Source organism: Neorhizobium sp. IRS_2294 (assembly GCF_050500145.1).
Classification (GTDB): domain Bacteria; phylum Pseudomonadota; class Alphaproteobacteria; order Rhizobiales; family Rhizobiaceae; genus Neorhizobium; species Neorhizobium soli.
In genome coordinates this window covers 3415001-3601480 of the sequence record NZ_CP191439.1, presented here as the reverse complement: position 1 = coordinate 3601480, position 186480 = coordinate 3415001, and the positions used below count along the sequence as shown (strand labels likewise).

169 protein-coding genes, 1 tRNA gene, 3 pseudogenes and 2 riboswitches (1 of these 175 running past the window's edge) are annotated in these 186480 nt (G+C 60.4%); of the genes and pseudogenes, 73 read left to right on the top strand and 100 right to left on the bottom strand.

The features are described 5' to 3' along the window. Nucleotides 1–269 precede the first annotated feature (269 nt). From hrpB to ACQY1K_RS17305, 3 genes are all read left to right on the top strand, one after another. Nucleotides 270–2768 (top strand): ATP-dependent helicase HrpB, encoded by a 2499-nt coding sequence (gene hrpB, locus ACQY1K_RS17315; protein ID WP_430257968.1) that lies wholly within the window; start codon nt 270–272, stop codon nt 2766–2768. Between the two features lie 96 nt (nt 2769–2864). Beyond that, nucleotides 2865–4220, top strand: a complete 1356-nt coding sequence (locus tag ACQY1K_RS17310; RefSeq protein WP_430257967.1) for an ActS/PrrB/RegB family redox-sensitive histidine kinase — start codon at nt 2865–2867, stop codon at nt 4218–4220. Between the two features lie 67 nt (nt 4221–4287). Next, nucleotides 4288–4863, top strand: coding sequence for an ActR/PrrA/RegA family redox response regulator transcription factor (locus ACQY1K_RS17305; protein WP_062463032.1), 576 nt, complete (start codon nt 4288–4290; stop codon nt 4861–4863). Nucleotides 4864–4873: 10 nt separating this feature from the next. Here the strand turns inward: ACQY1K_RS17305 and ACQY1K_RS17300 are convergent, their stop codons facing one another. After that, the gene (locus ACQY1K_RS17300) at nt 4874–5362 is read right to left on the bottom strand and encodes an MmcB family DNA repair protein (RefSeq protein WP_113109942.1); all 489 of its coding nucleotides are present in this window, start codon (nt 5360–5362) and stop codon (nt 4874–4876) included. A gap of 188 nt (nt 5363–5550) precedes the next feature. Between ACQY1K_RS17300 and ACQY1K_RS17295 the strand changes: the two genes are divergently transcribed. After that, the gene (locus tag ACQY1K_RS17295; protein ID WP_062577163.1) at nt 5551–6234 is read left to right on the top strand and encodes a L,D-transpeptidase; all 684 of its coding nucleotides are present in this window, start codon (nt 5551–5553) and stop codon (nt 6232–6234) included. Nucleotides 6235–6309: 75 nt separating this feature from the next. Here ACQY1K_RS17295 and ACQY1K_RS17290 read toward each other — a convergent pair whose 3' ends face one another. From ACQY1K_RS17290 to hslV, 5 genes are all read right to left on the bottom strand, one after another. Next, entirely contained in the window at nt 6310–8484 is a 2175-nt protein-coding gene (locus ACQY1K_RS17290) for a malate synthase G (protein WP_430257966.1), read from the bottom strand. A gap of 124 nt (nt 8485–8608) precedes the next feature. Beyond that, a complete protein-coding gene (locus tag ACQY1K_RS17285; protein ID WP_062463022.1) occupies nt 8609–10012 on the bottom strand; it encodes a cytochrome P450 in 1404 nt (467 codons plus the stop codon). 43 nt (nt 10013–10055) lie between these two features. After that, nucleotides 10056–10991 (bottom strand): DUF1402 family protein, encoded by a 936-nt coding sequence (locus tag ACQY1K_RS17280; RefSeq protein ID WP_062463019.1) that lies wholly within the window; start codon nt 10989–10991, stop codon nt 10056–10058. A 199-nt stretch (nt 10992–11190) separates the two neighbouring features. Next, nucleotides 11191–12498 carry an ATP-dependent protease ATPase subunit HslU gene (hslU, locus tag ACQY1K_RS17275; RefSeq protein ID WP_430257965.1) on the bottom strand — a complete coding sequence of 436 codons (1308 nt, stop codon included), beginning with the start codon at nt 12496–12498 and terminating at the stop codon, nt 11191–11193. Nucleotides 12499–12572: 74 nt separating this feature from the next. After that, entirely contained in the window at nt 12573–13100 is a 528-nt protein-coding gene (gene hslV, locus ACQY1K_RS17270; protein ID WP_062463013.1) for an ATP-dependent protease subunit HslV, read from the bottom strand. 213 nt (nt 13101–13313) lie between these two features. Here hslV and hisB point away from each other — a divergent pair, with 213 nt between their 5' ends. Genes hisB through coaA form a run of 7 tightly spaced genes read left to right on the top strand, consistent with a single transcriptional unit; the run spans nt 13314 to nt 17944 of the window. Beyond that, nucleotides 13314–13922 carry an imidazoleglycerol-phosphate dehydratase HisB gene (gene hisB, locus ACQY1K_RS17265; RefSeq protein ID WP_113110002.1) on the top strand — a complete coding sequence of 203 codons (609 nt, stop codon included), beginning with the start codon at nt 13314–13316 and terminating at the stop codon, nt 13920–13922. A gap of 20 nt (nt 13923–13942) precedes the next feature. Next, a complete protein-coding gene (locus tag ACQY1K_RS17260) occupies nt 13943–14431 on the top strand; it encodes a DUF2628 domain-containing protein (RefSeq protein ID WP_430257964.1) in 489 nt (162 codons plus the stop codon). Beyond that, the gene (gene hisH / locus ACQY1K_RS17255; RefSeq protein ID WP_430257963.1) at nt 14431–15081 is read left to right on the top strand and encodes an imidazole glycerol phosphate synthase subunit HisH; all 651 of its coding nucleotides are present in this window, start codon (nt 14431–14433) and stop codon (nt 15079–15081) included. Before ACQY1K_RS17260 ends, hisH begins: the two co-directional genes overlap by 1 nt. Before the next feature lie 2 nt (nt 15082–15083). Then, on the top strand, nt 15084–15827 hold the full coding sequence (gene hisA, locus ACQY1K_RS17250; protein ID WP_430257962.1) for a 1-(5-phosphoribosyl)-5-[(5-phosphoribosylamino)methylideneamino]imidazole-4-carboxamide isomerase: 744 nt from the start codon (nt 15084–15086) through the stop codon (nt 15825–15827). Next, nucleotides 15824–16600: an imidazole glycerol phosphate synthase subunit HisF gene (hisF, locus tag ACQY1K_RS17245; protein ID WP_430257961.1), complete on the top strand. Its 777-nt coding sequence runs from the start codon at nt 15824–15826 to the stop codon at nt 16598–16600. The genes hisA and hisF overlap by 4 nt, the downstream gene beginning before the upstream one ends. Nucleotides 16601–16622: 22 nt before the next feature. Next, nucleotides 16623–16946, top strand: a complete 324-nt coding sequence (locus ACQY1K_RS17240) for a phosphoribosyl-ATP diphosphatase (protein WP_092665224.1) — start codon at nt 16623–16625, stop codon at nt 16944–16946. Then, nucleotides 16943–17944 carry a type I pantothenate kinase gene (gene coaA / locus ACQY1K_RS17235; protein WP_062577147.1) on the top strand — a complete coding sequence of 334 codons (1002 nt, stop codon included), beginning with the start codon at nt 16943–16945 and terminating at the stop codon, nt 17942–17944. The genes ACQY1K_RS17240 and coaA overlap by 4 nt, the downstream gene beginning before the upstream one ends. Nucleotides 17945–17984: 40 nt before the next feature. Here the strand turns inward: coaA and ACQY1K_RS17230 are convergent, their stop codons facing one another. The 3 genes from ACQY1K_RS17230 to ACQY1K_RS17220 form a co-directional block, all read right to left on the bottom strand. Then, on the bottom strand, nt 17985–18596 hold the full coding sequence (locus ACQY1K_RS17230) for an alpha-ketoglutarate-dependent dioxygenase AlkB (protein WP_062577146.1): 612 nt from the start codon (nt 18594–18596) through the stop codon (nt 17985–17987). Between the two features lie 25 nt (nt 18597–18621). Further along, the gene (gene arfB / locus ACQY1K_RS17225) at nt 18622–19056 is read right to left on the bottom strand and encodes an alternative ribosome rescue aminoacyl-tRNA hydrolase ArfB (protein ID WP_062577144.1); all 435 of its coding nucleotides are present in this window, start codon (nt 19054–19056) and stop codon (nt 18622–18624) included. 106 nt (nt 19057–19162) lie between these two features. Then, the gene (locus ACQY1K_RS17220; protein ID WP_430257960.1) at nt 19163–20773 is read right to left on the bottom strand and encodes a phosphoenolpyruvate carboxykinase; all 1611 of its coding nucleotides are present in this window, start codon (nt 20771–20773) and stop codon (nt 19163–19165) included. 347 nt (nt 20774–21120) lie between these two features. On the opposite strand from ACQY1K_RS17220, the gene ACQY1K_RS17215 reads away from it, so the two are divergent. From ACQY1K_RS17215 to trxA, 12 genes are all read left to right on the top strand, one after another. Continuing rightward, a complete protein-coding gene (locus tag ACQY1K_RS17215) occupies nt 21121–21846 on the top strand; it encodes a response regulator transcription factor (protein ID WP_092665285.1) in 726 nt (241 codons plus the stop codon). 112 nt (nt 21847–21958) lie between these two features. Beyond that, nucleotides 21959–23749 carry a stimulus-sensing domain-containing protein gene (locus ACQY1K_RS17210; protein WP_430257959.1) on the top strand — a complete coding sequence of 597 codons (1791 nt, stop codon included), beginning with the start codon at nt 21959–21961 and terminating at the stop codon, nt 23747–23749. After that, on the top strand, nt 23746–24213 hold the full coding sequence (locus ACQY1K_RS17205) for an HPr kinase/phosphorylase (RefSeq protein ID WP_062577137.1): 468 nt from the start codon (nt 23746–23748) through the stop codon (nt 24211–24213). Before ACQY1K_RS17210 ends, ACQY1K_RS17205 begins: the two co-directional genes overlap by 4 nt. Before the next feature lie 127 nt (nt 24214–24340). After that, the gene (locus ACQY1K_RS17200) at nt 24341–24742 is read left to right on the top strand and encodes a PTS sugar transporter subunit IIA (RefSeq protein ID WP_062462977.1); all 402 of its coding nucleotides are present in this window, start codon (nt 24341–24343) and stop codon (nt 24740–24742) included. A gap of 17 nt (nt 24743–24759) precedes the next feature. Further along, a complete protein-coding gene (locus ACQY1K_RS17195) occupies nt 24760–25038 on the top strand; it encodes an HPr family phosphocarrier protein (RefSeq protein WP_062462974.1) in 279 nt (92 codons plus the stop codon). A gap of 160 nt (nt 25039–25198) precedes the next feature. Continuing rightward, the gene (gene ahcY / locus ACQY1K_RS17190; RefSeq protein WP_062462971.1) at nt 25199–26599 is read left to right on the top strand and encodes an adenosylhomocysteinase; all 1401 of its coding nucleotides are present in this window, start codon (nt 25199–25201) and stop codon (nt 26597–26599) included. A gap of 207 nt (nt 26600–26806) precedes the next feature. Next, entirely contained in the window at nt 26807–29398 is a 2592-nt protein-coding gene (locus ACQY1K_RS17185) for an ATP-binding protein (protein WP_430257958.1), read from the top strand. Beyond that, entirely contained in the window at nt 29395–30912 is a 1518-nt protein-coding gene (gene tsaE / locus ACQY1K_RS17180) for a tRNA (adenosine(37)-N6)-threonylcarbamoyltransferase complex ATPase subunit type 1 TsaE (protein ID WP_430257957.1), read from the top strand. Before ACQY1K_RS17185 ends, tsaE begins: the two co-directional genes overlap by 4 nt. Before the next feature lie 16 nt (nt 30913–30928). After that, the gene (locus ACQY1K_RS17175; protein ID WP_430257956.1) at nt 30929–31669 is read left to right on the top strand and encodes a nucleotidyltransferase family protein; all 741 of its coding nucleotides are present in this window, start codon (nt 30929–30931) and stop codon (nt 31667–31669) included. A gap of 3 nt (nt 31670–31672) precedes the next feature. Then, entirely contained in the window at nt 31673–34876 is a 3204-nt protein-coding gene (gene addB / locus ACQY1K_RS17170) for a double-strand break repair protein AddB (RefSeq protein ID WP_430257955.1), read from the top strand. Further along, the gene (gene addA / locus ACQY1K_RS17165; protein ID WP_430257954.1) at nt 34869–38459 is read left to right on the top strand and encodes a double-strand break repair helicase AddA; all 3591 of its coding nucleotides are present in this window, start codon (nt 34869–34871) and stop codon (nt 38457–38459) included. Before addB ends, addA begins: the two co-directional genes overlap by 8 nt. Nucleotides 38460–38528: 69 nt before the next feature. After that, nucleotides 38529–38849: a thioredoxin gene (gene trxA, locus ACQY1K_RS17160; protein ID WP_062462956.1), complete on the top strand. Its 321-nt coding sequence runs from the start codon at nt 38529–38531 to the stop codon at nt 38847–38849. Nucleotides 38850–38934: 85 nt separating this feature from the next. Here trxA and ACQY1K_RS17155 read toward each other — a convergent pair whose 3' ends face one another. The 5 genes from ACQY1K_RS17155 to ACQY1K_RS17135 are packed head-to-tail and all read right to left on the bottom strand — an operon-like array spanning nt 38935 to nt 43995. Next, complete coding sequence (locus tag ACQY1K_RS17155; RefSeq protein ID WP_430257952.1) at nt 38935–40287, bottom strand: bifunctional folylpolyglutamate synthase/dihydrofolate synthase; 1353 nt, start codon at nt 40285–40287, stop codon at nt 38935–38937. Between the two features lie 42 nt (nt 40288–40329). Further along, nucleotides 40330–41226 (bottom strand): acetyl-CoA carboxylase, carboxyltransferase subunit beta, encoded by an 897-nt coding sequence (gene accD / locus ACQY1K_RS17150; protein WP_062462950.1) that lies wholly within the window; start codon nt 41224–41226, stop codon nt 40330–40332. Nucleotides 41227–41270: 44 nt separating this feature from the next. Beyond that, complete coding sequence (trpA, locus tag ACQY1K_RS17145) at nt 41271–42110, bottom strand: tryptophan synthase subunit alpha (RefSeq protein ID WP_192078916.1); 840 nt, start codon at nt 42108–42110, stop codon at nt 41271–41273. A 2-nt stretch (nt 42111–42112) separates the two neighbouring features. Further along, nucleotides 42113–43333, bottom strand: a complete 1221-nt coding sequence (gene trpB, locus ACQY1K_RS17140) for a tryptophan synthase subunit beta (protein WP_092665274.1) — start codon at nt 43331–43333, stop codon at nt 42113–42115. A gap of 11 nt (nt 43334–43344) precedes the next feature. Beyond that, the gene (locus ACQY1K_RS17135) at nt 43345–43995 is read right to left on the bottom strand and encodes a phosphoribosylanthranilate isomerase (protein ID WP_430257951.1); all 651 of its coding nucleotides are present in this window, start codon (nt 43993–43995) and stop codon (nt 43345–43347) included. A gap of 306 nt (nt 43996–44301) precedes the next feature. Between ACQY1K_RS17135 and ACQY1K_RS17130 the strand changes: the two genes are divergently transcribed. Next, entirely contained in the window at nt 44302–45279 is a 978-nt protein-coding gene (locus tag ACQY1K_RS17130) for a cell wall hydrolase (RefSeq protein ID WP_249406545.1), read from the top strand. Between the two features lie 36 nt (nt 45280–45315). Here ACQY1K_RS17130 and ACQY1K_RS17125 read toward each other — a convergent pair whose 3' ends face one another. The 4 genes from ACQY1K_RS17125 to ACQY1K_RS17110 form a co-directional block, all read right to left on the bottom strand. Beyond that, the gene (locus ACQY1K_RS17125) at nt 45316–46077 is read right to left on the bottom strand and encodes a M48 family metallopeptidase (protein WP_430257949.1); all 762 of its coding nucleotides are present in this window, start codon (nt 46075–46077) and stop codon (nt 45316–45318) included. 98 nt (nt 46078–46175) lie between these two features. After that, nucleotides 46176–46616 carry a DUF2852 domain-containing protein gene (locus ACQY1K_RS17120; protein ID WP_113109957.1) on the bottom strand — a complete coding sequence of 147 codons (441 nt, stop codon included), beginning with the start codon at nt 46614–46616 and terminating at the stop codon, nt 46176–46178. A 163-nt stretch (nt 46617–46779) separates the two neighbouring features. Beyond that, nucleotides 46780–48072, bottom strand: coding sequence for a polyhydroxyalkanoate depolymerase (locus ACQY1K_RS17115; RefSeq protein WP_184655558.1), 1293 nt, complete (start codon nt 48070–48072; stop codon nt 46780–46782). 172 nt (nt 48073–48244) lie between these two features. Next, complete coding sequence (locus ACQY1K_RS17110) at nt 48245–49087, bottom strand: fumarylacetoacetate hydrolase family protein (RefSeq protein ID WP_113167245.1); 843 nt, start codon at nt 49085–49087, stop codon at nt 48245–48247. Between the two features lie 140 nt (nt 49088–49227). Between ACQY1K_RS17110 and ACQY1K_RS17105 the strand changes: the two genes are divergently transcribed. Then, the gene (locus tag ACQY1K_RS17105) at nt 49228–49827 is read left to right on the top strand and encodes a nitroreductase family protein (RefSeq protein ID WP_092665198.1); all 600 of its coding nucleotides are present in this window, start codon (nt 49228–49230) and stop codon (nt 49825–49827) included. A gap of 113 nt (nt 49828–49940) precedes the next feature. Here the strand turns inward: ACQY1K_RS17105 and gyrB are convergent, their stop codons facing one another. The 5 genes from gyrB to ACQY1K_RS17080 form a co-directional block, all read right to left on the bottom strand. Beyond that, nucleotides 49941–52376 (bottom strand): DNA topoisomerase (ATP-hydrolyzing) subunit B, encoded by a 2436-nt coding sequence (gene gyrB, locus ACQY1K_RS17100; protein ID WP_062577110.1) that lies wholly within the window; start codon nt 52374–52376, stop codon nt 49941–49943. A gap of 146 nt (nt 52377–52522) precedes the next feature. Beyond that, the gene (locus tag ACQY1K_RS17095; RefSeq protein WP_092665195.1) at nt 52523–52876 is read right to left on the bottom strand and encodes a helix-turn-helix domain-containing protein; all 354 of its coding nucleotides are present in this window, start codon (nt 52874–52876) and stop codon (nt 52523–52525) included. Beyond that, nucleotides 52873–53454 (bottom strand): Smr/MutS family protein, encoded by a 582-nt coding sequence (locus ACQY1K_RS17090; protein ID WP_082471708.1) that lies wholly within the window; start codon nt 53452–53454, stop codon nt 52873–52875. Before ACQY1K_RS17090 ends, ACQY1K_RS17095 begins: the two co-directional genes overlap by 4 nt. Before the next feature lie 10 nt (nt 53455–53464). Then, nucleotides 53465–54601 carry a murein transglycosylase A gene (mltA, locus tag ACQY1K_RS17085; protein WP_430257948.1) on the bottom strand — a complete coding sequence of 379 codons (1137 nt, stop codon included), beginning with the start codon at nt 54599–54601 and terminating at the stop codon, nt 53465–53467. After that, nucleotides 54598–55296 carry a Tim44/TimA family putative adaptor protein gene (locus ACQY1K_RS17080; RefSeq protein WP_062462907.1) on the bottom strand — a complete coding sequence of 233 codons (699 nt, stop codon included), beginning with the start codon at nt 55294–55296 and terminating at the stop codon, nt 54598–54600. Before ACQY1K_RS17080 ends, mltA begins: the two co-directional genes overlap by 4 nt. Nucleotides 55297–55419: 123 nt before the next feature. Here ACQY1K_RS17080 and ACQY1K_RS17075 point away from each other — a divergent pair, with 123 nt between their 5' ends. Next, on the top strand, nt 55420–55959 hold the full coding sequence (locus ACQY1K_RS17075; protein ID WP_430257947.1) for an FxsA family protein: 540 nt from the start codon (nt 55420–55422) through the stop codon (nt 55957–55959). A 92-nt stretch (nt 55960–56051) separates the two neighbouring features. Further along, nucleotides 56052–56528, top strand: a complete 477-nt coding sequence (secB, locus tag ACQY1K_RS17070) for a protein-export chaperone SecB (RefSeq protein WP_062462904.1) — start codon at nt 56052–56054, stop codon at nt 56526–56528. 71 nt (nt 56529–56599) lie between these two features. Here secB and dnaQ read toward each other — a convergent pair whose 3' ends face one another. From dnaQ to ACQY1K_RS17045, 5 genes are read right to left on the bottom strand one after another with little or no spacing between them, the layout of a single operon-like run. Further along, a complete protein-coding gene (gene dnaQ, locus ACQY1K_RS17065) occupies nt 56600–57304 on the bottom strand; it encodes a DNA polymerase III subunit epsilon (protein WP_062462901.1) in 705 nt (234 codons plus the stop codon). Continuing rightward, the gene (gene coaE, locus ACQY1K_RS17060; protein WP_430257946.1) at nt 57297–57905 is read right to left on the bottom strand and encodes a dephospho-CoA kinase; all 609 of its coding nucleotides are present in this window, start codon (nt 57903–57905) and stop codon (nt 57297–57299) included. The genes dnaQ and coaE overlap by 8 nt, the downstream gene beginning before the upstream one ends. Next, nucleotides 57902–58762: a shikimate dehydrogenase gene (locus ACQY1K_RS17055; RefSeq protein WP_430257944.1), complete on the bottom strand. Its 861-nt coding sequence runs from the start codon at nt 58760–58762 to the stop codon at nt 57902–57904. The genes coaE and ACQY1K_RS17055 overlap by 4 nt, the downstream gene beginning before the upstream one ends. Further along, the gene (locus ACQY1K_RS17050) at nt 58755–59354 is read right to left on the bottom strand and encodes a Maf-like protein (RefSeq protein ID WP_062577095.1); all 600 of its coding nucleotides are present in this window, start codon (nt 59352–59354) and stop codon (nt 58755–58757) included. Before ACQY1K_RS17050 ends, ACQY1K_RS17055 begins: the two co-directional genes overlap by 8 nt. A gap of 36 nt (nt 59355–59390) precedes the next feature. Then, on the bottom strand, nt 59391–60212 hold the full coding sequence (locus ACQY1K_RS17045; protein WP_062462887.1) for a pyruvate, water dikinase regulatory protein: 822 nt from the start codon (nt 60210–60212) through the stop codon (nt 59391–59393). Nucleotides 60213–60613: 401 nt separating this feature from the next. On the opposite strand from ACQY1K_RS17045, the gene hemE reads away from it, so the two are divergent. The 8 genes from hemE (at nt 60614) to ACQY1K_RS17005 (ending at nt 69290) form a co-directional block, all read left to right on the top strand. Then, nucleotides 60614–61648, top strand: a complete 1035-nt coding sequence (gene hemE / locus ACQY1K_RS17040) for a uroporphyrinogen decarboxylase (protein WP_430257943.1) — start codon at nt 60614–60616, stop codon at nt 61646–61648. Beyond that, complete coding sequence (gene hemJ / locus ACQY1K_RS17035) at nt 61645–62187, top strand: protoporphyrinogen oxidase HemJ (RefSeq protein WP_062577089.1); 543 nt, start codon at nt 61645–61647, stop codon at nt 62185–62187. The genes hemE and hemJ overlap by 4 nt, the downstream gene beginning before the upstream one ends. A gap of 192 nt (nt 62188–62379) precedes the next feature. Continuing rightward, nucleotides 62380–63645 carry a transcription termination factor Rho gene (gene rho / locus ACQY1K_RS17030; protein ID WP_092665173.1) on the top strand — a complete coding sequence of 422 codons (1266 nt, stop codon included), beginning with the start codon at nt 62380–62382 and terminating at the stop codon, nt 63643–63645. Nucleotides 63646–63732: 87 nt separating this feature from the next. Further along, on the top strand, nt 63733–65031 hold the full coding sequence (gene mnmE / locus ACQY1K_RS17025; protein ID WP_430257942.1) for a tRNA uridine-5-carboxymethylaminomethyl(34) synthesis GTPase MnmE: 1299 nt from the start codon (nt 63733–63735) through the stop codon (nt 65029–65031). Between the two features lie 37 nt (nt 65032–65068). Continuing rightward, a complete protein-coding gene (gene mnmG, locus ACQY1K_RS17020) occupies nt 65069–66952 on the top strand; it encodes a tRNA uridine-5-carboxymethylaminomethyl(34) synthesis enzyme MnmG (protein WP_430257941.1) in 1884 nt (627 codons plus the stop codon). Beyond that, complete coding sequence (rsmG, locus tag ACQY1K_RS17015; RefSeq protein ID WP_325265618.1) at nt 66949–67566, top strand: 16S rRNA (guanine(527)-N(7))-methyltransferase RsmG; 618 nt, start codon at nt 66949–66951, stop codon at nt 67564–67566. Before mnmG ends, rsmG begins: the two co-directional genes overlap by 4 nt. 13 nt (nt 67567–67579) lie before the next feature. After that, complete coding sequence (locus tag ACQY1K_RS17010; protein WP_092665164.1) at nt 67580–68371, top strand: ParA family protein; 792 nt, start codon at nt 67580–67582, stop codon at nt 68369–68371. 37 nt (nt 68372–68408) lie between these two features. Further along, nucleotides 68409–69290 (top strand): ParB/RepB/Spo0J family partition protein, encoded by an 882-nt coding sequence (locus ACQY1K_RS17005; RefSeq protein ID WP_062462870.1) that lies wholly within the window; start codon nt 68409–68411, stop codon nt 69288–69290. A gap of 18 nt (nt 69291–69308) precedes the next feature. On the opposite strand, the gene holA is transcribed toward ACQY1K_RS17005, so the two are convergent. Genes holA through leuS form a run of 3 tightly spaced genes read right to left on the bottom strand, consistent with a single transcriptional unit; the run spans nt 69309 to nt 73523 of the window. Continuing rightward, nucleotides 69309–70346: a DNA polymerase III subunit delta gene (gene holA / locus ACQY1K_RS17000; protein ID WP_430257940.1), complete on the bottom strand. Its 1038-nt coding sequence runs from the start codon at nt 70344–70346 to the stop codon at nt 69309–69311. Next, nucleotides 70334–70894, bottom strand: a complete 561-nt coding sequence (locus tag ACQY1K_RS16995; protein WP_430257939.1) for a hypothetical protein — start codon at nt 70892–70894, stop codon at nt 70334–70336. The genes holA and ACQY1K_RS16995 overlap by 13 nt, the downstream gene beginning before the upstream one ends. Then, complete coding sequence (leuS, locus tag ACQY1K_RS16990; RefSeq protein ID WP_430257938.1) at nt 70887–73523, bottom strand: leucine--tRNA ligase; 2637 nt, start codon at nt 73521–73523, stop codon at nt 70887–70889. The genes ACQY1K_RS16995 and leuS overlap by 8 nt, the downstream gene beginning before the upstream one ends. A 179-nt stretch (nt 73524–73702) precedes the next feature. Between leuS and ACQY1K_RS16985 the strand changes: the two genes are divergently transcribed. Further along, nucleotides 73703–74362: a YggS family pyridoxal phosphate-dependent enzyme gene (locus ACQY1K_RS16985; RefSeq protein ID WP_113109974.1), complete on the top strand. Its 660-nt coding sequence runs from the start codon at nt 73703–73705 to the stop codon at nt 74360–74362. A gap of 88 nt (nt 74363–74450) precedes the next feature. After that, nucleotides 74451–76388 (top strand): propionyl-CoA synthetase, encoded by a 1938-nt coding sequence (locus ACQY1K_RS16980; protein WP_430257937.1) that lies wholly within the window; start codon nt 74451–74453, stop codon nt 76386–76388. An 81-nt stretch (nt 76389–76469) separates the two neighbouring features. On the opposite strand, the gene ACQY1K_RS16975 is transcribed toward ACQY1K_RS16980, so the two are convergent. After that, on the bottom strand, nt 76470–77192 hold the full coding sequence (locus ACQY1K_RS16975; protein WP_430257936.1) for a DUF1013 domain-containing protein: 723 nt from the start codon (nt 77190–77192) through the stop codon (nt 76470–76472). A gap of 183 nt (nt 77193–77375) precedes the next feature. Here ACQY1K_RS16975 and acs point away from each other — a divergent pair, with 183 nt between their 5' ends. Then, a complete protein-coding gene (gene acs / locus ACQY1K_RS16970) occupies nt 77376–79328 on the top strand; it encodes an acetate--CoA ligase (RefSeq protein ID WP_062462853.1) in 1953 nt (650 codons plus the stop codon). A 21-nt stretch (nt 79329–79349) separates the two neighbouring features. Here acs and ACQY1K_RS16965 read toward each other — a convergent pair whose 3' ends face one another. The 3 genes from ACQY1K_RS16965 to ACQY1K_RS16955 form a co-directional block, all read right to left on the bottom strand. Next, the gene (locus tag ACQY1K_RS16965) at nt 79350–79571 is read right to left on the bottom strand and encodes an excalibur calcium-binding domain-containing protein (RefSeq protein WP_430250754.1); all 222 of its coding nucleotides are present in this window, start codon (nt 79569–79571) and stop codon (nt 79350–79352) included. Nucleotides 79572–79632: 61 nt separating this feature from the next. Further along, nucleotides 79633–80076, bottom strand: a complete 444-nt coding sequence (locus ACQY1K_RS16960) for a thermonuclease family protein (RefSeq protein ID WP_430257935.1) — start codon at nt 80074–80076, stop codon at nt 79633–79635. Between the two features lie 63 nt (nt 80077–80139). Next, nucleotides 80140–80358: a DUF1674 domain-containing protein gene (locus ACQY1K_RS16955; RefSeq protein ID WP_430257934.1), complete on the bottom strand. Its 219-nt coding sequence runs from the start codon at nt 80356–80358 to the stop codon at nt 80140–80142. 112 nt (nt 80359–80470) lie between these two features. On the opposite strand from ACQY1K_RS16955, the gene htpX reads away from it, so the two are divergent. The 4 genes from htpX (at nt 80471) to purH (ending at nt 86354) form a co-directional block, all read left to right on the top strand. Further along, entirely contained in the window at nt 80471–81460 is a 990-nt protein-coding gene (gene htpX, locus ACQY1K_RS16950) for a zinc metalloprotease HtpX (RefSeq protein ID WP_113110011.1), read from the top strand. Further along, nucleotides 81451–82866, top strand: a complete 1416-nt coding sequence (locus ACQY1K_RS16945) for an RsmB/NOP family class I SAM-dependent RNA methyltransferase (RefSeq protein WP_430257933.1) — start codon at nt 81451–81453, stop codon at nt 82864–82866. The genes htpX and ACQY1K_RS16945 overlap by 10 nt, the downstream gene beginning before the upstream one ends. 101 nt (nt 82867–82967) lie before the next feature. After that, nucleotides 82968–84641, top strand: coding sequence for a heparinase II/III family protein (locus ACQY1K_RS16940; protein WP_113469243.1), 1674 nt, complete (start codon nt 82968–82970; stop codon nt 84639–84641). 96 nt (nt 84642–84737) lie between these two features. Next, the gene (gene purH / locus ACQY1K_RS16935; RefSeq protein WP_092665136.1) at nt 84738–86354 is read left to right on the top strand and encodes a bifunctional phosphoribosylaminoimidazolecarboxamide formyltransferase/IMP cyclohydrolase; all 1617 of its coding nucleotides are present in this window, start codon (nt 84738–84740) and stop codon (nt 86352–86354) included. Between the two features lie 17 nt (nt 86355–86371). Here the strand turns inward: purH and ACQY1K_RS16930 are convergent, their stop codons facing one another. Beyond that, nucleotides 86372–87760, bottom strand: a complete 1389-nt coding sequence (locus tag ACQY1K_RS16930) for an MFS transporter (RefSeq protein WP_092665133.1) — start codon at nt 87758–87760, stop codon at nt 86372–86374. Nucleotides 87761–87785: 25 nt separating this feature from the next. Further along, nucleotides 87786–92549, bottom strand: a complete 4764-nt coding sequence (locus ACQY1K_RS16925; protein WP_430257932.1) for an NAD-glutamate dehydrogenase — start codon at nt 92547–92549, stop codon at nt 87786–87788. Between the two features lie 176 nt (nt 92550–92725). Here ACQY1K_RS16925 and pdxY point away from each other — a divergent pair, with 176 nt between their 5' ends. Both pdxY and ACQY1K_RS16915 read left to right on the top strand, forming a co-directional pair. Beyond that, nucleotides 92726–93598 carry a pyridoxal kinase PdxY gene (gene pdxY / locus ACQY1K_RS16920; protein WP_175487304.1) on the top strand — a complete coding sequence of 291 codons (873 nt, stop codon included), beginning with the start codon at nt 92726–92728 and terminating at the stop codon, nt 93596–93598. A gap of 68 nt (nt 93599–93666) precedes the next feature. Then, a complete protein-coding gene (locus tag ACQY1K_RS16915) occupies nt 93667–94341 on the top strand; it encodes a carbonic anhydrase (protein WP_062462828.1) in 675 nt (224 codons plus the stop codon). Between the two features lie 21 nt (nt 94342–94362). Here ACQY1K_RS16915 and ACQY1K_RS16910 read toward each other — a convergent pair whose 3' ends face one another. From ACQY1K_RS16910 to ACQY1K_RS16900, 3 genes are all read right to left on the bottom strand, one after another. Further along, entirely contained in the window at nt 94363–95175 is an 813-nt protein-coding gene (locus ACQY1K_RS16910; protein ID WP_062462825.1) for a lytic murein transglycosylase, read from the bottom strand. Between the two features lie 202 nt (nt 95176–95377). Then, nucleotides 95378–96412, bottom strand: a complete 1035-nt coding sequence (locus tag ACQY1K_RS16905; RefSeq protein WP_062577062.1) for an aspartate-semialdehyde dehydrogenase — start codon at nt 96410–96412, stop codon at nt 95378–95380. Between the two features lie 114 nt (nt 96413–96526). Then, nucleotides 96527–96721, bottom strand: a complete 195-nt coding sequence (locus ACQY1K_RS16900) for a hypothetical protein (protein ID WP_430257931.1) — start codon at nt 96719–96721, stop codon at nt 96527–96529. Nucleotides 96722–96808: 87 nt separating this feature from the next. Here ACQY1K_RS16900 and ACQY1K_RS16895 point away from each other — a divergent pair, with 87 nt between their 5' ends. From ACQY1K_RS16895 to ACQY1K_RS16875, 5 genes are all read left to right on the top strand, one after another. Beyond that, nucleotides 96809–98572: an alkaline phosphatase gene (locus ACQY1K_RS16895; RefSeq protein ID WP_430257930.1), complete on the top strand. Its 1764-nt coding sequence runs from the start codon at nt 96809–96811 to the stop codon at nt 98570–98572. Nucleotides 98573–98746: 174 nt separating this feature from the next. After that, on the top strand, nt 98747–99184 hold the full coding sequence (locus ACQY1K_RS16890) for a hypothetical protein (protein WP_430259059.1): 438 nt from the start codon (nt 98747–98749) through the stop codon (nt 99182–99184). Nucleotides 99185–99188: 4 nt separating this feature from the next. Beyond that, the gene (locus ACQY1K_RS16885; RefSeq protein ID WP_430257929.1) at nt 99189–99878 is read left to right on the top strand and encodes an ABC transporter ATP-binding protein; all 690 of its coding nucleotides are present in this window, start codon (nt 99189–99191) and stop codon (nt 99876–99878) included. Next, nucleotides 99875–101143 (top strand): FtsX-like permease family protein, encoded by a 1269-nt coding sequence (locus ACQY1K_RS16880; protein WP_430257928.1) that lies wholly within the window; start codon nt 99875–99877, stop codon nt 101141–101143. The genes ACQY1K_RS16885 and ACQY1K_RS16880 overlap by 4 nt, the downstream gene beginning before the upstream one ends. A gap of 162 nt (nt 101144–101305) precedes the next feature. Next, nucleotides 101306–103021, top strand: coding sequence for an MFS transporter (locus tag ACQY1K_RS16875; protein WP_062462807.1), 1716 nt, complete (start codon nt 101306–101308; stop codon nt 103019–103021). 80 nt (nt 103022–103101) lie between these two features. Here the strand turns inward: ACQY1K_RS16875 and leuB are convergent, their stop codons facing one another. The 4 genes from leuB to ACQY1K_RS16855 all read right to left on the bottom strand — a co-directional run bounded on the left by leuB (nt 103102) and on the right by ACQY1K_RS16855 (nt 105631). Further along, nucleotides 103102–104211: a 3-isopropylmalate dehydrogenase gene (gene leuB, locus ACQY1K_RS16870; RefSeq protein WP_174197295.1), complete on the bottom strand. Its 1110-nt coding sequence runs from the start codon at nt 104209–104211 to the stop codon at nt 103102–103104. A gap of 45 nt (nt 104212–104256) precedes the next feature. Beyond that, on the bottom strand, nt 104257–104646 hold the full coding sequence (locus tag ACQY1K_RS16865; protein ID WP_430257927.1) for a RidA family protein: 390 nt from the start codon (nt 104644–104646) through the stop codon (nt 104257–104259). Nucleotides 104647–104656: 10 nt separating this feature from the next. Beyond that, on the bottom strand, nt 104657–105262 hold the full coding sequence (leuD, locus tag ACQY1K_RS16860) for a 3-isopropylmalate dehydratase small subunit (RefSeq protein ID WP_092665112.1): 606 nt from the start codon (nt 105260–105262) through the stop codon (nt 104657–104659). A 126-nt stretch (nt 105263–105388) separates the two neighbouring features. After that, entirely contained in the window at nt 105389–105631 is a 243-nt protein-coding gene (locus ACQY1K_RS16855; protein ID WP_062462792.1) for a hypothetical protein, read from the bottom strand. A gap of 143 nt (nt 105632–105774) precedes the next feature. On the opposite strand from ACQY1K_RS16855, the gene ACQY1K_RS16850 reads away from it, so the two are divergent. Beyond that, a complete protein-coding gene (locus ACQY1K_RS16850) occupies nt 105775–106650 on the top strand; it encodes an HpcH/HpaI aldolase/citrate lyase family protein (protein ID WP_430257925.1) in 876 nt (291 codons plus the stop codon). Beyond that, nucleotides 106647–106853 (top strand): DUF1737 domain-containing protein, encoded by a 207-nt coding sequence (locus tag ACQY1K_RS16845; RefSeq protein ID WP_184655584.1) that lies wholly within the window; start codon nt 106647–106649, stop codon nt 106851–106853. The genes ACQY1K_RS16850 and ACQY1K_RS16845 overlap by 4 nt, the downstream gene beginning before the upstream one ends. Before the next feature lie 34 nt (nt 106854–106887). On the opposite strand, the gene ACQY1K_RS16840 is transcribed toward ACQY1K_RS16845, so the two are convergent. Next, nucleotides 106888–107325 carry a metallopeptidase family protein gene (locus ACQY1K_RS16840; RefSeq protein ID WP_062462782.1) on the bottom strand — a complete coding sequence of 146 codons (438 nt, stop codon included), beginning with the start codon at nt 107323–107325 and terminating at the stop codon, nt 106888–106890. Between the two features lie 477 nt (nt 107326–107802). On the opposite strand from ACQY1K_RS16840, the gene ACQY1K_RS16835 reads away from it, so the two are divergent. The 3 genes from ACQY1K_RS16835 (at nt 107803) to bfr (ending at nt 109128) form a co-directional block, all read left to right on the top strand. Then, nucleotides 107803–108270 (top strand): hypothetical protein, encoded by a 468-nt coding sequence (locus ACQY1K_RS16835; protein WP_430257924.1) that lies wholly within the window; start codon nt 107803–107805, stop codon nt 108268–108270. A gap of 95 nt (nt 108271–108365) precedes the next feature. After that, entirely contained in the window at nt 108366–108677 is a 312-nt protein-coding gene (locus tag ACQY1K_RS16830) for a (2Fe-2S)-binding protein (protein WP_062462776.1), read from the top strand. Beyond that, a complete protein-coding gene (gene bfr / locus ACQY1K_RS16825) occupies nt 108643–109128 on the top strand; it encodes a bacterioferritin (protein WP_062462773.1) in 486 nt (161 codons plus the stop codon). Before ACQY1K_RS16830 ends, bfr begins: the two co-directional genes overlap by 35 nt. 93 nt (nt 109129–109221) lie before the next feature. Here bfr and ACQY1K_RS16820 read toward each other — a convergent pair whose 3' ends face one another. From ACQY1K_RS16820 to rplU, 14 genes are all read right to left on the bottom strand, one after another. Next, nucleotides 109222–109755 carry an RNA pyrophosphohydrolase gene (locus tag ACQY1K_RS16820; RefSeq protein WP_092665103.1) on the bottom strand — a complete coding sequence of 178 codons (534 nt, stop codon included), beginning with the start codon at nt 109753–109755 and terminating at the stop codon, nt 109222–109224. Nucleotides 109756–109770: 15 nt separating this feature from the next. Next, nucleotides 109771–110970 (bottom strand): divergent polysaccharide deacetylase family protein, encoded by a 1200-nt coding sequence (locus ACQY1K_RS16815; protein ID WP_430257923.1) that lies wholly within the window; start codon nt 110968–110970, stop codon nt 109771–109773. A gap of 81 nt (nt 110971–111051) precedes the next feature. Next, the gene (locus ACQY1K_RS16810) at nt 111052–112383 is read right to left on the bottom strand and encodes a S41 family peptidase (RefSeq protein WP_062462763.1); all 1332 of its coding nucleotides are present in this window, start codon (nt 112381–112383) and stop codon (nt 111052–111054) included. Beyond that, nucleotides 112373–113797, bottom strand: a complete 1425-nt coding sequence (locus ACQY1K_RS16805) for a murein hydrolase activator EnvC family protein (RefSeq protein WP_430257922.1) — start codon at nt 113795–113797, stop codon at nt 112373–112375. The genes ACQY1K_RS16810 and ACQY1K_RS16805 overlap by 11 nt, the downstream gene beginning before the upstream one ends. 106 nt (nt 113798–113903) lie before the next feature. Next, nucleotides 113904–114386, bottom strand: a complete 483-nt coding sequence (gene rlmH, locus ACQY1K_RS16800; protein ID WP_062463039.1) for a 23S rRNA (pseudouridine(1915)-N(3))-methyltransferase RlmH — start codon at nt 114384–114386, stop codon at nt 113904–113906. 114 nt (nt 114387–114500) lie between these two features. Next, on the bottom strand, nt 114501–114917 hold the full coding sequence (rsfS, locus tag ACQY1K_RS16795) for a ribosome silencing factor (protein WP_062577032.1): 417 nt from the start codon (nt 114915–114917) through the stop codon (nt 114501–114503). Nucleotides 114918–115038: 121 nt separating this feature from the next. Then, nucleotides 115039–115635, bottom strand: a complete 597-nt coding sequence (locus ACQY1K_RS16790) for a nicotinate-nucleotide adenylyltransferase (protein WP_113110014.1) — start codon at nt 115633–115635, stop codon at nt 115039–115041. A 37-nt stretch (nt 115636–115672) separates the two neighbouring features. Further along, nucleotides 115673–116953 (bottom strand): glutamate-5-semialdehyde dehydrogenase, encoded by a 1281-nt coding sequence (locus ACQY1K_RS16785; protein WP_430257921.1) that lies wholly within the window; start codon nt 116951–116953, stop codon nt 115673–115675. Continuing rightward, nucleotides 116943–118160 (bottom strand): glutamate 5-kinase, encoded by a 1218-nt coding sequence (proB, locus tag ACQY1K_RS16780; protein WP_430257920.1) that lies wholly within the window; start codon nt 118158–118160, stop codon nt 116943–116945. The genes ACQY1K_RS16785 and proB overlap by 11 nt, the downstream gene beginning before the upstream one ends. After that, complete coding sequence (obgE, locus tag ACQY1K_RS16775; protein WP_430257919.1) at nt 118157–119218, bottom strand: GTPase ObgE; 1062 nt, start codon at nt 119216–119218, stop codon at nt 118157–118159. Before obgE ends, proB begins: the two co-directional genes overlap by 4 nt. Before the next feature lie 165 nt (nt 119219–119383). Then, complete coding sequence (locus tag ACQY1K_RS16770; protein WP_192078877.1) at nt 119384–119989, bottom strand: GNAT family N-acetyltransferase; 606 nt, start codon at nt 119987–119989, stop codon at nt 119384–119386. After that, nucleotides 119986–120633 carry a GNAT family N-acetyltransferase gene (locus tag ACQY1K_RS16765; protein ID WP_174197286.1) on the bottom strand — a complete coding sequence of 216 codons (648 nt, stop codon included), beginning with the start codon at nt 120631–120633 and terminating at the stop codon, nt 119986–119988. Before ACQY1K_RS16765 ends, ACQY1K_RS16770 begins: the two co-directional genes overlap by 4 nt. Nucleotides 120634–120763: 130 nt before the next feature. Beyond that, on the bottom strand, nt 120764–121033 hold the full coding sequence (gene rpmA / locus ACQY1K_RS16760) for a 50S ribosomal protein L27 (RefSeq protein ID WP_062462735.1): 270 nt from the start codon (nt 121031–121033) through the stop codon (nt 120764–120766). 32 nt (nt 121034–121065) lie between these two features. Next, entirely contained in the window at nt 121066–121377 is a 312-nt protein-coding gene (gene rplU, locus ACQY1K_RS16755) for a 50S ribosomal protein L21 (protein ID WP_062462732.1), read from the bottom strand. A gap of 304 nt (nt 121378–121681) precedes the next feature. Here rplU and ACQY1K_RS16750 point away from each other — a divergent pair. Further along, nucleotides 121682–121771 (top strand) — tRNA-Ser (locus ACQY1K_RS16750). Nucleotides 121772–121924: 153 nt separating this feature from the next. On the opposite strand, the gene ACQY1K_RS16745 is transcribed toward ACQY1K_RS16750, so the two are convergent. Beyond that, nucleotides 121925–122176 carry a hypothetical protein gene (locus ACQY1K_RS16745; protein WP_430257918.1) on the bottom strand — a complete coding sequence of 84 codons (252 nt, stop codon included), beginning with the start codon at nt 122174–122176 and terminating at the stop codon, nt 121925–121927. A gap of 536 nt (nt 122177–122712) precedes the next feature. On the opposite strand from ACQY1K_RS16745, the gene ACQY1K_RS16740 reads away from it, so the two are divergent. Continuing rightward, complete coding sequence (locus ACQY1K_RS16740) at nt 122713–123801, top strand: Fic family protein (protein ID WP_430257917.1); 1089 nt, start codon at nt 122713–122715, stop codon at nt 123799–123801. Between the two features lie 14 nt (nt 123802–123815). Here ACQY1K_RS16740 and ACQY1K_RS16735 read toward each other — a convergent pair. Beyond that, a pseudogene (locus ACQY1K_RS16735) lies at nt 123816–124224 on the bottom strand (DUF6880 family protein); the annotation flags it as partial. A gap of 68 nt (nt 124225–124292) precedes the next feature. Beyond that, on the bottom strand, nt 124293–125033 hold the full coding sequence (locus ACQY1K_RS16730; protein ID WP_430257916.1) for a hypothetical protein: 741 nt from the start codon (nt 125031–125033) through the stop codon (nt 124293–124295). Nucleotides 125034–125244: 211 nt separating this feature from the next. On the opposite strand from ACQY1K_RS16730, the gene ACQY1K_RS16725 reads away from it, so the two are divergent. Together ACQY1K_RS16725 and ACQY1K_RS16720 are read left to right on the top strand one after the other, a co-directional pair. Beyond that, nucleotides 125245–125916, top strand: coding sequence for a DUF6946 family protein (locus ACQY1K_RS16725; protein ID WP_430257915.1), 672 nt, complete (start codon nt 125245–125247; stop codon nt 125914–125916). A gap of 19 nt (nt 125917–125935) precedes the next feature. Continuing rightward, nucleotides 125936–127045 (top strand): DUF4268 domain-containing protein, encoded by a 1110-nt coding sequence (locus ACQY1K_RS16720; protein ID WP_184655597.1) that lies wholly within the window; start codon nt 125936–125938, stop codon nt 127043–127045. Between the two features lie 394 nt (nt 127046–127439). On the opposite strand, the gene ACQY1K_RS16715 is transcribed toward ACQY1K_RS16720, so the two are convergent. From ACQY1K_RS16715 to ACQY1K_RS16685, 7 genes and pseudogenes are all read right to left on the bottom strand, one after another. After that, nucleotides 127440–129314 (bottom strand): M10 family metallopeptidase C-terminal domain-containing protein, encoded by a 1875-nt coding sequence (locus ACQY1K_RS16715; RefSeq protein ID WP_430257914.1) that lies wholly within the window; start codon nt 129312–129314, stop codon nt 127440–127442. A 345-nt stretch (nt 129315–129659) separates the two neighbouring features. Then, nucleotides 129660–130554 (bottom strand): annotated as a pseudogene (locus ACQY1K_RS16710) (IS3 family transposase). A 32-nt stretch (nt 130555–130586) separates the two neighbouring features. After that, nucleotides 130587–130976 (bottom strand): DUF262 domain-containing protein, encoded by a 390-nt coding sequence (locus tag ACQY1K_RS16705; protein WP_430257913.1) that lies wholly within the window; start codon nt 130974–130976, stop codon nt 130587–130589. 368 nt (nt 130977–131344) lie between these two features. Further along, nucleotides 131345–132262, bottom strand: coding sequence for a hypothetical protein (locus ACQY1K_RS16700; RefSeq protein ID WP_430257912.1), 918 nt, complete (start codon nt 132260–132262; stop codon nt 131345–131347). Nucleotides 132263–132374: 112 nt separating this feature from the next. Beyond that, entirely contained in the window at nt 132375–132539 is a 165-nt protein-coding gene (locus ACQY1K_RS16695; RefSeq protein ID WP_430259057.1) for a helix-turn-helix transcriptional regulator, read from the bottom strand. A 390-nt stretch (nt 132540–132929) separates the two neighbouring features. Further along, the gene (locus ACQY1K_RS16690) at nt 132930–133829 is read right to left on the bottom strand and encodes a tyrosine-type recombinase/integrase (RefSeq protein WP_430257911.1); all 900 of its coding nucleotides are present in this window, start codon (nt 133827–133829) and stop codon (nt 132930–132932) included. Between the two features lie 225 nt (nt 133830–134054). Beyond that, complete coding sequence (locus tag ACQY1K_RS16685; RefSeq protein ID WP_430257910.1) at nt 134055–135038, bottom strand: glycosyltransferase family 2 protein; 984 nt, start codon at nt 135036–135038, stop codon at nt 134055–134057. Between the two features lie 385 nt (nt 135039–135423). Here ACQY1K_RS16685 and fdhA point away from each other — a divergent pair, with 385 nt between their 5' ends. Next, complete coding sequence (gene fdhA, locus ACQY1K_RS16680; RefSeq protein ID WP_192078851.1) at nt 135424–136614, top strand: formaldehyde dehydrogenase, glutathione-independent; 1191 nt, start codon at nt 135424–135426, stop codon at nt 136612–136614. Between the two features lie 87 nt (nt 136615–136701). On the opposite strand, the gene ACQY1K_RS16675 is transcribed toward fdhA, so the two are convergent. Beyond that, entirely contained in the window at nt 136702–138105 is a 1404-nt protein-coding gene (locus ACQY1K_RS16675; protein WP_430257909.1) for a DUF6880 family protein, read from the bottom strand. 156 nt (nt 138106–138261) lie between these two features. On the opposite strand from ACQY1K_RS16675, the gene ACQY1K_RS16670 reads away from it, so the two are divergent. From ACQY1K_RS16670 to ACQY1K_RS16660, 3 genes are all read left to right on the top strand, one after another. Then, nucleotides 138262–138930: a pseudouridine synthase gene (locus ACQY1K_RS16670; RefSeq protein WP_430257907.1), complete on the top strand. Its 669-nt coding sequence runs from the start codon at nt 138262–138264 to the stop codon at nt 138928–138930. Nucleotides 138931–138939: 9 nt separating this feature from the next. Beyond that, complete coding sequence (locus ACQY1K_RS16665) at nt 138940–139563, top strand: class I SAM-dependent methyltransferase (protein ID WP_430257906.1); 624 nt, start codon at nt 138940–138942, stop codon at nt 139561–139563. Nucleotides 139564–139642: 79 nt separating this feature from the next. Beyond that, on the top strand, nt 139643–140569 hold the full coding sequence (locus ACQY1K_RS16660) for an alpha/beta hydrolase (RefSeq protein WP_430257905.1): 927 nt from the start codon (nt 139643–139645) through the stop codon (nt 140567–140569). Here the strand turns inward: ACQY1K_RS16660 and msrA are convergent. The 8 genes and pseudogenes from msrA to cobA all read right to left on the bottom strand — a co-directional run bounded on the left by msrA (nt 140559) and on the right by cobA (nt 150974). Continuing rightward, nucleotides 140559–141217, bottom strand: a pseudogene (gene msrA / locus ACQY1K_RS16655) (peptide-methionine (S)-S-oxide reductase MsrA). The gene ACQY1K_RS16660 and the pseudogene msrA overlap by 11 nt on opposite strands. Before the next feature lie 125 nt (nt 141218–141342). Next, nucleotides 141343–143349, bottom strand: coding sequence for a CocE/NonD family hydrolase (locus tag ACQY1K_RS16650; RefSeq protein ID WP_430257904.1), 2007 nt, complete (start codon nt 143347–143349; stop codon nt 141343–141345). 20 nt (nt 143350–143369) lie between these two features. Next, a complete protein-coding gene (locus ACQY1K_RS16645) occupies nt 143370–145013 on the bottom strand; it encodes an ABC transporter ATP-binding protein (protein WP_430257903.1) in 1644 nt (547 codons plus the stop codon). Beyond that, complete coding sequence (locus ACQY1K_RS16640) at nt 145006–145833, bottom strand: ABC transporter permease (RefSeq protein ID WP_062463545.1); 828 nt, start codon at nt 145831–145833, stop codon at nt 145006–145008. Before ACQY1K_RS16640 ends, ACQY1K_RS16645 begins: the two co-directional genes overlap by 8 nt. Further along, the gene (locus ACQY1K_RS16635) at nt 145830–146837 is read right to left on the bottom strand and encodes an ABC transporter permease (RefSeq protein WP_062463661.1); all 1008 of its coding nucleotides are present in this window, start codon (nt 146835–146837) and stop codon (nt 145830–145832) included. The genes ACQY1K_RS16640 and ACQY1K_RS16635 overlap by 4 nt, the downstream gene beginning before the upstream one ends. Nucleotides 146838–146932: 95 nt before the next feature. Then, nucleotides 146933–148522 (bottom strand): ABC transporter substrate-binding protein, encoded by a 1590-nt coding sequence (locus ACQY1K_RS16630; RefSeq protein WP_062463547.1) that lies wholly within the window; start codon nt 148520–148522, stop codon nt 146933–146935. A gap of 356 nt (nt 148523–148878) precedes the next feature. After that, nucleotides 148879–150192 (bottom strand): cobyrinate a,c-diamide synthase, encoded by a 1314-nt coding sequence (locus ACQY1K_RS16625; RefSeq protein ID WP_430257901.1) that lies wholly within the window; start codon nt 150190–150192, stop codon nt 148879–148881. After that, the gene (cobA, locus tag ACQY1K_RS16620) at nt 150189–150974 is read right to left on the bottom strand and encodes a uroporphyrinogen-III C-methyltransferase (protein ID WP_430257899.1); all 786 of its coding nucleotides are present in this window, start codon (nt 150972–150974) and stop codon (nt 150189–150191) included. Before cobA ends, ACQY1K_RS16625 begins: the two co-directional genes overlap by 4 nt. Before the next feature lie 62 nt (nt 150975–151036). Between cobA and ACQY1K_RS16615 the strand changes: the two genes are divergently transcribed. Beyond that, nucleotides 151037–152152 (top strand): cobalt-precorrin-5B (C(1))-methyltransferase, encoded by a 1116-nt coding sequence (locus tag ACQY1K_RS16615; RefSeq protein ID WP_184655652.1) that lies wholly within the window; start codon nt 151037–151039, stop codon nt 152150–152152. On the opposite strand, the gene cobM is transcribed toward ACQY1K_RS16615, so the two are convergent. Genes cobM through cbiE form a run of 3 tightly spaced genes read right to left on the bottom strand, consistent with a single transcriptional unit; the run spans nt 152122 to nt 154522 of the window. Next, entirely contained in the window at nt 152122–152910 is a 789-nt protein-coding gene (gene cobM, locus ACQY1K_RS16610; RefSeq protein WP_184655616.1) for a precorrin-4 C(11)-methyltransferase, read from the bottom strand. The two genes, ACQY1K_RS16615 and cobM, sit on opposite strands and share 31 nt — an antisense overlap. Further along, a complete protein-coding gene (locus ACQY1K_RS16605; RefSeq protein ID WP_430257898.1) occupies nt 152907–153293 on the bottom strand; it encodes a cobalamin biosynthesis protein in 387 nt (128 codons plus the stop codon). Before ACQY1K_RS16605 ends, cobM begins: the two co-directional genes overlap by 4 nt. Next, the gene (cbiE, locus tag ACQY1K_RS16600) at nt 153290–154522 is read right to left on the bottom strand and encodes a precorrin-6y C5,15-methyltransferase (decarboxylating) subunit CbiE (protein ID WP_430257897.1); all 1233 of its coding nucleotides are present in this window, start codon (nt 154520–154522) and stop codon (nt 153290–153292) included. Before cbiE ends, ACQY1K_RS16605 begins: the two co-directional genes overlap by 4 nt. Before the next feature lie 19 nt (nt 154523–154541). Between cbiE and ACQY1K_RS16595 the strand changes: the two genes are divergently transcribed. Beyond that, nucleotides 154542–155309 (top strand): cobalt-precorrin-6A reductase, encoded by a 768-nt coding sequence (locus ACQY1K_RS16595; RefSeq protein WP_430257896.1) that lies wholly within the window; start codon nt 154542–154544, stop codon nt 155307–155309. Here ACQY1K_RS16595 and ACQY1K_RS16590 read toward each other — a convergent pair. From ACQY1K_RS16590 to ACQY1K_RS16560, 7 genes are read right to left on the bottom strand one after another with little or no spacing between them, the layout of a single operon-like run. Beyond that, nucleotides 155273–156037 (bottom strand): precorrin-3B C(17)-methyltransferase, encoded by a 765-nt coding sequence (locus ACQY1K_RS16590; RefSeq protein ID WP_192088363.1) that lies wholly within the window; start codon nt 156035–156037, stop codon nt 155273–155275. The genes ACQY1K_RS16595 and ACQY1K_RS16590 overlap by 37 nt on opposite strands. Next, nucleotides 156034–156798 carry a precorrin-2 C(20)-methyltransferase gene (locus ACQY1K_RS16585; RefSeq protein WP_430257895.1) on the bottom strand — a complete coding sequence of 255 codons (765 nt, stop codon included), beginning with the start codon at nt 156796–156798 and terminating at the stop codon, nt 156034–156036. Before ACQY1K_RS16585 ends, ACQY1K_RS16590 begins: the two co-directional genes overlap by 4 nt. After that, on the bottom strand, nt 156795–157424 hold the full coding sequence (locus ACQY1K_RS16580; protein ID WP_430259055.1) for a precorrin-8X methylmutase: 630 nt from the start codon (nt 157422–157424) through the stop codon (nt 156795–156797). The genes ACQY1K_RS16585 and ACQY1K_RS16580 overlap by 4 nt, the downstream gene beginning before the upstream one ends. Before the next feature lie 2 nt (nt 157425–157426). Further along, the gene (gene cobG / locus ACQY1K_RS16575) at nt 157427–158734 is read right to left on the bottom strand and encodes a precorrin-3B synthase (protein ID WP_430257894.1); all 1308 of its coding nucleotides are present in this window, start codon (nt 158732–158734) and stop codon (nt 157427–157429) included. Continuing rightward, nucleotides 158731–162033 (bottom strand): cobaltochelatase subunit CobN, encoded by a 3303-nt coding sequence (cobN, locus tag ACQY1K_RS16570; RefSeq protein WP_430257893.1) that lies wholly within the window; start codon nt 162031–162033, stop codon nt 158731–158733. Before cobN ends, cobG begins: the two co-directional genes overlap by 4 nt. A 21-nt stretch (nt 162034–162054) precedes the next feature. Then, a complete protein-coding gene (gene cobW / locus ACQY1K_RS16565; protein WP_430257892.1) occupies nt 162055–163092 on the bottom strand; it encodes a cobalamin biosynthesis protein CobW in 1038 nt (345 codons plus the stop codon). Then, the gene (locus tag ACQY1K_RS16560; RefSeq protein ID WP_062463591.1) at nt 163089–163517 is read right to left on the bottom strand and encodes a DUF1636 family protein; all 429 of its coding nucleotides are present in this window, start codon (nt 163515–163517) and stop codon (nt 163089–163091) included. Before ACQY1K_RS16560 ends, cobW begins: the two co-directional genes overlap by 4 nt. Nucleotides 163518–163619: 102 nt before the next feature. After that, nucleotides 163620–163846, bottom strand: a riboswitch (cobalamin riboswitch). A 57-nt stretch (nt 163847–163903) separates the two neighbouring features. Beyond that, nucleotides 163904–164104: riboswitch (cobalamin riboswitch) on the top strand. A gap of 37 nt (nt 164105–164141) precedes the next feature. On the opposite strand from ACQY1K_RS16560, the gene ACQY1K_RS16555 reads away from it, so the two are divergent. The 4 genes from ACQY1K_RS16555 to ACQY1K_RS16540 are packed head-to-tail and all read left to right on the top strand — an operon-like array spanning nt 164142 to nt 167175. Further along, nucleotides 164142–164318 carry a CbtB domain-containing protein gene (locus tag ACQY1K_RS16555; RefSeq protein ID WP_062576923.1) on the top strand — a complete coding sequence of 59 codons (177 nt, stop codon included), beginning with the start codon at nt 164142–164144 and terminating at the stop codon, nt 164316–164318. 14 nt (nt 164319–164332) lie between these two features. Next, nucleotides 164333–165103, top strand: coding sequence for a CbtA family protein (locus tag ACQY1K_RS16550; protein WP_430257891.1), 771 nt, complete (start codon nt 164333–164335; stop codon nt 165101–165103). Beyond that, nucleotides 165100–165714: a cob(I)yrinic acid a,c-diamide adenosyltransferase gene (gene cobO, locus ACQY1K_RS16545; RefSeq protein ID WP_430257890.1), complete on the top strand. Its 615-nt coding sequence runs from the start codon at nt 165100–165102 to the stop codon at nt 165712–165714. Before ACQY1K_RS16550 ends, cobO begins: the two co-directional genes overlap by 4 nt. Before the next feature lie 3 nt (nt 165715–165717). Further along, a complete protein-coding gene (locus ACQY1K_RS16540; RefSeq protein ID WP_430257889.1) occupies nt 165718–167175 on the top strand; it encodes a cobyric acid synthase in 1458 nt (485 codons plus the stop codon). On the opposite strand, the gene cbiB is transcribed toward ACQY1K_RS16540, so the two are convergent. Beyond that, nucleotides 167159–168124 carry an adenosylcobinamide-phosphate synthase CbiB gene (gene cbiB, locus ACQY1K_RS16535; protein WP_430257888.1) on the bottom strand — a complete coding sequence of 322 codons (966 nt, stop codon included), beginning with the start codon at nt 168122–168124 and terminating at the stop codon, nt 167159–167161. The genes ACQY1K_RS16540 and cbiB overlap by 17 nt on opposite strands. A gap of 55 nt (nt 168125–168179) precedes the next feature. Here cbiB and cobD point away from each other — a divergent pair, with 55 nt between their 5' ends. Beyond that, nucleotides 168180–169139, top strand: coding sequence for a threonine-phosphate decarboxylase CobD (cobD, locus tag ACQY1K_RS16530; RefSeq protein ID WP_430259053.1), 960 nt, complete (start codon nt 168180–168182; stop codon nt 169137–169139). On the opposite strand, the gene ACQY1K_RS16525 is transcribed toward cobD, so the two are convergent. The 3 genes from ACQY1K_RS16525 to ACQY1K_RS16515 all read right to left on the bottom strand — a co-directional run bounded on the left by ACQY1K_RS16525 (nt 169136) and on the right by ACQY1K_RS16515 (nt 173050). Next, on the bottom strand, nt 169136–170134 hold the full coding sequence (locus ACQY1K_RS16525; RefSeq protein WP_430259051.1) for a P1 family peptidase: 999 nt from the start codon (nt 170132–170134) through the stop codon (nt 169136–169138). The two genes, cobD and ACQY1K_RS16525, sit on opposite strands and share 4 nt — an antisense overlap. Before the next feature lie 7 nt (nt 170135–170141). Next, the gene (gene amaB / locus ACQY1K_RS16520; protein WP_430257887.1) at nt 170142–171683 is read right to left on the bottom strand and encodes an L-piperidine-6-carboxylate dehydrogenase; all 1542 of its coding nucleotides are present in this window, start codon (nt 171681–171683) and stop codon (nt 170142–170144) included. A gap of 83 nt (nt 171684–171766) precedes the next feature. Further along, a complete protein-coding gene (locus tag ACQY1K_RS16515; protein ID WP_430257886.1) occupies nt 171767–173050 on the bottom strand; it encodes an NAD(P)/FAD-dependent oxidoreductase in 1284 nt (427 codons plus the stop codon). A 92-nt stretch (nt 173051–173142) separates the two neighbouring features. On the opposite strand from ACQY1K_RS16515, the gene ACQY1K_RS16510 reads away from it, so the two are divergent. Together ACQY1K_RS16510 and ACQY1K_RS16505 are read left to right on the top strand one after the other, a co-directional pair. After that, entirely contained in the window at nt 173143–174081 is a 939-nt protein-coding gene (locus ACQY1K_RS16510) for a LysR family transcriptional regulator (protein ID WP_184655636.1), read from the top strand. A gap of 46 nt (nt 174082–174127) precedes the next feature. Beyond that, nucleotides 174128–174364, top strand: a complete 237-nt coding sequence (locus ACQY1K_RS16505; RefSeq protein ID WP_062463623.1) for an Lrp/AsnC ligand binding domain-containing protein — start codon at nt 174128–174130, stop codon at nt 174362–174364. Between the two features lie 66 nt (nt 174365–174430). On the opposite strand, the gene ACQY1K_RS16500 is transcribed toward ACQY1K_RS16505, so the two are convergent. Continuing rightward, on the bottom strand, nt 174431–174628 hold the full coding sequence (locus tag ACQY1K_RS16500; RefSeq protein WP_062576904.1) for a hypothetical protein: 198 nt from the start codon (nt 174626–174628) through the stop codon (nt 174431–174433). A 486-nt stretch (nt 174629–175114) separates the two neighbouring features. Next, nucleotides 175115–175999, bottom strand: coding sequence for a formyltetrahydrofolate deformylase (gene purU, locus ACQY1K_RS16495; RefSeq protein ID WP_113112157.1), 885 nt, complete (start codon nt 175997–175999; stop codon nt 175115–175117). 364 nt (nt 176000–176363) lie between these two features. On the opposite strand from purU, the gene ACQY1K_RS16490 reads away from it, so the two are divergent. Beyond that, a complete protein-coding gene (locus ACQY1K_RS16490; protein ID WP_244476271.1) occupies nt 176364–177377 on the top strand; it encodes a glycoside hydrolase family 5 protein in 1014 nt (337 codons plus the stop codon). A 41-nt stretch (nt 177378–177418) separates the two neighbouring features. On the opposite strand, the gene ACQY1K_RS16485 is transcribed toward ACQY1K_RS16490, so the two are convergent. Beyond that, a complete protein-coding gene (locus tag ACQY1K_RS16485) occupies nt 177419–178465 on the bottom strand; it encodes a lysine-2,3-aminomutase-like protein (protein ID WP_113112105.1) in 1047 nt (348 codons plus the stop codon). Beyond that, nucleotides 178462–179532 carry an EF-P lysine aminoacylase EpmA gene (epmA, locus tag ACQY1K_RS16480; protein ID WP_062576899.1) on the bottom strand — a complete coding sequence of 357 codons (1071 nt, stop codon included), beginning with the start codon at nt 179530–179532 and terminating at the stop codon, nt 178462–178464. Before epmA ends, ACQY1K_RS16485 begins: the two co-directional genes overlap by 4 nt. 162 nt (nt 179533–179694) lie before the next feature. On the opposite strand from epmA, the gene efp reads away from it, so the two are divergent. Further along, nucleotides 179695–180264 (top strand): elongation factor P, encoded by a 570-nt coding sequence (gene efp / locus ACQY1K_RS16475; protein ID WP_062463637.1) that lies wholly within the window; start codon nt 179695–179697, stop codon nt 180262–180264. Between the two features lie 130 nt (nt 180265–180394). Here efp and ACQY1K_RS16470 read toward each other — a convergent pair whose 3' ends face one another. From ACQY1K_RS16470 to ACQY1K_RS16455, 4 genes are all read right to left on the bottom strand, one after another. Continuing rightward, the gene (locus tag ACQY1K_RS16470; RefSeq protein ID WP_062463641.1) at nt 180395–181843 is read right to left on the bottom strand and encodes an efflux transporter outer membrane subunit; all 1449 of its coding nucleotides are present in this window, start codon (nt 181841–181843) and stop codon (nt 180395–180397) included. A 112-nt stretch (nt 181844–181955) separates the two neighbouring features. Then, nucleotides 181956–185066 carry an efflux RND transporter permease subunit gene (locus ACQY1K_RS16465; RefSeq protein WP_062463643.1) on the bottom strand — a complete coding sequence of 1037 codons (3111 nt, stop codon included), beginning with the start codon at nt 185064–185066 and terminating at the stop codon, nt 181956–181958. A 66-nt stretch (nt 185067–185132) separates the two neighbouring features. After that, nucleotides 185133–186326 carry an efflux RND transporter periplasmic adaptor subunit gene (locus ACQY1K_RS16460; RefSeq protein ID WP_062463646.1) on the bottom strand — a complete coding sequence of 398 codons (1194 nt, stop codon included), beginning with the start codon at nt 186324–186326 and terminating at the stop codon, nt 185133–185135. A 145-nt stretch (nt 186327–186471) separates the two neighbouring features. Next, a protein-coding gene (locus ACQY1K_RS16455) for a TetR/AcrR family transcriptional regulator (protein ID WP_062463649.1) crosses the window boundary here: on the bottom strand, nt 186472–186480 show its final stretch. Its footprint extends 594 nt past the window's final position; only the last 9 of its 603 coding nucleotides appear in the window; its start codon lies beyond the right edge, outside the window — the gene reads right to left on this strand; the stop codon is at nt 186472–186474.

The window sequence follows — 186480 nt, the reverse complement described above, 5'->3', positions numbered from 1 at the left end:
GGGTTTTTCAAAAATGTCATTTTTCTTTCACAAGTCAGCGGAAGCCTCTGATACGGCTTAGAATTTGGGCAGTGATGACAAAGCAGGCAACGCTTCCTCGATGGCCTGTCTTTGTCGAAGGGGCTATCCATTCTTAAGGACGGGTAGCTAGAAGAGGTCCGGCCCGGCCCGGCCGCCTCTGGTGCCTATAGGGGCTTCGCAGGCTAAGCGTCCGCTTTCGTGGCGCGTATCTGTCTCTATATAGAGAGCGGTCAAAAGCGAGTTCAGGAATGTCTGCGTCATTACCTTCTGCATCGTCAGGTGCGGCCCTCATCGCGGGACTGCCGAAGCTTCCGGTCTCGGATGTGCTTCCTCAGATCCTGTCGGCGCTCAGCAACGGCAACCGGGCCGTCATCTCCGCGCCACCCGGCGCCGGCAAGACGACACTGGTTCCGCTGGTACTTCTCTTTGAACCGTGGTGCGGGGGCAAGATCATCCTGCTTGAACCGCGGCGGCTTGCGGCGCGCGCCGCAGCAGCACGCATGGCGTCTCTTATAAGAGAAGAGGTGGGCGGTCGCGTCGGTTACCGGATGCGGCTCGACAACCGGGTGTCTTCGGCAACCCGGATCGAGGTAGTCACCGAAGGCGTGTTTGCACGCATGGTCCTCGACGATCCCGAACTTGCTGGCGTCTCCGCTGTCATCTTCGACGAATTCCACGAACGCTCGCTCGATGCGGATTTCGGGCTGGCGCTTGCGCTCGATGTCCAGTCGGCGCTGCGGGAAGACCTTCGCATCCTCGTGATGTCGGCAACGCTCGATGTCGAGCGCGTTGCCGGGCTTCTTTCCGATCCGCCTGTGATCCTCAGCGAGGGACGCGCCCACCCGATCGAGATCCGCCATCAGGACAGGCCGGCGGGTGAGCGGGTCGAGGATACGGTTTCCCGCGCAATCATCGAGGCGCACCGATTGGAAACCGGGTCGATCCTTGCCTTTCTTCCGGGGCAGGCGGAAATCCTGCGCACGGCTGAACGACTTCAGGGACGTTTCGGGCCGGAAACGCTGGTGGTGCCGCTTTACGGCAATCTTTCGCAGCGGGATCAGGATCTGGCGATCCGGCCCTGCCCGGCCGGTCAGCGCAAGATCGTGCTCGCGACCTCGATCGCCGAGACGTCGATCACCATCGACGGCGTGCGGATCGTGATCGACAGCGGTTTGCAGCGGCTTCCGGTGTTCGAGCCCTCGACCGGGATTACCCGACTGGAAACCGTGCGGGCCTCGCGCGCCTCGGCGGATCAGCGGGCCGGACGCGCCGGGCGAACCGAACCGGGTATCGCCATCCGTCTCTGGCATGCCGGGCAGACGGCGGCGCTGCCCGCATTCACGCCGCCGCAGATCCTTGCGAGCGATCTCTCTAGCCTCGTCCTCGACCTTGCCCATTGGGGCGTGGAGGATCCGGCATCGCTGGCGTTTCTCGATGCGCCGCCCGCGGCGGCCTTCAAGGAGGCGAAAAGCCTTCTCGCCCAGCTTGGGGCCTTCGACCAACAAGGACGGTTGACGGCGCGGGGCAAGACCATGCGCGACATGGCGCTGCCGCCGCGGCTTGCGGCGATGACGATCTCGGCGGCGGACGACGGTCATGGCCGGCAGGCCTGCCTGCTCGCCGTGCTCCTGACCGAACAGGGGCTTGGCGGATCGGATGTGGATCTCGACGAGAGGTTGAGACGGTTTCGCAATGAGAGAGGCGAGCGTGCCGACGCGGCAAGGCGGCTTGCGGACCGGATCGCTTCCGGCCTGCCCCGCAAGACGCAACCGGGTTTGCCAGCGACAGCCGGCCAGCTTCTGCTGCACGCCTATCCGGACCGGGTGGCGATCCAGCGCGGCGGGCGTGGCCGGTTCGTGATGGCAAACGGCCGCGGGGCGGAACTGCCCGAAACCGATCGGCTTGCCGGTGCATCCATGCTTGTCATCGCCGATCTTTCCGGCCGGGCCGTCAAAGCCCGGATCCTTGCAGCCGCCGAAACCAGCCGAGGAGAGATCGAGGCCGAGCTCGACGATCTGATCATCCGCCAGGATGAGACGGTGTTCGACCGCCAGAGCCTGAAGCTGCGGGCTCGCAAGGTGACGCGGCTTGGCGCGATCGTGTTCGAGGAAAAGCCCCTGCCCCGCAAGACGGGCGAAGCCGCTGCCCTGGCACTTGCCGAGGGCGTGCGGGAGCTGGGCCTTCAGGTTCTGCCGTTTTCCAAGGATGGCGCGCAGCTGCGCGAGAGGCTGGGCTTTCTCTACCGGACGATCGGTGCGCCGTGGCCTGACATGGATGATGCAGCACTGCTCGATCGGCTTGCCGAATGGTTCGTTCCGTTTCAGGGCCAGGCCTCCGGCATCGATACGATCCAGCCCGGCAGTCTTTCGGACGGGCTGCGCTCGCTTGTTCCCTACGACATCCTGCAGGAGCTCGGCCGCTTGGCGCCGACGCATTTCGAAGCGCCGACCGGGCAGCGTCATCCGATCCGCTATGATGGAGACGAGCCGACCCTGTCGATCCGCGTTCAGGAACTGTTCGGGCTGAAGACCCATCCGGCTGTAGCGGGCGGGCGCCTGCCGCTGCTGCTCGAACTGACATCGCCGGCGCACCGGCCGATCCAGACGACAAGAGACCTGCCGGGTTTCTGGGCCGGATCGTGGAAGGATGTGCGCGCCGACATGCGCGGACGCTATCCGAAACATCCGTGGCCGGAGGATCCGGCAGAGGCTCTGCCCACGGCGCGGGCGAAACCGCGCGGGACATGATAGGCAGACGTGACAGAATGCCGCCTGCGACCAAGAGGTGCGGCGCGCTATGAAAAGCGTCGTGACAGTCGAAGCGGAAAGCGGGACATAGAAGAGATGGCGACCAGGGACATGGCCAGCGACGAGTTGGCGACCGGCGAGAACGACGTCATCGCTCTTTCCGATGCTGTGCGCAGCCGATCCAGCCGACGGATGCGCCTGCAGACGCTGGTGCGGCTGCGCTGGCTTGCGGTTGCCGGACAGACGGCAACGGTGGTGATTGTCGCCTTCGTGCTGCAGTTCCCGCTGCCCCTGATGGAGGCGGCAATCCTGATCGCGGCGCTTGCCGTGGCGAACCTTACCCTGTCGGCCTGGTTTCCAGCGACGCACCGGCTCGGCCCGCGGTCCGTCATTGCGCTTCTGGGCTTCGATCTTCTGCAGATGGCCTCGCTGCTGTTTATCACCGGTGGCCTTGCCAATCCCTTCGCACCGCTGATCTGCGTTCCGGTGATTATTTCGTTCGCCTCGCAACCCTTGCGCCATTCGATCATGCTGATCGTGTTTGCCCTGATCTGCACCACCACCATCGCCTTTTCGCCCTTCGACGTGCCCTGGTATGCGGGCCAGACGCTGGAGACGCAGCCGGTGATGCAGATTGGCGTCTGGTGCGCGATCGCCTCGATGATGATGTTTGCGGCCTTTTATGCCTACCGCGTCTCGAGCGAGGCGGCGCTTCTGGCGGATGCGCTGGCCGCAACCGAACTGGTGCTGGAGCGGGAAAAGCACCTGTCGCAGCTCGACGGGCTGGCGGCCGCGGCCGCGCACGAGCTTGGAACGCCGCTTGCCACGATCAGCGTCGTTGCCAAGGAAATGCTGCGCGACCTGCGCGAAGACGACCGGTTTCGCGAGGACGTGCTTTTGCTGCGCAGCCAGAGCGAGCGCTGCCGCGATATCCTGCGCCGGCTGACATCGCTGTCGACCGAGAGCGAGGAGCATATGCGCCGTCTGCCGCTGTCGTCGCTAATCGAGGAAGTGATTGCGCCGCATCGGCAATTCGGCATCGATGTGGAACTCGTCGAAAAAAGCGACATTGCCGGCGAGCCGGTCGGCAATCGCAACCCGGCAATTCTCTATGGTCTCGGCAACCTCGTCGAGAATGCCGTCGATTATGCCAGAGAGAAGGTCACGGTGACCACCGAACACACGGCGTCGCGGGTTGCCATCACGATCGAGGATGATGGTCCCGGTTATGCGCCGGATATACTCGCCCATATCGGCGAGCCCTATATGACCACGCGGTCTCGCGAAGACGAAAGCGCGGGTGGGCTCGGGCTCGGGCTCTTCATCGCCAAGACGCTGCTGGAGCGATCGGGGGCATCACTCAAGTTCGGCAACCGCGATGCCGGCAAGGCAGGCGCCCGGATCCGGATCGAATGGCCGCGCAGCCTGATGGACCGGCCGGCGATAAAATGAGTGGCCGCTTTGCCAACGCGACCCATATTGAAGTGCAGCAACGGACCGTTGTCCGTGGAGACAGACGATGGATACGAATTCTGAAAACATGCCCGCCCTCGACGATGCCCAGCTCGGAGACGATCCGTTCCTGCTTCTCGTCGATGACGACGGTCCGTTCCTGCGGCGTCTGGCGCGCGCTATGGAAAGCCGCGGCTTTATCGTGGATGCAGCGGAATCGGTCGCCGAAGGGATCGCCAAGGCCGAAGCCCGGCCGCCGAAATATGCCGTGGTCGATTTGCGGCTGGGTGACGGCAACGGTCTCGACGTGATCGAAGCCATCCAGAAGTCCGGTTCGGACACCAAGATCGTGGTGCTGACCGGCTACGGCAATATCGCGACCGCGGTGACGGCGGTTAAGCTTGGAGCGCTCGACTATCTGTCCAAGCCTGCGGATGCGGACGATGTGTTCAACGCCTTGATGCAGCGCCCGGGCGAAAAGGCGGATGTGCCCGAGAACCCGATGTCTGCCGATCGGGTGCGCTGGGAACATATCCAGCGCGTCTACGAGGCCTGCGAGCGCAATGTTTCGGAAACCGCAAGGCGGCTGAACATGCACCGGCGTACGCTGCAGCGGATCCTTGCCAAGCGCGCACCGAAGTAAGTCTCGCCGGTCAGATGTCGTCGAAGCTTTTGCCGGTCGCCCATTCGGCCAGCATCAGCCTTCGTGCGGCGAGGCGGGAGAAATTCAGCATGATCGATTTGCGCGATGCGGGCGCCAGCTTATGTTCCGGTGCCTCGCGCATCTGGTGGGCGCCGTAGCCATCGGACAGGAACAGGCCGCAATCTTCCGGAAAGATATCGAGCGGAACGTCCTTGTGGGTGGCGAAGAACAGCCGGTCGCAGGAGGCGCGGTAATCTGGCCATTTGCGATCGACCCGGAAGTCCTCGATGGACGTCTTGATCTCGATGATCCAGATCTCGCCCTTCTCCGACACCGTTATCAGATCAGCGCGGCGACCATTGGAAAGCGCCATTTCCGGAAGAATGGCGTGCCGCATGTCATGGAGCAGGATCTGCATGCCGCGGCGGACCATCATGGCCCGCGACGACTGACGGCCGTCGACCAGCGGGTTATTATTGGCAATATTCAATATCGTCATGCACTTGACCTGTCACAGCCCCTCCGGGGGGTTACGGATGTTGCAAAAAGGACATTGCCTTTTGCATTCGTGGAAGCGCGATCCCCTGGCTCACTGCTATCGCTTGCCAAGCGCTGCGCTATGGAAAATAACGGGTCCGAAGGCGCCTGAGCGCCCATTTCAATCGATTCGTACATCAAGAGACATCCATGCGCTTTCGCAACAGCATGCTCGCACTCGGCCTGTTGGCAACCTCTGCCCTGGCCGGCTGCTCCACCACGTCCGACACACCCCGGACGGTCGCCCAGGCCGATGCTCCGGTCCGTATCGAGACGGCGCAGATCTTTACCGATTCGTATGGGTCGATCACCGATGCAGGTTACACCCTGCCGGCGATCCCAATCAACCGGGTGAAGCCTCAGTTCGTTCGCCAGGTCGTCAATTACGAGACGAATGAGCGGCCGGGAACGGTCATCGTCAACACCCGCGAGCGTCATCTCTATTTCATCCTGCCGGGTGGTCGTGCGATGCGCTATGGTATCGGCGTCGGCAAGCAGGGCTTCGCATGGTCGGGTACCGCCTATGTTGCCTGGAAGCAGGAATGGCCGAACTGGCATCCGCCGAAGGAAATGGCAGTGCGCAAGCCGGACATCGCCCGTTATGTCGAAAACGGCATGGGCCCCGGTCTGTCGAACCCACTTGGTGCACGCGCCATGTATCTGTTCAACGAAAAGGGCCAGGACACACTGTTCCGCCTGCATGGAACGCCGGAATGGGCCTCGATCGGCACCGCCGCTTCGTCGGGCTGCATCCGTCTGATGAACCAGGACGTGATCGACCTCTACAGCCGCGTCCGTCCGGGCCGCAACACCAAGGTCGTCGTGATCCAGTAACGGTTCAACGCCTGCAAATGCAAAAGCCGCCGAGGATTTCCCGGCGGCTTTTTTGTGTCTGAGCGACGGGCCGGATTAACCGGCTTGCGCTTTCAGTTCCAGTCTGCGGCGATGGAGCACCGGTTCGGTATAACCATTCGGCTGTTCGCGGCCCTTGAGCACCAGTTCGAGCGCTGCCTGAAAGGCGACCGAGGCTTCGAAGTTAGCTGCCATCGGCGTATAGAGCGGATCGCCTTCGTTCTGGCCATCGACCACTGCCGCCATCCGCTTCAGCGTCTCGACGATCTGCTCTTCGGTGACAAGCTTGTGGTGCAGCCAGTTGGCCATATGCTGCGACGAGATGCGCAGGGTCGCCCGGTCTTCCATCAGCGCGATGTCGTTGATATCCGGCACCTTGGAGCAGCCGACGCCCTGGTCGATCCAGCGCACGACGTAGCCGAGAATGCCCTGCGCATTGTTGTCGAGTTCGCGCTGGATTTCTTCCGGCGTCCAGTTCGGCCGCGAGGCGACAGGCACCGACAGGATATCGGAGAGTTTGGCACGGGTACGGGTCTTCAACCCCTTCTGGACCTCGGCGACATCGACCGTGTGATAATGGGTGGCATGCAGCGTCGCCGCCGTCGGCGACGGGACCCAGGCGGTGTTGGCGCCCGCTTTCGGGTGACCGATCTTCTGCTCGAGCATCGCCGCCATCAGATCCGGCATCGCCCACATGCCCTTGCCGATCTGTGCATGGCCGGACAGCCCGCAGGCGAGGCCGATATCGACATTCCAGTTCTCATAGGCCGCAATCCAGGCTGCCTGCTTCATGTCGCCCTTGCGGATCATCGGGCCGGCTTCCATCGAGGTGTGGATCTCGTCGCCGGTGCGGTCGAGGAAGCCGGTGTTGATAAACACGACGCGCTCCTTCGCGGCGCGGATCGCTTCCTTGAGGTTGATCGTGGTGCGGCGCTCTTCGTCCATGATGCCCATCTTCATGGCATTGTCGGCAAGGCCGAGCGCCTGTTCGACGCGCGTGAAGATCTCGGCTGCGAAGGCCACTTCTTCCGGCCCGTGCATCTTCGGCTTGACCACATACATGGAGCCGAGCTTCGAATTCTTGCGGCGGCCGGTGATGCCGCCATCCTTGCGACCGATGTCGTGGATGGCGATCAGCGCCGTGACGACAGCATCCATGATGCCTTCGGGCACTTCATGGCCGTCGCGGTCGAGAATGGCCGGGTTGGTCATGAGGTGGCCGACATTGCGGATCAGCATCAGCGAGCGGGCTTTGACTTCGACGGTTGCGCCATTGGGCGCCGTATAGTCAAAATCCGGGTTGAGCGTGCGCAGGAAGTTCTTGCCACCCTTGGCAACCTCTTCCGCTAGATCGCCCTTCATCAGGCCGAGCCAGTTGCGATAGACGGCAACCTTATCCTCAGCGTCGACAGCCGCGACCGAATCTTCGCAGTCCATGATTGTGGTGATCGCCGATTCGATCCTGACATCGGAAATGTGAGCCGGATCGTCCTTGCCGATCGCGGTTGCCGGATCGATGACGATTTCGACATGTAGGTTGTTTCTGACGAGCAGGATCCGGTTCGGCTCGCCCAGATAGCCGGCAAACTGCGTCGGATCGGTCAGGCCTGTCACCTCGCCGTTCGACAGCGTCACGAACAGGGCCGAATCTTCCACCTTGAAGGAGGCTGCATCCTTCCAGCTGGCGCCGGAAAGCGGGGCCGACTGATCGAGGAAGTCGCGCACCCAGGCGATTACCTGTTTGCCGCGAACCGGATTGTAGCCCTTGCCCTTGTCGGCACCATCTGTTTCAGGGATGGCGTCCGTGCCGTAAAGCGCATCGTAGAGCGAACCCCAGCGCGCATTGGCTGCGTTCAGTGCATAGCGTGCATTCATCACGGGGACGACGAGCTGCGGGCCGGCGATGCCGGCAATTTCCGGATCGACGTTTTCCGTCGAGACCTGGAAATCGGGTCCTTCGGGAAGAAGATAGCCGATCTCGCGCAGGAATTCCTCGTAGGCAGCCAGGTCGTTCGGTGCACCGTGCTTGCGGTACCACTCGTCGATCTCGAGCTGAAACGCATCGCGCCTGGACAGAAGCGCCCGGTTCTTCGGCGCAAGGTCATGGACGATCGCAGAAAACTCGGCGAAGAAATGCTCGGCATCGACACCGGTTTCGGGAAGCGCTTCTGTGACCAAGAAGTCATGGAGCTTTTGATCGATCTGCAGTCCATTTTTTTCGATGCGAGTCATGCCGCGCCTCCCGTATGATTTTTTAGTGACATGCAGATTGCCCGCAGGACCTTGTCTGTCAATCGCAGACGATGCCATCGACCAGGAAATCAATGCCCGATATGGACCACCCTCAAGCGGTGTTTCACGTGGAGCGCCGACGGACCACCTTCATGGGTATTCCGTCCTGCGGCTGAGTGGTCAGTTTCTGGACGGGCCAGACTTTGGTGCCCGGCACCACATCGAACCGGTAGCGCTTCATCAGCACCGCAAGTGCGATCACCGCTTCCTGCATGGCAAAGACGGCGCCGATACAGGTGCGCGGGCCTGCCCCGAACGGTAGGTACTGGAAGCGATTGATATTGCCACGGTTTTCCGGAAGGAAGCGTTCGGGCATAAAGGCGCGCGGCTTTTCCCAGTAGAGTTCATGCCGATGCAGTGTCCATGGCATGACGAGAACCGTCACGCCCGCATCGATGGTCACGGTCTCGCCCGTCGGGCTGGTCCAGCGATCGCCACGGATTGCCGCGCGGTTGATGGAGGGCGCCGGCGGATAGAGCCGCAGCGCTTCCTCGAAAGCGGCCCTCACCCAGGGCATTCTCTCCAGCCAGTCGACCGGTTCGGCCCCTTCGCTCAAGACCTGATCGATCTCCGTTTCCATCGCATCGCGCACATGCGGCGACTGGCCGACGCAATACAGCGTCCAGGCGAGCGCCCTCGCCGTCGTTTCGTGGCCGGCGCCGATGAAGGTCAGGATATTGTCTTCGATTTCGGCCATCGTCAGGCCGTCGGGCCCTTCGAGCTGCAGCAGCAATGTTAGAAAATCCTGCGGTACGGCATCCGGCGTCTCGCGGATCCGCTTCTGGCGCTGGATCATGGTATCGGCGACGACCTTGCGGAACTTGTCCAGCACGCGCTGGCCACCGATCCGCGTCACGCGCGGTACCCAAGGCGGGGCGCGCAGAAGATCCATCGGATCGACACGGCCCATGCGATGCAGCAGGCTGTCGACGTCATCGGAAAATTTCTCGCTCTCGGTGACGATCTCGCCGGAAAACAGTGTCTCGGAAAGGATGGCGAACGCAAGTTCCGTCATGTCGACCGAGATGTCGTGGACCGCGCCCGAAGGATGGTCGGCCGCATACTTCTCGACATACTCCTCCGACTTCGCCAGCATCTGGCCGGCAAAACCGCGGGAGTGGCGCGGCGTGAACACCGGTGCCATCGCCTTGCGCGAGCGCTTCCACACGGGCCCTTCCGCCGTCAGCAATCCGTCACGCAGGATCGGCCGCAGGATGAGCTGACGGATCTCCGACATCTCGTAATTGGCGGAATTATCGACAAGAATGTGCCGGATAAGGCCCGGATCGTTGACGATGAGGGTGCGTTCCTTGAGGAACTTCGTCTCGATCCAGGGAAGCGTGTAGGACGGCTTTCCCCACAGTTCGAGCGGATTGCGCATCACGGTGCGGATGACTTCCAGCCGCGACGGCGGGACGGTGCGCGGCTCCGGTGCCGGTGGCACGAAAGGTTCGGGGCGCATGTCCATATGAAGGGTCCTCATCTTTAAGAGATGAAGAACATATCAGAACTCAGAAGAGCGATTTCAACTCGGCGATCTTGTCGTTGACCAGCCAGCCGTAATAATTCTCTTCCGGCAAACCGCCGCGCGCCCTCAAGGCTGCCGCCCGTTGTGCCGAGCCGCCGGTGTTATAGAGAGTGGCTGTGATGCCGGGATTGCGGGAGATATCGACATTCGCAATCGTCTTGTAGTCGTCGATCGAACGGCGGATGTTCGCCGCCATGTAGGCGAGCGATTTGTCCGGGTCCATGATCGCGTCATAGACTTCCGATGCCTTGTTCTCGTCCAGCTTCGGGTAACCGGAAACGCGGGCGACGGTGTCTGAAAACATCATCGCCGTCAGCGGATTGAGCTGGCCGAGGCCGAAGGTCTGGCCGGCATAGAAGGGCTGGAAGAAGACCGCGCTGAAACGATTGTCCGGAAACGCCTTGCCATCGACCTTGCGGCCACGGAAAGCGTCTTCCCAGACATTTTCCCGGCAGGTCCAGAGACGGTAGGAGTCGAGACCCGTGCTGCATTTCGCAAATTGCGGGCGGTCGAGAAAATCCTTGATCGATTCGTCGTCGTAGCCGAAGCGGAAACTGTTGCCGGCATAGGCGGCGGCCTTGATGTAATAGGTCTGCAACCGGTCATAGGCATCGACATTATAGGTGTGCTCGCCAACGATCGCGCCGACGATATGGATCGGATCGAAGCCGTAGGCCGCTGCCGCAGATCTGATCTTGCCGATCAGTTTCTTGTCGGTTGCGAGCAGATCGCGGATCTTTTCATACTTGTCGTCGAACGTGGTGCGGCCGGCGCGGGTTCGGCGCACGGAGGCACCCGGCACTTTCGGCTGCACCGTATTGCGGTTGCCTTCCGGCACGATGGTCACCGCGGCCGCGTAGGTCGTGGAAGCGGCCGTCCATGCGACGGTCATCAGAAATGCAAGCAGGAGGCGTTTCAAAATTGTCGTGTCCCAATTACGGTCTGCACCGATAACGCTCCAGACGCCGAAACAGTCAGGCGGTGGAGAACGGCGCATCACGAAAGCGCGTCACCCTTACGTGAAGAGATGCTGTAATGTCGAGAGAGTGGCATTCAAAATAGCGTCACTGCCAAGGCGAGCAGCAGCCGGTCGTTGCCCGGCTGCCACGAATTCAAGGTCAGAGGATGTAACGCGACAGGTCGGTATCGTTGGCGAGATCGCCGACATGCTTGCGGACATATTCGGCATCGATCGTGATCGCCGTGCCGCCCTGATCGGGCGCGGTGAACGAAATCTCGTCCAGCACGCGCTCCATCACCGTCTGCAATCGGCGGGCACCGATATTCTCGACGGTAGAATTGAGATGCACCGCGACATCGGCAAGCGCGTCGAGCGCGTCATCGGTAAAGTCGAGAGCAAGATCTTCCGTGCCCATCAGCGCCTTGTACTGCCGGATCAAGCTTGCCTCGGTTTCCGTCAGGATGCGGCGGAAGTCTTCCTTGGTCAGCGGCTTCAGCTCGACGCGGATCGGCAGGCGGCCCTGCAGTTCCGGCAAAAGGTCCGATGGCTTCGACACATGGAAGGCACCGGAGGCGATGAACAGGATATGATCGGTCTTTACCGGTCCGTATTTGGTCGAGACCGTGGTGCCTTCGACGAGCGGCAACAGGTCGCGCTGCACGCCTTCACGTGAAACACCGGCACCCATGCCGCCGTCGCGGGCAGCGATCTTGTCGATCTCGTCGAGGAACACGATGCCATCATTCTCGACCGAACGCACCGCTTCGCGCTGAATCACCTCGTTGTCGATCAGCTTGTCGGATTCGTCGCGCACCAGTTCGCCGTAGGACTTGGCAACGGTGGTTTTCACCTTCTTGGTGCGCCCACCCATCGCCTTGCCGAACATGTCGGAGAGGTTGAGAACGCCGATATTGCCGCCCGGCATGCCGGGAATGTCAAAGCCGGGCATGCCCGAGCTGGTGTCGGCCACCTCGATCTCGATTTCCTTGTCGTCAAGCTCTCCGCTGCGCAGGCGCTTGCGGAAACTGTCGCGGGTGGCAGGAGAGGCCGTCGATCCAACGAGCGCATCGAGCACGCGCTCCTCGGCACTTGCCTGCGCCTTCGCCTGCACTTCGGTGCGTTTTTTCTCACGGATCAGGCCGATGCCGATCTCGACGAGATCGCGGATGATCTGTTCGACGTCACGCCCGACATAGCCGACCTCGGTGAACTTGGTGGCTTCAACCTTGATGAAGGGAGCGCCGGCTAGCTTTGCAAGGCGACGAGAGATCTCCGTCTTGCCGACGCCGGTCGGCCCGATCATCAGGATGTTCTTCGGCATGACTTCGTCACGCAGGCTTTCGTCCAGCTGATGACGGCGCCAACGGTTTCGAAGCGCAATGGCAACGGCGCGCTTGGCGTCGTGCTGGCCAATGATGTGGCGATCGAGCTCGGAAACGATTTCCCGGGGAGAAAAATTGGTCATGAGTTCCTCTTGGCGTCCCTCGTCAACCGTCCTGTCAGGCCCGGCCCGTGAGAGATCCTCTGGCTAGGATGGCGTTATTCGGCGTCGAGCGTTTCGACGACGAGATTGTGATTGGTGTAGACACAGATATCGGCCGCGATATCGAGCCCCTTGCGGGCAACCTCTTCGGCCGACATGTCCGTGTCCATCAGTGCACGGGCAGCGGCATAGGCATAGTTTCCGCCAGAGCCGATGGCGATCGTGCCGTGCTCGGGCTCCAGCACATCGCCGTTGCCGGTGACGGCGAGCGTAATCGACTTGTCGGCCACCAGCATCATCGCTTCGAGATTGCGCAGATACTTGTCGGTGCGCCAGTCCTTGGCAAGTTCGACGGCGGCGCGCATCAGCTGGCCGGGATACTGCTCGAGCTTCTTTTCGAGGCGGTCGAGAAGCGTGAAGGCATCGGCCGTGGCGCCTGCGAAACCGGCAATCACATCGCCGGTCTTGCCGATGCGGCGCACCTTGCGGGCATTGCCCTTCATCACCGTCTGGCCGAGGCTCACCTGACCGTCACCGGCCATCACCACCTTGCCGCCCTTCCGGACCGTAATAATCGTTGTCATTTCATCTACCTCTAAAAGCCCCTGGAGGGCGCCTTCGATTGCGAGCCCCAGCGACGTTCATGGCGGCTCCGTTGAGCCCTATGTAAGTGGGCATCCGCCGAATACAATCTTGCCGAAACAGCACAGCGTACCGGCCGCGCGTCGGCCGTGCTTTTGCTGGATATTTGATCTGCCGCCTGATATGGAGCGCGCAGAATAAGCATGGGTGACATGATGGTCGATACGACAGCCACACGCACGGGAAGCGTTTCCCGCAAGACCAACGAGACTTCCGTTTCGGTTTCCGTCAATCTTGACGGCACCGGCACGTCAAAGATTTCGACGGGCGTCGGGTTTTTCGATCATATGCTGGACCAGCTCTCGCGCCATTCGTTGATCGACATGGAGATCGACGTGAAGGGCGACCTGCATGTCGACGATCACCATACGGTGGAAGATACCGGCATCGCGATTGGCCAGGCCATTTCCAAGGCGCTCGGCGACAGGCGCGGCATTGCCCGCTATGCCTCGCTCGATCTCGCCATGGACGAAACGATGACGAAGGCTGCCGTCGACGTATCGGGCCGGCCGTTCCTGGTCTGGAACGTATCCTTCTCGGCCCCGAAGATCGGGACGTTCGACACGGAACTGGTGCGGGAATTCTTCAACGCGCTGGCCCAGAATGCCGGGATTACGCTGCATATCCTCAACCATTACGGCGCCAACAACCATCATATCGCCGAGACCTGCTTCAAATCCGTGGCGCGCGTGTTGCGCATCGCGACAGAAATCGATCCGCGGCAGGCCAATCGCGTTCCTTCGACCAAGGGTACGCTTGCCTGACGCTTCCAGGAGTTTCATCCTTGAGAAGCTATCTCGTTCTGACGCCGAAAAATGACCCCGACAGGGAGCACCGTTCCACCGTCATCATGCCGGACGGATTTTCATGGCCGGCATTCCTGCTGTCCTGGATCTGGCTGTTCTGGCACCGGATGTGGATTGCGGGCGCGATTGCACTCGCGATCCAGATCGGCAGCGGCGTTCTTTCGACCATGCCGGGCTTTGCGATCGGCGGCTGGCTACTCGGCTTTGCGATGAACCTGATCGTTGCGCTGGAAGGCCGGCATCTCTATTCGCAGTCCCTGCAGCGCCGCGGTTACACGCTTGAGACCGTCGTGTTTGCGCAGGACAGAAGCACGGCCGAGGAGATGTATTTCTCCAATCTGCCGCAGCCTGAACCGAAGGCCATGCCTGCTCTTTCCGAGTGGGCGCCACAGACGAACACCCCTTCCCCCGCCGCTGCCGGATGGCAGAGTTCCGGCGCCGGACTTTTCGATCACGGAGCACGCTGATGCGCGTCGCAATCATCGACTACGGATCGGGCAATCTCCGATCCGCCACCAAGGCTTTCGAACGCGCCGCCCGCGAGGCCGGCATCGACGCTGAAATCGACCTTACCGACAAGCCTGACGCCGTCGCCTCGGCTGACCGCGTCGTTCTTCCTGGCGTCGGCGCCTATGCCGATTGCCGGGCCGGGCTCGATGCCGTTTCCGGCATGCACGAGGCACTGATCGAGGCCGTCGAGACAAACGCACGCCCTTTCCTCGGGGTCTGCGTCGGCATGCAGCTGATGTCCTCGCGCGGACTTGAAAAGACCACCAGCGAGGGCTTCGGCTGGATCAAGGGCGACGTCGTCGAAATGACGCCGTCCGATCCCAGCCTGAAGATCCCACAGATCGGCTGGAACACGCTGGAGCTTGCCAACCCGCATCCTCTGTTCGATGGCATTCCGACCGGACCGGACGGGCTGCACGCCTATTTCGTGCACTCCTACCATCTGGCCGCCGCCAACCCTTCCGACGTCATCGCTACGACGGAATACGGTGGCGCGATGACGGCCTTCGTTGGACGCGACAACATGGTGGGGGCGCAATTCCATCCGGAAAAGAGCCAGACACTCGGCCTCGCCCTGATTTCCAACTTCCTGCGCTGGAAGCCCTGAACATGATTCTTTTCCCGGCTATCGATCTCAAGGACGGCCAGTGCGTGCGCCTCAAGCTTGGCGACATGGAACAGGCGACCGTCTACAATCCGGACCCGGCCGACCAGGCCAAGGCCTTTGAGGACCAGGGTTTCGAGTGGCTGCATGTGGTGGACCTCAACGGTGCCTTTGCCGGCGAAAGCGTCAATGGCGCGGCCGTCGATGCGATCCTCAAGGCAACGAAGAACCCGGTGCAGCTCGGCGGCGGCATCCGGACGCTCGAGCATATCGAAGCGTGGCTTAGCCGCGGACTAGCGCGTGTCATTCTCGGCACTGTTGCGGTGCGCGATCCTGCCCTCGTCATCGAGGCATGCGAGAAGTTTCCGGGCCAGGTCGCCGTCGGCATCGATGCCAAGGGTGGCAAAGTGGCGGTGGAAGGCTGGGCTGAAGCGTCCGAGCTTGGCGTCATCGAGCTTGCGAAGAAATTCGAAGGCGCGGGTGTTTCGGCAATCATTTATACCGATATCGACCGCGACGGGATCCTGGCCGGCATCAACTGGGCATCGACGCTGGAACTGGCGGATGCAGTTTCCGTTCCCGTCATCGCGTCGGGCGGTCTTGCCTCGATGGACGATATCCACCGCATGCTGCAGGCGGACGCGACCCGTCTCGAAGGCGCGATTTCCGGGCGGGCGCTCTATGACGGCCGTATCGATCCTGACGAAGCGCTGTCGCTGATTCGCGCCGCGAGAGGAGAAGCCGCATGACGCTCAAAGCCCGTGTCATTCCCTGCCTCGACGTGAAGGACGGCCGCGTCGTCAAGGGCGTCAATTTCGTCGATCTGATCGATGCCGGCGATCCGGTCGAGGCCGCTAAGGCCTATGATGCTGCCGGTGCCGACGAGCTCTGCTTCCTCGACATCACCGCCTCGTCAGACAATCGCGACACGATCTTCGACGTCGTGGCGCGCACCGCCGAACACTGCTTCATGCCGCTGACCGTCGGCGGCGGCGTTCGCGCGATCGCCGATATCCGCAAGCTGCTGCTGGCTGGGGCCGACAAGGTCTCGATCAACTCCGCTGCCGTGAACAATCCGGACTTCGTCTACGAAGCTGCCAACAAGTTCGGCAACCAGTGCATCGTCGTGTCGATCGATGCCAAGCGGGTGTCCTCATCAGGCGAGACCGATCGCTGGGAGATCTTTACCCATGGCGGACGCACGGCAACCGGCATCGATGCCGTGGAGTTTGCGCGAAAGATGGTCGAGCGCGGCGCCGGCGAGTTGCTCGTGACCTCGATGGACCGCGACGGCACGAAGATCGGCTACGATCTGGCGCTCACCCGTACCATCGCTGATTCGGTTCGCGTTCCCGTCATCGCCTCGGGCGGCGTCGGCACGCTGGACGATCTCGTTGCGGGCGTGAAAGAGGGCCATGCGACCGCCGTTCTCGCCGCTTCGATTTTCCACTTCGGGACCTATTCGATTGGCGAGGCAAAGCGCTATATGGCCGACCATGGCATTGCCATGCGGCTCGACTGACAGCCGACGGGAGGAGACGGTTTTGAGTGAATTCACCCTCGGCGATCTCGAGAAGATCGTTGCGCAGCGCGCGAAAGCCCCGCCTGAGGAATCCTGGACCGCCAAGCTCGTGGCGGCCGGGCAGACCAAGGCTGCCAAGAAGCTAGGCGAAGAGGCGGTGGAAACCGTGATCGCCGCGGTGGCGCAGGACCGGCACGATCTCGTGTCTGAAAGTGCGGACCTTCTCTATCATCTTATGGTCGTATTGAACATTGCCGACATCCCGTTGCAGGATGTGCTCGCCGAACTTCAGCGCAGGACAGGCCAGACAGGCCTGCAGGAAAAGGCGAGCCGAGCTCCTTCATGAACATCGTTTCGACGCCTGAAAAGCATGATGTGGATATCCCGGAGAGCGGTGTGAACGCGGAATACTACTCGCCCTACCACCACTTCACCGCCGAGGAATGGGCGAAGTTTCGGGCCGACACGCCACTGACGCTGAAGGCCGAGGAAATCGCCCGGCTGCGCTCGCTGGACGATCCGATCAACATCGACGAGGTCCGGCGCATCTATCTGTCGCTGTCGCGCCTTCTTTCGACCCATGTCGAGGCCTCGCAACGGCTTTACCGGCAGCGCAACCGCTTTTTGACCCTTCCGGATGTGTCAAAGACCCCGTTCATCATCGGCGTTGCCGGCTCGGTCGCGGTCGGCAAGTCGACCACCGCACGCGTGCTGAAGGAACTGCTTGCGCGCTGGCCGGCAAGTCCGAAGGTCGATCTCATCACGACCGACGGATTTCTTTATCCCAACGCGGTTCTCCAACGTGAAAACCTGATGCAGCGCAAGGGTTTTCCGGAGAGCTACGATATCGGCCAGATCCTGCGGTTTCTTTCGGCGATCAAGGCCGGCGAGAAAAACGTCAAGGCGCCGCGCTACTCGCATCTGACCTATGACGTGCTGCCCGGCGAATATACGCTGGTCGACCGTCCCGACATCCTAATCTTCGAAGGCATCAATGTGCTGCAGTCGCGCGCATTGCCTGTTGACGGCAAGATCGTGCCGATCGTGTCTGACTTCTTCGACTTCTCGATCTATATCGACGCCGACGAGGAGCAGATCCACCAGTGGTATGTCCAGCGGTTCATGAAACTGCGGCAGACGGCCTTTCGTGAGCCGACATCCTTCTTCAACAAGTATGCGGCGATCAGCGAAGCGGAGGCGATGGCCGTCGCAGAAGGGCTTTGGGAAAACATCAACCTCAAGAACCTGCGCCAGAACATCATCCCGACCCGGCCCCGCGCCGATATCATTCTGCGCAAGGGTCGCGACCACTTCATCGAGACGGTGGCTTTGAGAAAACTGTAGGCTGTCGATCGATACCCATTACACGATAGATCTTCGATCGTCAGCTATTGACCCTTCGCAGTGTCAGATTGATGCGGCCTCCATTTTTGAGAAGCGTCGACGTGCCGGGATAGATCCGGTCCACCCCGTGAAACGCAAGCCGCCCTTCCCCGCCCAGCACCACGATATCGCCGCTCGAGAGCTTGAAGGAGCCTGTCGGATCCTTGCGATCGACCCCACCGACCCGAAACAGGCAGGTATTGCCGAGCGAGATGGAAAGGACCGGCGCGTTCAGGTCTGATTCGTCCTTGTCCTGATGCATGCCCATTTTCGCGTCGTCTGAATAGAAATTGACAAGGCATGCCTCCGGCGGCTTGTCATAGCCGGAGAGGTTTTCCCAGAGGTCCATCAGTTCTGACGGAATGGCGGGCCACGGTCTGCCCGTCTGCGGATGGGTCTCCTGGTACCGGTAGCCGCGCTCCTTGTCCGTCACCCAGCCGAGCTCGCCGCAATTCGTCATCCGAACCGACATCGGTTTGCCCGTGCCGGGCATGGCCGGGACGTAGAGCGGTGCCTCGGCGACGATGGCGCGGATGACCTCGACCAGATGTTCCTGGGCGGCGCGGTTCAGAGAGCCCGGCAGATGCCGGATACCGTTTGCCAAAGTCGCCATATGATTCCCCCGTGGCCCTTCGTGGTCAGTCGCCGTTCGGCTTGCCGCGCATCTTCTTGACATCGGAGCGGCCGGATTTCGCCTTGAGTCGCCGCTCCACGGAGCCCTTGGTCGGCTTGGTCTTCCGGCGCGGTGGCGGTGGCGGCTCGGCTGCCTTCAGGATCAGTTCCTTCAGCCGGTCGCGCGCATCCTCGCGGTTGCGCTCCTGGCTTCGAAACCGGTTGGCCTCGATCATCAGCACGCCGTCCTTGGATACCTTCCGGCCGGCAAGCTTGATCGCGGCTTCCTTGATCCGTTCGGGCAGCGACGGGGAATTGACGAGATCGAAGAACAGCTGGACCGCCGTCGAGACCTTGTTGACGTTCTGGCCGCCCGGACCGCCCGCCAGCACGAACTGCTCGGTGAGCTCCCATCCGGCGATGGTGATGCGGGTGTTGATCTCGAGAGGATTGCTGGCCATGGCCGTATTTCCCACAAACCGGAGCAAAAGAAAACCGCCGGCTCAAGGAGAGCCGACGGCTATAATGTTCCACGTGAATCCTTAAGGTCCAGCTGGGACCAAAGGATTACTCGGCGGCGATCTTCAGGCCAGGTGCTGCGTCGCGGACCTTGCTATCGACATGGTCTTCGAACTTCTCAAAGCTCTTGATGAACATCGAGACCAGCTTGGCTGCCTGGTTGTCGTAGGCCTGGCCATCGGACCAGGTCGAACGCGGATCGAGAATGGACGTTTCGACGCCGTCGACGGCGACCGGAACGGCAAAGCCAAAATTGGCATCCGTGCGGAACTCGGCATCCTTGAGGCTGCCGTTCAGGGCTGCGGCCAGAAGCGCGCGGGTGGCCTTGATCGGCATACGACGACCGGTGCCGTATGCGCCGCCCGTCCAGCCGGTGTTGACCAGCCAGCAATCGACGCCGTGCTTGGCGATCAGGTCCTTCAGGAGGTTGCCGTATTCAGCTGGATGGCGGGGCATGAATGGCGCGCCAAAGCAGGTCGAGAACGTCGCTTCCGGCTCCGTGACACCCTTTTCCGTACCCGCCACCTTGGCTGTGTAGCCGGACAGGAAGTGGTACATGGCCTGTTCCGGGGACAGCCTCGCGATCGGTGGCATCACGCCGAACGCATCTGCCGTCAGCATGATGATCGTCTTCGGATGCGGCGCGAGACCGGTTTCCGATGCGTTCGGAATGAAATGCAGCGGATAGGCACTGCGGGTGTTTTCCGTCAGCGAATTGTCGTCGAAATCGGGAATGCGGTTGTCGTCGAGAACGACGTTTTCCAGGACCGTGCCGAAACGGCGGGTTGCCGCGTAGATTTCGGGCTCGGCTTCTGCCGAAAGCTTGATCGCCTTGGCGTAGCAGCCGCCTTCGAAGTTGAAGACGCCGTTTTCGCCCCAGCCATGCTCGTCGTCACCGATCAGCGTGCGGGTCGGGTCGGCCGAAAGCGTGGTCTTGCCGGTGCCCGAGAGGCCGAAGAACACGGCGGTATCGCCTTCGCTGCCGACATTGGCGGAGCAATGCATCGGCATCACGCCCTTGGCCGGCAGGAGATAGTTCAGAACGGTAAAGACCGACTTCTTGTTTTCGCCGGCATAGGACGTGCCGCCGATCAGCACGAGGCCGTTTTCCAGATCGCAGGCGATCACGGTTTCGGAGCGGCAGCCGTGACGGGCCGGATCGGCCTTGAAGCTCGGCAGGTTGATGATCGTCAGCTTCTGTTCGAAACCTTCCAACGTATCGCGCTTGGGGCGGATGAGGAGGTTGCGGATGAACAGCGCATGCCAGGCAAGCTCTGTGACGACGCGGGTCGGAAGCGCGTTTGCTTCATCGGCGCCGCCGATCAGGTCCTGGACGAACAACGTCTTGCCGCTGGCATGGGCCAGCATGTCGGCCTTCAGGACGGCGAAGTGCTCGGGCGACATCGGCTTGTTGTTGTCCCACCAGATCTTGTCTTCGGTACCCGCGTCGCGGACGACGAATTTGTCTTTGGGCGACCGGCCGGTATGCTGTCCGGTGCGAGCCCTCAACGCGCCGTCGATCGTCAGATCGGCTTCGCCCCGGCGAATCGCTTCTTCGTAAAGCTCGACTTCGCTGAGATTGTAATTCACACGCGATGCATTGCCGAGACCGATGTCTGCGAGCCCGTTCGATGGGTTGTGAAGTCCAAACTGCTCCATACGCGCGCTCCTTTTTGTGGATTGAACCTGCGCGGAACCTAGAGCGGGTTTTTAAAAAGGGCAAGATAATTCTGAAATAGCGTAATAATATCAGTTATTTAATCGATTTAAAAAATTTTATTCTCGATTAAATCGGTTTACGAGGGTTTTCTGTTCGCCGTTTCTGGGGGTCTTTCACGACCTGCAGACTGTGTTTGGCTCATTGGGACAAAGGTCCCTACCGACCGTGCGCCTCTTGGCGTTGCCACAATTTGTTCCACCTTTATACTGAAGAAGCGCATGGCTTTCGCCAATTCTGGCTGAGGACATCCAGGAGATGCGCCTATATGACGATGGAGACGGAGAGAATGCAGACAATCGCGCTCGTAGATGACGACCGCAATATCCTGACTTCGGTGTCGATTGCACTGGAAGCCGAAGGGTATAAGGTCGAAACCTATACCGATGGCGCCTCCGCGCTCGACGGGCTGATCGCCCGCCCCCCGCACCTGGCCATCTTCGATATCAAAATGCCGCGCATGGACGGAATGGAGCTGTTGCGACGCCTGCGACAGAAATCCGATCTGCCTGTGATCTTCCTCACCTCCAAGGATGAAGAGATCGACGAGCTGTTCGGCCTCAAGATGGGCGCAGACGATTTCATCACCAAGCCGTTCTCGCAGCGATTGCTGGTCGAGCGCGTGAAGGCGATCCTGCGCCGCTCCAGCGCACGAGAAGCCCAGCAGGCAAGTGGCGGCGTCAAGCCGACCCCGGACCAGTTGGCGGCCCGCACACTGGAACGCGGCCAGCTGGCGATGGACCAGGAACGCCACACCTGCACCTGGAAGGGCGAAGCGGTAACCCTGACAGTCACGGAATTCCTGATCCTGCATTCGCTGGCGCAGCGCCCGGGCGTGGTGAAAAGCCGCGACGCGCTGATGGATGCCGCCTATGACGAACAGGTCTATGTGGACGACCGCACCATCGACAGCCACATCAAACGCCTGCGCAAGAAGTTCAAGATGGTTGACACGGATTTCGACATGATCGAGACGCTGTACGGCGTTGGCTACCGATTCCGCGAGGCTGCGTAACGGTTGCCAGCTCCGAGACCCGGGAGCCTCTAAAAATTCGATCGTGCGGATGCGTAACTTGAAGCCACCGCGGCACAGGGCTTAGACTGTAAGCTCTCTGGAAGGACTGCACGTGGCAGACCGATTGCATGAAACCGGAACGACCAGACCCGCGAGTGCCGGAATACGCCGCGCCTCACGGCGCTTCTGGTCGCGACCGTTCACGCTCATTCGCCGGGTGTTCGGCCACGCGGTGTTTTCCAGCCTCACCCGCCGCATCCTGTTCTTCAACATCGCGGCGACCGTCGTTCTCGTCGCCGGCATCCTCTATCTCAACCAGTTTCGCGAGGGGTTGATCGATGCCCGCGTCGAGAGCCTGCTGACCCAGGGTGAAATCATTGCCGGCGCAATCTCTGCCTCGGCCTCCGTCGATACCAATTCGATCACCATCGATCCGCAGAAGCTTCTCGAACTGCAGGCAGGCCAGAGCATCACGCCGGTGCCGAACGACGAGGACCTCGATTTCCCGATCGACCCCGAGCGGGTCGCGCCCGTGCTGCGGCGGCTGATCTCGCCGACCCGCACCCGCGCCCGACTGTTCGATGCAGACGCAAACCTGCTGCTGGACTCGCGCCACCTCTATTCGCGCGGCCAGGTGCTGCGCTTTGATCTGCCGCCGGTTGAAGATCAGTCGCAGACCTGGAGCGAATGGGTTGCCGGCTTGTTCAACCGCATGCTGCAGCCCGGCAACCTGCCGACCTACAAGGAAGCGCCGGGTGGCGATGGCTCGATCTATCCGGAAGTGATGAACGCGCTGACTGGCGTTCGCGGCGCCGTGGTGCGCATTACCGATCGCGGCGAACTGATCGTCTCCGTCGCCGTCCCGGTCCAGAGGTTCCGCGCGGTGCTCGGCGTTCTGCTTCTCTCGACCCAGGCCGGCGACATCGACAAGATCGTGCATGCGGAGCGGCTGGCGATCATGCGCGTCTTCGGCGTCGCGACCCTCGTCAACATTCTGCTGTCGCTGCTCCTGTCGTCCACCATCGCCAATCCGTTGCGCCGGCTTGCTGCTGCTGCTGTTCGCGTCCGTCGCGGTGCCAAGCAGCGTGAAGAGATTCCGGATTTCTCCTATCGTCAGGACGAGATCGGCAACCTCTCGATCGCTGTTCGCGACATGACCAATGCGCTCTACGACCGCATCGACGCGATCGAAAGCTTCGCAGCCGACGTGAGCCACGAGCTGAAGAACCCGCTGACGTCCTTGCGCAGCGCCGTCGAGACGCTGCCGCTTGCCAAATCCGAGGCCTCCAAACAGAAACTGACGGATATCATCTTCCACGATGTGCGCCGCCTCGACCGTCTCATCAGTGATATCTCCGATGCATCGAGGCTCGATGCGGAACTTGCCCGGACCGATTCGGCACCTGTCGGCATGGATACGCTGCTCGGCAACCTCGTCGATATTTCCAGACAGATCCGCACCGGCCGCAAACCGGTTGAGATCGATCTGGTCATCGACGCGAAGGGCGGGCAGAAACCAAACTACCTCGTCAACGGCCACGATCTGCGGCTTGGCCAGATCATCACCAACCTTATCGAAAATGCCCGCTCCTTCGTGCCGGAAAAAGGCGGTCGCATTGCCATCCGCCTCGCCCGGGTCAAGGACAAGGTGGTCGTCACCGTGGATGACAACGGTCCGGGCATTCAGGCCGAGAACATCGATCGCATCTTCGAGCGGTTCTACACCGATCGCCCCGATGGCGAGAGCTTCGGCCAGAATTCGGGCCTGGGACTGTCGATCAGCCGTCAGATCGCCGTGGCGCACGGCGGCTCGCTGCAGGCGGAAAACCTTGTCGATCCCCAGACGGAGACGCTCAAGGGCGCGCGCTTCACGCTGTTGCTTCCTTCAGGCGAAGAGCCATGAGCGACACGCAACGGGTCAATATCCATGCAACGGCGATCGTCGTCGGGACCCGCGGCATCCTCTTCACCGGTCCTTCCGGCAGCGGTAAATCCATGCTGGCGTTTGCCTGTCTGAGTGCCGCCAGACGCCAGGGCGTCTTTTCGGCGCTGGTGGCCGACGACCAGGTGTTTGTCTCGCGCGAGAATGATCGCCTCGTCGCACACCGGCCGCAGACGATCGCCGGCCTCATCGAATTGCGCGGCAGTGGCATTATCGAAGTAGACTCCGCCCCGTCAGCTGCCCTCGATCTTGCCGTGCGCGTCCTGTCGTCTCCGAACGACGAACGGTATCCGCCGGACAACGAACGCTTCGCGCTTTCGGGTCTCGGAGACATTCCACTGGTGAGATTATGGTCGCTCTTTCCGGAGCCTCTTTCCGCGCTTTCCGGCCTTTTCCCGGCATTTCGAGGGGAGCGACCCTTCTGACCCAATCCGGCTCGCGATTTTTTAACTTGAACTTGATGCGGACATGGCGAAGATGGCTCCCCACCGCTGGACGCCTGTATTGCGTTGCGATATTGGCCGCAAGTTTCCATAGCAGGGGGCAGTTTTCATGATCGGAATTGTGCTTGTCACTCATGGCAAGCTGGCTGAGGAATTTCGACAGGCCGTCGAGCACGTCGTCGGACCTCAGAAATTCATCGAAACCATTTGCATCGGCCCCGAAGACGATATGGACCAGCGGAGGCAGGATATCGTCGATGCGGTCGCCAAGGCCGATGACGGATACGGCGTCATCATCCTCACCGACATGTTCGGCGGTACGCCGTCGAACCTTTCGATCTCAGTGATGGAAAGCGGCAAGACGGAGGTCATCGCCGGCATGAACCTGCCGATGCTGATCAAGCTTGCCGGCGTCCGAAGCGACAACAACATGGAGCGCTCGCTGGTCGAGTCCTCCGAGGCCGGCCGCAAATATATCAACGTCGCAAGCCGCGTGCTCAGCGGAAAATAAGAAAGCACTGCAAACGCATGTCTCCCCTTGCCCCACGGCATTTCACAATCGTCAACAAGCGTGGTCTCCACGCGCGAGCATCGGCCAAGTTCGTGCAGATGGTGGAAAGTTTCGAAGCCGATGTGAAGGTTTCAAGGGATGGATCGACAGTCGGCGGCAATTCCATCATGGGCCTGATGATGCTGGCCGCCAGCACCGGCTGTTCGATCGAGGTTTCCGCAAGCGGCCCGCAGGCTGTTGAAGCGCTCGACGCTCTGGAGGCGCTCGTTGCCAACAAGTTCGGCGAAGAAGCTTGATAACCATAGCAACCGAACGGACATAAACATATAAAGACGTCTTTATGTGTTGGTTGCAAGTCAGCCCCAAGCCTGTTACACCGCTGGCGAGATTTTTCGTCGACGCCCGGATGAACGGAAATCCGTTCCCCTGCCTTCGACACACCACGCGGAGAGCTTTATGAGCACTGACAAGGATTACATCGTCGCGGATATCGAACTTGCTGCCTACGGCCGCAAGGAGCTCGACATCGCCGAAACCGAAATGCCGGGCCTGATGTCGTGCCGCGAGGAATTCGGTGCATCGCAGCCGCTCAAGGGCGCCCGCATCTCCGGTTCGCTGCACATGACGATCCAGACGGCGGTTCTGATCGAGACGCTGAAGGAACTCGGCGCCGACATTCGCTGGGCCTCCTGCAACATCTTCTCGACCCAGGATCATGCCGCTGCTGCAATTGCAGCGTCCGGCATCCCGGTATTTGCCGTGAAGGGTGAATCGCTCACCGAGTACTGGGAATACACCGACAAGATCTTTCAGTGGACCGATGGCGGCTTCTCCAACATGATCCTCGATGATGGTGGCGACGCCACCATGTACATCCTGCTCGGCGCCCGTGCCGAAGCCGGTGAGGACGTTCTTTCCGTGCCCACATCGGAAGAAGAAGAGATCCTGTTCGCGCAGATCAAGAAGCGTCTTGCCGCTTCGCCAGGCTGGTTCACCAAGCAGCGCGATGCGATCAAGGGTGTGACCGAAGAGACCACCACAGGCGTTCACCGCCTCTATGATCTTTCCAAGAAGGGCCTGCTGCCCTTCCCGGCCATCAACGTCAACGACTCCGTCACCAAGTCGAAGTTCGACAACAAGTACGGCTGCAAGGAATCGCTGGTCGACGGCATTCGCCGCGGCACCGACGTGATGATGGCCGGCAAGGTCGCCGTCGTCTGCGGTTACGGCGATGTCGGCAAGGGTTCGGCTGCTTCGCTTCAGGGCGCCGGTGCTCGCGTGAAGGTCACGGAAGTCGATCCGATCTGCGCCCTGCAGGCTGCCATGGACGGGTTTGAAGTTGTCGTGCTCGAAGACGTCGTTGCCTCGGCCGATATCTTCATCACCACGACGGGCAACAAGGACGTCATCCGCATCGAGCATATGCGCGAGATGAAGGATATGGCGATCGTCGGCAATATCGGCCATTTCGATAACGAGATCCAGGTTGCGGCGCTCAAGAACCTGAAGTGGACCAACGTGAAGCCGCAGGTCGACATGATCGAGTTCCCGAAGGGCAACCGGATGATCCTTCTGTCGGAGGGTCGCCTTCTCAACCTCGGAAATGCCACCGGCCATCCGTCCTTCGTCATGTCCGCCTCGTTCACCAACCAGACGCTGGCGCAGATCGAGCTGTTCACGAAGCAGGGCGAATACAAAAACGAGGTCTATATCTTGCCCAAGCACCTCGACGAAAAAGTTGCCCGTCTTCACCTCGGAAGGCTCGGCGTGACGCTGACCAAACTTTCTGACGAACAGGCTGCTTATATCGGCGTCTCGTCGCAGGGTCCGTTCAAGGCTGAACACTACCGCTACTGATCCGTAGCCGAACAATCCACAACATCTTGTGGCCGCAGCCTTGACAAAGGCTGCGGCTTCTTTTTTGGCCCCGCGCCTTCCCGCTCTCTGCCGCGGCAGGTATTGTTACAGCTCTTGATTCGTACTCGTTCGGGCCTCCGGCTTCGGGCAAGGTGCGATGTGGTATGTCTTGTCGATAAGCGGCAATTGGACGGAGACAGACCGGTCATGTCGGTAAGAAAAACGAGCCTGCGAAAGCAGGCCGATCTCATTTGTGGCGTGGCGATGAGCTGCGGCCTCGACGCCTGCAAAGAGGCGGCAAATGGGCGGTGGAAGAAAGACCTTGCCCGGCTTGCGCCGGTGAGCTTGGCACGTCCGGCTGCAGCGTTCCTGGCGGGGACGGTGCTCTCAGGCGTGGCTGGGATGGCGCATGCACAGGAGGCCGGCACGGTCGGTCCGCACATGTTCTCGTCGACCCAGGTGATCTGGTCGTCGCTGGTGCTTGGCGCGCTGGGGGCTGCCCTGCTGTCGGCCGTCTGGCTGGTTCGCCAGCGCGGCAACATGGAAGCCGAAACCCAGGATATGCGCAGCGCGCTGTCGGATGCGCAGCAGCGGATTTCCAAGTACGAAGCGCTGATCGCCGACAAGAACCGCCGCATCGTGGTGTGGGAAAGCGGCTACTCCAAACCTGAGTTCCTGGGCCAGCTGCCGGCTGAAACCGGCGCGCCGCAGCAGGATCGCGATTTTCTCGCCTTCGGCCGCTGGCTGCGCTCTTCCTCGGCAATCGAGCTTGAAAAGGCGATCGACGCTCTGCGCGGCGAAGCCCGCAGCTTCGATCTGGTTCTTGAAACCAACCGCGACGAAATCCTTGAGGTGCAGGGCCGCGTTTCGGGCGGAAAGGCGTTTGTCCGCTTTATCGCGCTCAACAACCTGCGCGCCGAGCTTGCCGAACTGAAGATCGAACGCGAACGGCTGACCCACTCCATCTCGCTTTTCCACTCGCTGCTCGACACGATCGAACAGCCGGTCTGGCAGCGCGACGCACAGGGCAGGCTTGCCTGGGTCAACCACGCCTATAGCGATGCCGTCGAAGCCAAGGTTCCGACGCAGGCCGTTGACGAAAGCCGCGAATTCCTGGGCACGATCGCGCGTGAGAAGATCCGCGCCGTCGCAACAGCCAACTCGCCTTTCCACGACCGCATCTCCACTGTCGTGCGCGGCAATCGTACCGTGTTCGACGTTGTCGATGTCGTGGCAACGAACGGTTCCGTCGGCATTGCGATCGATGTGTCGGAAGCCGAATCGGTGCGCGAAGAGCTGAAGCGGACGCTCAACAGCCACGCCGAAACGCTGGACCATCTCGCGACACCCGTCGCGATCTTCGACGGCGAACGGCGGCTGCAATTCTACAACCAGGCTTTCGTCCAGCTGTGGGGCCTTTCCCTGCCCTTCCTCGAATCGCGGCCGGATAATTCCGAACTGCTCGACAAGCTGCGCGCCAACGGCAAGCTGCCGGAAGAGCTCAGCTGGCGCAACTGGAAGGAATCGGCGCTGTCGATCTACCAGGCGCTCGATACCAAGACCGATACCTGGCATCTGCCGAACGGCCAGACGCTGCGCGTCATCGCCACCGCGCACCCTCGCGGCGGCGCCACCTGGGTGTTCGAGAACCTGACAGAACAGGTCGATCTCGAAACCCGTTACAACACGCTGGTTAAGGTTCAGGGCGAAACGATCGACCACCTTGCAGAAGGCGTGGCAGTGTTCGGCCCGGACGGCCGAATCACACTGTCCAACCCCGCTTTCCGTGCGCTCTGGGGCGTGACCGCCGACGAGACCAAGCCGGGCACCCATATCAAGGCGATCGAGAAAGCCTGCGCGCCATCCTATGACGAGCCGGACGGCTGGCGTCATTTCGGGCAGATGCTGACCAATTTCGATGACGAACGGGCCTCGATACAGGGAACGTTCGAGCTCTATTCCGGCCTGATCCTTGATTATGCCGCGACGCCTCTGCCGAATGCCCAGACGATGTTCACCTTCGTCGACATGACGGCCAGCGCGCGCGCCGAGCGGGCACTCAAGGAAAAGAACGAGGCGCTGCAGAAGGCAGACGAGCTGAAGAACGATTTCGTCCAGCATGTTTCCTACGAGCTGCGCTCGCCGCTGACCAACATCATTGGCTTCACGGATCTCCTGAAGACGCCCGGCATGGGCGAATTGAACGAGCGGCAGGCCGAATATATAGACCACATCTCCACGTCCTCGTCGGTGCTTCTCACCATCGTCAACGATATCCTTGATCTCGCGACCGTCGATGCCGGCATCATGCAGCTGAACTATTCGCAGCTGGCCGTGGACGAGCTTTTGGACGACGTAGCGATGCAGATCGCCGACCGGCTCCACGAAAATACGGTGACGCTGGAAATCATTGCGCCAACGGCACTCGGAACCGTGTTTGCCGACGAGCAGCGGCTGAAGCAGATCCTGATCAAGCTTCTGATGAACGCCACCAATTTTGCGCCCGAGGGGTCCGCGATCTCGCTGAATTGCTGGCGCGACGAGGGCAACGTGTTCTTCTCGGTAACTGACAGAGGCCCCGGCATTCCTCCTGACATGCTGAAAACGGTGTTCGACCGGTTCAAGGCAAACGCCAAGGGCGGCAAGCGCAGCGGTGCTGGCCTTGGTCTTTCGATCGTCGAAAGCTTCGTTACCCTTCACAACGGGGACGTCTCGATCGACAGCCGGGCCGGACAGGGAACGGTGGTTACCTGTCGCATTCCGGTTGGAGCGCGGACCCGTTCGGTCGCGGCCGAATGATCGCTGCGCCTGGCGATAGCATTGTCGTGGCACTGACCGACGAGGCCGAGACAATTCTGTTCGGCGAGGATCTGGTGCTGGCGCTGAAGGCTGGCGACTGCCTGGCTCTTTCGGGCGATCTCGGCGCCGGCAAATCGACGCTGGCGCGTGCCTTTCTTCGGGCCATGGCGGACCAGGACGATCTGGAAGTGCCAAGCCCCACTTTCACGCTGGTCCAGATCTATGAACTGCGCATTCCCGTGGCGCATTTCGATCTCTATCGGCTGGCCGATCCGTCTGAGCTCGACGAACTCGGTTTCGACGAAGCGCTTTCGTCCGGTATCTGCCTTGTCGAATGGCCGGAAATGGGCGGCGACCTCCTGCCCGCGGATCGCATCACGCTGACGCTCGAGCATGAGACGAGCGGCCGACGGGCGACGATTACGGCACCGGAAGCAGCCCTTGCCCGCATTCGCCGGGTGATCGCCATCCGCGAGTTTCTGCGCACTCACGGTCATGCCGATGGCCGACGCCGGTTCCTGACCGGCGATGCCTCGATGCGGGCCTATGAAACCGTTCTGGCCGAATCAGCCGAAAAGGTGATCCTGATGGACTGGCCGAAGCGGCCAGAGGGTCCGCCGGTTCTCGACGGCAAGCCCTATCCAAAAGTGGCGCATATCGCCGAGGACGCCTATCCCTTCGTGGCGATCTCCGACTATCTACGCGGCATAGGTCTTTGCGCCCCTGAAGTGCTTGCCGTGGATTATGACCAGGGCATTCTCCTCATCGAAAACCTCGGCCAGGATGGTGTGCTCGACGAGGACGGACAGCCGATCGGCGAACGTTATCGCGAAAGCGTCGTGGCGCTCGCCTATCTGCACGGCCATGAGATCCGCCAGGATCTTCCCGTCGCCGGCTCCCACACGCATCACATTCCGGATTTCGATCCGGTCGCGATGAAGATGGAAGCGCGGCTTCTGCTCGACTGGTATCTGCCGTGGAAGCGCGGCGGGCAGCCTGGAGCGGACGAGCGAGAGGAGTATCTCTCGATCTGGGACGGGCTGATCGCAGAGCTCGGAAGCGCGGAGAAAAACCTGCTGCTGCGCGATTTCCATTCCCCGAACATCATCTGGCGTAGCCAAGCCTCCGGCGTGCATCAGGTTGGCCTGATCGATTTTCAGGATGCGATGATCGGCCCGACGGCTTACGACCTCGCGTCGCTGGTCCAGGACGCACGCGTTGATATTCCGAAGCCCCTCGCTGATCAGATGATGATCGACTACCTGACGCTGCGCCGTGCGCTTGGTGGCTTTGACGAAGCGGGTTTCCTGAAATCCTGGGCGATCATGGCGGCACAGCGCAACTGCAAGCTCGCCGGGCTCTGGGTTCGCCTGCGCGAACGCGACGGCAAGCCGCAATATATGAAGCATATGCCGCGAACATTGTGCCATCTTTCGACGGCACTCGCGCATGAAGCACTCGCGCCCTTGCGCGATTGGTGCCACAGGGCTGGTATAGAGCTTCCCGAATCATAAATACGGTTGCATGGACATGACCAACGCCCCGATCTCGCAGGCTATGGTGCTGGCGGCAGGGCTCGGTACCCGGCTTCGCCCGATCACCGAGACGATGCCGAAGCCACTGGTGCCCGTTGCCGGAAAGCCGATGATCGATTACGGGCTCGATGCCCTGGCCGACGTCGGCGTGACGCATGCGGTCGTCAACGTCCATCACTTCGCCGACCGGATGGAAGCGCATCTCGCCGCCTATCCGCGCCTTGAGATCACCGTGTCCGACGAGCGGGCCCAACTGATGAACTCGGGTGGTGGGTTGAAGCAGGGCTTATCGCTGCTTCAACCCGGCTTTGTCTTTGTCATGAATGCCGACCTGTTCTGGATCGGGGAGAAGGCAGGCGCGCCCACCAATCTTGAGCGACTGGCCGGGTTTTTCGATCCGCAGCGCATGGATATGGCGCTGCTCTGCGTGCCGCTGGAGCGCACCACCGGACACAACGGCAAGAAGGATTTCCAGCTGTCCTCCGACGGCCGGCTTTCGCGTTACGTTGAAGGCGAAGATAACCCGGTCGTCTATGCGGGCGCGATCGTCATGCACACGTCGCTTCTCGACGACGCGCCTGACGATGCCTTCAATCTCAACATCTATTTCGACCGCGCGATCCAGAACGATCGGCTGTTCGGCCATGTGATGGATGGCGAATGGATCACCGTCGGCACGCCGGAAGCGCTGCCTGAGGCCGAAGCCGTGATTGCCCGCCACAAAGCGGGGGCCTGATCGATGTCGGATGTATCGCCGAACCGTCTCTTCTCCATCCCGTCAGGTGCGCCTTTCCTGAAGACGCTAGCCGCAGCACTCTGCGACGGGCGACTGAACGAGACGTTTCGCTACGATCCCCAAAATCCGCTGTCGCTGGCTGACGTCACCATTTTTGTGCCGACGCGCCGTTCGGCCCGCGTGCTGCGCTCGGAATTCGTCGATCTTCTCGGCGGCCGCGCTGCGATCCTGCCAGTCATCCGGCCACTTGGCGAAACCGACGACGATCAGAGCTTTTTCGATCTCGTTGCACCCGAGGAAATGGATCTGGCCCTGCCGATCGGCGGCACGGCGCGACTTCTCGAACTCGGACGGCTGATCCTTGCCTGGCGCAACCAGCTGCCGAAGATCGTGCTGGACGTGCATTCGGAATCGCCGCTGGTCGCGCCCGCAAGCCCGGCGGACGCGATCTGGCTTGCCCGGGCGCTAGCGGAACTGATTGATGCGATCGAGACCGAGGAACGCGACTGGAAGGATCTCGACAATCTCCAGACCGGCGAACATGCGCTCTGGTGGCAGCTGACGGCCGAATTCCTGAAGATCGCCAGCGGTTTCTGGCCGACGCGACTTGAGGAGTTGAAACGCTCTTCGCCGGCAAAGCATCGTGCTTCAATCCTGCGCGGAGAGGCGCGTCGGATTACCGAGCGGGAGCACAAGGGGCCCGTGATTGTTGCAGGATCCACAGGCTCTGTTCCGGCAGCGGCCGAGCTGATCGCGGCGATCTCCAGGCTTGCCGAAGGCACGGTTGTCCTGCCGGGTCTCGACATGACGATGCCGCAGGACCAGTGGGACATGGTGGGCGAGGAAACCTTCGACGGCAAGCCCGACCCTTCGAGCCGCAGCCATCCGCAGTTCGGTTTGTCCCGCCTGTTGAAGAAGATCGGTGCGACACGTGAGGATGTCACTGTCATCGGCGAGACGCAGGCCGATCTCGCCTTTCGCGCCGAGGCGATCTCGCAGGCGCTGGTGCCCGCCAAGGCGACCGATCGCTGGAGTACATGGCGCCAGGAGGCCGACCCTGAAAGGCTGCGCGCGGCCTTTGCCGATGTTTCGCTGATCGAAGCTGCAAACGAGCGCGAGGAAGCGGTGGCGATTGCCATCGCCTTGCGGCTGGCGCTGGAAAAACCCGGACGAAACGGTGGCGAGGCCCAGGCAGCGCTGATCACGCCCGACCGCGCGCTTGGCCGCCGCGTCACCGCAGAACTTGCCCGTTTCGGCATCCTCGCCGACGATTCGGCAGGTTCCGCCCTTTCCGGCACGCCGCAGGGCACGCTGACCCAGCTTCTGCTCGAAGCGACGCTTCGCCCGGGCGACCCTGTGGCAATCGTCGGCCTGCTCAAACATCCGCTGATCCGGCTCGGCCTTCCTCCGGCGGAGTTGCGCGCCGCGATCGATGCGCTGGAAGTGCTGGCACTCCGCGGTGGCGTCGGCGACATGGATATTTCAGCACTCGAGCCGCTTCTCGATGCGCAGCTGACCCTGATCCTTGAAGACCGGCACATGCCGCATTGGCGCAGCTCGTTGCCCGAAGGCGCGGTCGGTCAGGCAAAGGATATCGCAAAGCGGATATCGACAGCGGTCGAACCGCTGGTCAGCGCCTTTATCCGCCGCCGTCCCGATGGGCGCGGGCTGACGGCAAGACTGACGCTGTCCGATTGGGCGACCCGCACGGGGCGCGCGCTCGAAGCGCTGTGCATCGACGAGCGCGGTGATCTCTCGGCGCTCTGGTCGGGTGAGCCGGGCGAACGTCTCTCGGGTCTGCTCGGCGAAGTGATCGAGACCGATGGGCAGATCGAGGCTGACGGGCCGCAGTGGATCGACATCGTCATGGCGCTGACGACAGGCGAAGCGGTCAAGCCACGATCGCTTGCGCATCCTCGGGTGTTTATCTTCGGAACGCTGGAAGCGCGGCTGCAAAGCGTTGATACGATGATCCTCGGCGGTCTCAACGAAGGCTCCTGGCCGGGACAGACAGTCAACAACCCGTTCCTGTCGCGTTCGATGAAGACCGACATGGGTCTGGAACCGCCCGAACGGCGGATCGGCCAGCTGGCGCACGATTTCGAAATGGCCTGCGGCACCCGCAACCTGATCTTTTCCCGCTCCACACGGCAGGGATCGACGCCGACGGTTGCTTCCCGCTGGCTGCAGAGACTGCTGGCACTGGGCGGCAAAAGCTTTGCCGACAAATTGAAGGCACGCGGCAAGGATGTCCTTCACTGGGCATCGCTGATCGATCGCGGCGACAACCAGCAGCCTGCCAGGCGCCCTGCCCCCAAACCGCCGGCGGAGCTGCAGCCGGTCAAATATTCGTTCAGCGAAGTCGGACGGCTGCGCCGCGACCCCTATTCGATCTATGCACGGCGCATCCTGAAGCTCGATCCGCTGGCGCCGTTCAACGAGGACCCGGGTGCCGCACAGCGCGGCACGCTCTACCACGCCATTATCGACCGCTATACGCGCGAAGGCCACAAGCCCGGTACGCCGGTTTCACGTGAAGCAATGCAGCACATCACGCGGGAGCTGTTCGACGCCGAACAGCTCCCGCCGCATATCGACCGGGTCTGGCGGCCGCGCTTCGTCGAGGTCGCGCGGGCGTTTCTCGACTGGGAAGAGCGTCGCGCACCGGACGTGCGCAGCAGCGTGACGGAAGCCGGTGCCGGTTTCGACGTCGAGAGTGCCGGCATTCGCGTCACCGGCATTGCTGACCGGATCGACATCAAGCGGTCCGGTGAGGCCGATATCATCGACTACAAGACCGGCCTCAATCCTTCCATACTGCAGGCCAGGTCGTTACTCGATCCGCAACTTGCCTTGGAGGCAGCGGCGCTGCAGGCAGGCGCCTTCAAGACGATGGGCATCCAGCGGCCCGGCGATCTTCTTTATGTCCGGCTTCGCCCCGGCGACCGGTTCAAGGAAGACCGGATCAACAATGAGGGCGCAACCGCGAATGCCAAGCGCCAGCCGAAATCGGCGATCGATCTCGCGCAGGAATCGATCGACCAGCTGACCAAGTTCGTCATCAAGCTGCGTCAGGGCGATGCGGGGTTCGCCTCGCGGCTGGTGCCGTTCGCGCAAGGGGATTTCGGCGGCGAATACGATCACCTCGCCCGCGTTGCCGAGTGGTCGACGGCCGATGACGATGGAGAGGCGGACGCCGATGAGTGATCTTTTCACCGAGTTGCCGGATAACCCGGCTTCGGACCTGCCGGATGGTGACGACCCGCTTCATTGGATCGACTGGACCACGGTTCAGCAATCGCGCGCATCGGACCCGTCAAGTTCCGCCTGGGTGTCGGCCAATGCCGGCTCCGGCAAGACACATGTTCTGACCCAGCGGGTGATCCGGCTTCTGCTTGCCGGATGCCGCCCCTCCGCCATCCTCTGCCTCACCTATACCAAGGCCGCGGCGTCCGAAATGTCAAACCGTGTGTTTCAGCGGCTGTCGGAATGGACGGTTCTTTCCGACGAGGAGTTGCGCACGCGGATTTCGGCTATCGAGGGTCATGAGCCGGATTCGCTGAAAATTGCCGAGGCGCGGCGGCTGTTTGCGAAGGCGCTGGAAACGCCGGGTGGACTGAAGATCCAGACGATCCACGCCTTCTGCGAAGCCCTGCTGCACCAGTTTCCGCTGGAGGCCAATGTGGCCGGCCATTTCTCCGTGCTCGACGACCGTGCCGCCACTGCTCTCCTCTCAGAGGCGCGGCGTTCGCTGCTGACGGCGACATCTGCTGAAGACGATCCGGATCTGGCGGAAGCCTTTGCCCATGTGCTCGATCTCGGCGACGAGTTCGGGCTGGAGGCGCTGCTGTCCGATATCGTTGCCAGACGCACGGCGATCCGCAAGTTTACCGCGCAGGCGGAAAAGCACGGCGGCATCGGCCCGGAACTGAAGCGGGTTCTCGGGCTCGACCCCGCCGATAGCGAAGACAGGATCGCTGCCACCTATTGGCCGCTGCCCCAGCTTTCCGGCATCACGCTCGATCTCTATCTGTCGCTTGCCGATCAGAAGGGCGGCTCGACCGTGCATGAGGTGGCCTATGGTTTGCGCCTGGTCGCCAAGGAGCCGGATGTCTTCAAGCGCGCCGCTTATCTCGATTCCATCTTCCTGACCGCCAAGGGAACGGTGAAGGCGGATCGCAGCCTGATCGCCAGCGCCATGACCAAGATCGCACCGGAGCTTGCCGACGCAATCGATGCGGCGCGGGAGCATGTTCTGAGCTGCCGGAACCGGTTGCGGCTGTTCCGGCTGTTTGCGGCCACCAAGGCGGCGCTGACACTTGCCGCACGCCTGACCGACGACTACGAGGACCTGAAACGGGGCCGCAGCCTTCTCGATTTCGAGGATTTGATTGCCCGCACCGCCGATCTCCTGACCCGCGACGGCGTCGGCGCCTGGGTGCATTACAAGCTCGACCAGGGGATCGATCACATCCTGGTCGACGAGGCGCAGGATACCAGCCCGATCCAGTGGACCGTGATCAAGTCGCTGGCGGAGGACTTTTATTCCGGCAACAGCGCGCGCGATACGCGCCGGACGATGTTTGCGGTCGGCGACGAGAAACAGTCGATCTATTCCTTCCAGGGCGCGCGGCCGGAGCGGTTTGCCGAGGAACGCAGCGCGACGAAGAGGCAGGTGGCTGCCAGCGGCCAGCCGTTTCATGCGATCCGCCTGCCGCTGTCCTTCCGGTCGACAGCCGACATTCTTTCTGCCGTCGATCAGGTGTTTTCGATCGAGGAAAATGCCAAGGGACTGTCTGCGATCGGTGATCCGGTGCAGCACCGTTCCAACCGCATGGGCCATCCCGGCCTAGTCGATCTGTGGGACGTGGTGGCGCCCGAAGTGTCCGAACAGGAAGACGACTGGACCGCGCCGTTCGATTCGACCCCGGACAAGGCACCGGCTGCCATTCTTGCCTCTCGCATCGCCGCCCGGATCGGCGAGATGATCGGCCGCGAGACGATCATCGAAAAGGGCGTGGAACGGCCGATCGAGCCTGGCGACATTCTCGTTCTCGTGAGAAAGCGCGACGCCTTCGTCAACGCGCTGACGCGGGCGCTGAAACGTCGCGACAACATTCCCGTAGCAGGCGCCGACCGGTTGAAGCTGACAAGCCATATCGCGGTGCAGGATCTGCTGGCGCTTGGCCGTTTCCTGCTCCTGCCGCAGGACGACCTTTCGCTCGCAGCGCTTCTCAAAAGCCCGCTATTCGATCTGTCCGAGGAGGATGTCTTCGAGGTTGCGGCGCTCAGAGCCGAAGACGACAGCGCCTGGGCGCAGCTGAAGCGTCTTGCCGAGGAACAGCCGCTGCGGTTTCGCGACGCAGCAGAGCGATTACAGCATCTGCTGACGCTGTCGCGCCTGCTCAGCCCGCATGATCTCTACGCCCGTATTCTCGGACAATATGGCGGACGGCGGAAGTTTCTCGGACGGCTCGGCACCGAGGCGGGCGATATTCTCGATGAACTGCTCACCTTCGCGCTCGATCACGAGACATCCGGCCTGCCCGGCCTGCAGGCTTTCGTATCCACGCTGGAGCTGGAAAGCCCCGAGGTGAAGCGCGAACAGGATGGTGGCCGCAACGAGGTGCGGATCATGACCGTACATGCTTCAAAGGGCCTCGAAGCGCCGGTCGTGTTCCTCGTCGACAGCAACTCGAAATCCTTCATTCCGTCGCATGTCCCGAAATTCCGGTTGCTGAAGACGGTCCATGGCGATGTTCCGGCCTGGCTTGCGGGCAAGACGCTGTCCAATCCGCTGACGGCGGCCGACGACGAACGGCTGAAGACCTCTGCCGAAGAAGAGTACCGGCGACTTCTCTATGTGGGCATGACACGCGCTGCCGATCATCTGGTGATTTGCGGCTATCGTGGCAGCCGGGATAACCCTGACAGCTGGCAGGCGATGATCGCGCGGGCCTTGTCGGCGAGCGGTCAGCATTGCAGCCCGACTACATTCTCCGGACCCGAGGGCGAGTGGAACGGCCTGTCCTGGCGTTTGCCCCAGGCGCCCGGCAAGGCTGCTGCCAAAGCGGACCACGCAGGTGCAGGCGGCTCGGAACGGGAGGCATTCGCCCCTACCCTGCCCACTGCCCTCTCCCGGCCGCTTCCCCCACGAAAAATCCTGCCGAGGCCACTTAGCCCGTCTGGTGCCGGCACGATGATCGATGACGACGATGATGATCTGATCGTCACATCGCCCCTGTTTGGAGACAAGGCGACCGGCAGCCTGGCACTGCAAAAAGGCAAGCTGGTGCATCGGATGCTGCAGATGCTGACCGACTTTCCGGACGGTGAACGCGAGGGTGCAGCCCGGCGTTATGCCGACCGCGCCGCCCGCTTCTGGCCGCAGGCCGAACGCCAGCAACTGGTCGCGAGTGTCATGTCCGTTCTGTCCCTTCCCGAGCTCGCACCGGTGTTTTCTGCGCGCAGCCAGTCGGAAGTGTCGATCATGGGGACGCTGACGCTGGAGGGGCAGGACTATGCCATTTCGGGCCGGATCGACCGGCTGGTCGAGATGGAGGACCGCGTCATCATCCTCGATTACAAGACGAACCGCTTTCCGCCGGGCACTGCAGAAGACGTGCCATTGACCCATCGCGCACAGCTCTCCATCTACCGCGAAATCCTCACGCCTCTTTATCCGGGCAAAGCGCTCGACTGCGTGCTCGTCTACACCGAGACGGCAAAGGTAATCCCGCTGGGTGTGGAGCTGATGTCCCGTTCGCTTGCAGAACTTAAGACAAAGTGACATGACGGACATTGAAAGTAGTGAGTGCCGATCTCACATCTGGGTCAACAAGAATCGAAGGAGAGCCCAATGGCTACCGTGAAAGTCGATACAAACAATTTTCAGGCTGAAGTTCTGGACGCCGTAGAGCCGGTCGTCGTCGATTTCTGGGCTGAATGGTGCGGCCCGTGCAAGATGATCGCTCCGAGCCTTGAAGAGATTTCGACGGAACTCGCCGGCAAGGTGAAGGTCGTCAAGCTGAACATCGATGAGAACCCGGAACTGGCTGCCCAGTTTGGTGTGCGCTCGATCCCGACCCTTGCCATGTTCAAGGGCGGCGAAGTGGCCGACATCAAGGTTGGCGCTGCGCCAAAGACGGCGCTTGCCGCCTGGATCTCCAGCGCCGCTTAAAAATCTGTTTCACGTGAATCCAAAAACCCGGCTGATCGCTCAGCCGGGTTTTTTGTTGTCTGCTGTTGATAGATCCTGTCCGTTATCAGACCGGTGGCGTGCCATTGTCAGCGAGTACATTGCCGGCGAAATAGAGCGAGCCACCGATCAGGATACGGGGTGGCTGACTGCCGGGAAGCTGGCGGCGGGTGATTTCCTGCAAGGCTTCGATCGTGGAACCGGCGGGTTCGGCAACCAGTCCGGCATCGAAGGCGGCATTGGCGAGCACGACAGGATCGAGGCCTGCCTCGCTATCGCGAATGCGGACGGTAAAGACGTGTTCGGCGAGATCGGCAAAGGCTCTGAAATATCCGACCGGATCCTTCGTGTTGATCATGCCGGTAACGAGATAGAGCGGCCGGGTCTGGCGTTCCTCGAAGGCGGCCATGGCTTCGGCAATCACTTCGCCTCCGGCGGGATTGTGCCCGCCATCGAGCCAAATCTCGGAACCCGGGGGCGCGAATTCGAGCAGTTTGCCCTCGACCAGCTTCTGCAGGCGGGCCGGCCATTCAACCATGGCCATCGCCTTTTCCATCGTCGCATCCGTCACCGTAAAACCGGCAGCCTTGACGGCGCGGATGGCGGCAGCCGCATTGGCGAACTGGTGGCGGCCCGGAAGGCGCGGCAGCGGCAGGTCTTGCAGGCCGTCTTCGTCCTGGTAAATCAGCCGGCCGAACTCCTCATGGGCTGAGAAATCCTGGCCATAGATGGAGAGCGGACAACCCAGCCGTTCGGCAGTCGCAACCAGAACCTCGCGGGCCGCATCGAATTCCTGGGCGCCGACGACGACCGGGCGGCGCCGTTTCATGATGCCGGCCTTTTCCGCTGCGATCAGTTCGACCTTGTCGCCCAGATAGGCCTGGTGATCGAGCGCGATCGGCATGATCACCGAGACGGCGGGGTCGGTGATGACGTTGGTCGCATCGAAGCGACCGCCCAAGCCCACTTCCAGCACTACGGCATCGGCGGGCTGTTCGGAAAAGATCAGGAAGGTTGCCGCTGTCAGGATCTCGAACACGGTGATCATCTGGCCGGCATTGGCATCGCCGACGCGGCGCAGCGCATCCGCCAGCAGGGCATCGTCGACAAGCTGGCCCCGGCCGCCCTTCACGCCGATGCGAAAGCGTTCGTGCCAGCGCACCAGATGCGGCGATGTGTGGACGTGCACGGCATAGCCACCCGCTTCGAGAAGCGCGCGGCAAAAGGCGGTGCAGGACCCCTTGCCGTTGGTGCCGGCCACATGAATGACCGGCGGCAGTTTCAGATGTGGATTGCCGAGCACCTCAAGGAGGCGGGTAATGCGCTCGAGCGACAGATCGAAACCCTTCGGGTGAAGGGTCATCAGCCGCTCGATTTCCTGCTCGGCCGCACTTGCCACGGGCTGGTTCATCGTCGTCATCCCGAAGCTCCGGCTCCGATCACGTTAGGTCAGAACCGGTGTTCAGGCGCTGACGGCGACAGGGGCGGGAAGGAATTCCTGATCGGGCTGTCTCATCAGCATCTTCAGGATCCGCGCCAGCGTTGCCGGGATATCGTGGCGCTTGACGACCATATCCACCATGCCATGCTCAAGCAGGTATTCTGCGGTCTGGAAGCCTTCCGGCAGCTTTTCGCGCAGGGTCTGTTCGATCACGCGCTTGCCGGCAAAGCCGATCTCGGCGCCCGGTTCGGCGATATGGACATCACCCAGCATGGCATAGGAAGCGGTCACGCCGCCGGTGGTCGGGTTGGTCAGCACACAAATATAGGGAAGGCCTGCTTCCTTCAGCATGTCGACGGCAACCGTGGTGCGGGGCAGCTGCATCAGCGACAGGATGCCTTCCTGCATGCGGGCGCCGCCAGAAGCCGGGAAGATCACCAGCGGGCACTTTTCCTTCAAGGCGCGCTCGGCCGCCTTGACGATCGCTTCGCCGGCCGCCATGCCGAGCGAACCGCCGATGAAGTTGAATTCGTGCACGACGGCGACGAGTTTAACGCCATGGACGGAACCGAGACCGGCGAGGATCGTGTCCTCCTGATCGGTCTTGATACGGCTGTCCTTCAAGCGGTCAGCATATTTCTTGGAGTCGCGAAACTTGAGCGGATCCTGGGCGACCTTCGGCTGTACCAGCGATTCGAACTCGCCGTCGTCGAACATGTCTCTCAGACGCGCCTTGGCCGGCATCTTCATGTGGAAGCCCGAGGCGGGAATGACCCACTTGTTCTCTTCGAGATCCTTGTGGAAGACCATTTCCCCGGTTTCCGGGCATTTGATCCAGAGATTTTCCGGAACGTCCCGATCGGGACGGCCGAGCATGGAGTTGATGCGCGGCCGGACGTAATTGGTGATCCAGTTCACTGGGCGTACTCCGAGTTTGGACTTGTCAGGCCTATCTGGGCCAGTTATTCGGCGGCAACAAGGCGGGCGGAACGCACACCGGTGGCCAGGCCGCGGACGAAGGTGGAAACGGCAGATACCGTATCTGGCGTCGCAGCGCCATCCTTGGTGAGACTGCCGGCAACCTGCGCAACGATTGCACTGCCGACGACGACACCATCAGCCGCAGCGCCGATGGCTTGCGCATGGTTGGCGGTCTTGACGCCGAAGCCGACGCAGACCGGCAGGTCGGTATGACCCTTGATGCGGGAGACAGCGCCCGAGATCAGCGACAGATCCGGCAGAGCGGATCCGGTAATGCCGTTCATCGAAACGTAATAGACGAAGCCCGACGTGTTGTGCAAAACCGTCGGAAGGCGCTTTTCGTCCGTGGTCGGCGTGGTCAGACGGATGAAGTTCAGCCCCTTGGCGATCGCCGGGATGCAAAGCTCGTCATCCATTTCAGGCGGCAGGTCGACGATGATCAGGCCGTCGATTCCGGCTTCCAGCGCGTCATCAACAAACCTGTCGACGCCGTAGATATAGATCGGATTGTAGTAGCCCATCATGACGATCGGCGTCGCGGCATCGGTCTTGCGGAATTCGCGGGCGAGATCCAGCGTCTTGGCGAGCGTCTGGCCGCCTTTCAGCGCGCGCTGCCCCGCCATCTGGATTGCCGGACCATCGGCCATCGGGTCGGAAAAGGGCATTCCGAGTTCGATCACGTCGGCGCCGGCATCCGGCAGAGCCTTCATGATGGCCAGCGACGTGGCGAAATCAGGATCGCCGCCCATGAAATAGGTGATCAGTGCCGGGCGGCCTTCGGCCTTCAGATCGGCAAAACGCTTGTCCATCCGTGCGGTCATGTTCAGAGCCCCATTCCAAGAATTTTGCCGACAGTGAAGATGTCCTTGTCGCCACGACCGCACAGGTTCATGACGATGATTTCGTCCTTGGACATCTTTGGTGCGCGCTTCATGACTTCGGCCAGTGCGTGCGAGGGTTCGAGCGCGGGGATGATGCCCTCGGTGCGCGTCAGGAACTGGAAGGCTTCGAGCGCTTCGGTATCCATGATCGGGACGTATTCGACACGTCCCATGTCTTTCAGCCAGGAATGTTCAGGGCCGATGCCGGGATAATCGAGACCGGCCGAGATCGAATGACCTTCCTTGATCTGTCCGTCGCCATCCTGCAGCAGATAGGTGCGGTTGCCATGCAGAACGCCAGGCGAGCCTGCCGTCAGCGAGGCGCAGTGCTCCTCGCCGTTGAGGCCCTTGCCGCCGGCTTCGACGCCGACGATCCTTACGCTGTCATCATCGAGGAACGGATGGAACAGGCCGATCGCATTCGATCCACCGCCAACGGCTGCTACCAGCATGTCGGGCAGACGTCCCTCGGCTTCCAGCATCTGTTCCTTGGTTTCGCGACCGATGACCGACTGGAAGTCGCGGACCATTTCCGGATAGGGATGCGGACCGGCAGCGGTGCCGATCATGTAATAGGTGTCATCGACATTGGTGACCCAGTCGCGCAATGCCTCGTTCATGGCATCCTTGAGCGTGCCGTGGCCTGACGTGACCGGGATCACCTCGGCGCCCAAAAGCTTCATGCGGAAGACATTGGGTGCCTGGCGCTCGACATCTGTCGCGCCCATGTAGACGACGCAGGGCAGGCCGAAGCGGGCAGCGACCGTGGCCGAAGCGACACCATGCTGGCCGGCACCGGTTTCAGCGATGATGCGGGTCTTGCCCATGCGCTTGGCAAGCAGGATCTGGCCAATGCAGTTGTTGATCTTGTGGGAGCCGGTGTGATTGAGCTCGTCGCGCTTGAAATAGATCTTTGCGCCGCCGAGTTCTGCCGTCATGCGCTCGGCGAAATAGAGCGGGCTGGGGCGGCCGACATAGTGTTTGCCGAGATCGGTGAGCTGCTTTTGAAATGCGGGATCGGTCTTGGCCTTTTCCCATTCGCCCTGCAGATCCAGGATCAGGGGCATCAGCGTTTCCGCGACAAAGCGGCCGCCGAAAATACCGAAGAGGCCGTCCTCGTCGGGACCGGAACGGAACGAATTCAGTTTTGGGGTCTCGTTCACTTTCAACTCCTTCAGCGTTTCGTAGCGGCGTCTGCCGCATCGAAGAACGCATCGATCATGCCCAGATCCTTGGCGCCTGGCGCGCTTTCGACACCGGACGATACATCTATGCCGCTTGCCCGCGTCGATGAGAGCGCAGTCGCGACATTATCCTTGTTCAGGCCCCCGGAAAGCATGTAATCCACGCTCTGGTCAAGCGACGCCATGGCCTTCCAGTCGAAGGAAACGCCGTTGCCGCCCGGAAGATCGGAGCCAGCCGGTGCCTTCGCGTCGAACAGAAAACGGTCAGCTACACCTATATAGGCATCGACCCCTGCAAGATCATCCGCGGACTTGACAGAAAACGCTTTCATGACAGGCAGACCGTAGAGAGCCTTGACGTGCAAAATCCGTTCCGGGCTCTCGTGACCGTGGAGCTGAAGCATGTCCGGGCGAAGCAGCGAGACGATATCGTCAAGTTCCTCGTCATCGGCATCAACAGTGACTGCAACGATCTTCGCCTTGCCACGCACCCGGTCCGCCAGGTCTCCGGCGATTTCGGGCGCGATGTTGCGCGGGCTCTTGGGAAAGAAGATGAAGCCGATATGGGTTGCGCCGCGCGTCACCGCGCGATCGACCGCTTCTTCAGTCTTGAGGCCGCAGATCTTGATATCCGGTTTCATGTGCGCGGATTGGCACGAAACGCGCCCGGAGTCGAGCCCTTCAGCGGTTTGGTGGCGTGACAGTTCGGCACGGACTCCTCTTCTGCAGACCTCAGGCAATCTCCCGGGGTGTGATTCGGTTCTCCACCACGATCCTGCACGCGCAAGGACATGCTCGCCGATATCATCACAACCAGAACCTCGGTCAAAAGAGCAGGTTTTTCCGGGAAAATAGACGTTCTCGATTCAGGTTTGATTTATTAGGGTTTTGCCAGTAACTTATTCCACAGCAAATTGTTTCTTGAAATGTTTTCGCAGGGGGTAGTCATGGCGGCAAGAGGTGCGAACTTTGTGCGCGCTGCAATGTGCCTTGCCGCGGTGAGCGCTCTTTCAGCCTGCACTCAGACGACTGCGTCGCTCGATTCCAAGTCTTCGAAGACACGAACTGCCCAGGTCAATGTGGGTTCGGCAAAGCAGGTCTACACCTATTCGTCCAGCGACCGCGAATGCCTCAAGCGCGCGATGTATTTCGAATCAAGGCGCAGCAGCCCCGATGGTTTCATGGCTGTCGGCAGCGTCATCATGAACCGCCTGACCTCAGGTCTTTACCCTGAGACGATCTGTGGTGTCGTGGGGCAGGAAAAGCAGTTCGCGCCGGGTGTGATGACCCGCAAGATGGACGAAAACACTGCGCCGCAGCTGAATGAAGCAGCGGAAGCCGTGCTGAAGGGCAAGCGCCACCCCGATGTGAAGGAAGCGATGTTCTTCCACACGAAGGGCCTGCGCTTCCCCTACAAGAACATGCATTACGTCGCTGATGCCGGCGGCAACGTGTTTTACGAAAAGCGCGACGAGGACGGCAACTTGCAGACGCCAGAGCCGAAGCCTGCCGGGGCCTATGTCATGATGGCTGAAGGGACGATCGTACCAACGCCGGGAGCGATGAGCATGATCGCACGGGCCGAGCCTGTTCGTGAACAGACACCAAGCCCCGTTGCCGTTGCGTCCGCAGCAACGCAGCAGCCCTTGCCGGGCGTTGCCTCTGTCACAACGGTTGCCGACACATCTTCCGCCGCTGTCGCAACAGTGCAGCCTGTTTCCCATTCGCCCAGCATGATGCAGGCCTACCAGGCCGGCGCTGGCATGGATGCGGCAAGTGCCGCCATTCTTTCGACTGAAGCCTTGCCCAATAGCGGGCCTCTGCCGAAACGGCGCCCGGCGGGTGCCAAGACCGACACAGCCGGCGACATGGTAATGGTCGCGCCGACTCCGCGTCAGTTCCCGGCTCGCACAGCTACACCTTGATCTCTTCGTCCAGTTTCCGTTTGTTTTAGCCGGGCTTCAGCTGAAATCCAGCGCGTGAAGCTGCGAGCCATTCTGCTTCAGCCATTTGCGCGCCTCTTCCATCCTCGGGCAAAGCTGGTGGCAGAGAGCCCAGAACTTTGGCCCGTGGTTCATTTCCTTCAGATGCGCCACTTCGTGGGCTGCGAGGTAATCGATCACCAGCGGCGGCGCCATGACGATGCGCCAGGAAAAGCTCAGGTTTCCATCCCAGGAACAGGATCCCCACCGGCTTATCGTGTCTTTCAGCGTGACTGATGCGACCGGCTTGCGGATCGATGCGGCATGGCGAAAGGCCAGCAACTCCATATCTCGACGTGCTTCTTTTTTCAGAAATGTCGCGACCCGACGGCCGAGATGATCCTCCAGCCCGCTTACCCTTACCACCGGCACGCCATCGACCATGGCGATTTCCGTCAGGCCGCGAAGCGTTCCGGTATGGTCGATGCGGTGCTGAACGCCGCGAATCGGCACGAAGCCGCCTGAGCGGATGGGATTGTCGGTGGAGAATTTCGAGAGCTTCGTGAGCAGCCAACCCTGATGGCGCTCGAGAAATTCCTCGATCTCGCTTTTCCGAAGGCCTGCCGGCACAGTGAGATTAAGCGCCCGGCCGCCGGGCTCGATGCGCAGCGTGATGCGAGTGGCGCGACCGTTTTCCTTGATCGTCAGCGGCAAAGCGCGGTTTCCGACTTCAAGCGTGCGCTTCACGGTTTCGAGCGGTTTCGAGCGGGCGCGAAGGGGCTTTTTGAGGAGCGCGAACATGTAGCCTTTCTAGCCGATTCGAGAGCACCGTTCTCATGAAAAAGCCGGCGTCGCAAGGACGCCGGCTCGTTACGTTTTCAGAAGATCCGTTTGACCGATCAGACGTCGACGACCGGGTTCTGGCCGGAAGCGTTGCTGTTGCGGCGCTCGCGCATGAAACGATCGAACTCTTCCTGATCTTTGGCACGGCGAAGCTCGCGGGAATAGCTGTCGAACTCATCGCGCATTTCGTCGAGCTTGCGGCGTTCTTCATCCATGCGGTTGAGTTCGGCCTTGCGCCAATCGTCGAAGGCAACGTTGCCTGTCGAGAAATGCGTGTTGTAGCCAGCGGCGCGGCTTCTGGAAAACCATCGGCTGGTCTTGCCGGCCCATTCGTCGGCGCGATTATTGGCATCGCGCTTGAAGCCGCGAAGCCGATCCCCGAAGATGATATAGGCAAGCATGGCCAAGCCAAGAGGCCAGAAGACCACGAAACCGAGCACCATTAAACCAATGGTGGCCGGCGTCCATTCCGGACGAATCAATGCAGACTGGTTCATGGGTTACACCCTTCAGTTCAATGCGGAGTGGCCTGATGCCAGCCCGATGATATCCGATTTGGTGAGCCTCAGACCCGCCTTCAAGAAGACAGGTCGCTAAATCCAAGAACATGCTGAAATACCTTGGAGAAATCCAGATACCGGCATCGAACCGGATCCACTCTCAGATCGGCGAATCACCCTTGGTATTGCGCTTCCGGGATGCGGGCTTGGCAGTCTTGGTATCGTCCATGGCATGCTTACGGGTGAATTCGATGATGCGGGGGGCGATTTCACTGCGGAAACGCGAGCCGTTGAAGACGCCGTAATGCCCGACATCGGGCTGCATGTAATGCTGGCGCTTGTCATCCGGGATATTCGGACAAATCGTGTGCGCCGCCTTTGTCTGGCCGACGCCGGAAATATCGTCGTTTTCGCCTTCTACCGTCAGAAGAGCAACGGAACGGATCGCCTTCGTATCGACAGGCATCGCGCGATGCATCATCTCGCCCTTGGGCAGGGAATGACGGATAAACACGGCATCGACGGTCTGCAGATAGAATTCTTCCGTCAGATCCATCACCGCGAGATATTCGTCGTAGAATTCACGGTGTTTTTCGGCAGGCTCGCCATCGTTCTTGACGAGGTGCTCGTAGAACTCCTTGTGAGCGGTGACGTGGCGGTCAAGGTTCATCGACATGAAGCCTGACAGCTGCAGGAAGCCCGGATAGACGCGCCGCATGAAGCCCGGCTGCGGAAACGGTACGCTCATGATGACATTGTCGCGAAACCATTCGAGTGGGTGATCTCCGGCGAGTTTGTTGACGGCTGTCGGATTGCTGCGGGTATCGATCGGTCCACCCATCAGCGTCATCGAGGCGGGCGCCATCCGATCACCGCGGGTCTCCATCACCGCAACGGCGGCAAGCACAGGCACCGATGGCTGGCAGACGCCGACCACATGGGTGCCGGGACCGATCTGATGCAGCATCTCGATCAGGTAGTCGATGTAATCGTCGAGATCGAAGCTGCCCTCGGTGACCGGAACCATGCGGGCATCGATCCAGTCGGTGATGTAGAGATCCGCATGCGGAAGCAACGCCTCGACCGTGCCACGCAGCAAGGTGGCATAGTGACCGGACATCGGCGCGACGAGCAGGATCTTCTGGTCGGCCGGGCGCGCGGCGGGCAGATCGCGGCGAAAATGCAGGAGATTGCAAAAGGGCTTTGCCCAGACGATCTCTTCGGTGACCATGACCGGCTTACCGTCGACCACCGTTTCCGGAAGATTGAAGCTCGGCTTTCCATAGCGTCGCGTCATCCGCTCGAACACTTCGAGACTGGCCGACATGGAGCGGCCAAGTGCTGTCTGGGCGAACGGGTTCATCGGATTGTCGGACATGAAGCGCATGGCATCCGCGGCGGCCCGGAACGGCGCCATGGCGGCATGGTTCAACTCATAGAGCTGGTAGAACATGAAATCGGGCTCTCCTCATCCCTGGTCCGATATCCGTCAAAGCGGTGGCGGGCAAAACGTTCCGCCATCGGAATGCAGCAAGGCTAGCACTTGTGGAGGGAGTTATGAAAGGGCGGCGGTTTACCACCGCCCTTCCCTCGCTGCAGCACGCCTTGCCGATGCCAGCGATCGATCAGATATCGGCGACGAATGTCTGTTTCTGGGTGCCGAGACCATCGATGCCGAGTTCGACAACGTCGCCGGCTTTCAGGAAGCGCGGGGGCTTGAGGCCAAGGCCGACGCCCGGAGGCGTACCCGTGGAGATGACGTCTCCCGGATGCAGCGACATGAACTGGCTGAGATAGGAGACGAGGAAGGCGACGCCGTAAACCATCGTCTTGGATGAGCCGTTCTGCATCTTTTCGCCGTTGACCGTCAGCCACATTCCAAGGTTCTGCGGATCCGCGACCTCGTCCTTGGTGACAAGCCATGGGCCAATCGGTCCGAACGTGTCGCAGGACTTGCCCTTGGTCCACTGGCCCGCGCGTTCTGTCTGGAAGGCGCGCTCGGAGACGTCGTTGGTCAGGCAGTAGCCGGCAACGTAATCCAGCGCCTCGGCTTCCGACACGTATTTAGCGGTCTTGCCGATGACGACGCCGAGTTCAACTTCCCAGTCGGTCTTTTCCGATGTGCGCGGAATGACGACGTCGTCGTTGGGTCCGACGATGGCGGAGGTGGCCTTCATGAAGATGATCGGTTCCGGCGGCACGGTGGCGCCGGTTTCGGCCGCGTGGTCGGAATAGTTGAGGCCGATGCAGATGAACTTGCCGGTGCCCGTCACGCAGGCGCCGATCCGATCGGCAGACAGTTCCGGCAATGTAGACGCGTCGATCGCGGCAATCTTCGTCAAACCCTCGGGCGAAATCGCCTCCCCGCCGATATCCGCGACATGGCCAGACAGATCACGGATCTTGCCATCCTGATCGAGCAATGCCGGCTTCTCCTGGCCCACAGGTCCTACACGCATCAATTTCAAGGTCTTATTCCTCCAGTTGTCAGACAAGTGTTTATGCAAAAAAGAGGCGCGATTGTCACCCCTCTTTCTGCCATCTGCGGTTCATTGCAAAGCAGCCCTAACTGCCTAGATTGGGTAAGACCAAAACTGAAGAGGACACTATGACGACCAGCAACAGCCGGACTTCGGAATTTCCAATCGACGCTTTCTTTCTCGATCGCTGGTCGCCGCGGGCCTTCGAGAAGGAAGCCATCGATCGGGAAACGATGCTGACCATTCTGGATGCCGCGCATTGGGCGCCCTCTTCCGGCAATAGCCAGCCTTGGCGTTTTGTCTACGCGTTACATGGTACCGAGGATTTCACCAGACTTGCGGATCTGCTCGTTCCGGGCAATCGTCGCTGGGCAGAAAACGCGGGCGCGCTGGTCTTCTTCGTGTCGAAAACCTATCGCGTTTCCAAGGATGGCGAACGTCGCGAGGGATACACGCATTCTTTCGATACAGGCGCCGCGTGGTTCTCAATCATCTGCCAGGCGATGAAGCTTGGGTATCATGCGCATGGCATGGAAGGGTTCGACAAGGAAAAGGCTGTTGGCGAACTTGGTTTGCCTGAGGGTTTCAGGGTGGAAGCCGCAGCGGCGATCGGGCGGATGGCAGCCAAGGACACGCTGCCGGAGGACTTGCGCGAGCGTGAGGTTCCAAGCCAGCGCAAGCCTGTATCGGAAGTCGCTTTCGAGGGAAGGTTTGCCGGCGAAGAATAATTGTTTCACGTGAATTGTCCGTCCACAGGATAGATTCACGTGAAACAGATTTGTGCTGGACAAACAAAAACGGCGGCCAAGAGGCCGCCGTTTTTGCGTTGAGTAGATATCTCTCAGATATCGAGGTTGGCGACGTTCAGCGCGTTCTCTTGAATGAACTCGCGCCGGGGCTCAACCTCGTCGCCCATCAGACGAGAGAACAAACCGTCTGCATCCGTCGCATCGGGAACCTTGACCTGAAGCAGCGAGCGAACGTTGGGATCAAGCGTTGTTTCCCACAGCTGCTCGGCATTCATTTCACCAAGTCCTTTATAGCGCTGCATGGACAGTCCCTTGCGTCCCGCCGCAAAGATCGTGTCGAGAAGGGCGCGTGGACCTGAAATATCCTGCTCGCTATCCTTGCGGGCAAGAACTGGCGACGTGCTGTAGATCTCCTGCAGACGCGACGACATCTGGTCGATATGGCGGGCATCGGCAGAGCCGATCAGGGCCACATCGATCACGGCGACTTCCTTGACGCCACGAACCATCCGCTCAAAGCGCATGCCGCCTTCGTCGGTGACGTGACCCGACCAGCCACGCTCGGTTTCCTCGGCGATCATATCGAGACGCTTGGCGACTTCGTTAGCCGTCTGCTGGGCCCGTTCGGGGTTATCCGTCAGATCTGGATGAAGCGCGCCGGCAATGGCTGCCTGCTCGATGATCGAGCGGTTGTAGCGAGAATGCAGTCCCTCGATGATCGAGCGGATGCGCAATGCATCCTGGATGACTTCGCGCATATCCTGGCCGGCACGGACTTCACCGGAGCCGAGGGTCAGGGTCGTATCTTCCAGCCCCATGCCGATCAGATACTCTTCCAGAGCCTGCTCGTTCTTCAGGTACTGGATCGACTTGCCGCGCGTCACCTTATAGAGCGGCGGCTGGGCAATGTAGATGTGGCCACGCTCGATCAGTTCCGGCATCTGCCGGAAGAAGAAGGTCAGCAGCAGGGTTCTGATATGGGCGCCGTCGACGTCGGCATCGGTCATGATGATGATCTTGTGATAGCGCAGCTTGTCAGCGTTGAACTCATCCTTGCCGATCGATGTGCCCAGAGCGGTAATCAGCGTGCCGATTTCCTGGCTGGACAGCATCTTGTCGAAACGGGCGCGCTCGACGTTCAGGATCTTGCCGCGGAGCGGTAGGATCGCCTGGGTATCACGCGAACGGCCCTGTTTGGCGGAACCGCCGGCGGAGTCACCCTCGACGAGGAAGACTTCGGACTTGGCCGGATCGCGTTCGGAGCAATCGGCGAGCTTGCCGGGAAGCGAAGCGATATCGAGCACCCCCTTGCGGCGGGTGAGTTCACGAGCCTTGCGGGCCGCTTCGCGGGCAACAGCAGCTTCCACCACCTTGCCGACGAGGATCTTCGCTTCAGCCGGATGTTCTTCAAGCCAGGAGCTCAGCGCTTCGTTGACGAGGCTTTCGACAACCGGGCGCACTTCCGAGGACACGAGTTTGTCCTTGGTCTGCGACGAGAACTTCGGATCCGGCACCTTCACGGAAAGAACTGCGGTCAGGCCTTCTCGGCAGTCGTCACCGGTGAGCGAAACCTTTTCCTTTTTCATGATGCCGGACGAATCCGCATAGGACGTGATCTGGCGAGTCAGCGCACCACGGAAGCCCGCCATATGCGTGCCGCCATCGCGCTGCGGAATGTTGTTGGTGAAGCAGAGAACGTTCTCGTGGTAGCTGTCATTCCACCACATCGCGACTTCCACCGTCATGCCGTCCTTCTCGCCCTTGATGGCGACAGGCTTTTCGACGAGCGGCTTCTTGGAACGGTCGAGATATTTGACGAAGGCTTCGAGGCCGCCGTCATACAGCATTTCCTCTTCCTTCACGTCCGGTTTGCGCCGATCGGTGAGCCGGATTCGAACGCCGGAGTTGAGGAAGGCGAGTTCGCGAAGGCGGTGCTCGAGTGTGCCGTAATCAAACTCGGTCATGGTGAAGGTTTCGGTGCTGGCGAGGAAGGTAACTTCCGTGCCGGAGCGACCTTCATAATCCCCGATGACCTTCAGCGGCGCATCGGCGACGCCGTGCGTGAACGAGATCTCGTGAACCTTGCCCGAGCGACGGATCTTCAGCTTGAGCCAGACCGAAAGTGCATTGACGACCGAGACGCCAACGCCGTGCAGTCCGCCCGAGACCTTGTAGGAATTCTGGTCGAACTTACCGCCGGCGTGGAGCTGGGTCATGATGACCTCAGCTGCCGAGACGCCTTCGCCGGTGTGGATATCCGTCGGAATGCCGCGACCGTTGTCGGTGACGCTGACCGAGCCATCCGCATTGAGCGTGACCGTGACGATATCTGCATGGCCGGCCAAGGCTTCGTCGATCGCGTTGTCGACGACCTCGTAGACCATGTGATGCAGACCCGAGCCGTCGTCTGTGTCGCCGATATACATGCCTGGGCGCTTTCGCACCGCATCCAGGCCCTTTAGAACCTTGATGGAATCGGCACCGTATTCGGCACTCGCGCCGTGATCGCTGACGGGTGTGTCGGTCATTCAGTCTCTTCCAGTTGGTTAAAATACCGGCGAGCGAATCACCGGAGTCTCCGCCTTGAATATAGGGAATTCAGGGCGGTTTCTAAAGGTTGGTGCCTCGCAAAATGCCTGGAAAGGCGTGGATGCGCAGAGATTTCCAGGGCAATTCAAGCCTTTTGCAGAAGTCTTCGCATTTCCTCTAGCACGTCCGGCGGCAAAGAGCGAATCCGTGCCGCCAAGGCGTTGGCAAATGCGGTGTATGCAGGCGCCAGGCCTGTCGTGTCGAGGACCACTTTCGGGCGCGAGGCTTCTGCGACCCGAAACAATTCTTCCGCTTCATCCCAGATGATGTTGAAATAGCCGGTGATACGCTGGAGCAACTCAAATGTGGGCCGGCCCCGTTTGCCATGTTCCAAGGCCGACAGATAGGCAGGCGTAACCCCGATCGCCTCTGCCAGTTGCCTCTGGGTAACTCCCTTTTTGGCGCGCAGCTGTCGAAGGGCTTCACCAAAGGGCGTCACAGGACCGATCCCCTATAATCCGCACGGCTCTTCGAAAGCCGCACGTACATGGCGCCCTCGCCACCATGGTTTTGGGCTGCCCATTCGTAGGACGAGATCAGGAAACGAAATTCGGCCTTGGAGAACCACAGCGGCACCGCACGGCGCAGAACCCCCTCGCCGCCCACCGAGCGGCCCTTGCCGGTGATGACGAGAACATGGCGCAGACCGCGATCATGTGCACTGTAGAGAAAATCGAGCAGCAGATCGTGGGCGGCGTCCTGGTAGAGACCATGGAGATCGAGCCGAGCATCGATCGCCAGGCGACCCTTGGCGAGCTTCTTCCGGGTGGGTTTTTCCAGTGGATGATGAATGCCGGCAGGCTTTTTTACCTTCGGCGCGACTGCCGCGAAGGCATCGCTGACACGCTGGGTTGGCGGTACCGGGGGCTTGGAGACTTCATCCTCTGCCGCCAGTCGTGCCGCCATTTCCTCTTCGAAGGCAGCGATCTCTTTCATGCGCCCAGGCAGAGCACGGGCGGATTTCGCCACCTTGCCCCAAAGGATGCGTTCATCTGAACTGAGTTTTCGATCCTTCATGCGCCATATCCTACCCGGCATAACGGCCGGCGGCCGCGTTTGGGACGAGGATATAGAAATCCGCATCGTTTCGCACCGTGCCGGCAAGCTCGCCCGCGTGATAGCCGGAACCGGTGAAGATATCGCCCCTTGCAGGCCCAATAATGGCTGAACCCGTATCGAGCGCCAGCATCAGCCGCGCAAACGGCTTGCCGTCGTCGAGATGTGTCAGCCCTTCCGCACAGATGAAAAAGGGGTAGCCGAATGTGTGAATGGAGCGATCCACGGCGAGCGAGCGTCCCGCGACAAGCGGCACCTTGGCGGCAGCGATAGGACCGAGGTCAGGGTCGCTGACATCGGCCTCACGGAAGAAGATGTAGGACTTGTTGTGCCATAAGACTTCATCAACCTTAGCCGGATTCAACACCAGAGCTTCGGCAAGCCACGCCCGTATGCTCTGCATGGAAATATCTTCGCGAGCGATTTCGCCACGATCGATCAGAAGCTTGCCGATCGGCGAAAACGGATGGCCAGCCTTTGCCGCGTAGGTGATGCGACGGACGCGGCCATCGGGGTAGACCAGCCGAGCTGCGCCCTGAACATGGGCAAAGAAGACGTCGATCCGCGACCGTGCGAAGGCTATCTCCAGCCCCCGGCCGTCGAGACAGCCGCGATCGATTTCACCGCGATCCGGATAAGCGACGATACCATCCGGCGTCTGACGGCCGAACATGTAGCCGGAGTCGAGATCCGCAGGGCGATTGCTTTCGTCGAGATCGACGAGATCGTCAGGCCGGAAATAGAAGGGATGGGTGAAAAGACCTTCGCTCACATCGGAGACGTCGACTTCCGGTTCGTAGAAGGCGGTGACGAATCCTTGTTCGTCATTGTGCTTCAGGATCCGGAAGGGTGTGCAGCGTTGTTCGAAGAAGGTGCGAGCTGCAGAGGCATCGGCAAATGGTGCGGCCTGCTCGAAGAGGTCCGCCAGTTCCATGGCCTCCAGGCCGAGAGAACCCTTGCGATAGGGCTTAACGTTGCGGATATGGGCCGCGCAAGCATGCATCGCCTCATACAGCGGGCTCGGATCGTCGGCAGCCCAACCGGGGAGATCCGCGAAGTCGACCCTCTCGAGGCGGAAGTCAGAGAGGGTCGGAGACGCGGAAATCATTGTTCGGATTCGGTGGCGACCAGCTTCCAGTTCGGGTCGCGGGAGCCGATGTCGCGGGCAAAGGTCCAGATGTCGATGACGTCGGCTACGGTTTCCTGATCGCCGTCGATCAGCGTGCCGGCCTTGTCGAAGGTTGCGGAGATCAACTGGCTGACAATGCGGACGGTAACCTGAGATTCGCCGTCCTTGATCGAAACCTGTGTCATGTCGCATTTGTCGATGCCGACAAAGGTGGACTTGATCACCTCGCCCTTGGCCTCGCGCTCGGCGATCGCCGCTTCGAAGCCGTCATAGACCTCATTGGAGAGAAGCCCCTTCAAGGTCTTCCGATCACCATCGGCAAAAGCCATGACGATCATTTCGTACGCCATCCGCACGCCGTTGAGGAATTCCTTCGGGCGGAACGACGGATCTTCCTTCACGAGGGCACGAAGCGATGCGTTGAGCGGCGTATCAGGCTTTGCGACGGCATCGATATCGGCATTGCGTTGTTCCTCATCGACATTGTCGCGGCGAGGAAGCGTCACTACCTTGCTATCGTCCTCGACGGGACCGCGGGCAACATCGCGAGGGCTGACTGTCTCAGTCGGCGGCTTCTCATGTCCCGTGCGCCGGCCGAGGACGCTGCGCAATTGCAGGAATATCAGCACTGCTGCGACGAGGAAAAACAGTGTTATCAAGTCGTTCGAGCCCATTTTATCCCGCAATTGTCGTTTAAAAGTTCTATGCAGCTTTTCATATAGTCTCCTACCGCCCATCTTCAAATAGCAACGGCGTGAGATGAACCCATATCCGCCAATTAGATACAGGCAATGATTATGCGCTTACCATTCCTTCCGGTTGTTCTCCTGGCTTGGCCGCTGGCCGAAATCGCTGGTTTTGTTCTGGTCGGAAGAGCGATCGGACTCTGGGGAACGCTTGGCCTCGTCCTCGGAACGGGCCTCCTGGGCGCATTGATGATCCGCGGCCAGGGGATGACTATGCTGCGGCGGCTCTCGACAGAAGGGCGCGAAGGTCGGATGCCTGCAGCCGAATTGGTAAGCGGAGCGATGGTCGTGGTGGCTGGCATCCTGCTGATGCTGCCTGGGTTTCTGACCGACATCATTGGTCTCGCGCTGCTTTTGCCCTTTATCCGCAACCTGATCTGGTCGGCCATCGGCAGCCGCGTGGTCGTCGTGAATTCGGGCGATCGCAGAAGCCCGGGCGGTTTTCGCGCCGGTCCCGGCCCTGGCCCCGGCCCTGAGCCTGTTCATCCGGTTGGATCCGGCCCGGTGGTCGATCTCGATGACGACGATTATCGCCGCGAACCGAACCCGTCCTCGCCTTGGGCGGACAAGGATAAGCGGATCGAACCTTAAGGCTAAGATCTCGCAGGGTTGTAAGCCCCGGAGCGAAATGTTAAGTGCCCCCAACGCTTTTCAGCCACCCTTTCCAGCCTTGAGGAATTTTTATGGCAGACGATAACGAACAGGCTTCCGCACCCTCGCTCAATATCCTGGCGCAGTACACCAAGGATCTTTCGTTCGAAAATCCCGGCGCGCCGCGCTCGCTGCAGTCGCGCGACAAGGCACCAGCGATCAACATCAGCGTCAACGTCAACGCCAATCCGCTTTCCGAAAACGACTTCGACGTCGTTCTATCGCTGAGTGCCGAAGCCCGTGAAGACGACAAGATCGTGTTTGCGGCCGAGCTGGTTTACGGCGGCGTTTTCCGCATCACCGGTTTCCCGCAGGAGCACATGCTGCCGCTTCTGTTTATCGAATGCCCGCGTCTTCTCTTCCCGTTCGCACGCCAGATCATTTCCGACGTGACCCGCAACGGTGGCTTCCCGCCGCTGATGATCGATCCGATCGATTTCGGTCAGATGTTCTCGCAGCGCATGGCCGAAGAACAGACCAAGTCGCAGGTTCAGCCGCTCAACAGCTGAGCGAGCAACGGATAGAATATAAAAAGCCCGGTCACAGCCGGGCTTTTTTCATGTTTGGACTTCAGCAGAAATCAGTCGGCTGCATATTTCAGCCAGACGGCCTTATCCTTCAGTCCAATCACCATCGCGGCATGGGCGGCGATGTCGTCTTCGCTGATACGCGGTGGCAAAGGGCGTGGCCGTGCGGCGATCGCGGTTACCACCACATCATCGATCTCGATGACGTTTCTCGGCTGATCAGCACCGACCAGACCGAGAGCCGCCTGCCGGCCGCCGGTCATCTCGATATACACTTCCGCCAGGAGTTCGGAGTCGAGCAGCGCGCCGTGCTTGGTGCGATGGCCATTGTCGATGCCGTAGCGACGGCACAGTGCGTCGAGGGAGTTAGGACCCATCGGATGCTTTCGGCGGGCCATCGAAAGCGTATCGACCACGTTTTCCGGTGGAACCGGCGGCAGGCCTATGCGTTCAAATTCGGCATTGATAAAGCCGATATCGAAATTGGCATTGTGGGCGATCCACCGGGCGCCATCGAAGAAGTCGATGATCTGTTGCGCCACCTGGGCGAAGGGCGGCTTGTCTTTCAGCGACTCATCGGTAATGCCATGGACGGCCAGCGCATCCGGATGAACCTTGCGATCGCCCGGGTTGATATAGAGGTGCAACGTTCTCCCCGTCGGGAAGTTGTTGATGAGCTCTATGCCGCCGATTTCGATAATCCGGTCGGCCTTGGATTCAAGGCCGGTGGTTTCGGTATCGAAGATGATTTCACGCATGGGTATTTCCGTTCCTGCTGCCGGCTTTTAGAGTGGCGATGATGTCGCGCACGCTTGATCTGGCTGGCTCCAGTCCGGCGCCAGTGTCGATGACGAAATCGGCACGCGCCCGCTTTTCGGCATCCGGAACCTGCCGCGCCAAGATCATCGACAACTTCTCCTCCGTCATGCCGGGACGCGCAAGTACCCTCTGGCGCTGCACCTGTGGATCGCAGCTGACGACGACGACAAAATCGACCCTTTTCTCGCCGCCGGTCTCAAACAGCAAGGGAATGTCGAGCACAACGAGCGCTGCGCCGGCGCTTTTGTGTTTATCGAGAAATTCCGTTTCGTGTTTGCGCACCAGCGGGTGGACGATGGATTCCAGAAGCTTGAATTTTTCAGGTGCTGCAGAAAGCTGGCGCGACAGTTCCTGTCGGTCGACGACACCGTCTCTGACCGCATTCGGGAACGCCTCCGCGATCGGATCGACCGCTTCACCGTGATAGAGATCGTGGACCACCTGGTCGGCATCGTTGACCGGGATACCCTCTTGCGCAAACATTTCTGCGGTGGTGGATTTCCCCATGCCGATGGAGCCGGTGAGGCCGATAACGATCATCCGTGCATATCCATATCTGCGATGACGAGATCCCGCAGCGTCTGATCGACGACAGGGCGGAGGCCGAACCATTTCTCGAAACCCGGCACGGCCTGATGCAGAAGCATGCCGAGACCATCCACGGTCACGAAGCCCTGCTCCTCCGCCTGTTTCAGAATGTCCGTTTGCAGCGGGATATAAACGATATCGGTAACGACTGCGTTCGTGAGCATGGTCGAGAAGTCGAACTGCGGTATCGGCGCGCCGTCCATGCCGAGCGATGTTGTATTCACAAAGAGACCTGCGCCGGACATGACCTCGCCCAGTGCTTCCATCGCATGCGCGTGCACGTTTTGTCCGAACCGGTCGGCAAGTTCCTGCGCACGCGCCACGGTCCGGTTGACGACGTGGATTTCTCCGACGCCCTGATCCCTGACGGCTTGAATGATCGCACGGCTGGCACCGCCTGCACCGAGAATGACGGCGCGATCGACATTTCCCCAACCGGGCGACTGTTCGTCGAGGTTGGCGGTAAAGCCGTAGACATCGGAGTTCGAGGCGTGAAGAACACCGTCCTCCATCCACAGCGTATTGGCGGCACCGAGTTCTTCGGCAATCGCATCTGGACGATCAGCGAGCGCAAAAGCCATTTCCTTGTGGGGAATCGTGACATTGCCGCCGCGATAGCCCGATGATCCGCCTTTAAGCTTGCTGATGAAAGCTGGAAAATCCCCAGGTGCCACCGCTTCACGTGTGTAGCGGCCAGCAATACCGAACTTAGCCAGCCAATGACCGTGGATGATCGGCGAACGCGAGTGCTTGATCGGCCACCCCGTTACGAAAGCGTTAACCAAAAGTGTTTCACGTGAATCAGCCATCGATCGCTCCGATCGCGCGCAAGGTGTCGAGAAGCGGCAGCATGGGGAGGCCGAGAATGGTGAAGTAATCTCCCTTGATCCGCGAGAAGAGCTGAATGCCCTCACCTTCCAACTGGTAGGCGCCGACGCTTCCGAACACCGTTTCGCCCACCCTATCCAGATAGCGATCCACGAATATCTCGCTGAGCGGTCTGACGGTAAGATCGGCGTGTGCAACATGCTCCCAAAGGGTTTCGCCATCGCGCATAAGAGCGACGGCGCTGTTCAGCCTATGCGTCCTGTCCGACAGAGAGAGCAGGCTTTCGCGCGCCTCTTCCCGTGATTTCGGCTTGTGATAAACGCGATGATCGAGCGACATGGTCTGATCCGACCCGATGACGATGGCGGAAGGATAGTGTCTGCTGACATCGAGCGCCTTGGCCTTTGCCAAGGTCAGCGCGACGATATCTGGGCTGGCGCCCACCAGTCCCGCCTCGATCTGACGTTCATCGATATCGGCGGCCCGGCTTTCGAAACTCAGCCCCGCATTTTCCATCAACATGCGTCTGAACTTGCTGGATGAGGCCAATATGAGTGGCCTTGAGTGAGACATTGTCACGGCAGATCTCCGGATGGAATTAGTGCCGAATTACCGTAGCTTCGGGCGGAGCGCAACGATGGCCGCCGCCGTCTCCTCGATCGACCGGCGGGTGACGTCGATGACCGGCCAGCCGTGGCGCGAGCAGAGCGCTCGTGCATATTTCAGTTCCTCGTTGATCGTTGCCCGATCCGTATAATGACCGCGATCGAAATTTTGCGTGGTTCCGAGTTCGCGGTGTTCGCGCACCTGTGAAATGCGGTCCGTCGTCGCGACCAGCCCGACGATCAGGGGCCGGGTTGCAGACAGAAGTGCGTGCGGAAGGTCGACGCCCGGCACGATCGGGATATTGGCCGTCTTGATTCCGCGGTTGGCGAGATAGATGCTGGTCGGCGTCTTCGAAGTGCGGCTGATCCCGACCAGTACGACATCGGCCTCGTCGTACCCTTCGGGCATCTGGCCATCGTCATGATCCATGGTGAAGTTCAGCGCTTCGATGCGGGCGAAATATTCCGCGTTGAGCGCATGCTGCGCGCCGACGCGGTATTTAGACGGTGCTCCGAGATAGGTCTGGAATGTCGCCATAACCGGTTCCAGCACGTTGACGCACGGTGTTCCTATCTGACGGCAGCGGTCGTCCAGCAGTTTCGCAAGCTCGCGATCAACGATCGTATAAAGGACGATCCCCGGTTCACGATCGATCGCCTCCAGCACGGCGAGAACCTGCTTGCGGTTTCGCACCAGCGGATAGACGTGCTCGACGGCGAGCGAGGTCTGGAACTGGGCTGCCGCCGCGCGTCCTGTCGAGATCAGGGTCTCGCCCGTGGAGTCAGATATGAGGTGGAGATGGAAGAAGTTTTTTCTGTTCTCCACGTTGTTCTTCGTCCTCTGTTGATAACCGGGGAGAGACTGACCGCCTTTCGAGGGCCGAGCCAGACCCCTGGGATAACCTCCGAGTTGTCCACAATCACGTATTTCGAGGAAGCCGTTTCAGGCCCCCTGTTCAAAGCGGGGATAACCGGATTAACCTATCGATTGATTCACAAGATATCCACAAGAGAGCTTCACCAAGCGCCCGGCACAAGCAATTGATATCCCTGATCGAAATATGGTTATCCAGAAGCTCTGCCAAGAATGCCCAGAAGTTTTCCTTTTCAACGATACGGAGCGGCAGATCGTCGCGTTTTCTGTGCGGGAGTTTTAATCCTTGCTACTCACCGACTCTAAGAAATAGAAGATCTTAAGAATCTTATTTTCTTTATTTGGAGAACCCATTGGCCGGTCCGACCAGGAAGATCGTTGAGGTGCTGAACGGCAAGACGATCACCCCACCGCCGATATGGCTTATGAGGCAGGCAGGTCGATATCTGCCCGAGTACCGCGAAGTCCGTGCGGCAGCCGGTTCGTTTCTCGATCTCTGTTATACGCCGGATCTGGCTGTCGAAGTGACGCTTCAGCCTATCCGGCGCTACGAGTTCGACGCAGCCATTCTGTTTTCCGATATCCTCGTCATTCCCGATGCCTTGAAGCGCAATGTTCGCTTCGTGCAGGGAGAGGGTCCAAGGATGGATCCGATCGACGAAGCAGGGATTGCAGCGCTCGATGGCAGCACGATGCTTTCCCACCTTGCACCGGTGCTGGAGACGGTTAGGAGGCTTCGGCTGGAGCTACCCCCTGAAACTGCCCTGATCGGCTTCTGCGGGGCTCCCTGGACCGTTGCGACCTATATGATCGCCGGTCAGGGAACACCGGACCAAGCGCCGGCACGTCTGTTCGCCTACCGCTACCCCGAGGCCTTCGAAAAACTGCTGGCTCTGCTGGCGGAAATGTCTGCCGAATATCTGATTGGTCAGATCGATGCGGGCGCAGATGTCGTGCAGATCTTCGATTCCTGGGCCGGCGTGCTCGGGGAGAAGGAATTCGAGGAATTCTCGATCAAGCCCGTGCGGCGGATCATCGATATCATCAAGTCAGCGCGACGTGACGCGAAGGTGATTGCTTTCGCCAAGGGTGCAGGCATGAACCTCAAACACTACCGCGCCCGGACGGGCGCAGATGCAATCGGGCTGGATTGGTCGGTGCCGATGTCGTTTGCGCAGGAGCTGCAGAAGGACGGACCTGTTCAGGGCAATCTCGATCCAATGCGCGTGGTGGCGGGCGGAAAGTCCCTAGACGACGGGATCGATGCTATTCTCCAGGGGCTTGGACAGGGACCGCTGATCTTCAATCTCGGCCACGGCATCACACCGCAGGCGGATCCGCAGACTGTTGCGCATCTTGTGAAACGGGTCAGAGGATCGGGCGTATGACGCGGGACGATCGCACCGGTGCCGGAAATGGGCGGCGTGTCGCGTTCCGGGCGGCGACGGCGCTTTCGGTTTTCGTCGTCGTGCTGTTTTTTATCTACTGGCTGCGGCCGGATGATTTCCTGCTCTACATCAAGGCCTTTCACGTCATCGCCGTGATTTCCTGGATGGCCGGGCTGCTCTACCTTCCCAGGCTTTTCATCTATCACACGGAAGCCGAACCCGGCTCCGCCCAGTCGGAAACCTTCAAAGTGATGGAGGGGCGGCTCCTGAAAATCATCATGAACCCGGCGATGATGATCAGCTGGGCGCTCGGGCTTTATCTCGCTTGGGCAGTCTACGGTTTCCAGGGCGGCTGGCTTCATGCCAAGATACTGTTTGTCCTGCTGCTCACCATGGCGCATATGCGGTTCAGTGCCGCAGTTCGGGCTTTTGCCATAGACGGGCCGCGCAAAACCGCCCGCTACTGGCGGTTGATGAACGAAATCCCGACGGTTTTGATGATTGCCATCGTAATCATGGTCATCGTTAAGCCATTTTGATGGTGTCTTGAGCTTTTTCTTAACTCCGCCTGCCCCTCCCCCTTGCAGGCGTGCTCGTGAACAGCTATTTTCCCAGCCATCTCATCTCGTGGCATGTGTGTAATCGTCTGTCCTACCCCGGTGTCTTCCGCGGTAGCGAATTTCACCGACACGCCTGTTTCCCCAAAAAATTCTGAATATGGTCCCCTCTTCATGGCTGAAATGAAGCTTCAAGAACTCAAGAGCAAATCGCCGACCGATTTGCTGACATTCGCCGAATCGCTGGAGGTGGAAAACGCCAGCACCATGCGCAAGCAGGAATTGATGTTTGCGATTCTCAAGATTCTGGCCAGCCAGGATGTCGAGATCATCGGCGAAGGTGTCGTTGAAGTTCTGCAGGATGGCTTCGGATTTCTCCGTTCGGCCAACGCCAATTACCTGCCTGGCCCGGATGATATCTACATCTCTCCCTCGCAGATCCGCCGCTTTTCGCTGAAGACTGGCGACACCGTTGAGGGACCGATCCGCGGGCCGAAGGAAGGCGAGCGCTATTTCGCGCTGCTGAAGGTCAACACGATCAACTTCGACGACCCGGAAAAAATCCGCCACAAGGTGCATTTCGACAATCTGACGCCGCTCTACCCGAATGAGCGCTTCAAGATGGAACTCGACGTCCCGACGTCGAAGGACAATTCGGCGCGCGTGATCGATCTCGTCGCACCGCTCGGCAAGGGCCAGCGCGGCCTGATCGTCGCGCCGCCGCGCACGGGTAAGACCGTTCTCTTGCAGAACATCGCGCATTCGATCACGGCTAACCACCCCGAGTGCTATCTCATCGTTCTCCTGATTGACGAGCGGCCGGAAGAAGTGACGGACATGCAGCGCTCGGTGAAGGGCGAAGTTGTTTCCTCGACCTTCGACGAACCCGCCATCCGCCACGTTCAGGTGGCTGAAATGGTCATCGAGAAGGCGAAACGTCTGGTCGAACACGGGCGCGATGTCGTCATTCTGCTCGACTCCATCACCCGTCTTGGCCGCGCCTACAACACGGTCGTTCCGTCATCCGGCAAGGTTCTGACCGGTGGTGTGGATGCCAACGCCCTGCAGCGCCCGAAGCGCTTCTTCGGTGCCGCCCGTAATATTGAAGAAGGTGGCTCGCTGACAATCATCGCTACGGCGCTGATCGATACGGGCAGTCGTATGGACGAAGTCATCTTCGAAGAGTTCAAGGGGACCGGCAACTCGGAAATCGTGCTCGACCGAAAGGTTGCCGACAAGCGCATCTTCCCGGCCATGGATATTCTGAAATCCGGCACGCGCAAGGAAGACCTCCTCGTCCAGCGCCAGGACCTGCAGAAGATCTTTGTTCTCCGTCGCATTCTCGCGCCGATGGGAACGACCGATGCAATCGAGTTCCTGATCGACAAGCTGAAGCAGACCAAGAGCAACAGCGACTTCTTCGACTCGATGAACACCTGATCCTTAGCCGGATTCACGCTACCGAGAGGCGCCCGTCGTAAAGACGGGCGCTTTCGAGTTTCTGGGACACAGTCCGAAAGCTTCATCATGAACCCTGATACGATCTTTGCCCTTTCGAGTGGAGCACTGCCCGCAGGTCTCGCCGTTATCAGGCTAAGCGGCAACCAAGCCTTCACCGCGGCTGAGACGCTTGCTGGTCGTTTAGCGACGGACCGTAAAGCATCGCTCAGAACGATTCGCGGCCGAAACGGGGCGATCATCGATCAGGGACTGGTGGTCGGCTTCCCGGGGCCAAACTCGTTTACGGGAGAAGACTGCGTCGAACTGCATGTGCATGGCAGCCGCGCCGTTGTTGCAGCTCTCATCCTAGAGCTCGAGCAAATCGACGGACTTAGGTTGGCCGAGGCGGGAGAGTTTTCAAGGCGAGCGTTTGAGAACGGCAGGTTGGATCTCGTCGAGATTGAAGGTCTTGCGGATCTCATCTCTGCCGAAACGGAAATGCAGCGCCGTCTAGCGGTCGAGCAAAGCTTTGGCGGCCAGTCAGCGCTCTATATCGACTGGGCTGAGCGTCTGACGCGGTCGCGTGCTCTGATCGAGGCCGAGCTGGATTTCGCTGACGAGGACGACGTGCCGGGTTCCGTATCGGAGCGGGTCTGGAGCGAGGTGGGACAGATTTATCTGGAACTTCTCCAGCATCTGGAAACCGCAAAGTCTGGCGAGATCATCCGGGATGGCTACAAGATCGTCATCGCCGGGCCTCCGAACGCGGGCAAAAGCAGTCTTTTGAACGCGCTTGCGAACCGGGATGTGGCGATTGTGACGGAACGTGCAGGCACGACCCGGGATATCCTGCATGTCGATCTCGACATGTCGGGTTATCTCGTCCGGTTCTTCGATACGGCTGGCCTGCGGGAAAGCGACGACATTGTTGAAGTCGAAGGGATCCGTCGGGCCCGTGTTGCGATCGAGCAAGCCGACATGATTCTCGCTCTCAATGAGATCGATTCGCCGGCGTTACAAAACCATGAGTTCAGTCAGACTAACGTCTTGACTGTCGGAACGAAGCTGGATGCGCACGCACCTTCGGACGACTTCGACCTTTGCATCTCAACAAAAACTGGCGACGGGCTCGAGCTCCTCAGGGAGACCATCCTCCGAAAGATCACAGCGCTGTGGACCGGTTCGCTGGTTCCGAACAGAGCTCGGCAAGTCGACGCACTGAAAGATGCTTCCAATTTTATTGCAGAGGCGTTAAACGGCACGGAACTTGACTTGAGAGCCGAAAGCCTCCGAGCAGCCGCATCCGCCTTGGGGCGCATTACGGGCCGGGTCGATGTCGAGCAGTTGCTGGATGTTATCTTCTCGCAGTTCTGTATCGGAAAATGATTCACGTGAAACACTCGGCTGACGTGGGACAATGAATATGGACCAAAATTTCGATGTCATCGTCATTGGTGGTGGTCACGCGGGTTGCGAGGCCGCGAGCGCTGCAGCGCGGATGGGCGCGAGGACGGCCTTAATTACCCACAAACGTGAAACGATTGGTGTCATGTCCTGCAATCCCGCGATTGGCGGGCTGGGCAAAGGTCACCTCGTGCGCGAGGTCGATGCGCTTGATGGTCTGATGGGCCGCGTCGCAGACGTTTCCGGAATCCAGTTCCGTTTGCTCAACCGGAAAAAGGGTCCCGCCGTTCGTGGTCCCCGTACGCAGGCCGACCGGCGCCTTTACCGTGAAGCGATGCAGAGGGAAATGTTCAATCACCTGAACCTCACTGTTATTGAGGGTGACGCATTCGACCTCATCACGGACACTGGTCGAGTGTCAGCTGTCATCATGAGAGATGGCCGTCGATTCGGATGCGGAACGGCTGTACTCACGACCGGTACGTTCCTGCGCGGGCTTATTCATATCGGGCAGGAAAAGATACCGGCCGGTCGGGTAGGTGAGGAACCATCGCTCGGGCTATCAGCGACGCTTCTTGGACTCGGCGTTGCCCTGGGGCGCCTGAAAACCGGCACACCGGCACGGCTTGATGGGCGGACCATCGCCTGGGACCAGCTTGACAAGCAGGAAGCCGATGAGCAGCCAGTTCCATTCTCGTTCATAACCGATAAAATCTTAACGCCGCAGATCAGCTGTGGAGTGACCCGCACGAACGAGGCGACCCATCGGATCATCTCCGACAACATCCACCTGTCCGCAATGTATTCCGGCCAGATCGAGGGCGTGGGCCCGCGTTATTGTCCGTCGATCGAAGACAAGATCGTGCGGTTCGGTGAGCGTGACGGGCACCAGATCTTCCTAGAGCCCGAAGGGCTTGATGATCCAACTGTTTACCCAAACGGAATATCCACGTCCCTGCCCGCATCAGTCCAGGAGGCTTTTATCCGGACGATCTCGGGCCTCGAGCAGGTCGAGATTATTCAGCCCGGCTATGCGATCGAGTATGACTATGTTGATCCGCGGGAATTGACACCCACGCTGGAAGTCAAGAAATTGCCGGGGCTGTTCCTAGCTGGCCAGATCAACGGCACAACGGGTTACGAGGAAGCTGCCGCGCAAGGAATGGTCGCCGGCCTTTCAGCAGCGATCACGGCTTCGGGAGGCCAGCCGGAGCCGTTCAGCCGAGCCGAATCCTATATCGGTGTCATGGTCGATGACCTCACGTCGAAGGGCGTGACGGAACCTTATCGGATGTTTACATCACGTGCAGAATACCGCCTTTCGCTACGAGCCGACAACGCCGATATCAGGCTCACTCAGAAGGGCATCGAACTGGGCTGCGTGGGCGCTGATCGTGCAGCGAAGTTCGCGGCCTACTCCAAAGCAGTCGGCGAAACCCGTGCGATGCTAAAATCCCTCTCGCTGACGCCTAAACAGGGTGCAGCTCACGGATTGTCCCTCAACCAGGACGGCCAGCGGCGTACGGCGTACGAGCTGCTCGCCTATCCCAACCAATCGATGGCTGGTCTGGCCGGTGTCTGGGGAGAACTCCATGGGGTCAATGGGAAGGTAGCGGAAGCTCTCGAGATCGAGTCCACCTACTCTGTCTACATGAATAGACAGGCTGCAGATATTGGCTCAACGATCCGCGATGAGTCAAAAACCATCCCCCTGTCCTTCGATTATTCTACAGTGCCCGGTCTCTCAAACGAGCTACGATTAAAGCTCGCAAAGCATCAGCCCAGCAATATGGCGCAGGCCGCAAAAGTTGACGGTATGACGCCGGCAGCGTTGGCACTTATTCTTGCGCTTGTGAAAAAAGAAGCCGCGGTCTCGGATCGCGTAAAACGAGTCTCGGCATGATGTTGAACGGCAGAAGTGTTTCACGTGAAACGCAGGAGAGGCTTGAGCACTTTGCCACGCTCTTCTCCAAGTGGGCGAAAACAATCAACCTTGTCGCTCCCTCGACCCTGAACGAGATTTGGCAGCGCCATATCGCCGATAGCGCGCAAATCTTTCAACTATCCCCGGAGCCATCGAAATGGATCGATCTTGGCTCGGGCGGTGGCTTTCCGGGCGTCGTGACCGCGATATTGCTCGCCGAGCTTGAAGATGGTTGGGTTCACTTGGTCGAAAGCAACCATAAAAAGGCAGCTTTCCTCCGCGTCGCCCTGAACGAAACCGGAGCTCGGGGTTCGGTTCATCCGCTCCGGATCGAGCAGGCGACACATGACTTGCCTGGATGCCAGCGCGTTTCCGCTCGCGCTCTGGCTGATCTCAACCAACTTCTATCCTATTCCTCCGATTGGATGGTCGAAACGGAAGCCAGAGGCTTCTTCCACAAAGGCCGGGATTATCGCCGTGAAGTCAGCGAAGCCCGTAGTCGCTGGGATTTCGATCTGCTAGAACACCAAAGCGTTGTCGAGCAGGACTCGGTTATTCTTGAGATCAGCAACCTCCGACGCAAGGACCCGTAAAGTCAGGTGCGATATGTTCGAGAAGAACCGTATTATTACCATCGCAAATCAAAAAGGCGGCGTCGGTAAGACGACGACAGCAATCAACCTGGCAACGGCGCTCGCCGCAATCGGCGAAAACGTCCTCATCATCGACCTTGATCCTCAGGGAAACGCCAGCACTGGCCTCGGTATTAACCGCAAGGATCGCGTTCATTCGTCTTATGACGTGCTGATGGGTGAAAGCGATATTGGCGAAACTGCCGTTCCGACTGCTGTTCCGAACCTGTCCATCGTTCCCTCCACCATGGATCTTCTCGGTTTCGAGATGGAGATTTCGCAGGCCACGGACCGCGCTTTCCGGTTAAAGCGGGCGCTGGATACTGATGTCGCGCGTGCATATTCTTATATCCTCGTCGACTGCCCACCCTCTTTCAATCTCCTGACGATGAATGCGATGGCCGCAGCGCATTCGGTGCTCGTACCTCTGCAGTGCGAGTTCTTTGCGCTCGAGGGTTTGAGCCAGCTTCTCGAAACGGTTGACCAGGTCCGTCGTACAGTCAATCCGCTGCTCGATATCCAGGGCATCGTTCTGACGATGTTCGATGCGCGCAACAATCTGGCCCAACAGGTCGTCAGCGACGTTAGGACATATCTCGGTGATAAGGTGTACCACACGCTGATTCCGCGCAACGTTCGGGTATCCGAAGCGCCTTCATATGGTAAGCCGGCTATTCTTTACGATCTGAAATGCGCCGGGAGCCAGGCCTACCTTCAGCTCGCCTCCGAGGTGATCCAGCGGGAACGTCGGCGCAAGGCGGCTTGAGACTCTTCTTTGATTACACAAAATAACAGGTGACAGGATGAACGAAGATCCCTCGAAAAGGCGGCTGGGCCGCGGGCTTGCTGCGCTTATCGGTGAGATGGATCAGCCTGTGCAGGTCAATACACCTGCGAAAAACGTCAATCCGGACCGCATGGTGCCGATCGAGCATGTCTCGCGCAGTCCCAAAAACCCCAGGCGCCATTTCGATGAGGCCGAGCTGCAGGATCTCGCCAGCTCGATCAGGCAGCATGGCATTGTCCAGCCGGTCGTTGTTCGGACAGTCGACGGTCGCCTTGAGATCATTGCCGGTGAGCGGCGGTGGCGTGCAGCGCAACTGGCGGGACTGACTGAGATCCCAGTCATCGTCCGCGACGTAGACGATCGGACCGCACTTGAAATCGCAATCGTTGAAAACGTCCAGCGGTCCGACCTCAATCCGCTCGAAGAGGCACTCGGTTACGAGCAGTTGATTGCCGAACATGGCTATACCCAGAACGATCTGGGTGAAATCATCGGCAAGAGCCGCAGTCATGTCGCAAACAGCCTTCGCCTTCTGAAATTGCCGGACCCGGTTCGCGACATGCTGTCTGCCGGAAGCCTTTCAGCTGGTCACGCGCGTGCCTTGATCACCACGTCTGATCCCTCGTCCCTCGCGCGCACGATCGTGTCCAAAGGCATGTCGGTGCGCGATGCAGAGCGGCTTGCGCAAAACGATATCAAGTCCCAGGGCATGCCCCAGCTTGAAACCAAGTCGGTCGAAAAAGATTCTGATACGCTGGCCTTGGAGCGCACGTTGACCGATGCTCTCGGACTGGATGTGAAGATCAATCACCGCGGGGGCAGCGGCCAGGTTCGGATCAACTACCGCAATCTCGAGCAGCTTGAAGAGGTTTGCCGGTTGCTGGAGCGGCGCGGTTAGCGTCTTCCCAGATCGTCTTCAGCGATATCGCGACGACTGTATCGCGATTGCCATCAGGCTGTGGAAGGCGATGCTGGGCTCGAGACTTTGTCTTTGCCGGGACTGAAGGACGGCCGCCTGCAGGCGCTCGGTTTCGCGGGCAAGTGCCGCCGCGGTCCAGGATCGCAGCGCCTTTTCGATAATCGGCTTGCGCTTGAAATGGATATGGCGGCCGAGCGTCATCATGACCTGTGCGGCCTGCAGCTTCTTGTCGTCCATTTCCGCCCGCATCACATCCAGCAACTGGAACTGTCTGAGGCAGGATTGCAGGATCAGAAAGATCGGCGTCTTGGATACCAACACCTTCTGAAAAGCGCGCTGAAGAGACGCCACGTCCCCGGAGAGAATGGCGTCGACGGCATCGTCCGCGGAGACGCTGCTCGCATCGCCGATGATTTCATCGACGTGATCTTCGGTAACAGTCCCCGCACCGCGACAATAGAGCGCCAGCTTCTTCACTTCGTTGCGGGATGCGATTCGATCGCCGCCGAGAAGCTCCATCAGGCGCTGGCGGGCAGCGCCGCTGATGGTGAGGCCTTCGGCCGACAGTTCGGTATCGATCAGGCCAGCAAGGGCCCGTGCATCGTCCGCATAGCAGGGAATGACGGCGATGGAGCGGACCGGCTCCACCACCTTGCGAAGGCCGCTGCCCTTCTTCAGGTCACCGGCCTCGATGATCAAGATATTGGCGGGAGGCTCATCCTTGGCGAGCGCCTGCATGGCATCCAGCAACGGCTTCTCGTTCATTGCGCCACGGAGCCAGACCAGCTTGGCACCTCCAAAAAGGCCGAGTGAGTTGACCTCATCAAGCAGACGGCCGGGATCGCCCTGGAGATCGGATACATCAAGCTTGAGCATCGCGAATGGGTCGTCCTGCGCGACACCGGTCTTGGCTGCGATCTGCGCAGCCCGCTCGGAAACGAGCCCGCGATCGGGCCCATAGATGACGAAGATCTTGTAGAGGCCGACCGACTTGTCAAGAAACCGGTCGAACTCGTGGGATTTTATTTCTGCCATACGGGAGGCGACTGGGGCTCGCGGGCAAGGGCAATGGCGATTTCACCACGCAGGAACTCGGACGTCTCGCGGGCAGCACGGTTTTCAGCGTCGCGGATTGCGCGCAGTTTTGCAAAGCTCTGTCCCGGGACATCGATCAAGGCGACAACTTCGCGCTTGGCCGATTTCAGGATCTTGCTGTCGCTGATACGGGTCAGCGTATAGGTGACATCCACCTGAACGCGGCCGGCAACAGGGATGTTGCTGACAGACACGGTGTCATCGTCGCTGGTAAGGTCTAGAATGCTCGAGGCGGAGCTCGTGGCCGTCATCTTTACTTCGTAGAGCGGATGCGCGGTCTCGCCTGCACCATGACCGGTGAGGAAGACGAGATTGTTGCGGATCACCTGCTCGATACGGGTCTTCGGATCCGCAAACTCCACGGATGCGAGCTTCTGACCGGTGCCTTCCTGTTCGGAATAGAGAGGCCGTGCCTGGCATCCCGCCAGAAGGGCAAGGCCGGCGATGCCAAGTGCGATGCCAAAGCGGCGGAATGAACGATCAGGCAACAATGTTCACGATCCTCTGTGGGACGACGATGATCTTCTTCGGTGGCTTGCCACCGAGAGCGGCTTTTACCACGTCGAGTGCGAGGGCTGCAGCCTCGACGGCAGTTTGATCCGCGTCGCGCGCGATTGTCAATTCGGCGCGCTTCTTGCCGTTGATCTGGACCGGCATCGTGACGTCATTTTCAACCACGAGAGCCTGGTCGAACTGTGGCCATGCAGTTGTTGATACCATCTCGCCATTGCCGAGCACGGCCCAGCATTCCTCGGCCAGATGCGGCGTCATTGGCGCGACGATCTGGATCAGGATTTCCGAGGCGTTGCGAACAGCGGCACGGTAGGCGGCGTCGCCCTTGCCGGCTGCAACATCGGTCAGCGGCGCTGCAAGCGCGTTGACCAGTTCGTAGATGCGGGCCACGGCCTTGTTGAAGGACAGCTTGTCGAGATCGCCCTGAACGGCCTGCAGCGTCTTGTGGGCCAGCTGCGAGATTGCCAGTCCATCGCCATCCTTAGCCGGAGTCGGATCAACCGTCTTCAGGTTTTCGGCAGCTTCCGAGATCAAGCGCCACAGGCGCTGGGTAAAGCGGTAGGCACCTTCGACACCCGCTTCCGACCAGATCACGTCGCGATCCGGCGGACTATCGGACAGAACGAAGAAGCGGGCCGTATCGGCGCCGTAGGATGCGATGATGTCATCGGGATCGACGACATTCTTTTTCGACTTCGACATTTTTTCGATCGAGCCGATGGTGACGCCGGCGCCGCTTGTCAGCAGCGTCGCGGTACGCTTGCCGTCGATTTCCTCGATACGGATATCGGCGGGGGCGACCCATTCACCGTTTTGGCCGGACTCGCCGAGACGGTAGGTTTCATGCACGACCATGCCTTGCGTGAACAGGCCCTTGAACGGTTCCTTCACGGCCACATGGCCGGTCTCGCGCATGGCACGGGTGAAGAAGCGCGAATAGAGCAGATGCAGGATGGCGTGCTCGATGCCGCCGATATACTGATCGACCGGCAGCCAGTGATCGGCAACGGCCGGGTTTGTCGGCTCGTTCAGCCAAGGGGCTGTGAAGCGTGTGAAATACCAGCTGGAATCGACAAACGTATCCATCGTATCCGTCTCGCGACGGGCATCGTGGCCGCATTTCGGGCAGCTGACATGGCGCCAGGTCGGGTGGCGATCGAGCGGGTTGCCCGGCAGGTCGAAGGTGACGTCGTCGGGCAACTGCACCGGCAGGTCCTTCTTCGGCACCGGCACGACGCCGCAGACTTCGCAATGGATGACAGGGATTGGGCAACCCCAGTAGCGCTGGCGGGAAATACCCCAGTCGCGCAGGCGGAAGTTCACCTTGCGCTCGCCCTGCGGTGCATTGCCCAGCGTCTGTTCGGACAGCTTGTCGGCAATGATCTGAAACGCTTCGTCGGTGCTCTTGCCGTCCAGGAAGCGGGAATTGATCATCACGCCATCGTCGACGAAGGCGGTGTCGCCGATCTCGAACGTCGCGGCATCGCCATCCTCAGGCATCACGACGGCAACGACCGGCAGATCGTATTTGCGGGCGAAATCCAGGTCGCGCTGGTCGCCGGCCGGGCAGCCGAAGATGGCGCCTGTGCCGTATTCCATCAGCACGAAGTTCGCCACATAGACCGGCAGTTCCCAAGAAGGGTCGAGCGGATGCCTTACGCGGACGCCGGTGTCTATGCCCTTTTTCTCGGCCGTTTCCAGCGCAGCAAGGGATGTGCCCTGACGGCGGCATTCCTCGGCGAAGGCTTCGATCTCCGGGTTGTTCGCAGCCGCGGCCTTGGCCAGCGGATGGTCGGCAGCGATTGCCAGGAACGAGGCGCCGAACAGCGTGTCGGGACGGGTCGTATAGACCGTCACGTCCTTGTCGACGCCGGCGGGTGCGGTTTCCGTCACGATTTCCCAGCGCAGGCTCATGCCTTCGGAGCGGCCGATCCAGTTCTTCTGCATCAGCCGGACCTTTTCAGGCCACTGATCCAGGTTATCCAGTTCGTCGAGCAGATCCTGGCTGAAATCGGTGATCTTGAAGAACCACTGCACCAGCTCGCGCTGATCGACCAGAGCGCCGGAACGCCAGCCGCGACCGTCGATCACCTGTTCGTTGGCCAGAACCGTCTGGTCGACCGGATCCCAGTTGACCTTGGATTGCTTGCGGTAGACCAGGCCCTTTTCCATCATGTCGAGGAACAGGTGCTGCTGCTGCTGGTAATATTCCACGTCGCAGGTGGCGAACTCGCGCGACCAGTCCAGCGAAAGGCCCATCGCCTTCAGCTGCTTCTTCATGGATTCGATGTTCTGGTAGGTCCAGGCCTTCGGGTGGGTCTTGTTGTCACGCGCGGCGTTTTCTGCCGGCATGCCGAACGCGTCCCAGCCCATCGGGTGCAGAACGTTGAAGCCGCGGGCGCGCTTGTAGCGGGCGACAACGTCACCCATCGCATAATTGCGCACGTGACCCATGTGAATGCGGCCGGACGGATAGGGGAACATCTCGAGGACGTAATACTTTTCCCGCGGATCGGCATTGTCGGTTTCGAAAACCTTCGCCTCGTTCCAGGTCTGCTGCCAACGGGGCTCGGCATCGCGCGGGTTGTAACGTTCAGTCGCCATCTGGATGATATTCCGGGAAATCAGGATATAGGAGTCGGGCAGACCTTCACCATGAATGGCCGCAAGCGTCAAGTTTTTGAGGCTTGCCGCGTGCCAAACTTTGATGGGACATGCCCTTGGCAGAGCCTCATATGGGCTTTAATCGCTTGCATCACAAGAATAGCGAAAGGTGACGGACAATGAGCGTCGAAGAACGGCTCCAGGAAGTCAGGACAAGGATCGGCAAGGCGGAAGAGACGGCCAATCGCTCCGCGGGCTCTGTCTCGCTCGTCGCTGTCTCCAAGACATTCGATGCCGGTGACATTAGGCCGGTCATCGCGTCGGGCCAGCGTGTGTTCGGCGAAAACCGGGTGCAGGAGAGTCAGGGCAAGTGGCCGGAGCTCAAGGCGGAGACGCCGGGCATCACGCTGCATCTGATCGGTCCGCTGCAATCCAACAAGGCGGCCGATGCGGTGGCTCTGTTCGACGTGATCGAGACGGTGGACCGCGAGAAGATTGCACGAGCCCTGGCAGACGAAATGGCTAAGCAGGGCAAGTCGCCGAAGCTCTATGTGCAGGTGAATACCGGGCTTGAACCGCAAAAGGCAGGCATCGAGCCGAAAGAGACGGTGGCGTTCGTCGCGCTTTGCCGAAACGAACTGGGGCTCGCCGTCGAAGGGCTGATGTGCATTCCGCCGGCGGATGAAAATCCGGGACCGCATTTCGCGCTTCTGGCAAAGCTTGCCAAAGAATGCGGCGTGGAGAAGCTTTCCATGGGCATGTCCGGCGATTTCGAGACGGCGGTGGAATTTGGCGCCACCAGCGTGCGCGTCGGTTCGGCAATCTTCGGCGCGCGCTGAAGTCTAACCCGTTGGTCGGGCTTCCCGCCCGATCGTCCCTCCCCTACACTCGCCCGATCAGGCTATGCGGTTGTGTTGGGAGGTACAGATGCAAAGCCAATATTTCGACGTTTACAGCAGCTGGGAAAACAACCCAGAGGCCTTCTGGAAGTCCGCGTCAGAGGCGATCGACTGGTTCAAAGAACCGGACGCGGTCTTTGATGCCGATGCCGGTGTCTATGGTCGGTGGTTCGTGGGGGGTGAAACCAACACCTGCTACAATTGCCTCGACCGCCATGTCGCAGCTGGGAACGGCGATCGGCTCGCCTTTATCCACGACAGCGCGATGACCGGTGCGCAACGGTCCTTCACCTATGCCGAGGTTCTGGCGGAGGTGAAGGCGATTGCAACTGTCATGCGCGATCTTGGCGTCGGTTACGGTGACCGGGTCGTCATCTACATGCCGATGGTGCCGGAAGCGATCTTCTCGATGCTCGCCTGCGCGCGGATCGGTGCTGTGCATTCCGTGGTGTTCGGCGGTTTCGCGGCACAGGAACTGGCAGCACGTCTCAACGATTCACAGGCGAAACTCGTTATCTCCGCGAGCTGCGGACTGGAGCCCGGTCGGGTCGTCGCCTACAAGCCGTTGCTCGACAAGGCAATCGAGCTCGCAACCGTGAAGCCGGAGCACTGCCTCATCGTGCAGAGGCCGGAATTGCAAGCCCAGCTCAGGCCGGAAAAGGGCGAGCTAGACTTTGCCGATCTGGTCGGCAAGGCGCTTGGGCGGGATATCGAATGCGTGGCGGTCAAATCAACCGATCCGCTCTACATTCTCTACACATCCGGTACGACGGGACAGCCAAAGGGCGTGGTGCGCGACAACGGCGGTTACATGGTGGCGCTCGCCTGGAGTATGCCGAATATTTTCGGGATCAAGCCGGGCGAGGTGTTCTGGACCGCGTCCGATATCGGCTGGGTGGTCGGTCACTCCTATATCGTTTACGCGCCGCTGCTTTCCGGCAATACCAGCGTCATCTTCGAGGGAAAGCCCGTCGGAACACCGGATGCAGGGACCTTCTGGCGCGTCATCGCCGACCATGACGTCAAGGTCTTCTTCACGGCGCCAACGGCGTTCCGCGCTATCCGCCGCGAAGACCCGGACGGCGAACTCATGGCGCATTACGATCTCAAGGGTCTGCGTGCTCTTTTTCTGGCGGGCGAAAGGGCGGATCCGGAAACGCTGAAATGGGCGGAGCAGAAACTGAAAGTGCCGGTGATCGACCACTGGTGGCAGACGGAGACCGGCTGGCCGATCGCCGCCAATCCGATGGGTCTGGGGCTGATGCCGTTCAAGCACGGATCTCCGACGCGACCTATGCCCGGCTACGCCATCGATGTTCTCGACGATGCCGGACTGCCCGTGCCGGCGGGGACGCTCGGCAACCTCGCCATCCGGCTGCCGCTGCCGCCCGGATGCCTGCCGACCTTCTGGAGAGCAGATGAGCGTTTCCGCGAGACCTGTCTCAGCACCTTCCCTGGGTACTATACGACCGCAGATGCAGGCGTGATCGACGAGGACGGCTACGTCTTCGTGATGGCGCGCACGGATGACATCATCAACTGCGCCGGGCATCGCCTTTCGACCGGTTCGATGGAAGAGGTCTGTGCGAAACATCCTGATGTGGCGGAATGCGCCGTGATCGGCATCAGCGATACGGTGAAGGGGCAGATCCCCTGCGGCTTCCTTGTCCTGAAGCACAATGTTTCACGGGAAACGGAGAAGATATCGTCGGAAGTGGCCGAGATGGTGCGGTCCGAGATCGGCCCGGTCGCCGCTTTCAAGACGGTCATGATCGTGCCGAAGCTTCCCAAAACACGCTCGGGCAAAATCCTGCGGGGAACGATGCAGAAGATTGCGGACGGAATGCCCTGGACCATGCCTGCTACTATCGAGGATCCGGGCGCGCTCGACGCGGTGACAGCGGCGCTGACCGCCAAGGGCTATGGAGGGGGCGGGCCGGCTGCGGCGCGCACAGGCGACACGTAGGCGGGCGACTGAGCGTCCAAATAAAAAGCCCCGGGCGCTGGCCCGAGGCTTCCATAAACTTCGTATCGGAAAGATTTCGGCTCAGAAACGGCCGTCGTCTTCCTCGTCGTCTTCCTTGCGGGTCGACTTGAGGGAGGAAAGCTTGGCGAACACGGCGTTCGCATCGATTTCCTTTTCCTTCTCTTCTTCGCGTTCGCTGCGGAAACCGCCGAAGCCGATGTTTTCTGCTTCTGCAGCCGGCTGCAGGGATGCACCGAGTTCGGCAGCGGTGGGCAGCGGACGACCCTTCGAGGCCTTTTCGACTTCAAGGTCGAGATCGATCTGGCTGCAGAGGCCGAGCGTGACCGGGTCCATCGGCGCCAGGTTTGCGGCGTTCCAGTGGGTGCGCTCGCGGATCTGCTCGATGGTCGACTTGGTGGTGCCGACGAGGCGCGAAATCTGCGCGTCCTTCAGTTCCGCGTGATTGCGCACCAGCCAGAGAATGGCGTTGGGGCGATCCTGGCGCTTGGAGACCGGCGTGTAACGCGGGCCGCGGCGCTTGGATTCAGGAACGCGAACTTTCGGCTCGGAAAGCTTGAGCTTGTAGTTGATATCCTTTTCAGCGCGTTCGATCTCGTCGCGGGACAGCTGGCCGGTGGCGATCGGGTCGAGGCCCTTGATACCCTGCGCTGCTTCGCCGTCTGCAATCGCCTTCACCTCAAGCGGGTGAAGTTTGCAGAACTGGGCGATCTGGTCGAACGAAAGCGCGGTGTTGTCGACGAGCCAGACGGCTGTCGCTTTCGGCATGAGCAGTGTTTGAGCCATAGATATAGTTCCTCTGTCCGTCCGCGCCGGTGTCGCGGGCGTGGGTATCAACCACAATTTCCGGGAATTTATTGCCCTATATTCGATTTGCGTCGGAATTGCAAATCGTCCAGCACCTTACCCTTTGTCTAATTGCGGCCCATGTTCCAAGTGTTAGATATGGGTCAAAGCAGGGAGGAGCACATGTCCGAAAAAATTTATCCGGTCGAGAAAGCCACCAAGGCAAAGGCGCTCATCGACAAGGACAAGTATGACAAGTGGTATGAGGAAAGCATCGAAAACCCGGACAAGTTCTGGGGCAAGCATGGCAAGCGGATCGACTGGTTCAAGCCTTTCACCAAGGTGAAAAACACGTCGTTCAAGGGCAAGGTCTCGATCAAGTGGTTCGAGGACGGCCAGACCAACGTTTCCTATAATTGCATCGATCGACACCTGAAGACGCATGGCGAGCGCACTGCGATCATCTGGGAAGGCGACAACCCGTATATCGACAAGAAGATCACCTACAACCAGCTCTACGATCAGGTCTGCCGCATGGCGAACGTGCTGAAGAAGCACGGCGTCAAGAAGGGCGACCGTGTCACGATCTACATGCCGATGATCCCGGAGGCAGCCTATGCGATGCTGGCCTGCGCCCGCATCGGCGCGGTGCATTCCGTCGTGTTCGGCGGATTTTCGCCGGAAGCGCTGGCCGGCCGCATCATCGACTGCCAGTCGACATTCGTGATCACCTGTGACGAGGGCGTGCGCGGCGGCAAACCGGTGCCGCTCAAGGAAAATACCGATACCGCTATCCGCATCGCGGCCAAGCAGTATGTCACGGTCAACAAGGTTCTGGTCGTCCGCCGTACCGGCGGCAAGACGAACTGGGCGCCCGGCCGCGACCTCTGGTATCACCAGGAAATCGCCACCGTCAAAGAGCATTGCGAACCGGTGAAGATGAAGGCGGAAGACCCGCTTTTCATCCTCTACACGTCCGGTTCCACCGGCAAGCCGAAAGGCGTTCTGCACACGACCGGCGGCTATCTCGTCTATGCGGCCATGACGCATGAATACACGTTCGATTACCATGATGGGGATATCTACTGGTGCACGGCCGATGTGGGCTGGGTGACCGGGCATTCCTATCTCGTCTATGGACCGCTCGCGAACTGCGCGACAACGCTGATGTTCGAAGGCGTGCCGAATTTCCCCGATCAGGGCCGGTTCTGGGAAATTGTCGACAAGCACAAGGTCAACATCTTCTACACAGCGCCGACCGCCATCCGTTCGCTGATGGGGGCCGGCGACGAGTTCGTGACGCGGTCGTCGCGGGCCAGCCTGCGGTTACTCGGAACGGTCGGCGAGCCGATCAATCCGGAGGCCTGGAACTGGTATCACGAGGTGGTCGGCAACAAGCGCTGCCCGATCGTCGATACCTGGTGGCAGACGGAAACCGGCGGCCACATGATCACGCCGCTGCCGGGTGCCACAGCGCTCAAGCCGGGTTCGGCGACGAAACCCTTCTTCGGCGTGCAGCCGCAGCTGGTGGACAATGAAGGCAATGTTCTCGAAGGGGCTGCCGACGGCAATCTCTGCATCATCGACAGCTGGCCGGGCCAGATGCGCACGCTCTACGGCGATCACGACCGCTTCGTCGAGGCCTACTTCACCACCTACAAGGGCAAGTACTTCACCGGCGACGGCTGCCGGCGTGACGAGGACGGCTATTACTGGATCACGGGCCGCGTCGACGACGTGCTTAACGTCTCCGGCCATCGTCTCGGTACGGCGGAAGTGGAATCGGCGCTGGTGTCGCACAATCTCGTGTCGGAGGCTGCCGTGGTCGGCTATCCGCACAACATCAAGGGCCAGGGCATCTATTGCTACGTGACGCTGATGGCGGGCAACGAGGGGACGGAGGAGCTTCGCCAGCAGCTGGTCAAGCATGTGCGCCAGGAGATCGGCCCGATAGCGGCACCCGACAAAATCCAGTTCTCGCCCGGCCTGCCCAAGACCCGATCCGGCAAGATCATGCGACGCATTCTGCGCAAGATTGCCGAGGATGATTTCGGTGCACTGGGAGATACGTCGACACTCGCCGATCCAGGCGTTGTGGACGATCTGATTGCCAACCGCCAGAACAGGGCGGACTGATCCGATAACCCAGGTGGGATGTCAGCGTAGCCGGCATCCCACCTGGGACTGGATTTCTTGAACGTCTCTCAGCGAATGGCAGACGGTTTCGCACGGAATGCCGTCGCGATCCGCATCCGCCCGGCTATACCCCTCGCACCAGAGGATGACGGCCTCCTCGCAGCTTGAAACGTCCTTGCAGGTTTTCGCCTGCGCTGCTCCGGCAAGCAAAACCATCGCAACCAGTATTACAAATCTCTTCATTTCCACCCCCGCATGCGAGGGTATATGTGCGTATTCTCTAACTCAAGCGGCCAATACAGGCTCAGTCACCACAGACCGGCACCATTTTCCGCCCGCCGTCATAGGGTTGAACCAGTCCAGCGAGAAGCAGGTCCGAGCCAGCGCTGCGGCCATCGGGCAGCACGACGTCAGCGACGATGCGGCCGAAATATTTGTCTCCGGTAATGTTGACGAGCTCGATCGTCGCGGACGCTTTTGTCAGTGTCTCCAGGGCCTGCCGCGCGTCGCCGCCGGCTTGCTGGACGGAATGGCACTTCGACTTGAGCTCCGGTGCATCGATGCCCCTGATGCGGACATAGACTTCAACCCGCTGCTGCGGCCAAGGCCGCGCCTCGACCAGGATCGTATCGCCATCGATGACGCGTAGGATCTCGGCAGCAACAGGTCCCGAGATTTCTTCGCGCGCGCTCGCCTCAGCCGCAGGGGCTCCAAAGAGAACAGCAATGAGCGCGAGATATCTGACCATGAAAGGAATAAATTCCGATCATTGGTTGAAGTCAATAGGAATATTTGCTTACGGTTTTACCGCTCAGAAATCGATGGCGCGGCCGTTGATTTCCCAGTCGCCGAAGCGGGCGGGATCGGCGCCGCCGCGGCCGCCGAATTCTTCCGGGGTGTCCGTCTTTGCGGCTGCCTGCCGGCGCTCCTCGGCTTCCTTCAGCGCGCGCTGGGCAGCCGGCGAGAGCGGTTTGCTTAACGCTGCGGTCTCGATCTGCGTTTCGCTATTGTCGTTGTCGGGCGTCTGCATTTCATTCACCGGATGGTTTATTGAAAGTCTGAGCGAATTCACCACATTATAGGGCGTTCTGAAGATTTCGAAAACCCTTACACGGGTTGAATTGGCAACGGGAGATATGACGATGAATGTGATGCGCACCGCCATGCTTCTGGCCTTCATGACGGCGTTGTTCATGGGCATAGGCTTCCTGATCGGCGGCAAGGGCGGGATGATGATCGCGCTGGTGATCGCGGCCGGCATGAACCTGTTTTCCTACTGGAACTCCGACAAGATGGTGCTGTCTGCCTATCATGCGCAGGAGGTCGATGCCCGTTCGGCGCCGGAATTTTACCTAATGGTGCAGTCACTTGCTGCCAATGCGGGCCTGCCGATGCCGAAAGTCTATATCTACGACAACCCGCAGCCGAATGCGTTTGCGACCGGCCGCAATCCGGAAAATGCTGCCGTTGCCGCTTCGACCGGTCTGTTGCAAAGCCTGACCCATGACGAAGTGGCCGGTGTCATGGCGCATGAGCTGGCGCATGTGCAAAACCGCGACACGCTGATCATGACGATCACAGCGACGCTCGCCGGCGCGATTTCCATGCTGGGCAATTTTGCGTTTCTGTTCGGCGGAAATCGCGGAAACAACAGCAATCCGTTCGGTTTTATCGGCGTGATTGTTGCCATGGTCGTTGCGCCCTTTGCGGCAATGCTGGTGCAGATGGCGATCAGCAGGACCCGCGAATATTCGGCCGACCGTCGCGGCGCCGAGATCTGCGGCAAGCCGCTGGCGCTGGCTTCCGCACTCTCCAAGATCGCCGGCACGGCGCGGCAGGTTCCGAATTACGAGGCGGAGCGCAACCCTGCGACGGCGCATATGTTCATCATCAACCCGCTTTCGGGCGAGCGGATGGATAACCTGTTCTCGACCCATCCGAATACGGACAACCGGATCGCAGCACTTCAGCAGATGGCTGGTGAGTTCCGGGGGGACATCGGCGGCGGTGGCTCGACGGGGCAGTCTTCGGCTGCTAGACCGCAGCGAAGCGCGCGCTCCGTTCCGAATTCCGGCTCCGACAGCCGGTGGGGCCGCAGTTCGAACGAACCGCCCAAGGGTCCATGGTCTTGAACGACAAGAAAAACAACAAGCCTTCCAGATCAACTGGCGCGCGGGAAAACCCGACATCCCATGCGCCAGGCTCTCGCCCAGACGCCGGACCGGCAAAGCCGGGGCTCGAAGTCCGCGTGACAGCGGCCAAGCTTTTGTCGGCGGCCATCGACAAGAAGATTTCGCTCGATGGCATGCTCGACCTGTCCCACGGCAACCCGGCCTACAAGGCATTGGGCGATGCTGACCGGGCCCTGACGCGCGCCATCCTGACCACCGCCCTTCGCCATCTGACCCGGCTCGAAGCGGCGATTTCGTCCATGATCGATACGCCGCTGCCGCACGGGGCAAAATCCCTGCATCATGTTCTGGTGGTTGCGGCCGCGCAGATCCTCCATCTCGACGTCCCCTCGCATGCGGCGGTCGACTTGGCCGTCGAGCAGGCCAATCGCGATCCTCGCAACCGTCGCTTTGCCAAGCTGGTGAATGCCGTTCTGCGCCGCATGGTGCGCGAAAAGGAAGAGATCCTCGCGGCCACCGCTTCGGTGTCGCCGGTACCGGATTGGTTCCGCAAGCGTCTGGTTGCCGCCTACGGCGAGACCGAGGCCGACAAGATTGCCGAAGCGCAGCTGACGCCGGCCGCCATCGATCTGACGGTAAAGAGCGATGCCAAGGGCTGGGCGGAAAAGCTCGGCGGCAAGCTTCTGCCAACAGGCAGCATCCGCCTGCAGGTTTTCCAGGGATCGGTGACGGCTCTCGAGGGCTTCGAGGACGGTGAATGGTGGGTGCAGGACGTTGCCGCATCCATTCCGGCACAGTTGTTCGGTGACCTCACGGGCAAGCGCATCGCGGATCTCTGTGCGGCGCCTGGCGGCAAGACGGCGCAGCTGGTCGTTGCCGGCGCGCACGTGATTGCCGTCGAGCAATCCGCCAACCGTCTGGCGCGGCTGAAGGAAAACCTGGCGCGGCTCGGTCTCGAAGCGGAGCTTTCGAGCGGCGATCTGTTCGAATTCAAGCCGGACGAGTTGCTCGATGGCGTGCTGCTCGATGCACCCTGCTCGTCCACCGGCACCACCCGCCGCCATCCCGATGTGCTCTGGACCAAGGGACCCGAGGATATCGGCAAGCTTGCCGTACTGCAGGAGCGTATGCTGCGGCATGCGGTGACGCTGGTAAAACCGGGCGGGCTCATCGTGTTTTCGAACTGCTCGCTTGATCCGCTAGAGGGCGAAAAGCTGGTGGCGAAGGTTCTGGCGGATACGCCGACACTGGAACGCCAGCCGTTCAGGGCCAGCGATTGGCCGGGTCTGGAATCCGCGATTTCAGATCTCGGTGAATTCCGCACCACGCCGGCCATGCTGCCGGGGGATGAGACCTTTGCCGGTGGCATGGATGGCTTCTTCGCGAGCGTGCTCCGCGTCAGGTAAGTCTTTATTCACTATAACCTTACATAGTTTCGGTTGATCCATAATCGATTCCGGGCGCTCGGGGAGAGCATCCGGCCCTGCGGAGAATATCTCAAGTGACGATGCGGCTTGCCGATCGCCGAAGGATTCTTGCCTTCGGCATGCGGGAGATCTGGCGACGCATGTGTCGCCGGTCCGCCGGCATGCGCCTTGCTCTGACACCGCTGCCGGTGCCGGACAGGCTGATCGTGGCGCCAACCGATCTGCGATCGATCGATCCGTTCATTGCCGAGGAAATTCTCGAGGGGCGCTATCCGCTGGCCGGGCGCGTTCTCGAAACCTTCGGTCATTCGCCGTTTCAGGTCGAGCTTCCGTCCAAGGCCTTTGCCGAGCGGCTGCATTCGTTTGCCTGGCTGCGGCATGTTCGTGCCAACAAGACAGAAGAAGCCTGCGACCACGCCCGTGACGTGGTGGCGGACTGGATCACGCTGCATGGCCGTCGCCAGAGGGGCATCGGCTGGGAACCGAGCGTGGTGGCCGAGCGGGTGGTCGCGTGGCTGTCCCACTCGACCGTCCTCTTGCAGGGCGCGGAGGCCGGCTTCTACCGCCGCTTCATGAAGAGCCTGGCGTTTCAGGTTCGCTACCTGCGCAAGATCGCTGGCTGTATTCCCGCCGACGAGACCCGGCTTCGTATCCGCATCGCACTCGCCATGGCATCGGTTTCCATGCCTACACGCGCGGCCTTCATCCGCCGCGAAGGTGCGCGGCTCGACCGTGAACTGGAATTCCAGATCCTGGCCGATGGCGGCCATCTCTCGCGCAATCCGCGCTCGATGCTGGATGCGCTGCTCGATCTTCTGCCGCTGCGGCAGACCTATATCAATCTCGGCCACGATCTGCCGCAAAAGCTGATCCCGACGATCGACCGCATCTATCCGGCACTGCGCTTCTTCCGCCACCAGGATGGTGATCTGGCGCTGTTCAACGGTGCGACGGCGACACCGGCAAGCGAGCTGATGTCGGTGCTGCGGTATGACGAGAGCGGTGGCAAGCCGTTCAAGGCGCTCCCGCATATGAACTATCACCGGCTGACGGCCGAGGACACGACGCTGATCGTCGATACGGGCTGGTCGGAGCCGGAATTCTCGCGCACGGCGCATGCCGGTTGCCTCGCCTTCGAGCTCTCGTCGGGCCGCAACAGGTTTATCGTCAACTCGGGCTCACCGAAATTTTCAGGGCGCGGCCACCGCAAGATGGCGCGCTCGACGGCGGCGCATTCGACGCTGACGCTGTCTGAGACGTCATCGAGCCGGATCGCCAAGTCGAAGCTTGCCGGCCCCATCCTGCTTCCCGGCGTCTCCGACGTCACGATCGACCGACGCGACGATGCGCATGGCAACGACTGGCTGCGGGCGACCCATGACGGGTATCTCAAGGAGTTCGGCTACCTCTACCACCGCGAGATCGGCCTCAACACGACCGGCAACAAGATCAAGGGCCATGACCGGCTGTTCGTCCCTGATGGCGAAGAGCCGGGCGACGAAAGACTGGTGGCTGTGGTTCGCTTTCACATCCATCCGGCCATCCGGCTGGTGCGGCGCGACCCGGAAAGCGTTGTCATGCAGGCGAGTGACGGCGAGAAATGGCTGTTTTCGGCGCCGGGTCTCGAGGTCATGATCGACGAGGACATCTTCTTTGCAGATGTTTCCGGCCCTCGCCCGAGCCAGCAGCTGGCGATCGAATTTACCCTGCCAGAGGTCACCGAAATCCGCTGGATGCTGCGGCGCGCCGATTAGCCCTGGTTGGAATAGGGTTTCCCTGAAGGGGTAGCTGTGCTAACCGGCGGCCAATCCCTTTTCGCCCTTTTGGGCACCCTCTTTCAGGAGAGACCGATGGCCGTCGCATCCAAGAAAATCCCAGCGCCCGACCGCGTCAAGATCCGCACAGCGCTTCTTTCCGTGTCCGACAAGGCCGGCATCATCGAGCTCGCGAAAGCGCTGACCGAGCAGGGTGTGAAGCTCTTGTCCACCGGTGGCACGCACAAGGCGATCGCCGCCGCGGGTCTTGCCGTCACCGACGTCTCCGAAGTCACGGGCTTTCCTGAGATCATGGACGGTCGCGTCAAGACGCTGCATCCGACCGTGCATGGTGGCCTTCTCGCCATCCGCGACGACGAGGAGCATGTCGCGGCGATGCAGAAACACGGCATCGAGAGCATCGATCTTTCGGTCATCAATCTCTATCCATTCGAGGAAGTGCGCGCGGCAGGCGGCGACTATCCGACGACGGTCGAGAATATCGATATCGGCGGCCCGGCGATGATCCGTGCGTCCGCCAAGAACCATGCCTATGTCACGATCGTCACCGATCCCTCCGACTACCCTGCCCTGATAGAAGCGCTGCAGGCCAATGGCGGCGAGACGGACTATGCATTCCGCCAGAAGCTTGCCGCCAAGGCCTATGCCCGCACCGCAGCCTATGACACGGCGATCTCCAACTGGTTCGCCGAAGCGCTCGAGATCGAAACGCCGAGCTACCGGACGATCGGCGGCGTGCTGAAGGAAGCCATGCGCTACGGCGAGAACCCGCACCAGAGCGCCGGCTTCTACGTGACCGGCGAGAACCGCCCGGGCGTTGCCACCGCGACGCTGCTGCAGGGCAAGCAGCTCTCCTACAACAACATCAACGACACCGATGGCGCCTTCGAGCTGATCGGCGAATTTGCGGCCGACCAGGGACCTGCTTGTGCCATCATCAAGCACGCCAACCCCTGCGGCGTCGCAACCGGCTCGACGCTGAAGGACGCCTATCTGCGGGCGCTGGCCTGCGACAGCACATCAGCTTTCGGCGGCATCATCGCGCTCAACCAGCTGCTCGATGCCGAGACGGCGGAAGAGATCGTCAAGCTGTTTACCGAAGTGATCATCGCGCCCGAGGTTTCCGACGAGGCAAAGGCGATCATCGCGTCCAAGAAGAACCTGCGCCTGCTGGTGACCGGCGGCCTGCCGGACCCGCGTTCGCGCGGCATTACGGCAAAGACCGTTGCCGGCGGCCTTCTGGTGCAGAGCCGCGACAGCGGTGTCATCGAGGATGTCGATCTGAAGGTCGTGACCAAGCGCGCACCGACGCCGACCGAGCTTGAAGACATGAAGTTTGCCTACAAGGTGGCAAAGCACGTCAAGTCCAACGCCATCGTCTATGCCAAGGACGGCCAGACGGCAGGTATCGGCGCCGGCCAGATGAGCCGGATCGATTCCGCCCGTATCGCCGGGCTCAAGGCTGAAGATGCGGCGAAGGCCATGGGCTGGGCCGAGCCGATGACGAAGGGGTCAGCGGTCGCATCTGAAGCCTTCTTCCCGTTTGCCGACGGTCTGCTTTCGGCGATCGCTGCCGGCGCAACTGCGGTCATCCAGCCCGGCGGCTCGATGCGCGATGCAGAAGTGATTGCGGCCGCCGACGAGCATGGTGTGGCGATGGTGTTTACCGGCATGCGTCACTTCCGGCACTAATCTAGGTTGAGAACCTTCTATCCGGCCGATCTGTCGGCCGGATAGGGCACGGTCAGAAGCAGGATCAGGCCGGTGCCGAGAAAGACTGTCAGCGTCGCCATGCCGAGATGGGCAGAGCCCGTTGCATAGGTAACGATGGAAAACGACAGCGTGGCGAGAAAGCTCGTGGCGCGTCCAGACAGCGCATAAATGCCGAAATAGCGGCCGGCCTCCGACACATCGATGCTGCGGGCAAGGTATGAACGCGACGAGGCCTGGACGGGGCCGAAGGCGGCACCGATCAGAAGCCCGAACAGGATATAGGCCTTTTCCGCCGCGGTGCCGAACATACCGCCTGAATCCTCCATGGAAAGCGGCATCAGGCCGAAGAAGACCTCGCCCGGGCTGGTGGAAACGATGCCGACGGTTGCGATCAGCAGCAGGACAAGACTTGTGACCACCACCGTCTTTGATCCGAGCACCCGGTCGAGATGCCCGGCCGCAATGCAGCCAAAGATCGCCACGACATTCAGGATGATGCCGTAGATGCCGATCTCGATGGTCGCCCAGCCGAACATGGCCGCCGCAAACGTGCCGCCGAGAATGATGAGGCCGTTGACGCCATCCTGGTAGAGCATGCGGGCAATCAGGAAGCGGACGATGTCGGGGCGATGCTTAAGTTCACGCAGAGTGCCTGCAAGTTCGCGGAAGCCGGAGCCGACGGCCTTTGCGAGAGGCAGGCCTTTCGGGGCGTCCGGCGTGAAGAAGAACATCGGCAGGATGAATAGAAGATACCAGATCGCCGCGATCGGGCCGGTGATGCGCGCGTCCTCGCCGAGCGCCGGATCAAGCCCGAAGAGCGGCGGAATGCCGAGGAGCGTCAGACCCGTTTCCGGATTGGCGGCAAGCAGCGCGACAACCGCGATCAGCACGGTCATGCCGCCGAGATAACCCAGACCCCAGGCGATGTTCGAAACCTTGCCGATATCGGCCTTGGATACGAGGCGCGGCATCATGGAATCGTTGAAGACGATGGAAAACTCCGCCGCGATCGAGGCAAGGATGATGCAGGTAACCGGCAGGGTGAGCGGCGAGCCCGGAGCGGCCTGCCACAGCAGGACGAGGCTTGCGACCTTGATCAGTGCAAAGCTTGCGATCCATGGTTTTCTGGCACCCGACTGATCGGCGATCGAGCCCAGGATTGGAGACAGGATGGCGATGACGACGGAGGATGCCGTCGCCATGTTGCTCCAGGTGGTCTGGGCGGAGATCGGGTCGTCGGTGAGGCGCGCGACGAAATACGGGCCGAAGATGAAGGTGATGACAACCGTGAAGAACGGCTGTGCCGCCCAGTCGAACAGCATCCAGCCCCAGATGCCGCGCCGGCCTGGTTTAGCCGGCGCCTCGTCAAGTCCTGTCTCGGCCATCTTCTTTTCCCCGAAGCCCCTGCCCTCAAGCCGACCGTGCGTGTGCCAGATCTCCCAGCAGACCGGCGGCGACGGAAATCTTCGAGAGCGTCAGATCGCCGCTTTCGCTGAGGCTCATCAGTTCGGCGCCGATGCGGTTGACGCGCAGTCGATCGCCAGCGATCCAGGCTTCCACCGGCTTCTTGTCCTTGCGGTGCTCGGTCAAGACGGCAATGACGATGTCACGGCGGGCCGATGCGAGCTGTTGCAGGCTGCGCGACAGTGCCAGGCTTTCGTAATGGTCGCTTGTGCCAATCCGCTCGCCGGCCACGATCAGCCGGTTGACGCGGAACGTCTCGGTGACGGCGAAATAGCTCTCGATGGCGCGCGCCATGCTTTCGCCGGTCCGGTCGGCAATCCGCATGATCTCCGGCACGATGACGAGTGCCGATAGCAGGCGTATCTCTTTCACCAGACCGGACGGCGCCCCTTCGGCCTCCAGTTCTGCCGCAAGCGGGCCCGTTTCGGCGATGATATCGTCGGTCACGGTGGCGCGCAGCCCCTTGATTGCGGCCCTGAGCCTGGCGATGGCCTCGGTCAGCTCCGTCGTGCCGATCTGCGTCTGGAGTGCGAGATAGGTACCGATGCCGATGATGCGGGTAACCTGGGCATAGAGATCATTCTGAACCCGGCCCGAGATCTTGCCATCCAGCTGGTCGATTTCGGCCCAGATATTCTCCAGGTCGAAGCCATCGCGAACGAGGAAGAGTGCCTTCACGACATTGGCCGCGGTGGCCCCCGTCATGTCGCTCATCATGTGGATAAAGCCCGGCCCGCCGCGGTTGATGGCTTCGTTTGCAAGCGCCGTCGCGACGATTTCGCGGTGCAGGCGGTGGCCGGCAATATCGGCGGCATAAGCCTTCTGCATCTTCGCCGGGAAATAGGCTTTCAGCACGGATGCGAAATACGGGTCGTCTGGGATAGTGCTGTCGATCAGGGCGTCGAACAGGACGATCTTCGAGTAGGAGACGAGCACGCCGATCTCCGGTCGTGTCAGCGGCCGGCCGCTGGCATAGCGCTCGGCAAGTTCGACATCGTCGGGAAGCGTTTCGACCTTGCGGTTCAGCCGCCCTTCGCTTTCGAGAACCGACATCAGGCGGGCGAGCTGCTCGCGATTGGCGGCACCCTTCCGCTCGACGAGCGAGATCGCGAGCGGCTGCAGGTAGTTGTTGCGCAAAACGAGATGCCCCACGTCTTCCGTCATGGAGGCGAGCAGCGTGTTGCGCTTGGCGCGGGTCAGCCTGCCGTCCTGCATGGCCGGGTTGAGCGCGATCTTGATATTGACCTCGACGTCGGACGAATTGACGCCTGCGGAATTGTCGATCGCGTCGGAATTGCAGCGCCCACCGGCCAGCGAATAGGCGATGCGGCCCTTCTGGGTGACGCCGAGATTGGCACCCTCGCCGATGACGCTGGCGCGCACTTCTGCGGCCGTGATGCGGATCGGATCGTTGGCGCGGTCGCCCACTTCGGTGTCGGTTTCGGATGCGGCCTTGATATAGGTGCCGATGCCGCCGAACCAGAGAAGGTCGACCTTGCTTTTCAGGATCGCCGTCAGGATCTCGAAGGGCGAAGCCGTCAACTTGTCGAGGCCGATTGCCGCTGCCGCCTGCTTGGTCAGCTTGACGGATTTTTCCGTGCGCGAAATGATCATTGCACCTTCAGACAGCGTCGAGCGGTCGTAATCCTGCCAGCTGGAGCGGGGAAGGGCGAACATGCGGCTGCGCTCAGTGAAGGATTTTTCGATATCCGGATCCGGATCGATAAAGATGTCGCGATGGTCGAAGGCGGCGATCAGGCGAATCTTTTCCGACAGAAGCATGCCGTTGCCGAAGACGTCGCCCGACATGTCGCCGACACCGGCGACCGAGAACGGCGTCGTCTGGATGTCGATGTCCTTTTCGCGGAAATGCCGCTTGACCGCTTCCCACGCGCCGCGGGCGGTAATGCCCATCTTCTTGTGGTCATAGCCGGCAGAGCCGCCCGATGCGAAGGCATCATCCAGCCAGAAGCCGGCTTCCTGCGCCAGCCCATTGGCGGTGTCGGAGAAGGTTGCCGTTCCCTTGTCGGCAGCGACGACGAAGTACGGATCGTCCCCGTCGATGCGCAGCGTGTTTTCGGGCGGGACGACTTCTCCGTCGATGATGTTGTCGGTAACCGACAGAAGCGTGCGGATATAGGTCTTGTAGGCTTCCTTGCCGGCGTTGAAGAAGGCGTCGCGCGAAGCGGCGGAGGGAAGCATCTTCGGGAAGAAGCCGCCCTTTGCGCCGACGGGAACGATGACGGCGTTCTTCACCTGCTGTGCCTTCACAAGGCCCAGTACCTCGGTGCGATAATCCTCGCCGCGGTCCGACCAGCGGATGCCGCCTCTAGCGACCTTGCCGAAGCGCAGGTGAACACCTTCGACTTCGGTGCCGTAGACGAAGATCTCGCGGTACGGGCGCGGTTCCGGCAGGCCGTCGAGCATGTCAGGATCAAGCTTGAACGCCAACATCGGCTTTGCGCCGCCGTTCTCGTCCACCTGGAAATAGTTGGTGCGAAGCGTTGCGTCGATCGCGTTGACGAAGCGGCGAAGCGTGCGGTCCTCGTCGAGGTTCGGTACGTTGCCGAGCGCTTGCTCGATCGTCTCGTGCAGCTCGGTCAGCTTCCTGATACGGGCCTTTTCGGCAATTTTCGGATCGAACCCGTCGCGGAACAGGCGGAAGACGAAGGCGGAGATTTCCGGATACTTGTTGAGCGTATCGGCGATGTAGGTCTGCGAGTAGACGATGCCGGCCTGGCGCAGATAGCGCGCATAGGCGCGCAGCACGGTCACTTCGCGGGCGGAAAGGCCGGCGAGCAGAACGAGGCGGTTGAAGCCGTCATTGTCGATCAGTCCCTCGAACGCCCTGAGGAATGCGTCTTCGAGCCGCTGTCCCTCACGCGCAAGATCGATCTCGCGGGCACCGTCGAGCTGCAGTTCCATGTCGTGCAGGACGATGAGGTCCGCCTGCGGGCCGGCGTGGATTTCGAATGTCTGCTCGCTGACCACGTGAAAGCCGAGATTTTCGAGAAGCGGCACGCGGCGCGACAGGGAAAGATGCTGGTCGCGGTGGAAGATCTTTAGCGAAACGGTGTTCGCATCGTCACCGGGGCGCCGGTAGAAGTCGATGCGGATGGTCTCGCCGGCAGCGCAGGCGGCAATATCGGGCAGGTCGGCAAAGGTTTCTTCCGGAGAGAACGCTTCCTGGAAAGCGCGGGTGACGGAAAGGCGGGGGCCGTCTTCCGCAAGCAATGCGAACCTGTCTTCCCACGGCGTCGCGATAAGGCGCACAGCCTCCTCGAGCTTTGCCTGCGCGACACGCGGCGTCTTGCCGCCGCTGCGGCCGATGATCATGTGGACGCGGGCAACGCGGGCTTCCGGAAACGCCGGGTAATAGGCCGAGACGTGGCCGTCGAAGATTTCGCAGAGATACGCGCCGACCTTTTCGCGGACGATCGAATTATAATCCTCGCGCGGCACATAGACGATAACAGAGACGAAACGGTCGAAATGGTCGATACGCGGCAGCACGCGCACGCGCGGCCGCTCGCTCAGCTCCATGATCTGTTCGCAGAAGCTCGAGAGAACATCGAGATCGATCTGAAAAAGGTTGTCGCGCGGGTAGGATTCCAGCGTGTTTTCGAGCATCCGGCCCGAATGGCTTTCCGGATCGAACCCGAAATTCTTCTCGATGCGGGCGATCTTTGCGCGCAGCAGCGGCACGTCGCGGACGGACTGGGTATAGGCAGTGGAGGTGAACAGGCCGACGATGCGCAGTTCGCCGACCACATTGCCCTTCTCATCGAAGCGCTTCACCCCGACGTAATCCATATAGGCGCGACGGTGCACGACGGATTTGACGTTGGCCTTGGCGACGATGAGGAAATCCGGGCCGTCGAGAAATTCGAGGATTTCTGGCGTCGTCGTGACCTGATCCTTGCCCTGACGCAGGACGAGCACATCCGGATCGGACAGGATGCCGAGGCCCCTGCCCTTGCCGCGCTCCACCTTGGCATCGGCGCCCTTGCCCGAATAGGTGTATTCGCGCATGCCGAGGAAGGTGAAATTGTCGTTCCTGAGCCAGTCGAGGAAAGCATACGCCTCGTCGGCATCGGCCTTCTTGCCTTTTTTCGCGTTGACGAGTTGGGCCTGGGCGTCTTTGAGAACGCCGAGCATCGCGGACCAGCCGGTAATGGCCTGGTGCACCTGGTTAAGAACAAAGCGGATTCGCTCGACCAGCCCGTCGGCTTGCTCGTCGTTGAGCTGAGGCACATGGATCTGGATCAGGCTGACGTGATGGGCCGGGTCGCCGGGTCGCTCGCTCGAGTGAAGCGTCGGCTGCTTGCCCGGTTCGATGACGAGGATCGGATGGACGGCCATCGTGAGGTCGCGATAGGCCGTCGTCACTTCACCCATGACCGAATCGAACAGAAACGGCATGTTGCGATCAATCACCGTAATGATCGAAACCGGCATTCCATCGGGCTCGACACCATCAAGGGTTTCGATTGTGATGTCGGCCTTGATTCGCGTCCAGGCTTTCAGCCGTCTTGCGGCATGTCCCGCGCACAGGGCGAGCATTTCTGGGGTGTAGTTTTCGAGATCGTCACTGCTGGCGCGGCTGAAGATCAGGAAGGGATCGAGATTGTCCTCCATGCCGGAAGCGGCCGCAATCTTGCCCGCCTTCTCGATCTGCTTGTCCCGCTTCGGGTTTTGCCGGCCTGCCATCTGTCTCTCCCTAAATTTTTTCTCAACGTGCGATAAAACGCAGCCAATGTCATTATGCTTTGCCGCGGTGTCTCACCGGTGCTTGCGGCTGGAATTTGTCATAGGCGTGTCACGTCTTGTTGACATGCCGACACAGAGATCCGATCAACGGTTCGATAACGTCGAAAGCAAGCATCATGCAGGGTAATTCAGGCGCGGTCATCGTCATTTCCAGCCATGTGATCCGTGGCTCGGTCGGTAACCGGGCCGCCGTCTTCGCGCTCGAGACCCTGGGATATCCCGTCTGGGCCATGCCGACCGTCGTGCTGCCCTGGCATCCCGGGCACGGTCCTTCGACGCGCCTGACGTTTCCCGAATCGGATTTCGACAAGGCTATAGACGATCTCATCCGGGCGCCATGGCTCGGCGAAGTGAAGGCGGTGCTGACCGGGTATTTCGGAAATGCCGCGCAGCCGCGCGCCGTGGCACGACTGATCGAGGCGCTGCGGAGAAACAACCCGGACCTTATCTATGTCTGCGATCCCGTGATGGGCGATCTCGGCGGGCTCTATATCCCGCAGCCGACAGCCGAAGCAATCCGCGACGAGCTTCTGCCGCTTGCCACCATCGCCACGCCGAACCGATACGAGCTTGCCTGGCTCTCGGGTGCACCGCTCGATGATAACAATGCGATCATGGAGGCGGCAATCGCGCTCGGGCCGCCGCGGATGCTGGTGACCTCGGCGGTGCCGATGATGACCGGCAGTACCGGCAATCTCTATCTCACCGGCAATCATGCGCTGCTGGCTGAACACCGGCTGATCGACCACGCCCCGAACGGGCTCGGAGACCTACTCTCAGCGGTTTTTCTCGCCCGCGTCATGTCCGGCATGGATGAAGAGAAAGCGCTGCAGACAACGACTGCCAGCGTGTTCGAAGTGCTGGCGCGTTCGGTAAAGCGCGGGGCCAACGAACTGACGCTGGAAATGGATGCCGCCAGCCTCTCGACGCCGATGGCGATGGTCCAGATGCGCCGGCTCGTGCATCCCCTTAAGAGGCGCAAGCCGTAAGCTCAAAGAGCATGCCCATCCACACAATGGCCGTTGATTCTCGTCTGGCTGCACGATAATCGTGAGCCATGAGCGAATTTCCAGAAAAACTGCTTTCGGGCTACCGTAACTTCATGAGTGGTCGCTACAGCGACGAGCGGGAGCGCTATCGCGCGCTTGCCGATACCGGCCAGAAGCCGCATACGCTCCTGGTTGCTTGTTGCGACAGTCGCGCGGCGCCCGAGACGATCTTCGACTGCGGTCCGGGAGAACTCTTCGTGGTCCGCAACGTCGCCAACATGGTACCGCGCTACGAGCCCGACAGCCAGTTTCACGGGACATCGGCTGCGGTCGAATACGCGGTGCAGGTGCTCGAGATCCGCAATATCGTCGTCATGGGCCACGGCCGCTGCGGCGGTATCCAGGCAGCGCTCGACGCTTCCATGAAGCCGCTGTCGGAGGGGGATTTCATCGGCAAGTGGATGGGTTTGGTCAGGCCTGCGGCCACGCAGATCCAGAGCAACGACCTGATGACCCAGAGCGAGCGTCAGACAGCGCTCGAACGGGTGTCGATCCGCAATTCGATCGCCAATCTGCAGACCTTCCCCTTCGTCCGCAATCTCACGGAAAAGGGAGAACTCGACATTCACGGCGCCTGGTTCGATATCTCGACCGGCGAGTTGTGGGTGATGAACGAGAAGGGCGATTTCACCCGGCCAGACATCAGTGTACCGGCGATCGAGGCCGAGCAGAGCCCGGCCTGATCATTTCAACCGTGTAACGGCTCAGCCGCCGTCGATCTGGGCGCCCATGTATGCGATCGCCTGCTGGTAGACGGTTGCCGCGTTCCAGCCCTGGATGGCGACGAAATTCGGCTCGCCCTGCTGGTAGCCGGCACCGGTGCGCCAGCCATGGCCCTTCAGGAAGTTCGCGGTCGACGCCAGCGCATCGGCGCGCGAACGGACCATGTCGATATGGCCGTCGCCATCACCATCAGCGCCGTAGCGGATGACGTTGAGCGGCAGGAACTGGGTCTGGCCGATTTCGCCATGCGCCGCACCCTTTGCAGTGGTGCTGAGATCACCGCGGGCGACGAGTTGCAGGGCTGCGTACAGCTGTTCGGTAAAGTAGGCCGAGCGGCGGCAGTCATAGGAAAGCGTTGCGACGGCCGACAGCGTGTGCTGGTCGCCCATGTAATTGCCGAAACCGGTTTCCATGCCCCAGATCGCCAGGATCGGGCCGGCCGGAACGCCGTAGCGGCGCTCGATCGAAGCGAACAGCGCTGCGTTGGATTTCTTCATGGACTTGCCGCGCGAGATGATCGTTGCGCCACCGCGCTTCTTCATGAACTCGTCGAAGGAAAGCTTGAAGCTTTTCTGGCCGCGGTCGGCGCGAATGGTTGGGCGGTTGTAGACGACGTTGGCAAAGGCACGGTCGAGAACTGCAGGGCTGATACCCTTGGACGGTGCCTGCTGCTTGAAATCGGCGACCCAGCGGTCGAAACCGGCTCCATCATTGCCGCAGGCGGCGGCAAAGGCCGGGGCTGCGGTTGCAAGCGTTGCTGCTGCGATCAATCCTGCCAGAATAGTCTTCATCATGCGGTCAAACCCGTCGAAAGTCCGGATTGCTTGGCCGAAAGCTTCCGGAAGAATTGCGCTATATTCGGCCTTATGACCCCAGTGGCGGATAATCGCAATTCATCTTCCCATGAATAGTTCGTGAAGAGAGACGAATCGAAAAAACCCCGTCATTTCTGACGGGGCTTTCTAAGCGGATTTGCTTAATAAAGTACGTTACTTATTAAGCAGCAACCTTGCGTGGCTTGATGAGACCGCGATTGACCAGAAGTTCGGCGATCTGGATCGCGTTCAGCGCGGCACCCTTGCGCAGGTTGTCGGAGACGACCCAGATGTTGAGTCCGTTTTCGACGGTTGCGTCTTCGCGGATACGCGAAATGTAGGTCGCATCTTCACCGGCGCATTCGAGAGGCGTGATGTAGCCACCGTCTTCGTGCTTGTCGATCACGAGGCAACCCGGCGCTTCGCGCAGGATATCGCGGGCCTGATCGGCCGTGATCTCGTTTTCGAACTCGATGTTGACGGATTCGGAGTGGCCGATGAAGACCGGAACGCGAACGGCCGTGCAGGTGACACGGATCTTCGGGTCGAGCATCTTCTTGGTCTCGGCCAGAACCTTCCACTCTTCCTTCGTGTAGCCGTCTTCCATGAAGCTATCGATATGCGGGATGACGTTGAAGGCAATACGCTTGGTGAACTTCTTCGATTCGACCGGATCGGCCACGAACACGGCGCGCGTCTGGGTGAAGAGTTCGTCCATGCCTTCCTTGCCGGCACCGGACACCGACTGGTAGGTGGAAACGACGACGCGCTTGATCTTGGCAAAGTCGTGAAGCGGCTTCAGCGCGACGACGAGCTGGGCCGTCGAGCAGTTCGGATTGGCAATGATGTTCTTCTTGGAGAAGCCGACGATGGCATCGGGGTTCACTTCCGGAACGATCAGCGGCACTTCGGAATCGTAGCGCCAGGCGGACGAGTTGTCGATAACGACGCAGCCCTGCGCACCGATCTTCGGCGACCACTTCTTGGAGGCATCGCCGCCGGCTGACATCAGGCAGATGTCGGTATCGGAGAAATCGTAGTTCTCGAGGTTGGAAACCTTGAGCGTCTTGTCGCCGAAGGAAACTTCCGTTCCCTGGCTGCGGGCGGAGGCGAGTGCGACGACTTCATCCGCCGGAAAACCACGTTCCGCCAGAATGTTCAGCATTTCCCTGCCGACATTGCCGGTTGCACCGGCGACTGCGATCTTGAAACCCATTTCTTTGCTCTCTTTCTGTCTCTCCTCGGTTTTCTGAGGGGGAAGCCCGTGTCGCGCGCGACGCGGTGTTCCTTGTCCCCGGCCGTACCGGGGAGAGAGCGGTGGCCAGAGACGTCAGACGATAATTTTCGTCGTCGTTTTGGCCGTGGTTTTGTCAGAAACCGAAAGGGCAACATCCAGCCGCCCGGCAGATACTGCCAGGTCATAGCACGCAGCAAAGCGAAAGTCGCGGCGAAGCATGGACACTCCTTTTCCAAAGCTGCTCATAAAAGATTTTGCCGCAGAGTCAAGGTTGATGCGATTGGACATCGGCGCGTTATCACGTTTCTGTCATTGCACTGTCATCGCATGGGGCTATCCCCGAACCTCTATGCGACGCAACGACGGGGGTTTTCCATGCGTATGCTTCTTGCTGCCTTTGCAGCCACAACAATTCTTTCCGGCGGCGTGCAAGCCGCCCACGCCGCAAACGTCTTTCCGCTCGATCGTGCAACGATCCTGACCGGCTCGCCGTTCGATTTCAAGGTTGAGTTCAGCTCGGTCGTGAAGCCTGAGGACGTCAAGATCACCGTCAACGGCCAGGACTACAAGTCTGTGTTCGGCAAGGATGTCGAGTTCGTTGCAGAAGAGAAGAACAAGGACAAGGTCCTCGGTTCCGCCGTCGTGCTGCGCGCACTGACGATCGCGAATGCCGGCGACTACAAGGTTGAGGTGTCTGCTGGTTCGGAAACCAAAAGCGTGACCTGGAACGTCTACGGCACCGCGGCGCAGCCAAAGGCCAAGAACGTGATCTTCCTGATCGGTGACGGTCTTTCCGTGGCGCATCGCACCGCTGCTCGCATCATGGCCAAGGGCATGACCGAAGGCAAGGCGAACGGTCGTCTCGCGATGGACGACATCCCGCCGGCAGCCTTTATCGGGACGTCTGCGACGGACGCTGTCGCCACCGACAGCGCCAACACGATGTCGGCCTATATGACCGGCCACAAGACAGCCGTGAACGCAATCGGCGTCTATGCCGACCGCACGCCTGACTCGATGGACGATCCGAAGGTTGAAACATACGCGGAGGCGGTCCGCCGCCAGACGAAGAAGTCGATCGGCATCGTCACGACCGCAGAAGTTCAGGACGCAACACCCGCAGCCGTCGTCGCCCATACCCGCAAGCGCGGCGACAAGGCGGAAATCAACGGCATGCTGTTCGACGTCAAGCCGGACGTCCTGCTCGGCGGCGGTTCCGCCTACTTCCTGCCCCAGGCGACGCCCGGATCCAAGCGCAAGGACGACAAGGACTATATCGCCCTGTTCAAGGACGCCGGCTACATGCTTGCGACCAGCAAGGCTGAACTGGCAACGGCCGCCGGCACCAATACCGGCAAGATCCTCGGCCTGTTCCACACCGGCAACATGGACACGACGCTTGACCGCGAATTCCTGAAAAAGGGCACGACGGCGAAGTTCCCGGATCAGCCGGGCCTCGTCGACATGACCAAGGTTGCGCTCGACACGCTGTCGAAGAACCCGGACGGCTTCTTCCTGATGGTCGAAGCTGCCAACATCGACAAGATGTCCCATCCGCTGGACTGGGACCGCGCCGTCGTCGATACGATCGAATTCGACAAGGCAATCGCCGCAGCCCGCGAATTTGCCGACAAGAACCCCGACACGCTGATCATCGTCACCGGCGATCATACCCACGGTGTTTCGATCATCGGTACGGTCAACGATGAAAAGCCGGGCGACGACATGCGCGAAAAGGTCGGGACCTATGCCGAGGCAGGCTTCCCGAACTATATGGACGAGAACAAGGACGGTTATCCTGACAAGGTCGATGTTACCAAGCGACTGTTCCTGAACGCCAATAACGGCCCTGATCATTACGAGACATTCCGTCCGAAGCTCGACAATCCCTTCGTTCCCGCCATCCAGAACGAGAAGAAGGAATATGTCGCCAACGAAGCCTACAAGGATGTCCCGGGTGCTGTTCTCGTGACCGGCATCATCCCGAAGAGCGCCGACAGCGGCGTCCATGCGGTTGACGATGTCGTGCTTCAGGCTGCCGGCCCGGGTTCGGAAGGCTTCCGCGGTTACATGGAGCAGAGCGACGTCTACAAGGTTCTCGCGGAAACTTTCGCGCTGGGCGCCAAGCAGACCAACTAATCAGACCAACCGGCCTGAAAGACAAGAATGAAAGAGGGGGCATGTCCTGTGGCATGCCCCCCTGTCCAATGAGATATCGCGGGACTTGAAGATATGCCTCAGCTGCAGGATGATGACGGCGCTCGTCAAGGGAAAGTGATCATGCGAGCGCTCGAGATGGTCGATCGTCGCCAGATGCTCAAGACCTCGCTCGGCATCATTGCCGGCCTGCCGCTGCTGATATCAGGAGCAATAGCCCGAGCGGAAAACGGGCTTTCCTTCGACGAGCTCTATGGCAAGGTCAGCGTTCTCGGGCTGGAATTTTCCGACAAGGTCAAGCGGCTGAACGGCCAGGAGATCGCCATGCGCGGTTTCATGGCGCCACCGCTGAAGGCGGAAGCCTCGTTCTTTGTTCTGACCGAAGTGCCGATGTCGATCTGCCCGTTCTGCTCCACCGATGCGGACTGGCCGGACAATATCGTCGTTGTCTATCTCGATGAGAAGCAGACATTCACCCAACCAAGCCAGACGATCGAGGTGCGCGGCACGCTCGAGATGGGCTCGTGGACCGATCCGGACACCGGCTTCGTAAGCCTGCTCAGGATCCGACAGGCGGAATACGGTATGGTCTGAAGACATGATGCCTCTAAAGGTGCAATCCCTCGCCGTCTCGTTTCCTGGTCTGGCGACGCCGGTTCTTTCCATCGATGCCCTCGAGATCGCCGCCGGCAGCCGCGTTGCGCTGACGGGCGGGTCGGGATCGGGCAAGAGCACGCTTCTCAATATCATTGCGGGGCTTGAGCGTGTTCGCACCGGTGAGGTCATCTGGGGTGGGCAGGATATTGCCAGACTGTCGGAAGGCCGGCGAGACCTTTGGCGGGCCGAAAATGTCGGCCTGGTGATGCAGGATTTCCATCTCTTTGCGGGTCTTTCGGCGCTGGATAACGTGCTGCTGCCGGCACGGCTTTCGCGGGTCTCGACCCCGAATCTGGTGGAAAGAGCGCATGAGCTGATCGAGACCGTGGGGTTGAAGCGACCCGGTCAGTCCGTCGAGACCATGTCGCGCGGTGAGATGCAGCGGGTGGCGATCGCCCGGGCGTTGCTGCGCAAGCCGGGTATCATCATCGCCGATGAGCCGACGGCAAGCCTCGATCTCGAAAACGGCGAGGCGGTCGGGGATCTGCTTTTGTCGGTCGCGGCCGGTGCCGGCAGCACGCTTGTTATAGCCACCCACGACCAGCGCATGATCGAACGCCTCAACCGGCGTATCGTGCTCGGGGGCGGGTGCATCGTCGGCGATGAGACCGTCGGGGAGATCGCTGCATGATCGGTTTTATCGTCGCCGACCTGCGGCGTCTCTGGCTGGGCTGCGCCGTCGTGGTGCTACTCGTTGCCTTAGCGACCGCGCTCGGCGTTGCCGTGACCCTGCAGGAACGGTCGCTGCGTCTCGGCAGTGCGCGTGCTGCGGACAAGTTCGATCTGGTGATCGGCGCCTCCGGCAGCGAGACGCAGCTCATCCTTTCCTCGATCTTTCTCCAGCCCGCACCGCTGCCACTGGTCGATGGAAGCGTGCTGGCAAAGCTGGCGGCCGACCCAAGGGTCGCGTGGGCAGCTCCCGTTGGGTTCGGCGATTCCTTTGCCGGCTATCCGATCGTTGGAACGACGACCACGCTTGTCACCAGCACCACGCCGGGCTTTGGCGAGGGCCGCATGTTTGCCGCGGAAGGCGAGGCGGTTCTCGGCGCTTCCGTCTCTCTCCCGATCGGCGCCGTCGTCAAGCCGATGCATGGAACAGCCGAAACTGGTGGTCCAACCCATACGGACATCGCATACAAGGTCGTGGGCAAGCTGAAACCGACCGGCACGCCATGGGACCGCGCCATTCTCGTGCCGATCCAGGCCGTATGGCACGTTCATGGTTTAGGCGCTGAGCATGAGCACGAGGACGCAAGCACGGAGCCTGCGGCATCTGTCGCCTCTACCACCCATGACGAAGACCATCATCACGGCGGCATCGATCCGGATGCGCCGATCGTTGAGGATTTCGCGGCTGATACCCCCGGCCTTCCAGCGATTCTGGTCAAACCGAAGTCGATTGCCGATGCCTATCGCCTGCGTCAGGCCTATCGCGGCAATGGCACGGTGGCGGTCTTTCCCGGCGAGGTGCTGACCGGCCTTTATGCGACGCTTGGCGATGCGAAAATGGTGTTGAGTGCGGTCGCTGCGGGATCTCAGGCTCTTGTCGCGGCAGCACTGGTGCTGGTGACGGTGATCCATGTGGGGCAGAGGCGCCGGCAGATCGGCGCGCTGCGCGCGTTCGGGGCACCGCGCGTCGCCGTGTTCCTCATCGTGTGGCTGGAGCTTCTTCTCCTGGTTGCGCTTGGCATCGGGCTCGGCTTCGTCTGCGGGCTACTGGCGGCGCAGTTCGGCGCCCATCTGTTTACCGCGAAAAGCGGGGTCATCCTGCCGGTCGGGTTCACGAGAGACGACGTACGTCTGGCACTTTTTCTGCTGGGCTTTGCAGCGGTCCTTTCGGCCGTGCCGGCACTTCTTGCCTATCGGCAGTCGCCCGCCCAGGCGCTTCGCTCCTGACCATTCCGAGCTACGTCATTAGACGAAAGTCATAAGCCGAAAGCATGTCTCATCCGGCGTGCCAAATTCTGTCACTCTGCAACGATTGCGCTAACCTGTCTGGCCGAGGAGGAGAATGGCCGGACAGGAAGGCACGGAGTTCATCTTGTTGGGAGGACGACAATGGCACACGTCGCAACGGCAGCCCGGACGAAGGCTAGCCCCATGACGCGCGAGGAAAAGAAGGTCATCTTCGCCTCGTCGCTGGGTACCATTTTCGAATGGTATGATTTCTATCTCTACGGAACGCTTGCCGTCATCATCGGCCGGCAGTTCTTTTCGGCGTTTCCGCCCGCCACGCAGGCCATCTTTGCACTGCTGGCCTTTGCTGCAGGCTTTCTCGTCCGCCCCTTCGGCGCACTGGTCTTCGGACGGCTCGGCGATCTTGTCGGACGCAAATATACCTTCCTGGTCACGATCGTGATCATGGGCCTATCGACATTCTTTGTCGGTCTTCTGCCGAGCTACGAGCAGATTGGTGCAACGGCGCCCATCCTTCTCATCGCGCTGCGCATGTTGCAGGGCCTGGCGCTCGGTGGCGAATACGGTGGTGCTGCTGTCTATGTGGCGGAGCACGCCCCGCCCGGTCGCCGCGGATTTTACACGGCCTGGATTCAGACGACGGCGACGCTTGGCCTGTTGCTGTCGCTCGCCGTCATCGTGACGCTGCGCGTCAACATGGGTGAAGAAGCCTTCGCCACCAGCTATCCGGTCATATTCGGTCTGCTGGGCGGCTGGCGCATTCCGTTCCTCGGATCGGCACTGCTGCTTGCCGTCTCCATCTACATCCGCTTGCAGATGAACGAGTCTCCCGTCTTCCAGAAGATGAAGGAAGAAGGCACCCGTTCGAAGGCACCTCTGACGGAAGCCTTCGGCACCTGGAAGAACGGCAAGATCGTGCTGATAGCACTGTTCGGCCTTGTCGTCGGCCAGGCCGTCGTCTGGTATACCGGCCAGTTCTACGCGCTGTTCTTCCTGCAGAGCATCCTGAAAGTCGACCTTCTGACGGCGAACGTACTGATTGCCTGGTCGCTTCTTCTCGGCACACCATTCTTCCTCGTCTTCGGTGCGCTGTCTGACCGCGTGGGCCGCAAATGGGTCATTCTGGCAGGCTGCGCGCTCGCAGCGGTCACGTACTTCCCGCTGTTCCACGCGTTGACCAATACCGCCAATCCGACCTACGCGGCAGCGATCAAAAACGTCCAGATCCAGGTTTCGGCGGATCCGGCGACATGCGGATCCCTGTTCGACCCGGTTGGTATCAGGACCTTCACGCAGCCCTGCGACGTCGCGAGACGCACGCTGTCGCAGCAGGCGTTTACCTACACGCTGGTGCCAGCAGCCGCCGGTGCGCCAACCACGGTCAGCGTGGCGGGCACGGACGTTCCCGTTGCCAATGTGACGTTGCCGGACGGCAAGACCGAAACCTTCGCCCAGCGTCTCGGCCCGGCCAGCGTGGCAGCCGGCTACCCTGCCGCCAACGATGCTGCCAAGGTGCGTGTGGATGGCTTCTTCGCGGTGTTCGGCAATGCCCAGGCTTTGACGGTCATCGCCATTCTCTGGGTCATGGTCGTCTATGTGACGATCGTCTACGGCCCGATCGCCGCGGCGCTGGTGGAGTTTTTCCCGACACGCATCCGCTATACCGCCATGTCGCTGCCGTATCACATCGGCAACGGCTGGTTCGGCGGGCTGCTGCCGGCCACCTCCTTCGCGATCGTTGCCTCGACCGGGGATATCTATGCCGGCCTCTGGTATCCGGTCGGCTTTGCCGTTCTCACGATCATCATCGGCGCGGTCTTCGTGAAGGACCGGCGCAATATCGATCTTAACGACTGATCAGTCAGCAAAAAAGAAGGGCCCGGCGGAAACGCCGGGCCCTTTTTCGTTTCAGGGCAGTGGTCCCCTCGCGGGATGCCTCAGGCCGAGAGGCCGGCAAATTCCTTGAGGATGGCGTCGCCCATGTCGCCGGTGCCGACTTGGCGGCAGCCGTCGGCCATGATGTCGCCGGTGCGGATGCCCTGGTCGAGAACGTTGGCGATCGCCTTTTCCAGGTTGTCGGCTTCAGTGATCATGTTGAAGGAATAGCGAAGACACATGGCAAAGGACGCGATCATGGCGATCGGGTTGGCAATGCCCTTGCCGGCAATATCCGGTGCCGAACCATGGACCGGCTCGTACAGCGCCTTGCGCTTGCCGGTCTTGCCATCGGGTGCGCCGAGGGAAGCGGACGGCAGCATGCCGAGCGAACCCGTCAGCATGGCCGCAACATCAGACAGCATGTCGCCGAACAGGTTGTCGGTGACGATGACGTCGAACTGTTTCGGCGCGCGAACCAGTTGCATGCCGCCGGCATCGGCCAGCATGTGGTCCAGCTTCACATCGGAATATTTTGCCTTGTGGATTTCGGTGACGACCTGGTTCCACAGCACGCCCGACTTCATGACGTTGCGCTTTTCCATGGAGCAAACGGCATTCTTGCGGGTGCGCGCCAGTTCGAAGGCAACGCCTGCGATGCGTTCGATCTCGTAGGTGTCGTAGATCTGGGTGTCGATGCCGCGCTTCTGGCCGTTGCCGAGATCGATGATTTCCTTCGGCTCTCCGAAATAGACGCCGCCTGTGAGTTCGCGGATGATCAGGATGTCGAGCCCGTCCACCAGTTCGGGTTTCAGCGAGGAGGCGGCGGCAAGCGCCGGATAGCAGATGGCCGGGCGCAGATTTGCGAAAAGCTCCATATCCTTGCGCAGACGCAGCAGGCCGGCTTCCGGGCGAACCTCATAGGGCACACTATCCCATTTCGGACCACCGACGGCGCCGAACAGGACGGCATCGGCCGTCATCGCCTTTTCCATATCCGCGTCGGAAATGGCGGCACCATGCGCATCATAGGCGCAGCCGCCAACCAGGCCTTCGTCGGTGACGAAATCGGCACTCATGGCGTCGTTCATATGGGCGATGATCTTGCGCACTTCGCCCATGGCCTCCGGACCGATGCCATCACCGGGAAGCAGGAAAAGGTGTTTTGCCATTGTGCAGATGTCCTTGATTGTTCAGGCGACGGTTGGGCAGCTGTTTCAGGAAGCGCCGGCACCGATGCGGGCGGTCACTTCGATCTCGATTTTCATTTCAGGGGTGGTGAGGCAGCAGACGATCATGGTCGCTGCCGGCCGAATCTGGGCAAATGCCGATCCGACCACCTCGACCACGGCATCGTAGTCGGCCATGTCGACAAGATAATAGCGTACGCGGACCACGTCCTTCAGGCTGCTGCCGGCTTCGCCAAGCGCTTTTGCGATAGTGGCGAGCGCGTTGCGGGTCTGGTCAGCGACATCGTCAGGCATCACCATCAGGGCATAGTCATAGCCCGTCGTGCCAGAGACATAGACCATGTCACGGTCAACAACTGCGCGGGAATAGCCGATCCGCGCTTCGAACGGTGATCCGGAGGAGATATGCGTGACCATCTGATAACCCTCAGAGCCAGGGGCGGTCCGTGCTGTTCTTGTCCTCGAAACTCGAGATCACGGCGTCGCTCTTCAGCGTCGATGCAATATCGTCGAGACCTTCGAGAAGGATCTGGCGGCGGCCGGGGTCGATGTCGAAATGCAGCGAGCCGCCATCCGGGCCGGTGATCTTCTGTGCTTCGAGATCGATCGAAATGACGGCATTGGAGCCACGATCCGCATCATCGAGCAGCTTTTCGAGATCTTCCGGAGATACGATGATCGGCAGGATGCCGTTCTTGAAACAGTTATTGTAGAAAATATCGGCAAAGCTGGTCGAGATCACGCAACGGATGCCGAAATCGAGAAGTGCCCAAGGCGCGTGCTCACGCGACGAGCCGCAGCCGAAATTGTCGCCGGCCACCAGGATCTTTGAGTGGCGATAGGCAGGCTTGTTCAGGATGAAATCCGGGTTTTCTGACCCATCCTGATTGTAGCGGGATTCCGCAAACAATCCCTTGCCGAGACCGGTTCGCTTGATCGTCTTCAGGTAGTCCTTGGGAATGATCATGTCGGTGTCGATGTTGACGACCGGAAGCGGCGCTGCGACGCCGGTGAGCTGCGTGAACTTGTCCATGATCTGCCTCCAAGGGAGTTGTCGTGAAGGCCAAATAAAGCAATTTGCCGCCGATTTGAAGGGCATTATGCCTTCAACCGGTACTCCGCTGCGCCAGAGCGCGCAGGCGGAGCGAACATGATGACGCTAGAGGTCGATGATGGTACCGCGGCCGTCGTTCCACACACGGATATCGCGGCTGGCCGGCTTTGGTCCGAACGATTTCGCTCGCACGGGTACAGGGTTCAACCTGGTCGAGATCGCCCTACCAATTGAAAGAAGGACGAGAATGCCGGCAAATGCGACGGTCAGAGACGCTGTAAACAGCGCCGCCATGGCAAGCACCGCAATAGCTGAGGCGACGACGAAAAATGCACGAATGTTTTGCATGGATCATACCTTTCAACGTCTGAAATGTGGGACCGGCCGGCCCCGCTTACAAGTGGTTTCACGACCTCCTGTCTTGCCGAGGGCCAAAAAGCTTGTCACAACCACGTTATGACTTTTCCCAATGATTACATGGTCCCGAAGCGATGGCCGCTTTGATCCTGCGCTCGCTCCTGAGCGTTCCCGCGAGCAACACCCGTGCGCTTTCGAAAATCCCGCAACTCGACTGCGACGGCGTGATTTTCGATCTGGAGGATTCCGTGGCCTCCCGGCAGAAGGCGGAAGCGCGGGATAACCTCCGCAGAAGCTTTGCCAAGCTGAATTCCGATGATCTCGAGACCGCCATCCGGATCAATCCGCTCACAAGCGAATTTGGTCCAGCAGATCTCGATCTCATCGTCGAACTTCTGCCGGATGCGGTGGTCATTCCCAAGGTTGAGCATGCGGACGACGTCCGGGTGATCGCCGAGCGCCTTTCTCAGGCGGGCGTGCCGGAGAGGGTCTCTATCTGGGCGATGATCGAAACGCCGCTCGGCGTCCTCAACGCCGCCGAAATCTCGAGCGTGGGCGGACGGATCAAATGCCTCGTCGTGGGGCTCAACGATCTTCGCAAGGCAACGGGTGTTTTGCCGCAAGCGGGGCGGGCCAATCTCATACCCTGGTTGATGCAGGTCGTGCTGGCGGGCAGGGCCTATGGTGTCGATGTGATCGACAGCGTGTTTAACGATTTCAAGGACGAAGCCGCGTTCGAAGCCGAGTGCGCCCAGGGCCGCGCCATGGGATTTTCAGGCAAGATGCTGATCCATCCGGCGCAGATCGACGCGGCCAACCGTCATTTCGGTCCAGACGAAGATGCCCTTGGGGAGGCACGCGCCACCATCGAGGCCTTCCGTCAGCCGGGAGCCGAAACGCTCAACGTCATCAACCTCGACGGCCGCATGGTCGAGCGTCTGCATCTCGAAGATGCGGAAAAGCTCGTGGCCAGCGCGGCGGTCATCGCCAACAGAAAGAGAAAGCCATGAAAGTATATCGTTTCATCACCGGTCCTGACGATGCCGCCTTTTGTCACCGGGTGACGGCGGCGCTGAACAAGGGCTGGGAACTCTCCGGTTCGCCAAGCTACGCCTTCAACGGCAAGACGGGCGAGATGCATTGCGGCCAGGCCGTGATGAAGACCGTCGAAGGCAAGGAATACAGCCCCGAGATGAAGCTCGGCGAGCAGTAAAAAGCTAGGCCGAGGTGTGTCTGCCAGCGCTGGATCAGCGCTGGCTTGCTTCCTCGGCGCTCGCCTCGATGCGCTCCATGTCGTCGTCACTCAGGCCGAAGTGATGGCCGATCTCGTGGATAAGGACGTGGGTGATGATATCGCCCAGCGTTTCCTCATTCTCCGCCCAGTAATCGAGGATAGGCCGGCGATAGAGCCGGATGCGATTGGGCAGTTCGCCGGTTTCGACCGTAAACCGTTCCGAAATGCCACGTCCTTCGAACAGGCCCAGAAGGTCGAACGGCGTTTCCAGCGCCATGTCTTCGAAAACGTCGTCGTCCGGAAATTCTTCGACCTCAATGGTGAGGTTCGTTGTAAGTTTGCGGAATTCGTCCGGAAGGTGGCTGTAGGCTTCTAATGCCAGCGACTCGAACGTGCTGATCGTCGGCGCATGGCGATCCTGCCAATCATCGGTCTGGTCAATGCGGGCCATGGGATCTCCTTCCAACTCAGGCACATATAATACCTGAAGCAGCTATTTCGAGAAAAGAATCATTGCGATAGCTTTTAGAGGAAAAGATTCCTGATCGGGAGCTGTTGACTCTTTGCCACGTGTCTGGAATCCATAAGAACATAAAGCGAACATTATCGATGGAGTTAACGCCATGGCCAAAGGTGCCTGGGCGCGGGAGAGACTTTTGCCCTGCGCAAGCCGATCTCGGAAACGGAAAGCGGTCGGCGAGCTTGCTCCTGATGCTCGCGTCTGGTCTGGATTGGAACCCGCATGACCGCCTGTTTTCGATCCCCTCTGGCGCATCGACAGAGGCGTATTCTGACACTCGTGTTCCCGCGTCTGTCAACCGACAGAATCGCGCGCCGCCGCTGGGGTATGGACTGGCGGTCTTCCCGCCATCATGACCATCCACCGATCGTCTTTGCCGGGCGCCACGCCGACAGGATGTGCCTGACAGTGCTCGACGCGGCCGCCGAACGCCTCAACCTGAAGCTGGGGCAGGGCGTTTCAGAAGCGCGAGCTATCTTTCCGGAGCTCGACGTGATGGACGAAGACGATGATGCCGACGCGGCGCTTCTGATGGCGCTCTCCGACTGGTGCGACCGATATACGCCACTGGTGACGCTAGAAGGGCGCAACGGGCTCTCTCTGGATATCACGGGCTGTGCGGATTACGGTGGCGGAGAGCAGGGCTTGCTCGGCAATGCCTCCCACAGACTCCGTCAGATGGGTTTCGACGTCAAAGGGACACTCGCATCTTTTCCGGGCGTGTGGAGCGATTCTGCTTCTGCCGCGGACGGAACCTGTGGCGGCGTGTTGTTTCGATCGAGTGACGTTCGAGCCTTTTCGGAGATATCGCAGAGACACAGCAGCCGGTTAGGCATCACTGCCTCCGATCACGGATCGTTGATAAGGGGGTTATGATATGTCAATTACCGGGCTGGATTCTTTCTTGACATCGCTTGTCCTCTTTTGCAAAAAGTCTGTATCGAGGTCAATGTTCTCCAGGTCGATCCAAAATGCTGGTTTGCAGTTGCAATTACATCACCGAAAGGGAGATCAAGGATACGATCATCCAACTCCTCACTGAGGACTGTTGGCAGCTGATCGTTCCCGTCAAGGTCTACCATGCGATGGAAAAACGCGGCCGTTGCTGCGGTTGCTTTCCCAATGTCGTTGATCTGATCATCAAGACCACTGAGGAATATCACGCCCAGCGGCACTCGACGGAAGCTGACGTGATCGTCTATATGTCGCGCTTGAAACAACTCCACGAAGAAAACAGGAGAGCGGACATTGAAAGGCGACTTACAGGTCATCGAGCGGCTTAACGAGGCACTTTTCCTCGAACTTGGCGCTGTGAACCAATACTGGCTGCACTATCGTCTCCTGCATGATTGGGGTTTTACCAAGCTTGCCAAGAAGGAGCGGGCCGAATCCATCGAAGAGATGCAGCATGCCGATCGTCTTATCGACCGCATCATCTTTCTCGAGGGTCATCCGAACCTTCAGACGCTGGCACCGCTTCGCATCGGTCAGAACGTCAAGGAAGTTCTAGAGGCCGATCTGGCTGGTGAATACGATGCCCGCACCGCCTACAAGGCGTCGCGTGATATCTGTCACGCCGCCGGAGACTATGTCTCCATGAAGCTTTTCGAACAGCTGCTGATGGATGAAGAGGGTCATATCGACTTCCTGGAAACGCAGCTCGAACTTCTCTCGAAGATCGGCGAAGAGAGATACGGCCAGCTCAACGCGGAATCAGCCGACTCCGCTGAGTAAAGCTCAAATCATCGACATTCTATCGCTCGAGCCCGGTGGAAGTTGCTTTCACCGGGCTTTGCTTTATCCGACCAGCGCTAATCGGACGTGCAATCAGCCCGCCGGCGAGAGGTGGGCAAATTCCGCGACGACCCGGTCATAGACCGAGCGCTTGAACGGCACGATCAGGCCGGGCAGATCCTGCATCGGCTTCCATTCCCAGGCATCGAATTCAGCCGTATGGCCGCCCGGCGGCGGGTTGATGGCGATCTCGCTTTCATCGCCGTCAAAGCGGAAGGCAAACCAGCGCTGCGTCTGTCCGCGATACTTTCCCTTCAGTCCGATACCGATCAGGTGTTCCGGAAGATCGTAGTTGATCCACTCGCCGGCTTCGGCAAGCAGCGTGACGGAACGCATGCCCGTTTCTTCGTACAGTTCACGATAGGCGGCGGGAAGGGGATCTTCGCCCTTGTCGATCCCGCCCTGCGGCATCTGCCACAGTTGCGGAGACCCGTCGAATTCGCTGTTGCCGGCAGCAATGCGGCGTCCCGCCCAAACGAGGCCCTCGCTGTTGAGCACCATGACCCCGACGCAGGGACGATAGGGAAGATCGTCCGCTTTCACCGGTTTCTTGTGATCCTTGGCCATATCATTCCCCTTGCTTCAAGGTGCCACGCTCTCGCGGGCAAGCGTCGATACACCGACGATTTCTACACCGCGTTGCGAGGCTTCGTCGGCCCATTTGCGGATCGCCGCGATGCTCTCGTCGAAGGCGGAGGCGATGCCGATTGCCGTTCCCTTGCGTTGGGCTATCCGCTCCAGTTCGTCAAGTTTCTTGAGGATCGCGTCGGATTGAAGCTGACCGTCCAGGGTCAGGTCACCGAAGGCGTGCGGCAGTTGCATCGCCTTTGCCAGCACCTCCGTCTTCGACTGGGCCGAGGTGCCGTCATCGAGGAACAGCAGGCCGCGGGAGGCCATGTCGCGCAGGACAGGCTCAAGCGCCTTGACGTCGGAGAGATAGCGGCCGCCCTGGTAGTTCATGATCCCCGTATAGTTGGTGATCTCGCCCATCGCCACATGCAGTCGCTCAAGGTTCTTTGCGGCAGGATCCTTGACGAGAAGCGTGCCGGGTCCGGGGTCGTTGGCCGGGTAGTCGTAAGGCTCGAACGGGACTTGGATGAGGATTTCGTGGCCCGCGCGGCGCGCTTCCTGCATCCAGCGCTGCAGGCTGTTGCCGCTTGCAGCAAGGCCTAGCGTTACGGCTGGCGGCAGTTGCTGGATTGCGCGCTGGGTGCCCGTCTGGCTGAGGCCGAGGCCACCGACCACGATCGCGATCCTTGTGCCGCGGGCGCCGGACCAGGGTCGTGCATACTGGTCCATGGGTCGCATGCCATCCTCGCCGAGGATCGGCAGTCTGCCGTATTCCGTGTCTTCCAGAAGAGACGTATTCGGCTCTGCCGCAAATCGCGGGTCCTGGCCAATTCTCTGGGCATTGATAAGGACGGGACCGTTTCCATCCCTTGCGCGCGGCGTGTATTTCGTCACGACCGATCCGTCCGCCATCCGGTTCTGCTCAATGGTCGCGCCGGAATTCGGATTGGACCGGGGCATACCGTTGGGGTTGGCATTTTCGGGAGAAACTGCATCATCGGCAGGTGTCTTGGGGGCGATCGCCGTGGAGGAGGGGGGCTCGCTCGAGGCGATGCGCTCAAGCTGAGGGTCGTTTCGCATCGCATAGATCGACAAGCCGACGACGGAAATCACGCCGATGCTTCCTAAAATGGCAACGGCCGACAGGCGACGCGCCGTTCGTCGTTTCGGCGGCCGGTTTTGACCGAGCGGTGCATGGAGATCGCTGCCCAAGGGATATGCCCGCGTCTGCGCTGCCGAAATGAATGCGGTCAGGCGGCTGTGATGAAACAGCCGCCTGACCGGTTTGCCTGATTAGTTCTTGACGGCGGCCGCAGCCTTGTCGGGGCTTGCCGGGAAGGACGGGTCTGTCTTTGTCCCATGCAGCAGGTCCATGGCATAGTTCAGCTGCAGGTCGTCCTTGGTTTCCGGCGGCACATAGGCAGCCGAACCGGAACCTTCGTCTGTTTCGGCCGCACCCTGGATATGGCCCTTGAGGCTGGATTCGCCCTCGGCGCGGACCTTGCCCTGCAATTCCGGCGGCAGCGGCTGTTCGACCTTGATGTCAGGCGTGATGCCCGTTCCCTGGATCGACTTGCCGGATGGCGTGTAATAGAGCGCCGTCGTCAGACGCAGTGCTCCGGATTCACCGAGCGGAATGATCGTCTGGACGGAGCCCTTGCCGAACGAGCGGGTGCCGACAACTGTTGCACGCTTCAGGTCCTGAAGGGCACCGGCGACGATTTCAGATGCGGAAGCCGAGCCGCCGTTTACCAGCACGACCACCGGCTTGCCATCGGTCAGGTCGCCAGGGCCGGCATTGAAGCGGCGTGTCTCATCTGCGTTGCGGCCACGGGTGGAAACCACTTCGCCGCGTTCCAGGAACGCATCGGAGACGTTGATCGCCTGGTCCAGCAGACCGCCCGGGTTGAGCCGCAAGTCAAGCACGAAGCCCTTCAGCTTGTCGGCAGGCACGTCGGCCTTGATCTTCTTGATCGCCTTTTCGAGATCGTCATAGGTCTTCTCGGTAAAGGAGATGACGCGCACATATCCGATGTCGCCGCCTTCGACGCGGGATTTCACGGCGCGCACGGCAATGATGTCGCGCATGACGGTGATGTCGAGTGGCTTGTCGGCACCCTGTCGGATGACGGTCAGCTTGATGGGTGTGTTGACGGCGCCGCGCATCTTTTCGACCGCGTCTTCAAGCTTCAGGCCGCGAACCGCCTGGCCATCGATTTCGGTAATGAAGTCGCCGGCAAGAATTCCAGCCTTGGAGGCAGGCGTGTCGTCGATCGGTGTGATGACCTTGACGAGCTCGTTCTCCATCGTCACTTCGATGCCGAGACCACCGAATTCACCGCGCGTCTGGGTGCGCATGTCTTCGGCATCTTTGGAATTCATGAAGCTCGAATGCGGATCGAGCGAGCTCAGCATGCCGTTGATGGCATTTTCGACCAGCTTGTTTTCATCCGGAGGCGTCACGTACTGGGCGCGAACGCGCTCGAACACGTCGCCGAAGATCGACAGTTCCTTATAGGTGGAAGCCCCGGCGGCCTGGGCCGGGACACCGGCTGAATAAATGACGCTCATCGCGGTCGCACCCAACAGTGCTCCGACGATGACAAGAGAAGCCCTACGAATCATTTCGCGCCCTTCCAGTTTCTTTGCTGGCCCACCACGGTTTAGAATCAACCGGAGTGCCGTCTTTTCGGAATTCAATGTAAAGCGTCGGGCGATCCGTTTCCAGCGCCAACGCAGTCGCACTTGCTACTCTTTTCTCACCCATGGCAGCGATCGGTTCGCCAGCAAAGACAAACTTGCCCTGCCGCGCGTTCACGATATCCATTCCTGCCAGAACAACATGATAGCCGTCGCCGGCGTTCAGGATGATCATCTGGCCATAGCTCCGGAATGCACCGGCAAACACGACCAGCCCATCGGCCGGTGCCGTCACCACTGCGCCGGGGTTGGAGGCCACGGTCATACCGCGTGCCGGGTGTCCCGTTCCGTCTGCATCGCCGAACGCACGCAATATTTCGCCGGCAACCGGAAGCTCCAGTTTTTGCCTGAGGCTTGAAAACGCGTATGCGGGCGCAATGCGGTTTTTGTCGGGCACACCGCTTTCGGCCAATTGCCGGGCTTTCTCCCGTTCCTCTTCGGACATCTGCCGACGGCGCTCTTCCTCGGCACGGGCCAGATCCATGCCTTCGCGCACGGATGCGATCTGTCCTTCAAGCCCCTGAATAAGATCCTGAAGCGAGGTGGCGCGGCCGACAAGTTCCTGAGAACGCGCGCGTTCTGCGGCCAGCTGTCTTTCGTTCTCGGCATTCAGCTTGGCGTTTTCGGCGAGCAGCAGGTTCATGCGCCGCTCTTCCTCGACGCCTGCCGTGATGGTTTGCGAGACGGTTTCCTTTTCCTTGGCCGCCTCTGCCTGAAGGCTCGCGAGATTTTGAAGATCTGTGACCAGCCTTTCGGCCTCCGCCCGCATGCCGGGCACGACGGCGCCGAGCAGGATCGCGCTTCTGACGGAGCCGAGCGCGTCATCGGGGGAGACGAGCAGCGCCGGCGGCGGGCTGCGGCCCATGCGCTCCAAAGCACCCAGCACTTCGGCGAGAATGGAGCGACGCCCCCTCAAGGCCACGCGGATCTTGTCTTCCTGCACTTTCAGCGAGGCGAGCTTGTCTTCGCTCACCTGGATCTTCGACTGCAGATCCTTGCGCCGCGCGGCTGAATCGATCAGCGCCTGGCGCATATCCGCAGACGTCTTCTTGATGCCGGAAATGCTGTGCTCGATCTGAGCGACCTTTTCCGACGAAAGGCTCATGCTTTTGGCCAGCACTTCCAGCTCGCCGCGGGTCTCATTGCGTCTCTTCTGAAGATCGGCGGTCGGATCCGCCAAGGCTTCGGTCGCGGGCGGGGAGGGTTGTGCCGCAGGCGGTGCCGCTTCCTGTGCTAAGGCAATCCAGTGAAAGGGCGGCAGACGGAGAGGCGCGAAGGCAAGCGCCGATGCCATCGCTGGCAGCGCAAGGCCCAGGGCTATGGCTCTCCTGATCGTCATTGCGTTCTCGAATCTGCAGCGGACCTGCGAAGGCTAGGCTGATTCGCCGGGGCCAGCCATAAACAACATCGTGTTTCGCAACATCGGCCCGGAAGGTAAACGAAGTCTAAACGCGGTGGTAGGGATGGCCTGAAAGGATGGTGACGGCGCGATACAGCTGTTCGGCGATGAGAATGCGGACCAGCTGATGCGGCCATGTCATAGAGCCGAGATTGAGGACTACATCAGCGCGTGCCCGAAGATCCGGGTCCAGCCCGTCGGCGCCGCCGATCGCGAGCATCATGTCGCGCTTGCCGCCGTCCTTGTACTTGTCGATCAGACCGGCAAAGGCTTCGCTATCGAGCGCCTTGCCGCGTTCATCGAGCAGAACGAGGATGGCACCATCGGGAAGGGCCTTCTCGAGTGCGGCGGCCTCCTCGCGCTTTCGCGTTTCTGCATTGGAAGCACGGCTTTCCGGCACTTCGATCATCCTGGCAAGTTCGAGCCCGATCGCGGGCCCGGCCTTGGAGAAACGGTCGAGGTAACGGGACGCAAGATCCTTCTCCGGTCCGGCTTTGAGCCGTCCCACGGCAAAAAGGCTGATGCGCATGTCCTGATCCGTTGTTTTCAGAGCTCTCGGCTGCCACTGCGCCGCCACGTCGTCAACGCGCCGCCGTCAGCATGCAATCGTCGCCCCTTGTCGGCTCAGGAACGCCCCGGCCTGTTAGTGAAGCACTGTGCCTTCCTCGACATCCGGAGCGGCCCACATCTTTTCGATGTTGTAGAACTCGCGGATTTCGGGGCGGAACACATGGATGATGATATCACCAGTGTCAATCAGCACCCAATCACCCGTCTCCATGCCTTCGACACGGGCACCGCCGAGGCCCTCTGCTTTCAGGTCGGTGATGAGGTGATCGCAGATCGCCATGACATGCCGGCTCGATCGTCCGGAGACGACGACCATGTAGTCTCCGAGAGCGGATTTTCCGGCAATATTGATGGTGACGATATCTTCTGCTTTGGAGTCCTCGAGGCTCGTGAGGACCTGATCGAGGGCATGGGCGGCGGCATCATCGCCACGTTCCAGGCTCTGCGGAATGACGGAGGCCGTCCTTCCCTTGGCGTGTACTGTTGTCAGGGTCGTTCCTTTCGTCCGGTAACAGCAACATCCTCTTCGCGCGAATCCCGTCTGATGACCGGCCGCATAAGGAAGGTGGCATTGAATGCTTTATCTTTCAAGTGATCGGAATGTTCCAGTTTTAGGAATCGGAAGTCTTTCCCGATGCCCGGATTGCCGTTGAACTGAGGGCCGAACGCGGACCGTGGATGAAGGTCCAAGCGGGCGGACGGCGCTTCCACAGCGTACCGGCATCTGTCTCGTCGACACGGGCATGCTGGAATGTGCGGGCCATCTTTGATGACAGGAAGGAAAGGGTGGCACCCGGCCGGTCTATCACGGCGATCGGGAAGGTAGAGACGATCTCCTGCCACTTCTGCCAATGGTGAAAGGTCCTGAGGCTGTCTGCACCCATGATCCAGATGAAATGGATATGCGGATTGCGCGCCTTGACGAAGGAGAGCGTATCGGCGGTATAGGCGCCGCCGAGTGCTTTCTCGAATGCGGTGACCTTGATGCGCGGATCCTGGATCAGCCGCTCGCTCATGGCGATGCGGTCGGGGAGGGACGCGAGTTCCGACCGGCTTTTCAGCGGATTGCCAGGTGTCACCATCCACCACAGCTGATCGAGTCCGAGCCGGCGAAGGGCGATTTCGGCGACCAGAAGGTGACCTTCATGTGGAGGGTTGAACGAACCGCCAAAAAGGCCGACGGCCATGCCCCGTTCCACATGCGGCATGGCGAGATGGCGTCTTTCGATCCGTTCTATCGTCACGTCAGGGCCGGATCTGGCCGGTGCCGTGCACCTTGTATTTGAACGAGGTCAGCTGTTCGACGCCAACAGGGCCGCGCGCATGCATCTTGCCCGTGGAAATGCCGATCTCGCCGCCCATGCCGAATTCACCGCCATCGGCAAACTGGGTAGACGCGTTGTGGAGCAGGATCGCCGAATCGATCTCGTTGAAGAAGCACGCGACCACGGCCGGATCTTGCGCAATCACCGCTTCGGTGTGGTTGGACGAATAGGTGTTGATGTGGCGGATCGCACCGGAAATGCCATCGACGATCGCCACCGAAATGACGGCATCGAGATATTCCGTGCGCCAGTCTTCCTCGTTCGCAGGCTTGAAGCCCGGGTGAACCTTGAGCACGGCCGCCGAAGCGCGGATTTCGCAGCCGGCTTGCGTCAGCGCCTCCAGCACCGGCATCAGGTGGGTCCCGATGGCAGCGCTGTCGACCAGCAGTGTTTCGGCCGCACCGCAGACGCCGGTGCGGCGCATCTTGGCGTTGACGACGATCGCCTTTGCCATTTCCAGATCCGCGGAGGCATCGACATAGATGTGGCAAAGGCCTTCCAGATGCGCAAAGACCGGCACGCGGGCTTCGGACTGGACGCGGGCGACCAGGCTTTTTCCGCCGCGGGGAACGATGACGTCGATGGCGCCTGACAGGCCTGACAGCATGGCGCCAACGGCCGCACGATCCGTCGTCGGCACGAGCTGGATCGCATGTTCGGGAAGACCCGCCTTCTTCAGTCCCGCCACCAGGCAGTGATGGATCGCCTGCGATGAATGGATTGAATCCGAGCCGCCGCGCAAAATCACCGCATTGCCGGCCTTGAGGCAAAGCGCGCCGGCGTCGGCCGTCACGTTCGGGCGGCTCTCGTAGATCACGCCGATCACGCCGAGCGGCGTGCGGACACGTTCGATATGCAGGCCGTTCGGACGATCCCAGGCCGCGATCACTTCGCCGACCGGATCCTTGATCGCGGCGATTTCGCGAAGAGCCTCCGCCATGCCGACGATCGACTTTTCGGTGAGCGTCAGGCGATCGATGAAGGAGGGAAGGAGCCCCTTGCCCTCGATGTTGCGGAGATCCTCGGCATTGGCGCTCAGGATCTCGGCGCTGTTGGCGAGAACCAGGTCCGCCATGGCATTGAGCGCGTCGTTCTTTTGCTCGGTCGATGCCGTTGCCAATGCGCCGGCCGCTGCCTTTGCGTTGACGCCGATCGCATCCATGATTGCAGCAACGTCGGTCATCTGGACCTTATCCAACATGGACGGCATCCTCCTTGCGGGTGGTCGTGCGCCTGATCGCGCCTGTCATAACAAGGTCGTCGCGATGGACCATGGCGGCACGGCCGGCATAGCCCAGAATGGCTTCGATTTCCGTCGATTTGCGGCCGGTGATCTGGCGTGCCTCGTCGGCATCGTAGCTGACAAGACCGCGGGCAATCTCGCGGCCTTCCGCGCCGATGATCGCGACCGTATCACCCCGGTGGAAATTGCCCTCGATGCGGCGCACGCCGGCTGGTAGCAGACTTTTGCCAGATCCCAGCGCGCGTTCGGCCCCTTCGTCGACGACGAGTTCGCCGGCCGGCTGCAACTGTCCGGCAATCCAGGTCTTGCGCGCCGTCACCGGTGTGCCAGACGGGGCAAACCAGGAGGATCGCGCGCCCTGTTCGATGGCGCGCAGCGGATGATCCGGCTTGCCGGATGCGATGATCATGGCGCAGCCCGCAGTCGTCGCGATCTTGCCGGCGTCGATCTTGGTGCGCATGCCGCCGCGCGACAGTTCGGAAGCCGCACCACCGGCCATCGCCTCGATCTCAGGCGTGATGACATTGATGATATCGAGAAACTGCGCGTCCGGATCGAGATGCGGCGGTGCCGTGTAGAGCCCGTCGATATCCGACAGAAGAACCAAGAGATCGGCACCGGCCATGGTGGCGACGCGCGCGGCAAGCCGGTCGTTGTCGCCGTAGCGGATTTCGGATGTCGCGACGGTGTCGTTTTCGTTGATGATCGGAACAGCGCCGATCTTCAGAAGCTGGTTGATCGTGGCACGGGCGTTGAGATAGCGGCGACGCTCTTCCGTATCGCCCAGCGTCAGCAGGATCTGTCCCGCGACGATCCCGTCCCGCGACAGGCTTTCCGACCAGGCGCGGGCCAGCGCGATCTGGCCGACGGCTGCCGCTGCCTGGCTTTCCTCCAGTTTGAGGGCGCCGTGGGGAAGGTCCAGCACAGTCCGGCCGAGGGCGATCGCGCCGGAGGAGACGACGAGAACATCGATACCCTTGGCCCTAAGCGCGGCGATATCGGCGCAGATCGCGTCGAGCCACGGAGATTTCAGGCCGGTCTTGCGATCGACCAAGAGGGCCGAGCCGATCTTGATGACGATCCGGCGATGGCCGGCAAGCGGCTTGCGACCGCCGGCTTGCCCGGAAGAGACTTGCTTGTGACCGATCTCGTGGCCTGGCGTCATTCGTCGACGTCCTCGTCGAACTCCTGAACAGGAACGGAGCGGTTCGGCAGGGCCGTGTCTTCGCCGATGCTTGCCGCGACGATGACATCGCGCAACGCGCGCAGAACATCGGTCATGCCAGTGCCGGTGATCGCGGAGATCAGGAACGGTTTCTGGCCGCAGGCTTTCTCAAGTTCCTTGGCCTTCTTCTTCAGTTCCTTCTCGTCGAGAACGTCGATCTGCGACAGGGCAACGATTTCGCGCTTGTCGGTCAGACCGCCGCCATAGGCCTGAAGCTCGGTCTTGACCGTCTTGTAGGCCTTGCCGACTTCTTCCTCGATGGATGAAACCAGGTGAAGCAGAACGCGGGTGCGTTCCACATGGCCGAGAAAGCGATCGCCAATGCCGACGCCTTCATGGGCGCCTTCGATCAGGCCCGGAATATCGGCGAGTACGAACTCGCGGCCGTCGATGGTGGCGACGCCAAGGTTCGGGTGCAGCGTGGTGAAGGGATAGTTTGCAATCTTCGGGCGGGCGCGGGTAACCGAGGCCAGGAAGGTGGATTTTCCGGCATTCGGAAGGCCGACAAGTCCTGCATCGGCAATCAGCTTCAGCCGCAGCCAGATGGTGCTTTCCTCGCCTTCAAGGCCTGGGTTTGCCCAGTTCGGCGCCTGGTTGGTGGCGTTCTTGAAGTGCGTGTTGCCGAAGCCGCCATTGCCGCCCTTGGCAAGCCTGAAACGCTGACCTTCCTTGGTCATGTCGATGATCAGCGTTTCGTTGTCTTCCTCGAAGATCTGCGTGCCGACCGGAACCTTGAGCGTGACACTGTCGCCATTGGCGCCGGTGCGGTTGCGGCCCATGCCGTGGATGCCGACCTTTGCCTTGTAATGCTGCTGGAAACGGAAATCGATCAGCGTGTTGAGGCCATTGACGGCTTCGACCCACACGTCGCCACCACGGCCGCCATCGCCACCATCAGGTCCACCGAATTCGACGAACTTTTCCCGTCGGAACGAAACTGCGCCCGCGCCGCCGTCACCGGAGCGGATATAGACTTTTGCTTCGTCGAGAAATTTCATCGGTCTGGTAGTCCTGTTCTTGGTCGCTCCCGCTCTCCGGCGGGACGTACTTAAGGTTTTCGATACCGTCCGACAGGCTTTAGGTCAAAGCCTATCGACAGAATGCGCTGAAAACGGCCCCGGCGGACAAGGCATCCGCCGGGGCCGATCGTCAACAAGGCATGATCAGGCGCGATCATGCCGGGGAGTAGTGGCCAGAAGCCGGAAATCCTCCGGTGCAAGCGCCGTCTCGATATGCGGCACCATGACGTTGCGGGCACGGTTGAACACATCGCTTGCGCCGGTGATGCGGAAGCCGAGCTTTGTCTGCACATTGAGCGAACCGAGATTATCGGCAAACGCGCCCGAATGGACGACAGTGTCCGGCATGCGGCGGAAGAACCGGTCGAGGACCCCCGACGCTGCCTCGCTCATATAGCCGCGATCCCAGTAAAGCCGGTTCAGCCAGTAACCGAGATGCCAGCGGCCGTGCCTGAGTTCCAGCCCGACAATGCCGATATGCACATCGTCGCCGGTGGTGATCGCCAGCTGCCAGTTTGGCAGGATGCCTGATGTCTGCGGCACCAGCCAGTCGAGCGCATCCTGACGGTCATAGGGCTGTGGCACGCGCGACAGCATGCGGCTGACCTTGAAATCGCTAAGCGTTTCGGCAATCGCTACCGCATCCGACAGGCGGTGCGGGCGAAGCGTCAGGCGCTGCGTAACGATTTCAGGGCAGGGGCCAGGCTCAGTGCGAACCGCTTTTGCCTTTTCGAGAACGACGGCACTCATCTCAGCTCTCCCCAGCTTCTCAGCGACATCCATGTCTTGCGGTCCAGCCGGAACCATTCGACGGGGACCATTCCGCCCACCGCCAGGCATTCGATCATGCCGGTGCCCTGGAACTGGAAGCCGCATTTCTGGATCACCCGCTTCGACGCGATATTGGTGACCCGGCAACGGGCATCGATGTGATCGATATGGCTGCGGGTGCGGAAGGCCATGTCGATCAGCGCATGCGCCGCTTCCGTGGCATAGCCCTTGTTCCAGTGGGGTTCGCCCAGCCAGTAGCCGATTTCGAGGGTTCGTTCGTCAACCTGGGGTTCGAGCGCGCAGCAGCCGAGAAACTGGCCATTGTCAGCTCGGGTCACGGCATAAACGCATTTGCCAATCTCGCCCGCATTCGTGCGTCGCACGAAATCGGCCGCGTCTTTAGACGTGTAGGGATGCGGCATGCGCGACACCATGGTCGCAATGTTCGCATTGTTGGCGAGATGGGCAAGTGCGTCAATATCGTCTTCGTGCGGTGCGCGCAGAACAAGGCTCTGCGACAGTAAGACGGGGCAATCGCTTCTCAACCGGTCCGGCCTGAGCCGTTCCTCTGGTCTTGTTTCCGGCGGCCGTAATTGGCCAGCCCTTACTAATTCGCCTTGCATGGTTCAGTCTCCTTTGAGGGATAAAAGAAAAAGGGAAGATGGGTAGCGCCCCATCTCCCCTTTTCTTTGACTGAACCTTCAAACGTTCAACCGGGTCGATGAGACGCCGGTTGCTTAACGCTTGCCGGCTTTATTCTGCGGCTTCGGCTTTCGGCATAACGGACACGTATACGCGGCCATTAGCGCGCGTACGGTAATTCACGTTGCCTGCCGTCAGTGCGAAGATCGTGTGGTCTGTGCCGATGCCGACATTGGCGCCCGGATGCCACTGCGTGCCGCGCTGACGCACGATAATGTTGCCCGGAATGACGACTTCGCCACCGAACTTCTTCACGCCAAGGCGCTTGGACTGAGAATCGCGACCGTTACGCGACGAGCCGCCAGCTTTTTTATGTGCCATTGGTGTTCTCCTTTAACTTTCGAAAACCTGGATTAGCCGAGGATGTCCGTGATGCGGACGACCGTGTGATGCTGGCGATGACCGCGAATTCGCTTGGAATTCTGGCGGCGACGCTTCTTGAAGGAGAGAACCTTCTTGCCACGGTTATGCTCTACAACTTCAGCCTTGACCGTCGCACCCGAAACGAAGGGGGCGCCGAACTTGGCATCGGCGCCGACGCCGATGACCAGGATTTCGTTGAATTCTACGATTGCGCCAGCTTCTGCTTCCAGCTTTTCGATGGTGAGCACGTCGTTGGCGGCCACGCGGTACTGTTTACCGCCGGTCTTGATGACTGCGAACATTGGTTATCCTTTCATGTTCGTTCCGGCTCTATCCCCAAAAGGACGGCCGTCTTTTTCTCAGTCGGGCTATAGCAGGGTTGCGAAAGACGGATCTTCCAGAACGCATCTGCCGGTGATTTTCTGCACGCCTCGGCGCGCAACGTCTGGTCTGGACATTTTTCCACACTTCGACGCGTCCGGCCTTACGCGAGGCCCTAAAAACTGTCAAGGCGAAAGGATATGAAGACTTGCATTTCACCCCTTGCCAGCCCGATTTTTCGCCGCTATGAGACAGCCGCGCATCAAATGCGCCGACCAGCAAAGCGGAGAGGTGGCTGAGTGGTCGAAAGCACCGCACTCGAAATGCGGCATACGGGCAACCGTATCGTGGGTTCGAATCCCACCCTCTCCGCCATGGTTGGCCTTCGGCCGTAAGGGTTCCCCGAGATTAATTAGATTTCCTGAAGCTTTGGAGCTTGCGCCTGAATCGGCTAGGGCCACACTCAAGGCACGACCTTGCTATCAGGCTTCATGAGGAAGGCGGCGGGGAGACCCCGCCGCATCCAATTTAGTGTAGATCGATCCGGCGCCAGGGCATCTGCGAAGGATGGATGTTCTGGAGGAAGCTGACAATGTCTCTTCTCCCATACGTTTCGTGTTGGCTGGCACCTAATAGCACGACTGGCTGTCCGAACCGCAGGCTGAGAGCGGAAACAACCTTGTCAGCTTCGTGGCGGTTAGAGATTACATGATCCTGCACTGCCGCGACCGCAAAGTTGACGCCTTGCTCTCGGATAAGGGCGATTTGCCATTGAGCCATCAGTTCGCCCTCCTTTTGAGGGTTGCCTCTTGCTCACTTCCAACATGCTTCCGGCGTTTCAGCACTTCGCTTACTCGGCCTGGCTTAACACCGTAACGTGCGGCGATATGGTGCTGGAATTCACCAGACCAGTGGCGCAACCAGACATTTACAGCATCATCAAATGACAGCCTGCATGACTGTAGATATTCCGTCCTCATGACGGCTCCTTTCGAGAAAGAGCCGGATATGGCTTGACTGCTTCCACCTGTTGACTCAAGCTTTGGTGGTGCTCACGCAAACAGCCCACCGGCTTTGACACACTTCGAGGCCTACACGTCTTGACCACGTGTAGGCCTTTTCAATTTCTGCGATTCTGGTTTTTGAATCGAATCCATAGGTTGTCCTTCCCGGCGAATACTGCTGTTTTCCACAGGAATCCTAAGTCTACTGCTCGAAGCAACATTAGCTATTGGTCGAGAATGTCTGTTAGCCGTTTTAACATGACGCTTTGACGTGTTAAAAAAAGTCGATTTTTTTAACACATTGAGTCGCACATGTTAAAGCCAACCTACCTGTTGCCAGATCTTGCTGCAGTGAAGGATCTCGAAACGATTGAGGTGCTCAAGGCGCTGGCATCCGCGAATAGATCCCTTGCCGAATTGAAAGGGCGCGCGGCTGCAATTCCAAATCAAGGTATCCTGATAGACACTCTTGCTTTGCAGGAAGCTAAGGCCAGCTCAGAGATTGAAAACATAGTTACGACCCAAGACGAGCTATTTCAGGCTGAACTGTTTCCAGAAGGTCCGGAGTCTCCAGCAGCTAAGGAGGTCGCTCTGTATCGTGATGCGCTGAAATACGGATTTGATCAGCTGAGACAGTTCGAAGGCTTGCTAACAAACTCGACAATCGTGGGGATGTTTCGCCTTCTTAAGCAACGGGACGACGGATTTAGAAGGACGCACGGAACTGCTCTGAAAAATGATCGCACAGGCCAAATCGTCTACGTCCCACCGCAGGATCAACATGAAATTATTGGAGCAATGGATGCCTTGGAGAGGTTCATCAACGATGACCGTTTGTCGTCGCTCGATCCCCTTATAAAGATGGCACTCGTGCATCACCAATTTGAAAGCATACATCCATTTCCCGATGGAAACGGACGAATTGGCCGAATTCTCAACGTGCTTTATCTGACGCGTGCCGACCTACTCGAAATTCCGATCCTTTATCTGAGTCGAGCGATCAACAACTCGAAGGGTGAATATTATCGCTTGCTACAGCACGTGCGCGATACCCAAGAGTGGGAGGGCTGGCTGATCTACATGCTCAATGCCGTTGACGATACGGCGAAGACAACCCTAGAGCTCATCGAAAATATCCGTGATCAGATGGCTGCAACCAAAAGGAGACTCCGCGAAGAGTTCCCGAGGCTTTACTCCCAGGACCTACTCAACAATCTGTTCAGGCATCCTTACACTAGGATCGATTATGTGCAGCATGAACTAGGGGTGACGCGCCAGACTGCTGCTAGATATCTTGATACGCTTGCAGACGCGGGCTTTGTAAGCAAGCATCAAAGTGGCCGGAATAACTATTACATCAACGACCGCTTGGTTTCGCTGTTCTTTAAGGTGTCTGAATAGCTATCCAGTAAGCTTCAAAACCCCGACTTGCGCCCATGATCCCGTCTTAGGAGTGCGACGTAAATCTCGTGCGGACGGACGCTGCCAAAGTCGTCGATCTGGCTCGCCAGCGATCTACATTCCGCAAGATGACGCGCGGCGTGTTTGTATCGGCTCGACCGGCCGCTCTAGGGTGTCGTTGATCGTAGATCGCAGCACGATCGTCTCGGCCAGTGGATGCTTGGTCGACAGCACCTCGGCAGCCGGGGTCATCAGCTCGTAGAGATCGCCGTCCAGTTCGGAACTTCGCTTTGTTACGAGCTTCGCCGCCTCTGCCTGTGCCGGCCAGCGCCGGAATAAGTAGAGGGCGCGATTGGCATCCGGAAATGCCAGGGCGAATGCGAAAGCCCTCTCTTGAGCTCTCCATGCCGTCGAAATTGGCAGGGGATTGGTCTACGGACCATTTTCGGAGCAAGTCTAATCGGATTGAGAAACCTTGGACTTAACGCGCGCTACCCAATCGCTTCTAGGCTGAGTTTGGTAGCCAGATCGTCGCCGTAACGCTGAAAATAATCGATCTTCCGGGCAGGATCCGTTACGAACGACCATCGTTTGTCCTTTCTGAAAGCAGCATGCCGCTCAGTTGCTCCTTCAAACACAAGATATTCCCCAGTCGTGCCTACTTGAACGCATCTATAGTCTGGGAGAACAAATGCAACTCCGCCACTTGTCTCAAAGACATTTGAGGCTTCGATCATATTCTTGAATTTTCGGAATTCATCAGTCTTTGTAATATTGGTGATGCGATGGAGTTTTTCTGATGCCGCCTTAGCTTCGGTTTCTTTCCGTTCATCAACGATATTGCGGATATTGCTGATAATGCTGGGTAGATAATTCTTGTCATTGAGCACCATAAATTTCTCGGCGAGGTAGTCGACATATTTTTCATCGATCTCCTTTACTTCGTGGACGGCTTCGCTGATTTCCGGATCGAACTCGATCAGGGCATTCCAGCGCTGCTTATCGAAACTGACGTTTTCGCCGGATGTCGCGGGCTTACGCAATCTCTCGATGTCAAGATTCACCGAAGTTTGCTGATCGGGAACGATTGCAATGGCGATCACGCCCAGTATCCCTGAGATCAGACAAATAATGCACCAGAGAACCGGATCGCGTCCCTTCTGCGCAGCAAGGCTATAGCCGGCAGCAGCAAACCCGCACTGAATCAACAAAACAACAAACCATATTTCCATAATACTCTCCCTACTCCGACAACGTATCAAATTGCCGGTGCGTGCTCTTGCGGCGCAGTCATCGAGACAGCGCAACTGGGTGCACACGGGCCTCAGAGTGTCCGCGTCGTCACGACGGCCATCAACAACCGGTCGGATATTGGACATATTCGCGATTGCTATTACATAGCAATGAGATAACCTAGAGACTGACGCATTAAAGAGTTTTTTTTTGAGCAAATCTAACAAGATTTATCTTCCCAGCTCAGGTCCATCGGCTTGGCAACAATTTCTCGCTGAACCCGAAAAACAATGGCGGACCGGTTACTCCGCTAAGACCCTCGCTCACAGCTGGGAGGCTAGCTCAGGTCTTCCGCCAGAGGTCGCACGCTTGTTCCCGGCTGAAGCTGAGCTTCTGATCGCCATACCCGAACACAAAGTGCCGTTGCCTGGCGGCAGAAGAGAAAGCCAGAACGACGTTTTCGCGCTGATAAGACACGGCGAAAAGACCTGCGCCGCGATGATTGAAGGGAAGGTGCGAGAGCCTTTCGGTCCTACTGTGGGGGAGTGGATGGCAGAAGCGTCACCTGGCAAGATCCTGCGGATGGCTTATCTTTGCGAAATTCTTGGTTTGGAAGGTGTGCCTTCCGGATCGATCCGTTACCAGCTTCTGCACCGGACTGCCTCTGCGATCATAGAATCCCGACGGTTCAAAACGGACGAAGCTGCTATGATCGTGCATTCGTTCGCTCAGGACAAAGTGTGGTTCTCAGACTTCGCGAGCTTCGCGGCCATACTCGGCGGGAACGTTGTGCCTGATGAAGTAGTCGAGCTGGATCTCAAAAGCGGAACGCGGCTTCGTCTTGGGTGGGCAACCGGTGATGCGACCTTCCTTGAGGTTTAATCGACGAAACGAGAGATAGATGTTCAAAATCGATAAGCACCAGAATCGTATAGAAAAGCTGGAGCAAAGCTCGTTCACAGAACTCGGATTTCGAGAACGTGCACATCTCCAGGAATGGTTAGCGAACAAGCCGGACGCCTTGGGTGAAGAGCTGCTAATCATCCAGAAAGAGTTCGCGGGATTCTCGGACACGTCGGAGCGTCTCGATCTTCTTGCAATCGACAAGCAGGGATCGTTGGTGATCATAGAGAACAAGCTCGATGACACCGGCAGAGACGTGACCTGGCAAGCGATCAAATACGCTTCCTACTGCTCGCGTTTGACCAAGGATGACATCCGGCAGATTTTTCAGTCCTATCTTGATCGATACTCCTTTGGCTCCAAGGCAGAAGACGAGCTGTGTGCCTTCCTAGATGCAGATGAATATCAGGAAGTCGTTCTGAACAAGGGCGTCACTCAACGCATCATGCTTGTCGCCGCAAACTTCCGTAAGGAAGTGACGTCGACTGTTCTTTGGTTGGCAAGCTTCAAGCTCCGGATCCAGTGTTTTCGAGTAACACCTTTCTCGCGAGGCGAAGATCTATTTCTGACGATAGATCAGATTATTCCGACGAAGGACGCGGAGGAATTCATGATCGGCCTGGCCGCAAAAGCTCAGGACGAGATCGAAGGCGTCGAAGCAGAGAAAGCCCGATACACGCTACGCCGCGAGTTTTGGTCCGTCCTGTTAGCGGCAATAAATCCTCGGACAGACCTATTTCGAACGGTCGCGCCGGGAATTCGAAACTGGCTCAGTGTTAATACAGGTCGCCGAGGAATTAGCCTTGCGCTAGTCGTGAGACGAGAGAGCGCTCGGGTCGAAGTCTATATTGATGTCGGCAGCAAGGAATCGAATGAACATCTCTTCGACACATGGTTCCGCGACCGAACCGAGATTGAGAAAAGCTTTGGCGAAACTCTGACATGGGAGAGGTTGGACGATAAGCGCGCCTGTAGGATCAAGGCTGAGCGACCTGGAAATGTCTTCGATCGGGAGCAATGGCCTGAAATGATTGACTACATGGTCGACGCCGTCATACGGCTAGAGACAGCTTTTCGGGACAGGCTCGCTGCCTTACCCGCCAAGTAGATCAGTCAAACTCAAAATCTTCGCAGGTGCGAAGCTATCAAGAGTCAGTGCCGTTCATGCCCTCTAGGCAGCACTGCGTCTGTAACCAGTGTTCTACCCACGTTGCCTGCGTAGACGATCTCCAGCTTTAATCATATTGGGATGCGCCCTGAGGCGGGGTCTCGCGTCGGCGGCCTGCTCGGAGAAATGTTGAGGACTTAGAGCGCAGCTTCTCTGTGAAGTATCTAAGGACTGTGGGAGAGATGGATGAACTCACCCCGCAGGCGGGCTGGTTTTTACCCGCCTCAACGATGACGCCGGAACGGTCAACGCGACCTGTGCTAGACCCCGCCTAAGACTGCGACTCAGAACGTCTGCCACTGATCGAGTGATAGCATACGTCGACCCTTGGCTTTCATAGCAGGAAATAGTCCTTCGTCAGTGTCACCGCCTGGTCAAAGTCGACAGCGAAGTCTGCTTTGCCATCGCCATTGACATCCGCATAGATGACCGTGTCTCCCGAGACCTTATCAAAACGTAGTTCACCAGCTTTTTTTGAGAACTCATTTTTTCCAATAAACGTAAAGCTGTCATCTCCGCGAACCCGCGTGTTTGCATCAATCGCCGCGAGGTCAATCCGATCACCGGCCTTACCGTTAAAATCGAAGATCGTATCGGTCGCTTTCAAAGTGGAGTCTTTGAGTGCAGTGAATATGAACTTGTCCTTGCCGGTTCCACCGTAGAGTGAGTCCGCGCCTAGACTGCCATGGATGCTATCGTTACCGATTCCGCCCTTGAGAGTGTTGGCGGCGGAGTTTCCAACAAGCTCATTCGCAAGGTTGTTACCCGTGGCATTGATGGACTTCGATCCAGTGAGCGTAAGGTTCTCTATATTCGATGACAGCGTATAGCTGACCGACGCCTTCACGAGATCGATGCCTTCACCAGACCTCTCCACAACCCTATCTCCGGTGTTGTCGACGATGTAGGTGTCGCCACCGCTCCCGCCCGTAAGACTGTCAATGCCGGCCTTGCCGTTCAGCGTGTCATCCTCTGCCGTGCCGACCAATTTATCGTTCTTTGATGTGCCGTTGACAGCTTTACCACGCACATCCGTCACGCTGACCAACACTGTCTGGGCCGCTTGCAACTCTCCGTCACTTGCTGCGACGATCACCTCGTATTTATTGTCTAGGTCAGAGTCCGTAGGTTTTTCGAAATCAGGCGAGGCATTGAACTTCAGTAGACCGCTTGCTGTGTCGATGGTGAACTGAAAAGCGTCATCTCCGCCGACGATGGCGTAAGACAGCGTAGTGCCAGCGTCTGGATCCGTTGCCCTAATGGAGGTAACGGCCACTTGGTTTTCGTTGATGTCGACATGTGCGAGCGTGCCGGCGCCATTCGATATAATCCCAGGCGCGACGTTGATCGGCCGCGTTGCAAATTGTAGGCGCTCAATCCCAATCAATTGATCCGATCCATCCGAACCAGGTCCGCGTAGATCAGTCACCGTTATGCTGCCGTCGATATTCTGTGTGACGACATAATCATCTTCGAAACCGCTGAACACAGCAATGTCAACACCTTCACCACCATCGAGAACATCGTTACCCGCACCGCCAAGGAGCGTGTCGTTGCCGGCACCACTGATGATCTTGTCATCACCGCCGTGCCCGGCGAGGATATTGTCACCGGTGTTACCTAAAATCGTTTGCGAAAGGGAATTTCCACTAAGATTGATGGCCTGCGAACTTGACGCATCGATTGTTGTTAAAAATTCAATGCGAGCTTCAGTGGGCAAAGCGAAGGAAACGCTTGAAAGAACAGTATCGATCGGATTAGTTTCGTTGTCGAACTCGGGTGTCCATGTTTCGATTAAGCGGTCACCGGCATTATCGACAATATATGTATCGGCGCCCTCGCCACCAATCATAAGGTCGGCGCCACTGCCGCCATCCATATAGATGCCTGCGAATCCCTCGATTCTGAACCCGCCGGTGTAGCTCCCATTGACTAGGATGTCGTCACCGTCTCCACCAAAGAGATTTATATTTTCGCTATCGTAAAACGCGTAAATGTAGTCATTTCCAGATTCACCATAGAGTTCATTGATCTGAGTGCCTCCGCTGATCTGGTCATTTCCGGTCCCGCCCCAGATGTAGTTATCCGCGAAAAATCCGCCCTGGAGCGTATCATTGCCCCCAAAACCGTAAATGTAATTCACCGCCCCGAATACGTAGCTGTCACCAATGAGCTTATTGTCACTCTCATTCCCGTTAATTACCGGCATGAAATTCCTCAAAAGAAATTAGAATTACAAATCCCGAACCCATTATAATCCCTGCGAATTTTCACAAGCCCTTAAAAAGCATAGATGCTATTTTAGAGGGATCTTATGCAGGCAACGAAAAAAATGAACTTGAGTTCTTTGAGTTTATGTTTTTCGCTGCACCGACCTCTCCAACTTCTTTAGCCCGGATACCATGCCCTTGCCGCCATTGGCGTGCCTATCGCACCTTTCAACCAGCATTCCTTTTTCGGCTTTATGTAAGTGAACGCGACGCAGCTCTTTTCAGAGCTGGCTCGGTTTGTCTGAACAGTTTCGGGCGTTTCGCTAAGTGGATTTCCACCTCGATTATGCCGCCACCATCATTGGTGCCAGCGCGTTGAAGTAGGCCTGATCCGGCGTCCTCCGGTCAAGGGATGAATGTGGGCGTCGGCTATTGTAAAAGGTCAGATAGCGGCGGATGCCAGCGCGGGCCTCGGACACTGTTTTATAGGCGTGGAGGTAGACTTCCTCGTATTTGATCGAACGCCAGAGCCGCTCGACGAAGACGTTGTCCCGCCACGCACCCTTGCCATCCATCGAGATGGCAATCTCAGCCTTTTTCAGCACCGCCGTGAAGTCGACGGAGGTAAACTGCGAGCCCTGATCGGTGTTGAAGATGTCCGGCTTTCCGTAGCGGGCAAGCGCTTCCTCGACCGCTTCGATACAGAAGGCTGCTTCCATCGTGATCGACAGCCGCCACGACAAAACCCTCCGACTGAACCAGTCGACGACCGCGCAAAGATAGACGAAGCCCCGCGCCATGGGGATGTAGGTCAGGTCCATCGCCCAGACCTGGTTGGGGCGGGTGACCGCCAGCTTGCGGAGCTGCCACGGCTGAAGCCGAGAAGCTTCGCCTGGCGCACGACGGATAGCTTATGCTCGCGGTCGATCATTTCTTTCCGCTCAGCAATCCCGCCTTGCCGAGCGCTCCGGCTAAAAAATCATTCTCCAGCGTCAGCTCCCCGATCTTGGCGTGCAGCGTTTTGACATCGACGGTTGGACCCGCCGGTTCCGCCTTCGCTTCATCGCCGAAAACGCCTGTCGCTCCCTCAAGGAGCTGGTCTTTCCACTGCTTGATCTGGTTGGCGTGCACGTCGAACTGCTGGGACAGTTCCACCAGCGTCTGCTCGCCTCGAATGGCGGCGAGCGCCACTTTTGCCTTGAAAGCCGGGCTATGGTTCCGGCGCGGTCGTCTCGTCATGGTATCTCCTGTTCCTGGCATCTAAGCCGAAGTCAGGCAGAAATTCCACTTATCCCCGCTGTGCAGATTTCCCGAGCCACCTCTGTCTTGCCGGAGTTTCGCTCGACCTTTGTTCCTCGCAGCGCCGCATAAAGACTGGTGAGGCGTTGCTGGCCGTCGAGCACAAATGAGACGGTTTCCCCGTCCTTCGGCTCTGGCAGAGGCGTGTTGCCGAGATCGCGGACGCTGCGCAAGCGGTCTTTCGTCGACCAGAAGATGAAGGTGCCGACTGGATATCCCTTGAGGACGCTGTCGAGCAGCGCGGCGGACTTTTGCATAGTCCAGACGAAGTCGCGCTGGAATTGCGGAATTTTAACCTGACCGCGCTCGATGTCCGTCAGAAGATTCGTGTAGTTTGAGTGGGTTGGACTCGGCAGTATCATGTAATCGTTGCTCCCCGGCCGGCATGAATTGCATTTTGTCTAGTATCGTTCAACACCCGACGTAATGCGAGCGGCAAAACCGCCTCTCGACACGATCAGGTCAGGGTTGCCAATATAGACGCAGGGGCTGAACGATCGGATTGCGAACTTGAATGCACCCTGGGATAACGCCAAGTGTCCGCCATCGGCCCTGTTCGAGCCGTTCATCGCGAATTTGATGATTCCGCATTCATACCATCAATGTCATAGCGGCATTTTGCGGAATGGCCAGTCGAGCTTCGTCAATGCGCGAGTAAAACGCCGCTTGCACTCGAGACGGCGCCAGCCTACCTAAAATTCTACTGCCAGTGCAAGCTTCGAGAACGCGTTTAAGCGCCGACGCCTGTGAGCAGACCGTTGGATAATAGCAACGTACATTGAGTTGAATTCTCAATAAAGTATGAGTCCCCGGAGCCGGCGTCGAAAATACTTTCTACTTTCCAATCAACTCGTCGCCGAAGGCGTAAGAAATGGAGAGGTTTTCCGTTTGGATACGAACCGTCTCCGAGCTTTCGCTTTATGATACGGTGCATTGTTGTCGAGTAACCCGCGTAGCTAACGTGAGTTTCTAGCCATTCAGCTGCTAGCTCGTTCGAGGTGCTGATTTCAGTAGAGTTAAATTGAGCCTTATGACCATCAGCTAGCCACCAACCATGGATGAAGCCAGCGATATATTGAGGATCGCAGGTGAATGGCAACTCTTTTGACCCCTCCAACTTTCCGATATAATATACACGATCTCCATCCGCGTGAGCCGGGGTAGTAAACTTAAATCCGCCTGCGTCAAGGATAGTATGAATTTCATCACGTACCGAATCCTGCTTGCAGATGCGGATGCTCGCATAAGTTCGGCCTTGTGAAAAATGATTGACGCCGTCAACCCGACGCTTGTGGGCAGTGCCATCCCCAAAAACGAGTCCGTGAACCACTGCTAAGGCGTCACGCTCGATATTTGAGGAAGTGGGCTTCAGAACATCTCCGACATTCAAGCTCAACGTCATAGAACCGTCACGAAGCCTCCACGCGTGGTCAGCACTCGCGATCACTGACTTGCGGTATTTTCCCCCACCACCGCTGTTCTGACGAAATATAATGTTGCGGTGCTTTGTATTATGGCGGAGTCGAAACACTCCAGTATAAGGTAATCCATCGCCGCCGATGATTGTAACACGTTCGTTCAGAGCGCTCTCAATCGCGACTGGACCATACTCCATCGTTAAAATCTTAGTTTTAGAATCTAGGCTCAATTTAATCCTCCGCTGGATTTGCCTGCTTCCACCCGGTCGGTTTATGTGAACAGAGCCGTCATGAAGTCGCACCACCCAACGACGCGGCGTGATTTGATCGCCATTTTTCGCCTCAATTACGCGGCCGTGAAGCGACCCAGTTCTCGATGTCCGAGATGGGGTACGCAACACGAGTTGAACTCAAGTGAACTCCTTTAGGAAAGTCATTCCGCTGCTGAAGACGCCAGATCGTCGTGCGGGACAAAGAGGTTGCACTGCAGACTTGTCGAATGGTCATTAGATTGTTCATTTATTTCTCCAAAAGTTGCAGGTTTAACGGTGCTAGAGACTGATTGAGCGGGATTCAGGCGGCATTGTTGGGATCAGTCGCTGAACAGAACCCGGTCATGATGAAATCTTCCCACGCAGCCATAATTCGACGGCGAGGTTCTAGCGAGTTCCCACGGCGGTAGGCGCGTTCGATCTCGCTGCCGATGGAGTGAGCCAAGCAGGCCTCTGCATGTTCCCGGGAGAAGTCAGTCGTTTCCCCACACCAATCCCTGAAACTCGAGCGGAATCCATGGACAGTATAACCTTGGACAAGGCCGTGCAAAACTTTCGCAAGTGTCATGTCCGAAAGCGGCGAATCTTCACGAGAACCAGGAAACACGAAATTGCAGTGTCGTATCTACTGCATCTTTTGGATGATTTCGACGGAGCTCTTTGAAAGCGGCACAATATGTTCCTTCGCGGCTTTCATGCGATGAGCTGGGATCACCCATATACGTTTCTCGAGATCGATCTCGTCCCAAGTTGCACCTCGAATTTCTCCGGAACGGGCAGCTGTCAATATAAGAAACTGAAGGGCCGCGGATGATATCGTTTCAATTGAAGTCAGTCGCTTCCAAAAATCGGGCAACCTGTGGAGGGGCAACGCCGCGTGATGTCCGCGTTGAAGCTTTTGGCGCTTTGGCAAAAGAAGTTGGAGGTGGCCATGCCAAGCAGCAGGATTTTCACCCGTACGAAACCCATGAACCTTCGCAGCATTCAGTACCCGCTCGATCCGTCCCCTAAGACGTGAGGCAGTCTCAGCCTTCTTGGTCCAAACGGGGCGAAGAATAGACAAAACATCATCGGTTGTGATGGCATCGAGCCGCTTTTGCCAGATCGGCTTGCAGTATGTTTGCAACGTCGAACGCCATTGAGCGCGGTCCTTATTACAGCGAAAGCCCTCTTCGATCTGAAGGACGAGGTCCATTGCAAAACTGCCGAAATCCGGAATGGCGCCTTCCTTTGCATCATCCTCTTGTAGCTTCATGCAGGCGCGTGCGCCGGGATTTTGACCGCACAAGATCTTGGCCATCATGTCGTCACGTTGCTTCCGCGCTTTGGCCAATGAAAAATGATGCTCAGCGGCGCCATACGGACCGATCGTCCATTCACGCTGCTTCTTGTTGACCGTAACTTTCAGGATGAAGCTCTTCGATCCCTTAGCCCGGACCCGAAGATAGAGGTTGCCCCCATCAGGATAATTTCCAGCTTTCTTGAGAGACTGAATACGTTTGTCGGTAAGTTGATTTATTGGCATCCTGTTCTCCTGCGAACCCACTTCGGGCCCACTTTGGGGGTGGAACAACAGGTAATGTGGTGAGTCTCAATGCAACGCTCAAGTGATTTAACATGTTGATTTTGAAGCACTTTTCATCGTTCTGAAACGCCTTGGAGAAGGTGCTATTCGGACACCCTCTCCGCCAATGCCGTTCGCCTCTGCATGAAAGAATACAACCTATAGCGGTACTCCTTTGAGCGGCGATCATGCAGCAGTCGCTAGTCCGGCTGGCGAATATTTTAGCTTGAGAATGGTCAGCGCAAGGTCTGGAGAATGTTGGTAGATTCGCTTGAAATCTTCGTCTGTAAACCCTCTATAGGAGTGCGTGACGTGTTCATCAAAAATCCGCCGGAGGTCTGGACGCACGCGAGATAGGGCCCAGCCAAGTAGACCAGCCTTAAAGTACAGGAAAAGGTGATAGTATTTATCGCGGAATACTTTGTTTCTTTCAAATATAGATTCCGTTTCCCTAAGCGCTTCGAAGATCGCAATGCGACGTTCGTCGTATACGTTGGTGTGCTGGTCGCTTCCAGCTATGAGGCTGTGGATCGTAAGCTTCCTGTTGACTGCCAGGAAGCGTCCCGCATGCATGAAAGCTGCCCAATGAGGCAGGATATCTTCATTTATTCGAGCGGTTGAGAAACGCAAATTGACGCGCCTTATAAAGGACGTTCTAAAAATCTTATTCCAAGGATAGTTCACCATCAATAGGAAGTTGGGTGCCTTATCCAGCTCAACGATAGCCAACTCTTGGCCACCAAGAGCGTCTTGCCACGTGCCTTCAGCACCAATCCCGCCCTCTTCCAGGACCGCTCCTCTGTTTCTCAAGATGAAGTAGTTGAACACAGCGAAGTCAACGTCGGCGCGATCCATCAGTGAAGTAAGTATGTCGACAGCGCCATTGACCAGCGTGTCATCAGCGTCGTGAAACATGCAGTATTCGCTGTCTATGCTCATTAGCGCCCGATTGCGAGCCACGCCAGGACCCGTATTTGCCTCGTTACGCAAGAGCCTTATGTTGCTGTGGCGGGACATGTACTGCTCGACAACGGAGCAGGTATCATCCGAGGAGGCGTCGTCGATGACCACGATATCCATATCGGACTTGTTCTTGAGGACACTGTCGAGCGCATTGCCGATGTCCTGTGCTGCATTATACGCCGGAATAATAATAGATATCTTTGCCATGAAGCAATGTCCCCGCATTTATGCAGCCAACCTTTGGTCGGTAGCTAGGCCCGTCAACTTGTCCGGAGCTTACTACCTGACAAATGGTAATTAATCAGGGCCCCCGTCAACTTTCAGTGAAGCATTGCGTGACCTGAGACCCAATCTCCCTCCAGTGTTCGGGGATTAGAGCAGTCCTCTCAAACCGCCCCTCGTCGCCATTTCATCTCCGCATGTCGTTGTCGCGGCAGTCGAATGGGGATGACGGTGGTCTGCTGGCGGGGTTAAGGTGCGTTGTCTCGCTCGCCTGATCTTTTCGAGGAGGAAGAGGTCGGGGGAATGCGGCGGAACTGCCGTTTCCGGCGAGCAGCTGTGGCTTTCAGTTTAACCCAGAGGAGGAATGGGCATGAGCAGGAACAGAGGTGTCGTGTATTTGCGGCCGGGCAAGGTCGAGGTGAGGGATATCGACGACGCCAAGCTTGAGGCGCCGGATGGACGCCGGATCGAGCATGGCGTTATCCTGAAAGTGATTTCGACCAATATCTGCGGGTCAGACCAGCATATGGTGCGCGGGCGCACGACAGCCTTGCCGGGGCTCGTGCTTGGCCACGAAATCACGGGCGAGGTCATCGAAAAGGGCGTCGATGTCGAGATGCTCGAGATCGGCGATATCGTTTCCGTGCCCTTCAACGTCGCCTGTGGCCGCTGCCGTTGCTGCAAGTCGCAGGATACCGGCGTCTGCCTCACCGTCAATCCATCGCGCGCCGGCGGCGCCTATGGTTATGTCGACATGGGGGGCTGGATCGGCGGCCAGGCCCGTTACGTCACTGTTCCCTATGCGGATTTCAATCTTTTGAAATTCCCGGATCGCGACCGGGCGATGTCGAAGATCCGCGATCTGACGATGCTGTCGGATATCCTGCCGACTGGTTTTCATGGGGCGGTCAAGGCAGGCGTCGGGGTCGGGTCGACGGTCTATGTCGCGGGCGCTGGTCCTGTCGGTCTTGCGGCTGCGGCGTCAGCGCGCATTCTCGGTGCAGCGGTCGTGATGATCGGTGATTTCAACAAGGATCGTCTTGCCCATGCCGCCAAGGTGGGCTTCGAGCCGATCGATCTGTCAAAAAGCGACCGGCTCGGGGACATGATCGCCGAAGTGGTTGGCACCGACGAGGTCGATAGCGCCATCGATGCTGTCGGTTTCGAAGCCCGCGGACATTCGGGTGGCGAACAGCCGGCTATCGTCTTGAACCAGATGATGGAGATCACCCGCGCGGCGGGCTCGATCGGCATTCCCGGCCTTTATGTGACGGAAGATCCCGGTGCGGTGGATGACGCTGCCAAAAAGGGTAGTCTGTCGCTTCGGCTGGGTCTCGGCTGGGCGAAGGCCCAGTCCTTCCACACAGGGCAGACGCCGGTTTTGAAATACAATCGTCAGCTCATGCAAGCCATCCTTCACGACCGGCTGCCGATCGCCGACATCGTCAACGCGAAGATCATCTCGCTTGATGAGGCAGCGCAAGGCTATGAAAGCTTCGACCAAGGGGCCGCGGTCAAATACGTGCTGGATCCTCATGGAGACCTGACGAAAGCCGCGTGATCTCACCGGCCGAGTGCAGCCCGCTACCCTTGTCCGGCGCCATATTGGGTGCCGGACAAGGCAGATTTGCCTAACGCTACCAAGTCCTCACGCCACATGGTTCCAGAAGCCACGCTTGTTTGCGTGCAGGCGCTTTAGCGCTGCGACATAGGCCGCGTGGGATATGAGCGTGCCGGGATCGAGGATATGGGGCGCGAGGGCTTGGGCTGTGCCGAGGTGCCGGGCTGCGTGCTTGTAGCGGCTGGCTTTTCCATGATCGAGCGAGAAGTCGATCATGCTGCGCAGGATCAGGGTTGCGGCGAGCGGATGATGGGGGGCGAGCATCTCGGCAGCTGATGTCATCAGTTCGTAGAGATCGCCATTCAGTTCTGCCGTCCTGGTTGTCACGAGTCGTGCTGCCTGGGTGACTGCCGGCCAGCGCAGGAAGAAGGCGAGGGCCTGTTGAACATCCGGGGAAGTCTGGGCATAGGCAAACGCTCTTTCCTCGGCGTCCATATCGTCGAAGTCCGGCAGGCGTTTCAAGAATGCGCGCAGGTGAATGTCGCTGAGCGACTGTTCGAACCATCGCCAGCGATCGGCCTGGGCTTCCTCGGTGCGTCCCAGGGTTTCCAGCGTCTCGGCGCGGGCGAGCTGCCATTCGATCTCGCGGTCTGGCGAACCGGTTATTTCGGCGCCATCGAGCGCCTGCAGCGCTTCTTCGGCGCGCCCTGCGGAGAGGAGACGGCGAGCTATTTCGGCAGCGATTGCCGGTATCCGTCGGGTTTTCTCCGGCTGTTCGCCAATGTAGGCATCCACATCTCCTGTGGCATCGGCGATTGCCTGAAGCGCGATACGCACTGTCGTCTCATCATGCCGGTCGTGCCTCGGTGAGGTGGTGCCGATGCTTTCCCGGGCGCTTTCGTCGGGCTCGTTCAACCACTGCACAAGCAGCGATTTCAGGCGGTCGAGGCCTTGAGTGCCGAGGGCCGGGGCCATGGCTGGAATGAACGGGTCGAATTGGCCGTGGCCATTGTTCTGAACCGCCGCCAGAACCCTGTCGGCAAGAATATCGGGGTCGATGCCTGATCCGCTGGCGATGATGCCAGCATCGCTGCAGGCTTGATGGAAACTTGCAAGCAGCGCGCCGCTCGCATCGTCCGTTCTGTCGAAGATCGGCTCACCGAGGGCAAGGAACTGCCAGATCAGCTCGAAGCCTTCGCCCGGATCGTCCGGTGCCACGGTCTCGACGATCGTCTTGCGCTGGGTTTCCAGGTCGGCCTTCGTCGATTTTACCCGACGCCAGCTGATGAATGTCCGGGCGCGCGCGATGCTTCCGAGCCGCTTGCGAACTTCGCGCGCCACTTCTTCACTGCTGTGGCTGCCGGCCAGTTCCATGCGAAGCTTGCGCTTGTTTGCGGCGCTGCCCATGCTGATCTCGATCAGCAACTCGGCAAGCCGTTGCGAGCCGAGCGCTTCCAGGTTCTTCGCGTTGAGGGTCGTCTTCGTGGCCATGGGTATGTCGATGCGGTCTTGCGTGAGGTGTCGCGAGCGACAGTTCAGAACCGGACCGGGATTTGCAAGTGTTTCGGCCCGGATTTCGCGATCGGCTTGCGGCCGAGCGCTGTCGAGGACCTTTCACCCTAACGGAATCATTGGTAGAGGGTCGCCATGAACGCGCTTTCAGATGCCGCTCCGATCTATAACCCGCCGCAAGATCCCTATCTTTCGCTGCTGCATCGCGATGCGCATCTGCTTGTGTTCAACAAGCCGAGCGGCCTGCTTTCGGTGCCCGGGCGGCATCCGGCGCTCTCGGACAGTCTCCTGACGCGGGTCCAGAAAGACTATCCGCAAGCGCTGATCGTGCACCGTCTGGACAAGGATACATCCGGTGTCGTGGTGATGTCGCTCAACCGGCGGGGGCATGCGCTTGTCGCAGCGCAGTTTGAAGGGCGCACCACGCGGAAATCCTATGTGGCCGAGGTCTGGGGAAGGCTTGAGGAGGCGGAAGGCTTGGTCGACCTGCCGTTGGCGATCGATCCTGACAACAAGCCGCGCCACCGCGTCGATCCTGAGCACGGCAAGCCCGCCCAGACGCGCTGGCAGGTGATGGGATACGGCGAGAACAGGACGCGGCTTCGGCTGTTTCCGCTGACGGGACGCACCCATCAGCTGCGTGTGCATATGAAAGCGCTGGGTCACGTTATCCTCGGCGACGAGTTCTATGCGGATGGCGATGCGCTTCTGGCTGCGAACCGTTTGCTTCTGCATGCCGAAGAACTAAGCTTCCGCCATCCTGACGGTTCGGACGTCACGTTCACCGCTCCAACGCCCTTCTGAGATCGGACATTGGCACAAAACCTCGAGAAAACGCTGCTGATCGTCGATTTTGTCGGCGGCGCAGTCGGCCACCGTTTCCGCTCCGGCGAGGGTCGCAAACAGGACCTGCCGAAGGCTGTCGGGTTTTCGAGCGGCACGATCCCTGATGTCGTCGATGCGACGGCGGGCCTCGGCCGGGATGCGTTTCTGCTGGCATCGCTCGGCGCGCGGGTCACGCTGATCGAGCGATCCGAGACGATGCATGAGCTACTTCTGGAAGGGCTCGAACGGGCGCGGGCGGAAGGCGGGCGGCATGCGGAGACGGTCTCCCGGATGACGCTGGTGCACGGGGATTCCTGTGTTCTCCTTCCGCAGATGAAGCCGCAGGTGATCCTGATCGATCCCATGCATCCGCCACGCGACAAAACGGCTCTCGTCAAGAAAGAGATGCGGCTGATCCGGGATATCGTCGGGACCGATGCGGATTCCGTACAGCTCATGCAAGTCGCGCTGGAGGCGGCCCAAAACCGGGTCGTGCTGAAATGGCCGTTGCGCGCCGAGCCGATGGCGGGCGTGCGCAAACCGTCCCATCAGATCCTCGGGAAAAGCACGCGCTACGACGTTTTCGTCAAGGCGAAGATCAGCGCTGAGTAGGTGGGTGACGGCACTGCCGTTGTTGCCCTGCGGCGACGATTGCGCATAGTATCCCGCATTCCTTGGGAGTGCCGTGCCGATGTCAGAGAGCGACCAGAAACCCGGGCCGTTTCCGGAAGAGCCCGGAATTCTCGAATTTCTCGATATTTGCGATCGCTTCTATCCCGCTGACGCTGTTGACGCACCGATCGAACAGCAGCGGGACTGGTATGATGCACTCTGCGCCCGTTTCGACCAGCCGCTGCCGCAAGGTCTGACGTTTCGCGACGAGATGCTGGTCGTGCCGATCCGGCGTTACAGACCCGCGACGATCAGCAGCGAAACCGTTCTTCTTTACCTGCATGGCGGCGGGTTCGTCGTCGGGTCGCTGGATAGCCACCACGCGATCTGTGCGGAGATTGCCGATTTCGCGCAGGCGGAACTGGTCTCGGTCGATTACCGGCTTGCACCCGAACATCTCTGGCCGGCCCAGACGGACGATTGTTTCGGTGTGCTGAAGCAGCTTCTAGGCGAGGGGCGAAAGGTCGTGCTGATCGGCGACAGCGCCGGCGGCAATCTTGCGGCGGGGCTCGCGTTACGGGCGCGGGACGAAGGACTGTCGGGGATTGCCGGCCAGGTGCTGATCTATCCAGCGCTCGGCGGCGATCTCGTGTCGGGGTCTTACCGCGAGATGGCCTATGCGCCGGGCCTCACCACGGCCGATGTCGCCTATTACCGGGCAGTCCTCAAAGCGCCAGAGATCGAACCCGTCGCGCATCCGCTTCTAGCCCGCGACCTATCCGGCCTGCCGCCGGCCTATATCACCGTTGCGCATTTCGATCCGTTGCGGGACGATGGTAAGCTCTATGCGCGACGGCTACGAGAGGCGGGCGTCGAGGCGACGTTCCGCGAGGAGCCGCAGATGGTGCATGCCTGGCTGCGTGCCCGCCACATGAGTGCTGGCGCGCGCGGCGGTTTCGCGGCGCTCTGCGAGGCCGTGCGGCAGATGGCGGCGGCTAGCTCTTAGCCTTTGACACCAGAACCGGATCGGCGCGGAATGCACTTGGGAAGATCGCCTTGAGATTATCGATCTTCGGCATGTCGTTATAGACGATATAGGGATAGCTGGGGTTTAGCGTCAGAAAGTCCTGGTGGTATTTCTCGGCCGGATAAAAGGCGGAGAGCCTGGAGATTTCCGTGACGATGGGTGCGGGATACAATTTCGTCGCATCGAGCTGGGCGATATAGGCCTCGGCTACCTTTTTCTGATCGTCGCTGGTGGTGAAGATCGCGGAGCGGTACTGCGTCCCGCGGTCAGGACCCTGGTAGTTCAGCTGGGTCGGATTGTGGGCGACGGAAAAGAAGATCTGCAGTAGCTTACCTGCTTCGGGTCGAAGGTGATCTCCACGGCTTCCGCATGGCCCGATTTGCCCGAGCTTACCGTCTCATAGGTAGCAGTTTTCTGGTCGCCGCCGGAATAGCCGGAAACGGCGTTGCTCACGCCCTTCACATGCTGGAAGACGCCCTGAACGCCCCAGAAGCAGCCGCCGGCGAAGATGGCCTTCTCGACATTGCCCTTCGCGGCTTCGTCGATCGTCGGTGCAGGAATGGCAACGGCGGCCTCCTGCGCACGCAGCGCCGATGCCGGAAACGCCATCACGACGGCGCAAAACATTGCCGCCGCCAGACGATTTGCGAAGACTGCCATGAGAACTCCTCCTGTTCGCATGGACTGTCTCAGGGATACCGGCCCGGCGTCAAATCACATCGGCGTAGGCCGCCAGCCACGGCGGGCGACGCCTACATGTGATCGCGGTGAATGGCCTTCTCGAAGGTCTTTTCAAAGATCTTCTTCTCTCCGTCATAGGCAAGGACCGAAGCGCTGATCAGCCAGTCGGTTGCCGTGCAGGCGAGTTTTGCCGTGGAGACGGTACGGACGGACCACCGGTCGCGCCTCATGTCGCAGGTCCAGACCGAAGTGCCCGTCATCGACAGCGGATCGGTCGGGTCGATCGACCAGGTCTCCTCGCGCAACTGCCGGGTGGAAAGGCCGGTGCCCGGATGTTCGAACAGGCCTGTGTCTTCAGCCACTTCGTAGCGCGTCTGGTTTTCAGCAAGGTCACGGGTGACGCTGCGGCGGGTAGTGGACGGCGCGTGCTCGATATATTTCGGCAGCGGATCCGGGTTCGCCGGCTGCTTCATCTCGAATGTCTGGTGATCGCCGAGAAGCGGCATGGCAAGCCCGAGCGAGGCGATATCGATCGCCACACCGGGATCGACAGGTGGCGGCAGGATCATTGGCCAGTAGGCGGTCGAGAGCGATAGCCGGATTCGGTGACCCTCCCCGAACCGGTAGCCGCAGGCATCGAGATCGAGGCGGATTTCGACCGGCTGGCCGGGAATGAGCGGTTGCGGATCCTCATTGCCGTCGCGATGGGCGAGGTTGATCACGCCGAAGGAGACGCGGGTCGCGGTGCCGTCGGGATGGATATCGACGATCCGGGCGCAAAGATTGGCAAGCTCGGCGTCGGCGCTGAGCGTCAAGGTGATGCTCGGGCGTCCGAGAAAGGTTTTGGCCGTGGCAAGCGGCGCTGTCTGGAAGACCAACGATCCGGCATCGTCGCTGCGCTGGTCACCGGCGAGTTCCGCGTCGGGTTTGAGGGTAAACCATTCGCCGGCCGCCGTTCCGGTGTCGAGCGGTGACTTCAGATAGATCTCGTGCGCCTGTGCATGCGGGATCGGCATCCCCTCCAGCAGCGTACCGAACTGGTCGACATAGAAGCACTCGCTCTCCGGCGCGCTCCAGCGCTGCTTGGAAACCCAGAAGCCCGGATCGACATCGCGCCGTACCGCCGGTTTCGGGCCGTCGAGGATATAGGCGCGAACCTGGGGCAGGGTTTCTATGCCGTTTTCCTCACCCCGCAGCCAGCGGTTCCAGAAGGCGATTGCCTCGCCATGAAAATCGGCGCGCGGTTTCGGCCAGGCGAAATGCGGATATTTGTGCACCCAGGGCCCGAGCAGGGCCTTCGCCTTGTCACCGAGCCCTTCGACGGCCAGCAGCGGCGTGTTGCGATACCCGTCCGCCCAGCCGGCAATGACGAGCGCCGGAATTTCGATAGCCGCATAATCTTCGCAGATGGAGCCGTGTTTCCAGAAGCCATCGCGGCGCTGGTGGGACAGCCATTCCTCCAGGAAGAACGGCTCGTTTTCCATCCGCTCCATCCACATTTCGAGCCAGCGGTCGCCGACGATATCGGGATCCGGCGAGCGCGACTGGTAGGCGAGCATGGTGGCGGCCCAGGAGAGCTGGGCCGACAGGTGGCAGCCATTCTTGTAATGGATGTCGTCATTGTAGCGGTCGGTGGTCGAGGCGATCGAGATCACGGCCTTGAGCGCCGGTGGTCGAAGCGCTGCCACCTGCAGGCAGTTGAAGCCGCCCCAGGAAATGCCCATCATGCCGACGCTGCCGTTCGACCAGGGCTGTTCTGCGATCCAGGCGATCAGCTCGCAGGCATTGGCAAGCTCCAGTTCGGTATATTCGCCGTCAATGACGCCGTCGGATTCCCCGGAGCCGCGAATATCGATGCGAACGCCGGCGATGCCCGCTGCCGCAAACACCGGATAGGTGGATTCGTCGCGCGGGCTGGTTCCATCCCGTTTGCGATAGGGCAGGAATTCGAACACCGCCGGCACCGGATCGGCGTCCGCATTGTCAGGCATCCAGATGCGGGCGGCAAGACGGGTTCCGTCCTTTAGCCTGATCCACTGGTTCTCGATGACGGTGAAGGAACGGTCAGTCATGGTCATGCGCTCTCAAATATCGATCTTCAATTTCCCGCACTTTCCATCCGCCGTGTCGTCAAGACCCTCTCCAGCCAGCCGAGCTGCATCTCGGGCACGGATTTGAGGAGAAGGTCGGTATAGTCGTCGAACGGAGGCGACAGCGCCTGAGATTTCGGGCCGAAGCGGACGAGTTTGCCGCGATGCATGACGGCGACCGAGTCGGCGATTGCCTTCACGATGGCGATGTCATGGGTGATGAACAGATAAGACAGCTGCTGTTCTTCCTGCAGCTTCGTCAGCAGCTTCAGGATCCCTTCCGCCACCAGCGGATCGAGCGCCGATGTGGGTTCGTCGCATAGGATGAGCTCGGGCCTTGCGGCAAGGGCGCGGGCAATTGCCACGCGCTGCTTCTGGCCGCCGGAAAGCTCAGCCGGATAGCGATCGATAAAGCCGGTGCCCATCTCGATCTGGTCGAGCAGTTCCTTGACGCGTGCGGTCTTGGCCGAGCCACGCAGGCCGTCATAGAAGGTCAGCGGACGGCCGATGATGTCGCGCACCGTCTGGCGCGGGTTCATGGCCGTATCGGCCATCTGGTAGATCAGCTGGATGCGGCGCAGGTCGTCTCTCGGCCGGCTTTTCAGCAACGGCGTCAGCGGCCGGCCCTCGAAGGTGATCGCGCCGCTGCTAGGCGCCAACAGGCCGGTGATGACGCGCGCCAGCGTCGACTTACCCGAGCCGGATTCGCCGACGACCGCAAGCGTCTGGCCCTTGCACAGATGCAGGGAAACATCGTGCAGCACCTTGAACCCGTTCGAATACTGGGCGCTGACATGATCGACCCTGAGAACCGCTTCGGTCTGGTCAACTGCCTCCTCGCGGGCTGCCTGGCGCACATTGACCAGCGCACGGGTGTAATCCTGTCTCGGTGCCTCGATGATCTCCTGCACGGGACCGTATTCGACCATCTTGCCGTGGCGCAGCACCATGATGTCGTCGGAGATCTGCGCGACGACGGCCAGATCGTGGGTGATGTAGAGCGCTGCCGTATCGGTTTCCTCGATCGCGTGCTTGATCGCCGCGAGAACGTCGATCTGGGTCGTCACGTCGAGCGCGGTCGTCGGTTCGTCGAACACGATCAGGTCGGGTTTGGAGCAAAGCGCCATCGCCGTCATGGCGCGTTGCAACTGGCCGCCGGAAACCTGGTGCGGAAAGCGATCGCCGAAAGTTTCGGGGTTCGGCAGACCGAGAACCTGGAACAGGTAGAGAGCGCGCTCGCGAGCATCTTCCTTGCTCATTAGGCGATGCTTGACAGTCGCCTCGATAACCTGGTCGCCGAGCTTGTGGGCGGGGTTGAATGCGGCGGCTGCCGATTGCGCCACGTAGCAGACACGGGCACCGCGCAGCTTGCGGATGCCGCCCTTGCCAAGAGGCAGGATGTCGATGCCGTCGAGTTTCACTTCGCCGCCGGTGATTTCAGCACCGCCGCGGCCATAGGCGAGCGCCGCGAGCCCGATCGTCGACTTGCCGGCACCGGATTCGCCGATCAGGCCCAGAACCTTGCCCTTGGCGAGATCGAACGAGACGTCGTCGACGATGGTGATCCGCTTTGGCGGCTCGCCGGGCGGATAGCTTGTCGCCTCGATCTTGAGGTTGCGGACGGAGAGGAGATGAGATTGAGCTTCATGCATCGCCGCGGCCTCCCTTCAGGCTGGAGGTTCGCTTCAGGAGCCAGTCGACCACGAGGTTGACGCAGACGGCGAGGGCCGCAATCGCGGTTCCAGGCACTAGGGCTGCGGGAATGCCGAAGATGATGCCGTCCTTGTTGTCCTTCACCATGCCGCCCCAGTCGGCGGTCGGCGGCTGGATGCCGAGCCCAAGGAAGGAGAGGGTGGAGAGAAATAGGATCGCAAACGCGAAACGCAGGCCGAATTCGGCCAGCAGCGGCGAGAGCGTATTGGGCAGAATTTCGCGAAAGATGATCCAGATCTTGCCTTCACCGCGGAGCTTCGCCGCTTCCACGAATTCCATCACGGCGACATCCAGCGCCACGGCCCGGCCAAGCCGGTAGACGCGGGTGGAATCAAGGATCGCCATCACCAGGATCAGCACGATCAGGTGTTGCGGCAGAACGGCCAGCACCACGAGCGCGAAGATTAGCGTCGGAATCGACATCATCAGGTCGTTGAAGCGGGAAAACACCGTATCGACGAGGCCACCTGAAACGGCGGCGGTAAAGCTCAGGATGATCCCGAGCGAAAAGGAAATCACGGTTGCCGCCAAAGCGACAATCAGCGTCGTGCGCGCACCGAAGATCAGGCGCGAGAGGATATCGCGGCCGAGATTGTCGAGGCCGAAGAAGAATTGCGCATCGGCCTCCTGCCAGACATTGCCGACGACTTCGGTCTCGCCGTAAGGGGAAATCCAGGGCGCGAACAGGGCGCAGAAGAGTGCGAGCGCGATACCGAACAGGCCGACCCAGGCGGTGATGGGGATTTCTCTCAATCTCATCGTGGATGCCTCAGACGGGGGTTGGCGATGATCGCGAGAATGTCCGCCAACATGTTGAGGAGGATGTAGACGGCCGCGAAGATCAGGCCGCAGGCCTGGACGACCGGCATGTCGCGCACCGTCACAGCATCGACCATGTACTGACCCATGCCGGGATAGACGAACACGACCTCGACCACCACGACGCCAACGACGAGGTAGGCGAGGTTCAAGGCGACGACATTGATGATTGGGGCGAGCGCATTGGGCGCCGCATGCTTGACGATCGCGCGCCAGCCGGACAGGCCCTTGAGCTCTGCGGTTTCCATATAGGCCGACGACATGACGGAGAGGATCGCCGCCCGCGTCATGCGCATCATATGGGCGAGCACGACGAGAACGAGTGTCGCGGTCGGCAGGGCGATCGTCTGGAGGCGCTCCAGAAAGCCCATGCCCTGATAAACGGTGGCCGGAAAGGTGGCGATGCCGAAATTGACGGCGAAATAGAGGATCAGCAGGTAGCCGACGAAGAATTCCGGAAGCGAGATGGCCGCAAGCGAGATCACGTTGATGATCTTGTCCGGAATGCGATCCCGGAAATGCACCGAGAGCATGCCGAGACAGATTGCCAGCGGCACGGCGATGACGGCCGCAAAGGCAGCGAGGAAAAGCGAATTGCCCAACCGGTTGCCGACCTGTTCGGAGACAGAATTGCGGCTTGCCCAGGATGTGCCGAAATCACCTTGCAGGACGCCGCCCAGCCAGTCGAAATAGCGGGTGACAAGGGGCCGGTCGAGGCCGAGTTCGGCGGTGATGTTGGCAACAGCTTCCGGTGTCGCCGACTGGCCGAGATAGGTGGAGGCGAAATCGCCGGGCAGCGCTTCGACGCCGCCGAAAATCAGAGCCGACACTGCCAGAAGCAGGATCAGCGAAAGCACCATGCGCTGGGCGATAATGCTCAGCAGCGGAAAGCGCTCTCTCAAGCTGCGGGCCGGCGAGCCGCCAGCCTCTGTGGAATTGGACATGTGGCGCGATCCCGTATCCGAAATGAAGGGTTCAGACCGCAGGTTTTCCTGCGGTCCATATTCATCGGCGGGGCTGGACAAGCCCCTGTCGGGTATCAGGCGTCGAGCCAGACGCGTGTCGCGACATAGCCGTTCGACATGTCGTTGCCGATGTCCTTGACGTAACCCTGAAGCTTCTTCGACGCCGCATTCACGAAGTCGTTGAACATCGGCAGGATCGTGCCGCCTTCATCGCGCACCAGCACCGCCATCTCGCGGTACATTTCACGGCGTTTGGCTTCATCCAGTTCGCCGCGGGCGGTGATCAGCAGCTTGTCGAACTTCTCGTTCTTGAAGCGGGTGTCGTTCCAGTCTGCAGACGACAGATAGGCGCCGGAATAGAACTGGTCCTGCGTGGCGCGGCTGCCCCAGTAGGAGGCCGAGAACGGCTGCACGTTCCAGACGTTCGACCAGTAGCCGTCACCCGGCTCGCGCTTGATCTCGATGTCGATACCGGCCTTCTTCGCGCTCTGCTGGAAGAGAACCGACGCATCGACAGCGCCCGGGAAGGCAACTTCCGACGTGCGCAGAAGCACCGAGCCGCTATGGCCTGACTTCTTGAAGTGGAACTTCGCCTTGTCCGGATCGTAGGAGCGTTGCTCGATGCCCTCGGGGAAGAGCGCATAGGTGTCGTTGATCGGGAAGTCGTTGCCGACCTTGCCGTAGCCACCGAGGATGCGCTTGACCATTTCCTCGCGGTCGATGGACAGTTTCAGGGCCATGCGCAGATCGTTGTTGTCGAACGGCGCCTTGTCGCAATGCATGATGAAAACGTAGTGGCCGCCACCGGACGTGGTCAGAAGCTGCACCGTCGGGGCGCGCGTCAGAAGCGGCACGGTCTTTGGATCGACGCGGTTGATGAACTGCACCTGGCCGGACGACAAGGCCGCGATACGGGCGGTTGCGTCGTTCATGGTGATGATTTCGACCGTTTCGACATAACCGCGGTCGGAACGCCAGTCGCTGGTGTTCTTCTCGAAGGTCATGCGAACGCCGGGCTCGAAGCTCTTGACCTTGTAGGCACCGGTGCCGATGCCGGCATTCGGCGCGTCGACACCGCCGTTCGGCTGGATGACGAGATGGTAGTCGGTGAAGATCGCGGGAAGGTCGGCATTGCCGCTGTCGAGCGTCACGACCAGATCGCCGCTCTTGTTTTCGATCGACTTGATGGATTTCAGAACGCCGGCTGCACCGGATTCGGTCTTGCTATCGCTGTGGCGCTTCAGGGTCGCGACCACGTCGTCCGTGGTCATCTCCTTGCCGTCGTGGAACTGCACGCCCTTGCGGATCTTGAAGGTCCAGGTCTTGGCGTCGGGTGATGGCGACCAGGATTCGGCAAGCGATGGAACCGGCGCGCGGGTTTCAGGATGGGTTTCGACCAGCGTGTCGCCCCAGGTGCGGACCGCGGTGAACATCACCTGCGAGGTCGCCTTGGCGGGATCGATGCTGTCGGTGGCTGCGCCGCCCTCGAGGCCGAGCTTTAGGTTGCCGCCCTTCTTGGGGGCCTGCGCAGAGGCGCTGGTTGCGTAGAGCTGGCTTGCTGCAGCCAGCGTCACGCCCGCTGCCATGGCGCGGCCCATGAATTCGCGGCGGTTCATGCCACCGGTGGTGACCCGGCCGGCAAGGTATTTCGTAATGTCGTTCATTTCCCTGTTCCCTTTTATTCGATGCAGTTTTCTGCGTTCGTAGTCTGCGCTGTCTCGCCGGGTTTCCTCTTCCACAGCGGTTTGCGCATTATTCCGTCGATCGTGGGAAATGGTTCGGTTGCGGCCGACATAACTTCCTTTCTGATGCAGTCCCCGGCTCTTATCGTGCGAGCTCTATGCCTCGGGAAATAGTCTGCTTAGCGATCGAAGGCCCGTTGAGGCGTGATGGAGATTACGGTCGCGTTGCCGCGTGGGTGAGCCTTCGCTACGACATTAAGTGCCTTCGATGCGACACATTTAGCAACCCCCCATGGGTTGCGAAAATTAGGCGCCTGTCGAAAGGGATGCAAATCCTGCTAATCGCGCGCTATCGCATGGAAAAACGTGCCGGTCACCCTTCCCCGGAAACCGCCCGACGGACCTATTTCGTCGCCTCGACCATCTGCAATCATAGCGAGAGGTTGGTCGGTTCCGGCTTCGATCACTCGAGCATAATGGAATTCGTGGCCCCGCACCACGTCGCCTATTTTACCAATGGCACTTTCTCTCATCAGGCGCGCCTGGCGGTAGCCAAGGTTCATCTTACGCTTGGAAAAGCTCGTGGAATGGGAAAGCAGGCCGGTCATGGTGTGGCTGACGCCGTCGGCATCCTCCAGCCTTTCGCCAAGCACCATGTAACCACCGCATTCGCCGTGAACGGGCTTGGTCTGCGAGAAGGTCTTCAGCCCCGTCTTGAACCTGTCAGCCGCTGCAAGCCGCCCCGCGTGCAGTTCGGGATAACCGCCGGGCAGCCAGCAGACGTCGCAGTCTGCCGGCGGTGCCTCGTCGGCAAGCGGCGAGAAGCGGATGATCTCCGCCCCCATCGCCTGCCATTCCCGCTTGATATGCGGGTAGAGAAAGGTGAACGCGGCGTCCTCGGCGAGAGCGATCCGCTGGCCGGGCGGCGGTAATGCCTTTTCGGTCGTCCCGGAGGGGATATCGAAGGGACGCGCCGCCACGAAAATCGCGTCGAGATCCAGCGACTGTTCCATTGCATCGGCCAGCCGGTCGATATGGGCGTCCATCTGCGGATGTTCGCTTGCCTGCACGAGGCCGAGATGGCGTTCGGGCAGGGTCAGGGTCGGATCGCGCAAAATCGTGCCGACAACGGTAAGCCCGATCGCGGAGATGGCGTCGCCGGAGAGCTTTCTGTGGCGCTCGCTTCCGGCCCGGTTGAGCACGCAGGCCGCCATTTTCACGGTCGGATCATAATGCATGAAACCGCAGGCGACGGCCGCCGCCGTCTGGCTCTGGCCTGATACGTCGAGCACCAGCAGAACCGGCAGACCGAACAGGCGGGCGAGATCCGATGCTGCACCTGAGCGACCGGGTTCGCCTAGAATGCCGTCGAAAAGACCCATGGCGCTTTCGATCAGAATCAGGTCCGCATCCTCTGCCTGGCCGCGTGCCAGATGCCGCAGAAGATCGGGGGCCATGGCCCAGCTGTCGAGATTGAGCCCGGGCAGGCGGGTTGCCGCTTCGTGGAAACCCGGATCGATATAATCAGGCCCGGTCTTGATGCCGCGCACCTTGATGCCCCGCCGCTGGAAGGCGCGCAACAGGCCGATGGTGACGCTGGTCTTGCCGGAGCCGGAGCGCGGTGCGCCGATGATCAGGGCGCGGGCCGTCATGATGCAGGTCCCGAAAGGACGGCCTGCATATCGACGATCCTGCCGATCACGATCAGCGCCGGCGCCTGGAAATCCTGGCGCTGCACTTCTGCTTCAACGGTTGCAAGCGTCGCAGTCATCGACCTCTCCTGGGGTGTGGTTGCCGCCATCAGAACCGCGACGGGTGTATCGCCTGCCAATCCGCCCTCCATCAGAAGCCGCGCGATCGTGCCGATCGTGCTTACACCCATATAGACGACGATCGGTTCGCCCGTCTTTGCCAAAGCTTTCCAGTCGAGATCGCCAGGCGTGCCGGCGGCATGTCCGGTTGCAAGCGTGATCGAGCGGCTGATGCCGCGCATCGTCGCCGGAATGTTGGCACAGGCGAGTGCCGCAAGGGCAGAGGTCATGCCGGGCAGAATCCGGAAGGGGATATCCGCCTTCACCAGCGCTTCCGCCTCTTCGCCGCCGCGCCCAAAGATAAACGGGTCGCCGCCCTTCAGGCGCAACACGCGTTTGCCTGTTCTCGCGAGTTCGATCAGCCGTGCGGTGATATCGTCCTGCGCGACCGAAGGTTTGCCGCCGCGCTTGCCGACGAAGATCATGTCGCTTGTCTGCGCCAACGCGAGGACGGCGTCTGAGACCAGCGCGTCATGTACGATCACGTCGGCCTTTTGCAGCGCATCGGCGACTTCCAGCGTCAGATAGCGCGGATGACCGGGGCCGGAGCCGGCCAGCCAGACATGGCCGGGCTCGAATTCCGGTGCTTCGACGATGGTTTCGATCAACTCATTCATTGGCATGGAGTGCAAACCTTTTGCCGGCCGGTGAAGGCCGGGCTATAGAAACGACCATGGAAGCCGCCATCGATATTGACAGCAAGACCCTGCGACGTGGCTGGACCACGGGAACCTGCGCTGCGGCGGCCACGAAGGCTGCCTGTCTGGCGCTGATGACAGGCGAATTTCCGGCGCTGGTGGAGGTGACCCTGCCCGGCGGCCAACGGCCGGGTTTTGCGCTGGCCATCGAAGAGGTGGGCGAGGGTTTCGCCAAGGCTGGCATCATCAAGGATGCCGGCGACGACCCAGATGTCACCCATGGCGCGCTGATCATCAGCACGGTGCGGTGCGGCGCGGCGAAAAGCGGCATCACGTTCAGGGCAGGACCTGGCGTCGGTACGGTGACGCGGCCCGGTCTGCCGCTGCCACCCGGCGAACCCTCGATCAACCCGGTGCCACGGCAGATGATTGCGCAGGCGATAACAGAGGTTGCCGGCGAGGGCGCCGATTTCGAGGTGGAGATTTCGGTGCCCGACGGTGAGAAGATCGCCGAGAAGACGCTTAACGGCCGGCTCGGCATTGTCGGCGGAATATCGATCCTCGGTACGACCGGGATCGTCATTCCGTATTCGTGCTCGGCCTGGATCCATTCCATCTGGCGCGGCATCGATGTGGCGCGCGCGGCCGGCCTCGATCATATTTCCGGCGCCACCGGCAATACGTCCGAAAAGGCGGCGCAGGCCTATCATGGCCTTTCCGACGTCGCGCTGATCGACATGGGCGATTTCGTCGGCGGCATGCTGAAATATATCCGCAGCCATCCGGTGCCGAAGGTAACCGTTGCCGGCGGCGTCGCCAAGATGACCAAGCTCGCCCAGGGCATGCTCGACGTGCATTCCAAGCGCGGGCTTGCCGATCTCGAAGCGCTTGCCAAGGTGGCGGAAGACGCTGGCGCCGATGCCGATCTCGTTGCGCGGATCATCGCTGCAAACACTGTCGCGCAGGCGTTCGAGATGGCTGGCGCGCGTGGTCTGAAGCTCGGTGACCGCATTGCCGCGCTTGCCTGGAAGACCGCCGCAAAGTCGCTCGGCGACCCTAAGATCGCGCTGGAGATCCTGGTGTTCGACCGGCACGGGCAGCTTGCCGGACGAACGGAATTCACGCCGTCCGATCATTCCGGGTCCTTAGCCGCAGAGAGCTGATCCCAGCCGGGGCGGAAACGCCGTACATAGTCTGCATTGTATAGCTGGCTCTCGACGAAATCATTCGCTCCCAGTCCTTTGCCGACGAAGATCAGCGCGGTGCGTTCTGCCGGCTCTGCGGCCAGCTTCGCTGCAATATCGGCAAGCGTGCCGGTGATGATGCGCTCCTCCGGCCACGAGGCACGTACGACGATCGCCACCGGGCAGTCTGGACCGTAAATCGGCATCAGCTCCTCGACGATCCTGTCGAGTGCATGGATAGCGAGATGGATAGCAAGCGTTGCACCTGTCGCACCAAAAGCTTTCAGCGTTTCTCCCTCGGGCATTTTCGAGGCGCGGCCGGAGACGCGTGTGAGGACGAGGCTTTGCGCGACCTCGGGAATTGTCAGCTCCCGCCGCAACGCGGCCGCGGCGGCGGCAAACGAGGGAACGCCGGGGGTCAGGGTATAGTCGATGCCGTGCTTTTCCAGCCGGCGGATCTGTTCGGCCACGGCGCTCCAGACCGAAAGATCGCCTGAATGCAGGCGGGCTATATCCTTGCCGGCCTGGTGAGCGGCAACATATTCGGCCTCGATATCGTCAAGCGACAGGGAGCCGGTATCGATTATCCGTGCATCGGCCGGGCAATAGTCCAGCAGTTCCTTCGGCATGATCGAGCCTGCATAGAGGCAGACGGGCGAGCGGCTGAGGATATCGCGGCCACGGACGGTGATGAGATCCGCGGCACCGGGGCCGGCGCCGATGAAGTGGACGGTCATGGATAGTCTTTCGTTTGCGCCAAGGCGCAGGTGGCGCCCTGGGATATCAGCCGGGGCACGATGATTTCGGACCATTCTCCCGCAGCCGCGAGCGCCGCACCCTCGGACAGGCTGGATGACGGCGTCTGGGCCAAGCTGTGGCGGGAAACGGTCTTGGTCCGTGGCTCGGCGTCCAGCAAGGCTTGGTCGCTGACGATGTGGAGGGGAATTCCCAGCGTTTCGGCCAGCTGCAGGATGCCCGGTTCCTGCCGCTTGATCTCTCCGGTGGCGAGTGCCCCAATCGATCCCCTGACGATACCGGCCTCGGTGCAGGCCGCATCCAGCGCGGACAGAAGGTCTGCTCGCGTGGTGCCCTTGCGGCAACCCAAACCGGCGACGATCATGGTTCTGTTCCTTTTGTCCAAGTCCACTGCGTGACGGGCATGGCCGGTTTCCAGCCCTGCATCGACCCGACGGGCGAGGCGCGCGAGACGTCCATGCGGATGAGGCTGCCGCCGAGCGTTGCTTTTGCGGTCAGCAGCACGGCTTCCATTTCCAGCGTCACGGCGTTGGCAACGAGCCTGCCGCGCGGCTTGAGTACTGCGACGGCTGCATCGAAGACGCCCGGTTCGCTGCCGCCGCCGCCGATGAAGATCGCATCCGGTGGGGGGAGGCCATGGAGCGCCGACGGTGCCTCGCCCTCGACCACGACGAGGCCCGGAACGCCGAAGCTTGAGGCGTTGCGTCTGATACGGGCGACCCGCTCGGGATGCATTTCAATGGCGATCGCCTTCATCGCCGGATCGGCCAGCATCCATTCGATGCCGATCGAGCCGGATCCAGCGCCGATATCCCAGAGCAGCTCGCCGCGCCGGGGCGAAAGCGCTGATAGCGTCAAGGCGCGGATCTCGCGTTTGGTGATCTGACCGTCATGCTCGAACAGGGCATCATCGAGGCCGAAGCCCAGCGGCAGAATGTGAGCCGGACCGTCCGAGGCAACGTCGATCGCGACGACGTTCAGCACGTTGATATCCTGCAATGCAAATCCGTCCGCCTGCACCACGCGGATTCGCTCCGCTTGGCCACCAAGCGCTTCGAGCACAGTCAGCTGCGACTTCCCGAAACCGCTCTCCGTCACGAGAGCCGCCAGTTCGGCGGGGCCCCGCTCATCCGAGGTCAGCGCGATCACGCGCCGGCCTGGGTGCAGAAGCGGGCGGATGAGATCCAGAGGACGGCCATGCAGCGAGACCGTCTCGATCTCCTGCAGCGGCCAGCCGAGACGCGATGCTGCGAGCGAAAATGCAGACGAGGACGGATAGGCGATGAATTCATCCGCCGGGACATGGCGTGACAGCGTTGCACCGACGCCGAACAGGAAGGGATCGCCGGAGGCAAGCACACAGACGTTGCGTCCACGCAGCGCGACGACATCGCGCATCGCTGGATCGAAGGGCGTCGGCCATGGCCGCGCTTCGCCAGTGATGAGGGGTGCGGCGAGCTCCAGATGTCGCCTTCCGCCGAAAACAACGGCGGCGGCGGCGATCGCGTCGCGGGCATTATCGCCGAGACCGTTCACGCCATCCTCGCCGATGCCGACGATGGACAGCCAGCGGCTTTGGTTTAAAGCTCTCATCTCTGATTCAGGAGGCAACTTGACTTACTCCATCCTCATTCTGGGCGGCACGACCGAGGCAAAGGCGCTCGCCGGCCGGTTGGCGATCGACCCGGAATACCAGGTCCTCGTTTCGCTTGCCGGCCGCACCAAGGCGCCGGCTGAACAGCCGGTGCCGGTGCGTATCGGCGGGTTCGGCGGTGCTGTCGGCCTCGATGCCTTTATCCGTGAGCAGGGCGTGGATCTGCTGATCGACGCGACGCATCCGTTCGCGGCGCAGATTTCGCGCAATGCCGCTGAAGCCGCGGCGTCGTCGGGTGTAGAGATCCTGGCTTTGCGCCGTCCCGCCTGGTTGCGTCAGGACGGCGATCGCTGGCAGGAGGTCGGCAGTATCCAGGCCGCGGTCGCAGCGCTCGACATTGCGTCGCGCAAGGTTTTCCTGACGCTCGGCCGACAGGAACTGCTGCTGTTCGAGGTGAGGAAACAGCATCGATACCTGGTGCGCAGCGTCGATCCGGTCGATCCGCCGCTGGACCTGCCGGATGTGACCTACATCACTGCCCGTGGGCCGTTTTCCGAGGGTGACGAGATCCGGCTGCTCGAGGAGCACGGCATCGACCTGATCGTCTCGAAAAACAGTGGCGGTCGCGCCAGTGTGGCCAAGATCAGCGCTGCACGGCGCCTCGGAATCGACGTCATCCTGATCGAACGGCCCGAGCTGCCGGATGTGCCGTCTGCCACAAGCGTGGACGTGCTGGTCGACCGGGTGCGTCACTGGACGCTCTCCCGCAGGAAACGCGGCGAATAGACGATCGGTCGGTTGCCGGTTCTTTCGATCAGCTTGGTCTCTGTCGTGCCGACGATCACGCAGGTCGCCATGTCGGCCATGTCGCCCTGAGCTTCCGCCAAGGGCACGATCCGGATCGCCTCGTCAGGCCGGCCGGCGGCGCGGCCGAAGATCACCGGCACCGTGCCCGGCAGGTTGGCGCGCAGGATCTCGAAGGCTTCATCCAGCTGATGCGGCCGCGCCTTGCTGATCGGATTGTAAAAGGCCATGACGAAGCCGGCCGTTGCCGCGGCGACGAGACGCTTTTCGATGATGGCCCAGGGTTTCAGGTTGTTCGACAGCGAAATCGCGCAGAAATCATGGCCGAGAGGTGCTCCAGCCTTTGCCGCAACCGCCAGCATGGCGGTGACGCCTGGCACGATGGAAAGATCGATATCGCGCCATTCTGCCGGACCTTCGTCGATCGCTTCACAGACGGCTGCCGCCATCGCGAAGACGCCGGGATCTCCACCCGAGACGACGCAGACTTTGCCGCCTCTCGCTGCCATGTCGATCGCCGCCTTGGCGCGTGCCAGCTCCTCGCGATTGTCAGAGGCATGGCGGCGCTGGTCCGGTCGCAGGTTCAGCCTGTCGATATAGGGAAAGTAGCCGAAGAAATCGGTTGCCGACGCAACCGCCGACAGTGCTTCCGGGGTGATCTGGTCCGGACTTCCGGGGCCAAGCCCGACGACCGTCAGCGATCCCGTCATTCTGCCGCTCCATGATCGGGCCCCGGACGATTGGTCCATCCGGGAACGAGCACGAGGGAGAAATAGGGCGCCGGGCTTTCGTCGCGGGTTTCCAGCCGCTCCGAGGCGCCGTTGGCCATGGTGCCGCGTTCGACATAGAGCGCGCCTGAAAGCTTGCCGACTGCGGCCAGCGCCCGGCGGATCTTCGGCAGGTTGCGCCCGACCTTCATGATCACGGCGCCATCGGTATCGGAGAGACGCTCGATTAGTTTTTCTTCAGACAGCGTGCCGGGAAGCACGCTCAGGATATCGTCTCCCTGCACCAAGGGCAGGCCGGTCATCGACCAGCAGCCGGACATCGCGGTGACGCCGGCAATTACATCCACCTCGTAGCGATCCTTCAGCCGGACATGCAGATGCATATAGGACCCGTAAAACAGCGGGTCGCCTTCGCTCAGAACGGCGACGGTCTTTCCGGCATCGAGATAAGCTGCCACTTCTTCGGCCGACCGATCGAAGAAATCGTTGATCGGCGTCTTGTAGTCGGCTTCGTCCTTGTGGGTCTCGACCGTGACCGGATAGACCAGCGGCAGCTCGATCGTGCCGGGGCGGACATGTGCGTCGACGATGGTGCGGCCATTGCCGGAGGAGCCCTTCTTGCAGAAGAAAGCGAGCACATCCGCTTCATGGATTGCACGCACGGCCTTCAGCGTCATCAGTTCCGGGTCGCCTGGGCCGGTGCCGACGCCGATCAGCTTTCCCTTTGTACTCTTGGGGTTCAAAGGCCTGTCCTCGCCAGCGCGTTGACGGCGGCCGCCGTCATGGCCGAGCCGCCCATGCGGCCGCGCACCACGGCATAGGGAATGCCATGAGCCGATTCCATCAGGGCTTCCTTGGATTCGGCCGCACCCACGAATCCGACCGGCATGCCGATGATTGCGGCCGGGCGCGGGGCGCCGGCATCCAGCAGTTCCAGCAGGTGAAACAGGGCTGTCGGTGCATTGCCGATGGCGACCACCGAACCTTCCATCGCGTCCCAGAGATCCAGTGCCGCTGCCGATCGCGTGTTGCCGATTGTTTTGGCCAGTTCGACCGTGCGGCTGTCACGCAACGTGCAGATAACCTCGTTATCGGCCGGAAGCCTTGCCCGGGTTATCCCCTGCGCCACCATGAACGCGTCGCAATAGATAGGCTTGCCGGCCAACAGCGCATTGCGGGCTGCAGAAACGAAGTCGTCGGAGAAGCGGAAATGTTCGGCCGCCTCGACCAGGCCGCAGGCGTGGATCATGCGGACCGCGACATCCGCCTGCTCTTCCGAAAATGCGGAAAGGTCGGCTTCCTCGCGGATGATCGCAAAGGACTTCAGATAGATCGCATCGCCTTCGTGGATATAGTCGTAACTGGTCATGGTCATCCTGGTATGGCCGCCTGGCAAAGCCGGTCCGGACCGATCCGGGCAAGGCAGGCAGCGGAATTTTCCCCGGATCGCCGTTCCGATCGAACGAGAGCGGCAAGGCGGCGAAGCGTGGCGTTGGTATCGGCAAACGCGATGGAAGCAAAGGGTTGGCCGCTCGCTTTCGCCGAGGCAACCAGAGAAACGTGATCCGGCATGCCGCACAGCGTCAGTGCCGTTGCCTGCGGATGGGCGCAGCCCTTGGGGCAGCCGCTCACATGCAGCTTGAACGAGCCGTCCAGCAGATCGCCGCATTCTGTGGCAGCGCGCGTGGCAATCTCGTGGGTGGCAATGGCGCCGGACCGGCAGGCCGGGCGTCCGGTGCAGGCAGCGATATGACCGCGCGGATCGGCATCCGACGTCACGAAACCGGTGTCTGCGGCAAAAGCCGTCAGTGTTCGGCACGCGGTCTCGCTGCCGAAAAAGAGGAGCGAATGATCGAGCGCCGGTTTGACGGTGCGAATGTCCAGGCGTGTGGCTTCCGTGCAGAGGGCAATCAGGTTTTCGGCATGGGTCTGGCCGAATGCCGGGCCTAGGCCGGTCGCGAACGTGCCGTTTGAAAGGGCATGCAGCGTGAAGGGGGAGATGGTTGCGGCAGTAAAATCGTTGGCAGGTAGACCTGAAGCGAGGTCACGACCCCGGGCCTCGCTTCCAAGCGAGGCGAGCTTTTCGAGAAGAGAGACGGTCGCCTCGACGGCCTGTGTTTCAGGCAAAACATTGAAAACGCGCGCGGAAGCTTCAGTGCCGCCGAGCAGGATCTTCCAAAGGATTTCGCCATCCGCTTCCACCGCGACCAGCCTGATATCGGCGATCAACCCGGAAAGCGTCAGGCGACCCGCACCATCGACGATGACAGACGTCTTTGGCGCAAGGCCTTTGATGTCACGGGCGCCGTGGCTGATGGCGTCTGCCAGCGGGCGCGGATCGGCGATGTTGGTTGCGTCCTCACCGGCAAGCGGCGGCACTTCGACGGCAAGGCCGTCGCGCAGCGGCAGATCCATGGCCCGCACCTCGGCCTCGAGCTGCGGCGCAGAGGCTTCGCTGAGGCCCCGGATCTGGAGGTTGCCGCGTGCGGAAATGTCGATCATGCCGTTGCCGTGACGCATTGCCAGACGGCAGAGATCTGCCAGTTGCCCCGGCGCAATTGCATCGGTCAGCGGCACACGCGCAAGCAGGCCGTCGCCCGTCATCATCGGCGCAGACAGGGCAGGGCAGGCGCCGCGTCTCATGTCCGGTTCGGCTGGGTCGCGTGCGAGTGCTGTCATGCGACCAGCCTTTCGCAGTCGTCTGCCAGCATTTCCAACTCGGCATCCACCGCGTTGCGGCGCGGATGCCAGAGACCGCGATCGAGCGCCGCGCGGAACCGCAGGCCCATGTAGCGGGCGCCTTCGGGGTTCTGGGACAGCAGGAAGTCGCGCACTTTCTCGTCACCCAGATAGGCGTCATAGGTCGCGTCGATCAGCGATTGCGGAACGGCGTGGGTGGTCTCGGCAAAGCCGATCAGCCGGTCGACGGTTTCGACCAGTTCGGCCGCACCGCGGGGTCCGTGGCGCATCTGGCCGGCGATGAAGCGCGGGTTGACGGCACGGGCGCGCACGACGCGGGTCAGGGCCTCGGAAATGGAGCGGGCTTTCGGCTTCTGCGGATCGGTCGTGTCGAGCGCGATCACATCTGCCTTGCCGCCGAGCGCCGCGACGGCCGCCGAAAAGCCGCCGATGAAGGCAACGTCGGCGGAGCCGTCGAGAAGATCGCGGCCGGGATCATCGCCGGTATGGACAAGCAGGTCGGCCGTACCGATTCGCTCGGCAAACCCGCCGGGAACGTGAATGCCATCGCCATCGGCACCGCCGAACGCGTGGCTGGTGGCATCGAGATAGAGACGGCCGAGTTCCTCGCGTTCGCCCCAGCTGCCATCGGCAAGCTTTTCCTCGATGCCGGAACCGTAGGTGCCGGGCGCCGAGCCGAAGATGCGCGGGGGCACATGGCCGAGCGTCTGTGCGTCTTCTGCCAGCGGATTGTCGCCCGGGGCTTCCTCGCGCGCGGCAATCGCCCGCATGGCGGCATCGAGAAGCGCGATCAGTGCCGGAAACATGTCGCGGAACAGGCCTGAAATCCGAAGGCTGACGTCGATGCGCGGGCGTCCAAGCGTTGCCGGCGCCAGAACCTCGATGCCGGTGACGCGGCCGGTCGCGGCGTCTTGGACGGGTCTGGCACCCATCAGCGCCAGAACCTGCGCCACTTCCTCGCCGCCGCTTCGCAGCGAAGCGCTGCCCCAGAGATCGAAGACGAGGCTTTTCGGCCAGTCGCCATGGTCCTGCAGGTATCGGCGCAAAATCTCGTCGGCGGCGCGCTTGCCCAGTTCGAACGCGGTCGGGGTCGGCAGGGTGCGCGGATCGCTGGCGTAGAGATTGCGGCCGGTCGGCATCACGTCGCGGCGGCCCCGTGCCGGGGCTCCCGACGGTCCGGGGCGAATATGCCGGCCATCGAGAGCATCGAGCAGCGCCTGCATTTCGGTTCTGGCACTGGCGATCCGCAGCGGATCGTCGTCACCGTCGGCGATTTCGCCGAACACGTGCTGGCCGTCCTTGATGGCGAAGTCCTTGAGATCGCAGAGAAACGCGTCGATGCGGCTGAGCGCCGTGTCGGGGTCGTCATCCCCGGTTATGTCGGCTTCGGATGCCAGTCCACAGTCGCTCGCGGTCTCGACGATCAGTTTCGCCAGCCGGTCGCGGCGGCGCCTGTCCAACCCGTCCGCCTGCGCATATTCGTCGACCAGCAGCTCGAGTTTCGTGTGCTCGTCCGAAAGGCCTGCGCCTGTCAGAACCGGCGGCAGGTGGCCGATGGTAACTGCGGAAATGCGCCGCTTGGCAACCGCCGCCTCGCCGGGATTGGACACGATAAACGGATAGATGACCGGCAGGCCGCCGGTCACGAGCTCCGGAAAGCAGTCTTTCGACAGCGCCACGGTCTTTCCCGGCAGCCATTCCAGCGTGCCATGGGCGCCGACATGAACGATCGCATGGGCACCCACGGCATCACGCATCCACTGACCGAAGGCGTTGAGGGCGTGCCGCGGCGGCAGGTCGGGGCTGTGATAGTCAGTGCGCCGGTCGGCATCGCGGCCACGGTCCGGGGCAAGCGCCACCGTGACGTTGCCGAATTGCGCGGCGCGGAAACGGTAGGCGCCGTCTTCCAGATCCGCATCCATCGCCGGTTCGCCCCAGGCTGCTTCGATTCCGGCTTCGGGGCTGTAGGTGGCAAGCGGATATTGCGCTGTCCTGGCGGCAAGGAGATCCAGAAGCGCGCGCGGGGTTTGCGGAATATCGGAAATCGAATAGCCGGCTGTCGATAGCGTTCTGAGGATAGTCAGAACGCTTTGCGGCACATCGAGGCCAACGGCATAACCGGTGCGGCCCGGCGCACTCGGATAATCCGGCATCAGGATGACCAGTTTCCGCTCGGCGCGGGAAACGGTCTTCATGGCCAGGAAGGCGGCGATCCGGTCTGCGACGTGTTCGATCCGGTCCGGTTCTGGCTGGTTGACGAGATCGGCCGTCTTGTCGCCGGCCTTGAACGAGATCGCGCCGGCAAGGATACGGCCATCCAGTTCCGGCAGCACGACATGCATGGCAAGGTCGGAAGGGTTGAGGCCGCGGCGGCCTTCCGCCCATCCGTCGCGTCGTGTCGTTGCGGTGACCAGCTGGAATACGGGAATCCCTGAGCGGTCGAAAATCGTGTCGCCGTTGTCGTAAGTCGCACTTGCAAAGGCGGTCGTGGTGAGAATGGCGGCCGGATCGAGCTCTGCGATCGCCTGTTCGACAAAGCCGATGGTTTCTGTATCCTTCAAGCCGCCGACGAACATCGGCATCGGTGCGAAGCCGCGGGCAGCCAGTGCCTCATACATCGCGTTGATCGGTGCCGCATCATTGGCAAGCAACGTGGAGCGATAGAACAGGATCGGCAGCCGCTGCGCATCGGGCGGGAAACCAGCAGTAAGCTCATCGGCGGTCGAGATGCCGTGGCCGGGCTTGTAGAAGCCCCGCTTCGGCATCGGCGTCGCGGTCTGCAAGCTTTGCGTATCGCCGCTTGCCAGCGCATCCAGCCGGCGCGCCAGAAGCTGCATATTGTCCGGCCCGCCTTCGCGGAAGAAGGCGAGAACGTCCATCAGCGTCGCATCGGGCACGGTGGAGGCAGCGGCCAGGCGGTCGTCGCTGATGCTGCATTCGCCCGGCAGCATCGCGAGCGGGATCTTCTTGCGCTTCGCCAGCCGCGACAGCTGATCGGCGCCGTAGGCCCAGCGATCATAGCCGCCGAGAATGCGTACGAGGATAAAGCGCGCATGGGCTGCGGTCTTTTCGAGCCACAGGTCGACGGACATCGGATGGCGCAGGTCGGAGATATTGGTGAGGCAGAGGCTCGCCTTGCCATCGCTCCAACCCGCTGCAATGCCGTTCAGGTCGCTGCCGGAAAAAGACAGCACCACCACATCTGCCGGCGACTGGTTGAGGTCGACCGGCTCGATCAGGTCGTCGAGCGACGACGAGGTGGTGGCGAGAATATGCATCCTTTTCCTTCTAAAACCCTCTTACGCCGCCAGCATCTTTTCGATCGCCGCACGGTCCATGCCCTTTTCGCCGATCACGACGAGGCGGCTCTGTCGGGTCTCGCCTGCACCCCAGGCGCGGTCGAAATAATGGTTCACGCGCGAACCGACCGCCTGCACCTGAAGGCGCATCGGCTTGTTCGCAACGTCGACAAAACCCTTGATGCGCAACACGTTTTCCGCCTCCGCTGTGGCCGAAATGCGGGCAGCGAGTTCGTCCGCATCGGCAACGGCTGGAATATCGATGACGAAACTGTCGAAATCGTCGTGATCGTGGTCAAGCTCGTCGTCATGATGGGTCTTGCGGTTTTCGATATCATCCTCGACGGCAAGGCCGAGACCGATCAGTACGCTCGGATCAACGGCGCCGTTTGCGGCGGGCACGATCTTGACGGCCCGCGGCAGATGCGCCTGGACGCGGCCCTTGGCGGCGGCAAGCGACGCCTGGTCGAGAAGGTCGGTCTTGGTCAGCACGATCATGTCGGCGCAGGCGATCTGGTCCTCGAACACTTCCTCGACCGGGTCGTCGTGGTCGATCGAGCTATCCTGGCTGCGCTGCGCTTCCAGTGCCTCGTGATCGTCGGCAACGCGGCCTTGGGCGAGCGCCAGACCATCCACCACGGCAATGACGGCATCGACGGTGACGCGGGCCTTCACATCCGGCCACTGGAAGGCCTGGACGAGAGGCTTCGGCAGGGCAAGGCCGGAGGTTTCGATGAGGATGTGGTCCACGCGCGGTTCGCGGGCCAGGATCTGGTCGATCGCCGGAACGAAATCATCGGCGACGGTGCAGCAGATGCAGCCGTTGGCAAGTTCGATGATGTTGTCATCAGGGCAGCTTTCGATGCCGCAGCTCTTCAACACGTCGCCATCGATGCCGACATCGCCGAACTCGTTGACGATGATCGCGAGCTGCTTGCCCTTGAGGTTTTCGATCAGGTGACGGATCAGCGTCGTCTTGCCGGCACCGAGAAACCCGGTGATCACGGTGCAGGGAACGCGGTCGAATGAAACGCTCATGAAGGCAGGTCCTCGTGGTGCTGGAATGGTGGAATGCGGGCCGTCATGCCCTTGCCGCGAAGGCACATGGGGCGGCCGCGAAGGGGAAGTAAACCGCGCTCGTCGTCAGCCAGCATCATCGCGCCGACCAAGATGTCCTCGACCGTGTCGAGCGACAGATGACCAAAGACATAGGACCAGCCGGAGCGATGGTTGAAGGCAGCACTTGGGCCTTTTTCGCAGTTGGCAAGGCAGGTGACGGGTTTGACGGAAAGCGGCTTGCCGGCGGCAGCCTCGCGAAGGGCGTCCATCAGGACGATGCCCGGGCGCGCTTCGCTGTCGGATGCCTCGCGACAATTGGTGCAGACGAAAATCGTCACATCCGGCTCGCCGGCAAGGCCGTCTGCGGCCGCGTCGCGCTCGTCTTTTCGTTCGTCAATCACCATCGTGTCGCACTACCGCCCAAGTCAATAACATCGGGGTGCACGACAGGAAGGCAAGCCTATCCTGCAGAGTGAAAGAAGCTTTTCCGGAGCACCCCGCCCGGAAAGGCACGTTTTCGAACGGCAGGTCTCCTGGCTCGCGGGTCGTCACCATCCGCCTGCCTTCCCGGATTTCTCCAGTGGCCATAGTGGCAGGATGGCTCGCCGCTTACAGTTGCGGGGGCAGCCGCGGCATTGAACCATGGAATCTTAAAGACGATCCCGGGTTCGCACCGCATTCTCTCTTAGCCCCTACCGTTGCCGGCAAGGGACCGTATCGCAGTCACCTAAGCCTTGTCGCAGGGCAGTGTCAATGTTGCAAAGCCGATTGCCCGTCTGGGGAAACCGTCTATAGTGATCACGTCTTTGGTGCCCGAGAGGGCTCATCGAAGGGAATGCGGTGCGACGATATCTTGACGTCAAACCCGCGGCTGCCCCCGCAACTGTAAGCGGAAAGTCTCTGCTCAACATGCCACTGGAGACATCCGGGAAGGCGGGTCAGAGGCGTTCGATCCGCGAGCCAGGAGACCTGCCGGAGACGATAGGCACAGTGAAAGCCCTCGGGTGGAGGGCAGAAAGACGACGTCCATGGTTACGAACTCTGCTGCCGGTGCAGCCAGCGTTTCCGCATCGAAAATCATTCCTCTTGGCATGACAGCCATACTCGGCCTGTTCATCGTCGGCTTTGTCGGCTTTTCGCATATCGAGGCTGTGCACAATGCGGCTCACGATACGCGCCACTCGCTGGCCTTTCCCTGCCACTAAGAGGAATTCCTTAAATGTCGCTGTTTCGAAACATCGTCCTCACGGCGGTGATCGCAGGGCTTTTGTCCGGGCTCCTGATGACCGTGATGCAAAGCTTTTCCGTCGTGCCGCTTATTCTCGCAGCGGAGACCTATGAACACGCCGGCGGCAACGGCGCTGGACATAGCCATGGCACAGCTCCGGATACGGCCGCAGGCACTGCAGCACCGGCTTCCGCTGCGCACGATCACGCCGAAGAGGCATGGGCGCCGGCCGACGGGCTCGAGCGCTTTGCCTACACTGCAGCGGCCAATGCTCTGTCGGCAATCGGTTTTGCGCTGGTTGCCATCGCCATCGCCGAAGCACTCGGCGGGTTTGGCGGGTGGCGCGGCGGGTTGATGTTCGGCATTGCCGGGTTCCTCACCGTCAGTCTTGCACCCGGCCTCGGTCTGCCGCCGGAACTTCCGGGCATGCCCGTCGCTGAGCTCGGCCCGCGCCAGATCTGGTGGATTGCGACAGCCGTCTGCACTGCCCTGGCCCTTGGCCTGCTTGCCTATACCCGTTCCGCCCTTCTTGCGGCTTTGGCGGTCGTCCTGCTCGTTGCTCCGCACATCATCGGCGCACCGCTGCCGCCGAGCCATGACACCGCGGTGCCGATGGACCTGCATGCGCGGTTCGTCAATGCCGTCTACGCAACGAACCTCGTCTTCTGGGCCGTTCTCGGCGCGCTTTCCGGCGTCCTCCGCGAGCGTTTTCGTGCTGGTGAGGAAATTTCGACCACGTCCAAGGAGCTTGCAGTCCGTTGAAGGAAATCGATCAGACCACCGAGCAGCGCCACCGCGCCAAGATGGAGAACCGCAAGGCGGTTCAGGATGCCGAAGTCGCGGAAAAGACCGTCGAGAAGGGTCTCCTCATGGTTCATACCGGCTCCGGCAAGGGCAAATCGACGGCGGCCTTCGGGCTGGCTTTGCGCACGCTTGGCCACAACCGCCGTGTCGGCATCGTGCAGTTCATCAAGGGCGCATGGTCGACCGGCGAGCAGCCGGCGCTTGCGGTGTTCGGCGACCGCGTCGCCTGGCACACGATGGGCGAGGGCTTTACCTGGGAAACCCAGGATCTCAAACGCGACATCGCCGCTGCCGAGAAGGCCTGGGGCATGGCACTCGAACTAATGGCCGACGAAACGATCGGCCTCGTCATTCTCGACGAACTCAATATCGCCCTGCGCTACGATTATCTCGATCTCGACACGGTCGTCGCCCAGTTACAGGCGCGCCGGGCGGATCTGCACGTGGTCGTCACCGGCCGGAACGCCAAGCCGGCGCTGATCGAGGCGGCGGATCTGGTGACCGAGATGACGCTGGTCAAGCATCACTTCAAGGCCGGCGTCAAAGCCCAGGCCGGCATCGAGTTCTGACGGGTGGTGGCTCGCGCTCTCATGTTTCAGGGGACCGGCTCGGATGTGGGCAAGTCGCTGGTCGTTGCCGGGCTTGCCCGCGTCTTCACACTGCGGGGCTTGAGTGTCCTGCCCTTCAAGCCGCAGAACATGTCCAACAATGCCGCGGTCACCGCCGATGGCGGCGAAATCGGCCGGGCGCAGGCACTGCAGGCAAGGGCGGCTGGCGTGCCGCTCAGCGTCCATATGAATCCGGTTCTCTTGAAGCCCCAGAGCGAGGTCGGCGCCCAGGTGGTGGTGCAGGGCAGGGTCGAGGGCAATGCCAAGGCGGCCGAGTACCAGCTTTTGAAGCCGAGGCTGCTTTCGCGGGTGCTGGAAAGCTTCGAGATCCTCAAAGCCCGGGCAGACCTCGTCCTCGTCGAAGGGGCGGGCAGCGCATCCGAAATCAACCTTCGCCAGAACGATATCGCCAATATGGGTTTTGCCCGCGCTGCCGATGTGCCGGTGGTTCTGATCGGCGATATCGACCGGGGCGGCGTGATTGCGAGCCTTGCCGGCACCAAACTCGTCATCGATGCTGAGGATGCTGACATGATCCACGGCTTTATCGTCAACCGTTTTCGCGGCGATCCCGCCTTGTTTGCCGAGGGCATGCGGATGATCGGTTCGTTTACCGGCTGGCAATCGATCGGACTGTTGCCGCATTTCGCCGATGCAGCACTTCTGCCGGCAGAAGATGCGCTCGGCCTTACCCAGTCGTTTGCGCGCAAGCCCGACGCGAAACTGCGCATCGCGGTGCCGATCCTGCCGCATATTTCCAATTTCGACGATCTCGATCCGCTGGAAGCGGAGCCGGATGTCGAGCTCATCCGTGTCAGGCGCGGCGAGGCTATCCCTGGAGACTGCGATCTCGTGCTGCTGGTCGGCTCGAAGGCGACGATCGCGGATCTGGCTGCGCTTAGGGAGGCCGGCTTCGATACCGATATCGCAGCTCACTACAGGCGCGGCGGGCGCGTTCTCGGGCTGTGCGGCGGGTACCAGATGCTCGGCAGACGGATATCGGATCCGGAGGGATCGGAGGGCCCTCCCGGTTCGGCGGAAGGGCTGGGGCTTCTCGATGTCGAAACCGTGCTGTCGGCGTCAAAGCGGCTGGAGGCTGTCGAGGGTGTCAGCTCCGACGGGATATCCTTTGCCGGCTACGAAATGCATACGGGTCATACCACCGGCGCCGACTGTTCACGTCCGTTTTCGAGCATTGCCGGCACTTCGGAAGGTGCGTCGTCTCGGGATGGCAGGGTGGTCGGCACCTATGTGCACGGATTGTTTTGCGACGATCGCCAGCGTTCGGCCTGGCTGTCGCGTCTCGGCGGTACGGTGTCCGGCCTGAATTACGAAGCGAATGTCGATGCCATTCTCGATCGCCTTGCCGCGCATATGGAGCAGCATCTCGATATCGACGGACTGCTCAAAATTGCCAGATGAGCAGCGCCAGTATGCCGAACAGGCCGATCAGCAGCGCATCCGCCACGCGCGCAAGCTTGAGGGCGCGGGTGATATCGTCGAAATTCAGGTTGGTCCGGTTGCCCTCTCCCATGTAGCGGGCTTCGAGCATCTGGCCGCCGTAACTGCGGGGGCCCGCGAGCGCGATGCCAAGCGCGCCCGCCATCGCCGCTTCCGGCCAGCCGGCATTCGGCGAACGATGATGCTTGGCGTCCCGGCGGATCGCACGTATGGCATCGCGGGGCGAGGCGTCCTTGACGAAGACAGCGGCCAAAACGAACAGCGCCGCCGTCAGCCGCGACGCTGGCAGATTGATCAGGTCGTCGAACCGGGCCGCAGCCCAGCCGAACGCTTCATGACGCGGAGACCGGTGGCCGATCATGCTGTCGGCGGTATTGCCAGCCTTGTAGGCCGCGCCGCTGGCGAGGCCGCCGATGCCGAGCCAGAAGGCAGGGGCGACGACGCCATCGGAAAAATTCTCGGCCAGGCTTTCGATCGCCGCGCGGCAAACCGCGGCGTCATCGAGCTTTTCCGGATCGCGGCCGACAATCATCGAGACGGCCTTGCGTCCGGCGTCGAGCCCGTTGTAGCGCAAGGCGGTTGCCACGGCTTCCACGTGAGTCTCAAGACTCTTCTGGGCAGGCAGGCTGGCTGCTGCAAGAACGAGAAGGATCGGTCCCAAGGGCAAAAGCATGAGGATGGCCGCAATCGCCAGTGCAGCAGCGACGGTGCAGCCGACCAGGACGATGAGCGCGAGAATGCCCATGCGTTTGCGGCTGGCGAAATCATCGCCCTCGCGGTTCCATCGACTGTCGAGTGCCGATATCAGCCGGCCGATCCAGGTGACAGGATGGCCGATGCGTTTGAACAGCCAGTCCGGATAGCCGACGATGCGCTCGGTGATCAGTGCGAAGAATGCGAGAAGGAACATGACGTTGGCGATCTCTGATTTGGGCAGTCCGATACAGCATGGCGGCAACCTTGCCATGGCGCGTGCGCTGTTTCCTTGGGCACCCGAGCCGTGGATCGATCTATCGACCGGCATCAACCCGCATTCCTATCCGCATACGCCGATCCCCGGCAATGTTTTTGCACGTCTGCCGGAGCCTTCATCGCTACAGGGGCTGAAAGCGGCGGCGGCTGAGGCGTATCGGGCTCCGTCAGCCGCTCATATCGCGGCTGGGCCGGGCACGCAGATCCTGCTGCCGATCATCGCCGGCCTTGTCGGAGGGGACGGAAAGGCAGCTATTCTATCGCCCACCTATGCGGAACATGCGCGTGCCGCGACAATGGCGGGCTTCGAGGTTCTCGAGACGGATGATCTCGACGAGCTCGCGACCGCCAGTCTCGCCGTCATCGTCAACCCGAACAATCCGACCGGCAGGATCGTGTCGACAGATGACATCCTGGCGCTGGCAAAGATTATGGCCGCGAAGGGCGGCCTGCTCGTCGTCGATGAAGCTTTTATGGATGTGTCGGAAGCGCAAAGTGTTGCCGGCGCTGTCGGCGAGGGCGGGCTGATCGTGTTGCGCTCCTTCGGCAAGTTCTATGGCATGGCCGGCCTGCGGCTGGGATTTGCGATCGGCCATCCCGATATCACCGTGAAGATCGAGGAGAGGCTCGGGCCCTGGGCGGTCTCCGGTCCGGCTCTGCATGTGGCATCCGAAGCGCTGGCCGATGCCGATTGGCAGGCCGCGATGCGAACCAGGCTCGGCGCGGACGCTGCAAGGCTGGACGCAGCTCTGTCCGCTGTCGGCATTCCGGTCTTCGGCGGCACGTCATTGTTTCGTTTCATACGGGATCATCGTGCCCAGGCTTTGTTCCAGCATCTCGGCGAAAACGGGATCATCACGCGCCGCTTCCAAGAGCGTCCGGACGATCTACGGCTGGGGCTGCCTGAGGAGAAGGACTGGTCGCGGCTGGAAGGTGTCCTCGGACGCTTTTAGCCGCCGAACCGGTCTCGCCAGGCCGGTTGGGCGTTAGCGTTTGGCAGCGCGGTCGCCTCGAACACACCGCGCGCAACGGCTCTAGCTGTCACGAGGGTCGCGAGGTGGCAGAGTTCGGCGAAGGCGCCCATGTCGTCCATCGGGATCTTTCCGGTCGCGGCTGCAAAGATCGTGTCGCCGTCTCCAGGCAGATGCGCGGGCAAGACGGCGCGTGCCAGTCCGTCATGGGCCATGATCGACAGCCTGTGTGCCTGTGCCTTGGTCAGTACAGCATCGGTGACGATTACACCGATCGTGGTTGCCTTCAACGTCACGCCCTTCATCCGCAGGGCCGTGTGGTCGTCTGTGAATGTCGCGGGAAGGCCGAGACCACCGAACTCGTCATCCTGCTCGAACGGTGCCGACCAGAAATGCTTGCTATCACCGACCGTTGCGGCGCCCATGGCGTTGACGGCCATAAGGACGCCAATCGTGTGCCCGGACGACGTCTTCGCGCTTGCCGAACCGATGCCGCCCTTGACGGTCGCGGTCGTGGCGCCGGTTCCGGCCCCAACCGTGCCGAGAGCGAATACGCCTTTCTGCGCGGCGCAGAAGGCGTCGTAGCCCATGTCGCGATAGGGCGAATGGAGACCCCAGTCCTTGTTGCCGCCGTTCAGAAGATCCATGAGGATCGCCTGCGGCACGATCGGCACCTTGGCAGACCCGACGGGAAAACCGCGGCCGATCTGGCGCAGGCCCGCCTGCACCCCGCCGGCTGCGTCCAGCCCAAAGGCCGAGCCGCCTGAGAGAACGAAGGCATCGACTGTCTGCACCGTCATGGACGGGTCGAGAAGGGCTGTATCGCGCCCGCCCGGTGCGCCGCCGAGAACCGAGCCGGAAGCGACTGCCGGCTCGTCGAAGATGATTGCGGTGACGCCTGAGCCAAGCTGCAGATCGGTCGCGTGGCCAACGGCCACGCCTTCGATATCGGTAAGAAGGTTCAATGGCGCCACCATGCGAATATCAGTCGATGTCAAACTTGACGCCCTGCGCAAGCGGCAGGGTGCGGCCATAGTTCACGGTGTTGGTGGCGCGGCGCATATAGGCGCGCCATGCATCGGAGCCTGATTCGCGGCCGCCGCCGGTTTCCTTTTCGCCGCCGAAAGCGCCACCGATTTCAGCGCCCGAAGGACCAATATTCACATTGGCAATGCCGCAATCGGAACCGCGTGCCGATACGAAGGCTTCGGCTTCCCTTATGTCGTTGGTGAAGATCGACGAGGACAGGCCCTGTGGCACATCGTTATGCAGCGCAATCGCTTCGTCGAAGTCCTGATACCGGATGACGTAGAGGATCGGCGCGAAGGTTTCGTCTCTGACCGGGCCCGTCTGATCAGGCATTTCGACGATGGCCGGACGCACGTAATAGGCATCAGCCGCTTCGCCATCCAGCACGCGCTCACCGCCAACCACCGTGCCGCCGGCGGCCTTGGCTGCCTCAAGTGCCGCCTGCATCTTGTCGAAGGCTGCTTGATCAATTAGCGGGCCGACGAGATTGCCGTCTTGCAGCGGGGAGCCGATTGTGACCGACTGGTAGGCCTTGGCAAGGCGCGGAACGAGCGCATCATAGACGCTGTCATGGACGAAAAGGCGGCGCAGCGTCGTGCAGCGCTGTCCGGCTGTGCCCATGGCAGAGAAGGCGACACCGCGCAGGGTCAGATCGAGATCGGCCGTCGCGGTGACGATCGCGGCGTTGTTGCCGCCGAGTTCGAGAATGGAGCGGGCAAAGCGCTGCGCCAGCCGCGGACCGACTTCGCGTCCCATGCGGGTCGAGCCTGTCGCAGAAACCAGCGGTACCTTGTCGTGATCGACGAGGATTTCGCCGATGTCGCGGCCGCCGATCAGCAGGGTCGATAGGTTTTGGGGGGCTTTTCCACCGTCGGCGACATAGCGCGACAGTGCCTTTTCGAAGATCGCCTGGGTGGCGAGTGCGGTGAGCGGGGTCTTTTCCGAAGGCTTCCAGATGGTGGAATTGCCGCAGACGAGGGCAAGCGCTGCATTCCACGACCAGACGGCGACGGGGAAGTTGAAGGCGGAGATGATGCCGACGGGGCCAAGCGGATGCCAGGTTTCCATCATCCGGTGCTCGGAACGCTCGGTTGCGATCGTCAGGCCGTAGAGCTGGCGCGACAGGCCAACTGCGAAATCGCAGATGTCGATCATTTCCTGGACTTCGCCGAGACCTTCGGATGTGACCTTGCCGACTTCGATCGACACCAGGCGACCGAGTGACGTCTTGGCGGCACGCAGTTCCTCGCCGAGGAGACGGATCAGTTCGCCACGCTTGGGCGCCGGCACAAGGCGCCATTCGAGGAATGCCTGATGCGCTGCGTCGATCGCCTTCCTGGCATCGTCCGCTGTCACTTCCGGCAGCTTGCCGATTTCCGTGCCTGTGATCGGCGAGCGGACGGTGAGTGTCCCGCCCTTGTACTGGTCGGCTGTGACGCCGAGATCAGCAAAGATCTTGTCCACTTCGGCGACGAGGTCGAGTTTGGCGAGCGTCATGTCGGTCTCCGGATATCGAAATTTGGGGTCAATCTACAAATCGGCGCCGGTTTGACAACAGGTGCGCCGATATTCGTTCTGGGTCAGAAGCGTTCGCCCGTGAAATGAGCGATCTGAGCGCCGGCCTCGTAATAGGCTTCCTTGATGGTGCGAAAGCCTGGTTCAATGACCGTGGTCAGCGGCAGCGGCAGGTCTTCCTCGGTGATCTCGCCAAGGATATGGCGGGCAAGAACCTTACCGAAATTGGTGCCCGGCGAGATGCCGCGACCGTTATAGCCGGAAAAGCCGATGACGTTGCGGCCGAATTTGTGGAAGCGCGGCAGGGCGTTGTCGGTCATGCCGATCTTGCCATACCATTCGGCCTCGAATTCCACGTCGCCGAGCTGCGGAAACAGCCGCTTCAGCGACCGCCGCGCCCAGGATTTGTGGATGTCGAGGCCTGTTCCGCGCAATGCGCCGACGGACCCGAAGACGAGGCGGCCGGCTTGGTCCATCCGGAAGGAGGACAGGACTTCCTTCGTATCCCAGCAGCCTTCGCAATTGGGCAGAACCGATCCGCGCAGGTTGGCGGACAGCGGCTTTGTTGCCAGGTTGAAATAGGGCAGGTGCACCTGTTCGCGCCGTATCTGCGCCCACGGGCCGGTGCTGTAGGCGTCGGTCGATACGATGATCCAGTGGGCGTGAACTTCGCCGCCAGCAGTCTTGACGATCTTGTTGCCATCGGCCTCGGACGTTTCGATGACGGCGCTGCCCGTGTGGATTTTCGCCCCGGCCCTGATGGCCGCATGGGCAAGGCCCCGGGCATAGGCGAGCGGCTGGAGCGTGCCGGCGCGCATGTCGAGGAGCGCGCCTGAATAGGCGCTTGTGCCGATCCGGCGTTCGGTCTCTGCGGCATCCAGCATGGTGACCGGGGCACCGCGCTTTTGCCACTGGCGCGCGCGCTCCTCCAGTTCCCGCAGTCCCTTGTCACCAACAGCGCAGTGAAGCGTGCCGTTGGTTTCGAGCTCGCAGGCGATGGCGTGCTTCTCGATCAGTTCGCGGACGAGGTAGGGGCCGTTGCCGAGCAGGTCGAGCGCCCGCTCGCCGTAGAGATCGCCGAGTTCTTTCGGAAAATCGTCGGGCATGACCCACATGCCGGCATTAATCAGCCCGACATTGCGGCCGGCACCGCCAAAGCCGATCTCGGCGGCCTCGAGGAGAACCACGTCGACACCGCGTTCCGCCAGATGCAAGGCCGCGGAGAGACCGGTGTAACCGCCGCCGACGATCACCACGTCCGACGACGTTGATCCCCTCAGAGGAAGAGTGGAAGGAGCCGCTGGAGCAGTTCTTTCCCAGAGGCCGTGGGAGCGCTGGTCGTCGAGCATCGAAAGTTCCCGAACTTTATGTTTTGCAGACTTTACAGAACCGGTTTCGCGATGAATATCGACATAATCTCAACAGGTCATTCGCGGGAGGAATGACAATGCTCCCGCCAAGACGGTTTCTGCCATCATTTTCGCTTCTTGCCGCCTTCGAGGCGGCTGCTCGCAGTGGCAGCGTCACCGCGGCGGCAAACGAACTCGGCCTGACGCAGAGCGCCGTCAGCCGCCAGATCTCCGCGCTGGAGAAACAACTGGGCGTGGCGCTGTTCCTGCGCGAGCGGCAAACGATTCGGCTGACGCTTGCCGGCGACGCCTATGCGCGCGAGGTGCGTGAAGCGCTGCGGCGGATTTCCAATGCATCGCTGAACCTTCGGGCCAATCCGTCCGGTGGAACCCTCAATCTCGGCATCCTGCCGTTTTTTGGAGCGCGCTGGCTCACTCCAAGGATCGGCAGGTTTCTCGATCTTCACCCAGGCGTCGTCGTCAACCTGACCACCCGGCTGGAGCCGTTCGACTTCCGGTTCGATACGCTGGATGCGGCGATCCATTTCGGCTCGGCGCGCTGGCCGGGTGCTGCCCTGACATTCCTGATGGACGAGGATGTGATCCCGGCCTGCAGCCCGGATTTCCTAAGGAAGCACGCCATTCGGGCACCCGGTGATCTGGTGCATGCGCCGCTGCTTCACCTCAACAGCCGGCCGGATGCCTGGGAGACGTGGTTCCGCACAGCGGCAACCGAGTTCGACGCACTGCATGGCATGTTGTTTGATCAGTTCGCGACCATGGTCGAGGCGGCCGTGGCGGGCCTTGGCACGGCGCTGCTTCCGCGCTTTCTGATCGAGCGCGAACTGCAACAGGGGCTGCTGGTGGAGGCGGTTGCCGGGGGATCGATGGGGACGGGACAATATTATCTCGCCTATCCACCCGACCGCGCAACCTACCCGCCGCTTGCCGTCTTTCGCGACTGGATCTCGCGGGAGATCGAAGCGGATGGCGACCGGTCACTTGCGATCATGGGCGCTATCGGCCAATAGTCCGTGAGACTTGTTATTGTTTTGACCGACCGACGGGAAGACCCTGATGAAACCGATATTCGTCCAGCTTCGCTGCAAGCCCGGCAAGACCTACGAGGTCGCCGATGCGATCTACAAGACCGAGCTGGCTTCCGAACTCTATTCCACCAGCGGTGACTGGGACCTGCTTCTAAAAGTCTATATCAGCGGCGACGATGAAATCGGCCGCTTCGTCAACGAGAAGATCGCCTCCATTCCAGGTATAGAGCGGTCGCTGACGACGATGACGTTCACGGCGTTCTGATCCGTGATGCCTTACATAGAAAAGCCGCCTCAAGGGCGGCTTTTCTGTCTCGACGATCAGGTTTGATCAGGCAAGCGCCGTCGGTGCCTGGGCGCGTGCACGCACCAGGTCACGGATGGCCAGTTTCACTTCGTCGGGCGAATTGAAACGCTGCTCATCGAGATCGATGACGTGAAACTTCACGGCAATGAATTTCAACCGGTCTTCATCCGGGATAACGATACCGACGGGCTCGCCGCCGAATTCTATAACTTGCTTTTGCATGGCATGCTCCCGCGTTTGCTGCCTAAAGCGCAGCACTGGCGAATGGATTTTCAGGAACGAAAGAACTGAAAGGTCTACATTCGACAGCACGGAAGGGAGCTACGCTCCGTGCCTAGCATCTTATACGCGAACCGACCGTAGGCGGCGACGTAAGCAGGTTTAATCATGTCACTCTCCCTCATGGCGTTGCGTAAAATGCCGACGGATAACGTCCGTCGATCGAAAGTGGACTTTAGGTGACTCGCAGAATGCGATCAACGAAAATCCTTTTAAAGGAAATATTTTTCTGTCTGATGACAGTATCGCGGCGGAAATGTGAAATTTCATTCGCGATGGCCTGTCCTTCGACAAGCCAGGAAATAGGTGCGGGCCTCGTCTGCGACAAGATGAGACCGGCTAAAGTTATTGTGACACGTTGTTATCCGGCGCTGCGCCGACCGTCGGTAAACCGACAGTCGGATCAAAGCATTAGATGACTCGGATGGATTACCCCATACGCTCGGAGGCGTAGGAGCCGGGGCTCGGCGGGAAGACCACCGTGCGATTGCCGTTGATGAAGGTGCGGTGGTGGATATGCGCATGGATCGCGCGGGCCAGAACCTGGCTTTCCACATCACGGCCAAGCGAGACATAATCGTCGGGCGATTGCGCGTGGGTAATGCGCACCGTGTCCTGCTCGATGATCGGGCCTTCGTCGAGATCGGCGGTGACGTAATGGGCTGTCGCCCCAATCAGCTTCACGCCGCGCTGATAGGCCTGCTTGTAAGGGTTTGCACCCTTGAAGCTCGGTAGGAAGGAGTGGTGGATGTTGATGATCTTGCCCGACATTTTCTGGCACAGCTGGTCCGACAGGACCTGCATGTAGCGTGCGAGCACCACCAGTTCGGCCCCGCTTGCCTCGACGACATCAAGCAACTGGGCCTCGGCCTGCGGCTTGTTTTCCTTCGTCACCTTGATGTGGTGGAAGGGGATATCGTTGTTGACCACCTGCTTCTGGTATTCGAAGTGATTGGAGACGACGCCGACGATATCGATCGGCAGCGCGCCGATCTTCCAGCGGTAGAGAAGATCGTTGAGGCAATGGCCAAAGCGCGACACCATCAGAAGCACCTTCATGCGCTCCTCGGTATCGAAGATGTCCCATTCCATCTCGAACTTTTCGGCGATCGGCTTGAGGCCTTCGGCAATTGCCGGGCGACCGACGCCTTCTTCGGAAATGAACGAGACGCGCATGAAGAACCGGCCGGTATCCAGATCGTCGAACTGCGAGCTGTCGATGATGTTGCAGCCCTGTTCCGCCAGAAAGCCGGAAAGCGCAGCAACAATGCCGCGAGTAGAACGGCAGGTGACGGTCAGTACATAGCTCTTCATCGATAACTCCTTGGTCTGCACTTGGCGGAGATCCTTGTAGACATAACCACGCCGGCGGACCATATCCGAAGGCGCAGGAAAGAACAGAAATACGGAGGCGTTTTTCCGTTCCGGCTCAAAGCAATGGAACGTTCCACCCTTACAAACGGCAGCTTAGGCAAGGACGTCAAAAATTCCGGTCCTTTTGCGCCTTTCACGCGTTGATCACCGTCGCGGTGCTTGGTCCGCCGCGCATTTGTCATTCAATATTTTCGAATATTTATTTCGTCGGATTTTGTAAGATACGGGAGGAATGCTGGTGGCTAGATATGCGGGGCGGTCTCAGGGTAAGGCCTGGTTGGGTAGAAACCTCAGAAGCATTGCCTTGAGGGGAATCGCCTTGATCGGTGCGGCCAGTCTCGCGACGCAGCCGGTTTCCGCTGCCACGACCTGTATGCGGGGCATCAATCTCGCCGGTGCCGAATTCGGCAAGGTTGGCGATGCCTACGGTAAAGGCTACACTTACCCTTCAGCCGAAACGATCCGCTATTTTGCAAGCAAGGGCTTCACGGCCGTTCGGCTGCCATTTCTATGGGAAAGGTTGCAGCCCAAGCTCTATGCGTCGTTCGATCGGGCTGAGGCCAAGCGGCTTGCGGCTACTGTCGAGCTCGTACGCAAAGCCGGGATGGTCGTTATTCTCGATCCTCACAACTACGCTCGCTACAAGGGTGATCTGATCGGGACGGACAACGTTCCGCAAAGCGCGTTCGCCGACTTTTGGCGCAGGCTTTCGGTACGGTTTGGCACAGAGGCAGACATAGCGTTCGGTCTGATGAACGAACCGCATGGTATTGCAGCCGAAGACTGGGTGTCCGCCGCCAACGGTGCGATCGCAGCCATCCGGCAGGCCGGGTCCGCCAGTCTGATCCTTGTTCCCGGCACGGCCTGGACCGGCGCCCATAGCTGGTCTGCCGGCGATTACGGCACCACCAACGCTGCCGCGATGTCGGCGATCGTCGACCCGCAGAACAATTACGTTTTCGAGGTGCACCAGTATCTTGACCAGGATTTCTCCGGCAAGAATGACGAATGCTCGCGTGCCGCCGATGCGGTCAAGGCGCTCTCCGACGTCGGCACCTGGTTGAAGCAGAACAACCGGCGTGGCCTGCTGGGTGAGTTTGCCGTTCCGCGCCAGCCGGAATGCCAGTCGGCATTGGTCGATATGGTCAAGGTCGTCGAGAGCAACCCGGATGCGTGGCTGGGCTGGGCCTATTGGGCAGCCGGTGACTGGTGGCCGGAAGACGAGATCCTCAACATCCAGCCGGTTCGCACGGTCGACAAGCCGCAGATGGCAACGCTTTTGAAAGCGATGTCGGAAAATGCTTCCTGCGGGCGGTAAGCCGTCAATATTTCACGTGAATCACAGAACGCGGACGCAATTCACGTCGGTGGATAGGTGTGTTCGTTGCCGCGAAAATCGCTGACGGAGTAGCAGCCGCCTTCAGGGCGCGCAGCGCTTTCGCCGATGACCGCCTTGCCGTGGCCGCCTGGAATATCAAGCACGTAAGTCGGCTGGCAAAGTCCGGAAATGGTGCCGCGCAGAGCCGAAACGATTCGCTGGCCCTCGGCGATATCGATCCGGAAATGGCCTGTGCCTGGCGCCAGGTCCGGATGGTGCAGGTAATAGGGTTTGATGCGCGTTTCGACGAAAGCCTTCATCAGGTCGCCGAGCACTTTCGGATCGTCGTTGATGCCTTTGAGCAGGACCGTCTGGCTGACCATCGCAAAGCCGGCGTCAACCAGCCTTGCGCAGGCAGCCCGCGCGTCCTCAGTCATTTCGCGGGGATGGTTGGCGTGGAGCGCCACATAGATTGTCTTGCCGCTTTCCTTCAGCGCCGCAATCATCGGCGCATCCACCCGCTCGGGCTCGACCGCCGGCACGCGCGTATGAAAGCGCACGATTTTAACATGCTCGATTTCAGCCAATCCAACCATGATCACGGAAAGCCGGCGCGGAGACAGGACAAGCGGATCGCCGCCGGTCAGGATGACTTCCCAAATTTCCTCATGAGTGCGGATGTAGTCGAGCGCGGCCGTTAGTTCGTCCGGCGAAAGCGTTCCATCCCCCTGCGGTCCAACCATTTCACGGCGAAAGCAGAAACGGCAATAAACAGGACAGATGTGCACGGCCTTCAGAAGGACGCGGTCCGGGTAGCGGTGGACGATGCCTTTGACCGGGCTATGCGCCGCGTCGCCGATTGGGTCGGCCCGCTCGTCCGGCGTGCTGACAAGCTCGGCCGCGTCGGGCACGAACTGTCGCGCAATCGGATCGGCGTCATCGGTTGGGTCGATCAGCGAAACGACCGTCGGCGTCAGCGCGATCGCGTAACTGCCGGCGACGGCACGGATGCCGTCGAGACGGTCTTGCGCAATCAGACCTGCATCGGCCAGTTCCTCGGGCGTTTTCAAGGTACGCGCCACGCTCACGGCAGAACCTCGGCGACGGGCGCCCACAGGACCTGGTCGATGCGGGTGGCGCCGGTTGCGAGCATCGCCAAGCGATCAAAGCCCAGTGCTGCGCCGCTCGCCTGCGGCATGATCGAAAGCGCTGACAAAAAATCCTCGTCGATCGGATAGGTCTCGCCGTAGATGCGCGCTTTCTCCGCCATGTCGTGCTCGAACCGGCGGCGCTGTTCGGCCGCATCAGTCAGTTCGCCGAAAGCGTTCGCCAGTTCCACGCCGCATGCGTAGAGCTCGAAGCGTTCGGCAACGCGGGGATCGCGGGCCGAGGGTCGGGCAAGGGCCGCTTCGGAGATCGGATATTCGCAGAGGATCGTCGCGCGGCCCTGACCGAGATGCGGTTCGATCTTTTCGACGAGAACCTTGCTGAACAGATCCGCCCAGGTATCGTCCTCCGAAACCCGAAGGCCGGTGCGGGTCAGTTCAGCGGCCAGCGCTTCGCGATCTGTCGTGCCATCGGTTTCGACGGAGGAAAGCAGATCGATCCCGGCGTAGCGGAGGAAGGCTTCCGCCAGCGTCACGATTTCAGGTTCGGCAAAGGGGTCGGTTTGCATGCCGCGAAACGCGAACCGTTTCGTTCCCGTGGTCTCGGCGGCGAGTTTCAGCATGTTGGCGCAATCGGCCATCAGCTGCTCGTAGGTTTCGTCAACCCGGTACCATTCCAGCATGGTGAATTCCGGGTGGTGCAGCGGTCCGCGCTCCCGGTTGCGATAGACATGCGCGAAGGTGAATATGCGCTTCTCGCCGGCCGCAAGCAGCTTCTTTGCAGCAAATTCCGGCGAAGTGTGCAGGTAGAGTGGCGTTGCGCGGCCGTCGATCGTCAGCGCTTGCGTCGCGAAAGCATGAAGGTGGGTTTCGTTGCCGGGCGATACCTGCAAGGTCGCTGTGTCGACCTCGATAAAATCCGCTTTGCCGAAGAAACCCCGCAGCGCCGTTTGAAGCGCGTTGCGGCCCATCAGGAAAGGACGCCGGTCGGCGTGACTTTCCGGTGTCCACCACGGGGCAGATCGGGCTTCGGAGTGAAACAGGCTCATTTCGGCTTTCTTCGCGGGTTCTTGCCCGCAAGGCTTCCACTTTGCGCGTTTTTGCGGTAGTTGCCCGGAAAACAGATCATCCGTCCTTCAGGCCGGTTATCGTCCGGTCCTCTACGACGCATTCCCGGCAGTTACAAGCCGGCACGCCAACAAGGAATTCAAATGGTCAAGGTCATCGCATCTTCCGTCCGCAAGGGTAACGTCATCGACGTCGACGGCAAGCTCTATGTGGTTCTCACCGCCGAGAACTTCCACCCCGGCAAGGGCACTCCGGTGACCCAGGTCAACATGCGTCGCATCGTTGACGGCGTGAAGGTGTCGGAACGCTGGCGCACCACGGAACAGGTCGAGCGCGCCTTCGTCGAAGACGTCAACTTCCAGTTCCTCTATGAAGACGGCGAAGGCTTCCACTTCATGAACCCGGAAAACTACGATCAGATCGTCGTGGACGTGGATACGATGGGCGACCAGAAGGCGTATCTGCAGGAAGGCATGACCTGCGTCCTGTCTATGCATGAAGGCATCGCGCTCGCGCTGCAGCTGCCGCGTCACGTCACGCTTGAGATCGTCGAGACAGAGCCGGTCACGAAGGGACAGACAGCATCGTCCTCCTACAAGCCGGCGATCCTGTCGAACGGCATCCGCACGGCCGTTCCGCCGCATGTTGATACCGGCACCCGCGTCGTCATTGCCACGGAAGACAATTCCTACGTCGAGCGCGCCAAGAACTGATCGAAGCATCAGGCTTCATTCGAGCATAAAAAAAACCTCCGAGCCGCAGGCTTCGGAGGTTTTTTGTTGTCTGGCGATCCCGCGAGAAGAAAAGGGCCGGCGAACCGGCCGGTCCATCCTGTTTCGCTGTTTAGTTTTTCAGAACCAGCTTGGCAGAGGCCACCTGCGCCGTCGGTGATCCGAAGGCATAACCGCCACCGAGTGCGACGTTGAGCGAGACATAGTCCTGCGCCATCTGCTGTACGGCCTGGGCCAGGCTTGCCTGGGCGGTGGAGACTTCGCGCTGTGCGTCGAGAACGTCGAGCAGCGAGGAGGCGCCATCACGATAGCTTGCGGTTGCGAGCTGCAGAGCTTCCTCGTAGGATTTCACGGTCGCACGGAGCGCTGCCACGGTGCGGCCATCGCGGGCAACGGCGGCAAGCGCGTTCTCGACTTCCTCAACGGCATCGAGAACCGTCTGCTTCCAGGACAGATAGGCTTCGCGGGCTGACGATTCGGACGACTTGACGTTGGCACGCAGGGCGCCGCCGTCGAAGATCGGAAGAGACAAGGCCGGACCGAAGGACCAGGACAGGATGCCACTTTCGCCGCTTCCGGCAACGCGGGTGTAGGATGGCGAAATGGAGCCACCGAGCGTAATCGCCGGATAGAGCTGTGCTTCGGCAACGCCGATCTGCGCAACGGCTGCGGCAAGCTGCCGTTCGGACGCACGGATGTCAGGTCGATTGCGGATCAGGTCGGCGGGAATGCCGGTCTTGGTGCTGTAGCGGGCGACCGGCTGGCGGGCACCGCGCTGCAGTTCAGGAAGCAGTGTGGACGCCGGCATGCCGAGAAGCGTCGCGATGCGATGCGCCGCGGTGCGATACTGGGTCTCGAGACCTGGCAGCTCTGACAGTGTCGAGTTCACAAGACCTTCGGCCTGAACAACATCCAGTCTGGAGGCAGCACCGGCTTCCAGCTGAAGCTTGGTGAGATCAAGCGTTTCACGGCGAGAACCGAGGTTCTTTTTGGTGATCGCGATACGCTCCTGATAGTAGCGAACATCGATATAGGCTGCGGCAACCTGCGAAAGCAGGCTCAGGCGCGCAACGTCGACGCTTGCATAGGCGGCGTCGAGACTGGCAAGAGCCGATTCCTTGCTGCGGCGGTAAAGGCCGAACAGATCCAGGAACCAGGACGCGCTGGCTCCACCGACGGCGGATGATTGCGGAGCGGTCGATGTTGGACCGAGCCGCCCGCCGATGTCCTTCGTGCCGCTACGCTCGCCCTGCGCATCGATATCGAGCGACGGAAGACCGCCGGCGCCGGCACTGACGACGGACGCCTGGGCCTGGTTGATGCGTTCCAGGGCCTGAAGAACGCTGAGGTTCTGCGACAGGCCCGTCTGCATGTAGCCGTTCAGGCGCGTGTCGGAAAACGCCGTCCACCAAGCCTTCATGGAAACGTCGCCATTGCTCGTCTGCGCACCCTCGGCAAACTTCGAAGGAAGGGACACTTCCGGCGCCTGATGGTTCGGTCCGACCACGCAGCCGGAAAGGAGGAGCATGACGAGAGGGGCGGCTACGCGAATGGATGTCATATCTTTGTCCCGAAACGCTTAAGAATGGGGCCCCGCGAACAGCGGAGCAAATCACTGCACAGCCTCCCGCTCAGACGAGCGGCGATTCGATGCTGGCAATCCGTTAACAGATTCACACTGTCTTCACTTGTTTTTCACGCTTTGATAACCGGCGCACAACAACAAAGAAGGACGGAACGAAGAAAATTCCGAGCAGTGTTGCAGAAAGCATACCACCCAGCACGCCGATGCCGATGGCGTTTTGAGCGGCAGAGCCGGCGCCCGTTGCGATCGCAAGTGGTACCACGCCGAGAATGAATGCAAGCGACGTCATGATGATCGGACGGAGGCGCAATCTTGCGGCCTCAAGGGTCGCTTCGAGCACGCCCATACCTGTCTCCTGACGATCCTTGGCGAATTCGACGATCAGGATGGCGTTCTTCGCCGCCAATCCGATCGTCGTCAAAAGACCGACCTTGAAATAGACGTCGTTCGACTGGCCAAGGAGATAGGCTGCAGCCAATGCGCCAAGGACACCGATCGGAACCGCGAGAATGACCGAGAACGGAATCGACCAGCTTTCATAAAGTGCCGCAAGGCAGAGGAATACGATCAGAACGGACAGGCCGTAAAGCATGGGAGCCTGGGAGCCAGACAGCCGTTCCTGATAGGAGATGCCCTGCCAGGCCACTGAGTAGCCACCCGGCAATGCCGCAGTCAGCTTCTCCATCTCGTCCATGGACTGACCGGTGCTGACGCCGGCGCCGGTCGCGCCGTCAAGCGATATGGCACTGACGCCGTTGAACCGCGCAAGCTGCGGCGTGCCCGTGTTCCACTGGACGGTGCTGAAGGACGAAAACGGGACCATCTCGCCGCCGGTGTTGCGCGCAAACCAGTATTTGAGGTCTTCCGGCTGCATGCGGTAAGGCGCATCACCCTGCACATAGACGGGCTTCAGCTTGTTCTCGAGCGTGAAGTCATTGACGTCGCGACCGGCAAAGATGGTCGTCAGCATCGAATTGACCGAAGCGAGGTCGACACCCATCGCACCCAGCTTCTCCTGGTCGAGAAGGATCTGCAGCTGCGTTTCGGTTCTCTGAGAGTTGCTGCGCAGCGAGCCGATATTGCGGTTGCTGCCCGCGATCTGCATCAGCTGCTGCGATGCGCTCGTCAAAGCGGGATTGCCGTTGTTGCCGCTGTCGACAAGGTACATCGAAAAGCCGCTGGAATTGCCGAGGCCCTGGATTGCTGGTGGCAGAAGCGCAAACACCTGCGCGTCACGCAGTCCGAAGAAATGGCGCTGAGCCCGCTGCACAACGGCGGCCGCTTCCTGCTGCGGCTCGGTGCGAACGTCGAAATCCTTGAGCTTGGCAAAGATCATCGCATTGTTCTGGCCGGTGCCGTTGAAGCTGAAGCCCATCGCACCGAACACCGAAGCGACACTGTCCTTCTCGTCGTTGAGGAAGAAGGACTCGATCTGCTTGACCACTTCCTCGGTTCTGGCGGTCGTCGAACCGTTCGGAGTCTGGACGAGCACCATCAGAACGCCCTGGTCTTCTTGAGGAAGGAAGGAGCTGGGGAGCCTTGAAAACAACAGACCGCAACCGCCGACAATCAGTGCGAAAAGAAGCATGACGCGCAGCGGCCGCTTCAGAAGATACCCGATCGATCCGACATAGCCGTTTGTCGTCTTGTCGAAGCCGCGGTTGAACCAGGCGCCGATACCCTTGTTCTTCTTCTCGTGATTGACCGGCTTCAGGATCGTCGCGCAGAGCGCCGGCGTCAGCACGATCGCAACCACGGCCGAAAGCAGCATCGCGGAAACGATCGTGATCGAGAACTGGCGATAGATGATGCCCGTCGACCCACCGAAGAAGGCCATCGGAATAAACACGGCCGTCAGAACCAGCGCGATGCCGATGATGGCACCGGTAATTTCGTGCATGGACTTTTCGGTCGCCTCGAGCGGAGACAAACCTTCCTCGTCCATGATGCGCTCGACGTTTTCGACGACGACGATCGCGTCATCCACGAGAAGGCCGATCGCCAGCACCATGGCGAACATGGTGAGAGTGTTGATCGAATAGCCCGTCAGCGCCAGGATGCCGAAGGTCCCGAGCAGCACCACCGGAACGGCGACCATGGGGATCAGCGTTGCCCGCAGGTTCTGAAGGAAGACCAGAAGCACCACGAACACCAGAACGATCGCTTCGATCAGCGTGTGAATGACCTTTTCGATCGACAGCTCGACGAACGGCGTCGTGTCGTAGGGATAGGTGATGCTGACATTTTCGGGAAGCGTCGGCTCGACCCGGTTGAGGGCGGTTTTTACCCTTTCGGCGGTATCAAGCGCATTGGCGCCTGTCGCAAGGTTGACCGCAAAGCCCGCCGCCGGCTTGCCGTTAAAGCGGGAGCTGCCTCCGTAGCTTTCCTGGCCGATCTCGACACGGCCAATATCCGATATCCTAACCGTGGCGCCGTCCTGTCCGACTTTGAGGATGATCCGTTCAAAGTCGTCGACGGTGGTCAGCTGGCTCTGGGCTGTCATGGTGACGGTCAGCTGCTGACCTTCCGACACGGGCTGCGCCCCGAGCGAACCAACGGACACCTGGGTATTCTGCGCTTCGATCGCGGATGTGACGTCGGCCGACGTCAACTGGTATTTCTGCAGCTTGAAGGGATCGAGCCAGACGCGCATTGCATAGCCTGAGCCGAAGATATTGATGCTGCCGACGCCTTCCAGGCGCTTCACCTGATCTTCGATCTGGGTCGAGAACACGTCGCCGAGATCGACCGAACTGCGTTTGCCGTCCGACGACACGAGCGCGCCGACCATCAGGATACTGGAGGTGGAGCGCGAGACTTCGATGCCGGACTGCTGCACGACGTCAGGCAGCTGGGACTGTACCAGCTGCAACTTGTTCTGCACCTGAACCTGGGCGATATCAGGCATGATCGAGTTGCCGAATGTCAGCGTGACGGTCGCGCGTCCCGTTGACGACGACGAGTTCATGTAGGTGAGATCGTCGAGTCCGGTCATGCCGTCTTCGATGATCGTTGTGACCGATTTCTCGACGGTTTCGGCGCTGGCGCCGTTATAGCTGGCAGAAATGCGCACCGTGGTCGGGGCGATATCCGGATATTGCGAGATCGACAGCGTGGTGATGGCAAGCGCACCACCGAGCATGATCACGATCGCAATAACCCAGGCGAAGACGGGCCGCCGGATGAAGTAATGGGCCATTCACTTGTTCCTTGCCGTATTCGGGGCGGCGTTCTTCGCGTTGTTGCGGGATGCGGACCTCAACCTCTACGGCTTCGGCGCATCAACCTTCGGCTTCTCGACAGTAAATCCCTGCTCGTTGACCGTGACTTCGACGGGCTGGACGGCGGCGGCGTCGGCAATCCACTGGAACCCGTCGACGATCAGGCGATCGCCATCCGCGATGCCGTCGGTGACCAGCCAGTTGTTGCCGGATGTGGTGCTGACCGTGAAGGTCCGCGTTTCCACCTTGTTATCCGCGCCAACAAATTTCGCCGTCAGTTCGCCACGGGCATTGCGGGTCGCGGCACGCTGCGGGATCAGATAGCCGTTTTCGTTGCCAAGCGTCACCGTCGCACGCACATACATGCCGGGCAGAACGATATTGTCCGGGTTGGGGAACACGGCACGGATCTGAAACGTGCCGGTGGTTTCGCTGACAGCCATTTCCGACATGTCGAGCTTGCCGGCAGGTTCGTAAGCCTTGCCGTCCTCCAACCGCAATCGGATCTCGGCGTTGCGCGGATCGCCGGTGACCCGGCCGGACGCAAAGGCTGCACGAAGCTCCAGGAGATTGGTGCTGGAATCGATGAGATCGATATAGATCGGATCGAGCTTGCGCAGTGTCGACAGCGCGTCGGTCTGGTTGGCGGTGACGATATTGCCGAGGCTGACATTGGAGATGGTCGTGACGCCATCGAAGGGCGCCCTGATCTTGGTCAGGTCGAGATCGATCTCGGCCGATTGCAGAGCGGCCTGCGCCTGCGCCACATCGGCCTGGGCCTGCAGCAGGGTGACCTTCGCATTTTCATATTCGATCTGCGTCGCGCCGCTGTTGACCAGCCGCTCGTAGCGGGTGAGGTTTGCCTGCGCGGCCGGGATGCTGACCTCGGCCTTGGAAAGGCTCGCTCTCGCCTGCGCGACGGTTGCCTCGTAAAGATTGTCCTCGATCTGATAGAGGATGTCGCCCGCCTTGACTTCGCTTCCTTCCTTGAAGCTGATCTCACGAATGGCGCCGGTCACACGCGGCCTGATCTGGGTCGTCTGGAATGCAACGGCGCGGCCCGGCAAAATCGAGGTAATCGGCCGCTCGGCCTTTTGCATGACGACGACACTGACGGCCTGCGGCGGCTTCTGAGGTGCGCCGCCGGCTGGAGCGTTTGCGGTCTGCTGATCGGAATCGCTGCAGGAGGCGAGCAAGACCGTGAAAAGGAGGGGGAGAAGCAGTTTGCGACGGGTCATCGTTGGATCCAGGGCCGGTCGTTGCGCATTCCGAAGAACCGGATTTCCTCGGGAGGGACAGGTTAACCCACAAGAAGCGGGAGGAAGCATGGCAAGGGGCGGAACCGCCACAGCCCAGCCTCGAAGTGACGTAATTCACTTATCGTCACTTTGC

Excerpts from the sequence above, each read along its gene's own strand:
- amaB (WP_430257887.1), bottom strand. The coding sequence starts at position 171,683 with ATGACGCTCGCCAAACTCGACCTCGTCGCCGAAGTGGACAAGATCTTT.
- ACQY1K_RS16875 (WP_062462807.1), top strand. The coding sequence starts at position 101,306 with ATGGCACACGTCGCAACGGCAGCCCGGACGAAGGCTAGCCCCATGACG.
- secB (WP_062462904.1), top strand. The coding sequence starts at position 56,052 with ATGGCAGACGATAACGAACAGGCTTCCGCACCCTCGCTCAATATCCTG.
- gyrB (WP_062577110.1), bottom strand. The coding sequence starts at position 52,376 with ATGACCGACACACCCGTCAGCGATCACGGCGCGAGTGCCGAATACGGT.
- ACQY1K_RS17135 (WP_430257951.1), bottom strand. The coding sequence starts at position 43,995 with ATGAAACCGGATATCAAGATCTGCGGCCTCAAGACTGAAGAAGCGGTC.
- hisH (WP_430257963.1), top strand. The coding sequence starts at position 14,431 with ATGCGCGTCGCAATCATCGACTACGGATCGGGCAATCTCCGATCCGCC.
- ACQY1K_RS16670 (WP_430257907.1), top strand. The coding sequence starts at position 138,262 with ATGAACGCGCTTTCAGATGCCGCTCCGATCTATAACCCGCCGCAAGAT.
- pdxY (WP_175487304.1), top strand. The coding sequence starts at position 92,726 with ATGCAGGGTAATTCAGGCGCGGTCATCGTCATTTCCAGCCATGTGATC.
- hisF (WP_430257961.1), top strand. The coding sequence starts at position 15,824 with ATGACGCTCAAAGCCCGTGTCATTCCCTGCCTCGACGTGAAGGACGGC.
- ACQY1K_RS17090 (WP_082471708.1), bottom strand. The coding sequence starts at position 53,454 with ATGAAGGATCGAAAACTCAGTTCAGATGAACGCATCCTTTGGGGCAAG.
- ACQY1K_RS16785 (WP_430257921.1), bottom strand. The coding sequence starts at position 116,953 with ATGTTGGATAAGGTCCAGATGACCGACGTTGCTGCAATCATGGATGCG.
- hslU (WP_430257965.1), bottom strand. The coding sequence starts at position 12,498 with ATGACCAATTTTTCTCCCCGGGAAATCGTTTCCGAGCTCGATCGCCAC.
- ACQY1K_RS16470 (WP_062463641.1), bottom strand. The coding sequence starts at position 181,843 with ATGACATCCATTCGCGTAGCCGCCCCTCTCGTCATGCTCCTCCTTTCC.
- rlmH (WP_062463039.1), bottom strand. The coding sequence starts at position 114,386 with ATGCGCATCAGCCTTTTTGCCGTGGGACGGCTCAAAGCCGGACCGGAG.
- ACQY1K_RS16880 (WP_430257928.1), top strand. The coding sequence starts at position 99,875 with ATGATCGGTTTTATCGTCGCCGACCTGCGGCGTCTCTGGCTGGGCTGC.
- hemJ (WP_062577089.1), top strand. The coding sequence starts at position 61,645 with ATGACGCGGGACGATCGCACCGGTGCCGGAAATGGGCGGCGTGTCGCG.
- dnaQ (WP_062462901.1), bottom strand. The coding sequence starts at position 57,304 with ATGCGTGAAATCATCTTCGATACCGAAACCACCGGCCTTGAATCCAAG.
- ACQY1K_RS16685 (WP_430257910.1), bottom strand. The coding sequence starts at position 135,038 with ATGGCAAAGATATCTATTATTATTCCGGCGTATAATGCAGCACAGGAC.
- ACQY1K_RS16650 (WP_430257904.1), bottom strand. The coding sequence starts at position 143,349 with ATGACCATGACTGACCGTTCCTTCACCGTCATCGAGAACCAGTGGATC.
- rplU (WP_062462732.1), bottom strand. The coding sequence starts at position 121,377 with ATGTTCGCAGTCATCAAGACCGGCGGTAAACAGTACCGCGTGGCCGCC.
- mnmG (WP_430257941.1), top strand. The coding sequence starts at position 65,069 with ATGGACCAAAATTTCGATGTCATCGTCATTGGTGGTGGTCACGCGGGT.
- ACQY1K_RS17195 (WP_062462974.1), top strand. The coding sequence starts at position 24,760 with ATGTCTCCCCTTGCCCCACGGCATTTCACAATCGTCAACAAGCGTGGT.
- ACQY1K_RS16550 (WP_430257891.1), top strand. The coding sequence starts at position 164,333 with ATGTCGCTGTTTCGAAACATCGTCCTCACGGCGGTGATCGCAGGGCTT.
- leuD (WP_092665112.1), bottom strand. The coding sequence starts at position 105,262 with ATGGACAAGTTCACGCAGCTCACCGGCGTCGCAGCGCCGCTTCCGGTC.
- ACQY1K_RS17050 (WP_062577095.1), bottom strand. The coding sequence starts at position 59,354 with ATGTCTCACTCAAGGCCACTCATATTGGCCTCATCCAGCAAGTTCAGA.
- leuB (WP_174197295.1), bottom strand. The coding sequence starts at position 104,211 with ATGGCAAAACACCTTTTCCTGCTTCCCGGTGATGGCATCGGTCCGGAG.
- ACQY1K_RS16980 (WP_430257937.1), top strand. The coding sequence starts at position 74,451 with ATGCAAAGCCAATATTTCGACGTTTACAGCAGCTGGGAAAACAACCCA.
- ACQY1K_RS16675 (WP_430257909.1), bottom strand. The coding sequence starts at position 138,105 with ATGGCCACGAAGACGACCCTCAACGCGAAGAACCTGGAAGCGCTCGGC.
- ACQY1K_RS16890 (WP_430259059.1), top strand. The coding sequence starts at position 98,747 with ATGCTCAAGACCTCGCTCGGCATCATTGCCGGCCTGCCGCTGCTGATA.
- ACQY1K_RS16895 (WP_430257930.1), top strand. The coding sequence starts at position 96,809 with ATGCGTATGCTTCTTGCTGCCTTTGCAGCCACAACAATTCTTTCCGGC.
- cbiB (WP_430257888.1), bottom strand. The coding sequence starts at position 168,124 with ATGTTCCTTCTCGCATTCTTCGCACTGATCACCGAGCGCATCGTCGGC.
- ACQY1K_RS16555 (WP_062576923.1), top strand. The coding sequence starts at position 164,142 with ATGGTTACGAACTCTGCTGCCGGTGCAGCCAGCGTTTCCGCATCGAAA.
- ACQY1K_RS17075 (WP_430257947.1), top strand. The coding sequence starts at position 55,420 with ATGCGCTTACCATTCCTTCCGGTTGTTCTCCTGGCTTGGCCGCTGGCC.
- ACQY1K_RS17120 (WP_113109957.1), bottom strand. The coding sequence starts at position 46,616 with ATGAACCAGTCTGCATTGATTCGTCCGGAATGGACGCCGGCCACCATT.
- ACQY1K_RS16745 (WP_430257918.1), bottom strand. The coding sequence starts at position 122,176 with ATGGCTCAATGGCAAATCGCCCTTATCCGAGAGCAAGGCGTCAACTTT.
- cobA (WP_430257899.1), bottom strand. The coding sequence starts at position 150,974 with ATGCCAATGAATGAGTTGATCGAAACCATCGTCGAAGCACCGGAATTC.
- ACQY1K_RS16460 (WP_062463646.1), bottom strand. The coding sequence starts at position 186,326 with ATGACCCGTCGCAAACTGCTTCTCCCCCTCCTTTTCACGGTCTTGCTC.
- ACQY1K_RS16525 (WP_430259051.1), bottom strand. The coding sequence starts at position 170,134 with ATGGTGGCGCCATTGAACCTTCTTACCGATATCGAAGGCGTGGCCGTT.
- leuS (WP_430257938.1), bottom strand. The coding sequence starts at position 73,523 with ATGGCGACTGAACGTTACAACCCGCGCGATGCCGAGCCCCGTTGGCAG.
- trpA (WP_192078916.1), bottom strand. The coding sequence starts at position 42,110 with ATGACCGCACGGATGGACAAGCGTTTTGCCGATCTGAAGGCCGAAGGC.
- arfB (WP_062577144.1), bottom strand. The coding sequence starts at position 19,056 with ATGGCCAGCAATCCTCTCGAGATCAACACCCGCATCACCATCGCCGGA.
- hisA (WP_430257962.1), top strand. The coding sequence starts at position 15,084 with ATGATTCTTTTCCCGGCTATCGATCTCAAGGACGGCCAGTGCGTGCGC.
- ACQY1K_RS16790 (WP_113110014.1), bottom strand. The coding sequence starts at position 115,635 with ATGCCGCATGTGGAACGGGGCATGGCCGTCGGCCTTTTTGGCGGTTCG.
- ACQY1K_RS16830 (WP_062462776.1), top strand. The coding sequence starts at position 108,366 with ATGCTGGTTTGCAGTTGCAATTACATCACCGAAAGGGAGATCAAGGAT.
- ACQY1K_RS16640 (WP_062463545.1), bottom strand. The coding sequence starts at position 145,833 with ATGAGATTGAGAGAAATCCCCATCACCGCCTGGGTCGGCCTGTTCGGT.
- ACQY1K_RS16765 (WP_174197286.1), bottom strand. The coding sequence starts at position 120,633 with ATGCAAGGCGAATTAGTAAGGGCTGGCCAATTACGGCCGCCGGAAACA.
- efp (WP_062463637.1), top strand. The coding sequence starts at position 179,695 with ATGGTCAAGGTCATCGCATCTTCCGTCCGCAAGGGTAACGTCATCGAC.
- coaE (WP_430257946.1), bottom strand. The coding sequence starts at position 57,905 with ATGATCGTTATCGGCCTCACCGGCTCCATCGGCATGGGGAAATCCACC.
- ACQY1K_RS17295 (WP_062577163.1), top strand. The coding sequence starts at position 5,551 with ATGCGCTTTCGCAACAGCATGCTCGCACTCGGCCTGTTGGCAACCTCT.
- fdhA (WP_192078851.1), top strand. The coding sequence starts at position 135,424 with ATGAGCAGGAACAGAGGTGTCGTGTATTTGCGGCCGGGCAAGGTCGAG.
- ACQY1K_RS16985 (WP_113109974.1), top strand. The coding sequence starts at position 73,703 with ATGAGCGTCGAAGAACGGCTCCAGGAAGTCAGGACAAGGATCGGCAAG.
- ACQY1K_RS16605 (WP_430257898.1), bottom strand. The coding sequence starts at position 153,293 with ATGATCGTCGCCGGTTTGGGTTGCCGCAAGGGCACCACGCGAGCAGAC.
- ACQY1K_RS16715 (WP_430257914.1), bottom strand. The coding sequence starts at position 129,314 with ATGCCGGTAATTAACGGGAATGAGAGTGACAATAAGCTCATTGGTGAC.
- ACQY1K_RS17010 (WP_092665164.1), top strand. The coding sequence starts at position 67,580 with ATGTTCGAGAAGAACCGTATTATTACCATCGCAAATCAAAAAGGCGGC.
- rsmG (WP_325265618.1), top strand. The coding sequence starts at position 66,949 with ATGATGTTGAACGGCAGAAGTGTTTCACGTGAAACGCAGGAGAGGCTT.
- ACQY1K_RS16865 (WP_430257927.1), bottom strand. The coding sequence starts at position 104,646 with ATGGTCACGCATATCTCCTCCGGATCACCGTTCGAAGCGCGGATCGGC.
- trxA (WP_062462956.1), top strand. The coding sequence starts at position 38,529 with ATGGCTACCGTGAAAGTCGATACAAACAATTTTCAGGCTGAAGTTCTG.
- mltA (WP_430257948.1), bottom strand. The coding sequence starts at position 54,601 with ATGATTTCCGCGTCTCCGACCCTCTCTGACTTCCGCCTCGAGAGGGTC.
- ACQY1K_RS16910 (WP_062462825.1), bottom strand. The coding sequence starts at position 95,175 with ATGATGAAGACTATTCTGGCAGGATTGATCGCAGCAGCAACGCTTGCA.
- ACQY1K_RS16635 (WP_062463661.1), bottom strand. The coding sequence starts at position 146,837 with ATGTCCAATTCCACAGAGGCTGGCGGCTCGCCGGCCCGCAGCTTGAGA.
- ACQY1K_RS16960 (WP_430257935.1), bottom strand. The coding sequence starts at position 80,076 with ATGGTCAGATATCTCGCGCTCATTGCTGTTCTCTTTGGAGCCCCTGCG.
- cobN (WP_430257893.1), bottom strand. The coding sequence starts at position 162,033 with ATGCATATTCTCGCCACCACCTCGTCGTCGCTCGACGACCTGATCGAG.
- rho (WP_092665173.1), top strand. The coding sequence starts at position 62,380 with ATGGCTGAAATGAAGCTTCAAGAACTCAAGAGCAAATCGCCGACCGAT.
- holA (WP_430257940.1), bottom strand. The coding sequence starts at position 70,346 with ATGGCAGAAATAAAATCCCACGAGTTCGACCGGTTTCTTGACAAGTCG.
- ACQY1K_RS16940 (WP_113469243.1), top strand. The coding sequence starts at position 82,968 with ATGCGGCTTGCCGATCGCCGAAGGATTCTTGCCTTCGGCATGCGGGAG.
- ACQY1K_RS17220 (WP_430257960.1), bottom strand. The coding sequence starts at position 20,773 with ATGGAGCAGTTTGGACTTCACAACCCATCGAACGGGCTCGCAGACATC.
- hslV (WP_062463013.1), bottom strand. The coding sequence starts at position 13,100 with ATGACAACGATTATTACGGTCCGGAAGGGCGGCAAGGTGGTGATGGCC.
- ACQY1K_RS17175 (WP_430257956.1), top strand. The coding sequence starts at position 30,929 with ATGACCAACGCCCCGATCTCGCAGGCTATGGTGCTGGCGGCAGGGCTC.
- purU (WP_113112157.1), bottom strand. The coding sequence starts at position 175,999 with ATGAAGAGCTATGTACTGACCGTCACCTGCCGTTCTACTCGCGGCATT.
- ACQY1K_RS16660 (WP_430257905.1), top strand. The coding sequence starts at position 139,643 with ATGTCAGAGAGCGACCAGAAACCCGGGCCGTTTCCGGAAGAGCCCGGA.
- obgE (WP_430257919.1), bottom strand. The coding sequence starts at position 119,218 with ATGAAATTTCTCGACGAAGCAAAAGTCTATATCCGCTCCGGTGACGGC.
- ACQY1K_RS16855 (WP_062462792.1), bottom strand. The coding sequence starts at position 105,631 with ATGCAAAACATTCGTGCATTTTTCGTCGTCGCCTCAGCTATTGCGGTG.
- ACQY1K_RS16505 (WP_062463623.1), top strand. The coding sequence starts at position 174,128 with ATGAAACCGATATTCGTCCAGCTTCGCTGCAAGCCCGGCAAGACCTAC.
- htpX (WP_113110011.1), top strand. The coding sequence starts at position 80,471 with ATGAATGTGATGCGCACCGCCATGCTTCTGGCCTTCATGACGGCGTTG.
- hrpB (WP_430257968.1), top strand. The coding sequence starts at position 270 with ATGTCTGCGTCATTACCTTCTGCATCGTCAGGTGCGGCCCTCATCGCG.
- ACQY1K_RS16740 (WP_430257917.1), top strand. The coding sequence starts at position 122,713 with ATGTTAAAGCCAACCTACCTGTTGCCAGATCTTGCTGCAGTGAAGGAT.
- mnmE (WP_430257942.1), top strand. The coding sequence starts at position 63,733 with ATGAACCCTGATACGATCTTTGCCCTTTCGAGTGGAGCACTGCCCGCA.
- ACQY1K_RS16560 (WP_062463591.1), bottom strand. The coding sequence starts at position 163,517 with ATGGTGATTGACGAACGAAAAGACGAGCGCGACGCGGCCGCAGACGGC.
- ACQY1K_RS16850 (WP_430257925.1), top strand. The coding sequence starts at position 105,775 with ATGGCCGCTTTGATCCTGCGCTCGCTCCTGAGCGTTCCCGCGAGCAAC.
- ACQY1K_RS16695 (WP_430259057.1), bottom strand. The coding sequence starts at position 132,539 with ATGACCATTCGACAAGTCTGCAGTGCAACCTCTTTGTCCCGCACGACG.
- ACQY1K_RS17155 (WP_430257952.1), bottom strand. The coding sequence starts at position 40,287 with ATGACGACGATGAACCAGCCCGTGGCAAGTGCGGCCGAGCAGGAAATC.
- ACQY1K_RS16770 (WP_192078877.1), bottom strand. The coding sequence starts at position 119,989 with ATGAGTGCCGTCGTTCTCGAAAAGGCAAAAGCGGTTCGCACTGAGCCT.
- rpmA (WP_062462735.1), bottom strand. The coding sequence starts at position 121,033 with ATGGCACATAAAAAAGCTGGCGGCTCGTCGCGTAACGGTCGCGATTCT.
- hisB (WP_113110002.1), top strand. The coding sequence starts at position 13,314 with ATGGTCGATACGACAGCCACACGCACGGGAAGCGTTTCCCGCAAGACC.
- ACQY1K_RS16720 (WP_184655597.1), top strand. The coding sequence starts at position 125,936 with ATGTTCAAAATCGATAAGCACCAGAATCGTATAGAAAAGCTGGAGCAA.
- ACQY1K_RS16690 (WP_430257911.1), bottom strand. The coding sequence starts at position 133,829 with ATGCCAATAAATCAACTTACCGACAAACGTATTCAGTCTCTCAAGAAA.
- ACQY1K_RS17130 (WP_249406545.1), top strand. The coding sequence starts at position 44,302 with ATGGCGGCAAGAGGTGCGAACTTTGTGCGCGCTGCAATGTGCCTTGCC.
- ACQY1K_RS17285 (WP_062463022.1), bottom strand. The coding sequence starts at position 10,012 with ATGGACATGCGCCCCGAACCTTTCGTGCCACCGGCACCGGAGCCGCGC.
- acs (WP_062462853.1), top strand. The coding sequence starts at position 77,376 with ATGTCCGAAAAAATTTATCCGGTCGAGAAAGCCACCAAGGCAAAGGCG.
- ACQY1K_RS17290 (WP_430257966.1), bottom strand. The coding sequence starts at position 8,484 with ATGACTCGCATCGAAAAAAATGGACTGCAGATCGATCAAAAGCTCCAT.
- ACQY1K_RS16580 (WP_430259055.1), bottom strand. The coding sequence starts at position 157,424 with ATGACCAGTTACGACTATATCCACGAAGGCGATGCGATCTATCTGAAG.
- ACQY1K_RS16845 (WP_184655584.1), top strand. The coding sequence starts at position 106,647 with ATGAAAGTATATCGTTTCATCACCGGTCCTGACGATGCCGCCTTTTGT.
- cbiE (WP_430257897.1), bottom strand. The coding sequence starts at position 154,522 with ATGAGAGCTTTAAACCAAAGCCGCTGGCTGTCCATCGTCGGCATCGGC.
- ACQY1K_RS17125 (WP_430257949.1), bottom strand. The coding sequence starts at position 46,077 with ATGTTCGCGCTCCTCAAAAAGCCCCTTCGCGCCCGCTCGAAACCGCTC.
- ACQY1K_RS16905 (WP_062577062.1), bottom strand. The coding sequence starts at position 96,412 with ATGGGTTTCAAGATCGCAGTCGCCGGTGCAACCGGCAATGTCGGCAGG.
- ACQY1K_RS16885 (WP_430257929.1), top strand. The coding sequence starts at position 99,189 with ATGATGCCTCTAAAGGTGCAATCCCTCGCCGTCTCGTTTCCTGGTCTG.
- ACQY1K_RS17115 (WP_184655558.1), bottom strand. The coding sequence starts at position 48,072 with ATGTTCTACCAGCTCTATGAGTTGAACCATGCCGCCATGGCGCCGTTC.
- purH (WP_092665136.1), top strand. The coding sequence starts at position 84,738 with ATGGCCGTCGCATCCAAGAAAATCCCAGCGCCCGACCGCGTCAAGATC.
- ACQY1K_RS16705 (WP_430257913.1), bottom strand. The coding sequence starts at position 130,976 with ATGATACTGCCGAGTCCAACCCACTCAAACTACACGAATCTTCTGACG.
- ACQY1K_RS16930 (WP_092665133.1), bottom strand. The coding sequence starts at position 87,760 with ATGGCCGAGACAGGACTTGACGAGGCGCCGGCTAAACCAGGCCGGCGC.
- coaA (WP_062577147.1), top strand. The coding sequence starts at position 16,943 with ATGAACATCGTTTCGACGCCTGAAAAGCATGATGTGGATATCCCGGAG.
- ACQY1K_RS16975 (WP_430257936.1), bottom strand. The coding sequence starts at position 77,192 with ATGGCTCAAACACTGCTCATGCCGAAAGCGACAGCCGTCTGGCTCGTC.
- ACQY1K_RS16645 (WP_430257903.1), bottom strand. The coding sequence starts at position 145,013 with ATGCATGAAGCTCAATCTCATCTCCTCTCCGTCCGCAACCTCAAGATC.
- ACQY1K_RS17305 (WP_062463032.1), top strand. The coding sequence starts at position 4,288 with ATGGATACGAATTCTGAAAACATGCCCGCCCTCGACGATGCCCAGCTC.
- ACQY1K_RS16915 (WP_062462828.1), top strand. The coding sequence starts at position 93,667 with ATGAGCGAATTTCCAGAAAAACTGCTTTCGGGCTACCGTAACTTCATG.
- epmA (WP_062576899.1), bottom strand. The coding sequence starts at position 179,532 with ATGAGCCTGTTTCACTCCGAAGCCCGATCTGCCCCGTGGTGGACACCG.
- ACQY1K_RS16810 (WP_062462763.1), bottom strand. The coding sequence starts at position 112,383 with ATGATTCGTAGGGCTTCTCTTGTCATCGTCGGAGCACTGTTGGGTGCG.
- ACQY1K_RS17300 (WP_113109942.1), bottom strand. The coding sequence starts at position 5,362 with ATGACGATATTGAATATTGCCAATAATAACCCGCTGGTCGACGGCCGT.
- ACQY1K_RS16805 (WP_430257922.1), bottom strand. The coding sequence starts at position 113,797 with ATGACGATCAGGAGAGCCATAGCCCTGGGCCTTGCGCTGCCAGCGATG.
- ACQY1K_RS16500 (WP_062576904.1), bottom strand. The coding sequence starts at position 174,628 with ATGCAAAAGCAAGTTATAGAATTCGGCGGCGAGCCCGTCGGTATCGTT.
- cobW (WP_430257892.1), bottom strand. The coding sequence starts at position 163,092 with ATGAGCGTTTCATTCGACCGCGTTCCCTGCACCGTGATCACCGGGTTT.
- ACQY1K_RS16965 (WP_430250754.1), bottom strand. The coding sequence starts at position 79,571 with ATGAAGAGATTTGTAATACTGGTTGCGATGGTTTTGCTTGCCGGAGCA.
- ACQY1K_RS16590 (WP_192088363.1), bottom strand. The coding sequence starts at position 156,037 with ATGACGGGATCGCTGACGGTCGTCGGGCTTGGCCCCGGAAGTCCGGAC.
- ACQY1K_RS16510 (WP_184655636.1), top strand. The coding sequence starts at position 173,143 with ATGACAATGCTCCCGCCAAGACGGTTTCTGCCATCATTTTCGCTTCTT.
- ACQY1K_RS16515 (WP_430257886.1), bottom strand. The coding sequence starts at position 173,050 with ATGCTCGACGACCAGCGCTCCCACGGCCTCTGGGAAAGAACTGCTCCA.
- ACQY1K_RS16630 (WP_062463547.1), bottom strand. The coding sequence starts at position 148,522 with ATGAACGACATTACGAAATACCTTGCCGGCCGGGTCACCACCGGTGGC.
- ACQY1K_RS17205 (WP_062577137.1), top strand. The coding sequence starts at position 23,746 with ATGAGCGACACGCAACGGGTCAATATCCATGCAACGGCGATCGTCGTC.
- proB (WP_430257920.1), bottom strand. The coding sequence starts at position 118,160 with ATGACGCCAGGCCACGAGATCGGTCACAAGCAAGTCTCTTCCGGGCAA.
- ACQY1K_RS16840 (WP_062462782.1), bottom strand. The coding sequence starts at position 107,325 with ATGGCCCGCATTGACCAGACCGATGATTGGCAGGATCGCCATGCGCCG.
- ACQY1K_RS17005 (WP_062462870.1), top strand. The coding sequence starts at position 68,409 with ATGAACGAAGATCCCTCGAAAAGGCGGCTGGGCCGCGGGCTTGCTGCG.
- ahcY (WP_062462971.1), top strand. The coding sequence starts at position 25,199 with ATGAGCACTGACAAGGATTACATCGTCGCGGATATCGAACTTGCTGCC.
- ACQY1K_RS16625 (WP_430257901.1), bottom strand. The coding sequence starts at position 150,192 with ATGACGGCCCGCGCCCTGATCATCGGCGCACCGCGCTCCGGCTCCGGC.
- ACQY1K_RS17055 (WP_430257944.1), bottom strand. The coding sequence starts at position 58,762 with ATGGCTGATTCACGTGAAACACTTTTGGTTAACGCTTTCGTAACGGGG.
- ACQY1K_RS16730 (WP_430257916.1), bottom strand. The coding sequence starts at position 125,033 with ATGGAAATATGGTTTGTTGTTTTGTTGATTCAGTGCGGGTTTGCTGCT.
- ACQY1K_RS17200 (WP_062462977.1), top strand. The coding sequence starts at position 24,341 with ATGATCGGAATTGTGCTTGTCACTCATGGCAAGCTGGCTGAGGAATTT.
- ACQY1K_RS17080 (WP_062462907.1), bottom strand. The coding sequence starts at position 55,296 with ATGGGCTCGAACGACTTGATAACACTGTTTTTCCTCGTCGCAGCAGTG.
- cobM (WP_184655616.1), bottom strand. The coding sequence starts at position 152,910 with ATGACCGTCCACTTCATCGGCGCCGGCCCCGGTGCCGCGGATCTCATC.
- ACQY1K_RS17310 (WP_430257967.1), top strand. The coding sequence starts at position 2,865 with ATGGCGACCAGGGACATGGCCAGCGACGAGTTGGCGACCGGCGAGAAC.
- ACQY1K_RS16945 (WP_430257933.1), top strand. The coding sequence starts at position 81,451 with ATGGTCTTGAACGACAAGAAAAACAACAAGCCTTCCAGATCAACTGGC.
- cobG (WP_430257894.1), bottom strand. The coding sequence starts at position 158,734 with ATGACAGCACTCGCACGCGACCCAGCCGAACCGGACATGAGACGCGGC.
- ACQY1K_RS16955 (WP_430257934.1), bottom strand. The coding sequence starts at position 80,358 with ATGCAGACGCCCGACAACGACAATAGCGAAACGCAGATCGAGACCGCA.
- ACQY1K_RS17215 (WP_092665285.1), top strand. The coding sequence starts at position 21,121 with ATGCAGACAATCGCGCTCGTAGATGACGACCGCAATATCCTGACTTCG.
- ACQY1K_RS16820 (WP_092665103.1), bottom strand. The coding sequence starts at position 109,755 with ATGGCCAAGGATCACAAGAAACCGGTGAAAGCGGACGATCTTCCCTAT.
- ACQY1K_RS17230 (WP_062577146.1), bottom strand. The coding sequence starts at position 18,596 with ATGGCGACTTTGGCAAACGGTATCCGGCATCTGCCGGGCTCTCTGAAC.
- addA (WP_430257954.1), top strand. The coding sequence starts at position 34,869 with ATGAGTGATCTTTTCACCGAGTTGCCGGATAACCCGGCTTCGGACCTG.
- ACQY1K_RS17185 (WP_430257958.1), top strand. The coding sequence starts at position 26,807 with ATGTCGGTAAGAAAAACGAGCCTGCGAAAGCAGGCCGATCTCATTTGT.
- tsaE (WP_430257957.1), top strand. The coding sequence starts at position 29,395 with ATGATCGCTGCGCCTGGCGATAGCATTGTCGTGGCACTGACCGACGAG.
- ACQY1K_RS16465 (WP_062463643.1), bottom strand. The coding sequence starts at position 185,066 with ATGGCCCATTACTTCATCCGGCGGCCCGTCTTCGCCTGGGTTATTGCG.
- ACQY1K_RS17105 (WP_092665198.1), top strand. The coding sequence starts at position 49,228 with ATGACGACCAGCAACAGCCGGACTTCGGAATTTCCAATCGACGCTTTC.
- addB (WP_430257955.1), top strand. The coding sequence starts at position 31,673 with ATGTCGGATGTATCGCCGAACCGTCTCTTCTCCATCCCGTCAGGTGCG.
- cobD (WP_430259053.1), top strand. The coding sequence starts at position 168,180 with ATGGCGCGTGCGCTGTTTCCTTGGGCACCCGAGCCGTGGATCGATCTA.
- ACQY1K_RS16925 (WP_430257932.1), bottom strand. The coding sequence starts at position 92,549 with ATGGCAGGCCGGCAAAACCCGAAGCGGGACAAGCAGATCGAGAAGGCG.
- ACQY1K_RS16900 (WP_430257931.1), bottom strand. The coding sequence starts at position 96,721 with ATGTCCAATCGCATCAACCTTGACTCTGCGGCAAAATCTTTTATGAGC.